This is a genomic window from Bacillus sp. ES1-5, assembly GCF_022487605.1.
In the GTDB taxonomy this organism is placed as follows: Bacteria; Bacillota; Bacilli; order Bacillales; family Bacillaceae_G; genus Bacillus_A; species Bacillus_A wiedmannii.
On the sequence record NZ_JAKVPU010000007.1, the window covers coordinates 1 to 230,686 of the forward strand.

216 protein-coding genes, 22 pseudogenes, 2 riboswitches and 1 other annotated feature are annotated in these 230,686 nt (G+C 34.4%); of the genes and pseudogenes, 62 read left to right on the plus strand and 176 right to left on the minus strand.

All coding sequences use genetic code 11. From position 1 onward, the window contains the following. The 4 genes and pseudogenes from MKO96_RS20765 to MKO96_RS20780 form a co-directional block, all read right to left on the minus strand. On the minus strand, positions 1 to 794 hold a 794-nt coding region (locus MKO96_RS20765), incomplete at its 3' end, for an SH3 domain-containing protein (RefSeq protein ID WP_240588499.1). A 212-nt stretch (positions 795 to 1,006) separates the two neighbouring features. Further along, positions 1,007 to 1,498, minus strand: a complete 492-nt coding sequence (locus MKO96_RS20770) for a nitroreductase (RefSeq protein WP_140386811.1) — start codon at positions 1,496 to 1,498, stop codon at positions 1,007 to 1,009. Between the two features lie 207 nt (positions 1,499 to 1,705). Beyond that, positions 1,706 to 2,035: pseudogene (locus tag MKO96_RS20775) on the minus strand (PAS domain-containing protein); the annotation flags it as partial. Between the two features lie 314 nt (positions 2,036 to 2,349). Then, complete coding sequence (locus MKO96_RS20780) at positions 2,350 to 3,396, minus strand: DUF2332 domain-containing protein (RefSeq protein WP_240588500.1); 1,047 nt, start codon at positions 3,394 to 3,396, stop codon at positions 2,350 to 2,352. A 381-nt stretch (positions 3,397 to 3,777) separates the two neighbouring features. Between MKO96_RS20780 and MKO96_RS20785 the strand changes: the two genes are divergently transcribed. Further along, positions 3,778 to 5,280 (plus strand): malate:quinone oxidoreductase, encoded by a 1,503-nt coding sequence (locus MKO96_RS20785; RefSeq protein ID WP_240588501.1) that lies wholly within the window; start codon positions 3,778 to 3,780, stop codon positions 5,278 to 5,280. A gap of 45 nt (positions 5,281 to 5,325) precedes the next feature. Here MKO96_RS20785 and lsrB read toward each other — a convergent pair whose 3' ends face one another. From lsrB to MKO96_RS20805, 4 genes are read right to left on the minus strand one after another with little or no spacing between them, the layout of a single operon-like run. After that, the gene (lsrB, locus tag MKO96_RS20790; protein ID WP_240588502.1) at positions 5,326 to 6,369 is read right to left on the minus strand and encodes an autoinducer 2 ABC transporter substrate-binding protein LsrB; all 1,044 of its coding nucleotides are present in this window, start codon (positions 6,367 to 6,369) and stop codon (positions 5,326 to 5,328) included. Beyond that, complete coding sequence (locus MKO96_RS20795) at positions 6,366 to 7,355, minus strand: ABC transporter permease (protein WP_240588503.1); 990 nt, start codon at positions 7,353 to 7,355, stop codon at positions 6,366 to 6,368. Before MKO96_RS20795 ends, lsrB begins: the two co-directional genes overlap by 4 nt. Beyond that, positions 7,352 to 8,305 (minus strand): ABC transporter permease subunit, encoded by a 954-nt coding sequence (locus MKO96_RS20800; RefSeq protein ID WP_240588504.1) that lies wholly within the window; start codon positions 8,303 to 8,305, stop codon positions 7,352 to 7,354. Before MKO96_RS20800 ends, MKO96_RS20795 begins: the two co-directional genes overlap by 4 nt. Then, positions 8,302 to 9,783 carry a sugar ABC transporter ATP-binding protein gene (locus MKO96_RS20805; protein ID WP_240588505.1) on the minus strand — a complete coding sequence of 494 codons (1,482 nt, stop codon included), beginning with the start codon at positions 9,781 to 9,783 and terminating at the stop codon, positions 8,302 to 8,304. The genes MKO96_RS20800 and MKO96_RS20805 overlap by 4 nt, the downstream gene beginning before the upstream one ends. A gap of 197 nt (positions 9,784 to 9,980) precedes the next feature. On the opposite strand from MKO96_RS20805, the gene MKO96_RS20810 reads away from it, so the two are divergent. The 4 genes from MKO96_RS20810 to lsrF are packed head-to-tail and all read left to right on the plus strand — an operon-like array spanning position 9,981 to position 13,652. Continuing rightward, a complete protein-coding gene (locus tag MKO96_RS20810) occupies positions 9,981 to 10,913 on the plus strand; it encodes a sugar-binding transcriptional regulator (protein ID WP_240588506.1) in 933 nt (310 codons plus the stop codon). Continuing rightward, positions 10,913 to 12,475: an autoinducer-2 kinase gene (lsrK, locus tag MKO96_RS20815; RefSeq protein ID WP_240588507.1), complete on the plus strand. Its 1,563-nt coding sequence runs from the start codon at positions 10,913 to 10,915 to the stop codon at positions 12,473 to 12,475. Before MKO96_RS20810 ends, lsrK begins: the two co-directional genes overlap by 1 nt. Before the next feature lie 25 nt (positions 12,476 to 12,500). Beyond that, on the plus strand, positions 12,501 to 12,863 hold the full coding sequence (locus MKO96_RS20820) for a cupin domain-containing protein (protein WP_000909979.1): 363 nt from the start codon (positions 12,501 to 12,503) through the stop codon (positions 12,861 to 12,863). A 6-nt stretch (positions 12,864 to 12,869) separates the two neighbouring features. Next, the gene (gene lsrF / locus MKO96_RS20825) at positions 12,870 to 13,652 is read left to right on the plus strand and encodes a 3-hydroxy-5-phosphonooxypentane-2,4-dione thiolase (RefSeq protein WP_000219781.1); all 783 of its coding nucleotides are present in this window, start codon (positions 12,870 to 12,872) and stop codon (positions 13,650 to 13,652) included. Positions 13,653 to 13,769: 117 nt separating this feature from the next. On the opposite strand, the gene MKO96_RS20830 is transcribed toward lsrF, so the two are convergent. Then, positions 13,770 to 14,273: a GNAT family N-acetyltransferase gene (locus MKO96_RS20830; RefSeq protein WP_240588508.1), complete on the minus strand. Its 504-nt coding sequence runs from the start codon at positions 14,271 to 14,273 to the stop codon at positions 13,770 to 13,772. Between the two features lie 278 nt (positions 14,274 to 14,551). On the opposite strand from MKO96_RS20830, the gene MKO96_RS20835 reads away from it, so the two are divergent. Continuing rightward, on the plus strand, positions 14,552 to 15,154 hold the full coding sequence (locus MKO96_RS20835) for a hypothetical protein (RefSeq protein ID WP_240588509.1): 603 nt from the start codon (positions 14,552 to 14,554) through the stop codon (positions 15,152 to 15,154). Between the two features lie 152 nt (positions 15,155 to 15,306). On the opposite strand, the gene MKO96_RS20840 is transcribed toward MKO96_RS20835, so the two are convergent. The 5 genes from MKO96_RS20840 to MKO96_RS20860 all read right to left on the minus strand — a co-directional run bounded on the left by MKO96_RS20840 (position 15,307) and on the right by MKO96_RS20860 (position 19,500). After that, positions 15,307 to 15,705 carry a VOC family protein gene (locus MKO96_RS20840; protein WP_240588510.1) on the minus strand — a complete coding sequence of 133 codons (399 nt, stop codon included), beginning with the start codon at positions 15,703 to 15,705 and terminating at the stop codon, positions 15,307 to 15,309. 204 nt (positions 15,706 to 15,909) lie between these two features. Next, positions 15,910 to 16,614 (minus strand): nucleotidyltransferase domain-containing protein, encoded by a 705-nt coding sequence (locus MKO96_RS20845; protein WP_240588511.1) that lies wholly within the window; start codon positions 16,612 to 16,614, stop codon positions 15,910 to 15,912. Positions 16,615 to 16,760: 146 nt separating this feature from the next. Beyond that, entirely contained in the window at positions 16,761 to 17,087 is a 327-nt protein-coding gene (gene hmoA / locus MKO96_RS20850; RefSeq protein WP_000469503.1) for a heme-degrading monooxygenase HmoA, read from the minus strand. A 97-nt stretch (positions 17,088 to 17,184) separates the two neighbouring features. Beyond that, on the minus strand, positions 17,185 to 18,405 hold the full coding sequence (locus MKO96_RS20855; protein ID WP_240588512.1) for an MFS transporter: 1,221 nt from the start codon (positions 18,403 to 18,405) through the stop codon (positions 17,185 to 17,187). A gap of 51 nt (positions 18,406 to 18,456) precedes the next feature. Beyond that, entirely contained in the window at positions 18,457 to 19,500 is a 1,044-nt protein-coding gene (locus MKO96_RS20860) for an ArsR/SmtB family transcription factor (RefSeq protein WP_240588513.1), read from the minus strand. Positions 19,501 to 19,664: 164 nt separating this feature from the next. On the opposite strand from MKO96_RS20860, the gene MKO96_RS20865 reads away from it, so the two are divergent. Further along, entirely contained in the window at positions 19,665 to 20,858 is a 1,194-nt protein-coding gene (locus MKO96_RS20865; protein ID WP_240588514.1) for a NupC/NupG family nucleoside CNT transporter, read from the plus strand. A gap of 50 nt (positions 20,859 to 20,908) precedes the next feature. Here the strand turns inward: MKO96_RS20865 and MKO96_RS20870 are convergent, their stop codons facing one another. Together MKO96_RS20870 and proB are read right to left on the minus strand one after the other, a co-directional pair. After that, positions 20,909 to 22,156 (minus strand): glutamate-5-semialdehyde dehydrogenase, encoded by a 1,248-nt coding sequence (locus MKO96_RS20870; RefSeq protein ID WP_240588515.1) that lies wholly within the window; start codon positions 22,154 to 22,156, stop codon positions 20,909 to 20,911. Positions 22,157 to 22,187: 31 nt separating this feature from the next. Beyond that, positions 22,188 to 23,291 (minus strand): glutamate 5-kinase, encoded by a 1,104-nt coding sequence (gene proB, locus MKO96_RS20875; RefSeq protein ID WP_240588516.1) that lies wholly within the window; start codon positions 23,289 to 23,291, stop codon positions 22,188 to 22,190. 144 nt (positions 23,292 to 23,435) lie between these two features. Continuing rightward, positions 23,436 to 23,646, minus strand: a binding site (T-box leader). A gap of 339 nt (positions 23,647 to 23,985) precedes the next feature. Between proB and proC the strand changes: the two genes are divergently transcribed. Next, complete coding sequence (gene proC / locus MKO96_RS20880; protein ID WP_240588517.1) at positions 23,986 to 24,804, plus strand: pyrroline-5-carboxylate reductase; 819 nt, start codon at positions 23,986 to 23,988, stop codon at positions 24,802 to 24,804. 158 nt (positions 24,805 to 24,962) lie between these two features. Here the strand turns inward: proC and MKO96_RS20885 are convergent, their stop codons facing one another. Both MKO96_RS20885 and MKO96_RS20890 read right to left on the minus strand, forming a co-directional pair. After that, a complete protein-coding gene (locus MKO96_RS20885) occupies positions 24,963 to 26,627 on the minus strand; it encodes a M20/M25/M40 family metallo-hydrolase (protein ID WP_240588518.1) in 1,665 nt (554 codons plus the stop codon). Between the two features lie 51 nt (positions 26,628 to 26,678). After that, positions 26,679 to 27,428 (minus strand): IclR family transcriptional regulator, encoded by a 750-nt coding sequence (locus MKO96_RS20890; RefSeq protein ID WP_240588519.1) that lies wholly within the window; start codon positions 27,426 to 27,428, stop codon positions 26,679 to 26,681. A 270-nt stretch (positions 27,429 to 27,698) separates the two neighbouring features. Between MKO96_RS20890 and MKO96_RS20895 the strand changes: the two genes are divergently transcribed. After that, on the plus strand, positions 27,699 to 29,123 hold the full coding sequence (locus MKO96_RS20895; protein WP_240588520.1) for an amino acid permease: 1,425 nt from the start codon (positions 27,699 to 27,701) through the stop codon (positions 29,121 to 29,123). Positions 29,124 to 29,424: 301 nt separating this feature from the next. Beyond that, positions 29,425 to 29,772 carry a VOC family protein gene (locus tag MKO96_RS20900; protein WP_087981015.1) on the plus strand — a complete coding sequence of 116 codons (348 nt, stop codon included), beginning with the start codon at positions 29,425 to 29,427 and terminating at the stop codon, positions 29,770 to 29,772. Between the two features lie 199 nt (positions 29,773 to 29,971). Here MKO96_RS20900 and MKO96_RS20905 read toward each other — a convergent pair whose 3' ends face one another. The 4 genes from MKO96_RS20905 to MKO96_RS20920 form a co-directional block, all read right to left on the minus strand. Then, positions 29,972 to 31,159, minus strand: coding sequence for an RtcB family protein (locus MKO96_RS20905; protein WP_240588521.1), 1,188 nt, complete (start codon positions 31,157 to 31,159; stop codon positions 29,972 to 29,974). A 282-nt stretch (positions 31,160 to 31,441) separates the two neighbouring features. Beyond that, positions 31,442 to 32,473 (minus strand): Delta(5) desaturase DesA, encoded by a 1,032-nt coding sequence (gene desA, locus MKO96_RS20910; RefSeq protein WP_140386816.1) that lies wholly within the window; start codon positions 32,471 to 32,473, stop codon positions 31,442 to 31,444. Positions 32,474 to 32,847: 374 nt separating this feature from the next. Further along, entirely contained in the window at positions 32,848 to 35,232 is a 2,385-nt protein-coding gene (locus tag MKO96_RS20915) for an immune inhibitor A domain-containing protein (RefSeq protein WP_240588522.1), read from the minus strand. Positions 35,233 to 35,491: 259 nt separating this feature from the next. Next, positions 35,492 to 37,153: an alkaline phosphatase gene (locus MKO96_RS20920; protein ID WP_240588523.1), complete on the minus strand. Its 1,662-nt coding sequence runs from the start codon at positions 37,151 to 37,153 to the stop codon at positions 35,492 to 35,494. 298 nt (positions 37,154 to 37,451) lie between these two features. Here MKO96_RS20920 and MKO96_RS20925 point away from each other — a divergent pair, with 298 nt between their 5' ends. Continuing rightward, positions 37,452 to 37,934 (plus strand): DUF2975 domain-containing protein, encoded by a 483-nt coding sequence (locus MKO96_RS20925; RefSeq protein ID WP_240588524.1) that lies wholly within the window; start codon positions 37,452 to 37,454, stop codon positions 37,932 to 37,934. A 10-nt stretch (positions 37,935 to 37,944) separates the two neighbouring features. Continuing rightward, positions 37,945 to 38,160, plus strand: a complete 216-nt coding sequence (locus tag MKO96_RS20930; RefSeq protein WP_087981020.1) for a helix-turn-helix domain-containing protein — start codon at positions 37,945 to 37,947, stop codon at positions 38,158 to 38,160. A 40-nt stretch (positions 38,161 to 38,200) separates the two neighbouring features. Here the strand turns inward: MKO96_RS20930 and MKO96_RS20935 are convergent, their stop codons facing one another. The 9 genes and pseudogenes from MKO96_RS20935 to MKO96_RS20975 form a co-directional block, all read right to left on the minus strand. After that, the gene (locus tag MKO96_RS20935; protein ID WP_240588525.1) at positions 38,201 to 38,512 is read right to left on the minus strand and encodes a hypothetical protein; all 312 of its coding nucleotides are present in this window, start codon (positions 38,510 to 38,512) and stop codon (positions 38,201 to 38,203) included. A 114-nt stretch (positions 38,513 to 38,626) separates the two neighbouring features. After that, positions 38,627 to 39,013, minus strand: a complete 387-nt coding sequence (locus tag MKO96_RS20940; RefSeq protein WP_240588526.1) for a DUF3887 domain-containing protein — start codon at positions 39,011 to 39,013, stop codon at positions 38,627 to 38,629. Between the two features lie 2 nt (positions 39,014 to 39,015). Continuing rightward, on the minus strand, positions 39,016 to 39,693 hold the full coding sequence (locus tag MKO96_RS20945; protein ID WP_240588527.1) for a YhfC family intramembrane metalloprotease: 678 nt from the start codon (positions 39,691 to 39,693) through the stop codon (positions 39,016 to 39,018). 89 nt (positions 39,694 to 39,782) lie between these two features. Beyond that, on the minus strand, positions 39,783 to 41,099 hold the full coding sequence (locus tag MKO96_RS20950; RefSeq protein ID WP_240588528.1) for a GHKL domain-containing protein: 1,317 nt from the start codon (positions 41,097 to 41,099) through the stop codon (positions 39,783 to 39,785). Beyond that, positions 41,099 to 41,833: a response regulator transcription factor gene (locus MKO96_RS20955; protein ID WP_240588529.1), complete on the minus strand. Its 735-nt coding sequence runs from the start codon at positions 41,831 to 41,833 to the stop codon at positions 41,099 to 41,101. The genes MKO96_RS20950 and MKO96_RS20955 overlap by 1 nt, the downstream gene beginning before the upstream one ends. Before the next feature lie 178 nt (positions 41,834 to 42,011). Beyond that, a pseudogene (locus tag MKO96_RS20960) lies at positions 42,012 to 42,590 on the minus strand (HAD-IA family hydrolase). A 23-nt stretch (positions 42,591 to 42,613) separates the two neighbouring features. Continuing rightward, entirely contained in the window at positions 42,614 to 43,195 is a 582-nt protein-coding gene (locus tag MKO96_RS20965; protein WP_240588530.1) for a kinase, read from the minus strand. Continuing rightward, entirely contained in the window at positions 43,195 to 43,737 is a 543-nt protein-coding gene (locus MKO96_RS20970) for a GNAT family N-acetyltransferase (RefSeq protein ID WP_240588531.1), read from the minus strand. Before MKO96_RS20970 ends, MKO96_RS20965 begins: the two co-directional genes overlap by 1 nt. 14 nt (positions 43,738 to 43,751) lie before the next feature. After that, positions 43,752 to 44,135 carry a VOC family protein gene (locus tag MKO96_RS20975; protein ID WP_240588532.1) on the minus strand — a complete coding sequence of 128 codons (384 nt, stop codon included), beginning with the start codon at positions 44,133 to 44,135 and terminating at the stop codon, positions 43,752 to 43,754. 282 nt (positions 44,136 to 44,417) lie between these two features. Between MKO96_RS20975 and MKO96_RS20980 the strand changes: the two genes are divergently transcribed. Beyond that, positions 44,418 to 44,666, plus strand: coding sequence for a hypothetical protein (locus MKO96_RS20980; protein ID WP_000433610.1), 249 nt, complete (start codon positions 44,418 to 44,420; stop codon positions 44,664 to 44,666). 324 nt (positions 44,667 to 44,990) lie between these two features. Here the strand turns inward: MKO96_RS20980 and MKO96_RS20985 are convergent, their stop codons facing one another. Together MKO96_RS20985 and MKO96_RS20990 are read right to left on the minus strand one after the other, a co-directional pair. Next, a complete protein-coding gene (locus MKO96_RS20985) occupies positions 44,991 to 45,527 on the minus strand; it encodes a DUF2812 domain-containing protein (RefSeq protein ID WP_087981027.1) in 537 nt (178 codons plus the stop codon). 7 nt (positions 45,528 to 45,534) lie between these two features. Further along, on the minus strand, positions 45,535 to 45,852 hold the full coding sequence (locus tag MKO96_RS20990) for a PadR family transcriptional regulator (protein ID WP_240588533.1): 318 nt from the start codon (positions 45,850 to 45,852) through the stop codon (positions 45,535 to 45,537). 204 nt (positions 45,853 to 46,056) lie between these two features. Here MKO96_RS20990 and MKO96_RS20995 point away from each other — a divergent pair, with 204 nt between their 5' ends. Genes MKO96_RS20995 through MKO96_RS21005 form a run of 3 tightly spaced genes read left to right on the plus strand, consistent with a single transcriptional unit; the run spans position 46,057 to position 49,230 of the window. Then, positions 46,057 to 46,986 carry an AAA family ATPase gene (locus tag MKO96_RS20995; protein WP_240588534.1) on the plus strand — a complete coding sequence of 310 codons (930 nt, stop codon included), beginning with the start codon at positions 46,057 to 46,059 and terminating at the stop codon, positions 46,984 to 46,986. Beyond that, complete coding sequence (locus tag MKO96_RS21000; RefSeq protein WP_240588535.1) at positions 46,983 to 48,146, plus strand: DUF58 domain-containing protein; 1,164 nt, start codon at positions 46,983 to 46,985, stop codon at positions 48,144 to 48,146. Before MKO96_RS20995 ends, MKO96_RS21000 begins: the two co-directional genes overlap by 4 nt. Then, a complete protein-coding gene (locus MKO96_RS21005; protein WP_240588536.1) occupies positions 48,121 to 49,230 on the plus strand; it encodes a DUF4018 domain-containing protein in 1,110 nt (369 codons plus the stop codon). Before MKO96_RS21000 ends, MKO96_RS21005 begins: the two co-directional genes overlap by 26 nt. Positions 49,231 to 49,287: 57 nt before the next feature. Here MKO96_RS21005 and MKO96_RS21010 read toward each other — a convergent pair whose 3' ends face one another. Next, on the minus strand, positions 49,288 to 50,745 hold the full coding sequence (locus MKO96_RS21010) for an MFS transporter (RefSeq protein WP_240588537.1): 1,458 nt from the start codon (positions 50,743 to 50,745) through the stop codon (positions 49,288 to 49,290). Between the two features lie 303 nt (positions 50,746 to 51,048). Beyond that, positions 51,049 to 52,266, minus strand: a complete 1,218-nt coding sequence (locus tag MKO96_RS21015) for an aspartate aminotransferase family protein (RefSeq protein ID WP_240588538.1) — start codon at positions 52,264 to 52,266, stop codon at positions 51,049 to 51,051. Between the two features lie 253 nt (positions 52,267 to 52,519). On the opposite strand from MKO96_RS21015, the gene MKO96_RS21020 reads away from it, so the two are divergent. After that, positions 52,520 to 53,899: a catalase gene (locus MKO96_RS21020; RefSeq protein WP_240588539.1), complete on the plus strand. Its 1,380-nt coding sequence runs from the start codon at positions 52,520 to 52,522 to the stop codon at positions 53,897 to 53,899. Positions 53,900 to 54,039: 140 nt separating this feature from the next. Here the strand turns inward: MKO96_RS21020 and MKO96_RS21025 are convergent, their stop codons facing one another. From MKO96_RS21025 to MKO96_RS21050, 6 genes are all read right to left on the minus strand, one after another. Continuing rightward, entirely contained in the window at positions 54,040 to 54,552 is a 513-nt protein-coding gene (locus MKO96_RS21025; RefSeq protein ID WP_240588540.1) for a hypothetical protein, read from the minus strand. Positions 54,553 to 54,664: 112 nt separating this feature from the next. Beyond that, entirely contained in the window at positions 54,665 to 56,419 is a 1,755-nt protein-coding gene (locus tag MKO96_RS21030) for an adenine deaminase C-terminal domain-containing protein (protein ID WP_240588541.1), read from the minus strand. 213 nt (positions 56,420 to 56,632) lie between these two features. Beyond that, positions 56,633 to 58,531 (minus strand): asparagine synthase (glutamine-hydrolyzing), encoded by a 1,899-nt coding sequence (gene asnB / locus MKO96_RS21035; protein WP_240588660.1) that lies wholly within the window; start codon positions 58,529 to 58,531, stop codon positions 56,633 to 56,635. A gap of 166 nt (positions 58,532 to 58,697) precedes the next feature. Next, a complete protein-coding gene (locus MKO96_RS21040) occupies positions 58,698 to 59,645 on the minus strand; it encodes a LysR family transcriptional regulator (protein WP_240588542.1) in 948 nt (315 codons plus the stop codon). 239 nt (positions 59,646 to 59,884) lie between these two features. Continuing rightward, entirely contained in the window at positions 59,885 to 60,205 is a 321-nt protein-coding gene (locus MKO96_RS21045; protein WP_240588543.1) for an iron-sulfur cluster biosynthesis family protein, read from the minus strand. An 18-nt stretch (positions 60,206 to 60,223) separates the two neighbouring features. Further along, a complete protein-coding gene (locus MKO96_RS21050; protein ID WP_240588544.1) occupies positions 60,224 to 61,135 on the minus strand; it encodes a pyridoxamine 5'-phosphate oxidase family protein in 912 nt (303 codons plus the stop codon). 642 nt (positions 61,136 to 61,777) lie between these two features. On the opposite strand from MKO96_RS21050, the gene MKO96_RS21055 reads away from it, so the two are divergent. Further along, the gene (locus MKO96_RS21055; protein ID WP_240588545.1) at positions 61,778 to 62,416 is read left to right on the plus strand and encodes an HD domain-containing protein; all 639 of its coding nucleotides are present in this window, start codon (positions 61,778 to 61,780) and stop codon (positions 62,414 to 62,416) included. Between the two features lie 223 nt (positions 62,417 to 62,639). On the opposite strand, the gene MKO96_RS21060 is transcribed toward MKO96_RS21055, so the two are convergent. From MKO96_RS21060 to MKO96_RS21095, 8 genes are all read right to left on the minus strand, one after another. Beyond that, positions 62,640 to 63,806: a serine hydrolase domain-containing protein gene (locus MKO96_RS21060; RefSeq protein WP_240588546.1), complete on the minus strand. Its 1,167-nt coding sequence runs from the start codon at positions 63,804 to 63,806 to the stop codon at positions 62,640 to 62,642. Positions 63,807 to 64,038: 232 nt separating this feature from the next. Beyond that, complete coding sequence (locus MKO96_RS21065) at positions 64,039 to 64,545, minus strand: DUF3902 family protein (RefSeq protein WP_240588547.1); 507 nt, start codon at positions 64,543 to 64,545, stop codon at positions 64,039 to 64,041. Between the two features lie 252 nt (positions 64,546 to 64,797). After that, positions 64,798 to 65,526, minus strand: coding sequence for a signal peptidase II (locus tag MKO96_RS21070; protein ID WP_240588548.1), 729 nt, complete (start codon positions 65,524 to 65,526; stop codon positions 64,798 to 64,800). A 15-nt stretch (positions 65,527 to 65,541) separates the two neighbouring features. After that, on the minus strand, positions 65,542 to 66,651 hold the full coding sequence (locus tag MKO96_RS21075) for a DUF58 domain-containing protein (RefSeq protein WP_087981038.1): 1,110 nt from the start codon (positions 66,649 to 66,651) through the stop codon (positions 65,542 to 65,544). Next, positions 66,648 to 67,580 (minus strand): AAA family ATPase, encoded by a 933-nt coding sequence (locus MKO96_RS21080; RefSeq protein WP_240588549.1) that lies wholly within the window; start codon positions 67,578 to 67,580, stop codon positions 66,648 to 66,650. The genes MKO96_RS21075 and MKO96_RS21080 overlap by 4 nt, the downstream gene beginning before the upstream one ends. 145 nt (positions 67,581 to 67,725) lie before the next feature. Beyond that, on the minus strand, positions 67,726 to 68,019 hold the full coding sequence (locus MKO96_RS21085) for a putative quinol monooxygenase (RefSeq protein WP_240588550.1): 294 nt from the start codon (positions 68,017 to 68,019) through the stop codon (positions 67,726 to 67,728). A gap of 38 nt (positions 68,020 to 68,057) precedes the next feature. Then, positions 68,058 to 68,696, minus strand: coding sequence for a nitroreductase family protein (locus tag MKO96_RS21090; protein WP_240588551.1), 639 nt, complete (start codon positions 68,694 to 68,696; stop codon positions 68,058 to 68,060). Positions 68,697 to 68,714: 18 nt separating this feature from the next. Beyond that, positions 68,715 to 69,143, minus strand: coding sequence for a MarR family winged helix-turn-helix transcriptional regulator (locus MKO96_RS21095; RefSeq protein ID WP_128854227.1), 429 nt, complete (start codon positions 69,141 to 69,143; stop codon positions 68,715 to 68,717). A gap of 266 nt (positions 69,144 to 69,409) precedes the next feature. Here MKO96_RS21095 and MKO96_RS21100 point away from each other — a divergent pair, with 266 nt between their 5' ends. Further along, positions 69,410 to 71,353 (plus strand): GTP-binding protein, encoded by a 1,944-nt coding sequence (locus tag MKO96_RS21100; RefSeq protein WP_240588552.1) that lies wholly within the window; start codon positions 69,410 to 69,412, stop codon positions 71,351 to 71,353. Positions 71,354 to 71,400: 47 nt separating this feature from the next. Here the strand turns inward: MKO96_RS21100 and MKO96_RS21105 are convergent, their stop codons facing one another. The 4 genes and pseudogenes from MKO96_RS21105 to MKO96_RS21120 all read right to left on the minus strand — a co-directional run bounded on the left by MKO96_RS21105 (position 71,401) and on the right by MKO96_RS21120 (position 74,090). Further along, positions 71,401 to 72,066, minus strand: coding sequence for an alpha/beta family hydrolase (locus MKO96_RS21105; protein WP_240588553.1), 666 nt, complete (start codon positions 72,064 to 72,066; stop codon positions 71,401 to 71,403). 164 nt (positions 72,067 to 72,230) lie between these two features. After that, the gene (locus tag MKO96_RS21110; RefSeq protein ID WP_240588554.1) at positions 72,231 to 72,851 is read right to left on the minus strand and encodes a terminase small subunit; all 621 of its coding nucleotides are present in this window, start codon (positions 72,849 to 72,851) and stop codon (positions 72,231 to 72,233) included. A 79-nt stretch (positions 72,852 to 72,930) separates the two neighbouring features. Next, positions 72,931 to 73,576, minus strand: a pseudogene (locus tag MKO96_RS29530) (hypothetical protein). A 274-nt stretch (positions 73,577 to 73,850) separates the two neighbouring features. After that, a complete protein-coding gene (locus MKO96_RS21120; RefSeq protein ID WP_240588556.1) occupies positions 73,851 to 74,090 on the minus strand; it encodes a hypothetical protein in 240 nt (79 codons plus the stop codon). 190 nt (positions 74,091 to 74,280) lie between these two features. Between MKO96_RS21120 and MKO96_RS21125 the strand changes: the two are divergent. After that, positions 74,281 to 74,397: pseudogene (locus MKO96_RS21125) on the plus strand (Arm DNA-binding domain-containing protein); the annotation flags it as partial. A gap of 203 nt (positions 74,398 to 74,600) precedes the next feature. Here MKO96_RS21125 and MKO96_RS21130 read toward each other — a convergent pair. Continuing rightward, positions 74,601 to 75,062, minus strand: a complete 462-nt coding sequence (locus MKO96_RS21130; RefSeq protein WP_240588557.1) for a hypothetical protein — start codon at positions 75,060 to 75,062, stop codon at positions 74,601 to 74,603. A 165-nt stretch (positions 75,063 to 75,227) separates the two neighbouring features. On the opposite strand from MKO96_RS21130, the pseudogene MKO96_RS21135 reads away from it, so the two are divergent. After that, a pseudogene (locus MKO96_RS21135) lies at positions 75,228 to 75,788 on the plus strand (DUF4240 domain-containing protein); the annotation flags it as partial. A gap of 59 nt (positions 75,789 to 75,847) precedes the next feature. Here the strand turns inward: MKO96_RS21135 and MKO96_RS21140 are convergent. Next, entirely contained in the window at positions 75,848 to 76,885 is a 1,038-nt protein-coding gene (locus MKO96_RS21140; RefSeq protein WP_240588558.1) for an SDR family oxidoreductase, read from the minus strand. A gap of 228 nt (positions 76,886 to 77,113) precedes the next feature. Between MKO96_RS21140 and MKO96_RS21145 the strand changes: the two genes are divergently transcribed. Beyond that, positions 77,114 to 77,869, plus strand: a complete 756-nt coding sequence (locus MKO96_RS21145) for a CPBP family intramembrane glutamic endopeptidase (protein WP_240588559.1) — start codon at positions 77,114 to 77,116, stop codon at positions 77,867 to 77,869. A 213-nt stretch (positions 77,870 to 78,082) separates the two neighbouring features. On the opposite strand, the gene MKO96_RS21150 is transcribed toward MKO96_RS21145, so the two are convergent. The 4 genes and pseudogenes from MKO96_RS21150 to MKO96_RS21165 form a co-directional block, all read right to left on the minus strand. Further along, positions 78,083 to 79,024: a serine hydrolase domain-containing protein gene (locus tag MKO96_RS21150; protein WP_240588560.1), complete on the minus strand. Its 942-nt coding sequence runs from the start codon at positions 79,022 to 79,024 to the stop codon at positions 78,083 to 78,085. Between the two features lie 23 nt (positions 79,025 to 79,047). Beyond that, a complete protein-coding gene (locus MKO96_RS21155; RefSeq protein WP_240588561.1) occupies positions 79,048 to 79,938 on the minus strand; it encodes an AraC family transcriptional regulator in 891 nt (296 codons plus the stop codon). Positions 79,939 to 79,986: 48 nt separating this feature from the next. After that, a complete protein-coding gene (locus MKO96_RS21160) occupies positions 79,987 to 80,457 on the minus strand; it encodes a GNAT family N-acetyltransferase (RefSeq protein ID WP_240588562.1) in 471 nt (156 codons plus the stop codon). 17 nt (positions 80,458 to 80,474) lie between these two features. Beyond that, a pseudogene (locus MKO96_RS21165) lies at positions 80,475 to 80,882 on the minus strand (DUF3980 domain-containing protein). A gap of 96 nt (positions 80,883 to 80,978) precedes the next feature. Between MKO96_RS21165 and MKO96_RS21170 the strand changes: the two are divergent. Beyond that, positions 80,979 to 81,431 carry an NUDIX hydrolase gene (locus MKO96_RS21170; protein WP_240588563.1) on the plus strand — a complete coding sequence of 151 codons (453 nt, stop codon included), beginning with the start codon at positions 80,979 to 80,981 and terminating at the stop codon, positions 81,429 to 81,431. Positions 81,432 to 81,464: 33 nt separating this feature from the next. Here MKO96_RS21170 and MKO96_RS21175 read toward each other — a convergent pair whose 3' ends face one another. After that, positions 81,465 to 82,376 carry a DMT family transporter gene (locus tag MKO96_RS21175; protein ID WP_000832964.1) on the minus strand — a complete coding sequence of 304 codons (912 nt, stop codon included), beginning with the start codon at positions 82,374 to 82,376 and terminating at the stop codon, positions 81,465 to 81,467. 124 nt (positions 82,377 to 82,500) lie between these two features. Here MKO96_RS21175 and pdxR point away from each other — a divergent pair, with 124 nt between their 5' ends. Together pdxR and MKO96_RS21185 are read left to right on the plus strand one after the other, a co-directional pair. Further along, complete coding sequence (gene pdxR, locus MKO96_RS21180; protein ID WP_240588564.1) at positions 82,501 to 83,943, plus strand: MocR-like pyridoxine biosynthesis transcription factor PdxR; 1,443 nt, start codon at positions 82,501 to 82,503, stop codon at positions 83,941 to 83,943. A gap of 80 nt (positions 83,944 to 84,023) precedes the next feature. After that, positions 84,024 to 84,464 carry a YaiI/YqxD family protein gene (locus MKO96_RS21185; protein ID WP_240588565.1) on the plus strand — a complete coding sequence of 147 codons (441 nt, stop codon included), beginning with the start codon at positions 84,024 to 84,026 and terminating at the stop codon, positions 84,462 to 84,464. An 86-nt stretch (positions 84,465 to 84,550) separates the two neighbouring features. Here MKO96_RS21185 and MKO96_RS21190 read toward each other — a convergent pair whose 3' ends face one another. The 7 genes from MKO96_RS21190 to MKO96_RS21220 all read right to left on the minus strand — a co-directional run bounded on the left by MKO96_RS21190 (position 84,551) and on the right by MKO96_RS21220 (position 89,891). Further along, entirely contained in the window at positions 84,551 to 84,865 is a 315-nt protein-coding gene (locus tag MKO96_RS21190; protein ID WP_240588566.1) for a DUF3892 domain-containing protein, read from the minus strand. An 80-nt stretch (positions 84,866 to 84,945) separates the two neighbouring features. Next, positions 84,946 to 85,770: a DUF2785 domain-containing protein gene (locus MKO96_RS21195; protein ID WP_240588567.1), complete on the minus strand. Its 825-nt coding sequence runs from the start codon at positions 85,768 to 85,770 to the stop codon at positions 84,946 to 84,948. 236 nt (positions 85,771 to 86,006) lie between these two features. Next, positions 86,007 to 86,549: a GrpB family protein gene (locus tag MKO96_RS21200; RefSeq protein WP_240588568.1), complete on the minus strand. Its 543-nt coding sequence runs from the start codon at positions 86,547 to 86,549 to the stop codon at positions 86,007 to 86,009. Between the two features lie 42 nt (positions 86,550 to 86,591). Continuing rightward, the gene (locus MKO96_RS21205; protein WP_240588569.1) at positions 86,592 to 87,260 is read right to left on the minus strand and encodes a nucleoside/nucleotide kinase family protein; all 669 of its coding nucleotides are present in this window, start codon (positions 87,258 to 87,260) and stop codon (positions 86,592 to 86,594) included. Between the two features lie 123 nt (positions 87,261 to 87,383). Continuing rightward, positions 87,384 to 88,127 carry a metallophosphoesterase family protein gene (locus MKO96_RS21210; protein ID WP_240588570.1) on the minus strand — a complete coding sequence of 248 codons (744 nt, stop codon included), beginning with the start codon at positions 88,125 to 88,127 and terminating at the stop codon, positions 87,384 to 87,386. 13 nt (positions 88,128 to 88,140) lie between these two features. Next, positions 88,141 to 89,079, minus strand: a complete 939-nt coding sequence (locus tag MKO96_RS21215) for an aminoglycoside phosphotransferase family protein (protein ID WP_240588571.1) — start codon at positions 89,077 to 89,079, stop codon at positions 88,141 to 88,143. 14 nt (positions 89,080 to 89,093) lie between these two features. Then, positions 89,094 to 89,891, minus strand: coding sequence for a VOC family protein (locus tag MKO96_RS21220; RefSeq protein WP_240588572.1), 798 nt, complete (start codon positions 89,889 to 89,891; stop codon positions 89,094 to 89,096). Between the two features lie 98 nt (positions 89,892 to 89,989). Between MKO96_RS21220 and MKO96_RS21225 the strand changes: the two genes are divergently transcribed. Continuing rightward, entirely contained in the window at positions 89,990 to 91,000 is a 1,011-nt protein-coding gene (locus MKO96_RS21225) for a sulfite exporter TauE/SafE family protein (RefSeq protein ID WP_240588573.1), read from the plus strand. A 39-nt stretch (positions 91,001 to 91,039) separates the two neighbouring features. Here MKO96_RS21225 and MKO96_RS21230 read toward each other — a convergent pair whose 3' ends face one another. Next, positions 91,040 to 91,489, minus strand: a complete 450-nt coding sequence (locus tag MKO96_RS21230; RefSeq protein ID WP_240588574.1) for a GNAT family N-acetyltransferase — start codon at positions 91,487 to 91,489, stop codon at positions 91,040 to 91,042. 386 nt (positions 91,490 to 91,875) lie between these two features. Beyond that, positions 91,876 to 92,068, plus strand: a riboswitch (Lysine riboswitch). Positions 92,069 to 92,180: 112 nt separating this feature from the next. Between MKO96_RS21230 and MKO96_RS21235 the strand changes: the two genes are divergently transcribed. From MKO96_RS21235 to MKO96_RS21245, 3 genes are all read left to right on the plus strand, one after another. After that, on the plus strand, positions 92,181 to 93,647 hold the full coding sequence (locus MKO96_RS21235) for an amino acid permease (protein ID WP_151634971.1): 1,467 nt from the start codon (positions 92,181 to 92,183) through the stop codon (positions 93,645 to 93,647). 113 nt (positions 93,648 to 93,760) lie between these two features. Beyond that, positions 93,761 to 94,066 carry an iron-sulfur cluster biosynthesis family protein gene (locus MKO96_RS21240; protein ID WP_240588575.1) on the plus strand — a complete coding sequence of 102 codons (306 nt, stop codon included), beginning with the start codon at positions 93,761 to 93,763 and terminating at the stop codon, positions 94,064 to 94,066. Positions 94,067 to 94,099: 33 nt separating this feature from the next. Next, complete coding sequence (locus MKO96_RS21245) at positions 94,100 to 94,870, plus strand: DNA alkylation repair protein (protein ID WP_240588576.1); 771 nt, start codon at positions 94,100 to 94,102, stop codon at positions 94,868 to 94,870. 113 nt (positions 94,871 to 94,983) lie between these two features. On the opposite strand, the gene MKO96_RS21250 is transcribed toward MKO96_RS21245, so the two are convergent. The 6 genes from MKO96_RS21250 to MKO96_RS21275 all read right to left on the minus strand — a co-directional run bounded on the left by MKO96_RS21250 (position 94,984) and on the right by MKO96_RS21275 (position 101,336). Further along, complete coding sequence (locus MKO96_RS21250) at positions 94,984 to 95,790, minus strand: hypothetical protein (RefSeq protein WP_240588577.1); 807 nt, start codon at positions 95,788 to 95,790, stop codon at positions 94,984 to 94,986. Between the two features lie 49 nt (positions 95,791 to 95,839). Next, positions 95,840 to 97,075 (minus strand): HAMP domain-containing sensor histidine kinase, encoded by a 1,236-nt coding sequence (locus MKO96_RS21255; RefSeq protein ID WP_240588578.1) that lies wholly within the window; start codon positions 97,073 to 97,075, stop codon positions 95,840 to 95,842. An 8-nt stretch (positions 97,076 to 97,083) separates the two neighbouring features. After that, complete coding sequence (locus MKO96_RS21260; RefSeq protein WP_240588579.1) at positions 97,084 to 97,782, minus strand: response regulator transcription factor; 699 nt, start codon at positions 97,780 to 97,782, stop codon at positions 97,084 to 97,086. A 79-nt stretch (positions 97,783 to 97,861) separates the two neighbouring features. Beyond that, positions 97,862 to 99,847 (minus strand): ABC transporter permease, encoded by a 1,986-nt coding sequence (locus MKO96_RS21265; RefSeq protein ID WP_240588580.1) that lies wholly within the window; start codon positions 99,845 to 99,847, stop codon positions 97,862 to 97,864. Between the two features lie 2 nt (positions 99,848 to 99,849). Further along, on the minus strand, positions 99,850 to 100,557 hold the full coding sequence (locus tag MKO96_RS21270) for an ABC transporter ATP-binding protein (protein WP_240588581.1): 708 nt from the start codon (positions 100,555 to 100,557) through the stop codon (positions 99,850 to 99,852). A gap of 26 nt (positions 100,558 to 100,583) precedes the next feature. Then, positions 100,584 to 101,336, minus strand: a complete 753-nt coding sequence (locus MKO96_RS21275) for a lipoprotein BA_5634 family protein (protein WP_240588582.1) — start codon at positions 101,334 to 101,336, stop codon at positions 100,584 to 100,586. A gap of 853 nt (positions 101,337 to 102,189) precedes the next feature. Here MKO96_RS21275 and MKO96_RS21280 point away from each other — a divergent pair. After that, entirely contained in the window at positions 102,190 to 102,951 is a 762-nt protein-coding gene (locus MKO96_RS21280; protein ID WP_240588583.1) for a class I SAM-dependent methyltransferase, read from the plus strand. Between the two features lie 49 nt (positions 102,952 to 103,000). Here MKO96_RS21280 and MKO96_RS21285 read toward each other — a convergent pair whose 3' ends face one another. The 3 genes from MKO96_RS21285 to MKO96_RS21295 all read right to left on the minus strand — a co-directional run bounded on the left by MKO96_RS21285 (position 103,001) and on the right by MKO96_RS21295 (position 105,911). Beyond that, a complete protein-coding gene (locus MKO96_RS21285; protein ID WP_240588584.1) occupies positions 103,001 to 103,858 on the minus strand; it encodes a PhzF family phenazine biosynthesis protein in 858 nt (285 codons plus the stop codon). A 277-nt stretch (positions 103,859 to 104,135) separates the two neighbouring features. Beyond that, complete coding sequence (locus tag MKO96_RS21290) at positions 104,136 to 105,263, minus strand: hypothetical protein (RefSeq protein WP_240588585.1); 1,128 nt, start codon at positions 105,261 to 105,263, stop codon at positions 104,136 to 104,138. 105 nt (positions 105,264 to 105,368) lie between these two features. After that, a complete protein-coding gene (locus tag MKO96_RS21295; RefSeq protein WP_240588586.1) occupies positions 105,369 to 105,911 on the minus strand; it encodes an NUDIX hydrolase in 543 nt (180 codons plus the stop codon). A 138-nt stretch (positions 105,912 to 106,049) separates the two neighbouring features. Here MKO96_RS21295 and MKO96_RS21300 point away from each other — a divergent pair, with 138 nt between their 5' ends. After that, the gene (locus tag MKO96_RS21300; RefSeq protein ID WP_240588661.1) at positions 106,050 to 106,673 is read left to right on the plus strand and encodes a cephalosporin hydroxylase family protein; all 624 of its coding nucleotides are present in this window, start codon (positions 106,050 to 106,052) and stop codon (positions 106,671 to 106,673) included. Positions 106,674 to 106,706: 33 nt separating this feature from the next. On the opposite strand, the gene lepB (MKO96_RS21305) is transcribed toward MKO96_RS21300, so the two are convergent. The 10 genes from lepB (MKO96_RS21305) to MKO96_RS21350 form a co-directional block, all read right to left on the minus strand. Continuing rightward, on the minus strand, positions 106,707 to 107,228 hold the full coding sequence (gene lepB / locus MKO96_RS21305) for a signal peptidase I (RefSeq protein ID WP_000806886.1): 522 nt from the start codon (positions 107,226 to 107,228) through the stop codon (positions 106,707 to 106,709). An 82-nt stretch (positions 107,229 to 107,310) separates the two neighbouring features. Beyond that, positions 107,311 to 109,464, minus strand: coding sequence for a peptidoglycan D,D-transpeptidase FtsI family protein (locus MKO96_RS21310; RefSeq protein ID WP_087981071.1), 2,154 nt, complete (start codon positions 109,462 to 109,464; stop codon positions 107,311 to 107,313). A gap of 233 nt (positions 109,465 to 109,697) precedes the next feature. Then, positions 109,698 to 110,432: an NAD-dependent protein deacylase gene (locus MKO96_RS21315; protein ID WP_240588587.1), complete on the minus strand. Its 735-nt coding sequence runs from the start codon at positions 110,430 to 110,432 to the stop codon at positions 109,698 to 109,700. A 66-nt stretch (positions 110,433 to 110,498) separates the two neighbouring features. Next, positions 110,499 to 111,146, minus strand: coding sequence for a pyroglutamyl-peptidase I (gene pcp, locus MKO96_RS21320; protein ID WP_240588588.1), 648 nt, complete (start codon positions 111,144 to 111,146; stop codon positions 110,499 to 110,501). Positions 111,147 to 111,162: 16 nt separating this feature from the next. Beyond that, on the minus strand, positions 111,163 to 112,125 hold the full coding sequence (locus tag MKO96_RS21325) for a DUF979 domain-containing protein (protein ID WP_001021646.1): 963 nt from the start codon (positions 112,123 to 112,125) through the stop codon (positions 111,163 to 111,165). A gap of 1 nt (position 112,126) precedes the next feature. Continuing rightward, positions 112,127 to 112,822, minus strand: coding sequence for a DUF969 domain-containing protein (locus tag MKO96_RS21330; protein WP_060631398.1), 696 nt, complete (start codon positions 112,820 to 112,822; stop codon positions 112,127 to 112,129). Between the two features lie 22 nt (positions 112,823 to 112,844). Next, the gene (gene pxpA / locus MKO96_RS21335; RefSeq protein WP_240588589.1) at positions 112,845 to 113,606 is read right to left on the minus strand and encodes a 5-oxoprolinase subunit PxpA; all 762 of its coding nucleotides are present in this window, start codon (positions 113,604 to 113,606) and stop codon (positions 112,845 to 112,847) included. Between the two features lie 18 nt (positions 113,607 to 113,624). After that, positions 113,625 to 114,614 carry a 5-oxoprolinase subunit C family protein gene (locus MKO96_RS21340; RefSeq protein WP_240588590.1) on the minus strand — a complete coding sequence of 330 codons (990 nt, stop codon included), beginning with the start codon at positions 114,612 to 114,614 and terminating at the stop codon, positions 113,625 to 113,627. Continuing rightward, a complete protein-coding gene (pxpB, locus tag MKO96_RS21345; protein WP_240588591.1) occupies positions 114,605 to 115,318 on the minus strand; it encodes a 5-oxoprolinase subunit PxpB in 714 nt (237 codons plus the stop codon). Before pxpB ends, MKO96_RS21340 begins: the two co-directional genes overlap by 10 nt. 14 nt (positions 115,319 to 115,332) lie before the next feature. Continuing rightward, entirely contained in the window at positions 115,333 to 116,085 is a 753-nt protein-coding gene (locus MKO96_RS21350; protein ID WP_240588592.1) for an IclR family transcriptional regulator, read from the minus strand. A gap of 252 nt (positions 116,086 to 116,337) precedes the next feature. Here MKO96_RS21350 and MKO96_RS21355 point away from each other — a divergent pair. Both MKO96_RS21355 and MKO96_RS21360 read left to right on the plus strand, forming a co-directional pair. Continuing rightward, positions 116,338 to 116,649 (plus strand): annotated as a pseudogene (locus MKO96_RS21355) (hypothetical protein); the annotation flags it as partial. A 162-nt stretch (positions 116,650 to 116,811) separates the two neighbouring features. After that, entirely contained in the window at positions 116,812 to 117,174 is a 363-nt protein-coding gene (locus MKO96_RS21360) for a PH domain-containing protein (RefSeq protein ID WP_097915319.1), read from the plus strand. A gap of 469 nt (positions 117,175 to 117,643) precedes the next feature. Here MKO96_RS21360 and MKO96_RS21365 read toward each other — a convergent pair whose 3' ends face one another. The 12 genes from MKO96_RS21365 to MKO96_RS21420 all read right to left on the minus strand — a co-directional run bounded on the left by MKO96_RS21365 (position 117,644) and on the right by MKO96_RS21420 (position 129,449). Next, positions 117,644 to 118,477 carry a DNA alkylation repair protein gene (locus MKO96_RS21365; RefSeq protein ID WP_240588593.1) on the minus strand — a complete coding sequence of 278 codons (834 nt, stop codon included), beginning with the start codon at positions 118,475 to 118,477 and terminating at the stop codon, positions 117,644 to 117,646. 153 nt (positions 118,478 to 118,630) lie between these two features. Next, positions 118,631 to 119,182, minus strand: a complete 552-nt coding sequence (lepB, locus tag MKO96_RS21370) for a signal peptidase I (RefSeq protein WP_240588594.1) — start codon at positions 119,180 to 119,182, stop codon at positions 118,631 to 118,633. Positions 119,183 to 119,205: 23 nt separating this feature from the next. After that, the gene (locus tag MKO96_RS21375; protein ID WP_240588595.1) at positions 119,206 to 119,883 is read right to left on the minus strand and encodes a copper homeostasis protein CutC; all 678 of its coding nucleotides are present in this window, start codon (positions 119,881 to 119,883) and stop codon (positions 119,206 to 119,208) included. Between the two features lie 193 nt (positions 119,884 to 120,076). Further along, entirely contained in the window at positions 120,077 to 121,207 is a 1,131-nt protein-coding gene (spoIIP, locus tag MKO96_RS21380) for a stage II sporulation protein P (protein WP_087981082.1), read from the minus strand. A 169-nt stretch (positions 121,208 to 121,376) separates the two neighbouring features. Continuing rightward, a complete protein-coding gene (locus tag MKO96_RS21385) occupies positions 121,377 to 122,525 on the minus strand; it encodes an acyl-CoA dehydrogenase family protein (protein WP_240588596.1) in 1,149 nt (382 codons plus the stop codon). Positions 122,526 to 122,677: 152 nt separating this feature from the next. After that, a complete protein-coding gene (locus tag MKO96_RS21390; protein WP_240588597.1) occupies positions 122,678 to 123,310 on the minus strand; it encodes a YdcF family protein in 633 nt (210 codons plus the stop codon). Positions 123,311 to 123,639: 329 nt separating this feature from the next. After that, positions 123,640 to 124,227, minus strand: coding sequence for a GNAT family N-acetyltransferase (locus MKO96_RS21395; RefSeq protein ID WP_240588598.1), 588 nt, complete (start codon positions 124,225 to 124,227; stop codon positions 123,640 to 123,642). A 393-nt stretch (positions 124,228 to 124,620) separates the two neighbouring features. Beyond that, positions 124,621 to 125,949 (minus strand): YjiH family protein, encoded by a 1,329-nt coding sequence (locus MKO96_RS21400; protein WP_240588599.1) that lies wholly within the window; start codon positions 125,947 to 125,949, stop codon positions 124,621 to 124,623. A 112-nt stretch (positions 125,950 to 126,061) separates the two neighbouring features. Next, positions 126,062 to 126,940 carry an aminoglycoside phosphotransferase family protein gene (locus tag MKO96_RS21405; protein ID WP_240588600.1) on the minus strand — a complete coding sequence of 293 codons (879 nt, stop codon included), beginning with the start codon at positions 126,938 to 126,940 and terminating at the stop codon, positions 126,062 to 126,064. A gap of 4 nt (positions 126,941 to 126,944) precedes the next feature. Beyond that, entirely contained in the window at positions 126,945 to 127,457 is a 513-nt protein-coding gene (locus MKO96_RS21410; protein WP_240588601.1) for a GNAT family N-acetyltransferase, read from the minus strand. Between the two features lie 155 nt (positions 127,458 to 127,612). Continuing rightward, complete coding sequence (locus MKO96_RS21415; RefSeq protein WP_240588602.1) at positions 127,613 to 128,047, minus strand: ferritin-like domain-containing protein; 435 nt, start codon at positions 128,045 to 128,047, stop codon at positions 127,613 to 127,615. Between the two features lie 181 nt (positions 128,048 to 128,228). After that, positions 128,229 to 129,449 carry a YhgE/Pip domain-containing protein gene (locus tag MKO96_RS21420; RefSeq protein ID WP_240588662.1) on the minus strand — a complete coding sequence of 407 codons (1,221 nt, stop codon included), beginning with the start codon at positions 129,447 to 129,449 and terminating at the stop codon, positions 128,229 to 128,231. A gap of 132 nt (positions 129,450 to 129,581) precedes the next feature. Between MKO96_RS21420 and MKO96_RS21425 the strand changes: the two genes are divergently transcribed. After that, a complete protein-coding gene (locus MKO96_RS21425; RefSeq protein ID WP_276314238.1) occupies positions 129,582 to 130,199 on the plus strand; it encodes a TetR/AcrR family transcriptional regulator in 618 nt (205 codons plus the stop codon). A 21-nt stretch (positions 130,200 to 130,220) separates the two neighbouring features. Here MKO96_RS21425 and MKO96_RS21430 read toward each other — a convergent pair whose 3' ends face one another. Together MKO96_RS21430 and MKO96_RS21435 are read right to left on the minus strand one after the other, a co-directional pair. Beyond that, positions 130,221 to 130,931, minus strand: coding sequence for an NAD(P)H-dependent oxidoreductase (locus MKO96_RS21430; RefSeq protein WP_240588604.1), 711 nt, complete (start codon positions 130,929 to 130,931; stop codon positions 130,221 to 130,223). Positions 130,932 to 130,950: 19 nt separating this feature from the next. After that, on the minus strand, positions 130,951 to 131,826 hold the full coding sequence (locus MKO96_RS21435; RefSeq protein ID WP_240588605.1) for a DMT family transporter: 876 nt from the start codon (positions 131,824 to 131,826) through the stop codon (positions 130,951 to 130,953). A 120-nt stretch (positions 131,827 to 131,946) separates the two neighbouring features. Between MKO96_RS21435 and MKO96_RS21440 the strand changes: the two genes are divergently transcribed. After that, complete coding sequence (locus MKO96_RS21440) at positions 131,947 to 132,813, plus strand: LysR family transcriptional regulator (protein WP_240588606.1); 867 nt, start codon at positions 131,947 to 131,949, stop codon at positions 132,811 to 132,813. 52 nt (positions 132,814 to 132,865) lie between these two features. Here the strand turns inward: MKO96_RS21440 and ppsA are convergent, their stop codons facing one another. After that, positions 132,866 to 135,472 carry a phosphoenolpyruvate synthase gene (gene ppsA, locus MKO96_RS21445; RefSeq protein ID WP_240588607.1) on the minus strand — a complete coding sequence of 869 codons (2,607 nt, stop codon included), beginning with the start codon at positions 135,470 to 135,472 and terminating at the stop codon, positions 132,866 to 132,868. Positions 135,473 to 135,926: 454 nt separating this feature from the next. Here ppsA and MKO96_RS21450 point away from each other — a divergent pair. The 3 genes and pseudogenes from MKO96_RS21450 (at position 135,927) to MKO96_RS21460 (ending at position 138,430) form a co-directional block, all read left to right on the plus strand. Beyond that, a pseudogene (locus tag MKO96_RS21450) lies at positions 135,927 to 136,588 on the plus strand (DUF1796 family putative cysteine peptidase). Between the two features lie 193 nt (positions 136,589 to 136,781). After that, a complete protein-coding gene (locus MKO96_RS21455) occupies positions 136,782 to 137,639 on the plus strand; it encodes an MBL fold metallo-hydrolase (RefSeq protein WP_240588608.1) in 858 nt (285 codons plus the stop codon). A gap of 314 nt (positions 137,640 to 137,953) precedes the next feature. Then, on the plus strand, positions 137,954 to 138,430 hold the full coding sequence (locus MKO96_RS21460; RefSeq protein WP_240588609.1) for a YndM family protein: 477 nt from the start codon (positions 137,954 to 137,956) through the stop codon (positions 138,428 to 138,430). Positions 138,431 to 138,464: 34 nt separating this feature from the next. Here MKO96_RS21460 and MKO96_RS21465 read toward each other — a convergent pair whose 3' ends face one another. Together MKO96_RS21465 and sasP are read right to left on the minus strand one after the other, a co-directional pair. Then, positions 138,465 to 138,980 (minus strand): DUF3231 family protein, encoded by a 516-nt coding sequence (locus MKO96_RS21465; RefSeq protein ID WP_000512133.1) that lies wholly within the window; start codon positions 138,978 to 138,980, stop codon positions 138,465 to 138,467. 292 nt (positions 138,981 to 139,272) lie between these two features. Further along, positions 139,273 to 139,485, minus strand: a complete 213-nt coding sequence (gene sasP, locus MKO96_RS21470; RefSeq protein WP_000002833.1) for a small acid-soluble spore protein, SasP family — start codon at positions 139,483 to 139,485, stop codon at positions 139,273 to 139,275. A 247-nt stretch (positions 139,486 to 139,732) separates the two neighbouring features. Between sasP and MKO96_RS21475 the strand changes: the two genes are divergently transcribed. After that, positions 139,733 to 140,866 carry a zinc-dependent alcohol dehydrogenase gene (locus MKO96_RS21475; RefSeq protein WP_240588610.1) on the plus strand — a complete coding sequence of 378 codons (1,134 nt, stop codon included), beginning with the start codon at positions 139,733 to 139,735 and terminating at the stop codon, positions 140,864 to 140,866. 361 nt (positions 140,867 to 141,227) lie between these two features. Here MKO96_RS21475 and MKO96_RS21480 read toward each other — a convergent pair whose 3' ends face one another. Next, positions 141,228 to 141,908, minus strand: a complete 681-nt coding sequence (locus tag MKO96_RS21480) for a hypothetical protein (RefSeq protein WP_087981099.1) — start codon at positions 141,906 to 141,908, stop codon at positions 141,228 to 141,230. A gap of 395 nt (positions 141,909 to 142,303) precedes the next feature. On the opposite strand from MKO96_RS21480, the gene MKO96_RS21485 reads away from it, so the two are divergent. After that, positions 142,304 to 143,158 (plus strand): manganese catalase family protein, encoded by an 855-nt coding sequence (locus MKO96_RS21485; protein ID WP_240588611.1) that lies wholly within the window; start codon positions 142,304 to 142,306, stop codon positions 143,156 to 143,158. 65 nt (positions 143,159 to 143,223) lie between these two features. On the opposite strand, the gene MKO96_RS21490 is transcribed toward MKO96_RS21485, so the two are convergent. Continuing rightward, entirely contained in the window at positions 143,224 to 143,448 is a 225-nt protein-coding gene (locus MKO96_RS21490; RefSeq protein ID WP_483298330.1) for a YolD-like family protein, read from the minus strand. 186 nt (positions 143,449 to 143,634) lie between these two features. Here MKO96_RS21490 and MKO96_RS21495 point away from each other — a divergent pair, with 186 nt between their 5' ends. Both MKO96_RS21495 and MKO96_RS21500 read left to right on the plus strand, forming a co-directional pair. Further along, positions 143,635 to 144,288: a CPBP family intramembrane glutamic endopeptidase gene (locus MKO96_RS21495; RefSeq protein ID WP_240588612.1), complete on the plus strand. Its 654-nt coding sequence runs from the start codon at positions 143,635 to 143,637 to the stop codon at positions 144,286 to 144,288. Positions 144,289 to 144,711: 423 nt separating this feature from the next. Then, positions 144,712 to 145,662, plus strand: coding sequence for a nucleoside hydrolase (locus MKO96_RS21500; RefSeq protein ID WP_087981102.1), 951 nt, complete (start codon positions 144,712 to 144,714; stop codon positions 145,660 to 145,662). A gap of 119 nt (positions 145,663 to 145,781) precedes the next feature. Here the strand turns inward: MKO96_RS21500 and MKO96_RS21505 are convergent, their stop codons facing one another. The 3 genes and pseudogenes from MKO96_RS21505 to MKO96_RS21515 all read right to left on the minus strand — a co-directional run. Continuing rightward, complete coding sequence (locus MKO96_RS21505) at positions 145,782 to 145,961, minus strand: hypothetical protein (RefSeq protein WP_240588613.1); 180 nt, start codon at positions 145,959 to 145,961, stop codon at positions 145,782 to 145,784. Between the two features lie 127 nt (positions 145,962 to 146,088). Beyond that, positions 146,089 to 146,280 (minus strand): annotated as a pseudogene (locus tag MKO96_RS21510) (YxeA family protein); the annotation flags it as partial. A 17-nt stretch (positions 146,281 to 146,297) separates the two neighbouring features. Beyond that, a pseudogene (locus MKO96_RS21515) lies at positions 146,298 to 146,576 on the minus strand (ATP-binding cassette domain-containing protein); the annotation flags it as partial. 285 nt (positions 146,577 to 146,861) lie between these two features. Between MKO96_RS21515 and MKO96_RS21520 the strand changes: the two are divergent. Continuing rightward, a pseudogene (locus tag MKO96_RS21520) lies at positions 146,862 to 147,083 on the plus strand (alpha/beta hydrolase); the annotation flags it as partial. Between the two features lie 306 nt (positions 147,084 to 147,389). Here the strand turns inward: MKO96_RS21520 and splB are convergent. Both splB and MKO96_RS21530 read right to left on the minus strand, forming a co-directional pair. Beyond that, a complete protein-coding gene (gene splB / locus MKO96_RS21525) occupies positions 147,390 to 148,418 on the minus strand; it encodes a spore photoproduct lyase (protein ID WP_087981105.1) in 1,029 nt (342 codons plus the stop codon). Continuing rightward, a complete protein-coding gene (locus tag MKO96_RS21530; RefSeq protein ID WP_087981106.1) occupies positions 148,415 to 148,678 on the minus strand; it encodes a transcriptional regulator SplA domain-containing protein in 264 nt (87 codons plus the stop codon). Before MKO96_RS21530 ends, splB begins: the two co-directional genes overlap by 4 nt. Before the next feature lie 500 nt (positions 148,679 to 149,178). Here MKO96_RS21530 and MKO96_RS21535 point away from each other — a divergent pair, with 500 nt between their 5' ends. Next, positions 149,179 to 149,427, plus strand: a complete 249-nt coding sequence (locus tag MKO96_RS21535; protein ID WP_087981107.1) for a DUF3243 domain-containing protein — start codon at positions 149,179 to 149,181, stop codon at positions 149,425 to 149,427. Between the two features lie 724 nt (positions 149,428 to 150,151). On the opposite strand, the gene MKO96_RS21540 is transcribed toward MKO96_RS21535, so the two are convergent. Further along, positions 150,152 to 150,760, minus strand: coding sequence for a spore coat protein (locus MKO96_RS21540; RefSeq protein WP_240588663.1), 609 nt, complete (start codon positions 150,758 to 150,760; stop codon positions 150,152 to 150,154). 172 nt (positions 150,761 to 150,932) lie between these two features. Here MKO96_RS21540 and ku point away from each other — a divergent pair, with 172 nt between their 5' ends. Next, positions 150,933 to 151,757 (plus strand): non-homologous end joining protein Ku, encoded by an 825-nt coding sequence (ku, locus tag MKO96_RS21545; RefSeq protein WP_087981108.1) that lies wholly within the window; start codon positions 150,933 to 150,935, stop codon positions 151,755 to 151,757. 22 nt (positions 151,758 to 151,779) lie between these two features. Here ku and MKO96_RS21550 read toward each other — a convergent pair whose 3' ends face one another. Then, positions 151,780 to 152,559, minus strand: coding sequence for a DUF2935 domain-containing protein (locus tag MKO96_RS21550; protein ID WP_240588614.1), 780 nt, complete (start codon positions 152,557 to 152,559; stop codon positions 151,780 to 151,782). A gap of 302 nt (positions 152,560 to 152,861) precedes the next feature. On the opposite strand from MKO96_RS21550, the pseudogene MKO96_RS29625 reads away from it, so the two are divergent. Continuing rightward, positions 152,862 to 152,942, plus strand: a pseudogene (locus MKO96_RS29625) (manganese catalase family protein); the annotation flags it as partial. A gap of 409 nt (positions 152,943 to 153,351) precedes the next feature. Further along, positions 153,352 to 153,513, plus strand: a pseudogene (locus tag MKO96_RS21560) (DUF4021 family protein); the annotation flags it as partial. Positions 153,514 to 153,634: 121 nt separating this feature from the next. Here the strand turns inward: MKO96_RS21560 and MKO96_RS21565 are convergent. Continuing rightward, on the minus strand, positions 153,635 to 153,808 hold the full coding sequence (locus MKO96_RS21565; RefSeq protein WP_000354585.1) for a hypothetical protein: 174 nt from the start codon (positions 153,806 to 153,808) through the stop codon (positions 153,635 to 153,637). Positions 153,809 to 154,316: 508 nt separating this feature from the next. Between MKO96_RS21565 and MKO96_RS21570 the strand changes: the two genes are divergently transcribed. Then, on the plus strand, positions 154,317 to 154,679 hold the full coding sequence (locus MKO96_RS21570; protein ID WP_088058929.1) for a carboxymuconolactone decarboxylase family protein: 363 nt from the start codon (positions 154,317 to 154,319) through the stop codon (positions 154,677 to 154,679). A 121-nt stretch (positions 154,680 to 154,800) separates the two neighbouring features. On the opposite strand, the gene MKO96_RS21575 is transcribed toward MKO96_RS21570, so the two are convergent. The 4 genes from MKO96_RS21575 to MKO96_RS21590 all read right to left on the minus strand — a co-directional run bounded on the left by MKO96_RS21575 (position 154,801) and on the right by MKO96_RS21590 (position 158,165). Beyond that, positions 154,801 to 155,256 carry a TspO/MBR family protein gene (locus MKO96_RS21575; RefSeq protein ID WP_240588615.1) on the minus strand — a complete coding sequence of 152 codons (456 nt, stop codon included), beginning with the start codon at positions 155,254 to 155,256 and terminating at the stop codon, positions 154,801 to 154,803. A 153-nt stretch (positions 155,257 to 155,409) separates the two neighbouring features. After that, complete coding sequence (locus tag MKO96_RS21580; protein ID WP_240588616.1) at positions 155,410 to 156,840, minus strand: cryptochrome/photolyase family protein; 1,431 nt, start codon at positions 156,838 to 156,840, stop codon at positions 155,410 to 155,412. A gap of 72 nt (positions 156,841 to 156,912) precedes the next feature. Beyond that, positions 156,913 to 157,734: an SDR family oxidoreductase gene (locus tag MKO96_RS21585; protein ID WP_240588617.1), complete on the minus strand. Its 822-nt coding sequence runs from the start codon at positions 157,732 to 157,734 to the stop codon at positions 156,913 to 156,915. Positions 157,735 to 157,739: 5 nt separating this feature from the next. Further along, positions 157,740 to 158,165, minus strand: coding sequence for a MarR family winged helix-turn-helix transcriptional regulator (locus tag MKO96_RS21590; protein WP_240588618.1), 426 nt, complete (start codon positions 158,163 to 158,165; stop codon positions 157,740 to 157,742). Between the two features lie 426 nt (positions 158,166 to 158,591). Here MKO96_RS21590 and MKO96_RS21595 point away from each other — a divergent pair. After that, positions 158,592 to 158,732 (plus strand): annotated as a pseudogene (locus MKO96_RS21595) (alpha/beta hydrolase); the annotation flags it as partial. Between the two features lie 268 nt (positions 158,733 to 159,000). Here the strand turns inward: MKO96_RS21595 and MKO96_RS21600 are convergent. The 7 genes and pseudogenes from MKO96_RS21600 to MKO96_RS21625 all read right to left on the minus strand — a co-directional run bounded on the left by MKO96_RS21600 (position 159,001) and on the right by MKO96_RS21625 (position 165,386). Then, entirely contained in the window at positions 159,001 to 160,089 is a 1,089-nt protein-coding gene (locus tag MKO96_RS21600; RefSeq protein WP_240588664.1) for a GerAB/ArcD/ProY family transporter, read from the minus strand. Between the two features lie 27 nt (positions 160,090 to 160,116). Beyond that, entirely contained in the window at positions 160,117 to 160,974 is an 858-nt protein-coding gene (locus tag MKO96_RS21605; RefSeq protein ID WP_483298331.1) for a Ger(x)C family spore germination protein, read from the minus strand. A gap of 187 nt (positions 160,975 to 161,161) precedes the next feature. Further along, positions 161,162 to 161,371: pseudogene (locus tag MKO96_RS21610) on the minus strand (Y-family DNA polymerase); the annotation flags it as partial. 285 nt (positions 161,372 to 161,656) lie between these two features. Further along, positions 161,657 to 161,797: pseudogene (locus tag MKO96_RS29630) on the minus strand (serine hydrolase domain-containing protein); the annotation flags it as partial. A 349-nt stretch (positions 161,798 to 162,146) separates the two neighbouring features. Further along, positions 162,147 to 162,422, minus strand: a pseudogene (locus MKO96_RS21615) (erythromycin esterase family protein); the annotation flags it as partial. A 97-nt stretch (positions 162,423 to 162,519) separates the two neighbouring features. Continuing rightward, entirely contained in the window at positions 162,520 to 164,109 is a 1,590-nt protein-coding gene (locus tag MKO96_RS21620) for a bifunctional metallophosphatase/5'-nucleotidase (protein ID WP_240588619.1), read from the minus strand. A gap of 440 nt (positions 164,110 to 164,549) precedes the next feature. Then, entirely contained in the window at positions 164,550 to 165,386 is an 837-nt protein-coding gene (locus tag MKO96_RS21625) for an alpha/beta fold hydrolase (RefSeq protein ID WP_240588620.1), read from the minus strand. A 505-nt stretch (positions 165,387 to 165,891) separates the two neighbouring features. Here MKO96_RS21625 and ycaC point away from each other — a divergent pair. From ycaC to MKO96_RS21645, 4 genes are all read left to right on the plus strand, one after another. Further along, positions 165,892 to 166,536 (plus strand): isochorismate family cysteine hydrolase YcaC, encoded by a 645-nt coding sequence (ycaC, locus tag MKO96_RS21630; RefSeq protein WP_000131221.1) that lies wholly within the window; start codon positions 165,892 to 165,894, stop codon positions 166,534 to 166,536. 181 nt (positions 166,537 to 166,717) lie between these two features. Continuing rightward, positions 166,718 to 167,362, plus strand: coding sequence for a hydrolase (locus tag MKO96_RS21635; RefSeq protein WP_000067164.1), 645 nt, complete (start codon positions 166,718 to 166,720; stop codon positions 167,360 to 167,362). Then, positions 167,359 to 167,952, plus strand: a complete 594-nt coding sequence (locus MKO96_RS21640) for an antibiotic biosynthesis monooxygenase (protein WP_237982197.1) — start codon at positions 167,359 to 167,361, stop codon at positions 167,950 to 167,952. Before MKO96_RS21635 ends, MKO96_RS21640 begins: the two co-directional genes overlap by 4 nt. Positions 167,953 to 167,965: 13 nt before the next feature. Then, positions 167,966 to 169,801 (plus strand): amidohydrolase, encoded by a 1,836-nt coding sequence (locus MKO96_RS21645; protein ID WP_240588621.1) that lies wholly within the window; start codon positions 167,966 to 167,968, stop codon positions 169,799 to 169,801. Positions 169,802 to 170,333: 532 nt separating this feature from the next. Here the strand turns inward: MKO96_RS21645 and MKO96_RS21650 are convergent. From MKO96_RS21650 to MKO96_RS21675, 6 genes and pseudogenes are all read right to left on the minus strand, one after another. Next, positions 170,334 to 171,212 carry a LysR family transcriptional regulator gene (locus MKO96_RS21650; protein WP_063224972.1) on the minus strand — a complete coding sequence of 293 codons (879 nt, stop codon included), beginning with the start codon at positions 171,210 to 171,212 and terminating at the stop codon, positions 170,334 to 170,336. A 218-nt stretch (positions 171,213 to 171,430) separates the two neighbouring features. Next, a pseudogene (locus MKO96_RS29535) lies at positions 171,431 to 171,906 on the minus strand (MarR family winged helix-turn-helix transcriptional regulator). A 419-nt stretch (positions 171,907 to 172,325) separates the two neighbouring features. Beyond that, positions 172,326 to 173,276, minus strand: coding sequence for a magnesium transporter CorA family protein (locus MKO96_RS21660; RefSeq protein ID WP_240588622.1), 951 nt, complete (start codon positions 173,274 to 173,276; stop codon positions 172,326 to 172,328). A 305-nt stretch (positions 173,277 to 173,581) separates the two neighbouring features. Continuing rightward, positions 173,582 to 174,607, minus strand: coding sequence for a ParM/StbA family protein (locus MKO96_RS21665; RefSeq protein WP_240588623.1), 1,026 nt, complete (start codon positions 174,605 to 174,607; stop codon positions 173,582 to 173,584). Positions 174,608 to 174,642: 35 nt separating this feature from the next. Then, positions 174,643 to 175,044: a peptidase U61 gene (locus tag MKO96_RS21670; RefSeq protein WP_240588624.1), complete on the minus strand. Its 402-nt coding sequence runs from the start codon at positions 175,042 to 175,044 to the stop codon at positions 174,643 to 174,645. Between the two features lie 85 nt (positions 175,045 to 175,129). After that, a complete protein-coding gene (locus tag MKO96_RS21675; RefSeq protein WP_240588625.1) occupies positions 175,130 to 175,516 on the minus strand; it encodes a YflT domain-containing protein in 387 nt (128 codons plus the stop codon). Positions 175,517 to 175,635: 119 nt separating this feature from the next. Between MKO96_RS21675 and MKO96_RS21680 the strand changes: the two genes are divergently transcribed. Next, positions 175,636 to 175,791: an acyl dehydratase gene (locus tag MKO96_RS21680; RefSeq protein ID WP_240588626.1), complete on the plus strand. Its 156-nt coding sequence runs from the start codon at positions 175,636 to 175,638 to the stop codon at positions 175,789 to 175,791. A 119-nt stretch (positions 175,792 to 175,910) separates the two neighbouring features. Here the strand turns inward: MKO96_RS21680 and MKO96_RS21685 are convergent. The 7 genes and pseudogenes from MKO96_RS21685 to MKO96_RS21715 all read right to left on the minus strand — a co-directional run. Then, a pseudogene (locus MKO96_RS21685) lies at positions 175,911 to 176,210 on the minus strand (alpha/beta hydrolase); the annotation flags it as partial. 114 nt (positions 176,211 to 176,324) lie between these two features. Further along, on the minus strand, positions 176,325 to 176,591 hold the full coding sequence (locus MKO96_RS21690; protein ID WP_240588627.1) for a hypothetical protein: 267 nt from the start codon (positions 176,589 to 176,591) through the stop codon (positions 176,325 to 176,327). Between the two features lie 357 nt (positions 176,592 to 176,948). Then, positions 176,949 to 177,200 carry a GNAT family N-acetyltransferase gene (locus MKO96_RS21695; RefSeq protein ID WP_240588628.1) on the minus strand — a complete coding sequence of 84 codons (252 nt, stop codon included), beginning with the start codon at positions 177,198 to 177,200 and terminating at the stop codon, positions 176,949 to 176,951. Between the two features lie 498 nt (positions 177,201 to 177,698). After that, a complete protein-coding gene (gshAB, locus tag MKO96_RS21700) occupies positions 177,699 to 179,969 on the minus strand; it encodes a bifunctional glutamate--cysteine ligase GshA/glutathione synthetase GshB (protein ID WP_240588629.1) in 2,271 nt (756 codons plus the stop codon). Between the two features lie 71 nt (positions 179,970 to 180,040). Beyond that, a complete protein-coding gene (locus MKO96_RS21705) occupies positions 180,041 to 180,313 on the minus strand; it encodes a UDP-N-acetylmuramoylalanyl-D-glutamate--2,6-diaminopimelate ligase (RefSeq protein WP_087981130.1) in 273 nt (90 codons plus the stop codon). Between the two features lie 123 nt (positions 180,314 to 180,436). Then, entirely contained in the window at positions 180,437 to 181,270 is an 834-nt protein-coding gene (gene fghA, locus MKO96_RS21710) for an S-formylglutathione hydrolase (RefSeq protein ID WP_240588630.1), read from the minus strand. Between the two features lie 4 nt (positions 181,271 to 181,274). Further along, complete coding sequence (locus tag MKO96_RS21715) at positions 181,275 to 182,390, minus strand: S-(hydroxymethyl)glutathione dehydrogenase/class III alcohol dehydrogenase (RefSeq protein WP_087981132.1); 1,116 nt, start codon at positions 182,388 to 182,390, stop codon at positions 181,275 to 181,277. Between the two features lie 122 nt (positions 182,391 to 182,512). Here MKO96_RS21715 and MKO96_RS21720 point away from each other — a divergent pair, with 122 nt between their 5' ends. Continuing rightward, positions 182,513 to 182,875 carry a winged helix-turn-helix transcriptional regulator gene (locus tag MKO96_RS21720; RefSeq protein ID WP_087981133.1) on the plus strand — a complete coding sequence of 121 codons (363 nt, stop codon included), beginning with the start codon at positions 182,513 to 182,515 and terminating at the stop codon, positions 182,873 to 182,875. Positions 182,876 to 183,246: 371 nt separating this feature from the next. Then, positions 183,247 to 183,612: a YxeA family protein gene (locus tag MKO96_RS21725; protein ID WP_240588631.1), complete on the plus strand. Its 366-nt coding sequence runs from the start codon at positions 183,247 to 183,249 to the stop codon at positions 183,610 to 183,612. Between the two features lie 73 nt (positions 183,613 to 183,685). Here the strand turns inward: MKO96_RS21725 and MKO96_RS21730 are convergent, their stop codons facing one another. Next, complete coding sequence (locus MKO96_RS21730) at positions 183,686 to 184,399, minus strand: alpha/beta hydrolase (RefSeq protein WP_087981135.1); 714 nt, start codon at positions 184,397 to 184,399, stop codon at positions 183,686 to 183,688. Positions 184,400 to 184,656: 257 nt separating this feature from the next. On the opposite strand from MKO96_RS21730, the gene satA reads away from it, so the two are divergent. After that, complete coding sequence (gene satA, locus MKO96_RS21735) at positions 184,657 to 185,214, plus strand: streptothricin N-acetyltransferase SatA (protein ID WP_240588632.1); 558 nt, start codon at positions 184,657 to 184,659, stop codon at positions 185,212 to 185,214. 98 nt (positions 185,215 to 185,312) lie between these two features. On the opposite strand, the gene menA is transcribed toward satA, so the two are convergent. From menA to MKO96_RS21765, 6 genes are all read right to left on the minus strand, one after another. Then, complete coding sequence (menA, locus tag MKO96_RS21740; RefSeq protein WP_240588633.1) at positions 185,313 to 186,224, minus strand: 1,4-dihydroxy-2-naphthoate polyprenyltransferase; 912 nt, start codon at positions 186,222 to 186,224, stop codon at positions 185,313 to 185,315. 438 nt (positions 186,225 to 186,662) lie between these two features. Beyond that, entirely contained in the window at positions 186,663 to 187,049 is a 387-nt protein-coding gene (locus tag MKO96_RS21745) for a hypothetical protein (RefSeq protein WP_000135755.1), read from the minus strand. Positions 187,050 to 187,500: 451 nt separating this feature from the next. After that, entirely contained in the window at positions 187,501 to 187,884 is a 384-nt protein-coding gene (locus tag MKO96_RS21750; protein ID WP_240588634.1) for a hypothetical protein, read from the minus strand. 187 nt (positions 187,885 to 188,071) lie between these two features. Further along, positions 188,072 to 188,644: a histidine phosphatase family protein gene (locus MKO96_RS21755; RefSeq protein ID WP_240588635.1), complete on the minus strand. Its 573-nt coding sequence runs from the start codon at positions 188,642 to 188,644 to the stop codon at positions 188,072 to 188,074. A gap of 217 nt (positions 188,645 to 188,861) precedes the next feature. Next, the gene (locus MKO96_RS21760) at positions 188,862 to 190,016 is read right to left on the minus strand and encodes a 1-deoxy-D-xylulose-5-phosphate reductoisomerase (RefSeq protein ID WP_240588636.1); all 1,155 of its coding nucleotides are present in this window, start codon (positions 190,014 to 190,016) and stop codon (positions 188,862 to 188,864) included. Positions 190,017 to 190,108: 92 nt separating this feature from the next. Further along, complete coding sequence (locus MKO96_RS21765; RefSeq protein WP_240588637.1) at positions 190,109 to 191,362, minus strand: MDR family MFS transporter; 1,254 nt, start codon at positions 191,360 to 191,362, stop codon at positions 190,109 to 190,111. A 102-nt stretch (positions 191,363 to 191,464) separates the two neighbouring features. Here MKO96_RS21765 and MKO96_RS21770 point away from each other — a divergent pair, with 102 nt between their 5' ends. Together MKO96_RS21770 and MKO96_RS21775 are read left to right on the plus strand one after the other, a co-directional pair. After that, positions 191,465 to 193,129: an ABC transporter substrate-binding protein gene (locus MKO96_RS21770; protein WP_240588638.1), complete on the plus strand. Its 1,665-nt coding sequence runs from the start codon at positions 191,465 to 191,467 to the stop codon at positions 193,127 to 193,129. Positions 193,130 to 193,133: 4 nt separating this feature from the next. Next, positions 193,134 to 193,270 (plus strand): annotated as a pseudogene (locus MKO96_RS21775) (transposase); the annotation flags it as partial. Positions 193,271 to 193,394: 124 nt separating this feature from the next. Here MKO96_RS21775 and MKO96_RS21780 read toward each other — a convergent pair. From MKO96_RS21780 to MKO96_RS21850, 15 genes and pseudogenes are all read right to left on the minus strand, one after another. After that, a pseudogene (locus MKO96_RS21780) lies at positions 193,395 to 194,198 on the minus strand (alpha/beta fold hydrolase); the annotation flags it as partial. Between the two features lie 152 nt (positions 194,199 to 194,350). Continuing rightward, a pseudogene (locus MKO96_RS21785) lies at positions 194,351 to 194,455 on the minus strand (alpha/beta hydrolase); the annotation flags it as partial. 176 nt (positions 194,456 to 194,631) lie between these two features. Continuing rightward, complete coding sequence (locus tag MKO96_RS21790) at positions 194,632 to 195,627, minus strand: CgeB family protein (protein ID WP_240588639.1); 996 nt, start codon at positions 195,625 to 195,627, stop codon at positions 194,632 to 194,634. Positions 195,628 to 195,918: 291 nt separating this feature from the next. Then, entirely contained in the window at positions 195,919 to 196,518 is a 600-nt protein-coding gene (locus MKO96_RS21795; protein WP_240588640.1) for a DJ-1/PfpI family protein, read from the minus strand. A gap of 55 nt (positions 196,519 to 196,573) precedes the next feature. After that, complete coding sequence (locus MKO96_RS21800; protein ID WP_240588641.1) at positions 196,574 to 197,557, minus strand: phosphotransferase enzyme family protein; 984 nt, start codon at positions 197,555 to 197,557, stop codon at positions 196,574 to 196,576. Between the two features lie 282 nt (positions 197,558 to 197,839). After that, the gene (gene arsC, locus MKO96_RS21805) at positions 197,840 to 198,244 is read right to left on the minus strand and encodes an arsenate reductase (thioredoxin) (RefSeq protein ID WP_098585829.1); all 405 of its coding nucleotides are present in this window, start codon (positions 198,242 to 198,244) and stop codon (positions 197,840 to 197,842) included. Between the two features lie 20 nt (positions 198,245 to 198,264). Then, positions 198,265 to 199,305: an ACR3 family arsenite efflux transporter gene (arsB, locus tag MKO96_RS21810; RefSeq protein WP_240588642.1), complete on the minus strand. Its 1,041-nt coding sequence runs from the start codon at positions 199,303 to 199,305 to the stop codon at positions 198,265 to 198,267. An 18-nt stretch (positions 199,306 to 199,323) separates the two neighbouring features. Next, the gene (locus tag MKO96_RS21815) at positions 199,324 to 199,761 is read right to left on the minus strand and encodes an ArsI/CadI family heavy metal resistance metalloenzyme (protein WP_087981157.1); all 438 of its coding nucleotides are present in this window, start codon (positions 199,759 to 199,761) and stop codon (positions 199,324 to 199,326) included. A gap of 60 nt (positions 199,762 to 199,821) precedes the next feature. Continuing rightward, complete coding sequence (gene arsR / locus MKO96_RS21820; RefSeq protein WP_000046014.1) at positions 199,822 to 200,127, minus strand: arsenical resistance operon transcriptional regulator ArsR; 306 nt, start codon at positions 200,125 to 200,127, stop codon at positions 199,822 to 199,824. Positions 200,128 to 200,603: 476 nt separating this feature from the next. Beyond that, a complete protein-coding gene (locus MKO96_RS21825) occupies positions 200,604 to 201,113 on the minus strand; it encodes a DinB family protein (protein WP_087981158.1) in 510 nt (169 codons plus the stop codon). Positions 201,114 to 201,658: 545 nt separating this feature from the next. After that, entirely contained in the window at positions 201,659 to 203,515 is a 1,857-nt protein-coding gene (locus tag MKO96_RS21830) for an alpha/beta fold hydrolase (protein ID WP_240588643.1), read from the minus strand. 58 nt (positions 203,516 to 203,573) lie between these two features. Further along, positions 203,574 to 204,140, minus strand: coding sequence for a TetR/AcrR family transcriptional regulator (locus tag MKO96_RS21835; protein ID WP_016087243.1), 567 nt, complete (start codon positions 204,138 to 204,140; stop codon positions 203,574 to 203,576). 358 nt (positions 204,141 to 204,498) lie between these two features. Continuing rightward, positions 204,499 to 205,641 carry an MFS transporter gene (locus MKO96_RS21840; RefSeq protein ID WP_240588644.1) on the minus strand — a complete coding sequence of 381 codons (1,143 nt, stop codon included), beginning with the start codon at positions 205,639 to 205,641 and terminating at the stop codon, positions 204,499 to 204,501. Positions 205,642 to 205,703: 62 nt separating this feature from the next. Next, positions 205,704 to 206,300 (minus strand): TetR/AcrR family transcriptional regulator, encoded by a 597-nt coding sequence (locus MKO96_RS21845; protein ID WP_240588645.1) that lies wholly within the window; start codon positions 206,298 to 206,300, stop codon positions 205,704 to 205,706. A 288-nt stretch (positions 206,301 to 206,588) separates the two neighbouring features. Continuing rightward, entirely contained in the window at positions 206,589 to 207,353 is a 765-nt protein-coding gene (locus MKO96_RS21850) for an SDR family oxidoreductase (RefSeq protein WP_240588646.1), read from the minus strand. Positions 207,354 to 207,521: 168 nt separating this feature from the next. On the opposite strand from MKO96_RS21850, the gene MKO96_RS21855 reads away from it, so the two are divergent. Next, positions 207,522 to 207,962 (plus strand): Lrp/AsnC family transcriptional regulator, encoded by a 441-nt coding sequence (locus MKO96_RS21855; protein ID WP_071746572.1) that lies wholly within the window; start codon positions 207,522 to 207,524, stop codon positions 207,960 to 207,962. A gap of 155 nt (positions 207,963 to 208,117) precedes the next feature. Here MKO96_RS21855 and MKO96_RS21860 read toward each other — a convergent pair whose 3' ends face one another. After that, positions 208,118 to 209,323, minus strand: coding sequence for a M20 family metallopeptidase (locus tag MKO96_RS21860; RefSeq protein WP_240588647.1), 1,206 nt, complete (start codon positions 209,321 to 209,323; stop codon positions 208,118 to 208,120). A gap of 88 nt (positions 209,324 to 209,411) precedes the next feature. Beyond that, positions 209,412 to 209,513, minus strand: a riboswitch (SAM riboswitch). A 75-nt stretch (positions 209,514 to 209,588) separates the two neighbouring features. Beyond that, a complete protein-coding gene (locus tag MKO96_RS21865) occupies positions 209,589 to 211,898 on the minus strand; it encodes an AAA domain-containing protein (protein WP_240588648.1) in 2,310 nt (769 codons plus the stop codon). 111 nt (positions 211,899 to 212,009) lie between these two features. Between MKO96_RS21865 and MKO96_RS21870 the strand changes: the two genes are divergently transcribed. Next, entirely contained in the window at positions 212,010 to 212,402 is a 393-nt protein-coding gene (locus MKO96_RS21870; RefSeq protein ID WP_001145279.1) for a VOC family protein, read from the plus strand. 132 nt (positions 212,403 to 212,534) lie between these two features. Next, positions 212,535 to 212,858, plus strand: a complete 324-nt coding sequence (locus MKO96_RS21875) for a hypothetical protein (RefSeq protein WP_240588649.1) — start codon at positions 212,535 to 212,537, stop codon at positions 212,856 to 212,858. Between the two features lie 292 nt (positions 212,859 to 213,150). Here MKO96_RS21875 and MKO96_RS21880 read toward each other — a convergent pair whose 3' ends face one another. The 14 genes from MKO96_RS21880 to MKO96_RS21945 all read right to left on the minus strand — a co-directional run bounded on the left by MKO96_RS21880 (position 213,151) and on the right by MKO96_RS21945 (position 230,407). Next, positions 213,151 to 215,226 (minus strand): serine hydrolase domain-containing protein, encoded by a 2,076-nt coding sequence (locus tag MKO96_RS21880; RefSeq protein ID WP_240588650.1) that lies wholly within the window; start codon positions 215,224 to 215,226, stop codon positions 213,151 to 213,153. 383 nt (positions 215,227 to 215,609) lie between these two features. After that, on the minus strand, positions 215,610 to 215,768 hold the full coding sequence (locus MKO96_RS21885) for a DUF4176 domain-containing protein (RefSeq protein WP_140386830.1): 159 nt from the start codon (positions 215,766 to 215,768) through the stop codon (positions 215,610 to 215,612). 225 nt (positions 215,769 to 215,993) lie between these two features. After that, positions 215,994 to 216,299, minus strand: a complete 306-nt coding sequence (locus MKO96_RS21890) for a monooxygenase (RefSeq protein WP_240588651.1) — start codon at positions 216,297 to 216,299, stop codon at positions 215,994 to 215,996. 362 nt (positions 216,300 to 216,661) lie between these two features. Next, positions 216,662 to 218,491, minus strand: coding sequence for an FtsX-like permease family protein (locus tag MKO96_RS21895; RefSeq protein ID WP_240588652.1), 1,830 nt, complete (start codon positions 218,489 to 218,491; stop codon positions 216,662 to 216,664). Positions 218,492 to 218,507: 16 nt separating this feature from the next. Next, on the minus strand, positions 218,508 to 219,269 hold the full coding sequence (locus MKO96_RS21900) for an ABC transporter ATP-binding protein (protein WP_240588653.1): 762 nt from the start codon (positions 219,267 to 219,269) through the stop codon (positions 218,508 to 218,510). A gap of 250 nt (positions 219,270 to 219,519) precedes the next feature. Then, positions 219,520 to 220,596 (minus strand): HAMP domain-containing sensor histidine kinase, encoded by a 1,077-nt coding sequence (locus MKO96_RS21905; protein ID WP_240588654.1) that lies wholly within the window; start codon positions 220,594 to 220,596, stop codon positions 219,520 to 219,522. Further along, positions 220,593 to 221,279 carry a response regulator transcription factor gene (locus MKO96_RS21910; RefSeq protein WP_097915173.1) on the minus strand — a complete coding sequence of 229 codons (687 nt, stop codon included), beginning with the start codon at positions 221,277 to 221,279 and terminating at the stop codon, positions 220,593 to 220,595. The genes MKO96_RS21905 and MKO96_RS21910 overlap by 4 nt, the downstream gene beginning before the upstream one ends. Before the next feature lie 191 nt (positions 221,280 to 221,470). Beyond that, complete coding sequence (gene bla / locus MKO96_RS21915) at positions 221,471 to 222,421, minus strand: class A beta-lactamase (protein ID WP_240588655.1); 951 nt, start codon at positions 222,419 to 222,421, stop codon at positions 221,471 to 221,473. Positions 222,422 to 222,657: 236 nt separating this feature from the next. Further along, positions 222,658 to 223,086, minus strand: a complete 429-nt coding sequence (locus MKO96_RS21920; protein ID WP_240588656.1) for a DUF5412 domain-containing protein — start codon at positions 223,084 to 223,086, stop codon at positions 222,658 to 222,660. A gap of 369 nt (positions 223,087 to 223,455) precedes the next feature. After that, the gene (locus MKO96_RS21925; protein ID WP_240588657.1) at positions 223,456 to 223,884 is read right to left on the minus strand and encodes an anthrone oxygenase family protein; all 429 of its coding nucleotides are present in this window, start codon (positions 223,882 to 223,884) and stop codon (positions 223,456 to 223,458) included. A gap of 82 nt (positions 223,885 to 223,966) precedes the next feature. Then, entirely contained in the window at positions 223,967 to 224,317 is a 351-nt protein-coding gene (locus MKO96_RS21930) for a DoxX family protein (RefSeq protein ID WP_128280691.1), read from the minus strand. A 212-nt stretch (positions 224,318 to 224,529) separates the two neighbouring features. After that, positions 224,530 to 224,949: a MarR family winged helix-turn-helix transcriptional regulator gene (locus MKO96_RS21935; protein WP_001048549.1), complete on the minus strand. Its 420-nt coding sequence runs from the start codon at positions 224,947 to 224,949 to the stop codon at positions 224,530 to 224,532. A 276-nt stretch (positions 224,950 to 225,225) separates the two neighbouring features. After that, positions 225,226 to 228,423, minus strand: a complete 3,198-nt coding sequence (cypD, locus tag MKO96_RS21940; protein WP_240588658.1) for a bifunctional P-450/NADPH--P450 reductase — start codon at positions 228,421 to 228,423, stop codon at positions 225,226 to 225,228. Between the two features lie 505 nt (positions 228,424 to 228,928). Next, positions 228,929 to 230,407, minus strand: coding sequence for an MDR family MFS transporter (locus tag MKO96_RS21945; RefSeq protein ID WP_033715031.1), 1,479 nt, complete (start codon positions 230,405 to 230,407; stop codon positions 228,929 to 228,931). Positions 230,408 to 230,686: the final 279 nt, after the last annotated feature.

Consider the following 230,686-nt stretch of genomic DNA (forward strand, 5'->3'; position numbering starts at 1 on the left):
TCTTGAGCTTTTGCTTCTTCTTTAGCCTTTGCTATTTCTTGAGCTTTTGCTTCTTCTTTAGCCTTTGCTATTTCTTGAGCTTTTGCTTCTTCTTTAGCCTTTGCTATTTCTTGGGCTTTCTCTTCTTCTTTAACCTTCGCTTCTTCCCTAGGCTTTACTACTTCTTTTACTTTCACTTCTTCCTTAGGCTTTACTACTTCTTTTACTTTCGCTTCTTCTTTAGCTTTTTCTACTTCTTTTACTTTCACTTCTTCTTTAGGCTTTACTACTTTTTGTGTTTTAGCTTCTTCCTTAGCTTTAACCGTTTTTTGTACTTTCGCTACTTGCTTCGTTTTCTCTTCAGCCTTTTTTTCAACTGGTGCTGTACTTGATAAGAAAGAAACATTCGCATAGGCTGTTTTTCCTTTATACTCAAATTGCAGCCATCCGTCTATTACTTGATGCGTTGATTCAATAACATCATCTTTTTTCAGTCTGCCAAGAATTTCTGATTCTGTATTTGCATCAGAACGGACATTTAACAAATTCGCTGTTACATGATACACATCTTTTGTAAACTCCGAACTAACAAACACTTCTTTACCGTTTAAATCAATTTTTGACCATCCATCTTCGGTATTTATTACTTTTAACTCTTGTCCCTCCTTTACTTTTTCGACAACTTTTGATTCCGTAGTCGGTTTTTCACGTACATTGAGTACATCTGCTGTTACGATCGTTTCTGCGATAGCAGTTGTGGTAAAAGCCCCCAATCCCAAAACAGTTGCTGTTGCTGCGCCAATTACTTTTTTCATATTAGCCTCCATTACGTTTTTTGTATTCTATGAAAAATTTCCATAAAATCAGGAAATTTCACAGTGTATCAAAACATTTGCAACAGTATATTAATACCGTTTAATATACTGTTTTTAAAACTTCCTACTTCAATAGTATCAAATTCTCAATTCTAATTCTATACATTATCAATCTCCTCATCTTTTATAAACTCTTCATACCCTTCTTCATACTAAATAGTTGTCGCAATTCCCGCCAAAAATAAACTTACGATTGCTAAAAATTTTGTTCCGACTATAGCCCCTCTTAAATGAAACTTGTAATCTTTATAACCCTTCATCCCTTCTGTACTAGGAATAACAACAAATCTCGGGGTAATCCAGCAAAAGATTAGCCAATCAATTATAAACAAATCTACTAAATTAAAAATCATTAAAATACCAAAAATATGTAAATAGGCATCAATATATAATAATTTTTCATGTTTATGCAGTATATATGTAGAAACGAAAGGAGTACCGAAAAGAATAGCATTATATATGATATTAAAGTAAATCGTTTGCTTCTTTTCATCAATCGATTTTGGAAAAACTACCTTTTGAATATCTTTCGGATATTCAGTTAACGAAAGACGAGGATTATAATATAAAGATCCTAAAATCATTACGGATAGTACAATAGACATAATGACACCAACGTACATCATTTGCTCAAATGGATTCATATGCTTCATTCACCCTTTTCTGCATTCACTCCATAGTGCACACACTTAATTACACATTGTATGTACGTTACTAACCAAAAATTAATAATTACCTTTAATAATCTTTTATAATTAAAATTATGATTTACGTGTCATTAAACTTTTCTGAAGAACATTAAAAATTAGTTTGGAGGAGTTATTATGAAGAAACTATATTTTAATAAATCTTTTCCCCTTGCTTTCCAGAATGGCAATTGATCCATATTCTGTCTCATTCTGATATACACGGGATTCATTCACAATTAAAACTTGGTTGCCACGCCTACATTCATACCTGTACAAACTACCCTTTTGATTAACTACTAACTTTTTACGATCAGGAATAATCGTTGATATATGCTCACCTATTATTTCATTTTCTTTATTCTGTAGCATGCTACAGAATAGTTTGTTGCTATATGTGATGATTCCATCATGACTTATAACAGCAATTCCGTTATTCATTACCTGAAGAGCCTGACTAGTTACCTGCAAATTCATTCGTTCGTCCATATGCATTTGGAAGCCCCCCTATCCAATTGTGCTCGTTCTCGCATGTATTATATATTCATTTTTAATATTTATTTCCCCTTGGTTTTTCCCTTTGAAGTTATAAATTCTTAAACTAGTAATAAAGCTCATTAACCAGTGGCTTCTTTTGGAAGAAGATTATCTCATGGGCTATTTGCAACATGCAGCAGGGACATGTTTAACACTTACATTGGATACATAAAACAAGTTTAATAAAAATAAAAAACAGTTGACGGATTAACTTCTGTCAACTGTTTTTATTACGAATATTGGTGACGAAATCCATAATTGTTAGGTTTCCTTTAGCATAAAGTTCGGTCTCCAAGCTTCCAACTAAACCATCTCCCATGCCCTTCTGTTTCCCCAACCGTTTCACGATATTCGTTTCCGTTAATATAATAATCAATATGAAGGTCCCGGTCCCACATGTTGTTATAAAGGTGGAATACATCACGTTTTGCACCGATTTCTTGTATTTGTTTTTCTAACTTATGTTTTACTTGTTCTGGTATTTGATTTGCGACGTGTGTATGGAAAATGCAGGTTACAGCATCTTCACTTATTTGTTCAATGATAGATGGTAATAACTCCACACCGTCTCCTTCTATTAATTGGACAGATTCGTTTTTTACTAAAGATGCTGCTTGGTCAAACATTTCAAGTCTTTCTTTATGTTCTGGCCAAATGAGTGCACGTAGCCATAAATAATCTTCCTCATTATGTAAATCATTCATATGTAAATCAAGCCCGATTCTTTCAACAACAGGTGGACTTACTTTTAGAAATTGGGGTACATTCTCCCCTCTTATTTCAGAAGTTACATGTACATTTGAATTTATATTTCCGTATGTTTCATCTGTCCCATACGAATAGCTATATTGATCCCAGAACAGTTGTAATCCAGAACTTGTCCCAATTTCAATTAACGCTAGCGGCTTTTTCACTTTATTAAATATGTAACAGAAACTTGGGTATAAGTACGCACATCGCCTTACTTCATTCGTTTGAACGAGTTTCGTTTGTAATAAAGTAATGATTTCTTCTCGATACTCTTTACAAAAATCTTTAAAGTGATCAAAAGCTTGATCTAAATTTGTATTCGTATTTTCAATTAAACTACTGTAATACGCTTTTAAAGGATGTTCTTTCCCTACTAGTAATAAATAATGTACGGCGCCTAATAATAAGTTTGGAATTGGTTGGCCTACTTGAGCGTAGGAAGATAGTGTAAGTACTTCCTCATCTTCAGCAATTTTTATTGATAAGTATTCATATAAGTCACTTGACCCTTTACATTCCTTTATTGAAAAATTTCGAAATAAGTTTGCGATTTGTTCTTGTGTACGCATTGGTATCTCTCCTTTTCATTTTGCAGAATAATCATACTATTATTAGGGATAAAATTCCATAAAAAGGTATCCTTTCTACCCATTCTACGATACGTAAGCTTTTTCGAGATAATTTCAAACTATAATTTTTTTCTATTTATCACCTTAAAAGAGCTTGTTAAATAAGATTTTTGGCGAATAAAACGTTAAATAGTTTAAAATTATCAGATAACACTAGATATTTTAGTCTATTAATTATTATAATAGAGTATGAGATGGTTATATAATTGAGACAAAAAAGGTATACACCTAGGTGGGGCCTAGGCGGTGTTTTCAATTTACGGCTTAGATATAAAAAAACACCTACTCTTTTTTGCCAATATAGGGGATGGAGAGATTATCATGAGCAACATGCAGCAAAAAACAGACGTTATCTTAATTGGTGCAGGAATTATGAGTGCAACGTTAGGCTCATTACTAAAAGAATTAGCACCTGAATGGGAAATTAAAGTTTTTGAAAAACTCGCAAGTGCCGGGGAAGAAAGCTCTAATGAATGGAATAATGCAGGTACAGGGCATTCTGCGCTATGCGAACTGAACTATACTTCCGAAAAATCTGACGGATCTATAGATATTAGTAAGGCTGTAAAAGTGAATGAGCAATTCCAGCTTTCAAGACAATTTTGGGCATATCTTGTAAAAAGCAAATTAATTCGTAATCCACAAGATTTTATTATGCCTCTACCTCATATGAGTTTAGTACAAGGTGAAAAAAATGTTGAGTTTCTAAAAAACCGTTTTGAAGCGCTTTCAAAAAATCCACTGTTTCAAGGCATGGAATTTTCCGATGCTCCTGAAACATTAAAAAAATGGCTTCCACTCATTATGGATGGTCGTACACCAAACGAACCGATGGCTGCAACGAAAATTGACTCTGGAACAGATGTGAACTTCGGTGCATTAACACGTATGTTGTTTGATTACTTACAAACGAAAAATGTCGAGCTTAACTACAAACATAGTGTCGAAAATATTAAACGTACGAAAAATGGTTTGTGGGAAGTGAAAGTACACGATATGAATAGTGGTAAAATCGAGCATCACACTGCAAAATTCGTCTTTATCGGCGGCGGTGGCGGTAGTCTACCACTACTACAAAAGACTGGTATTCCTGAATCAAAACATATCGGTGGATTCCCTGTAAGCGGACTGTTTATGGTATGTAAAAATCAAAACGTTGTAGAGCAACATCATGCGAAAGTTTACGGTAAAGCTAAAGTTGGCGCTCCGCCAATGTCTGTACCTCACCTTGATACGAGATATATAGACAATAAAAAAGCTTTACTATTTGGACCATTCGCAGGATTCTCACCTAAATTCTTAAAGACTGGCTCAAATCTTGACTTAATTGGTTCTGTAAAACCAAATAACGTCTTAACGATGTTAGCTGCTGGTGTAAAAGAAATGGGACTAACAAAATACTTAATTCAGCAAGTTATGTTATCACATGAAAAACGTATGGAAGAATTACGCGAATTCATTCCGAATGCGAAAAGTGAAGATTGGGATATTGTAGTCGCTGGGCAACGTGTGCAAGTAATTAAAGACACTGATGCTGGCGGTAAAGGTACACTTCAATTCGGTACCGAAGTTGTTAGTGCGGCTGATGGATCAATCGCGGCGTTACTAGGTGCATCACCAGGTGCTTCTACTGCTGTTCACGTCATGCTTGAAGTATTAGAAAAATGTTTCCCAAGCCGCATGGTAGAATGGGAAGGAAAAATAAAAGAGATAATCCCTTCTTACGGCATTTCACTAACTGAAAATCCAAGATTGTTCCAAGATCTTCACACTTCTACTGGTCGTACGCTTGGATTAAATGAAAAAGAAACAGTTCATAATTAATGAAGGAATAAAAAACGTCCGATATATTCGGACGTTTTTTTGTTACTAAAAATTATATTTATCAATATTCTCTTTCGTAAATACAACCCGCTCTGGTAATACGATAATTCCATTTCCTTCTGCTTCATAATCATAACCTTGGATGGAATTTGGCTCTACTTTCACTTTTCCAATTCCTTTTACTTCAAAGCTATCCCCTACTTTTAACTTCTTCCCTTTTACAACGATTTCATTTGCTACATACGTTGCGAGTGCACCTTGTTGTTTTACATCCCATAATCCAAATTGCGCTACTGTTCCTCGTTTTACGTAATCACGCATAACGTTTGGTGTGGAGAACCCTGTTACGACTACTTTTTTATCCATTTTTAAGTTTTCAGCTGCTTGTGCCATCGCTGGTAGTGCCGTTGCATCTGGACATATGACTGCATTAATATCCGGATACGTTTTTAATATATTCTCCCCTACGGATAAAGATTTTTGCGCATTATTTTCACCGTACTGCGTCGTTACAATTTCCCAATTCGGATATTTCTTTTTAATAATTTCTTTCGCTTTCGTTACCCATTGATTTTGATCCGTTACTGTTGGACTAGAATAAAAGAAGGCTACTTTTCCTTTATCTCCAATTTGTTTGGAAGTCATTTCAATTAATAAGTTAGCAAGTTGGTCTGGTGTACCTTGGCTTATATAAAATGAACGGTCTTTCGGATTCACATCAGAGTCCCACGTTAACACCGTCATCCCTTTTTTCTTAGCACGTTGCAGTGATTGTGATAGTCCATCTATTGAAGTAGAAGAGACCATAAGTGCATCATAGTTTTGGTTAATAAAATTGTTTATATATTTCACTTGGCCTGATACGCTTGCTTCAGACGGTCCATCATATTTCACTTGTACGCCTAGTTTATCTCCCATCTCTTTTGCTCCTTCACCGCCCGATGTAAAAAAGCCAACTCCAGTTAATTTCGGAATAAATGCAAATTTCACATCATCTGCCTTCTTCTTATCTGCCATTTGACTAGAGCAAGCAATTAAACCGATTATACAAATGCATACTATTAATAGAATCCCCAGTTTTCTCTTCATGACATTTCCCCCTTATGCAAGTTCTTTCTTTTCCCCAGTGTAAATTGATGTAATTTGAAATGTCTCATAATAACTGAAAGAATAAGAATAATACCAATAACTACGTTAGATTGTTCATTTGTTAAACCCGTCATTTGCAAGCCATACTGCATTAGCCCTATAAAAATACTCGCCAGTACAGTACCGATAATGCTTCCTTTTCCCCCTGTAATAAGTGTCCCGCCTAATACGACTGCAGTAATGATTGATAAAATCGTTTCACTTCCCATATCAGCACGTGCGGAACCGAAATATGCAGTTAAGAAAGCGCCTCCTAATCCACCTCCTAATCCAGAAAGTATGTAAGCGATAATGACTACTTTTTTCGTTTTGATCCCAGTGTATTTTGCTGCATTTTCGTTCGAACCTGTTAATTTTACGTGGCGCCCATATATAGTACGGTGAAATAATATAGTACATAAAACTGTTAATACGATCAGAATCCATAATAAATTCGGTATTCCTATAAAACTACCGTTTGCAAGTTGTACAAATGCGTCAGGTAAACCACTTATCCCTTCATATCCAGAAGCACCTGCCCCTCCTGAAATGACGAGTGCAATTCCGCCGTATAAAAACATCGTTCCGAGTGTAACGACAAGTGGCTCTACGTCTGTCATTTTTATAATGATTCCGTTTAAAGTTCCTGCTAAACAGCTGATTATAAGAGCTAATATGACCGCTAGCAAAATAGGTATTCCATTCATCCAAAGTACACCAATTATAATCGAAGTTAACCCCATAATAGATCCTACAGAAACGTCAATTCCTCCTGTTACAATAACGAAAGTCATTGGTATCGCCGCGATTGCTATAAATAGAAAATCATTTGTACTAAAAAGGAGATTACTAATATTTAAGAAATCACTACTTATAAAACTAAAGAGAATGAATTCTATAAGAAGTAATACAATTAGAACACCTTCCCATCTGTACAAATACTTCATAGATTCATTCTCCTTTCCGCCTTCCACTTTTTCATAACACTATCTAATATAACGATTACTAATAGTAAAAAACCTGAAATAGCATTATTCCAAAACGCAGGTATTTTTAAAAAGACAAGTGAACTACTAATCGCCTCTAAAAATACCGCTCCTAATGCAGCTCCAACTATAGAACCCGTTCCTCCTTTTAAATGAATTCCCCCTAGTACCGCAGCTGCGATAACCTGTAGTTCTATCCCGGTTCCTGTTTGATTTGGAACGAACCCGATATTCAAAACAAATATGCAACCAGCGAGCGCAGCGCTTATACCCGATATAATAAACGCATATATCTTTACTTTATTAACAGGTATACCAATGAGTCTCGCGCCATCTTCATTATCACCTACCGCATAAAAGTATCTTCCGAATGGCACTTTCCTTAAAAAGAAGTATAGTAGTAGTAAAATAATAAGAACAAGCCATACAATTATCGGCAAACCAAGTATGACGATAGATGACAGTTGCTTAAAATCGTTTGGTATATCTTCAATCCACTTTCCGCCTGTGAAAATTAACATCGCACCTCTAATGACCCCTAACATACCTAATGTCATGATAATAGCTGGTACCCGAAACTTTGCAACGCCAATCCCGTTTGCGAACCCGATAATAGCACCAAGTAAAATAGCAGCCGTAATAGACAAAAATGCATTATATCCATCCGATAACAACATCCCGCAAACCGCTGCGCTTAATCCCATAATTGAACCAACTGATACGTCTATATTTTTCGTAAATAAGACGAACGATTGGCCAATTGCTAGCACGACTAAAATAACGCTTGATTTCATTATTAAAGATATCGAGTTAAGCTGAACGAAACTTGGATTTATCATTCCGACAATGGCAATGTAAATTAGTAATAACAGTATGATAGAGGTTTCGTGCATTTTATACATACGTTTCATTCCGTTACACCTCCGTATGCTAGACGTGTAACTTCTTCTACATGTATTTGTTCTTTCTCCAGATGAGAAACAAATTGTCCATTTCGCATTACATATACACGGTTTACTAATTGAACAATTTCTTCAATATCTGAAGAGATTAATAATATTGCGAGTCCTTCCCTTTTCATTTTTTCTATCGTTTCATATACTTCAAGCCTTGCTTTCGCATCAATTCCGCGAGTCGGTTCATCAAGAATAATAATTTTCGGATTACACGTAAGATATTTTGCAAGCACCACTTTTTGCTGATTACCTCCTGATAAAGATGCTAGTACTTCATCCATGCTTCGTGCAACAATTCGAAACTGTTCTATATACGACTTCACTAAAGCGCTTTCTTTTTCTTGGTTAATGAAAAAACGACTATTTTGATGTAAACTTGCTGCAGTCATATTTTCTTTAACCGATGCAATTGAAAAAATACCATTTCTTGCTCTATCCTCTGGCACATAAACTAGTCCTTCGCTTAGTCTTTTATGCAAAGAGTATGAATCAATTGATTTTCCTTCTAATAAAATAGAACCTGATTTTATAGGTTTCAATCCAAATATCGCTTCTGCTAATTCAGTTCTGCCTGATCCAACAATGCCAGCAATACCTACAATCTCACCAGTATGTACAGTGAATGAAATGTTTTCGAATGCGTGACTCGTTACATCAGTTACTTCTAATATTTTTTTCGTTTCTTTTGACTTTCGCGCTATTTCTCTTTTCTCTTCTTGTTTATACCCTTTTGGCAATAATCCCTCCATCAACATGTCATATGTAAAGTCACATACATCCCCTTTGCTTACAATCATTCCATCTCGTAATATCGCCACTTTATTTGCAATTTCAAAGATTTCTGGAAAGCGATGCGTAATATATATCATCCCAATTCCTTTTTCTTGCAAACTTTTCATCAGCACAAAAAGACTCTTCATTTCGTGAGTTGTTAATGTCGATGTTGGCTCATCTAAAATAAGAATCTCGGCTTCTCTTATTAATCCTCTAACAATTTCTACTAATTGTTGCTGCGCAATGGATAGTGATCCTCCCAGTTCTTTAAGGTCAATCCCCCATCCTAAACTGTCAATCAATTGCTTGATTTTTACTTTTAATTCCTTTTTATTTCCTTTTAGTCCGATACATATATTTTCTTCAATGCTCATATGCGGAAAAATGAGTGGTTCTTGTGGTATTAAGTAAATCCCTTCTCGGTGGGCTTCTTTCGGATTTGCAAACTGTTTCCTCATTCCTTTTACATACATTTCTCCACGATCATACGAATATAACCCCGTTAATATTTTCATTAATGTTGATTTTCCAGCACCATTTCCCCCAACTAAAGCGTATATATCACCACGCTCTACTTGTAAGTCCACTTCTTTTAGCACAAGTTGATTTAAAGACGCCTTACTCATTTTCTTTACATGTAATAAAGGTACGTTCTTCACATGATGTCACCTGCCTTTATCCAGAGCATTTTTTGAGAAAATGATTATTTGTTCTACTTGTTTTGTAGCATTGTATATTCCTTTTTTCATATCTAGAACACTTTTTTCACCAGACTAATAATTGTTTCAACTGGAATAAACAAAATATGTGGCACATATGTTTAAGCAGTGGTCAATTGTTGAAAGGGATGAAGAGTATGACACAGCTGAACTTTGAAGAAAATTTATTAACGAAAGTAGCTTGGTACTATTATAAAGATCAATTAACACAGCAGGAGATCGCTTCACTTCTTCATATTTCTAGAAATAAAGTCGTTCGGTTATTAGATAAGGCGCGCAGTGAAGGTATCGTTACATTTCACGTAAAAGGTACTGGTTTGCACTGTTTGAGCATTGAACGTGACCTAATGAAAAATTTCCACTTAAAAGATGCTTTCATTATCCCTACTCCAATAGACAATTATGCCGCTTCTCTCGGAAAAGCTGCTGCACAATATTTAGAAACTCAGCTCCAGCAAGGCGATTTACTCGGTATTGGCTGGGGAGAAACAATTAGCAAAATGCTGGAAAACATTCATTTTGAAACTTCTATTAATCTGTCGATCGTAACGCTAACAGGCGGAGTAAATAACTATCTCCCGAGAAAACAAAACTATTTTCACTACATGCAAGGCGATCTTCACATTATCCCTACGCCGTTTCTAGCCTCTACAACCGAAATGGCACAAAGTATTCTATCAGAACCAAGTGTAAAAGATATGCTTCATGTCGCTTCACTTGCTCATACAGCTGTTGTCGGTATTGGCGGGCTATCTCGAGACGCAACTATTGTAAAAGAAGAAAAATTAACGCTACGTGAAATGACGTATATTCGTAGTCAAAACGGTGCGGGTGATATTTTAGGACAGTTTTATAATACGAATGGGGATTTATTACATCTTCCGCATCACAACCGCCTAATTGGTACGCCACTCTCTATCCTTCGCAAAATGAAGCATGTCGTTGGTGTTGCTGGAGGTACAGAAAAATTAGACGCCATTTATGGAGCTTTAAAGGGGAGATTTATTCATACATTAATTACCGATGAGGAAACTGCCCTCTCCTTATTACGAAAGGATGGTGATTGTTAATGTCTCATTTATTAGCTTTCGATGCTGGTACAGGAAGCATTCGAGCTGTTCTTTTTGATGTACTAGGTAATCAAATTGCAGTCAGTCAAAAAGAATGGGTTCATAAAACGGATCCTCGTTATCCAGGCTCTATGAATTTTGATGTAAAAGAAAACTGGCATCTTGTACAACAATGTACGAAAGAAGTTTTACAAAGAAGTAATGTCTCTCCCTCTTCTATTCAAGCCATTAGCGCTACTAGTATGCGAGAAGGTTTTGTTTTATATGATAAAGATGGGCAAGAAATTTGGGCTTGTGCAAATGTTGATGGGCGCGCATCTGCCGAAGTTAGTGAGCTAAAAGAAATTCGGTCGCATCTTGAAGAAGATTTATATACAAGATCAGGTCAAACTTTTTCATTAGGTGCTTTACCACGCCTACTTTGGATTAAAAAACATGAACCAAACGTCTATAATGCTATTCACTCTTTTACGATGTTAAACGATTGGATTTTATATAAATTAAGTGGCGTGCTGCAAATCGATCCCTCAAACGGATGTACGTCCGGTATCTTTGACTTACAAAATAGAGTATGGGATAACGATATCGCTATAGATTGCGGTCTAACTTTGACATTTTCACCAAAAGTAAATGAAGCTGGTACCGTTATCGGCAATGTTACAAAAGAGTGTGCAGCATTAACTGGATTACGTGAAGGAATTCCTGTCGTTGCCGGAGGCGGAGATGCACAAATGGCCTCACTTGGAACAGGAGTCGTGAAACCTAATCAAACGTTAATATGCGGAGGTAGTTTTTGGCAACAAGAAGTGAATGTTACAGAACCGCTAACAGATCCATATGCTGCGATTCGGGTAAATTGTCACGTAGTTCCGAACCTATGGCAATATGAAACGATTGCATTTTTCCCAGGCCTTGTTATGCGCTGGTTTCGAGACGCTTTTTGCCAAGAGGAAAAGAAACTTGCTGACAAACTCGGTGTAGATGCTTATGAATTATTAGAAGAACAAGCGAAAGACGTGCCTGTTGGTTCACATGGCATTATCCTTACTTTTTCAAACGTTATGAACTACATTTCTTGGCGTCATGCCGCACCTTCTTTTTTAAATTTAAGTTTAGATGCTGACAAATGCGGAAAAAAAGAACTGTTCCGTGCTATTGAAGAAAATGCTGCCTTCGTTACACTTGGTAACTTAAAATTAATAGAAAATCTCACAGGAACATTCCCTTCTGAAGTCATTTTTGCTGGCGGTGCCGCTAAAGGAAAACTATGGCCACAAATTCTATCAGACGTACTCGGTATCCCTGTAAAAGTACCAGTTGTGAAAGAAGCAGCTGCTTTAGGAACTGCGATTGCTGCCGGAGTTGGCGCTGGCATTTATTCATCTATGGCAGAAACTGCCGAACAGTTTGTACAGTGGGAGCACACATTCGAACCAATTACTGAAAATCACGAACTATATAAAGAGTTCTATGAAACATGGAAAACTGTATATGACAGTCAGCTCGCTTTAGCTGATAAAGGACTCACCACACATATGTGGATTGCGCCTGGCGCACTGTAACAGATTACATAAAGGAGTGAAAAGTATGTTAAAAGCGAATGAAAATGATTTCTCCTATCGCTTCGGTGATAACGGGCCGAAATATTTAATACAAGGTCCTAATATTGATTTTGGCCTTGTTGTCATTCAGCCTGGGCAGGAGTTTCAAAATCACTATCATACAACTTGCGAGGAAGTCTTTTATGCATTAGAAGGTGAAATTGATTTCTATGTGAATAACGAAAGAGTCCCGATTAAACAAGGCGATGTATTGCAAGTTCGCCCTCATGAATCTCACTATCTTATTAACCATTCTGACAAACCTTTTAAAGCGGTTTTTATTAAGTCACCACATTTACCAAATAAAGATACGGTACAAACGGAAAATCCAACATTAACGAAGGAGTGATTTCAAATGACTTGGGGATTTAAAAATCGATTAAATACAATTTTACCTGATGGCAGAGCGGTTATGTTAGCGATAGATCACGGCTACTTTTTAGGGCCAATTCACGGGCTAGAACAGCCACTTGAAACGGTTAAAAACTTACTTCCATACACAGATTCCCTCTTTTTAACTCGAGGTGTACTTAGCTCCTGTATTCCTGAAAACTGCAGCACACCGATGGTTATGCGTGTTTCAGGCGGAGCTACTGTCGTCGGTAAAGATTTAGCGAATGAAACAATTGTTACACCTGTTAAAGAAGCAGTAAAACAAAATGCAATTGGTGTCGGTGTTTCTGTTTTCGTCGGATCCGATTATGAAACACAAACAGTTTCAAATCTCGCAAATGTAGTTTCAGAAGCTCACGATTACGGTTTGCCAGTACTCGGCATTACTGCTGTTGCGAAAGAATTGCAAAAACGTGAAGCTCGCTTTTTAGCACTCGCTTCCCGCGTATGCGTTGAAATGGGAGCTGACATTATTAAAACGTATTACTGCGAAGGATTCGAAAAAATTACAAGTACTTGTCCTGCCCCAGTCGTCATCGCTGGTGGACCAAAATTAGATTCAATTGAAGACGCATTGAACATTACGTACAATGCACTGCAAGAAGGTGCGATCGGAGTAGATATGGGCCGAAACATATGGCAATCTGAACATCCTGCTGCTATGATTCAAGCGATTCATGGTATTGTGAAGAATAGATTGAATGTGAAAGAAGCTCTCCAATTATATGAAGATGTAAAAAATTAAGCTAAAATATATACAAACTTAATATTTACTATAAGGAAAAGCCTCTATGTTAGATTATTAAGTAACCTAACATAGGGGCTTTCTTTTACATTTTTTGTTCCGAATTTAGTCAGATTTCTATAGATCGCGTACGTTCCAAACAATCTCACCGCGCTCCCCCCACGTACTGTGATGCCGATGAAACCCTATCTTTTCTAATACCCGGAAAGACGCCGTATTCCAAGCACCTACAGTAGACCAAAGTCTATGGCGACCTGTAGCAATCGCAGCCTCAAGCACTGCTGATGCTGCCTCTGTCGCATAACCATTACGATGAGCGCTTTGGAACAACTCGTATGCAATTTCCGGCTCTTCAAGCGTGGAACGACCGATGATTAAGCCACAGTATCCGATGAAATCCCCTTCTTCTCGCCTACGTATAGTAAGAAGAGAAATACCATTTTCAGCTGCTTTCTTGCGCATTTCGATAAGATGGCTACGAACAGATTCAACGGTTGGCATATCCACACCACGTTCACCAATTAATTTTCTCAGCCAGGATGCATCAGATTCCTCCCACATATTCAGGTCGAGTCGTTCCGTTTTTAACTGGAACGCCATATCTTTAAATACAGCTGTCATAACGGTAACCTCCTATTCATATCACTGTACTACTTATAATAGTTTCGTACTTTACCATATGGGAAACCTGCTTGGTTCTCTAAATTTTCTTGCAACAGCATACATAATTGTTATTTTATACATAAGCAATTCCTTTGCAAAATAGACCTTGTTATCAAACTTCATTTTAAGTCTACAATATTTGATTTATAAATGATTTTAAATTTACACTTAATATTTATATCAAAAAATGTATTGCCTTTTCTTTTTTGTTAAAATAAAGAAAAGGAGGAATGATTATGCAACGAATGAGTTTTGAACGCCCTACTGATTATTACGATGAAAGATTATATACTATCGATGAAAAAATTTGTGCCCTATTAAAAGAACGAAAAGAACTTTCAGGTGGTGATCCAGGTTTTCCACATGATGAAGCTATTTATAAATGGGCAAAGCAATACGGATTTTATCCAGACTATCTAAATTCACTATTCTCTTCCATGATGGACGAAGGTGAATTTAAACCTCGCGTCGAACCTATTACATTCAAAAAGCATATACCTGTTTTTAAAACGTATGAACATAAAGGTATTATGTATACCGTAACTTTTATTCGGCAATATGCAAATGCTAGTGTCGTATATTTATATAGCGATTGGGATTCCTCTGATGAAGTTTTTAATGAAAATAAGCCTCATAGTTTCTTCCAATTATCAATAGATGATACATATGACTGCTGGCCAGAAGGTGGCGGTGGCACTGATGGACATTTTAGTCATCATTTCGTTATATCTCCTTCCCTTCCTGATAATTTGTCTGGGATAAGCTTACGATTCAAAGAACTCAATATGCCGTTTAGGAAGGATCAAGCTGTATTTGAATTTGAAATTCAGATAAATTAATAAAGAAGTTGTCTTACAATTCATATACCTGACTAAAATTCGCTTGTTTTTTATTTTTTATGTCCCTTAAAAATAAATACAATAATCAAGCCCCTTTCCAAACTGGATAAGGGGTTATATTTACATCTTCAAACAATAACTCTTGTTTATTATTATAGAACTTTCTTACCATCTTTATAGTCAAGGCAGGACACTTCAATTAACAATCTGCTAAACATTGTAAAATAAAAACCATAACTACTACCTCTCATAGAATACGGTGCCTTTTCTATTTCAATGCCCCCAGCTACTAAACGATTATATGCTTGATCAACTTCACTTGAAGTATCCACTAAAAAACCAATATGAAAAGCTTCAGGATACATCACTTCCTTATTATTCCCCTTAAATGCTTTGGGGTCGCTTAGCACAAGTATAAATCCACTCTCATCACTCATTACTACTAGTGCCTTTCCCTTTTGCTCCAAAAATTGAAAATCAAAAAATGTTTCAAAGAAATGTCTCGCTTCTGATAAATCATCAACACATAGATTCAAATGATTTAACTTCATTCACTCATCTCCTTTTAAGCACAGGGTATGTAGACTCATTTTCATAATACCTAGATATGTAAGACATAATATTCAAGCGTTCCATCTAAGACTATGCTTTATAGTCTAATACTTTTCTCTATAGCCTAGAACGTTTTTTTAATGAATACAATTACATGAACCATTCGACGTGAAATATTAATGTACCTATATATAATAGCCAAATTATTTACTTTTCAAATTGTGTAAAATCCACTCAATCAAGAAGATTGCTGAAGAGATACGCTCTGTCGTATCCCCTAAAAATAATTTATGAAGCAATGCCTCCAATTGAATTGGTTTATTAGGCAACGCTTGAATATACCTTAAAACAGATCCCGCTGGCGGTGTAGGTTTGTTATTAATAGCCCATATCCCTTCTAACAATGTCCACGTTGACGTATGAACGATGTATGAAGCTTTTAACTCATCATTTGTTTTCAAAGCAGACTGAATTTTAATAAGCGAACTATGCAACCAATGAGAAATACCTTTCACTTTGTCACTAGAAACACGATAGTTTTCAAATTCATATGTAGCTATCTCCTTTAACCTTTTCAACTCGCCGCTTTTATCAAATAAAATTTCCCCTTCTAAAAATGAGTATAGTTCCATCGGATTGTTTTTAAAGTTTACTAGTATTTGATTAACATCTGCATACTTATATTCAACTAAAATATCTTCTCTCGTTTCGGAATGAAATTTTTTCTTTTGTCCTTCTTCTAAAAGAATATAGAAATCTAAATCCGAATCAGGATATGCATCACCTCTTGCGACAGATCCGATAAGCATACATCCAGTTACCTTATCTATTGATAAGATTTCAGCTACTATTGTTTGCACTAATTTTTTATGTTGTTCATGTTTAATAGCTATTTGTGCTTCTAACATTTGTAACCTCCAAACATTTTTTTAATTCATTTACCTCCATTTATAACGAAACAATTAATCATATATCACATCCATATTTTACTATAAATCAAAAAAGAGGATAGTTGTTTATTAATAAACAACTATCCTCTACCTTTACATATATATTACGACTGCTGATAAGCCGCTTTCGATGATTTTACATAATAAACTGCGTGATCAACGTTAATGATATGATCTGGTTTTGGTTTACCACGACTCGCTCTATGTCCTGCTAAATGTTCTTCACTTGTTTCCCAGTTTTTCCATGCTTCTTCAGATTCCCAGCGAATCATAACGACAACTTCTTCATCGCCGCGTCTTACTTTTTTCACAAGAACACTTAAGTCAATGAAACCTTCAAATTTTTCAATAATACCTTCTCCAGTGAAACGTTCTACAACTATATTTGATGTACCTTCTTTTACTGTAAATGTTTTCGTTTCGATAAACATATAATCCCACTCCCTCTTTGTAATACGAATACTACTATTCTTCTATTATAGTTGATTATGATAATTATTTTCAATTAAAAAGTTATAATTATTTGAATTATGCTGATTTCTCTTCTATCGCCTCATCTAAAAATTTGAAATACGGAAGTAATATTCCTATTAAAGAAGTGGTACATATAATCGCACCGATGATAAAGTATAGTGCTCTCACTCCCCACATTTCACTCAGTATGCCTCCTAATAACACACCTAACGGCATAGCGGATCGTATGAAAAATAACCGCACTGAAAATACTTGCCCTATCATATTGTTTGGTACTGTTTGTTGGCATATTGTCGTGTTATGAACATTGAAAAAGGCAATGCAAATGCCTGCAACTACTTCAATGAACACCGCAATTACTATACTGTGATTGAACCCTAGAGAAATATATGTTAGTCCTCCTATAAACAATCCCCCAAGCATAAGTATACGTCGGCTTTTATACGTTACTTTTCCGACTAGTATAGATCCAACTACATAACCAAGTGGGAAACCAGCCATAAAATAACCAAACTCCGCATACCCCGCTGAAAGCTCATCTTTTATATAAGGTAGATTTGTAACCAACGTTACCCCAACCCCAAATTGCACGAAAGTAAGAAATATACCGAGCCAAACAATCACTGGTTTTGTGAAAAAATATGTAAATCCGCGAAGAAACTGTTCTAGCCACGTTTTCCGAATAGGTTGTTTTGTTCTCTTTTCTTTTATATTAAGTAATAACGCACCACTAACAAATAGACAAATACATACGAAAGATAATGTAAGTTCTGTTCCAATCAAATGAATGACTACTCCGGCTAATGCGGGCCCAAGAAACATCATAAGACGAGCCATCCCATCAATATACGCATTTGCGTCTTGAAGCTGTTCTTTACTTACAATGCTCGGTGTAATTGCTTGACTTGCAGGTGTATACAGCGGCGTAATAAGCCCGATTATTATTTGTACGACATACACATGCCAAACTTCTATACTGTTAGTAAGTAACATGACTAACGGTAGTAAGAAAACCGAAGCTCGCACCCATTGCGAAAAAATCATAATCCACTTCCGGCTCCATTTATCAATAAATGGACCACTTATAAGTTGCAGTATGAGCGATGGGATAAAGTATAGTAACCACATACTACTTAACGCTGTTTTTGATCCTGTTAATTCGTAAACAAGAATCGAATTACATAACGTTCCGAAAGCCCCGCCTAACTCTGAAATTGCACTGCCAATCCACATATAAAAGAACGAACGGTTTTTCAATACATTTTTCAATTCCATACACCAACTTTTCTACTAAATTCCTCCCTCTATGTGCATTCTAGTTGCATATTATCTATTTAAAAACGCATCTAATTCTTTCGCTAACGACTGTACTGCTTTCTTTCTCAATACATATTTCCCGTCATGTATATCAACTAACTTCGCTGCACGTAACAATTTCAAATGGTGGTGTACTGTCGACTTACCGAGTTGCAGTCTCTCTGTAATTTCCTGCAATGTTCGTTCTTTTTCAAACAACATTTTTACAATGCGTAACCTCGCTTCATCCCCAAGCGCTTTATGTTTTTGAACTAAAAAATAATTCGGTTCATACAGATCTTCAGGATGAATGCTTTCGTTTGCGACTGGGTAATGAAATACTTTCGTATCTTCAATATCCGCCTCAATATTCCACGGTCTGTATGTCATTTGCGGGATAAGAAGTACGTAATGAACACTTGGCTCTGGCATATAATTCACGCCGCCAGTCGCCCACTCGACAAACTCTTCTGGTTTCACCTTTTTATTCATTTCATTTTTCGCTTCATAATCTCGTTTTAATATAGATAGTATTTGCTCTTCCTCTTTCTGAATAACACTCTCATACCAACCTGTCATAACAGCGATTAAGTGGGATTTCAGCTCTTGTACATGAACATCACATATAAAACGAATATACGTGGAGAAAAACTGATGATCACGTGTCAGTTCCATTAGTTCATGTATTGCCGTTACGTCTCCACTTGCTGCTAAATGTCTTTTCTCTTCATACTTTTCGCCTAAAAACGGTAAACACATATACTTCAAATCTTCTTCTGAAAGCGAATCGATTTTAGCATGAAACTGTGATAAATCCTGAAACTCTCCCTCATACAATAACTGCAGCAACGCTTTCCACGTATTATGTTCTTCTACAAACTGTAAGTGCTCTCTCATTTCTTCTGTAAATGATTCCTTAATCTTTTCCCATTCATTTTGACTCTTTTCAAGAGTATCGATTAACCTTTTATGAGTAATTGCCGCAATGCCTAGTGCACATTCGAAAAGTATCGAATACTTTACTTGAACGTTATAAGTTTCCCTCTTTCTACTCGTTATGTGATAAACCTCCATTTTTATCCCCTCCTTGTTTGCTATATATCCAATTCTATTTTTATCGAATTTATCCTTCTATATTTTTAGAATTTATAAAATATGAGTTGAAATACATTCATTCTAAATTAAGAAGAATAGGAGCTTTTTTATATACAAATAATAACTCTCAAGGAGTTGTTGAGATGCATTTCATATTGAATATGTTAGGGATTTTCATTGTTATCTTATTCGTTTTCCTATGTTCGCCTAATAAAAAACAAATCAAATGGAGACCCATCGCTATTCTAATCATATTGGAGCTCTTTATTACATGGTTTATGTTAGGTACGAAGCTCGGCAGTATTATCATTAATAAAATTGCGTCATTTTTCAGTTGGCTACTATCGTGTGCGAATGAAGGTATTCGGTTTGCCTTTCCTTCCGCTATGGACAGTCCACACATTGATTTCTTCTTTAGTGCATTACTTCCTATCATTTTCGTTATCACTTTTTTCGATATTCTTTCGTACTTTGGGATCTTAACTTGGATTATTGATAAAGTAGGTGCAGTTATTTCAAAGATTTCTCGTTTACCAAAGTTAGAAAGTTTCTTTTCGATTCAAATGATGTTTTTAGGAAACACCGAAGCACTTGCGGTTGTTCGTGATCAGTTATCCGTTTTAAAAGAAAATCGTTTGCTGACTTTTGGAATTATGAGTATGAGTAGCGTTAGCGGATCCATTCTTGGCGCCTATTTATCAATGGTTCCAGCAACATATATTTTCAGCGCAATCCCTTTAAACTGTATTAACGCATTAATTTTAGCCAATGTATTAAATCCTGTGGAAGTTATGAAAGAAGAAGATGTCGTATATACACCTTCAAAAGATGAAAAAAAAGATTTCTTTTCTACAATTTCAAACAGTATGTTAGTTGGGATGAATATGGTTATCGTTATTTTAGCTATGGTAATTGGTTATGTAGCATTAACTGCATGTTTAAATGGAATTTTAGGCTTTTTCGTCACAGGTTTAACAATTCAAAAAATCTTCTCCATTATCTTTAGTCCCTTTGCTTTCTTACTCGGTTTATCGGGCAGTGATGCGATGTATGTAGCTGAATTAATGGGGATCAAAATAACGACAAATGAATTTGTTGCAATGATGGATTTAAAATCGAACCTAAAGTCGTTACAACCCCATACGATTGCAGTTGCAACTACATTTCTAGCTTCTTTTGCTAACTTTAGTACAGTAGGTATGATTTACGGAACTTACAATTCATTATTTGGTGGAGAAAAATCAGCCATAATCGGTAAAAATGTTTGGAAGCTTCTTGTTAGCGGGATGGCAGTTTCCTTATTAAGCGCTATGCTTGTTGGGCTATTTGTATGGTAAATAAATAATCTTTAAAACAAAAGACACCCAATCGAATTGAGTGTCTTTTGTTAGTTTCGAATCTGACCATTTCCACGAATCACATATTTTGTAGAAGTCAATGCAGGAAGTCCCATCGGCCCCCTTACATGTAACTTTTGTGTACTGATGCCAATTTCTGCTCCAAATCCGAATTCAGATCCATCAGTAAAACGAGTGGATGCATTATGATAAAGTGCCGCCGCATCAACAGATGTGAAGAACTTATTGACATTTTCCTCATCCTCTGTAATAATCGCTTCGGAATGCATAGATCCATACGTATTTATGTGATAAATCGCTTCTTCTATAGAAGAAACTACTTTCACTGCCAGTGTGAGAGATAAAAATTCTGTACCCCAGTCTTCTTCTGAAGCAAGTACAATTGAAGAATCAATTGCCAATGCTCTATGATCACCACGTAGTTCCACGCCTCTTTCCTTTAAAGCAGAAAACAGCTCTTTACCATATTGTTGCACCCACTCCTCATGAAGTACAATCGTTTCAATTGCATTACATACAGATGGACGCTGCGTTTTTGCATTAATAATAATATCAATTGCCATTTGTTTATTCGCTGTTTCATCAATGAAAATATGACAATTTCCTGCACCTGTTTCAAGTACCGGAACAGACGCTTCTCTTACTACAGTATCAATTAATTGTTTGCCACCTCTTGGGATTAGTACATCTAAGTACCCATTCAATGTAAACAACTGCTTTGCACTATCTCGCGTTGTATCTTCTATAAGCTGTACACTTTCTGGAGGCAAGCTTGTTTGTTTGAGCGCTCGGTGAATAACGGCAACGATGGCTTTGTTAGAATTGATAGCAGAAGAACTACCTCGTAATATAACTGCGTTTCCTGTTTTCAAACAAATTGTAGCAGCATCTACCGTTACATTCGGCCTTGCCTCGTAAATCATGCCAACAACACCAAGTGGTACACGCATCTCCTGGATAGACAGTCCGTTTGGTCGTTCCCATTCACTTACACATTCTCCAATAGGATCGCGTAATTCAATTAACTGCTTAATCCCCTCTGTCATATCAATAATACGCTGCTCAGTCAACATAAGACGATCAAGAAGAGAATCGGAAAATCCTTTCGCCTTACCTTCTTCAATATCCCGTTTGTTTTCCTTTAAAATATAAGCTGTTTCTACTATTAGCCTTTCAGCAATTGCAACAAGTGCTTCGTTTTTTTGATCGGTTGATTTAAGCACAAGATCCCTAGCAATTTCTTTCGCTTTTTTTCCCTTTGCCAACACTTCATTCATTTTTATTTCCTCCTTCTTAACATCAATATTCTTAAAGTGAAACCCAATAATCTCTATGAATGACTTCATAATTATGCCTATCGCCTCTTGCTTGGATATCTTGGCTTTGCATACCTTTTACATCTCTTAGTTCCTCAGCACTATATGTGCATTGCCCTTTTCCGATGACGCGCCCTTGTTGCGTCATTACTTCTACGACATCGCCAACTTTGAAAAATCCTGACACATTCGTAACGCCAGCAGGAAGAAGACTCTTACCATGCTGAATGATAGCAGTAGCTGCTCCAGCGTCTACTTCAATTTGTCCACTAACAAGCGAATGCAAAGCAATCCATTGCTTATTCATCTTCATTTCTTTTTGAGGAGCATTTCCGACATACGTACCATCACCTTTACCCTTCAAAACATCTACAAATTTCTCTTGTCCACGTCCTGTTCCGATAAATACACTCACACCAAGAGAAAGTGCTGTCTTCGCAGCATCAATTTTTGACTTCATACCGCCAGTCCCAAGTTTTGAACCAGCATCTCCTGCAAGAGAAGCGATTTCTTCCGTAACTTCAGGAAGGAAATAATACTTTTTCGCATCCGCATTTTTCTGAGGATTTTTGTCGTATAAACCGTTCACATCCGTAAAAATCATAAGCATATCCGCTGAAACAAGCCCGCTTACTAAAGCTGACAACATATCATTATCACCGAACGTTAGCTCCTCTAAAGAGATAGAATCATTTTCATTAATGATTGGTAGAGCAGAACGGTTTAGTAACTCTCCTAAAGTAGCATAAGCATTACTATATTGTTCTTTTCTAGAAAAATCACTTCTCGTCAGCAATAGTTGAGCTGTAACGATGCCATATTTACGAAATTCCTCCGTGTACGCCTGCATTAACAAACTTTGTCCAACAGCCGCAGCAGCCTGTTTTCCTTTAATTGTCACAGGTCTACTAGGATACCCTAGAGCTGAAAAACCTGCAGCGACGGCCCCAGATGTAATTAACAAAACTTCATGCCCTTCCTCTTTCAATCGAGCCAATGCGGCAACGTGATCTGAAAGTTGTTCTTTAGAAATTCCTCCGTGACTATCTGCCAAGGAACTACTCCCAATCTTTACAACAATTCGTTGTTTTTTCACTTTTTTATCCCCCAAGTCTAAAATCAAAGTTTTTTATAAATTACACTTTTATTCATACAGCTTGCAGCGATTCTATTCTTTTCAATGCTGCGCCTAGCCTATTTAAGGGCAAAATAAAAATGACCACTTCGCCCTTAATAAAATAAAAAGGACGAAACGGTCATTGTTCCGCGGTACCACCTTAATTGATATACACAGATATCCACTTGGCGCCTATAACGCAGGCGAACGCCTAAACTTTCATTTAAGACTCAGGGATAGGTTCGATATATTCTATACGAGGAATCTTTCAGCCGGTGAATTCCACTCTCTTTCGCAAGAAGACATATGTACTATTTCCCTTCAACGATTTTCGGTTTAATTTTTTATATTATGCGATATAATTTGATTTGGTGTCAAGAAGTATTTTTAAAAATAAATAGAGCGGCAAGTTACTTGTATGAAATTATTACCGTACTGAATGAAAATACAAATCGATATAAGTCTAACTCATATTCATCAACATAAAACCTAAAATTAAAGTGTATATATTTACATAATATCGAAAATAATTGATTTTTAACTTTTAGTGTTGCAAAAAGGAATATATTCTCTTAGAATGTTTCTTTATATTACATAAAGATGTTATTGTTATTTTAAGATAGCAATTTCAAAATGATATAATTTATTATAAAAGGAGCAAGATTAAGTTATTATGGATAAACAAATTGGATTTATCGGTTGCGGGAATATGGGAATGGCTATCATTGGCGGGATGCTAAACAAAAAGATAGTGTCTGCAAATAATATTATTTGTTCGGATTTAAACACTACGAATTTAAAACATGCTAGTGAACAATATGGACTCACTACAACTACTGACAACAATGAAGTAGCTAAAAATGCTGATATTTTAATTTTATCAATTAAACCAGACTTATACGCATCAGTAATTAACGAAATAAAAGATGTGATAAAAAATGATGTTATTGTCGTAACGATCGCTGCTGGAAAAAACATCAAAAGTACAGAGGATTCTTTTGATAAAAAGTTAAAAGTTGTACGAGTAATGCCTAATACCCCTGCTCTCGTTGGAGAAGGTATGTCTGCTTTATGCCCTAATGAAATGGTGACAGAAAAAGACTTAGAAGATGTGCTAAACATTTTCACTAGCTTTGGTCAAGCAGAAATCGTAAGCGAAAAATTAATGGATGTTGTAACATCTGTAAGTGGTTCGTCACCAGCATACGTATATATGATTATAGAAGCAATGGCAGATGCAGCTGTATTAGATGGTATGCCACGAAATCAAGCATATAAATTCGCTGCTCAAGCTGTGTTAGGCTCTGCAAAAATGGTACTAGAAACAGGCATTCATCCAGGTGAATTGAAAGATATGGTTTGTTCTCCTGGTGGAACGACAATAGAAGCTGTCGCAACATTAGAGGAAAAAGGATTACGAACAGCGATTATTTCAGCTATGCAGCGTTGTACGCAAAAATCTGTTGAACTATCTGGTCAAACTAAAAAGTAAAACTATAAAAGAGATCGCGTTAGCTATGAATTCACTAAATGATAAACGGCAAAACTCATATATACTTGAGTTTTGCCGTTTTGATTTTTAATTATATTAAAATATTTTAGTTCGAATCTTCTTTAAAAGTTCTAGTTTTATCCCTTACCTATTCCCTACTATGATTGTGTAATTTTATTAGCAACTAATAATTTTTCAATGCATTTCGGTAACATATCTAATAGCGTTTCAAATGCGTAATTTACATCTAAACGTTCTGTCCATTGATGTGCATCTTTTCCTACCGGCCCCATATTTAATACCGGAACGTCAAACTCTTCTAGATCCTGAAGTGGAATCGAATAACCTTTATCCCATAATGGCATATTGTCTACAAGTGAACTCATTGAATCTAGTGGATTCTGTAAACCCACATAGCTCAAATCTGAAATTCCTCCAAAATAGTTTTGGTTTTCAAATGTAATGTTATGATTGTAGTGAGCATACTTTTCCATTTCTGCAACTACCTCTTTAATTAACGGATTGTTGCGTGAACTTACAGCTGGATAATATGGTGGAGCGAAGAAAAGTACAATCATCGGCGCCTTTTCTTTACATAAAATAGCTAGTTTATCTACTAAATCAATTGTTACCGCACGATCATCTTGATCTTCTCTATTTTTTATTATACTAGATTGAATATCATCTATTTTCTCTTGCCCATGTTGTTCAATTGCATAAGCGATAAGCTCTTCATACGTTAATACATTTACTTTCATATTAGGCGGTATAAACGGATTATATTTAGAAAAACGATATGCTTGCTTCTCGTATGATTCTTCTATTTTCTCTGCTACTTTTGTTACTTTTTGACGTAACAATGAAACGACATCTGTCATCGTTTTTTCCAGTAAAAACAAATTGAATAATGTGACTGCACGATGCGGAATTTGTACAGAATAATCCTCCTTTAAGTCCCGTTGAAGTAAGTTAGTTGGCGGAGGACTCGCTTCTCCTTCTACAACATCACAAAGGTCCGTATTCAATTCTAATTCAGCCGTTAATAAAGCAGCCATATAACTCCCGTTTAAACCTGCAAATGGTTCACCTACATGTGTCTCTTTTCCGTAGCAAAGGAATCCAGGTAACACTTTACCAATAGAACCAGTGTAAATATACTTATTTTGGTCACCAGGATGTCGTGAAAACATAGGCTCTGAATTTAGTACCGTTTTATAATCTAAATCGTGTTCTCTTGCTAACTCTAATAATCTTGGAACAGCAGCCCTCATCCCTACAGAGTTTACTTCTTCATCTGGAACAGCTAATAAAAGAACATTCCCGTCAAATCTTCCTTCACAGGCTTGCTCAATCATTGCTATTTGTAATGCGAGGCCGCATTTCATATCCATTGTTCCTCTGCCAAACAGCCAATCTCCTTGTTCTATATCTTCACGTACTTGGTCTGGTAATTCATCTTTATGAGAATAAAACATAGATGTTAACTTTTTAGGATTAAATGCATCTTCTTTCCAAACTCCGTAATCTTGCACATCTACAACATCAAAGTGACTAACTAGAATTACTGTATTTTTTGTACTATCGCTTTTCTTTACTAGGGCTGTAACAAAAAATCGTCCGTCCCCCGTCGGATTTTTTTGCAAATGATGCGGTTTTTCTTTGAAGTACTGTAAATCAGATAATTGTTCCACAACAAAGTCTGGCAATATTACTTCAGCTTCTGTACCTGTAATACTAGGAATTTCAACAAGACTGCTTAATAATTGAATCAATTGTTCTTTTGATTGCCACTTTGACATATAAATCCCCCTATTTTTCCGCATTATGAAAATGAATTCCAGTATATGAATAAAAAATGACGACAGTTATCAAAATTATAGTTCTGATGTACTGCCGATTTTTATTGATATTTCATGAGCTGCTTGTTTTACCTTACTAATAAGAAAAGATAGTCGATCATCATTTATGCGATGACTAATTAACCCAACACTTAATGCTCCTACTACTTTATGATTAAATCCGATAATAGGTGCAGCTACTGAAGCTGTCCCTTCTGTTTTTTCACCATAACTTACCGCATATCCTTCAGTTTTTATTTGCTTTATTTGATCTAAAAGAATGTACTTTTGTTCTGGTAATGAAGAAAGTAAATGTTCTACAATATGTTCCATTTCATTCGTTTTCATATTGGCAAGCATCGTTTTATTTGCGGCACCAATTGAAAGTGGAATTTGTTCCCCTAAGTTATCAATAACTCGAATTTTTAAAGGGCTATCCATTCTTTCAATGATAATAGAATGTGTTCCATTTGGAATGTTCAAATAAACACTTTCTTCCACTTCAGAGGCTAACCGCTTCATCACTTCTCTTGCAACTGATCTGTAGTCTACTTTCTCCAATTGACGTAATCCTATTTCCATCCACATTGGCCCAATTTTGTACTGTTTCGTTTCTGAAATTTGCGTAACTAACCCATGCTCGATTAAAGAGTTAAGTAATCTATGTACTGTACTAACTGGGAGCTGTGTTCTGTCCGCTATATCAGAAATAGCCCAATACTCTTTTTCATTAGTAGAATTTAACAACTTTATAATACTTATCGCTCGATCAATGGACTGCACCATAATAACTCACCTCAGCTTGACTTGTAATATGCTAGTTCGCTCAATTACCTATCAATTTAACAAAAATTTAAAATGAAATCAATCCATTTATTCAATTTTCTAAAAATAAAAATATGCCACTGATAATAATTTGTAAGCGTGAACAAAAAAATATTGACTTTTCTTTTTAATTATCTGAAAATTATAACAAGATTTCACATCACGGAATACATTCCACAATACGGAAAAACATCAAACTTTATTCTATCAACTACGAAAGTGAGGAAAACAATGACGCAAGTAAGTAATACAAACAATGAATTAAAACGTACGATGAAAAGTAGACACTTATTCATGATTGCACTCGGTGGTGTGATTGGAACGGGGTTATTTAACGGATCTGGTTTTATTATAAGTCAAGCTGGGCCTGGTGGATCCGTACTTGCCTTTATGGCTGGTGGATTATTAATGTATTTCGTTATGCTTTGTCTTGGTGAACTTGCTGTAGCCATGCCTGTTTCAGGTTCTTTTCAGGAATATGCAACTAAGTTCATCAATCCTGCAACAGGCTTTACAATCGGATGGTTGTATTGGTTAAGCTGGGCGAATACGACCGGTCTTGAATTTACAACTGCCGGCATTACAATGCAGCGCTGGTTTCCTGATGTTCCTGTTTGGGTTTGGTGTTTAATATTTGGCGTTACTATCTTCACTATTAACGCATTATCTGCTCGTAGTTATGCAGAAACAGAATTTTGGTTTTCAAGTATAAAAGTATCTGCCATTATAGCTTTTATTATCCTTGGCGGTGCCGCTATGTTCGGTTTTATTGACTTAAAAGGCGACGAACCAGCCCCGTTATTATCAAATTTCGTAAATCATGGCGGTTTATTCCCAAATGGACTTGCAGCTATTCTATTAACAATGGTTACAGTCAATTATTCCTTCCAAGGTACAGAACTTGTCGGAATCGCAGCAGGTGAAAGTGAAGATCCAGCAAAAACTTTACCTCGTTCTATTAGAAATATTATATGGCGCACGATGTTTTTCTTCGTCTTAGCAATCTTTGTTCTTGTTGCTTTAATTCCTTGGGAAGATGCAGGATTAACAAAGAGCCCATTCGTTGCTGTATTTGATAATATCGGTATTCCATATGCAGCTGATATTATGAATTTTGTTATTCTTACTGCTGTTCTTTCTGTCGCAAACTCTGGACTGTACGCCGCAACTCGCATGCTTTGGTCATTATCAAAAAATGAAATGGCTCCGGCCTTTTTAAAAAAATTATCTTCACGAGGAATACCTTTAAACGCTTTAATTTTGACAATTTCTATTTCTGCTTTTTCTCTTTTAACAAGCGTCGTAGCTGCTGAAACAGTTTACTTATGGTTAATTTCCATTTCTGGAGTCATAACAATCATTGTTTGGATGTCAATTTGTGTCTCTCAATTCTTTTTCCGTAAACATTATTTAGCAGACGGTGGAAGATTAGAAGACTTAAAATTTAAAACTCCACTTTATCCACTTGTACCAATTCTTGGTTTTGGATTGTATGGCATTATATTAATTAGTCTTATCTTTATCCCTGAACAACGACTTGGAATCTATTGCACTGTACCATTTATCATTTTTTGCTACACCTACTATCACTTTAAAGTTAAGAAAAGAATTGCTACTAACACTCGTAGTGAAACTAAAATTAGCGAGACTATGTAATACTATACTTATATAAAAGACCGCACATGGCTTTCATTTCATATGCGGTCTTTTATCATTGTCATTTGTTCTATTCCCTTTTCATTCATTACCTCATACGAGTCAGTATTACTATATACCTTTACTTGGATTGCAAGTTCTTTGAAAAGTGATACCGATTTCCATAATGCGGTAAATACTACAATACTAGTAATTGGAATTTCCCATTTTTTATACGTTATTGATTTTCCTTACTGTTACTGTTTTGATATATTGAATATATACTGCTTAAAAATTTTAAAAAAGACAGGAGTTATCTACAATGATAAAAGGTTTCGGGGGAATATTTTGGAGGACTAACAATCTTGATGTTATAAAAAAATGGTACAGTGAAGTGTTGAAAATTGAAATAGAAAATTGGAATGGGACTGTGATTAAACCCCAATTAGGAAATGAGACTATTTTTTCTTTCTTTACCGAAAATGATAATTATTTTCCAATAGAACAGCAAGTGATGTTAAATTTTGAAGTACATAATTTAAATGAGACTATTCAGCATCTTGAACATATTGGTGTACCTCTTGAAAAGAAAGAAGAAATTAGTGAGTTCGGAAAGTTTATTTGGATTAAAGATCCTGAAGGTCGTCTAATTGAGCTTTGGGAGAAATAGACGGTTATAATCCTTTGCTATTAAGCTAACGGTTGCTTTCATTCAACAAAACAAATATAAAAGTCGATTTCTTTACTCCACTGGAAATCGACTTTTTTTCTATCCCATCCGCCATAAAATGAAACTACTTCCCTTGATTAGATTGTTTCCAAACAAAAAATACGAAAAATAGTTTTTTCTGGCCGCTTATTTATCCCTTCTAATTCGCTTTAAAATTATATAATGGCTTAATTATGTGCTTTATATCTATCGTTTCTTTTGTATTTGTTATAATTTCATCCATTGGCTTGTATACCATTGGTGCCTCATCAATTGTGCTCTCTACTACCGATGTAGTCCAAACCTCTTTCATCGTATTTTGGAAGTCCTCTAGACTCAATAATTCTTTAGCCTTCTTACGACTCATGATACGTCCTGCCCCGTGCGGACCAGAAAAGTTCCAGTCTGGATTACCTTTACCAAATGCAATAATTGAACCATCTCTCATGTTAATTGGAATAATTACTCGTTCATCTTTCTGAGCTGAAATAGCACCTTTTCGTAGAATCATATTTTCCATGTCAATATAGTTATGTATTGTAGTAAATTGATCAGTTACTTTCCAATCCATTTTAGTGACAATTTCATCAATCATTGCTTTACGATTGAACTCAGCATACTTTTGGGCTATATTCATGTCATTCATATAATCTTTGAATCCTTCTCCTTCTAAATAAGCTAGTTCTTTACGAATCTGTGGCTTCTTAATTCCACGTAAAGTTTCTTGTATTTCTTTTTCTCTCCCCTCTTTAGTTAATCTCTTAATAATCTCATCCTTCATTGATGTAACATGAATTAGTTGTTCATACGCGAAGTTCTGGTAATACTCTGCTATTTGTTTACCTAAATTACGAGAACCACTATGAATGACAATATATACATTTCCTTTATCATCTTCATTTAATTCAATGAAATGATTTCCTCCTCCAAGAGTACCTATACTTTTTTGAGCTCGTTGTAATGTATATGGGGCCTTCACACTATCAAAATCAATCATTTTTGAGAATCGATGTTCTTTATCTCGGATACGAAAACCACTTGGAACAAATTTACGAATCGTTTCGTCTAAGTAATCGAAATTAATTTCTTCTTTTTTCTTATCAATCACAACAACTTCCATACCACAACCAATGTCTACCCCTACAAGATTAGGAACAATTTTATCTTGTATTGTCATAGTTGTCCCAATCGTGCAACCTGCTCCTGCATGTGTATCTGGCATAATACGAATTTGACTATCCTTTACGAATTCTTGGTTACAAAGATCAATAATCTGCCCAGTTGCAGTCTCATCAACGTTATTAGTAAATACTTTTGCTTCATTGTATTTCCCTTGTAATTTCAACATCTTTCATGTCCCCTTCCTTTTGAAAGAATTATTTTATTACGTTGTATGTGTTCTTATAATTGCTATCATCCACCTTCTGCTTTCCATTATATATGTACTATATCCTTCACTATTATAAAAAATTATAATGATTCATTTTGTTTACATAACATAATTACTGTCTCTTTATATTTATACTTACACATAAGCATTCCCCCTCTTCAATATCGGTCATAAAATAATTAAACAAAAACTCTCCTTAAATCGAAAATGATTAAGGAGAGTTTTTTATATACGATGAAATTATAGTTCAGATTTCACTCGAACAGAAACATTGTTTTTAATTATTTTTTTGAATTCTTTAAAGGTAACAAAATTGTTACTTTTCTCATCCCAAAGACGAAAACGGAGTGATCGTAAGCTTGTAGCAAGTGTAATCGTTGGTACATTTTTTAACGGAAGCGTATTATTGTGTGCCTCTTCTAGTTTATAGTTAGGTACTCTTGGACTTAAATGGTGAACATGATGGAATCCAATATTACCAGTTAGAAATTGCAAGATTTTTGGAAGTTTATAAAATGAACTTCCTTCCACTGCCGCTTTCACATATTCCCAATCTTTATCCTCTTCAAAATAAGAATCTTCGAATGTGTGCTGTACGTAAAACAGCCAAATTCCTACTGAACCTGCTATTAAGAATATAGTGCCATGCACTAACAGAAACGATTGCCACCCAATTGCCCAGCAAAGTATAACTATTAAAGCAACGATTATAATATTCGTCAAATACGTATTCATACGTTCTTTCTGTCTAGCACCTTTTCGGTTAAATCTATTTTTAAGTAAGAAAACATAAATCGGACCTAATCCAAACATAACGAATGGATTGCGATATAAGCGATATGCTAAACGCAGTCTAAATGGAGCAGCTACATATTCATCCACTGTAAGCGTCCAAATATCTCCTGTACCTCTCTTATCCAAATTACCACTTGTAGCGTGATGAATAGAATGCTCATGTCCCCATTGATCAAACGGGAATAAAGTTAACACACCCATACATGTCCCTACGATTCTATTTGCAGGTCGACTTTTAAAGAATGAATAATGGGTACAATCATGAAAAATAATGAAAATCCGTGTCATAAAACCAGCGGCTAACAGAGATGGAACTAACGATAACCAATAAGAAACGGACAAACTTTTATAAGCAAGGTACCATAAAATAATGAATGGCACGATTGTGTTAATAAGTTGCCACACACTTTTTTTAATCGTTGATTTTTCATAAGGAGCAACTTGTTTTTTTAAATTTTTAGTATTTTCTAATGTCATTGGTCTAATTCCTTTCCTTTATGTTGCTAATTCACATTATAGCATACTATTAGTATCAGGTGTTAAAAGTAGCTGTAATAAATATTATATAATATAAAAATCTCTTTTTTCTTACTCATTACTTACAAATTACTTACGGTCAAAAAACCTTACATAATCGGACTGATGGAGCATTTCAATTATAAAAGAAACATCTATTTTTTCCAATAAATATATAAAAAAGCAGAGGACTTTTTCACTTCTGTACATCTTTTCATTTCTTTAAATGGTAATTTTTTCAATTTGTATTTATGTAACAGTTTTTTCTCACAAGAAGAAAAGAGCTGCCATAAGTCAGGTTTCACCGACTTATGGCAGCTCCTTTTCATTTTATTTTAGCGATGGATCCAAACTGCACCTGCGGACTTGTCTTCAGCTTGACCTACTACTTCAAACTTCAATCCAAGTTTCGGCAACTTACGTCCGGCATCTGGAATAACACTATTGATGTATTGCTTAGAATCATCAAATTTCGCAACGCCTGGCAATCCTTTATAATCAAAGATACCACGGGTTGGCGAATTTACTTTCCATGCTGGCGTTTGATCAAATGAGAATGCCGCATCGGCAATTTGATAACGTGTACTGCTCTTCACAGTTGGTTGTCCATTTAATGTTCCTACGATTGCCTCTGGATGAGAATCTACTACCCCAAGGAACCCTTCGCCTGGATGAACGCCTACCCAGTTATCTGTAAAGCTTTGATCCGCATACCATACAACCATTCCTGTATTAAATACTGGACCACGTGCATGTTGTAGCGCCGTGTCAGACCCAGCGTAATTTCGCCACTCGATATAGTAGTTATGTTTTTTCTGTTCAAATCCATTAGACACAGTAAATCCTTTTAGCGTCATTGTTGGCTGTCCTTCTGCATCATCAGAGAAAACAACTTTTCCATCTACAGTTAATGCTGCATTGTCTAACGCAAATCCTTTATAAGCTACTGCAATATCTGTTACATACTCAAATTGCAGTTTTACTTTCTTTCCTTTAAATTGGCTTAAATCGTATGATTTATCAACCCACTTACCATCTGTTGTATCTACGCCGCCTTTTACATCTTTTTCGCCCATTCTATCAATACGTGTCTTCGTTCCATCTTCTGCAATCGCATTTACGTCAAGGAAATCATACTTCGCTTCCAATTCATAAAATGCCTTATAATCAAACTTAGCATCCGTTGCAGTCGTTAAGTCAAATACTGGTGTCTCAAGTGTTGTATGAATGTCATTTCCTTTTGTGCTGTAATAAAACTTCTTACCAAATGCTGATTCGATATTTTTTATATCTTTGTCTGGCAAGTTAACACGAACGATTCCTGGTCGTTTTGATTTTGTAACACTTTGATCTAAATATGTTGCAGTACCAATTCCCGTGCGAAGTTTATCATAATCTACTTCGACGATATTCGCCCAGTTCCCCTTCATATTCTTTTGAAAAAACTCTTTATTTTGCGGTGAGAAACTTGTTGGCTCTGTTCCCGCAATTTTCCCAGCCCAGCTACCGCCGCTCATAAGGGACCATGATTCAACAGGTTCACCTTGTCCAGAGTACTTTGTATCATATTCATCTGGTAAGCCTAAATCATGACCATACTCATGCGCAAACACACCAACTGCTCCGTCTTCAGGCTCGATTGTATAATCATATGCAGCCATCTTTCCGCCCCAGTTTGATACAGTAGATTTTGTACCATCAATCGCATATGGCTTTGATCCTAGTTTTGAACGATGGGACCAAATCGCATCATCTTTCAATTTACCACCGCCAGCTTCTTGACCTACGCCCGCATGTACAACCATTAGGTGGTCAATAATTCCATCTGGCTCGTTTTTATTTCCATCACCATCTTGATCGTATTGATCAAATTGATCATAATCAGCTAAATTAATGCCTTTTGCTACAGCTGCTTTTAATGCTTCTTTCACAAAATCGCGTGGCCCTAAAGGACCTTTATTATCATGACCAGTTCCCGCATCCGCACCATAATCTGAAGCTTTTCCTGGAACAGTAAGCCATTCGGTTACAGTGCCATCAACTGTGTAGCTTCCGCCAGATTGCTCTTCATAATATTGTTTAAAAGTGTTAATCTTCGATCCATCAAATAACGTAAATTGCTCATCACCAAATAACATTTTTTGATAATGTTCACGATTAAAGTCCTTAGAATACATGTAACCCGGTTCTTGATCAATATTATTATGCTTAAAATCGCTAAATTCTACGAGTAAAACAAGCACTTTATCTTTTCGAACAGCTCCATTGTACTCTTCTTGCTTCGCTGGTGTAGTAGGTACTTTTCCATTTAGTTTTCTAGAATTCAATCCTGCATCTTGTCCAGCCACTGGTCCTACTTCAGGTTGCTGCGCCTGTTCATTTTCCTTCATTTTTGTATCTTTTACTTTTTTCATAAAATCAGAAGCTTCTTGCGTAAGACTATCTCCTGTCAAGATTTCTTTCCCAGGGTTTTCCCCTTTCTTTTTCTCAACATAATTTTCGACAGCCTTTGATGTCTCAGCTTGTGATGCAGATTGATCAATTACTCCCCTTTGTTTCAGCGCTTCTGCCAAACGCTCATCTGGTATTAAATGCTCATCAATTGGTAGAGATGGTGGCGTATCAGCATACGCTGCATGACTTCCAAAAGCAAACGTACTACTTAACACTGCCGCTGTTGCTAAAACTGATAATGGTTTTAACTTCTTATTCTTTTTCAATGCTTTTCCTCCCCAGTGTCTGCAAATTATCGTTTTTTTTGCCGATAGGAACATAATATTCGTTATAATACGAATATTCAATCTTTTTAAAGGGCTAAAATGTTGAGAAATATTTTTCAGGGTGAAAAACATAAAATAAATAAATTTACAAGAAGTCCATTTTAAAAGTTGTGATTCTCTTTACTCTTGTTTTCAAATGAAATTTCAGCTACACAAAAAATGCCAATTCCTAAGTACTAGCTAAGGAATTGGCATTTTTTTAACGAGAATGCTTTATGAATAAACGGATTGCTTCTTCTGGTATATAGAACTTGCCATTACTTTCTACAACGACACTACCTAATTCATATTCTTTATTCTTAATACGAATTATATTTTTATTTACAAAGAATTGAGCTTTTACATTATTACATTTTACTATGAGCACCGGGTTTTCTGCATCAGTATTATCTATTGTTACAGTTGCACCGTTTGGTTTAAAGGCTAATTCACTCTCTACAAATAATTTGTTTGTTACTTCTTCTAAGTTAAAGCCCATTGCTTTCGCCAGCGTCTTCGCAATGTCTGTGTTTTGGATCAAACCGTTTGGCTTTTGAGGTCCGTATGAATATAAAAATACATCCTCGCCTGTATGCCCTCCTGTTGTGAAGCCTATGTTCGCACGGTTAGCTAGTAATGTAGTAAGTATTGGACCTACATCCGATTTCTTTTTTGCTGCTTTTACTCTTTCTTTTTCATCATAAGTTAAATTGTCCAAACCGTATAATTTAGTTACATCTTCTACATTAGATAAATCAGATTTTAGTTTATTTGTAGCACCTTCAAGTGTCATTTTTGCTTTTTTTAATGGATCAATGTATGCAGAGACCGGCGTAATATTATAGCCTTTTGTTGTATTCGCATTCCCAATAGAAATACCGCTGTTACCATGATCAGTTACAGCTATTAACATCGTATTACCATCTTTTTTTGCAAATTCCAATGCTTCTGCAACTGCGTTATCAAATGCTAATACATCACTAATCATCCCTATTGGATCATTCACATGAGCTGCCCAGTCTGGCTTACTTCCCTCTACAAATAAAAAGAAACCATCTTTATCTTTTGATAGTGTTTGAATTGCTTTTTCCGTCATTTGAGAAAGTGTTGGTTGTTCCGGATTTGTTGCTTCACGATCCATATCAAACGCAAGAGCATTATGTGAGAAAGAGCCCCAAATTTTCTTAGATTTGGAGTTCAACAATGCATCTTTCGTTTCAACAAAGTCGTATCCTTTGTCTTGAATCACCTTTACTAAATCTTCACCATCTTTTCTTTTTGTGGATAGCAGTTCCGCTTTTCCCCCGCCTAATACGACATCTATATTTTGATATACTTGTTGCTCCGCAATTACGTCAAAACGCTTACGGTTGACGTGGTGAGCAGAGAACCCGGCCGGAGTAGCATGCTGAATTTCAGCTGTAGCAACAATTCCAGTTGCGCGACCAGTGCGTTTAGCACCTTCTAGAACATTGGCAACTGGCCGTAACTTGTCCTCTTCTTTTATTGATTTTAAGCCAGGTGAACTTACAATAGAAGGTAATATACCTACATATCCTGAATTCGATTTATTCCCCGTCGCTAAAGCTGTAGCTGCTGGGGCTGAGTCTGTTATAGCTGATTCCGCCGAATAGGTACGAACTCCTCCTGTTACAATTTCATCTAGTGCAAGTGGTTTCTCTTTATACAAGCGAGCTAATGTCGTTGCTGAAGAACTCGTTCCGTCCATAACCATTATGATTACATTTTTCGGTTGCCGTTCTACTTGTTTCACCTTAGCTTCCACCGTATGATCATTCATCATGCTTTCCGTACATAACATACTTAGTGTGATTGTTCCTACTAACAGTAACCTCTTCATCAATAAACCCAAATTCGACATTGTTGTTCCTCCGTATGTTTTACATTCATTTATATATGTTTTATTAGTCCCCAATTTTCATGAAGCTAACAATCATTCCCTTCACTTTCTTTTATTAGTAAGGCAACGAACGCTACATATCATAGCTTTTTATGTTCAAATAACTAGAGACCACACCTATTTTATAAAAACGTCTTATCATTCTCTTCCCTAAAATTTGTTTCTCAATAAAAATCCGATTGAAATAAATAAGAATTTATTGTTAAACGATAAAATTTATGTTAAATTAAAATGATAATTTAAAAATGAGGTGCTTTATATGAAACAAGGATCAACACTCTTTTTAAAGACAGCAATTATCCTCATCGGTATTCCTGTTTTTGCTTTGTGTATATTTTTAATTCCTAATATCGGGAATTATGCAGCGGAATTGTATCCGGATATTGCATATATAAAATATCTTGTTTTAATCAATCTATATGCAACGGCCATACCTTTTTACTTTGCTCTATACCAAGCCTTTAAACTTGTAAGCTACATTGACAAGGGTAACGCCTTCTCGAAATTATCTGTTAGAGCTTTAAAAAAGATAAAACAATGTGCTATTACAATTAGTGTATTATATGTAATAGGTATGCCACTCTTCTATCTCGTAGCGGAGAGAGATGACGCACCAGGTATTATTATAATAGGCATGCTCCTAATCTTTGCTTCAATGGTAATCGCAGTCTTTGCTGCCGTTCTCCAAAGACTTTTAAAAGATGCGATAGATATAAAATCAGAAAATGATTTAACGGTCTGAGGTGAATAACATGGCAATAATAATTAATATTGATGTAATGTTAGCGAAACGTAAAATGAGTGTAACTGAACTTTCAGAGAAGGTTGGAATTACAATGGCTAACCTTTCTATATTAAAAAATGGAAAAGCAAAAGCAATTAGAATTACAACTTTAGATGCTATTTGTAAAGCGTTAGAATGCCAACCAGGGGATATTTTAGAATATCAACCAGAAGAAAGTGAATAAAAAGAGTCCTTCTCGTATGAAGGACTCTTTTTATTCGGTATTATGGCGCAAAACTAACTCGACCAGTCAAAACTAAAATAATTGCGATAATCCAAAATATAAAGAAGGATAAGGACAGTATTAATGAAAGAATAGCAATCCCCTTCTTCTCTGTTTTTTTCGTCATCGTAATGACAGAAAGTATGATACCTGCAACAGTGAGGGCAACTGTAATATAATCTCCCACTAGATTACCTGCATTCGCTATCCTTGTCGGAGTTACAAAAACGAACAGAAAACATAAAATACCGATGAGTAAAGATATGTAGCTTATTATGCTGTACTTCTTTTTAGGAACTATTTCAGTTTTCATACTAACCTATCCCTTCTCTATAGCTATGAATTTATATTAGCATGAATAACCATATTTTAGTTAAAACAAAAAACAGATAAAGTGGACACAACCACCTTATCTGCCATTACATTTCTACCTAATTACTAACCCAGCTATTTCTTCTTTATCGTTATAAGTTACGATAAAGGTACGTTGTTCTTTACTATATTTCGCTACAAGTATAACAGTATATAAACCATCTTTTTCTTCAATCGATTGTTTTTCAATTTTTTCGAACGTACCAGCTTTCTCAATTACAGGTGTAAGATCTTTCATTTTTTCTTCTGGCAATGCAGCTTTCATTTTACTATCAAACTTTTCATGTACTTCTTTATATTTTGCTTCATTTAATAGTAATACAATTTGTTCCGCCTTCGAAATAAATTTTTTTGATGTACTTTCATCTACTTTATTACCGGTACATGCTGCAAGCGCGAACGCCACGATAGCACTTATAATAATAAGTAATATTCTTCTCATTTTCATACACCCTTTCTTTTTAAAATGAAACTATAACTAAAAACGAATAAAGCACAAATTGCTATTGAAACTTCTGACATAATGATCCCGCTTTTCCCTGGTACATATAGCGATATAATGCCAGCTAATGCATTTGCAGTCCCATGGATGAGAATTGCATAGACAACATAACGGAATTTCTTTTGGATGACAGCTTGCAATACAATGAGGGAAAGCCCAATATGCAATACCATCGCAAAAATGCGCTCAATACCGCCGAAATAGTAACTGTCACCATTTTGAATAACTGTTTGTGAAAATAATAGAGATATTACCGGGATACCAACTATCAACACTGCCTCAATACCACCATGCCCTGCTCCAAATAAAAAACCAGACTGCCAATCTCGTTGCTTCATAAAATAACGCATTGCGATAAAACGAGCTATCTCTTCAAAAATTCCAGCTGATATACTAAGCAAAACTGCAAATAGTATAGGCTGCATAACAGAAAACATTTGAAAATCTGTGCTAGTTCCATTTACATAATTCAGTATTGGTATGCGAATCAATATTTGTGATACAACAAAAGCCAATACACCTAACATATATGGAATATAGCGTTTCTTCCAAACAGCATATAAAAGTGCTACAAGCGGTAAACCAAAGCTAATCATTGTTGTAAAAATAAGACCATTCATCTCGCTTCACCTCTTACTTAAAGTGTATATAAACAAGTGAAGGAAGTATGTAGTTCTTTCCTATTCGGTTTCATTTTCATCATAGATGGTCATTTCATCTCTTTTAATATGAATGTTTGCGTGAAATAAGGACTTACATAAGTTGTTTCTAGCGTCGCATTATTTGTTTTATTTATGATCCGTTTTAACGAAAATAACCCGTACCCTCTAGCTCCTTCTTTACTTGAATGGTTTTTCTCATAAATTTTTTGCAAATCAATCTCTTCACCCTTTGAACTATTACGCACGATAAAATATTGTCGTAAATCCATTTCAAAGAATGCGATTTGCAATATCTTTTTCTCACTATGTACTGCTTCTTCAACTGCATTGTCTACTAAAACTGAAATGATACGAATAAATGAAATAATCGTCATCGAAACACTTTCGATGTTCTCCGGTATATCAAGCATTACTTTTATTTGTTGCTGCTGAGCAGTGCTAACTTTTGCTCTTAATACGCTTCTTACTTCAGGAATTTGTACGCGGGATAATTTCGCGATATCAAGTTCATGATCATTTATTGTTTTTAATGTGGGAGCAATAACATCATAGTACACTTGCTCAATTTCTTTCACATTTTTTGTACGTATTCCCTCTTCTAACGATAGTAATACATTCATATAATCGTGACGGAAACTAGCAAGCTCATCATGCATATCCTCTAATTTCTCCACATAATCTAATAACTCTTTATCCAAACGTTTTTCATGCTCTTCTTGTAACTTTGCTTTCGATAAATGTGAACTTATAAGTACTATGATGACTAATAATAAAAATACAATAATCGCTGAAATATAACTTAATTCACTGTATTGTTGATTTAATTGTGCTAAAAACGCAGTAGATGGCTGAGTTAAAATTAGTTCAATAATAAATCCGGCAATTAATAATATATAAGTTACATAGTATAGCGGACTACCCACTATATATTGAGCAATTTTTTGAATTCTTTTCCGAGCTACTAAAATACCGATAAAAGTAAGTGTCGATACGATAAGATGAATAATACTACCTGTCCATAAATATAAATTAAATGTTGTTAACATAAAGATTTTCATTCCTAAATCGAAAAGCAACATTTTCACTAACGTTATAATTACTATACTCACTAGTGCAAAATATACATTATGCTTAAATTTCAATTCATTTTGCATTAATCCTAAACTTATTAAAAATAACACAATCGTACTATTCAATTCTGGGTATCTCGTTACTGTTACGACAATAGCCAGTAAAATAATGAATACTGCACTTAAAGCTATTAACATTCTATATGACAATCTATTGTACCGGATTAATTGAATGTATAAAAACGTATGGCTTATACTAGTAAGCAGTATTGCAAATAAATCATAAATATACATTACATCTCACCCTTTAATATGTTACGTACTTTACTCACTAAGCGCCGTGATACTGGAATGTGTTTCCCACTTTTTAAAACTATCATTTTTTGCTTCGTATCGTAATAAGACATTCGCTTCGTATTCACAATATATGACTGATGACAACGAAATAAACGTTCATCTATTATTTCCATCTCCTTTAATGCTCCATAAAAGTAAACGATACGATCTAGCATCACTAATGCTAAACGGTGCGGTTCATCAGTCATAACATATTCAACTTCATGAAACGGAACCCGTACAGTCGCATTACTATTTTCAACGATAAAGTCATCGGACGGAATAATTTGCTTATTACGCGCTTCATACTGTAGTAAACATTGTTCAAAAACGTTATGCCTCTCCTCGTATGGCAACCCTTTATCAATAAAAGTTAAAGCTGATACCATGTATTGATACGAAATAGGTGCAAATTCAGAATGCGTCGTTACAAACACAATAATTCCTTGCGTATCATACTTTCGTATCTCTTGTGCCACTTGTAACCCTTTACGCTCTTCTCTTTTTATCTCTATATCTAAAAAATAGATTGGGATATACTTCGCCTTAGGAATGTTATTAATGATGGTTTCACTTTTACTAGTCACCTCTATAAAATCAAAAGGCAACATATACTCCTCACAAATCTCTTCAACTAGCCGCTTCATTTGCTGTGCTTGTATGACATCATCTTCTAAAATGAAAATACTCATGTGATCACTCGCTTTATAGAAATCTTTTTATCTGTAGATTTATCTATAACTATGTAATTCGAATTGTTATACTAATCCCCTCCTAAATATTTGAAAGTACTAATTTTCTATCGTTTTTATAAAGAATAGAAAATAACCTCTACTTTCAAGCAAAAAGTAGAGGTTTTATTTAATTCATTTATAAAATAACCTCTCTATCAATTACTACCTCAAAAAATTCCGAGTAATGCGATAAAGAATAATCCGCTACATCACAATTCCCTTGGAACATACATGCTGAAATACCTAATTCTTTTGCAGGTAATAAATCTAATTCTCTATCACCAATAGCTAAATCAATACTGTGCTTTTTATGCAAATAATCATAAGATAAAGCGTTCGGTTTTCGGGGAAAGCCATCGTCAATTGTTACCATGTCTACGAAGTATTTGTCCCAGCCGTAATGCTTTAAAATAGATAATACCCCTGCTCTATCTTTATGAGTCATAATTACATTTTTATCGGCAAACTTTAAAACCTCTTCCACTTTTTCAAATGGTTTTATATCTTCTATAATAATTCGACTCTCTAATACATCAATTTCACTTTATTGGTTTTTAGAAATTTTGTAATAATCAATTGCGTGAGAAAATGAAACTTTTAAATTTGTATAGATTTCTTCTTCACTTATCTCCTCTCCTAAAACTTGAGAAAGAATCTTTGTATAAACTGGATACGTATCAAATAACGTCCCATCAAAATCCCATAAAATATTCATTCAGTTCACCTTCTATTTTCCAATCATTGTATGACTAAATCCGCGCAATCCTTCGGCAATTCCGTTTCTAAGTAATAATCCTCTGCTTTCCAATACCTATTCTCAAACTTTAAAAGGTTTTTCTGCGTTTCCTTACTCTCGCGCAGGAATCTTGTCTCTCTTGTACAATCCAAGTACACCATATAATGAAAGAAATCTCTCCATTCTTTTCGTTGTAAAAAAACACCTTCAATTACAATTACACCTACTATGGGGATCTGTATGTTTTTCATTTCGCATGAGTCTATCTCATTATTATAGAACGGTAATTTCAGTTTTGTTTCATTTTGTAACTTCTGAAAAAACTTCTGCCGAAGCGACTCAATATCCCATTGCAAATAATAATACTCATACCATTCTTCATAGCCAGTATGATATCGTTTATTACGCTCTACTATATGATCATCAATATGAAAAATATGAAACGGAATGCTTTCTTGTTTCATATTTTCCTTTAAGTTTGTTACAAATGTTGTCTTTCCTGATCGACTTAAACCATCTATACCTAAAATGAATCTATTTTCTTTATGCTTCTTCATAACATTTATAAGCTCATTTGTACACATTACTTCTTCCACTCTTCTTTTAATAACGAGTATAAAATTGTATCATGAGCAACTCCATTTTGAATCATATGTTTTCGAAGTAATCCTTCTTCTTGAAACCCTGCTTTACTTAATAATTTTTGAGAAGCTTTATTTTCTACATATACAACAGCTGCAATTCTTATCAGTTGTAACGTTTCAAACCCGTAACCTAAAATCGCCTGTAACGCTTCCGTTGCATACCCTTGTCCCCAATATGTATCGTCTAATTCATAACCAATTTCAGCTCGCTTATGATGCTTGTTTATTAAATGAAATCCGCACGTTCCGATTAATTGGCCCGTGCCCTTTTTCTCAATTCCCCAGCGAAATACACTTCCCTCTTCATAACGAGTTTTAAACGTTTGAATTGTTGTTTTCGCTTGCTCAATATTTTCGAAAGAATCCATCCCGAAATAACGTATAACAGATTCTTTTGAAAAATAACGGAACATCGTTTCTGCATCTAACAGTGTTAATTCTCTTAATTGTAAACGTTCTGTTTCTAGTTTCGGAAACCCCATCACTTTTTCTCCTTCTATTCTAATGAACTGCAAATTTCAATATAATTCCCATCTGGATCGGCAATGTATGCAATTGTTTGTCCCCACGGTTTCACAATTGGTTCAACTAAGATTTTAATACCTTGCTCTCTAAATTGTTCGATTGTTTCTTGTACATGATCAACAACGAATCCCAATTCAAAATGAGAAGATTGTAACTCACCTTCTGTAAGTGGTAGTCCTGTTAATTCTTTCACATCTTGCCTTGTGTTCATCGCTAAAATTGTAGAACCAGTATTAAATTCAATATATGTACCATGCTCTGCTTTTATAGGTAACTGTAAAATATCTTTATAAAACGTTAAACATTCTTCAAACTTTTCTACATATAAAATGATGTACTTCATTTTTAAATTCATTTTACATCCCCCTTTATATCCATCCCTAAAATTTCGACAAATGTCTCATAAAAACCTTGTTTCTTATAATAACAAGCACAAAAAAATGAGGCCGATTTCTCGGCCCCCAGCTTATTGGCATAAAACAGGAGATTTGGTTTGGACATAACCAGTTCGTACTTTTATTATATTTTATTTTTTCTGAATTTTAAATACATTAAACACCTATTTATATTGAGAAAGTTTTTTCGCTTGCATAAAATTAAGGGGTTTAAGAAATGCTACAAATGGAGGTGTATACATATGGAACCAATGCTATGTCCAAGTTGTAAAACGAACCGCACTCGCTTTAATATTCTTGAGCAACAAGTAAAACCAGTCAAATTAAATCCACAAACTGGTCAAGTAGAAGAAGAATACACAAATGAAACGATGAATGCTTTTCATATGGCTTATCAAGGACCAACTTATCGCGTCCAATGTGCTGTATGTGGGCTTGTTGAAAACCCAGAGCAATTTATTAAACCTGCGCAAAATCAGTCGTTTTCTTAAATATTATTATTACCCCCTATCGATTTTTTGTAGGGGGTTTTTCGATTTAATATGTTAATCAAAAAATATTTTTCTTCCTTATTATAAGTTACACCCACACCTCTTTAGTCATCTTTTATTTTTTTTGATCTTCGATATGAATCATTTTTTCTTCATTTATTATTTTTGGGTTATGTGGTGTGTCTTCGTAACTGTTAATTCTGTGCCTTTATATAGATTTTTATTATATAAAAAAGAATGAACAAAAACACAATTATATAGAAACAAAAGAAGTTGATCTCGGATTTCCCTACAACATCAACTTCTTTTTGACTCTACTTTTTATTATAATATTTCACTTTTTAATTTCTTAATTTTCCAAGTCAGTCTTATAAAGAAGTATATCCACATACAACCTGTAAGACCCGTCATAGCTTTCGCCCATATTGGCACTCTTGATTCCATCGGGCTTATAAATAGATTGTACATTGATGGTAATATACTTGCTGAAATAATAACAAGGAATACTAATAACTCATTTAGTTTTTGTACTCTCGTCTCCTTTTCTGAGTAAATATCAGGCAATTCATTTACCTCTTCTACTTCTTTACAAAAATAATTCCATCTCGTGAAACTTGTTACGCGTTTCCAACCAGACATTTCATATATTTCGAAGTACTCTTGTTGTTGTTCTTTCGAATCTCTATAAACCAATCTAAAATCAGCTTTATATATTACATCTTTTGGCTCAGTTTTCTTAAACTGATACATTAAATTGTATTTTTGTAATGCCCAACCTTGCTGATGCATCTTTCGTAAAAAAGCTTCTTCTTTTTCTAAATTCCATGCCGTAAAAAACTTAAATACCCTTTTAGTCTCCATCTTCCAATCACTCCCCTAATATACTATTTCCATTCCTTACAGATCTCTGCAACCTGTTATACTCTAGCTCTAACACTTCTCTACCAATGGGTGTTAACTCATAACACTTCTTTCGATCTGTAGAAGCCACTTCAACTATTAACTTTTCTTTTAGTAACTTCGTCGTATTCCCGTATAAAGTTCCAGGACCGAGCTTTACTTCTCCATTTGTCATCTCTTCTACCATTTGCATAATTCCGTAACCATGCATTGGCTTCACTAGTGATAACAGTATGTAATATGTCGCTTCAGTTAATGGAATATATTTTTGCGCTTTCGCATTCATTATAACTACCTCCGATACATCGCTATCTGATATATCGACTAACGATATATCAGATAGCGATATTGTATAACCATATTCCAAAATATGCAAGTATAATTTAATAATTGGATATTTATTTCTTTAAATTAAAAAATCATATCAATTTTCTGAATAATTTGTTAAAATATAGAAATATCCGTTTATATTTTGAAAGGAATGATACATATGATACATAAATTGAAAGAAAACATAGGATCAGTTTTTGTCGGTAAAGAAAATGTTATTGATCTATTACTCGTTTCATTGCTTGCTGATGGACATGTACTGCTTGAGGATGTGCCTGGTACGGGGAAAACGTTACTTGCGAAAACACTTTCTAAAAGTATTGGTGGTAATTTTTCTCGCGTCCAATTTACACCGGATGTACTTCCGAGCGATGTAACAGGTATTGAATATTTCAATCCGAAAACGAGTGAATTCGAGTTAAGACTTGGGCCAGTTATGACTAATATTTTGCTTGCGGATGAAATTAACCGTGCTATGCCTAGAACACAGTCTAGTTTGTTAGAAGCGATGGAGGAACGACAAGTAACGCTTGAAAAGCAATCTACTCCTCTTCCGAAACCGTTCTTTGTCATTGCGACGCAAAATCCAATTGAATCACAAGGAACTTTTCCACTACCAGATGCACAGCTTGATCGTTTTTTAATGACAATTTCAATTGGTTATCCATCTCCAGAGGATGAACTACAAATGATGCGACGTTTTCGTAGCGATGTACCTCTAGAAAGTGTCACATCTGTTATTTCTTTAGAAGACATTTTAGAAACACAGAAACGAGTAAAAGAAATTTTCGTATCAGAACCGTTAGAACATTACATTATTAAACTTGCTCACGCTACAAGAAATCATGATTACATAGCTAATGGTGTAAGCCCGCGTGCCACATTAGCTTTAGTACGCGCAGTTCAAGCACTAGCCTTTTTACGCGACAGAGAATATTGCACGCCAGAAGATATACAATTTTTAGTTCCTTCTGTTTGGAATCACCGTATCGTCTTATCAATGGACGGTGCATTACGTACGACAAAAAATGATATTATGCAAAGGATTTTAAAAGAGGTTGACGTACCAGTGGAGATTGAACAAACATGAATGGACAGCGCGTTGTAACTGTACCTTTATTTTTCCAACTCCATATTATTCAACTAACTGTCCCAGGCGCTATACTATTTACATTTTTTATGCCACAACGAATCGTTATGTTTCTCTTTTTCTTCTATTATTTATTTGCGATTTTCATTTATAAATATGTCGCTTACATAGAGAAAACATTTGAAGTCGTAAATGAGAAACAAACTACTCGGCTTTTTCCTAATGAATCTGGGCAGTTTTTTATTCATTTAAAAAATGGCGCAAATATACCGCTCGTTAACGGTGTTTGTTATTTTCATTTGAATCCGTCACTACTACCACAAAAAGATCAAGGAATTGAACAAATATCAAAAACACTACTCTCTTTCCCGTTTTCACAACCTGCTCATTCGGCGCAAAAGTGGGATTTAACATTAACCGCAACGAAACGTGGTGTGTTTCAAATTGAACAGTTCGAATGTGTCTTGAAAGATCCTTTTCATCTTTTAACTGTACATTTGCCCATTTTTGATAAATTGAGGACTGAAATTATTGTGTACCCTTCTCCTAAAGAAGTAGCAGGTTTGCAAGAACTTCAGCAACTTTTAACCGGATCCTATCGAACGAATTTTTCTTTTTACAATGATGAAACATCTATTATCGGTGTTAAACGATATGAACGTGAGTCTTTCCGTTCTATTCATTGGAAAGCATCTGCTAAAATGCAAGAATTACAAGCGAAGCAATATGAACCTGTAAAAAATTATAGTTGGACAATTTGTCTTTCTTTAGCTGCTGATCGTGGGTTTGGTTGGAAAGATAATATAGAAGAGCTTATTTCATTTACAACCTACATTTGCCAATACGCAGCGAAACATCAAATACCGTTTGAATTATTTATTAGTGTATTAGCAGAAGGTGGTCCTCTGCACTTACCATTAAACGAAGGACAAATTCATTACGCGAAGACTGTAGAGGAATTGGCACGTATTTCAGACGATAGCACATTAATTCCGAGACAAGGATTCCTTCATTATGTAACGAGAAAAAGAGAACGATCGTCTACAATGATATACATTGGTTTACAGAGAAATGAACTCCCTCTTCTCTCTCAGCCTACGTTTCTCATTAATAACGAAGGGATGGTGGAAAAGCTTGAAAACTTGGCTTTATCACGTTAATGACTTTATTCTGCTGCTCCTCCTTTCGTTATTAACGGAAAGAGATGAACTCATCGGTATTGCTATATTTTTAGTAACAGGCTATGTAGGAGTATTTCTTATCCATAAACTAATGAAGAAAAAAACAACAGGTTTTATCATACTGTTACTTACTCAAATAATCGGTTGTTCTCTCTTTCTCTCTTTCTCTCTATTTGGCACAATAATGTTACCACTTTTCTTCTTTATCGTACATGTAGTCGGACCAGGATATCCAGTTCAAAAATCATTAAGCGGTATTGTTTGGTTTGGTGTTTCAGCTATATTTTATGCGCCCTTTCCACCTTTGTGGAAACTGTTACTGTTAGTAATACACATTATGATTACATTTTGGTTAACTGGGGCTAATCGTAATCAGCAGTTATTACGTTTCGCTTCTCTTATTACGATTGGAATAATTAGTGCTTTCCTCATTCCTATTTTCCCATACATTCGGCTTCTTTTTTCTTATGCCGTACAAGTAGTTGCTTTAGGATTTGGATACGCCATTAATCCGTTATTTTCGGCAGCTGAATCAAAAGAGACTGACGATTTTTGGTCGAATAAGGGAAATCTAAAAGACCCTCAAATTAAGGAAGAATTTGGGCAGCGTCCTTTTGATCCAACTCTCATAAATAGCATTACCATAATAACCTGTGCAGCTATCGCTATTTATGTCGTTTGGAAAATAGTAAAAAAACGAAAATATTTAAGTTTACCAAATATGCCTACCTTCGAATCTACTATTATCACTGGCAAAGAAGGAATGAGTTTAAAACATTTTAAACGAAACAAACCACCACATAACGAAATTCGAAAAGAAATTTTTAAGCTGGAGACTAAATTAACTCCTCCTTTAAACAGAAAACGAGGAGAAACTGTTGAAGCATGGTTAGAAAGAATAAATAGTGAAGAAGATGTAAATATTGAGAGTCATATTATTGTAAATGCTTATAATACAGTGCGTTATTCAAATGAGGAAAACACTGTACTTTTGCGTAAATTTAAGGAAGAGATTCATAAGCTTTACGTGTATCAAAAGAGTTTGAAGAAAAGAAAGAAATAACATAACAAAAAAGACTCCTATTTTCATAGGAGTCTTTTTATACTTCTACGTTACTTTTTAAATAGAAGCGTTTTTCCCTGCTTCAATTTCTAACGACTCTTCATGCCACCAAAGTGTTTCTTCAGGATCTTCTTTAGCAATTAGGTGTGCTTCTTTTTTCGATTCTACTGTAGGATATGAACCTTTTAGCGCACGTCCTGAAGTTGTAACGAATAATACACTAAATACGACTAATCCAATAATACTTACACCTGCTAAATAAAATGCCGGTGCAAGCGGGTTACCGGTTGCATGAACTAAGTATGAACATACGAGCGGTGTTGTACCACCGAATATCGATACAGAAATATTAAATGAGATCGAAAGTGCTCGATAACGTACATCGGTGAAAAATAGTGATGGTAATAATGAAGGTAGCGTTCCTTCATATACACTTAGGAAGAATCCTAAAATGAAAATACCTGCAAATATAGCTGCAATATGTCCGTTACCTATTAGTAAAAATGCCGGAATTGCAAATACAGTTAAACCAAGTAAACCAATTTGCACGACGCGTTTATTACCAATTTTATCACTTAATTTACCGAAATAAAGTGCTAGCGGAATCATAAGTGCCATCGTAATTGAAATAATTAATAAGCCAGTTGTTTCTTTGACTTTAAGTACTTGAGTTAGATAAGAAGGAATATACGAAAGAATCATATAATTCGTAATGTTAAAGAAGGCGACAATTACTGTGCTTAATAAGAAGTCTTTTTTGTGATATTTTAATATATCCATAAATGAAAATTGTTCGTTGTCTTCAGATTCCTCTTGTGCTTTTTCCATCTCTTCAAAGATGGGAGATTCATCTAAATGACGGCGTAAATATAAACCGACCAAACCAATTGGTGCAGCTATTAAGAAAGGAATACGCCAGCCCCAGCTGAGCATTTGTTCATCTGTTAACAATAACGTCAAAATGGTAACAATTACCGATGCAGCAATGTAACCTGAGAGTGTTCCAATTTCAAGACCACTACCGAGTATACCACGCTTTTTATCTGGAGAAGATTCTGCGATATAAACCATTGCTCCTGAATATTCGCCGCCTGTAGAGAAGCCTTGAATCATTCGGGCAACTAAAAGTAGTATTGGTGCCCATACACCAATTTGTTCATAGGTTGGTAGTAATGCGATGAATAATGTAGAAAGTGCCATTAAAATAATAGTAGTACTTAACACAATTTTTCGGCCGTACTTATCTCCTATTCTACCAAAGAATACACCTCCGATTGGTCGAACGAGAAAGGCCACTGCAAAAGTAGCAAATGTAAGTACAAGTTGCAATCCACTATTATCAACACCTGAGAAGAATAATTGACTTAAGATAACCGCTAAATACGCGTATAATCCGAAGTCAAACCACTCCATTGCATTCCCTATACCAGTAGCAACTACTGCTTTCCTGGCTTGTTTAGGATTGACAATATTAACGTCTTGAGGTTCAAAATTTAAATCATTATTTTGTTGCATATAATAAAACAGCTCCTTATTTAATTTAACTTCTTTAAGCACACCTTCTCTTATTGAATAAAATTAATTCGAAGCACTTAAGGAAAATTAATGTCTCCTTATCTGTTATTATTGTTTCACATAATTAATTATTTGTCCAATGAGATGCTCTCTAAGTTAAGTAATTTACTATTTTAAAAAGCTGAAGAAGGCGCTATATGAGTACCTTTTTCAGCTTTTTATTTTTTTACGTAAATTTATTTTTTTACCACTATTTTCTTCCTATTTGCATTAAAAATAAGATGATTTTTTCATAAAGGATTTTTAAACACTTGCTATAGCGGATAAGCTATGAATACAGGAGATAAACTCATAAATAAATGCATCAATTTCTTCTTTTGTAATTATATATGGCGGAAGTAAACGGATGATGTTCCCTTGTGTAACGTCAACTAACATCCCTTTCTCCATTAGCTTTACCTGTAATTTCTTTACGTTTTCATTCGTATCATTCAAACTAATTCCAAACATCATACCAGCATGACGTACTTCCTGAATATAATAAGAATTTTCTTTCTGAATTTCTTGCAATTTATCATTTAGATAGTGTGACGTTTCATACGCTTCTTGCATTAAACCATCGTCAATCAATGTGTTTAATACCGTTAACCCTAAAGCCGTTCCCATTGAAGAATGAGCAAACGTTGTGCCGTGATCTCCTGGTGAAAATACATCACATAACTTTTCACCTACAATAATTCCGCCAAGCGGTATCCCGCCTCCTGCTCCCTTACCAATTTGAATAATATCTGGTGTAATATTGAAATTTTGATAAGCAAACAGTTTACCAGTTCTCCCCATACCACTTTGAACTTCATCAACGATAAGAATGACATTATATTTATCACATAAGTTTTGAACACCATGTAAATATTCACTTGATAAAGGGTATATCCCCCCGCTTCCTAATACAGGCTCTAGCATTATCGCAATTGGATTTTCTTTAACAATTGTTTCTTCTAATTGCTCTATATTCTCACGCTCTACTTCATATACCGGAATCGATGTTTTAGGGAAATTTTGATATACACTTTCTTGTCTCGTAAAATGAAGTGCTCCTAACGTACGCCCATGGAAACTATTCTTCAGCACTGCGATTCCTTCACGTTCCTCACCCGTATTAGCTCTATATTTATCAATTAATTTTAATGTCGTTTCTGTCGCTTCCGTACCAGAGTTTGTAAAAAAGACTTTTCCGTTTTTTAAAGAGCAATTAACTAATTTCTTTGCATACTCAATCGCAACTGGATTTAAAAAATGAAATGGAAGATGCAATGATTTCGTAACTTGTTCCATTGTCGTTTGCACGATTTTCGGATGGTTATACCCTAATACGTTCACTCCGACACCAGAAAATAAATCTACATACTCTTTACCATCCACATCATAAAGCTTGCACCCTTCTCCTCTTTCTATCGCAACCTTCGTACGACAGTAAGTAGGCATCATATATTCTTTATCTAATTGAAACCAATCCGACATTTTAAATTCCTCCTAGTTATTTCATTCTCTATAAAGTCATGTATAAATTCATTTTTCAGATTAATATTTTAATAGTAATTTGCTTCCCGATATTCATTTTTCCATAATTTCTTCTATTTCAACAGGTCCACTACATGTGCATTTTTTTCATCTAGCGGTCTGTTACCATTTTGGACTTTGCGTGTCATACATAATCAAGGCTATGAAATCATATTTAGTAACAATGGACAAAAAAGATTTGGAGGCTATATAGATGGATGAAAACTATGATAAACAGGGGCAACCTTTACTAGGGAATGGCTTTAATGAAAATGGAGAACGTAATGAACAAGCTATACTTCACTCACAAACAGTTGGTTCACGTGGACCAGTTCTAGAGCAAGATAGTGTACTTCACGAGACGTTACAAGAATTTATTCACGAAAAAATTTTAGAAAGACCTGTTCATGTAAAAGGATTTGGTGCGTTCGGTTATTTTCAAACGATCTATCCCATGTCTGAACATACTAAACTAAGTTTTTTACAAACTTCTAATGAGAAAGTTCCTGTTATGGTGCGATTTTCGTTAGCTGTTAGTACGAAAGGAACACCTGATACTTCTAGAAATGTACGCGGTTTTTCCACAAAATTTTATACAAAAGAAGGCATTTTTGACCTTTTATGCAATCACATCCCTGTTTTTTCTGTTCGTGATCCGATGCGTTTCCCTGAAACGATTCAAGCATTATTGCCTTCACCTAAAAATAACTTAATAGACCCTAATAGATTTTGGAACTTTGTCGCTAGCGCACCTGAATCCATTCATTTCGTTGTCCATTTATATTCTGATGCTGGTACGGCCAAAAGTCTGCGCCATATCCCAGGACATAGTGTAAATACATATGTTTGGAGAAATGTAGATGGTAATCGAAAGTATGTAAAGTATCATTGGTACCCATTTGAAGGTGTTCAATATATTACTAGTGAGGAAGCAAATAAACTGGCTGCCGAAAATCCTGATTATAGCGGGAAAGATTTATATGATGCAATTGTAAATGGTAAACCAGTGGAATATGGTTTATATGTCCAACTCATGGATCCGAAAGATGAAGAACATCTTTCTTATGACCCTTTAGATGATACAAAAGTATGGGATGAAAAGTCGTATCCTCTTATACCAGTAGGCAAAATGATATTAGATAAAAATCCTGAAAATTATATGGAGCAAGTAGAAAAAGTCGCCTTCTCCCCATCTAATTTACTAGACGGCGCTGAATTATCAGATGATAAAATGCTGCAAGGGCGAGCTAACATTTATAGTGATTCTCAAAGAAGAAGACTTGGACCTGAATTCCGCAAATTAACGATTAACCAACAGCAAAATTGGACACCTGCTAATCAAATAACGAGTGGTGACGGAAGATACGTTGAAGGTAAGCTTGAAAGAACTTCTATTACGAAACAGGATGACTTTACACAGCCTAGTGAATTTTATGCGAAGTTAAAACCGGCAGAAAAAGAACATCTTGCTGAAAACTTAGCTAGTGATTTGAAAGTTATATCCGATGATATTAGAAAGGTCGTTTTGGGGTATTTTCATAAAGTGTCAGCTGATTTGGGGAATAAAATTGAGAGTGCAATGCAAAAGCTTTGAGAATATAAAAAAACGTCATTTTTAATCTTTAAAATGACGTTTTTTTATGACGAAATTACTAGTAATTTCTACCGCCTCATTTACAATTCTTAACGAAATTTTCCCCCTTCAAAATTTCCGTTATTTCATTTTAGATTATGTTACTCATTTCTCTTTTTCATATAATCTTTTTCACATTGCAACGGCTTGAATTTCACTTTTTTCCCTTTCTTCTTTTTCGTTTTTATAACGAGCCATTCCCCTTTTTCAACATCTAGGTTTAAGTGTTTCATTACATTGATATTATCTTTTTCCTTATAAAGTAAAAATGCTTCTTGTCCCCTCACGAATAAGCTAGGCTGCTCGCTAAATCCACCACTATCATAAATTTTAGTTAGCGAATTATAATAAGAATCATTTTCTCTTCCGCCATACATTAAATGTGCAGCATCCAGGTCTCTTTGACTAACTTCCCAAAAACTGTGTTCATCAATATTTAAATCAAACGTAGATTGAATGTCCCTCATAATGTTTTTCACATACTTCTCATCTCGAATTTTCATTTTTTCAAGACAATCAGAAGATAGCTCTGGTGCATCTGTTTGAGAATGTACAACTTGTTGAATAGATACACATAATATAAATACAGTTAAAATATACAATATTTTTTTCATACTTACGTTTCACCTCAAGTAATTTAGATGCTATATTATTTGAGGCTTATAATATTCTTATGCTAACAATGTGAAAACCCCTATAAATTAGACTTTTATAGGGATTTTCATTTTAATATTGCTTGATCAAATTCACCGGTGAAGCCACTACCTTACTATTTTTCACGTCATATAGTCCTATAGGCGTTACCCGTATAAAAGGCAAGTGCGTCGCAGAAAAGAATAAAATTGTAAATGCTGGATCATTATACGCGTAACCACGCTCTTGCAATAATTTCACCAACTGTTTCTCTTCCTGTATTAATTCATTCATTTTTAACTTAGACATAATCCCGAGCAATGGTAATGCGATTTCGTGTAATACTTCATTCTTTTCAGTTATTACCATTCCCCCGCCAAGCTCTTTTACTCTATGAAAAGCTGTAAGCATATCTTCTTTGTTCTTTCCAATAAGAATGATGTCGCCGGTACCAGAATAAGAGCTAGCAAGCCCACCAAATTCTTTCGCAAAACCTTTGACTACTGTATTCACTCGCCACGTACCGTCACGAGCAATCATCATTAGAAAACACTCATCATGATCTAAAGAAAGTTCATCACAGTTTAAATCAACATCAGTCGTGTATGGTTTTGTTATAACGTTATTTAATAATTGTATTCCTATTTTATTGGTAAAAATCATATCCTCTTTTTCTATAGACCAGTCTAATAATAATGGAGTTACTTTGAATTTACTCCAATCTATAAGTAAGGATTCATTTTTATTTACTCCATCACGCTTTACCCATTTCCCCTTTGCAATTACGCTTATTGGAACCGGGTTTTCTTTACTTTCCAAAATATTAATATTAGCAATTCTACCTGTCGCAATTGAACCATGTAGATGTTCCATATTATAATAACGAGCAATATTATAACTTGCCATATGATAAGCATCTATTATTGGAACTCCTTGTTTTATCGTGGTAGCTATCATTACGTTTGTCATTCCATTTTCATAAAACGAAGGATGTGAGCCGTCTGTAGTAAGAATGAATCTATCAAACTGCTTTACGCCTAGTTCCAACAATTCTTTCAGTAACACTTCTAAATCTGGGCGGATTGAAGAATTTCTTAGGGAAACCGTGTAACCTTGTATAAGACGAGCGAAAGCTTCCTGCCCTGTCATCGCCTCATGATCACAATCTGTACCTAACAGTTTTAACTTCGCTAAAGTCGTTTCAGATGCACCTGGAAAATGCCCTTCCACTTTTTTATGTAATCGTTTCGTTTCCTGCAACCACTGTAACATTTCATCATCGCCATGTAATAACTTTGGCCACGCTGTTAGCTCACCGCCTTGAAGAACTGCTTTATGCTTTAGCCACTCTATTATTTCTTCACGATTAAATAAAGATTCCCCGTTTTGCAATTCAGTCTGTCCATCAAAACGACACCACCAATACATACTTGCTGGAATCTTTTCAAATTCATCTAATAAACGAAATGCTTCTTCACGTTGTAATGTGAAAAATAAAGTTAAATTATCATTAATAAAAGTCGTTGTCCCAAACTGCATCGCATAATTCGCTAAAGTTTCAGGATTATATAATTGATATGGATGTGCATGAGGTTCTATGTAACTTGGAACTACATACTTTCCATCACAATCAATGACTTCACATTCATGCAGTTGCGCTGGCAGCTTTTCCCCTACATAAACAATCCGGTCATCATAGATCCAAATATTTGCTACTGACCAATTACGTAAGTAAGAATTTAAATACGTTGCATTCTTTAATAAAATATGCGGGCTTCTCTTACCATCTACTACTTCGACATGTTCTCGTAATTGTTTGTTACTCCATTTAAAGTGATTTTGTTCCACTGAATTCAACTCCAAATCATCTCTTGGTTTTTTTAATTAAAACACAAAATAATTAACAAACTAAAGTATTCTCTATTCATAACTCCACTGTACAAATCCCTATACTCTTCCATTATATTTAATAATTTCAAGAATAACAATTTTCAAAATTAATAGCATGCCTCTTTGACCCAAAATAAAAAAGATGTCATGCAACTGACATCCTTTTTATTTTTATACTAAACTATAAGATTCACTTTCACTTTGAAATACACTTGTATCGTATTTATGTTCTACATAAACTTGATGCCATACCATAAATGCTAGTACTGTCCATATTTTACGGCTATAGTCACCTTTATCTGCGCAATGTGATTCTAATAAGTTTAATACGTAATTTTTATCGATTAAATGTTCTGTTTTACTTTCTTTAATAATGTTAACAGCCCATTCATACATTTCATCTTTTAACCAGTGACGGATTGGAACTGGAAAGCCTAGTTTTTTTCGATCTAATACATGATCTGGAACGATTCCACGTACCGCTTCACGTAATATTACTTTCGTAGTTCCATTTGTAATTTTTAATTTTGTTGGAATGTTAGATGCAACGCGAAAGACTTCTTTATCTAAAAATGGAACTCGTAATTCTAACGAGTGAGCTGTAGACATTTTGTCCGCTTTTAATAAAATATCTCCGCGCAACCATGTAATCATGTCTATATACTGCATTTTACTTACATCATCGTAGTCTTTACTCTCGTTATACAATGGTTTTGTAACGTTCGTATATTTTATATTTTTATTGTAATACTTCATGAATTTCATTTTCTCTTCTTCACGGAAAATTTTCGCATTTCCATAATAACGATCTTCAATCGGTGTACATCCACGTTCTAAAAAACTTTTTCCTTTAAACCCTTCTTTTAGTGCTCCACTTAAAGATTTTAGCACCCTTTTCCCTGGAGCTGGAATGTAAGAAAATATTTTTAAAGAGTTCGGTTCACGATAAATATTGTATCCACCAAATAATTCATCTGAACCTTCACCAGAAAGTACGACAGTTACATGTTTACGTGCTTCTTTTGCAACGAAGTACAACGGTACTGCTGCTGGATCAGCTAACGGATCATCCATATGCCACATAATTTTAGGGAATTCGTCCATAAATTCTTTCGGCGTTACAGTTACACTATAATTTTTCAAACCTAGCTTCTCAGCAGTTTCTTTCGCCACATCTACTTCACTAAAACCACGGTGCTCAAAACCAACTGAGAATGTCAGGAGATTCGGATTCATTTCTTTTGCGATAGAAGCAATAATAGATGAATCAATTCCACCAGATAAGAATGAACCTACTGGAACATCACTACGCATATGCATTTTTACTGAATCGTATAATACATCACGAATCGCTTGAATATGCTCCTCTTTCGTTGCGTTTGAAGCATTGAAATTTGGCTTCCAATAGCAGTGTATCTCCATCTCCTTACCAATTTCTTTCATGAAATAATGACCAGGTTCAATTTTATGAATATCCGTTGTTAACGTATTTGGTTCAGGTGCATATTGGTATGTAAAATAATGTTGCAAAGAAATTGGATTAACACCTTTCTCTTGCATTGCACACATTATACTTTTCTTTTCAGATGCAAAGAATGTTGTATCTCCTTCTTCTGCAATATAAAGTGGTTTAATACCGAAATGGTCACGTGCACCAAATAATTTTTTCTCTTGCCGATCCCAAATAACAAAAGTATACATGCCACGAAAGTAATTTACACACTCTTCTTTTACTTGCGCATATAACGCAACAATAACTTCCGTATCTGAATGAGTAGCAAAACTTGCTCCTTGCTCCTGTAACATTTCACGTAATTCTATATAATTATAAATTTCACCGTTAAACATAAGTACATAACGTTCATTTTCATACGTTAATGGTTGATGTCCTCCATCCAAATCAATAATGCTTAATCTTCTAAATCCAAATTGTATATGCTCATCACGAAAGTACCCTTCAGCGTCTGGACCTCGGTGGTATAAAAGGTTCGTCATATTTTCAAATCGTTTTATTTCACATTCCGAATAATCTCTTACAGTATTATACATACACCCTACATAGCCACACATTTTTTTACCTGCTTTCATTTTAACTAATTTCTCTTAATCCTTTGTAAGCTCAAAAGTTTTAAGCTTTAATTTAATTATAAATCCGTAGCAATATAGAGCAATGTAGCTTTTTCTATCATAATGATTGATACTATCTATCATTCAACGATAATTACTGGAAATTGAACTATTCATTAGTTAATGCACGGATTTGTTTTTTACTTTGTTCTGACATAGGAAAACCTAACTTGATAATTTCATTTGTAAGCAATTCAATAAAGTTTCTCGTTCCGAATCCGATAAATTTATCTTTACGTAAAATAAGACTTACTTCCCGACTAATATTTGGATTTACAATTGGAATAGCTAACAAATCACTCTCTTCATTAAGATCTAATAAAGTTTTAGACACAATTGTTACCCCAAATTCACTTCTTACTAAATCAAACAACGAATCGATACTAGATGTCTCAATAATTGGGTCCAGCGAAATTTGTTGCGGAACACATGTATAATTCAATAACTTTCTACATTCATGGCTTTCTGGGAACAAAATTAATGGTAACTTGTTCAATTCAGAGAACTGGATTTCCTTTTCATTCGCTAATGGATGATTATTTGCTGCTACTAAAAACAACTCTTCCCTATATAATGGTATTTTTACAATTTTCTCATCTTCAAACACATAGTCAGAAGAAACGATTGTTACAGCAAAATTAACTTGGTTCTCGTTAATTAACGGCAAGATTTCATCCGAACTAATTATTTTTACGGCTACTTCAGGGTAATTTTTATGAAAGTCCAATAATAAAGTTGAGACTAAATCTGTTAGCTCTCCAGGTAAAGTAGCAATTGAGATTTTCCCACCCTTTATCTCTTTCAATTCACCTATTCGTTCTTTTGCATTATGTAATGCATTGAAAATCGTATTACATTCTTTTGCTAAAATGTATCCCACATCCGTTATAGCGATTTTCTTTCCTAATCGATCGAATAACGGCATACCTATTTCATCCTCGAGAGCTTTAATTTGATGACTTAATGTAGGTTGTGTAATACCTAATTTATCTGCTGCTCGTGTAAAATGCAGTTCCTTACAAAGTGTTATAAAATACTCTAATTGTCTTAATTCCATATAAAAATAATCTCCTTAATTAGTTAAGTGACTTCTCAAAATCCTTCTATTCCCCATATACTTTATCATTTCGTTCATTCATAAAAAACGTAATTTCTCCTAATTAAATGTATTAGAAAAAATTACGTTCCTTATTTCTGTTATGGTATACATATTTTAAGAAAAGATTATAAAGTCTATTATAGAAAATAAACCGCTCACTCTATACTAAGTTCATTTTATTTGTTATATCGTAATACTTATTCTTCAACTTCTAAAGGTATATTATGACTATAAGTTTGATTAGAACTTTTAATTTGAAATCCTTCAAAGAAATCTATCGTTATATTGTCGTCAACAAAAGCTAAAGATGCTTTGTTTATAAATAATGGTTTCCAGTTTGTTTGCATTTCTTCATAGCCAATACTTGATTTAATGAGTTTAACTCTCAATACTCCATCTAATGGAAGTCCACATCCTCCCATTTCATATTGAAGGAATCGAAGGTGATTTGGATATTTAGCCTCTAAATTTTCGAATTGTTTCATAGCAGCTTCTGTAACAGTAATTTGAATTTGCATATTATTTTCCCACCTTGTCTATTTTGGATTAAAAGATGAATATGTTACGAACTCCCACTGATGTGTGTTACGATTCATTGTTTGAATGGCTTCAACTAGTTGAAATTGAATTAAACGCTGGGCACCGGGAAATCTAGAAAGACTGCTTTCGTCAACATCCCAAATGATACTTGCTTTCCCAGTTAGTTGTAATGTGTCACCATTCGCAAAATCAAAGAACAATAGCCCAACATTAGGATTTTCAATGATATTACCGAGCGTATTGAATAGCATATTACCTGAGTAATCAGGAAAGACTATTTTTTGTTCGCTTATAATGTGAATAAACCCTGGCATCCCACCTCGATGGGAAATATCCAATTTCCCTTCTGAACTGGAACTCGCAATAATGAAAGTATCAGCTTGACTAATCAGTTTTTGCTGTTTTTCATTTAAAGCATACTGCTTATTAAATTGCTTAGTTCCGCCAACAACTGTTTCGTTATAAGTGAAATTTCTCGCCTGAATGTATTTAGGACAGTTCCCAAATACTTGTTCAGTTTTAATTTCAAAACTTCCATCTGAAAATTTGTTTACAACCGAACCATTTATACGAATTCTTATCCTGGAAGCAAAATCAATTACGATGATTCCAACTTCTTTATTGTGAAGAATATTTGTGAATAATGGATCACCTTCATTTATACCAACATTTATTTTAATTAAATCACATTCTACTGCTTGAATAATTCCTTCTTTTCCTGCTAAAAATGAGCTCCACACTCTCCCCTTTTCATCCTTAGAAGATATCATGAATGAATTTCGTCCATTTAGAAACGTCATAATTTTTTTTGTCATTATTGGCTGAATCATTGTACTAGCAGTATTCGCGATTTTTTGTACACCAAGCATATTGTGTACAGCACGTTCCCCAGAATGGAAAACATCCATATACATCCCTCCGATTTACTTATCAATAGGACGCTTAGTAAAGGCTACTTTACAAAACACTATTATTTCGCCTCCTACGGAAACTTTTTCTAACAAAGTTACTTGCTATTGTTTTTTGTTGTCTTGTAAAGCACCTTCATTCTAACTCTGACATACCATTTTATCAATTCTATCGTTTCTATAATTATCATAGATATTATCTATCATTAAAATAGAACGTAAAAAACTGCACGTAAATTCATGTTATTGAATAATACTTCTTATTGCATAGATATAACTATCATTTATGCCGTATTCTTCTATATGTAAAAAAGATATAGAGCTAATTATTACAGAGATTGTTAGTAGTGAAACACACTCTAAATAAACCATTGTCATTATTTATATCTTTACATGGCTAGTACTACAATAATAGCTTCGTTATCGATACTTTCTTTAAATAATTCTCTTTATGTACCTATAAATATATAATTTCAAACATTCATCTAAAACTATAAAAGGAGAAATTTATCATAGATACTATCTATTGATTATATAGAAATCATTACATTGATAAATAAACGGTGATTTATATAATAAAGGTAAGCTCATGAGCCAAACATTACATTCAAAAAACATTTAATCAAAAAGGAGCTAACTTATATGAAAAAAACAGTAGCAGGTATCGTAATTCCAGATAGTAAAATCGCAGTAGAAGCACAAGAAATACTCCATGAATACGGTAATGATTTACTTTGGAATCACTCAAACCGCGTGTATTTATTTGGTGCACTTCAAGGAAAAAAAGCTGGTCTTAAGTTTGATGAAGAATTATTATATGTTAGTGCGTTATTCCATGACCTTGGACTTACTAAAGAATTCAGCAGTCCAGATAAACGCTTTGAAGTAGATGGCGCAAATGCTGCACGTAGTTTCCTTCAACAACATCGTATGGATGATGAATCGATTAGACTTGTTTGGGACGCAATCGCTTTACACACTACAATTGGTATTGCTGAACATAAAGAACCACAAGTTTCATTAATCTATTCTGGAGTAGGATATGATGTTATGGGTGATGGATACGATGAAATCACTGAGGAATTACGTGAACAAGTTGTAACTGCTTTCCCACGAGATAATTTCAAACAAAAAATTCTTCCTGCTTTCCTTGAAGGATTTGCACATAAACCAGAAACTACTTTCGGTAACATTAAAGCTGACGTATGTTCACTTCTTCTACCTGGATTTAAACGTAAAAACTTCTGTGATTGCGTTTTACATTCACCTTGGAAAGAATAATCAATTAACTTTTATTGGTAATAAAACTTTAAATACATCGTTGATTTTCTTGTAACAACACATAAAAAACCCGAATCATTAGAAGCTAAGCGCTTATGATTCAGGTTTTTTATGACTATTCTTTTAATAATGCTTAAATCACATCAACATCCTTATTTACGAAATTAAAACAGCATCTCTTTTATATACAATTAAAACAGGATCCCATTCTCTTTCCTTTCATCTATTTCTGAAATTCAATTTGCATCATTTTATTAAACTGTGTAAAAACATCCATCACACCTAAAGAGTTAATATTGGCAGCTAATGTATGTTTTCCTCCCATTACTCCGCCAACAAAAGTTGTAAATCCAGGAATTGCCCCTCCGTGACCCCAAACTGAAACACCGTTTGGAAGTTTAGTCTCATAGATCCCAAGGCCATATCCATCACCAAGACCTTTTCCTTCTATAGGAACGGTAGTAAGCATTTCTTTCAGCTCACGTTCTTTCAATAACTTACCACCGAGTAAGGATGAAAAGAACTTATTTAAATCGTCCGCATTAGAAATCATATCTCCAGCTGCGTTTGCTAAACTCGGATTATAATACGTCATGTCTTTCAACTCACTTGTTTCGTCAATTTTCATATACCCACGAGCATGATTCTTTCCAGGGATTACGGGTGAATTTCCTGGTAAAAACGTATTCGATAGATCCAAAGGCTCAATAATTCGCTTCTCAATTTCTTCTGCATAACTATTACCCGTTATTTTTTCAATAAGCATTCCTAGTATGACGTATCCTGTGTTTGAATACAGCCACCCCTTACCTGGCGAAAAATCAGATGGTAGAGAAAGTCCTATTTTTACTATTTCTTCTGCTGTATACGTTTTTTTCGAATTCATTATGTCAGCGTCTTTTGACTTTAAATATTCAGCTATGCCACTCGTATGATTCAAAAGTTGACGTATCGTAATTTGATTGCCATCATACCCGTTTCCTTGGATGAGGCCTGGTAGCCACTTTTCAATTGGATCGTCAAGTTGCACACGATTTTCTCCTACTAATTGAAGTACAGTCGTAGCAGTAAAAGTTTTCGTCACACTACCAATCCGAAAGCGATAATCTGATTTTATTGGTTTCTTTGTACTTAAATCCGCCACGCCAGCAGTATAACTATTAGTTTTTCCGTTATTAGACGTTTTCGCTAATACCCCTGGTGTTCCAAGCTGTACTGATTCCTGCATTACTTGTTTCCAGCCATTCTGATTCTTTTGATCATGCACTTGTGACGAATTAGAAATATTTTGAGTAGACTCCGCTTTCACAGTAAAACCTGGTGTGAACAGAGTAGTACCCGCCAATAAAACTGCCAAACTCGCTAACTTAATGGAATTACATTTTTTCATAAGGTTCTCTCTCCTCTATTCATATCATATTGATTCAAGCTATACTTTCATCCTATATGATAAAACTCTCTTTTTTCTTATCCATTCCTTACGAAATACTTACTTTCAAAATTAGACGACCAGATGAGAAAAAGTAATGTATGAAAATAAAAAAAGAACCTGTTTTCAATTTATCAAAACACGTTCTCTTACATATTTAAAGCCCTATATCAACTTTTTAGTTCATTCACTTTTACCATCCTGCACTAGCGTTCATGCCATTTCCGATAATAGTAAGTAGTAATGGCCACAGCACTGGTGCTAACGTAAGAAATAGATTAAACAGTATAAGTATTCTATATCTCCCAGGGATATTATAATTTTTACGATTAACAAATAATACAAAAACTAATAATATTATGGTCGTTACAAATATAAGTAACACTAACAACCAATACCAAACCATTAAACTGAGACTCCATGGCTGTAATAGCTCGTGTACAATACCAAATGTGATTCCCAATACTGCAAAACTAAAGGTAGTAATTGTTGCTTTGATAAACAATTTACTTAATTTTTTATCGTATGTATACTTACAATATAAATCTATTAACGTGTATAAAGATAAAAAGGCCATTAATACACCTATCCAAGACAATAACCAGTCTCCGCCTCCTCTAACTAACATAAACAGAAACCAACACATCCCTGCTGTAGAAAAAATAAAGGAAAGGAGTATGTTTTTCAATACCGGTTTCATTCTATTTTCACACCCTTACAAAAATTTAAATATAAATTATATTTTTTTACATGATACCCGTAATTAATTCATTTCTTTTTCATTCTATATTGATGAAGCGAAGATAAACTCATATAAATTTAACGTGCAATACTCTACTAAGGAAATCTTTTCCATTGGTAGAGATATAAAAAAGTAAGTATACATTACCATGTAATTAAATATAAGTAAATGAAATTAATTTACAGTTAATTTCATTTACTTATATTAATGTCACGCTTTCCCGTCTCGCTCTATCCATCGTACAGTCTTCTCTACATCTAACTCCGTATACGCCTTTTCTCCATATCGGACAGACTCATATATCGGAATAATATCCCTCGTTCTACAAATTCTGCTTAACCATTGTTGCATCGTTTCATAGGGCCTTCTCTGTTCGTGAAATGGTAAAGTTCTTTCCCATTCAACTAACGTTTTCCTTATCGTATCTTTAGGTAACCGCTGTTCAAACTGATGCATCACTTTCTTGTTCTTTTCGGTTCTATCCGTATTTTCTTTTGTTATCGATTGTTTATCCTGTTCTATTTCTGATTTCGTTACCTTTTTCCTCATTAATTTATAAAAAACATATAGAATGACCACTACAATAATTACATAAAAAACGACACTAATCCATGCATTTGAAAGAACAGAAAACACATCATTCCATGAATTCCCCTGTTTGAAAAGCGGGATTTTCCTATCTATTTTCGTTCTGGTGTCTACAACTCCTGTTTCTTCATCTATAATTCTTTCAGGCTCATCAAACTGTTCGTTTATACCAGTAAAATCATAATTTCTTTCCGATATTATCTTAGTCTTACTGGAAAAACGTTCTTTTACTATTTCTTGCACATGCACAACAACTTGTGATAACGTTATCGCACTAACCGTAAAGAAAAGTATGATGAAAACTCTAATACTCCAAGTTTTCACTTTCATATGTCGCTCTTTATTAGCCATGACGTAAACCCCTTCTTATTCTTTAATTACGACCCATTTATTCGTTCTGCTGTATTTCCTTGGAGAAGTACCAAGAATTAATGGAACTGCATCTAGTTCCTTACGACGAAAGCCTGCTGTGTAAAAATAAGAAGAAGATACAGGCGTATCCTGATCCGATATTGAGGCGAGTACCTTTAATACATTTTGCAAATGTTTCCGGCTATCCCCATTTTTTATATGAAGCAAACCGTTATCTTTTACACTATTGATCCATACTTCAAATGAACAGTTTTGCATGAGCAGCTGTTTACATATGCCTGCCGTTAATTCGATTAGTTCCTCTGTATCATTTCGCAAAGAAACACCACTTTTGTTTTGCAAGTTGAGATAAATCGCGTATTTATCTGATTGCGTTCGCTCATACTTTTTCGCAGTTATCGTCCCTGTTTTCGCTGTTGCACTCCAGTGGATAGAACGAAAATCTTCATTTTCATAAGACTTCACTCCCATTACTTTCGTTTCATCATATAGCGGTGAAGACATCGCTTTTCGAAATCCCCGTGACCATTCTTGTAATTCAGGCACTTGTATTTTCGGCACAGCTGGTAAGACTAAATAGGAGGGCGTATCAACTTGTTTATATGTTATATGGTTCGTTATGAATCCAAAGAGATCAGTAATAACAATTTCAACTTCTTCCCATTTCGCAATTCCTCTTTTTAACGCTACAGCTTGCAAATCAAATGAAACTGACTCTCTTCCTTTTAAATTAAAATTCATATAATAATTTGAACCTGTACTATGATTTTTGTTTATTTCATCATGATTCCAAGTTAGCTTATTTTCACATTTAAATCGAAATACGATATTAAGAATAGGAAATATCGACTTGTTTGAAACGTTAATTTTGCACATATTCGTTTCACCTATAAAAACATTTGAATTCCCCTGACTGTATTCCCATTCAACACGAGATACTTTACGTATGTATACATACATAGCACCTATTAAAATTACATACAAAAATACGAGAGATAATATGAGTAGATTACTTGAAAATACACATAAAATAACGGCTACAACTGACATAACCCCTATTACGAAAGGCTCCGCTAAAGGTGTATACACAAGTTGTTGATTCATCGTACATTCTCCACTGGCACATTAATCGTATGAAGAATTTCTTTCATGATTTGTTCTTTCGTCGTTTTCATCTCCCCTTCAATCGTTAACGTTAAACGGTGAGCACAAACGGATGCAGCGAGTGTCTTAATATCATCTGGCGTACAATAATCCCTTTCATTTAATATTGCCCGTGCTTGAATCGCTCTCATAAATGCCAACGTCCCCCGCGGGCTTACACCAATTTCAATTAACTCATGTTTACGCGTTGCCTCAATAATTTCAAGTAGATAATCTTGCACATCATTCCCTACTAACACTTCTCTTGCACGTTTTTGCACTGTAATAATTTCTTCAGTTGAAATAATTGAATGTAACGTTTCTAACGGATCATTCGTTTGAAAACGATTCATCATCTCCTTTTCTGCTTCTCTCGTAGGATAGCCTTGACGTATAGTTAGTAAAAAACGGTCTAGTTGAGCATCAGGTAAAGGAAATGTACCAGCCGATTCAAGAGGATTTTGCGTTGCAATTACTAAAAAAGGTTCTGGTAATGAATGTGTCTGTTTCGCAATCGTAACAGTACGTTCTTCCATCACTTCCAATAACGAAGATTGCGTTCTCGGTACAGCTCGATTAATTTCATCCACTAATACTATATTTGCAAAAATAGGACCTAACCTCTTTTTAAATTCCGATTCCTTCACATCAAAATATTCGAGACCAATAACATCTCCAGGCAAAGTATCCGCTGTGAATTGAATCCTTTGAAATTTAGCGTCTACACTTTTAGCCAAACTTTTCGCTAATGTTGTTTTCCCCGTCCCAGGTACATCCTCTAATAGAATATGTCCTCTTGCTATGAGAGCTATAGCTACAAGTTCAATCGCTTCATCTTTTCCTATAATAACCTTTGAAATATTGTTAGTAATCTTCTTTAATGTACTCATATATGTATCTCCCACCTTTATTTATTCTGAAAATTAAGAATTATTTATTTCCAAATTATAACACATCGTAGTAGAAGTAAATATATTCCTTTCAAAATAAAAAAAGATACCCATAGCAAACGCTTAGGATATCTTTTTCACCATATTATTTTACTAACTCTCCATTATAAGCTTTTATATCTAGAGGAGCAGTTAAAAACTGTTTTACTTTACTAACGAAAGATGTGAAGTGTTCACTTGTATTATGACTCGCAACTGCCGCTTCATCTTTCCATACTTCTACCATCGTATAAACATTTTCTTTTTCTGTATCCTTATATAAGTCATAAGAAATATTTCCACTTTCTTCTCTTGAACCATGAAGTAATGGCTGAACTTCTTCTAAAAATGATTGTTGTTTCGCTGGATCTACTTGAAATATTGCGTGAATAATAATCATAGTATTTCCCCTCTCATATTCCACTTATTTCTTTGAAATTACTTCCACTCAGCAACTTTTTCAACTGGAAGACGTACTGATTGGTAACCACTGTCAGCAGCTTTTCCGATTGAAATTAACATAACTGGTACGTAGCGTTCTTTATCTAATCCGAATGCTTCTGCGATTTGGTCTTTTTCAAATCCACCAATTGGACAAGTATCATAACCGTGTGCACGAGCTGCTAGCATAAATTGCATTGCTACAAGACCACCGTCAATTAGTACTGTGTCTTTCATTACTTCTGGTGTAACCATTGAGAAGTAACCTGAAAGTTTTTTCATTTGATCTTCTTTTACTTCTGCTGGCATTAAACCACGCTCTACTGCTGTACCGTAAATTTCTTCTGCGTTATCAAAGTTGTTTAAATCACCAAATAAAGCGATCATCGCTGAAGATGTTTCTACTTGTGATTGATTGAATTTCGCAAGTGGCGCAAGTGTTGCTTTCGCTTCGTCACTTTCAATCACTAAAAATCTCCATGGTTGCATGTTTACAGAAGATGGTGCAAGTGTTGCTTCTGTAAGAATTTCTGCCATTTCTTCTTTACTAATTTTCACTGAAGGATCGTACTTACGGATTGAACGGCGTCCTGTTAAAATTTCGTTAAAATCATTTGTTTTTACTGAGTTAGTCATAGTTGTATTCTCCCTTTTTTAAAGTTCTTTTATATTTTCTTGAATGCGGTCTAACATCGTTAAAAGATTGTCGCGTTCTTCTTCACTTAATCCTTTAAATGCCGAAGTAGCGAAACGCTCTTTTTCCTCTTGATACACTTGAATTTTATTTCGTCCCTCTTCTGTAAGAGAAACTAACGTAATTCTGTTATCATCTGGATTTTTACGTCTTGTAATCATTCCGTTTGCTTCCAACTGTTTTAAATGCCTCGTAATCGCGGCATTATCAATATTCACTTCTTGCTGAAGTGCTTTTTGGCTAATTTCACCTACTTCATATAACTGAAGTATAAGTTCTAGTCTAGATTGACTCATACCCGTACACCCTTCAAATTTCGAACTTACTTCTTTATTTAGAAAGTGTAATTTATATAAAATAATTGCTTCTTTTGAGCATGAACTTGTCAAATTACCCCTCCTTTACATCCAATACAAAAAACATTTGATGCATCAATAGTTGATATGTCAATTAATATAATCTATATCGATTTAGAATGCAAGCATTTTGTTTTCATTTTTATTTTTTCCAAATTAAGGCGCTTTGTCGCGTTACAAAAAATGTAAATTACATTATAATAGTAATAATTCAAATGACTGGAGAGTGATTGTAATGCGGCAATACACAAATAGAAATGAGGAAATGAAAATGGAAAATGAAATGAGGATATTTATATATGACAACAATAAATATAGGGATTGTCGCGCACGTAGACGCTGGCAAGACGAGTTTGACTGAGCGTATTCTTTATGAAACGAATGTGATTAAAGAGGTTGGCCGGGTTGATAGTGGAAGCACGCAAACCGACTCAATGGAATTAGAAAGACAACGCGGAATTACAATTAAGGCCTCTGTCGTTTCTTTCTTTATAAATGACTTAAAAGTAAATGTCATAGATACACCTGGACACGCTGATTTTATCGCTGAAGTGGAGCGATCATTCCGCGTTTTAGACGGTGCAATCTTAGTTATTTCTGCTGTTGAAGGTGTGCAGGCACAAACGAAAATTTTAATGCAGACATTACAGAAACTAAACATACCGACTATACTATTTGTTAATAAAATAGATCGTAGTGGCGCAAATACTGAAAAAGTTATTAAACAAATAAAAGAGATTCTTTCAAATGAAGCATTCCCCTTCTACTCTGTCTTAAACGAAGGAACGAAAGAAGCTTGTATTCTTGAATACAAATCATATGACAATTGCGTGGAACTGTTAGCACCCTATAATGAATCATTACTCACCTCATATGTAAATAACGAAATCGTACCGGACGCACTTTTAAGAAAAGAACTAGAAAAGCAAATACAGCAAGCAAATGTGTTTCCTATCTTTTTTGGTTCAGCAATGACAGGTATAGGAGTAACTGAATTACTTAAAAATATTTCAGCCTTAATTCCAGCTACTAAATCGGCACAAGATGAAACATTATCCGGTGTTGTTTTTAAAATTGAACGTGAATCTTCTGGCGAAAAGATTGCTTACGTAAGACTATTTTCTGGTTGTTTACACGTTAGAAAATATGTTGATATACTGCGTGGAGAGTCTCTACCACATAAGGAAAAGATTAAAAAAATGTGCATGTTTCATAATGGAGATGCCGTTCAATCTTCTACTGTTCAAAGCGGAGAGTTTTGCAAAGTATGGGGACTTACGAATATCAAAATTGGTGATATTATCGGTAAGCGGACGGATTATATAAAGGATATTCACTTTGCCGAACCACAAATGGAAGCTGCTATTGAAGCAGTGCCTAAAGAGCGAATTCATGATTTATACGCTGCACTTATGGAGCTATGCGAAGAAGATCCTCTCATTAAAGTTTGGAAAGACAATGTTCATAATGAACTATACATTCACCTTTTCGGTGAAGTGCAAAAAGAAGTAATTGCAACAACACTTTTTGAGAAATATAATTTGCAGGTTACTTTCTCAAATACGCGGGTTGTATGTATTGAGAAACCAATTAGTGTAGGTAGTAGCGTTGAAGTAATGGGTGAAAAAGCGAATCCGTTTTACGCAACAATTGGCTTCAAAGTGGAACTTGGTGAACTGAATTCTGGCATAACGTATAACTTAGGTGTTGAGCTCGGCTCATTACCTTTAGCATTTCATAAAGCGATTGAAGATACAGTATTTCAAACGTTAAAACAAGGTTTGTACGGATGGGAAGTTACGGACATGATCATCACGTTAACACATACAGGTTATGCTAGTCCTGTCACTACAGCGAGTGACTTTAGAAACTTAACACCACTCGTATTAATGGATGCTTTAAAGCAAGCTAAGACATGTGTATATGAACCAGTAAACGAGTTTGAATTGACTGTACCGGAGCACGCAATTAGTACCGCAATGTATAAACTTGCTGCTATTCCAGCAACTTTTGCAGAGCCTATATTCAATAATGATTCTTACCAGCTAACTGGATCATTACCTGTTGCGAAAACAGAGCATTTTAAGCGAATGCTCCATTCATTTACAGAAGGTGAAGGCATCTTTACAACAAAACCAGATGGTTTTACAAAACTGAAGGCTCCCTTCCCTACTCGAAAACGTGTTGATTATAATCCGCTGAATCGTAAGGATTATTTGCTTCATGTGTTGAAGGCTTATTAAATAAAAAAGAGGTGCAAATTGCACCTCTTTTTGCATGTATTGATAAGTTAGTTTGTCCTAACAACTTCTTTAAGTTTTCCTATTATTTTCGCTATCGCTTCAATTGAATTCTCGGTTTCATGTTCTCCAACATTTACAGAATGATTTGCATTTTTGACAACTTCAATCTGTAAATTCGTTTTATGTAATTGATCAATTTGATCTGCATTGTATTGGTGATCTTTATCTCCAATTACTAAAAGCCCTTTATGATTACTATGTAAGACAGAATCAAAAATCGTATCAAACGTCAGTAACGGTGTCATTAATATCATTTTTGACTGTAAAAACTCTTCTCTCTTCATTACATCATTTGCAATCGGTATTGTTCCGAGTGACTTCCCTAAAAACATCGTATGATTGTATTGCTCACCTTTTAATACTTCCTTCATTACAGGATTAATATCATCCATCATTACTTTCGTTATTTCTTCCATTGGTTTATTCATTACTTGTTCGTCGTAGGAATAGTGAATATGTACAACATCAATTTTGTTTTCTAGCATTAACATCGTTGCATAATAGAATAACGGCTTATCATAATTATATCCTGAACCTGAGAACATAAAGCAAACCCTACTAGAACCTTTTTCGATATGTGTATAACGAATTATTTTATCATCTATATGTATTTCTTTTTTAGTCCCCTTCACCGTTTTCTCCTCCGAATACATTTACTTTTGTAAAACGATATGTTTTACGATTTCTATTATAATATATAGTGGTTCATTATAAGTACTAAATTATTACTGTTTTTTCAAATAACATATCAGCGATATTTTATGTCTATTTTGTATACGTGTTAGCAAGTTCGTTTGCAAACTTGTTAGCACTTTTTTTATATCTCTTCTATTACATAAACCTTCACAAAAACATCATACTTAGCTGCTAACTCTTCCAGTTTCTTTTCCCTGTATTTGATTACTGTAAAGAAATGAATCACTGGCATTTTCCCGTTATGCTTCTGTTTATAAATTTGCGTAAGTTCTTCATATTTTTTTAACTTCTCTTCATCCATCGCTTCCACAAAGATGTTTTCAACCATTTCACCTTTAAGCTCTCGGATGTACGATGCTACACGTTCTCTTCTCAGTAACCTGCTACTCGTAACATGCGCGCTACTCTTGGCATAACCGGCTTTCAATGCCGCTTGTGTACCGTTAAAATACTTCACGTAATACAAACAAAAGAGCCGTTCTTGTTCCGTCAGCTCTTCATCATCTAGCATCTTTTTTAACTTGGCTTTTGTCTTGGGATTTTTTACATTGGTAACGCTCCTTTTCGCAATAGTAACGTTACCTTTTAATTGTTCGTCCCATTTATCTTGTGATTTCCACTTTCTAATTTGAGATGGCTTTAAGTTTAATTCCTTTGCAATCTCAACAAGTGGCTTCTCACCATTACTTACTTTGTATATTTCGAATGCTTTATCACGGTCTGGACTACGTTGTCTCGCCATCTACATTTCACCTGCCACCTCGCGTTCGAGCTTCTTTCGTGTAAAAGAAAAAGCATCTAAATGGGTGCTTTTTACTGAATCATCTTTTTCTATATCTTTTTCTTCTGCTTCTTTTTACTTCCTTCATTTCTTCTTGCTTAACTAGTTTTTCAAGGTATAAACGTACTAGTTTATAACCACTTTCTTTTCGCTGTTTTTCTTGCTCTTTCTGTTCTTGCTCTTTCTTCTCTTTTCCTGCTCTTCCTGTTCTTTCTCTTCAATACATATGTCAACCAGTTTACTAAAGAAAATAATCTTACTATGCTTTTTTTTTCCCAGGTCTCAATACGAAAAGAATAAAAGTTATGATTGTAAAAATCCAGAAACCCGTTACGGTAAATCCACTAATCTGCATAGAATCAGCGGATCCATTAATCATCTTTGCATTAACGAAAAACCCAGTGGCAAGAACAGAAAATAAAACCGTATCAGCTGGTAGAATCATTGAATCCATTTTAAGTGGATCATGGTACTCAGATAAACTTTCTATTCTTGCTTTCACATACTTTAATTCATTCTTTTCTAACTCCATTAATTTATCCTTATTAGATAAACTATCAGTATCATTAGAAAACTCCTTGGTATGTACATAACTATCTACGATAAATTCAACAAATTTCTTATCTTTTTTTATAAAGCAGATTTTTTTAAAAATCCTTTTGGTCCTGTTGTGTAATTTTAAACACTAGCATTCACCCTCTATTTAGACATTTAAAATTAATCAAAAGTAATACTATCTTTTTATCTAAATTTTAAAGTAATATTCGAAAAATGACTTCATTACTGTATTCTTGTATCCAAAGTTAATGAGAAGTAACCTTTTTTATAAATTCCTTTATGTCACTTATGAATCTAGTAGAGAAAATACTATATTCAATAAGAAACACATAAGCCACGACACTTACGTATCGCGGCTGAATATATACATATATTTGGTCTTTTCGTCCTTCTTGCGGATTCTTACCGCCCATGCCCGTTCTCCGGTAACGTTTTGATAAAAGGGCTATGATTAAAATTAGGGGAACTTATATATCCCCCTGGTAGTCGACCGCTAGTGCTTGGTTTCGCTTTTTTAGCTCTTATTTGCTCTTGATCAAGGCTGCCCGTCCAATCAAAAGCCGTTGATCCTTGGTCAGTTTTTTTAGGTAGTGAAAGGCCTGGTGCTGAGATTACAAATGATGGTTGATTATGTAATTCCACTTTTTTCATCTCCTTCTATTTTTGCTATTCAGATAACATCATTTCTACTAAGCGATAGAGATATAAGTATTAGTGTATAAATTTCAATTTATTCCTTTTACAGAAATTAGTCTTACATGCTATCATTTCTTATACCACTACCACATATCACAACTTGTATCTAGAAAACGATTATGACGAGGTGAAAATCATGGCATACTTTCGTAAACGTGGTGAGAAGTGGTCTTTTACTATGGATGTCGGCAAAGATCCACTCACAGGTAAACGAAAACAAATCACTAAAGGTGGTTTTAAAACAAAAAAAAGTTAACCAGAAAAGATATCCCAATTCTTTATATTGTAAATGTTCATCTTGTAAAAATTTACAATCCTATCCTATAACTGAATTTGTTCATCTATGGTAAAATGTATCCATCGCTGATATGTACAACTTTGTAATTTTCATAGTAACAACATTACAACTAGACTTATATATACAAATAAAAAAAGCACTCATAATGAGCGCTTCTTTTACAAATTATAACCTATCCATTTTTGTCCTAAAGATGTATTAATTAAATACCAAGCTTGTTTTACTGTAACGTTTTGATTAGCAACATAACCTACTGGTTGAGAGCCCGGATCATTGCGTATAGCCACTTTTCCTGATACATATAAACGTCCCGCACCGGCATCAAAATCACGCCATAGTGAAACTTCCGATTGATTGAATCCCATCCATTTTTCCCCTAAAGATGTATTAACAATAAACCATGGTTGCTTTATTGTTACATATTGATTAGCTACATATCCTACTATTGTTGGATCACTTGGACTATTGAATAGTGGCTTTTTACCATAAATATAGTTTTGTAGTACTCCGACATAAGATACAATTCTTGCATCAGAATTCCCCGCTGCCATAGCTGGTGTAGAACCAATAGCCGTAAATGCTAATGCTAGTGCGAAAAATACTGCTAATAACTTTTTCATCTTTCTTCCTCCCCTTGAATCGCTTTATAATTCCATCAATTACATTACCGAATTTTCTGTATATTGTAAAGATAAAATTAGTATTATCTGACAATCATACCCTATAACCGAATTTGTTCATCTATGGTAAAATGTATCCATCGCTGATATGTACAACTTTGTAATATAAAAGAAAAAACGATAACAGAAGAAGAATTTTTGGAACTGCTTAATTGCGCAAAAATGAAAGGTGAAGACCAAGAAGAACAAATAGAATGGCTTACTCCTCATCTCGCTAAACGTACAGTACACGAAATTGTTGCTTTTGATACGCATATGCATCATATATTAAAAACTTCCTATACGTCTCGCCTATGGGCAGCCGCCTACATTATTTTAGGCGGCTGTTCAGATGATTGTTTTGATTACTTCCGCGGATGGTTATTATAAGAAACATACGAAACGTGTATTGAAGATCCAGAACGGTTAATTTCTGTATTAGAAAATTTGAGTGAGGATGATGTTCCTGAAATCGAAGAACTTACGCTATATTTCGGACAAGAAGTATATATGGAGAAGACTGGTGACGAAGATGATACATACTTTACGCTATATCACGTCTTGTCTAATGAAAAATTCGACGATATAGATATTGAGTTTGACTGCACTGAAGATGACGAAGAAGGTTTGAAAAAGATGTTTCCTAGGTTATGGGAAATATATGGGGAAGAACCGATAGAGTTGTAGATAAATATTAGGACTCTGTTTAATCAATAGACAGAGTCCTGTTTTCATAGAATTCTTATTTACACACTCTTTGTTTCATTCCATTTATCTAGCAGCTCTTTTTCTCTTTCAATTGAAATACCTGCTTTTAATTCCCATTCGTCCACACTCTTCATCCACTCGTATACATCTGTAACTGTATGTTCTAACCTTCTAAAAGTAAGTCCTTCTTTAACAGCACTCTCAATACTAATAGAAAAACCACCTTTCCACGGTTTCGTTTCACCTTCAAGTGAAAAAGTTTCAGGAAGCCATAAAGGCATCTCTGTCCAAGGCTGCACCTTATGTTCATTCATAAACAATTCATCTACCCAAACGAATTCAGCATCGCTTTCCGTAACCTTTTTACACGTATTTAATAGTTCTTCCATCGTCAATTCATCATTCGGACCTGTTATATTGAATGTACCTGCTTTATTATTTTCTGCCATGTTGAGTCCAAAGCTCGCGACATCTTTTATATCAACTATCTGCACTGGACGGTCTTTTCTTCCTGAAACTAACACTTCTCCTCCCTTTGCTACACGCTGAATCCAGTATGGAAGTCGATCTGTATAATCAAACATTCCTGAAAGCAGTCCTGCTCTTACGTGTAAAACACGCCCCGGCCAATATTTCTCTGCTTCTTTTTCGCATAATACTTTAAGCGCACCATAATGCTCATAAGGAGATATTTCACCATTCTCTACAGCCATTATCTGATCACTCGTTGGTTCAGGTTGTAATATATAGTCTTCTTTTATGTGAAGCGGAATCCAATCTTTATATACGGAAAGGCTTGAGATGAATATATAGTGTTCAATATTATCTTTAAGTACTTCTCCAACATTTCTAATGTGATGCGGAGAAAAACCACATGTATCCACGACAACATCCCATTTTCGATTTTCTAAACTTGATACATCATTATTTCTGTCACCGAATAACTGCTCTACTTCGGGAAAAATTTCTTTATTTGTTCCGCGATTAAATAACGTGACTTCATGCCCTCTCTGTAAAGCCTCTTCTACGAAAGCTCTTCCTAAAAATCGTGTACCACCTAGAATTAATATCTTCATAGTTCTCCCCCATTCGTGATTGAAAATCCTTTCTTTTGTTAAACGATTTTTTGTTGTGAAAAGTTACGAGAATGGTTGAACTTTTTTCTACAAGTTCAACAGATATAATTTCGATACTTTTTCTCTCTTCAGAAACAATTAGATGGAAATATTCATTCTGTTGATTTCCATTTCATATATAATTAAAATATCGGATATTTGATTAATCACTTATACATACTTAGGTAGGTGAAAAATATTAATAGAAACATAATTTATCATTCAACATTATGTATTTATCTTCTCACATCGCTTATTTATATCTTCTTACTGAACATAGAAAATGGTCGTAACTATTTAGGATTTACGATGGTTGTTCCACTTTTAGCTGTTATTTTATATCAAAGATTATTTAAAAAACAAAAATTAGTTCACACATTTGGATTTTCACGTCCCAAAATAAAAACACTAATTTTCTCCATATTATTTCCACTACTTCTAGGACTATGTCTCCATTTTTATTTTTATATTTATAATATAAAGTTCTTATATCATCATTGGAATGAATTAGGAGTTCTCTTACTCGTTGGTCTTACAATTGGATCGTTATCTGCATTATTAGAAGAGATTATATGGCGAGGGAATTTTCATTACTATTTACGAAAAAAATATTCATTCATGCAAACAGCTATTATTATAGCTTCGCTTTGGTCTTCATGGCATTTACCAATAGCAATTTTTTATAAAAATTATGAGTTTCAGCTTGTAGGAACATTAAGTTATCTCTCTTTGTTATTTATATTATCTATATTTTTGACGTACACGAGAGAATATGGTGGTTCTGTAATATCACCCGCTATTTTACATGGTATGTTTAATGTATTTTATTTGACAGATGTAGCCCAAAACAAGTGGGATGCCAGCCTAATAGAATTAATTAAATTTACCTTACTAGCAATTGTGCTGGGCACGATGTATCTTATACATCACAAAGTTAAAAAATAGTTAAACAGCTAAGAAAAAAGATGTTTCTTCTTTTAGTTGAAAGCAGCTTTAATAGATTATAAAGTACTTCAACACCTATTCGATGATTGAATAGGTGTTGAAGTTTTATAATCTTAGTTGCACAACTTGGTTAATACAACACTTTTTTCTATCGTAGAGAACAAAACAAGTTTAACTAAACCTTTCATTCTTATTTTTATAAAAATAACCATATTAATCTTTTAAATAAGGAAGTATGCACTCTTTAATTAACTTCCATCTATCCTCTGCATTTCGTATAACCTCAGAAGCAATCACCACCACCAATTCCTTCTCTGGAATACAACAAATCACATTCCCACCATCGCCCATTGCACAGTATGAAAAAATTCCATCCTCTTCTCGTAACCACCATAAGTAACCGTATTGATTTTGGTTCATTGTTGTCGATTCTTTTATCCATGATTTTGCTAATATTTGTTTTCCATTATAAATACCTTCATTCAAATAAAGCTTTCCAAACTTAGCCATATCTTTAACTGTTAACGTTAGTCCCCAGCCGCCCGTCGAAATACCATTTGGATCGTGAACCCATCCCTTTACGTCTTTTCCGAATAAGTCATCAAATCCAAATGCTTTCATATTGTAGTTTGGAATTTCTCTCATGCCGAGTAGTTGAAATAAGTACTCATTCGCAAAATCACGTGCACTTTTTCCTGTTGCGCTCGTTATGATTGTTGATAATAGATGAGCTCCTGCAGATGAATATTTAAAAGTCCCCATTTCTCCGCCTTTTCCTATCCTATTTAACGTATATTGAACCCAATCTCGTTGCGTACATAGTTCTTCTAACGGTTCCTGCCAGTCTACAAAAGGATATGGTGCTGTCATTGTAAGTAAGTGTCGCACTGTTACTTCAGATGCCTTACGTTTATATTCAGGGAAAAACTCTATTACTTTTTGATCAACACTTTTTATATAGCCTTTATCTACACATATCCCAATTAACGCAGAAATAATCGTTTTTGTGACAGATGCTACATGAAATGCATCATCTGGACCTTGGCCTTTATAATATTTTTCAAAAATAATATTACCTTTCTGCATTACTAACATACCGTTTATATTTTTATAGTCTTCTTTTATAATGGAATCTAACTTTTCAGCGGTTTTCATCCTTCTTCCCCCTCAATCTATCATTAAAAAGGTTCGATAGGTACATATATATCAACTATATGTTTATTTTCCGGGTGCTGCCTTGGGTCATTTTTATACATTTCAAAAGGATACGCATCTCTCGGCTTATATCCGCTATTTGGAAGCCACTCACCGTATAAAAAATCCCATGCTCCTTTATATTCATCTTGGAATATTTCAAAATGACCTACCACATACTTTCCAGAAGGTATTACCATTATTCCAATGTCACTCGCTTCTACTGCGGACCCATTCGGAATTGTTATACATAAACTAGTTCTTAAATGATTGTCCTCAGTAAATTCATGATGATCGTGGTAAATGGTTAATACTTTCGTACCCTCAAATACATGACAGTTTTCCTCCGCTGCGTAATGAAATAATTTCTCTATCATTTTCGGAAAAGCTATCGTTAACTCTTCATATGTACCGATATGTCTTATGTATGCGACATTTCTATCGTCCGCTGTTACAATTTCAACATTTCCTCGAACCTTCTTACATTCATTGTATTGAGAAGGTTCACTTACGTCTTTGCAATTCTTGCTATTGTCGTTTCGATATTGAGATGGACTTATTCCGTAATGACTTTTAAATGTTCGAGAGAAAACTGCTGAATCTGTAAAGCCAAAATGGTAAGCGATATCCGTAATCGTCATATCTGTGCGATATGTAAGTAGATTTGTTGCCCTTTCTAACTTTAATCGGTTTACATACCGTGATAATGGCTCGTCTACTATCCCCTTAAAAATCCGATGAAAATGAAACTTTGAAAATCCTGCTACATCCGCTAACTCTTCAATTGAAAGTGAATCATTTATGTGTGATTCTATATAATCTTGCACTTTATAAATGCGTCGTAAGTATTCATTTCTACTTTGTTTACTCTCCATACTTCTAGCTCCTCACAACAAAAAGGCTAACTTTGTGCTAGCCTACTTTTACACATTTTTCAAAAATAAAACTCTACTACCGCCGTTCCCGTCATAATTTGTATGTACCGATACACCCTCTATCTCATCATCCCCAGCCTCAATTCGAAAACCGATTTCCCTATGAAACTGTATCGATTTTTTATTAACTGGTGATGTGATTGCTTTTACAACTTTACGGTTGTTTGCACGAGCGACATCAAAGAAATAAGAATACAATGTCGATGCAATTCCTCTTCTTCTATACTTCGGATTTACTCCGATAAAATGAACGTACGCTTCCTCTTTATGCGTTTGCGAAAAGAATCCACATAAAAAACCTAACGTTTCTCCCTCTTCTTCAATGATAAAACTCGTTTCTTGAAAATGAACGAAGAACAATTTTGGCAACATGCCAGTCATGTCTCTCCCGCCCCACCAATCATTTAATACGGAATGAACCTTTCCATAATCTTCCCCTTGTATGTTCCTTACTCGCATAAATCTCTCCCTCTCACTCACTTCATTTTTTCATAAATTTTAATGACTGTTTCTACTAATAGGATGAATATCCATATCCCGCAAAATACAAGAACAGACTGGAATAGAGAACCTAGCATAACAAAACTTATTAACCCTAATTCTGATCCTGAAATGGATATTTCATCAAATCCTAAATTATGTATAAATGGACCAGTTGAAAAAGTCATTAAAATAGATCCTATTAAATAAATCACACTCATTATTTTTAATATTTTTATAGAAAGTTAAGAAGTTTGTTTTTCTTCCACTTGTGATAATTCGATTTCCCCGCTTGCAATTCCTTTTTGCAGACAATCTTCACACAAAAATTCTTCCTTTATTTTTTTACCCCCATGTATTGTACCCGTTATTTCTTTACATCTTGAACATTTTCGATTTATCATGTTGTTACCACTCCAATCTATTAAGATTATACTTATATCACTCTGTATTCACCTTAATATCCCTTTTATGTATTTTATAGAGAAAAGTCGTGTTTTATGATTTCAAAACTTACGTTTGGCTCGAAAAAGCGTACCGTTCATTATGTATTAAGACCTAGTTGTTATGCAGTTATTTTCCATTCATCTTCTTCAATGATTGCTGTTATCCAAAAAGGAGACCGTTACTTTTTACCTGGTGGTGGTATGGAAGGTAATGAAACAAAAGAAGAGTGTTTGCACCGTGAACTACTAGAGGAATTAGGATGGGCAATTGAAATTGATCAATATATCGGTAATGCGGCTCGATATTTTTATGCAGAAAAGGAAGATATATATTATTTAAATGACGGGTTCTTTTATATTGCGAACATGGTGCAGAAACAAATTGAAAACTGTGAGGATGATCATGTTTTAAGGTGGATGTCTCCATTGCATGCTGTAGAGCTTCTCATTCACGACCATCAAAAATGGGCCGTTGAACACGCGCTTTTATTACAAAATAAAAAATGATCTCCTTCTATATGAAAGAGATCATTTTTACTACTAACTTACTTTTTTCAAATTGAGTGCAGGCTTTTTGATTCCGCCTTTTTTTACAACATATAAACCGATAAAGATAATAAGACCGCCAACGAGCTGCATCATATTAATTTGCTCTCCAATTGTAACTGCCGCAAAGATAACTGCGAACAATGGTACGAGATACATATAAACCATTACTTTCGTTGAGCCTATTTGACTAATACCGACATACCACATTGCTAGTCCGAAGATGGTCGCAAAGATGATTGAATATGCTAGTGAACCCCAGCTTGGCGTATCTACTGGCCATGTTAAAGAGTTTACGTTGAATAAACAGTATATAACAAGTGGTACAATTCCAATTAAAGTAGACCATGAAGTCACTCTCATTGCGGAGTATTTTGTAATAAGAGGTTGCGCTAATATTGGATACCATCCCCACGCAATTGCTGCGACTAATCCAATTACATTTCCGAGCCACGCATATTCGTAAGTAGCTCCTCCTGTATGTCCTGTTAATAAAACGAATGCTGCACCAATAAACGCTATTATTGAACCAATTTGTACTTTCATCGAAAAACGTTCTTGTTTGTGCAATACTGCTAATATCCCTGTAAATATAGGTGACATCGCAATTAATAATGAGGCGTTCGTTGCTGAAGTATATTTCACAGATAGCATAAACATCGTTTGATACATTGCCGTTCCAACGATACCGACTGCTACTAATCGTAACCAATCTTTTCTTTCAATACGTAATGAGCGTTCCATTAAAAATGTAATAAGTAATAATACCGGAGATGCTACTAAAAATCGTAAACTATTAAATTGAATGGATGACATATATGCCACACCATACTTTCCAATTGTATAATTTGCTCCCCATACTAATGCTACTGATACTAGGAGCCATTCCATTTGCCATCGTTTCATCCGAATCTCCCCTTCCATATTTAGCATAGTAAAATTGGCTGGATATATCACCGTCCAATTGGCTGTTTTTTTACCCAGCCAATTTGTTATACTTAATGTATATAAGAGATACGGAGGCGTTTGTATGGAATGGAAGCTAGATAACGACAGTAAAATCCCTATTTATCAGCAAGTAGTTGACTTTATTGAGAAACGTATTACATACGGAGAACTTCCTCCTGGAAGCTTCCTCCCTTCCGAACGGAAATTAGCTACGCAGTTAAATGTAAACCGAAGTACGGTAACGACTGCTTATAATGAACTACGTGCTATGGGGATTGTGGAAAGTACGACTGGTAAAGGGACACGTGTAAGTACACATATGTGGGGCGTTTCTCCAACATTAACTCCGAATTGGAGAAATTTCGTAGAAGGTGGTACTTTTTTACCAAACTTACCGTTACTTCGCCATATTCGGGCAGAAGTACAACAAAATGAAAATATCATTGATTTCGCAAACGGCGAGCTCGGTTGTAACCTTTATCCTCACGATCAACTACAGACAATTTTACGAGAACAACCGTTAACGCATTCATTAAGTTATGATCATCCGCAAGGCTATCTCCCGCTAAGACAAGCGGTCGTAAAATATATGAAAGAATATTTAAAAGTTGAAGCGACTGAACAATCCATAATGATTACATCTGGCGCACAGCAAGCACTTCATCTTATCGTTCAATGTTTATTGAATCCAGGTGATGCAGTTGCTTTCGAAAGTCCTTCACACTGTTATTCCTTACCGTTATTCCAATCAGCAGGTATTCGTATTTTCCCGTTACCTGTCGATGAACACGGTATTAATCCAGATGATGTACAAGAGTTATATAGAAAACACCGTATTAAAATGATTTTTTTAAATCCAAATTTCCAAAACCCTACTGGAACGATGCTTCATCCAAACCGTAGAAAAAAACTATTATCACTTTGCGCAGACTTACGAATTGCAATTGTTGAAGATGATCCGTCCAGTTTACTTACGCTAGAAAAGAAACAACCTTGCCCTACTTTAAAATCAATTGATGAAAATGGGACAGTCATTTATGTACATTCCTTATCTAAAATGATTGCACCAGGCTTACGAGTTGGCTGGCTTGTCGCCCCGCAGTCTGTAGTCGAACGATTATCAGATGCGCGTCACCAAATGGAATTAGGTATGAGTATTTTCCCGCAGTGGCTTATGCAACAATTTTTCGAAACTGTACCATTTCAGTCTCATATCGTACCGTTACGAAAACAACTAGCAGAAAAAAGAGATGTTATCGTTCGGGCCCTAAACGAGCAACTTCACGATAAAATCTCTTTTTCAAACCCGACCGGCGGTATATACATATGGGGAAAATTAAAAGAACCGATAAACGAAAAACAACTTATTATGCAAAGTTTAAAACAAGAAATTGCATTTATGCCTGGGAGTATTTTCGGCGCGAAAGATGGTTATATTCGTTTATCTTATGGAAAAGTGGATATTGATCAAATTGAGGAAGGTATTTCTCGTTTGCGTGAGGCTATATTGATTTGTGAAAAATAAATTTAATTAAGCTTTCTCGTTTGACAAAAGAAAAATCTACCATTATCATCAACTCGAACCTATTTTTAGGAGTGATAAAAATGAAAATTTACGTTGATGCAGATGCTTGTCCTGTAAAAGATGTAATTATTTTAGAAGCTACGAATGTTGAAATCCCTGTAACCCTCGTTACTAGTTTTTCTCATTATTCTAATGCGGATCAGCCAAAAGGTGTAGAAACAATTTATGTTGATTCTGGAGCAGATGCTGCAGATTACCGCATTATGCAGTTAGCAAAAAGAGAAGATTTAATCGTAACCCAAGATTACGGTCTTGCTTCACTCGCTTTAGCAAAAGGCTGTATCGTGCTACACCATAAAGGCTATAAGTATACGAATGATAACATTGAACAATTGTTACAAACACGGTATTTAAGTGCAATGGTTCGAAAAAGCGGTAAGCGTACAAAGGGACCAAAACCATTTACAGCAGAAGATAAAGAGAAATTTAGAGTGCTCTTTAAAAGTATGATCGCACTTTAAAAATGAACATTCTATTTGCAAGGAAAACTTCGCAAAACAAAGAAGAGAATATCGAAATGAACATTCTCTTCTTGAGGTTTACCCTTTTAAAATGAAGGTAAATTATCTAAGTTATTATCCTTTATTCCATCAGGTTCACTACGTAAAATATCTCTACCATACTTATGAAATACGTCTACATGAGCTAACTTCCCTGATTTTGCTTCACTAAGAGCAATCATATAATCTAACTCTCTCCCGCTACTTGTTTTAAACGCTATTAAATCACCATCATCATTTTTACGAACGGCAACAATTTGTTCTGCTCCTGAATTGACTTCATGGTCTACTTCCAATTGAGCTTGTCCTTCTCCTTGATGTAAGTAATCATTATAAACTTTTTCAAAGTCTTTTTTATTCATAACATTCACCTCCAACACATTTTTTTAGTATGGTTGGGAGGTGTTGGTTTTATGTACCTTGTTCTTAGCAAAATGTATTTTTAATACCTACGCAAACCCTTCAAAGTCTCCAATATATCATCTGTAAAGGCTGTACTACCTTCTGCCTCTAAAACTCTAAAATAAAAACTTCTTAAGAAAGTTCTAATATTTTGTACTAAAATAGCATGCTGTGGATGTCGGATATCTTCAACCGTTGCTATGCTATGTAGCCAATTGCCCCACTCTTCTTCAGTTAAAATATTTTGGTTACGTAACGACATAATTGGCGCTACTAATCTCTCATCTTCAAAGTGCACATATACGTAATCACTTAATCGAACCTTCTGGCGAACAGCGGCTAGTATTGCATATGAAAACTCGCGATTTTGTATAGTACGTGCTAACGCATCGAGTGCATCAGCCGCATGCGCCGTAGAGTGTGCCCAGCCTTTTCCTTCTACGTATCCTCTTACATCTTCTTCTAAATATACATATTCTAGTACTTGTTCTGCCACACTGTATAGTTGTTCTTCAGATAACAGTGGTTCTCTTTCATGAACAGATAAAATAAGTGGCGGAATTAATACGGAGAATGCACGTTTAAATACAGAGTCTGTGCCCTTTTCACCAATTTTATAAAATAAATAATCAGGACTAATTGCTTGTAACATTAATCCTCTTAACTCTTTTTGTCTAAATACATCATTTGTAATCCATGTGTGAAGCGTACTATAAATTAAATCATCACGTAATTCAGCATCGGATGATCCAATATAATCTAGCATCCACTGTGCATATGGATATGCATCTACGTCTTCTGGTACAGCATAATTATTATTTTTAATTTGTAGTAGTTCTTCTTTTAATTCGAGTACTTCATTCATTATATTTCCTGTCCCCTTTTTACTTTATTAACATATTTTCGCTTTATCCCCTGTAATTGCCTATCCTTATATGAACTTGATTCAATTATATATAATTTATCCTGATAAATAAAAGGAAATACTTTAGAACATCGCAGTCTCTCACTTTGTTTACATGCATCTCATGTAAGTTTAATTTATAAAATAAATTATGTTTTTTCTTTTGTATTCAAACGTAGTTACAATCAAAAATTTAATCATTTTAGAACTTGTTTAATAAATTCTGTTTTAGCTTTGGTGTATGCTTCTCTATCTTGGTTAAATCTTTTAGCTAAATCTTGTTTCAGATTTGAATACTCATAAACTAATTGTGGATTTTCTCGTAAGCGGTTACGAAATAAAAGTTGATGCTCCCATCGCTCAGTTCCTTTAACCATTAAATGCAGGTGTGCTACACGCCTATTATTCTTAACTTTCACAAAGAACCTTCTCCAAGGTCTTTCATCCAATTCTGGGCTTACATAATGCCAATTATATATGGCCAATTTCGCTGAAATATGTAGTACTCTTTCAAATGAGTCTATTTCAGCCATTAGATCAATGATAGGTTTTGCAGGTAAACCAGGTATGGATGTACTTCCTATATGTAGTACTTTGCTTATACCAAGAGGAGCAAGCAGTTCATATAGTTGCTGCTCTTCACATCGGCCTTTATCTTGCCAATCAGGATTTGCATTAACTATCTCTACTGACTCATTCGCCCATACAGGCCAATCGTTCGGATTATCTTTCTTATCCATCCAAAGCATCCCCTTCACGAATTTTTTGCTGTATAAACAATCTTAAATTTCTTTATATACAACTACTGGATCATCAAAGTTATTATTCCGAAATATAACATCCGCACAACTTTTCGGATTATGCTCATCTATATACACCTTACAGGCAGCATGATATCTGTTTAAAAACATTTTCTTTGCTTTTTCATAACTTCCAAAAGCCTCCGTCTCGCGCTTTGCACCACGTTTTCTCGCAATCTCAAAATCTGTATCTACAAAGATTTTGTAATCAAATAAATACTCAACGTCTTTTTTCAATAGAAACGTTCCATCTACTATTAATATCATATTTTGCGTGGCCACTAATGGCTCATTATGTACAGGCATATCCGTTTTTAAATTATGAGAACTCGTTTCATATTGTAAATTCCCGTTTGGTCCTAAAGGCTTTAATAATCTTTCTTTAAAAGCTGTATAATCGTGTGCATCTTCGTAATACCCTCTTGCAGATTCTTTTCCTTTTGCATAGCGAACCGCTCTCGGATTATGAAAATCATCAATGCTGGCGCGTGTTACTGGTAATCCTCGTTTTTTTATTTCTTCAGCTAGTTCGTTTGCAAATGTTGTTTTTCCTGAAGCTGTAATACCACTTACTCCAACTCTTGTTGGATGGGTTAAGTTTAATTTTAAAATATGATCAGCAATTTCTTTCATGTATTGTTTTCGGAGCATGACATTCCCTCCTGTATATTGTTTACATAATATAATTGCAGTAAATTAAATTCATCGCTATTTGTTGGTAAATCGATATATCTAAAAAAATCGTTGATATATTTTTATTGATTTATATTTTCCTTATTTCCCCTTAAATCCTCGATATAAAGCAGTCCGTAATTCTTGTTTGTATTCTTCAATTTCTGGCATATCGAGTTCTTCTGCTAGTCTGATGGCTAATTCAATATCATACGGTACACGTACGAGTTGAATAGAAAAGCTTGCTGCTTCTTTTTCATTGTAAGTTCCTTCGAATATTAAATAAGAAGCTTGTGTAATTTCAAGAGGGTTTCCTACGCTACCTGCATTACATAACGTTTTCCCTCTGAAATTTTGAACGAAGGCTTGGTGAACGTCACCGTAGCAAACGACATCGGGTTTTCTTTCCCCTTCTATATTCTCTGTGAGCTCACTATTTTCGAACATACTAATACGCTCTTCTCTTGAGGCATGTGGTTGAATTCTTTCATATAAACTTCTCGGCGATGCGTGGAACATACGAATCAGTTTGCCGCTCATAAAAAATTCGATTGAAAATGGTAAGCTTCTTAAATATTCATTTTGTTCTTCCGATAGTTGTTTTTGGTGCCATTTTAACGCTTCAAATTCAGTCGGTTTTGTAATAAAATCATCCCAGTTCCCCATTACAACTCCATCACATTCTTTACGAATGATTTCAATCACTTCACTGGAATGTGGACCTTTCCCGACTAAATCTCCAAGACAAATGATGCGCTCGATTCCTCTTACTTTAATATCTTTCAGTACAGAATCTAATGCTGGAATATTACCGTGAATATCTGAAATTACCGCTATTTTATCCATATGAATCCCTCCATTACTTATTGTTTATTATATCCTCATGTTGTGATTGATACCATTTTGGAATATAGGATGAAAAATTATTATGATCTTCGATAATTCGGTTTAATCTCTCTTTCATATCATTAACTAAATGTGGCGTACTTCGGTTTGTCCATACGATATCAGCTGGCAATGTCATTGCTGCATATAAGGAGTACAGTTGCCAAAAATGAAGTGACGGTTCTCCCCCGCAATAACCATGAACTTGTCCAACCGCAAATGGTTTGCTTATTCTTGTAGTAAAAATCGCTACGTTATAGAAATCGTGTATTGGATCGCCAAAATCATATCCACCAAAATCGATAACGATAAACTCCTTATTATGAATCATACTATTTGCTGGATGGAAGTCATCGTGTAAAAAGGTAATAGGGCGATTTTTCAATAATTGTTTATGCTCCCCTACAAAACTTAATACTGGCTTTAAATCAAGGAAGTCTATTTCATAGTTTGCTAACGCTTCTACGTATCTTTCGTATTTATTCCATCGAACCGTTTCCCATTTATTACTTGCACTTTCTCTTCCAATTGAGTGGATTCTCTTTAATACTTCTCCTGCTTTTCTTCCTGCATTATACTGTTCTTCCACCGATAGCTTCCCTAAACCTTCTTCACCATTTACACCTTGGACCCATTCGAATACTTGAACACATTTATTTAATTCCTCAAGTTTTATGAAATGAATTAACTTGGGCGTTCGAATATGTAATAACTCTAATTGTTTCATATACATATATTCTTCTTGTTTACGTTCAAAATGAACAGCATCACATACTTTTACAAAATAAATTTCTTCGTTCTTTAATTCAATTTTATATTTCTCTTCATGTGAAAAACCTTTTGACATAGCTGTACACTTTACAATACGAGGCCATTCTAAATTTCTCTCTATCTCTCTAAGCATTTCCTTCACAACGTTCACCTCTATCAATATATGTACAAACTACCTAGCACTTCATACTCTCGTATATTTTCACCTTTAAACTCCACTGCAAATGGATATTCACCATGATTCTTCAAACGTTCTAGTACTAACCCTTCTCCTATTGGTTCACAAAACTGCACATGAACGTCACCAAACGATACACTTTGACACTCCGCATTCCATTCTTCCTTTTGAACGACTTGGCTTGCAGTTAGCCCCATTACTTCTTTCCATTTCCGTACCGTTTCTCGAACATTTTTCACTGCGTAATGAATCGTTTCAATTTGTTGTACTTTGTTTTTATGTTCAGTGATCGTCCCTATGTTACGTAAATCGTTTCTTCTTTCTTCATCCGTTTCATTCCATTGTATAAAGAAAGGTAATTTCGGTCCGTTCTTTTCTTGCTTTATAAATAACATTTTCCACTCTAAAAGGCGGCCATCTTTTCTCATACGTTTCCCTTCAAATGGTCCTATCGTATGTAAACCGTGCTTACTAAACTTTACTGCTAGCTCTTCAATTGCATCTGTTCGAATTGCGATTTGTAGCATTCCTTCTCCGTCTTGTAATTTCACTACTGTTTCTTGTACTAATGGATTGTCTGCTTTCTTCGCTTTTTCTTCATGCTGCACTGCTAAAAATTCTATATAGGATAAATCAAAATAACATAAACTATTCCAAGTACCCCAAGTAATATGTTCTCCTCCTACTGCAGTATGAAATCCACGCTCCTGTATTTGTTTTGCCGCTTCCTCCGGTGTACCATGTACTGCGTGTACGAGATGATCAAATCGTAACATGTCTTTCTCCCCTTTCTCTCCATCCTTTTATTGTATATTTTATTTTTCTTTCATTCAATTCAAAAAACTTTAAAACCCAGTTGATTTATACGATTAATATGTATTATAATGAAACAAATTTAATTATTGCTGATTGGAAAAACCAAAGGCACTTTTCTCATACGGGAAAAGTGTCTTTTTCATTTATTATTACAGGGGGATTATTTATGCAGAAATTAATTGTCTTTGCTATTATCGGATTTTTTGCTCAATTGATTGATGGTGCGCTTGGAATGGCGTACGGGGTAACATCTACCTCACTATTATTAATGTTTGGTATCGCACCGGCTGTAGCTTCCGCATCTGTTCACTTAGCTGAAGTCGTTACAACCGCCGCTTCTGGTGCATCTCACATCAAATTTGGAAACGTTGATAAATATACCGTTTCCAGACTTACATTACCAGGAGCAATTGGCGCATTTATTGGGGCATGTTTTTTAAGCAATTTACCTGGTGATGTAATTAAACCGTACATTTCCGTATTTTTATTTACTTTAGGGGTTTATATTTTATTACGATTCCTCATTCAAAAACAAATTGTCACTTCAAAAAAACGTATGTCTGCAAAACAGCTTGTTCCGCTTGGCTTATTCGCTGGATTCGTTGATTCAACTGGTGGTGGTGGCTGGGGTCCGATTACGACACCTGTGCTTTTGGCAAGAGGAAATGAAGCTAGAAAAGTTATCGGATCTGTAGATACGAGCGAATTTCCTGTTTCACTTGCTGCAACAATTGGATTTTTCATTTCACTTGGATGGGAACAAGTAAGTTGGGTTTGGGTATTTTCTCTCATGCTCGGTGGTATCGTTGCGGCACCAATCGCTGCATGGTTAGTACGCATCGTTCCTTCTCATTTACTTGGCGTATTAGTTGGGGGCCTTATTATCTTTACAAACATTCGTACATTGCTTACTACATTTAAAGTGGATCCAACTATTATTTCACTTTCTTACGTGGCAGTTGGTCTTGTCGTTATTATTTCTATTTTCATTGCTGTTCGCAATCATTCCAAGCGTTCTAACGCATCGACAGCCGGATATCCGAATGATCAAAAACAAATGCTACCATAACGATAAAAATACCGCCCGATATACTTCGAGCGGTATTTTTTATTTTTCTATTTTCCAATTAATCATCGTTTCTGTAGTGCTAATTCTCTTCATATGTAATTTCTCCAATACACGAATCGAGCTAATATTTTCAAGAAGTGTCTCCGCAATAATCGTTTCTACCTCTCCTGTTTGAAAAGCCCAATTTATTAGTTCTCTTACAGCTTCTGTCGCATACCCTTTATTCCAATATTTCTCAATAAATCCGTAACCAATTTCTACTGTATGTTCCTCATTTGGTTTCCCTTTAAACCCTATATCACCTAGAACGATGTCATCTTCTTTTCGAATGACATACCACGCTCCCCAAGATAATAAAGCCGCATCTTGTTTTACATTTTCTACATGTCCTACAATATGTGGACCACTATTAAATCCTTGCTCGTTAGCAACTTTCATACTCTCTTCTGTACACGGCACTATATAGAGCCTTTCTGTTTCTAATTTCATGTTAATTTCCCCTTTTCAATTAAACAATACCTCAATTTTACCAGAAATAAAAAGAATATTCATTCTATTAATCAGGTTTATACTTATTCTTTGAAACGAATTTAAGGAATAATCCTCTTTTGTTAGTTATGTCGAATTATATTTTCTGAATTTTCTTTTAATTTTAAAGGGTTTTTCAATATTTTTTGCGAAACATTTGTATAACAATTTGTTTCTTTATTTTTTGTTACATAACAGTAGGTTCGGGTGGAGTTTTGCAAGCGTTTCCTATACAATAACCGATATTTTTTGACTTTTCCTAACAAAATATCTTGCAATATATTCAGAAAGTCATTACAATTGCCATATATTAAAAATCTTAGCAATATATCAAATCCTCATCAATCCGATGAGGTAGAGGTTGCGACTTTTATGAGTAAAACGGACGAGACACAGAGAATGTCACCGACTCCGTTTGAAAGGAAAAGTTGCCGAAGTTTATATTTCTTCTCTGGAATTATGAGCTGGGGCTGTCTCCGAAAGGAACAGAACTGTCACGTTTACAAAATTACCGTGTAAACGTGGGGTGCTATCTTAACGGAAGGGTATGATGGGGTGGTTATTTGTGAAACGTTCCGCCAAATTCCTTTGGCGGTTTTTTGTATTTTTCTCCCCCGTTCCTTCCTATCTTACAAGAAAAGGAGTGTTGAACATGAATAGCGCAACGAATCAAACTACCTCTGAAACACAAACTACAAATGGAAAAGGTGAATTAAAACGTAGTTTAAAATCAAGGCACCTTACGATGATTTCTCTCGGTGGTACAATTGGTACCGGACTATTTCTTGCCAGCGGTGGTGTCATCCATTCAGCTGGTCCTGGCGGTGCACTAGTCGCATACGCCGCAATTGGAATTATGGTTTATTTCTTAATGACAAGCTTAGCTGAACTCGCAGCTTACATGCCTGTTACCGGATCTTTTAGCACATATGCAACAAAATTTGTTGATCCGTCCCTTGGCTTTGCACTTGGATGGAACTATTGGTATAACTGGGCCATTACAATTGCTGCTGAACTCGCTGCTGTAACATTAATTATGAAATTTTGGTTCCCAGATACCCCTTCCCTCATTTGGAGCGGATTATGTTTAGCTATTATTTTCCTTTTAAACTATTTATCTGTTAAAGGGTTTGGTGAATCTGAATATTGGTTCGCACTTATTAAAGTAGTTACTATTATTATCTTTTTAATTGTCGGCTTTATGATGATTTTCGGAATTATGGGCGGCGAATCTGTTGGCTTTAAAAACTTCACTGTTGCAGATGCACCATTTAACGGCGGTATTATGGCAATTATCGGTGTATTTATGGCAGCTGGTTTCTCATTCCAAGGTACTGAATTATTAGGAGTTGCTGCTGGTGAAACTGCTGATCCAGAGCGTAACATTCCGAAAGCAATTCGTTCTATCTTTTGGCGTATTCTTTTATTCTATATCCTTGCGATCCTCGTTATCGGTTTATTAATTCCTTATACAACTGAAAGCCTTGCCGCAAGCGATGTTACAGTAAGTCCGTTTACACTTATTTTTGAAAAAGCGGGCGTTGCCTTTGCTGCTTCTGTTATGAACGCTGTTATTTTAACGGCAGTACTGTCTGCTGGTAACTCTGGGATGTACGCATCAACTCGTATGCTTTGGGACTTAGCTCGCCAAGGAAAAGCACCTAAGTTTCTTGGTAAATTAGATAGCCGCGGTGTACCTGTTAACGCATTAATCGTAACGTCAATTGTTGGTAGTATCGCTTTCATTGCTTCTTTATTCGGTGACGGTGTTGTATACATTTGGTTATTAAACGCATCTGGAATGTCTGGCTTTATCGCATGGGTCGGAATTGCAATTAGTCATTACCGTTTCCGTAAAGCATATATCGCTCAAGGTAAAGATTTAAAAGACTTACCATATAGAGCAAAATGGTTCCCGTTCGGTCCAATCTTCGCATTTGCACTTTGTGTCATCGTAATTTTAGGACAAAACTACGGCGCATTTATGGGCGAAGCAATCGATTGGAACGGTGTACTCGTTTCTTACATCGGTTTACCACTCTTCTTAGTACTATGGTTAGGATATAAATTCACGAAGAAAACGAAAGTGATTCCGCTTGATAAATGTGAACTGAAATAAAGGAAAACGAGCAAACAAATTTGTTTGCTCGTTTTTTATTCCAATGCTTCTCCCTTCCCTATTGCTCCTGTTTTTGCAATAATAAAGGAAATATACATAAAGGTTGGGATACCATGAACATTCGCATTACTGATGAAGCAAAAGCAGCTATACATAGATTAGAACGTGAAGACAAAAAAATCATTCGCATTAGAGGAACAATGACAAACTCTTGTAGTATTTTCGTTGATGTGGATTTAATTTGGGATTCATATAATGCAGATGATGTTGTATATGAAGATGCAGAGCTTATCGTACAAATGGATTCATTCACGAAAGACTATACTGGTGATACGGTGAAACTTGATTATAAGACGACTGGTTTTAGTATTACGACTCCGAGTGAGACTTTAGTTTATGGATTGTCGATTAAAAAATAAAAATTGTTTTTAGCTGACCATTGAGGTGAAAACATGGGTAAATATGTTCCGTTAAAATTTTTATTTAATGAAGAATTAGCAGAAAGTATGGCTAACTCTATTTGTAAACACGATCTTAATTTCTCTAAAAGAAACTTCGTATCTTCCGTAACATGTAAAGTTGAAAATTTAGAGTTAAAGCAACGTATAGAAGTAATAGCAGATGAATTACACGATGTATTACAAAAAGATTTTAATGAAGCAATACATATTTTACTGAAAACATTGGGACCAGAAAATACAACAGAAGTAGGCACATTTACAAACGGATATATGTACATGCCTATTGCAAAATACGTTGAAAAATATGGGCTTAACGATTTTGAAACTTCATTCAACGCAATGTATGAAATAACAAAAAGGAATACTGCTGAATATGCCATTCGGCCTTTTCTTGAAACATACCATGAAGACACACTAGACGTATTACAACAGTGGATTCATGACGAAAACAGCCATATTAGAAGATTAGTTTCCGAAGGTACAAGACCAAGACTTCCTTGGGCTAAAAAAATAGGAGCTCTGAAAGGTGACTTTAAGAACAATTTAAAACTTTTAGAGTCATTAATGAATGACCCTTCTAAATATGTCCAAAAATCAGTAGCCAATCATATTAACGATATTACGAAAGAAGATAAAGAACTCGTTTTTCAATGGTTGCAGCAATTACGTGATAAACAGCATCCGGTTAACCCTTGGATTATAAAACATGGGTTAAGAACGATGATAAAAAGTGGTACTTTGCCAAAAGATTTTTCTTTTTGAGTATTTTAAACAAAAACGCTATCCTTTCCTATGATTCTAGAAAAGAATAGCGTTTTTTCACTCGTCCAGTACTTAGTAGGTATAACTTTTTATATTTCAAAAGACTTTTCCCTCTAAAAATATTTTTCATACAAATTTTCAGATTCTAAAAAATCTATAAATTTCTTATAATGTGTCACTGTTCTTTCTAAAGCAATCATTAAAACAAAAATAAAATAAATTGCTTGGATTCCATTCATATAATTAAAGAGTGATTCAAATATATATACAATACTTGCAATCATAGAACAAAACCATAAATAAAATTTCATTTTCAGCTTTTTAATTTTTTGCTTAATTGTCTTACAATACTGGCCATGAACTCTTATAAACAAATAAATTGCTGTATGTAAAATAATAATTGAAAATTGGAAACTTCGATTGTCCTCCGAACTAAATTCAGAAAAATCTATTTCTAATGAATGTAATACTATCCAAATAGAAAATAAAGATAGCAGAAATACATATAAAAAACCAAATAATAATTCAAAAATAAATAGCCAAGGTTTATTTATTATTGAGTAAAATGGATTTAGATATTTTATGGTTAATAAAAATTTTCTCACTAAATCAGTAATAATAATTGATGTATTAGTTATATTCATATAGAAAAGTAATGTTATTGGAACTAATAACATTATAGTGATGCCCCAAACAGTAATCTTAATGCCTGATAAAAAGAAAACAGCTCCATAAATTATAATTGAAAAAATAAAAGTTGATACTGGAACAAACATTAAAAATATAAAAGTTCTTATTAAGATTAAATCTCCTAAAAAATCTTTTATTATGGAAACGTGTATTTTTTCCTCCTTGTATTTTTTCACAGTATCAACTATTTCTTTCTCAGATAAAAGAAAACACTTCAATCTATTAAACATAAAAAAACCCCTTTATATTAAAAAGATTAAAATATATACCAAACTGTTATTAAAATTTCATAAAAATAATTGTAAATTTTGTATAAGCATTTTTTTCACTTTCAACTGTAATTAAGGCGTGATGTGCCTCTATAATAGCTTTGACAAGTGCCAATCCAATTCCGGTCGAGCCGTGCTTTTTAGAACTACTTGATTTATAGAATCGTTCAAAAATATGAGGTAATTCTTCAGCTGAAATTCCCTCTCCAAAGTCTTGGATTACTAGTTCTGTATAGATTGGAGAATTTTTGGCCTGAATCATTATTTTACCACCGGGTTTAGAATGTTCGATTGCATTCTTCAACAGGTTTAACAAAGCTTCCTGCATCCATAATTTGTCTTGAATAACGACTATTTCTCTTGGTGCATTCCAATCAATCAAAATATTTTTATCACTTATCATGCTTTGCAAGCGATTTAGTACTTCCTCAGTCGTATCTACTAAATTCCCTGGCTCTTTATCAAACGAAATCGCTTTTGCATCAATTTTTGCTACTTTTAACAAATTCTGAATTAAGACATTCATTCTAGAAATCTGAGTATCATTATTTTGTAGTAATTGAGCTTGTTGCTCTCGGGATAGTTTCTCATTTAACAACATTTCATTATAGATAGAAATAGTTGAAAGCGGCGTTTTTAACTGATGAGATATATCCTGCAACATTTCTCCTAAAAACCGCTTCTCTTCAAGCAAATCATGCATATTTTTTCTAATGATATCCCTCATTGAACGAAATGAAATCGCCAGTTTCGCGAAATCCCCTTCTTTATTTTCATTGATGACAACCGAGTAATCTCCCTCGATTATTTTTTTTGCAGCTCTAGTAAGCTGGCTAATCTTATTGAAAATAATTTTTTGTTGCATGTAGTTTGCAACAAAAAGTAAAAATCCAAAAGCAATCAATCCCCACATCATAAATTGATTGTGATTAATAATTAGATTATTTAAGTGAGGAAAAAATTTTGATTCCAAGTCTTCATATAATCCATACTGCTTTAGGATCTCTGTCCCTTTTTCCTGATATTCACTTGAGTGAGACGAATGACTTGATAAAACTTTCATAATTTCCGCTTCATTTTCTGGATTCTGCTCTACCAACCTAGCTGTAATTTCACCCCATGTTGCAATAGAGTCTCTTTTCAAATGATCATAAAATAATTGTTGAATAATAAATTGGTAAATCACAAATATAGATAAAAGGACGGCCAGTATCGTCATATAGCTTTTTAACTCGGTATTTTTCATTATCTTGCTCACCCAATCACATCCTTGCTCCAACGATAACCATATCCTCGTTCGGTAACGATAAACTGTGGTTTTTGAGGATTGTCTTCAACTTTAGCTCTTAAACGCTTTATATATACAGATAACGTGTTTTCATCAAAAAAAACATTATCTCCTTCTGTTATTTGTTGTAGGAGTTCATCTCTTTTTAATGCTTTGTGAGAATTCTTCATGAAATTCAATAGCAGTTTGTATTCTAAATTCGTCAATGTAATACTTTCACAATTTTTATAAACCTTGACTAGGTTCGTATCGATTCTTATATTCTCAGATTTTAAAATTTGAGATGGTGTTTCTAGCGACGCTTGTTTACGCAATTGTACTTTCACTCTGGCCATGAGTTCCCTAACCCGAAAAGGTTTGGTTATATAATCATCACCGCCTATATCCAGCCCCATTACCACATTTGCTTCTTCATCTAGTGCAGTTAAGAAAATAATAATCGAATTCTCGTTTTGCTTTTTAAAATACAAACATAAGTCATAACCATTACCATCTGGTAGGCCGATATCAAGGATGAACAAATCAAATGTATTGTGAACAAACTGGTGTTTAGCTTCTTTTACACTGGACGCTCTAATCACCTCATAACCTTCATTCCTCAATGAAAATTCGATGGCTAGCCCAAGAGCTTCATCATCTTCAACTAGTAATATTTTTTTATTCAAGTATGTCCTCTCCTTTTTCTTCCCCTAGCTTATTCTCCAATCAGAATAGCCTGACTATAATCTAGCCAGGCCTATAATATTACTCTTCTCTGATAGTATCAATGATATTATCTTGTTGAATTTTTTTCAATGGATTTAAGACTGATAAATAACTAATTATTAAAGCTAAAACAAACGTAATAATACAAGCTTCATAGGGAATCGTCCATGCCATTTTCAACATATCAGATATAGCTAAATATATAATATAAGACAATGTACAACCAAAAAAGATTCCTTGTAAACTTCCAGAAAAACCGTAAATCAGAGCTTCATAGGTAATCATTTTTTTCAAATCCTTTTGTGACATACCAATGGATTTCAACGCGGCCAGTTCTTTTCGTCTAGTCATAATGCTTATAGTTATAGTATTAAAGATATTAACACTACTAATTAAAGAAATGACTGTGATAAAACCATATGCAAGCACTTGTAAAGTAAGTTTTTCTTCTTTTTTTGTTTTATTTTCTTGATAATTATTTACGATTGTAATGGTATGATTTTTTCCAATCGTATTTTTTATTTCCAAAACTGTCGCGGTAGATTGAGTTACATCCTTTAATTTAGTTTCAATTTTATTGCCCTTCTTTTCGTATGCATTAGATATATTTCCAAGTGATTTTAACTGATTCAAAACTTGTGTAATTTCAGCTAAATGATCTGGATTCTTATCTTCTATCTTAATTGTAATATCCGATTTAACAGATAATTTATTGAAAGACTTAGATGCAAATGCAACATTCATTAAATAAGAGAAAGTAATAAATAACACACTACTTATAATAATTGATAAGATTGTAATGGTATAGCGATTTTTATTTCGCTTCACATTTTTCATAGCCATGCTCAAAGGAAAAGATAAAGGTTTTTTCAACATGGAATTCTTTTGCTTTTTGATTTGTTCCTTTTTAATTGACAACCTGCTGCTGATTGCTAATAATGGGGAGATTTTGCCTGCAAAATAAGCTGGGTACAAACTTGACGCTATTATAGAAAGGAAGGTAATAATCGAACTGATTAATAAAATCTTCCAATCAACATGGAATATCGAGACCTCTTTACTATTTTCCATTAAAAGTGAAAAAATAAACTGAAGAGAGGCAAGCCCTATTAGGCTGCATATAATTCCAATGGGTATAGCGATAGCAGCCAGAAAAGTAGCTTCTCTCAGCACAATTTGTCTAATTTGCTTTCGTGTTGCACCAATGCTTCTCAACAAACCAAACTGCCTCGTTCGTTCCACGACACTGATTTGAAAAGCGTTGTAAATCACAACAACTGTCGCTATCACAACAATGCTGATTGTAATAATTAGCGTAGCCATAATCGAATCATTATAACCTAGTTTCTCTAATTGAATTAATTCATTACTTATTTCAATATTATTTTGTCCGGCAATGGTCTTAATTCCCTCTAAAACCTCATTAAAATTTGCTTTTGAGTTAATTCCAACTAATATTTTTCCTTCTCCAGCGCTAAACTCACGCTTATAGGTTAGTACCCGTCCTACTTTATTTTCCTGTGTATATGCACTATCACTTAGAAAACCAACCAGTTTGTATTTTTTTTCATTCAATTCAAATGAATCACCTATTTGGATATTTTCTTTTATAAAAGGTAATACCCAGGGATCCACAGCAACTTCTCGATCATTAGACGGCACTCTCCCCTTAATAATACTGTATTTTAAAAACTCCAAGGCGTTATCATCAGCAAAATTCATTTGTACAGCAGCCTCTCCGACTTTGACTGTTTCTCCCTGTGACATTAAACCAAATGATTCAATTTGCGGGTTATATTTAATTTTCTTTAATGTCAATTCATCGTAATTAAATACAACAGCATGAAAAGAATACCCTTGATTCTTTTTCGTATTCTCGATTTGAGAAATCTGAGTACCGTTCATAAATAGGCCGATTGTAGAAATTAAAGATACAGAGAGTATAATTCCGATCAAAGTGAAAATTGTTCGTTTCATATTCCCCTTTAAGTATCTCCTGCTTAATTGTTTATAATGACCAATCAAAATTAATTTCCTCCCGTCTTAGGCTTATTCGTAGCTAGCCACTGATCGGAAATGATTTGGCCATCTTCAATTGTAATAATACGGTCAGAAGTTGATGCAATATTTAAATCGTGGGTAATCAATACAATAGTTTGATTATATTTCTTTGCTGTCAATCTTAATAAATCCATGACTTCTTTTGTATTTTGAGTATCCAGATTTCCTGTAGGCTCATCAGCTAAAATCAAATGTGGGCGATTTATAAGTGCTCTCCCAATCGAAACCCGTTGTTGCTGACCTCCTGATAATTCAGATGGTAAATGATTTTTTCTTTCATGAAGTCCCAGAATTCCAATAATTTCGTCCATATAAGGATTATCTACAGGTTCATTATCCAGTAAAGTAGGTAAAGCTATATTCTCCTGCACGTTCAATACAGGAATTAAATTGAAGAACTGAAATATAAAACCAATTTTTCTTCTTCTAAATATCGAAAGTTCATTATCTGTATAATCATAAATATTATTCTCTCCAATAAACACACTTCCTGAACTTGGGCAGTCCAACCCTCCTAAAATATGCAGTAATGTACTTTTACCTGAGCCAGAAGCTCCTACGATTGAAACAAATTCCCCTTGCTGTATAGAAAGATTTATGCCCTTCAAAGCATCTACCCTACTATTTCCTTCACCATAACTTTTAACTACATTCTCTATTCTTACGATTTCCATTTATATCACCTTCTTATCATTTTAAGTTAGTCTTGTACCTCTACAAAGTTTATTTTATGCTGATTATTCGATGAGACCTGATCAATCTCTTGCAAAACTTTATCTACTTCTTGTTTGTTTTTATAATCAAAATCACGTTTTTTAAATTGAATTAATTTCATCATTGACTCTGATTCAGAAATTGCATTATAGTCTTGGTCTTTTAGGATAACAAGGTTCATTGGGGCATACCCAATCCAAATTTGCTGTTTAACATACTGGGCAGATACCATCTTACCGTTCAAATTCAACTGGTTATTTTCAAAATTATCGACCATAGGATTATCACCCGTAGAATTATTACCCGCATAAGAAAATAATAGATTATGGTCACTAGATACTTTATTTTTATCTTTCACCATCTCAGAAATAAGAGACGCTGAATTTGGATCTTTTCTAGCTCTTAGAAGTCCCTTATTAAATAATTTTACCGCGGTAGAACTATTAATAACTGCATATTCTGTAGTATTGATTTCAAATTCTTCATTTGTATCATTTTGTTTCTTATCTTCTTCTGATAATTGGGTCTTTCTTATTGTTGTGACATACTTTACTTTATAGTCTATCGATTGTTTAGTATCATCTTTAAATTCTTGTTTGACTTTTTCTACATCAGCTGCAGTACCACTAACTAGAATCCCATCGACTGGTTGTCCTGGACCTTGTACAAAACGTTTTACTCCTAGTCCTATTCCTATAAAAATAGCAATAACCACCGCATAACTTATAATTTTTTTCATTAGAATACTCCTTTAGTAAATGATTTATATCTGGATTATAGATGAGTTTTTTTCATAAGTTAATGACTTCTATCTAACTATGTGACTTCTAATCTTACAATTTTGTAAGATTAGTATTCCCCATGCTCAACAAGCTAAATTTATATAATAATAATCTTATACGTTATTATTCTCTTTTTTTATTGAAACGGGTCGAATTACAGACAATAACCCAACCTATAATGATTAATGTTACAGATAATAACTTAAGGCTCTTCTTATATATATAATCTAAATCTTTAAAGTAAACAAAGGATATTACTAACTATCCCTAGCATCAAACCCTTATACTTTTGTATAAACATCTTATTCCTCTTTTCGTACAAATAAATTATTCCATATATAACAATACTAAATTATGGAATGTTTTCAAAGAATTAAAACGTTTTTATATTCAGTTTATATGTCTACTTCTTTACTTATCCCATAGATAAGTAAATCCAAAGGGATACAACAACGTCACTTCTTTTATAAACAGTACGACTTTATTGTTACTTAATAGTAGTGAGAAATATCACATATCTCATAAAAGGGCTGGGCGAAAATTTAAGTTTACTAAATACCTTTTCTAAAGTTTGAGTGCACCCTTTTTCTGTACACTCCATCCAACCTTTCATTAAACAACTACCTTCCCCCATAGTTTCAAAGGATTTCCACTCGGTTATCCCGAATATATAAATTACCATTCTCACAAGGAGCGAATTTATATGCATCTATTCGAACACGAAACGTAAAACCGTTCCCCTTTCATAAGAGGTCCTCCTTTTTTCTTTTCTCACCATATCATTTACTTACAAGATAGGAGGATACAATTATGAAACGTGATCCATTATTTTTAACTTTATTAGAAAATGCTAATACAAATTTTAGCGGTTGGGATTTTTCTTTTATTTCAGAAACGGGTCGAATGAAGAGCGAGCCTTTATCGTGGTCATATGGCAGTACAGCTTTCCAGCTTATGCAGCATGCAGAATCAACGCTCGATATGGGGACTGGCGGCGGAGAGTTTTTATCTAAGTTACAACCGTTCCCGTCAACTATTTATGCTACTGAGGGCTACGCTCCAAACGTGCCAATTGCTCGAAAGAAATTAGAGCCTTTAGGGATTACTGTTGTAGAGGTGAGCGATGATACTGCATTGCCATTTCAAGATGGTCAGTTTAATCTAATCCTAAATCAACATGAATCATATGCTGCTTCTGAAGTAAAAAGAATCCTTTCTCCTAATGGAACATTTCTGACACAACAAGTTGGCGGTCTTGATTGCGCGGAACTTAATGAGCATTTAGGCTCACCGCTAAATAGCGAATTTGCAAGTTGGTCGCTTGAAGCGGCATGTAGTGAGTTAGAGGAAAATGGATTTACTATTTTAGAAGAAAAAGAAGAGTTCCCTTTTCAACGCCTTTACGACATTGGTGCAATCGTCTATTATTTAAAAGCGATACCGTGGCAAATTCCTGATTTTACTGCCGAAAGGTATTATGCGGAATTATATCGTATACATGAAATCATCTTACAAAAAGGTTATTTTGATGTGAAACAACATCGTTTTATAATTAAGGCCATTCGCAGTTAATCATGGAGCATATGAAAAAGAGATGGATCTACCATCTCTTTTTTTGTTTTCATTCAATATTTTCTGTATTTAAACACTTCGTTTCACAGTAATATCCTTTGCCACCAACATAAACTTTTTCTATTTTATTCTCGCTATCGGTTGCTAATTTAACTAATATTTCGGAAGGCGAGTGTAAAGAATAACCTTGTTCAAATACATAGACTTCTTTTTGTAAGTAGTGCTGTTCATAAAGGTAGCAAGCTAATGCACCGTTTGAAGTTCCAGTCGCTGCTTCTTCATTGATGTCATATAGTGGAGCAAAGTTTCTGCATATTATTCGATTGTCATTAAAAGTATATAGATGCATCCCGACAACATTATAATACTTGCTGATTTCTTTAATTTTTTCAAAATTAGGTTGTAGTGTATGTAATTGTGTTTCGCTTTTTATAGGAATTAAAATATCTTTTAAGCCTGTGGAGACAATTTGAATTGGGTATGTATTGTCTATATCTTCAATGTCAAAGCAGTCGATAAACTCATTTGGAGATATAACATCATAGAATATCGGTTCGTTTTGTTCCATGAATATGATGTCATCTTTTATGGTAATAGTAAGAACACCGCTGTTCGTTTCAATCGTATAGCGATTCTTGAAAAGTTTATTTACGTGCATCAGTATCGCGAAAGAGCCAATTGTGGCATGACCACATAAATCAACTTCCTCTTTTGGTGTAAAATACTCAATTTTATAATCAGCAACTTCAGATTCTGATATAAATGCGGTTTCCGCATAGCCCAGTTGTTTGGCTATTGCCATTTTTTGAGTAGTGGTCAATATGTTCTCCATAAATACCACTCCTGCTTTATTTCCGCCTTTATGATCCTTGCTAAATGCACTTGCAACATAAACAGATATTTTCATAAGATACCTTCCTCCCCTATAATAAATTGTAGCATAGAACGTACTACATATATATATTGTTGGATAAATTAGCCATAAAGCAAGAGACAAACTATTTTTTAGCATCTGAACTCTCCAAAAATATTTTGTCTACAGTCTGAAAGATGGATCTACCATTTCTTTTGTAATAATCATACCTTCTATTGCTAGAGTCTCTTTAGCTGCCTCGAAAGCTTTATTTAGTTCTTCCTCGCTTTTGAATGCCATAATTTAAATTATCTCCTTCACATCATTTTATTTACTCTTTCAATACGAGAAAAGTAATATCATCCCATTTTTCATCTAATTTTAAAGTAGTCTTTTCAATACTAGCTCCAGTTAACAGATCATATCCTTCAATCTCAGCTACCAATTGTTTCTTTTTACTCTTTGGATTCATATCTTTGTATAAGATATACACCTTATTACCATGTACTTGTATATTAGAAATCCCTTTATCCTCTCTATTGATTTTTGTATTTTTATCACTTTGTAATGAATATGTGCGTATGATGTTCAAATTCTCATCTAACTCTTTCATTTTCTCATCATTATTTAAAACATACACCTTATTATCAATCACCTGCACTAGAACAGGTATGAATTGTTTTTCGTCTAATATCGTTTCTTTTTCTACTACTCTAGTCTTCGTATTTACCATAATTAATTTAGGTGGTAACTTTTGATTCACATTATCACTTAATACAAGTAATAATTTATCTTTATACTTTTGAAAAATTACTTTTTGAGCAGTTGGTGCAAAATACACGTTTTCATTAGGAATTTCAAATTCATTCGTTTTTTTATTTGTGGCCAAATCTATTTCTGAAATATATACTTTGTCTAGCGTTTGTGAAAATGCGTACATGTTATTCTCAATAATATGCGCTCCTTGGATCGTTCCCTTTAGTTCTACACTTTCTTGCCTTTTGTCACTATCTTTCCAATATACAAGTTCACTTATATATTCCTTTTTTTCATCTACCAATCCAATATTTACATCATAATATACATACCCTTGCTCTGCATGGATGAAATATGCCCCTGCATTTACATCTTGTAATTCTTTAGGTCTATTTATCTCTTGTATCTTGCCTGTCTTATCAATAGCATAATGATTGTTATTTCTATTTGATGAGAAGTAGTACCCCTTTTCATCTTTTGCGTTACTCATCATACTTTGGCCATCTACTTCTATTTTACTAATTTCATTTCCTTTTTTATCATACGCATATATGTAACCACCATCTTTCATTGCATTTGAATAGGAAACAAGATAATCTGCTTTTTGAATACCTTTAAGTTCTTTATCACTTTTCCAGCAAGCTACAAAAAGAAACATCGTACATATGACAATTATGCCTAATGAAATATATTTCTGAAACATATCATCACCTCGCATATATAATGAGAGCAATCAACATTAAAATGCTGATTGCTCTATAAAAATATTATCTACTAGATTATAAGAGTGATGTTTTCATACCTTTTTCTATTGAGAAACGACTTGTTTTTCATACCGTTTGTTCGCATCATCTTCCGTCAACAATGCAGTTGTGTAATTAATAATATTTCGGTTATCATATGTGAATATATGCTCTAATTTGTTATCTTCCGTTAATACTATTGGTAAGTATTTTGGTAAATTGCTAACTACACCTCTATTATCACAATTTAATATCCAATCGATTTCTTTCCATTCTAATAATCCTTCCGCCGTACTTAATGGTGTGTCCATATGTACTCCATCTGGCAAATCAGCAAGAAATACATACATTCCTTCACTACCCCGGGGCTCATCCTTACTTTTAAAAACCACATTCCCTTTATACGTTACACTTGGAAGATCTATGCCTGTTTCCTCCAGCGTTTCTCTAATGATTCCTTCATATGGCGTTTCATTATCTTCAATTTTTCCTCCAACGCCATTCCACATTCCCATATTTGGCTTTTTATTTCTATTCAATAAGAGTATTTCATTTCCTTTTCTAATGAAGCAAATTGTGTACTTATACATACGTTCATTTCCTTTCATTTACACATGAGTTATTTAGCTTATTTTTAAGTAAAAACACTCGCCTTACAATTCCTTACTACATAATATATAGTACAACTTTCATACGTAAACATTTTACGTAAAGCGAAAGAATCCTTTTTAGAAAGGAGAATTAACATCGATACTATAAGCAATGAATTTCTAAAACTTTATTACGACAGCAACGTTTGGTTACATGATACACACTGGCTCGGGGTTCCAATCTGTAAACTTCCCTCTGACCTTTTTTTGTACCAGGAGATCATTCATGAATTAAAACCCGATTTAATTATTGAATGTGGAACCTTCTATGGTGGTAGCGCACTATATTTAGCTTCTATGTTAGATCTAATTGGAAAAGGTCATGTACTTACTATCGATATATTCCCACAACCAAATCGGCCGTCACATAATCGGATTACGTATTTAACAGCTTCTTCTGTTTCTGTACAGGCCGTCCAAACAATTTTAAGTATGCGCAAACCTGATGATGTGATTTTAGTTATTTTAGATTCTAATCATAGTAAAGAACATGTCTCAAAAGAACTTTTACTTTACAAATCTATTGTAACAAAAGGCAGTTACTTGATTGTAGAAGATACAAGTATTAACGGAAATCCCCTCTCTCCTGATTGGGGCCCTGGTCCAATGGAAGCTGTAGAAGAGTTTTTGACTAAAAATAACAATTTCATAATCGATGAATCCAAGCATAAGTTTTTCATTTCATTTAATCCAAAAGGTTATTTAAAGAAGATAAAGTGAAACTTTAATAAGTGGGGTTTTGTATAACCCCACTTATTCTATGATCTTCATTTTTGAAAAAGGATAATATACAAATTCCACTTTACCTATTATATTATCTTCTTCAATATATCCTAGGCCATTTCGACTATCTCTACTAAGTTCACGATTATCTCCCATTACAAATAACTTATTTGGCGGGATTTTTGTCTTTTGAAAATTATAAAACACTTGCGTATTATTGAATAAATCTTTATTTGTATACGGTTCTTCTTGCTTTTTATCATTCACATATACTGATCCATTCGTTATGTTAATTACGTCACCAGGAAGTCCTATTACCCGTTTCACATAATATTTCGACTCATCCTCTTCCTTTATAATGACAATTTCTCCGTGCTCTAAATTAGAAAAATGTACTGCTGCTTTATTTACAAATACGTAGTCTTCTTCATATAAAGTCGGTTGCATCGATTTTCCTTCCACTTTACATAAAGTAAAAGAATGATAGGCTACTACCAAAACAAACACGAAGAGTATGTATTTCCCCCAGCCTCTTTTAATCTCCTGTTTCATATCCATTCCCACCTTGTTTAAACGCTTTTTAACTCAAAAAATATATCACTGCACAATATGTCTCCATGCAGTGATACTATTTTTACTGGGCCTTGTTCGGCTGTTCTACTGGGACTGGATTTCCACCCGCTCTTTTCGTTTTCAATTCAAAATACGCATCCAAAATCTCTTTACCAATCGCGGAATTAATTCCTGATTTGTCATCATTCACCCAAGGTACAACAACTGAAAAAGCTACTTCCGGATCAGCATCATATGGTGCATAACCGGCAAGAGTTAAATTATAACATTTTTTTCGGTTATTGTTTTCATCTCTTCCAATATCACTTTCTCCACCGTATACAGTTTCAGCTGTTCCTGTTTTTCCAGCTGGTTTATACGGTAATCCTTTAAATGTTGCCGTACCTGTTCCGTCAGTTTCTTGAAAAACTCTTCTAAATCCTTCTTTTACATGATTAATGTATGAAGTGTCCATATCCACTCGATTTAAAATAACTGGTTCAATAGACCGAACAACTTTTCCAACATCCTCTGGTCTATGTGGTTGCTCTCTCACTTCTTGTACAATTTGTGGTTTCATTCGGTAACCACCGTTTGCAATTGTTGACATATATTGAGCAAGCTGAAGCGGCGTATATGTATCGTACTGTCCAATCGCATAATCAAGTAAAAAACCAGGTATGTCATCCGTTCTACCCATTTGACCAATCGATTCATTCGGTAAGTCAATTCCAGTCGGTACACCTAATCCAAACTGTCTAAAATAGTAGCGCATTTTATTAAATGTCTCTTTTTTAATATCTAGCGGATTGTTTGGTACATAATTTACACCTGCCATTTTTAATGCTGTATTAAACATATAAACGTTTGATGAAACTTGTAAAGCTCTTAAATCATCAATATCACCAAAATCTTTCCACGATTTCTTTGGCTTGACACTTCCTTTAAAATACATTGGTGCATCAAAGAAATGCGTATACGGCTTAATTGTTTCAGTTTGATATCCGGCTAATAACGTAGCCCCTTTCACGGTTGACCCTAATTCATAAGAACTTGTCATCGTCCCTAAAGCGAAGTCTTCTATTTGCATTCCGCCATCTTTATTTACAATTTTCTTTCCTGCCATTGATAAAATTTGGCCATTTTTCGGGTTCATCATTACAACGAACGCACGATCCATCATCGGCTCTGCAGAATGAAATGCTCGTAAATTCTTTTCAAGACTTTCCTCTACTTTTTTCTGTAACTCCATATCAACAGTTAACATTAAATTATTTCCGCTTTTTCCTTCAGTCACTTTTTCCGTCCGAATAATATTTCCTGCTTTATCCGTAATATTTTTAGACTGTTCTTTCGTTCCATGTAACGCATCTTCGTACTGTTTCTCGATGTAGCTCTTACCAATACGGTCATTGCGGTTATAATCACGCACTAAATAATAATCTAACTGTTCTCTTGGCAAACCCTCATTTTCAGTAGAAACGCTACCAAGAATAGAGCGAAGTATTTTATCATTTGGGTATTCACGTTCCCAATCCACTGTCGTATCCACTCCTGGTAAACTTGCCAATCTTTCACTTACGATTGCATATTCATTTTGACTTACATCTTTTTTAACAATTTGCGGCGTCATTTTATATCCCGCATTCATCCTACTTTTAATTGCTAGTACTTCTAAGTCCTCTTTTGAAAGTTCGCTTAATTCTTCTTGCGTAATTCTTTCTCGGCGCAACTCTTCTACTTTTTTATCTAATTCTTTCCCTTCTATCTCTTGCTTCCTAAATGTACTCTCATCTTCTTTCGTCACTTTTTCTGCTGCTCGTTTTTCGTTTAACTGCATCCAAAAATCTTTTTTATCTGTTTCTGTCAACTTATTTATATCTTCTGGCGACATTTCAATTAGCTGGGCTAAATTTCTTGCAACTTGTAAAACTTCTTTCGAATCTACTCCTTTCATTTTTGTATATGTAACGGTTCGTAGTGGTTTGTTATTTACAATCACTTGACCTTGCCGATCAAACATTTTCCCTCTAGGAACAGGAGTGCTTACCGTTACATCTTCCTTTTTGTTTACTTCATTTCTATACGTTTCTCCATCAATGATTTGTACTTTACCTAATTGAATTATAATAGCTGAAAATAAAAGAAAGACGATAAAAAATAGTACATTTAATCGAAAAGGAATATGAGTCTTTTTCTTTTTCGATTGTTTCTTCTGCTCCTTTTTCTGTCTCATTTCGCTCCCTCGCTTCATTCTATTAACATTTCTACGCAAAATCATTATGTATCAAATTTATTTATATGATATATATAGAATTTTATATTAATTACTAAAGAAATAAAAGATTTAATTTTCAGTATTTTAATTATATAACCTATTTATTACCATTCCCTTATTAAGGAATAACATGAATGTTATTCAAACAAAAAACTGAGGTGTTCTCTATACACCTCAGTTTTTTCGGTAACTTATTTCATTGAAGATAACCCTTCAACAAATTCACCAATCTTATTTTGAAAAACAAAATCAAAGTTATATTCTTGCCCTGTTAACTCTTCATTTACTAAGATGGTTGTTGCGCCTACTTCTCTTTTTGCAATTTGCGGGAATGAAGCGACAGGTTGCACTTTTAATGACGTTCCCATAACGAGAAGCACATCTGTTTCGTATAAACGTTTTATCGCATTTTGATATTGCGGCAATGTATCTCCATATAACACAACGTCTGGATTTAAAATGAAATTACACTTCTCGCAGCGAGGCACTTCATGATCAATCATATACTGCAAATCATACCCCTCTTTACACTTCGGACAATGTGCTGTTTGAAGCGTTCCATGTAAATCAATGACATGTTTACTACCACCTAATTGATGTAAACCGTCAATATTTTGCGTTAAAATCGTAATATCTTTTCCTTGTTCTTCTAATTCAGCTAAAAAGCGATGGCCACGATTTGGTTTGTATTGATGAAACGTATTAATTTGAAAGATTTCTTTATAATGCTTCCAAAATTCTTTCGGGCTTCTATTATAATATCCCCTTGATAAATACATCTCCACATTCGCATTAGCATACAATCCATTTGCTGAACGAAAATCTGGGATACCACTTTCCGTACTTGCTCCTGCGCCTGTTAACACTGTAATTTTCTTCGCTTGCTCTAAAATTGAGCGTACTTCTTCAAATTGCACAAAAATCACCTCTATGTATATTGCTATACTTATTATACCAGTTGTTTACAGGAGGTGTTGTATGATTCGATTTATTTAATGCGTCGTACCCCCAATTTCAACAATATCCACCTCAACTGTCGTCGTTACCGCAACTGCCAATTCTATCCCTTTACGAATAGTAGAAAGAGACATACTCGGTTGACCTGAATAATTACTCGCTTGTTCTGGTAAAAACGGTATATGAACAAATCCGCCTTTTATTTTCTTATCCTGTTTCTCTAGTTCACGCATGAGTCCGTAGAATAAATGATTACAAACGAATGTACCTGCTGTTTGTGAAACGGAAGCTGGTATGCCTTCTTCTTGAAGTCTTTTTACAATTGCTTTCATCGGAAGCGTAGACCAATAGGCAGCCGGTCCTTCTTCTACAACCGGTACATCTACCGGCTGATTCCCTTCATTGTCAGCAATTCTTGCATCATCAATATTAATTGCGACACGCTCTATCGTAATATCTGGTCTGCCTCCAGCTTGTCCAATACATATAATCATTTCAGGGTTTAGTTCTTCTATATACTCTTTTAATACACTGATTGATTTTTGGAATACAGTTGGTACTTGTTTACTAATAATCTTGTATTCTCCGATTGTTTTTTCATGCAAACTTTTTGCGACTTCCCAAGCTGGGTTGATGCTTTCTCCGCCGAACGGATCAAATCCTGTTAGTAATACTGTTTTCATAATTTTATCCTCCTCATTAGAAACGATATACAAGGCCGTACATAATAAACATATTTATGATAAAGATTGAAAGAGCAATTGGTACTTGTGCTTTAATAACTGCATTTTTATCCTTTAGTTCTAAAAGCATCGCCGGAACGATATTAAAGTTTGCTGCCATTGGAGTAAGTAGCGTTCCGCAATATCCAGCAAACATACCGAGCGCTGCCATAATCGCTGGATTCCCGCCGTGCATTTGAACAATTAAAGGTAAGCCAATTCCACCAGTAATAACGGCAAACGCTGCGAATGCATTTCCCATTACGACTGTAAAGAGCATCATTCCTAAACAATATGCCATAACAGCTACAAACGGATACTCTGTCGGTAACACTTGTCCAACTAAATCAGAAACGACTTGTCCAACGCCAGACTTTGCGAAAATACCGCCAAGTGCCGCTAACATCTGTGGTAAAATAACAGCCCAGCCGACAGCTTGTAATAGTCTACTTCCTTCTTGAACAGGCGTTGTTATTTTCGATTTTGTAATACGCATCGCCGCAACGAATGCAAGTAATGCCCCTAACGCTAATGCGACTAGTGTTACTTTATCTGGATCAACAAGGGAGACATTTCCCCATTTGATTTTTCCTAACGTTAACGTACCGATAATTGTAAAAATAGGAATTAATAGTGCAGGCATAAAAATTTTATTTTTTAATTTCTCAGCATGTTTCACACGTTCTTGCACTGGTACTTCTTTCTCCTCTGATTTTGTTACTTTGTTTAGTGAAGCTAACACGACCATAGCGAGCACGATACAGCCAACGTAAAACGAAGGGATTATATTTCCGAATAAAAACGTAACTGCAAATAACGCCCAAAATAAGCTAGAACCAAATCGATTTGGATGTTCACGATCAAATGCAATACGAACAGCGATAAAGGCAACGATTATACCTAATACGTAATAAATTGTATCCATTGTGATAATGTTCATTTTATATTGCCTCCTTCTCTTCTTTTTCTTTTGATTCCATCGTTTTCGCTATATATTTATCAAATCTTCTAAATCTGATCCAGCTTACAATCAGTGCAGATATTGCGGTTGGAATACCCCAGAGCGCCATATCCCACACACCGACATGCATACCTACTGAATCGAAGAATCCTTTCATTAATAAAATCGCACCAGTTGCGATAAAAATATCTTCTCCGAAAAACCAAGCTGTATTTTCCGCAGCTGCTGCGTTTGCTTTAATCTTTTCTCTTAACTTTTCAGGGAGCTTACCGTATTTGCCTTGCGCAGCCCCTTCTGCCATCGGTGCAACGAGTGGTCTTACGGTTTGCGCATGACCACCAATATTCAGTCCAAGTGCTGCTGATGATTCTCTTATCGTAAAATACGACATTAATACTCTTCCAGTTGTTGCGCCTTTTGATTTCGTTATTAGTGCTTCTGCTCTTTCTTTTAAACCGTAACGCTCTAAAATTCCGATTACCGGTAAAGTTAATATAATCGGCATAGACATATATCTATTTTCTATGAAAAATTTACCGAACATGCTAATTACATCATAAAAACTTAATCCTGAAACCATACCCGTAACAATACCAGCGACCATAACAACTAACAGTGTATTTAGCCTAAATAAAAAACCCACTGCAACAAGTAATATCCCGATTAATTTAATCATTTCTAGCACTTCCCCTCATTTTTCATTTCGGTGCACATATAGAAATCTCATTAAGTTCGAATGTTCTGTATATTTTTCCCGCAAACTGGACTGCTTTCTCTCCATCGCCATGTAAACAAATCGTTTGTGCGTGAACTGCTACTTTCTCTCCGCTCACCGCTCTTACATAGCCTTCTTTCACCATTTGAAGCACTTGCTTTATCGCTTCTTTTTCATTTTTTATAAGTGCATTCTCTTCTGTCCGGCTCGTTAATGTTCCATCTTGCTTATACGTACGATCTGCAAAAGCTTCTTGTACGAGAGTTATATTGTATTTTTCTGCAGCCTGTATAAATGCCTCGCTATTTGCTAATCCGTAAAGTAATAGATTAGGATTACTATGATAAATTGCCTTCGTGATTGCATCTGCAATTTCCGGATTTGTCGCCGCCATATTATATAGGGCACCGTGCGGTTTTACATGATGCATTTTCCCGCCTGCCGCTTTCACAAAAGCGTCTAATGCACCGATTTGATATAAAACGTAATCGTATACTTCACTTGCTGAAACATTCATGTTTCTTCTTCCAAATCCAATTAAATCAGGAAAACCAGGATGCGCGCCAATTGCTACGTTATGCTGCAGTGCCTTTTCGACCGTTTTCCTCATTACAGTCGGATCACCTGCATGAAAACCACAAGCAACGTTTATAGATGAAACGAATGGTAGAATTTCATCATCATTCCCCATTTTATATGCTCCAAAACTTTCTCCTAAATCACAGTTTAAATCAATTGCCGTCACGATATTTCCCTCCTACTGTCAGCTTCGTAAAGTGATGAATTTCTTTAATAGATTCATATTTACTTCTTGTTCTATGTACAATTGTTCCGCTTCTTCAAGCGTAATTTTCTCAAAAGAAACGTAGTCCCCCGGTTTTAATTGAGCAAGAAGTGGTAAATCTACTGAAATAATATTTCCCATTCTCGGATAGCCACCTGTCGTTTGCCTATCTGCCATTAATATAATTGGCTGTCCACCATTTGGAACTTGAATGGTTCCGAATGTAACAGGACTCGATAAAATCTCTTTTTCTTCCACTCTATTTAAAACTTCTCCTTCAACTCTATAGCCCATACGGTCAGCGTAATTAGATACTTTATACTCTTTCGTAAAAAATGCCTGTATACTTTCTTCTGTAAATTGATCATATTCAAAATTAGTTATGACGCGAAGCTTAGGGTACTTCTTATACTTTGGCAGTATGCTTTTGCTAATTGCCCATTTCGTTTTTATTCGCTCATCCTTTTGTAAGTCTTGAATGAAACGACTCGCTATTTCTGAGTGCGTACCAATTTGAAAATAATCCCCTTTTTTCAGCATCCTTCCTTCAATTCCACCTATTGCAGCACGTATGTAAGTACTTTTGCTTCCCATCGTACGATCAATATGTATACCACCTGCAAAAGTCACATACGCTCTGCAACCACTTTTCACTTTTCCAAAGCAAAGCATGCTACCTTCTTCTGCTAAAATGGGACGCCATAATGGAATACGCTCCCCATTCAATAACGGCTCCATATTTGCTCCGCCAATCGCGAGTAAAGTCGTTTTCTTTATTAACAATTTAGGTCCCATAATTGTCATTTCAAGTCCTGCTTCATTCTCTTCATTACCGACCAACATATTGATCATCCGAATTGCACTTTGATCCATAGCCCCGCCAACTGGTACACCATATTGTTGATAATGAGACCGCCCTAAATCTTGGACTGTTGTAAACATCCCTGCATGTAAAACCTCTACATCCATTTTTTAGCCCCCTCAAGTGATACGTACTCTTCCTTCGTTATTGGGATAAATCGTAAATACATACCGCTTTGAATATAGGTTGGTGTTTCTTCTTCTGGATTAAATAAGGAGATCGGAGTTCGGCCAATAATATTCCATCCACCCGGCGTTTCAAGCGGATATATACCTGTTTGATTTCCGCCAATACCTATCGAACCAGGAGGTATTTTTAACCGTGGCGTTTCTTTTCTAGGTGTTTCTAGTTCTTTTGATAGTCCTCCTAAATACGGGAATCCCGGTGTAAAACCTAACATATATACAAAATATGTTGTTTCACTATGTATACGAATAACATCCTCCGCTCGTAATCCTCTACAATGTGCAACCTCTTCTAAATCAGGTCCATATTCTCCCCCGTAGCAAACAGGTATAGAAATATGTTTCACATCCTGATTTAATTCTTCTTGATACGAATTACAAAGCTCCTGTATATACCGGCAAACGTAATGATATGACCCTTCACTTCTCCCATTTCGCTTCCATACTTCGTATACATTGTAGTAGACAGCTAATGACGTAAAAGATGGTACACACTCAACCATTCCTACAAACGGATGCTGCCTCAACGCTTGAAACAATCGCTGCACTTTTTCGTATACATCCATCCCGATTTCTTCACCAAATGTAACAATCATTGCTTGATCCCCTAATGCAGAAAATTTCATCCCACTCCCTCTTTCTATGCCAAAAAGCCGAGTTCTTTCGAAATGCGATGTGCTGTTTCTTTCACTTTCGCAATAAAATATGAAATATTACTTTCGCTGTACTCAATTGCTAATCCCGAAATACTAATACCTGCTACAACCGTTCCATCATTTGCAAAAATGGGCGCTGCTATAGCCGCTGTATGATTTTCTAACTCCGAGTAGCTAATTGTATGTCCTTCCTTTTTCGCCATTTGCAACACTTCTAACAATTGTTCCTTATCCACAATTGTTCCATCTGCAAACTGTTTTAAATCCGTTTCCTCTATGTATTTCCGTTTCTCTTCCTCAGCGAAATACGATAGTAAAATTCTCGGACATGCACCCGCATAAAGTGGCGCTCTTCTTCCGACTGCCGTATACACGCGTACAGGCTGAACGCCTTCCATCTTTTCCACATAAATCGCGTCATTACCATCTTGAATAATTAAATTAACTGCCTGGCCTAAACTATCTCTAAGCTCTTTCATATATGGAATCGCAATATTCCTTACTGATAACCTTTGTGAAACAAGTTGACCAAATCGTAAAAAAACGACTCCTAAGCGATATCTTCCCTTCTCGTTTTTTTGTAAAAACTCCATTTCTTCTAACGAGCCTATTAAACGATAAACAGATGTTTTCGGCATATTTGTAAGCTGAACCATCTCTGTTAAACTTAGCTCTTCATGCTCATAAAACAATTCCAAAATATCCATTGTCTTAACTGCCGTTTTATTTATACTCATTCTATCTCCCTCTTGTTTCGAATTTCGGAACTTGAATTCCGTTTATCGAAACAAACATATAATTTAAAATTATAAAATATTCTTTCAATTCTATCAATATTTTTTTAAGCACATGACCCGATATATTTTGTCAGTAATTTAAAAAACATAAATAATGGAATGCATTTGTAAATTTTTACATCAAATTATTACATTTCCAGTATATTTAAATTATCATGATATATATAAACCAAAATATAGGGAGTGTTTCTTTTGAAAAAGCTACTAGTGATCCTTGCTATTATGTTATCTTTTTGTATAGGTTATAATGTGACATTTGCAACAAACGAGGATACGAAGCTAAACTCTCAAATTGAACAACGTGTCATAACTAACGAAGACGTTGCATTTTTCGGATCAACCACTTATAATTTCAACTATTTTAATGGAGATAACTTAAGCGTTCTTGTACAAAATACAGGTGATTCTCCTTTTAGTTATACTTTGTATAACGCTAAAGGTGCTTGGATGATTGACGGAACTTTAAAACCTGGGGAACGAGCGATAAGTGAATTTAGTGTTCACGAATAACAAAGTTGTTAAAAAATAATAAAGTCATTTCAAAAATAAAATAGATTTTCAAAAAAATGGTATTAATTAGAATTTATACTCTTTATCCTGTATGATAAAATAAGGATATTCTTATATCCTTATTTTTAATAAAAGGGGAAGGTAGGAGGAGTTGTCATGAAAAACTTAAAAACGGCTATGACCTTGGTACAATCACATTTTAATGAAAATGAGATTATTGAAAATAGCCTATATGGAATGTTTCAATATCAAGTATTTGGTATGGGTGGTCAAAGAAAAGGGATATTGGTCGCTACAAATGAACGTATGTGTTTTTATACGAAATATTTAGGAAGTGAAACGTTTAAAGTATTTGATTATGCCAAAATTAATTCGATAGAGGTAGAAAAAGGATTATTAACAGGAAAGAAAATCATTTTTTATCATGATGGCGAACGTGAAGTGATGAATTTAATTGAAGAAGGTGACTTGGAGAGGTTTGCAGTATTTGTAAAAGAAAAAATTATGATCTTGAAATAAAGAAGTTTGTTTTTTAAATTTGCTTCTCAAATTAAACAATTATTTGCTAAAATCGAAAACAAAAAACAAATTTTTAATAACTGCAATAACCTCCCATCAAACAGTTTGATGGGAGGTTATTGCCTTTCTGAAGATAAAATTAAAGAGCTTTATTATCCTTATACATTTAGTATAAATTGGACTGATTGGCTTCCTGATGGTGAATATAAAATTATTTTTAGAAATAGAGACGGTTCACTTTCCAAGGTACATGTTGCTACAAAACTATCAGAATAAAAGTTACAATAAAAAAGTACGGAAGTTTATATTTGAAATAAAATTTGATCACCTTTCATTAATAACACTCATATAAAAGAAAATATAAAGAGCATGTATTGATTAATACATGCTCTTCTCATAGTTATTCGAAATATTTTTTTAACATGATTGATTGTTCCTTCGTACAACTAACAAGTCTATTAGTTACATATTACTTATTTTTCAAAATCGTTCTTTTAGCTTTTTTAATAATTCTACTAGTTGATTTTATGTCAGTATCCTTTGCCCATTCTTCACACAGGTTCATTACCCAATCCGGTTTCGTTTTACTTGCATCATTTAACCAGTTTCCAACCGAATCTTGTACATATTTTGATGGATCTGATTTAATTAAATTAAGAATGGGAAGTGCTTTTTCAGGTTCTTGTTTTAATATTTCAATATGTTTACTCCATACCCCTCGAGGACGAATAGATTCTACAGAGAACCTGCGAATATTCTCATCTTCACTTTTTGCCCATTCTACTAACAATTCCACACTTTCTTCTATATTTTGTGAAAGATTTTCTCTAATAGACATCCAAGCAATTTCTCGAACACCAAAATGATGATCCGCTGCGAAAGGTCGAATGTACGTTAATGTATCTTTTAGTGTATTATTTGATTTTTTATTCATAAACGCTGCCCAACATCGTACACTATCTGAAATATGATTAGATAATTTCAACAGTACATCTTCCTTGTTTCCTTCATTCTCTTTGAGTATAATTTCATCCAATAAAGTTCCTGTTATTCGTATGACTTTCATTCCTGTTTCAACGTTCTGTTTTTCTAATTCAGCTACTATACATTCCAAACTATTCTTGAGTCCTATTGAAGGTAAGACATTTTTAAGTAGTTCAATATGATTTATAGCTAGCCATTCTGTTAGATTAACACTTTCTATTTTCCCTTGCTGTAGTAATTGTAAGACCTCTTTAGGAATTTCGTTTACTTTTCTGGCTCCTTTCCTGTTTAAAATAACTTCTGCTTCTTTCGTTATCATTTAAATTCCCTCCTTGCAATACTATCTTCAAATAAACAGAGGCCATTTTGAAAAATAATAATCAAAATGACCTCTGTCTTTCTTAAATGAACATTCAGTTTTACAAAAAATGTGATTTAAATCCACCAGAAGAATATTTCTCCCATACTTGCTTTATAATGCTCTTACTTGTTTCAACGGCCAGAAAACAGCTTGTCCTTTTCCGACAATCTCATCTTCTGAAATGAATCCGAACATACGACCGTCTTTAGAAACTTCACGATTATCGCCTAAAACAAATACTTGGCCTTCTGGCACTTTCGTTTTCCCTGTGATTTGTTCTAACGTAAAGTCTGGAGTTAATACACGGCCCGCCGCTTTTTCTTTAAATTCTTTTAAATATGGTTCTTCCATCGCTTCACCGTTTACATATAAAACATCATTTTTATACTCCACTGTATCGCCTGGTAAACCAATTACTCGTTTTACTAAGTCGTATCCTTCTTTTCCGTGGAAGACGATAATATCAAAGCGATCTAATCCACTTATACTATAACCAATCTTATTCACGAGAACTCGTTCGTTATTTTCTAAAGTAGGCATCATCGATTCACCTTGCACTAATGAAGGTGTAAATAAAACACCGCGAATAATTACGATTAATACAAGGGTAAATCCTATCGTTTTAGCCCATGAGAATAATTCTTTCTTCGTATTTTCCTTCATCGTTTCTCCTCTTTCTTACGTGTTTATTTTATTATTTGAACTAATTCCTGTACTAAGTTAGGATCAATTTCAGAAAAACATGATTTGCCTTCTCTTACCGCTGTACCGACATGAGCTTGCGAAATTCCAGTTTCATCAAGCAATCGCTTTATATTTTCTTTCGTCACGCCAGCTCCAGCTACAAGTTGAATTTGACCATCGCTTACCTTTTGCATTTCTGTAAGCACAGGTATATTCTCTACTATATTTCCTTGTCCACCTGACGTTAAAACGTGAGTCACTTTATGAAACTTCTTTAAAGTTCCCATCGCTTCTACTGGATTTTCTATATCATCTATTGCACGGTGGTACGTTACATTTATTCCATCTACAACAGATAGTAAATCCGCTAATTTCTCTTCATCCACTTCATTTCGTTCGTTTAATACGCCTAATACAACACCAGCTGCACCTAACTTCTGCGCAATGATAATATCTTCCTTCATCATTTCAATTTCTTCTTCCGTATATGTAAAAGACTTCGCATGCGGACGAATCATAACGTGAATCGGTATATGTACTGCTTCTACCGCTTTTTTAATAAATGCATAACTCGGCGTTAAACCGCCTTCTGTATAAGATGTAATTAATTCAATTCGCTTCCCGCCAGCTCGTTCAATTCGTTTCACATCTTCTAAACATGTTGCAATAACCTCTAGCATGAGATGACCTCTTTTCGTGCTTTTTTCTTATTATAACATTAGTAAAAATAAGAAACCTAGCTTTCTCCTATAAAACTGTAAAAAGAAGAATGAAAAGAAAGATTTTTTCAATTGATGACGTTTATTGGTGATTTTATATTCTAAAAAAAGAGTAACCCCTAGAACTTCTGACTAGGTATCACTCCTTTTTATTTTAGTTATTTTTCTTTGTTACCTCATTATAATAGTGGCTAAATGCTTCTACTAATGCGTCAACTGACGCATACAATTCTTCTGGTGTATTATCTACCCCTCCCATTTCAATAAGTAAAGCATTTGGAGAAAGATCTTGATTATATACTCCGTTACCGCTTTTACGATCTTTAATAAAAATCCCTCGGCTTAAACCGTAATACTTCTCATCTAAATATGAATTTATTGCTGTTACTATTTTTTTATTTTTTTCAAAGTTAGGATTTTCTCGTCCTAAAATAAAATAGAGCCGTGCATAATTCTTTCCGTTAATATTTTTTGTTGTAGTATTTTTTCGCGCATCGTCCCTATGTAGGTCCATTGGAAACATAATATTTTTATCTTGTGCTAATTTATCTTGTAATATTTGACGGGATCCTTTGTAAGATTGGGCCCAATTTAAATTTTTATTTCGCAGAAAATCCCTCATATTTGTCGTATCATGTGAAACACCTATTCCTTTTTCTTCTAACTTTTGTTTTAAATAATTTCCAACAAACGTAATATTCACTTCATTATTTGTACTAGAAGCATCATCGGGTATAGTGGCACCTGGAATTAGAGGAATAAACGACTCCCAACTATGTGTATGATAAATAAAAACTTTATTTTCACCGTTATTTTGAGTATTTGAATTGTTTTCTTTCTCACTCTTTGGGTGTTTTATAGCAGTACCTTTATTTTTAATATTCTCTAATGGAACACTAGATTCTTCGGGAATGTTAGTATAATCCGTTCCCTCTCCAGCAATTAATATTTCCGAATAAAATTGATTCATATTTGGAAGTTCTCGAGTTAATAAACTTCGGAGATCATTTACATTAATATTTGTAGAAAGTGAAAGCAAAAAAGATTCCAAAGACGCTCGTCCTTTTTCTTTATGAAATTCTTCTGCAAAATAACGATTTTCACTTCCTATCATATACATAAGACCTTTAGTAGAATTCGTTCCCAATAACTGATTAATATAATACGATTTAAATACGTTTGAATTACTAGAAATGAAGAATGAAGTGAGAATACATATAATGGTGAATAAAATACATATCATTACATACTTTATATTAAATACTTTCAGTTTCACTTTATTCATTTTATATCTCCCTTCATTTACTATATTCTTACGCATATTTTTTAAGTAATATGATTAATAATTTAATAGAGCTGCCTCTAATTTGAAAATAGCAAGATGAAATCTATCAATTATAAAAAAAGAAGATCCTACAATAGGATCTTCTAACTTTTGACTAATATGTTTTTAACTACGACCGAAACGCCGCATCCGCCAGCATAGATAGTGTTGCATCATCCATCGGCGGATTGTGTAATCCTGCTCTGACGTTTAAATAGTAACGATGAAGCGGATTTTTTTCTGATAAACTTTTTGCTCCTACGATGCGCATTGCTTTATCAACAATTGATATCGCCGAATTCGTTACGGCATATTTCACTGCTGCTAGTTCGGCTTGCAGTGATAGTTTATCCTCTGCCTCATCGTACTTTTTCACAATTTGATATAAAAAGACGCGAGCTTGCATAAGCTCGAGTTCTAATTCTCCGACTAATCTTCTAACATTCGGTAATAAACTAATAGAATGGTTTAAACTATTTGGCTTGTATGATCCCGCAAACTGAACTGCATAATTTCTTGCTGCTTGTGCAATTCCTAAATAACATGCTGGTATATGTAGCAACCAGCCAATACCCTTTTGTTTCACTTTCCCGCCCTTTACATCTGTAAAAAAGCGACTTTCTATCTCTACATTTTGTAAGACAAGGTCATGACTAGCAGTCCCTCGCATCGCAACGCTATCCCACGTTTCTTCAATGGATACACCGAGTGTATTTCTTGGAATGACAAACTCACCAACTTCTTCTTTGCCTTCAATACTCGCTGAAATAATAAAATAATCAAGTACTGGCGCCATCGTTGTAAAAGTTTTCCTTCCATTTATTACCCACTTCTCGCCTTGTTGAACCGCTATTGTTTCTGGTTTACCGCCACGCGTCGGACTCCCTGTTTTTGGTTCTGTTGCTGCTCGGTTAAAGAGCGCACCATTACGCACTTCCTCGCAAAACCATTTGAACATCTCATCATTCCAAGAGCGATTTTCCGCTAGCTCTTTTACAATACCAAGATGCCAGCCAATCGATAATGCAGTAGCCCCGCAGCCTTCCGCGATTTTCTCTTGAAATAAAACGAAGTCATATAAAGAAATCGCACTACCACCAAATTCCTTCGGTAACGTTAATTTCGTATATCCGATATCTTTCAAATCATTTATATTTTCATACGGAAATGATCCTAATTCACTTAGTTGATGCTCCCTTTCCATGAACTTCGGAATCAATTTATTTATTTGTTCAATAATGAAAGATTGTTCTTCTGTTTCAACAAATGAGAGTGCCATACTATAATCTCCTTTATGCTCGATTCATAAACCGTTCATTTTGTCATTATGATTATATGAAGCTACCTCTCTATTGTTTCACTATTCCGATAAAAATACAATGTTTTTGACTAATAAGAAAAGTTCCTATTTAAAGATAGGTTCTATTCTTATTAGTCTCCCTTCAATGCCTTTAATGGCAACGAGGTTACATATCCAATGTACGAGAATAATTCTTTAAAGAAGAATGGTATTTCTGTATCTAACGTTTTATATGCTGATGTCGGCGTTGGTGAAGCATATGCTTCAATATTAATATGTTTTGCGATTCTCATTGCGCGTTTCATATGAAGTGGATCACTTACAATCGTGTATGTGTGTATTCCGTTCTCTATTCCAACTTCCTTCGCATTTTTTAAGTTTTCTTCAGTGAAAAGGGATTTAGTTTCTATTAAAATATCTTCCTCTTTTACACCTTGTTTCATTGCATATACTCTTGCAGTACGTGCTTCCTCAAGTTCTGCCTCGAACTTTGTACCACCTGTAAAAATAATCTTTTTAATGTTTCCGTTCTTATATAAAGAAATCGCATGATTAATTCTTTCTTTAAATACAGGAGATGGTTTTCCGTTCCAAGAAGCTGCTCCTAGTACGATACCAGCATCCGTTTTCACGCCATCATTTGTTTTAAAACGATAACTCCAAATATCATAAGCTGCATAACTTACATATAAAATAGCAGAACAAATCATTAGTAAAAATACTTGAAAGATTCGTCTTTTCTTACTCTTCTTATTTTCTTTCATTTGTAATTGCCTCCGTACATCATCCATACTTCTATAAAAAACATTTATATCAAATCGTTTTGTTTGAGTTTATTTAAAAGAAGGAACTTTACTTGTTATTTATGTATAAAAGGGTTTTCATTTAAAATTGAGGATTATCAATTCATTTTTATTTGCGGTTTTCATTACATGTTTTAAATTCATAAGTTTATTACCATACAACTACATTGTAACGAATTTTTTCTCAGAAGGGAACGATGAAACAAAAGGAATTAAAATAAAGTAGCATTTTGTAAGAAAAAAGGTATATTTTTCATGCCTCACAAACAATATACCTTTCAAAACACGAATTATAACTTTTCTTTATACAACTCTAATTTTTCTAACAATTGTTCTTTTACGCATGGCCATTCACTCGAGATAATACTGTACACCACCGCATCTCTCACATAACCATTCGGTAATTTTCTTTCATTTCTAAGCACACCCTCTTTTACTGCGCCTAACCTTTCAATTGCTCGTTGTGCTTTTTCATTTCTTGCATCCGTCTTAATTTGTACCCTCAGCATATGCAGTTTTTCAAAAGCATACTGGAGAAGCATATACTTACACTCTGTATTGATACCCGTACGTTGCACACTTGGATGATACCACGTTTTCCCTAACTCGACTGTTTTATCTTCTACTGAAATATTATATAGACGTGTACTTCCTACAATCGTATTCGTCTGTTGATCCACTACAACGAAAGGTATTTGCGTGCCCTTTCCATAACCTTGTATCGCTTTTTGAACATATTGCTGCATATCTTGAACACTATCCATTTTAGAGATTAAATACGCCCAAATATCCCGATTTCCTTCTACAATCGAAAACAAAGTTTCGACATCATCACTATCTATTAACCGTAACTTTGCTCTTTCGTGAATGATTTCCATTTGTAAGCCCCCTTTGTTGTTACTATATCACACGAAATAAAAACGTATTATAAGGATAATTGAATGAACTCTCCTCGTATAAGGTGTGAAGGCTCATCAATAATCGTTAATATCGCACCAATAAAAAAGAATTTTTGAATAATTTCCAAAAAATACTATATAATAATAAGCGGGAGGGGATAAACATGCTAGATCAAATTACTTGGGGAACGCCAGGCAGCTTATTATGCTTATCTTTTTTGCAGGATTAGGAATCTTCTTAAGAAGTATTACGTCATATTCAAAAGATAAATAAAAGTATCCCCAAACTTGAAAGTTGTACATTTTCACGTTTGGGGATATTTGATTTTCTTAGCTTGATAATGATGTGGGAATACCCCACTTTTAAAAACTTTAAAGTAACAAATAAGCAAGCGGCGTAATAATAAGTAAAGTTAATATCGTTCTTTGTACGTAGAGAATAATAAGTTCTGATACTTTTAACGGAATATCTGTCGATAAAATACAAGGAATGGAAGCTGAGAAAAACAATATAGATGATACCGAAACAACCGCAATGACAAACTTTGTCACAAGTGGTGCACTTACAACTAAAAGAGAAGGTAAAAACATTTCTGCGATACCAACGGATGCCGCTTTAGCAGCTAGTTCTGCTTCTGGTAATTGTAATAGCCATGTAAATGGATAGAAAATATAACTGATCCAATCAAATATTGGCGTGAATTTCGCTAATACGATACCAATTAATCCTACTGACATAATAGATGGTAAAATTCCCATCGTCATAATAAAACCATCTTTTAAATTCACTGCGATATTTTTCATAATACTCGGTGCAGATTTCGATACTTCTAACGCATCTTCCCAAGCACGTTCCAACATTTTTTCTTTATAAGCAGGTTCTGGAAACCCTTCTTCTGTTACATATGTATCTGGTTTTCTACTAAGTGGTGGGATTCTTACGGTGATAGCAGTTACGATGAATGTTACAACAAGAGTAGTCCAAAAATAAACATTCCATAAATGCATAATGTCTAATGTTTTTGCGATGATGATCATAAACGTTGCGGATACTGTAGAAAAACCTGTAGCGATAATAGCTGCTTCTTTTGTCGTATACTTCCCTTCTTTATACACGCGATTTGTAATTAATAAAGCCAACGAATAACTCCCCACAAAGGATGCAACCGCATCAATTGCTGACCGTCCTGGTGTTTTCCATAACGGTCTCATAATTGGACGGCAAAATGTACCGATAAATTCAAGTAATCCATACCCGACTAATAACGCTAAAAAAGCCGAACCGATTGGCACGAGTAAACTTACCGATATTACTAGTTTTTCATACAAAAACGGCCCTACATCTTGTGCAAAGAACCAAGCTGGCCCTACTTTCAAACAATATAATACACCAAAAACGACGCCAAATACTTTTAAAATAGAAAAACAAATGTCTACGATAGATGCATTCCATTTTTTCGTATAAAACGGATAAATCGCACCCATTATCATAACGAGTAGTGCGTAATAAGGTACTACGCTCGGAACCGAAGTTCGAATCCATGATACGATCTGATCAATCATAATGGACGAAGCACCATTTATCGTAACTGGTACGAAAAACATAAACAGCCCAACTAGACTAGCGAGTATAAACCGAAGAATGACTCTCTTCTCACTCCCTGTCTTAATTACATTCCTTTTTAATTCAATTTCACTCAAAATTCGACACCTCCTATTATCTAAATATTCTGTATAATTATATTAGATTCCTTCTTTCAATTTCTAATATTTAATCATATGAAAAAGCCTATATTGAAATAGGCTTTTTCTATTACCTCTCATAATCATCCACAATCTCTTGAATGACACGATACGATTCTTCTGCCACTATCTTATTACTAATCTTATTCGCATCATATGTAATTAACGCCTTCCAAAGTGCCCATCCTCTCGCCCTATTCCACGTTTCTTCATCTATGCACAATACTTCTTTAAATACGTTTCTACTATTCTTATCAAAAAACGTCCAAGCCATCGCCGCATCGCAAGCAGGATCCCCTACTCCTAAAATACCAAAATCAATTACGGCACAAAGCTTTCCATCCTTAACGAGTAGATTTCCTGGTGCAACATCTCCATGAACCCAAACTGCTTTACTCTCCCACGTTGACTGAAGTGCTACATCCCAAAGGTGCTTTAATACTATTTCATCAAAAACATTCTTATTATTTTCAATAGCATCTCTCGCCTCTTCATCATATACAGATATAAGCCCGCCTCGGTAAAAATTATGTGCTCCAGCTATGGGTCCATTACTCGCATCAATGGATTGCAATTCCACTAAAAATGATCCTAAGTCCGCCGCAAATTCATTTAGGTCACGAACATTTTGTTTCGTAACAGTATCTCCTTCTATCCACTTATTTATAGACCAAGGCCACGGATACTCTTCAGATGGATTTCCTTTCGCAAGTGGTGTAGAAATCGGTAAAGAAAGCTCCTTACTTAATATAGGTAGCCACTTATTTTCTTTCTCTACTTGCGGTGCATATGCTGCATCACTTGGCAATCTTACACTCATCTCATCCCCTAGATGAAACGTTCTATTATCATGCCCACTAAACTTTACAGGCTTCACCTCTAAATGTGCCCATTTAGGAAACTGTTCCCCTATCAACCTTTTAACTAAATCCTTATGAATTTGATTCATTCACTTACCCCCTTCTCTTTTGAAACTTACTAAGTCCATCTGTACTCCCAACATATTCAAAACCATTTTTCTTATAAAAATCATTCAACGTAAGATTATGTCCCACACAATCTAGTTTCAAAAACTCTTTTTCATGTTGTACATTCTCTTCTATCCACTGTAAAATCCATTCTCCAATCCCATTCCCCTTATACTTCCGGTTCACCGCAAATCTATGAATATATAATGAATTAGAAACTTCCTCTTTACCAAAAATACGTTCATCCCATTCATTTTGTTTAGGTGATACCGTAACCGTACCGACAATTTCCTCTTCTTTTATTACAACATACGTATATTTCTCTTTTATGCCTTCTAATATTTCAGCCGTAGCCTCTCCGCCTAACAGATACTGCCACTGATCCACTTCTTTATGTTGTAGCCACTCTGCTACTTCTTTTAATAGAGTGGTAATGCTATCGCTTTCCTCTTCCGTAGCAGTTCGAATTGTATATTCTTTAACTGTATTTCTCTCCATATTGCCGTTCCCCTTCATATGTTTACTTTTCTCTTTATTAATTTTCATTTTATACCAAAATTAATAACTACACCTTCAAAATACCTATTTTACAGCTTTTATTCCACCAAAAAACCGCCTCACTACTAGTGAAACGGTTTTAATTCCTTCAACATTCACTTCGTCTTCACAAAATAATATAAAAACCACACCGCATGATTTTGTTCATCGGCAGCTATTCTGCGCAATAACTCTTTCATATGTGCATCCGATGTTTCATCTGAAATTTCCAAATAAAAATCAACTGTCTTCTGTTCATCTTGTATTGCAAATTCTAGTCCTTGTAAGTACGTATTTGGACATCCTTCATCGATCTGTGGTTTCGGCTGCTGACCAGTCAAATTTGTATAGATTTGTACAAAATGATGAAAATGCTTTATTTCATCGTTACGAATTTCAAGAATTTGATTTCGTTCCGCCCCATTTGGAGCCATGTTAGCTAATTTCGCATAACAATTTATAGCAGTAAACTCTCCATTAACTGCTTTCTCAATATCACGAATCAGCGTATCATTTTGCCTATACCAATCATAATAATTCGAATTATCCATCGTATCCCCTCCATTATTTCGCATAACATTTTATGCAATTTGAAATAGCAGGAGCATGTATATAAAAGGAAAACGCAAATCCGAACTCTTCGATTAGAAAAATCTATCTATCACTTCTTGATTTCCGTATAAGTTAATAAAAGATAAAAACGCTTCACTCGTAGTGAAACGTTTTTATCTTTTATGCGTTTAATTCTGTTTTATGTTCCTTTATTGCACTACGTTTGAAAGCAGTCGCTAAAATAATCATCATACTTACTACGCCAATCCAAACGAGCACTGTTACAGGTGTACTCCAGCTTAATCCTTTTCCGAAGAAGAAGATTTCTCTAAGTCCTTCAATCATAAATCGCATTGGCAACCATGCATACACCCAGTCTTGGTAAAATGGCGACAACATTTCAGGTGCTAATGATAATAACGGTGCACCGAAGAATAGTAAGAGAGCGAATACACCAATTCCCTTTAGTCCGACTAATGAAAGTACCGCCGATATCATTAAGAAGAAGCTAAATGAAGTGATGGATAAGAACAAAGCCGTATCCGTGAAATTCGAGATATTTAATCCTACCATTCCGTCCGCAATCCATGTAAGACCAAACCCAATGACCAGTGTGGCAATTGCGCCTGTTATGATTTGTTTTAGTTTCAATACAAAGTTTTCGTTTCTTGTACGAATCGGCATTTTACTTATCGCAATAAAGATAATTGCTGCGCTCGCTAAACTTGCAATCCATAACGGCTGGAATAATGAAATTGGTGAGTTACCGTTCGCACTATTTTTACCGATTTCATTTACATTTGTCACTTTCTTCGTAATAGGTGTTACTAATTTCGCAGCTTGGTCTGTTGTTAAAGTAGCCCCTTTTGCTTTCAATCCTTCTAATATTTGTGTACGAACAGTATTGTTCATATTATCAACTACCCCATTTAACATTTGTCCTGCCATAGTTGATGCAGCTGTATTCATTCCTTGATTTATGAATATTTCTACCTCTGGCGAAGATGGCTGTGGTGTTCGTAATGATGCTTGTTTTGTGCTAAAGTCTTTCGGAATAACTAATGCTGCATAATATTCTTGATTATTTAAGCCTTTTTGAACTGCTTCTTTATTTTGCACTTCTACCCACTTTACCGCAGGTTCTTCCTCTGGTTTTGATGTCTTTTTCATATTATCAACAATCGTTTGCCCCATATTCATCTTCGATTGATTCGGAATTTCTACTCCTTGATCCTCATTTACAATTGCGATTGGTAAGTTTTTCGGCTGAGGTTGAACGGTTGGAAATAATGTTAATGAAAAAATAAAAACAATAAGTAGTGCAATAACCGGTGATAACAATAAAAGTTTATTTTTAAACATTTTCTTTTCTCCTCCTTTAATTTGATTTATAATAACCAACAACGTGTTGTATATTTATATTTTGAATTATATGTTCGAGTTGAACCCTATACAATAATCAAAAATCGTGAATGTGTCGGTTATAAGACACATCCTTGAAATGTGTTGGCTAACATTAAGGAGGGACATACTTTGCGCGATAGTAATTTAGATTTACGTGTTGTTCGTACGAAAACTGCCATACGAAATGCATTGGTGGAACTAATTGAAGAAAAAGGTTTTGACGCCATTACAGTGAAAGATATTACAACGAAAGCAAACATTAATCGCGGTACTTTCTATGCGCACTATCAAGATAAATTTGATTTAATGACGAAATGCCAAGAAGATATTATGTACGAGTTTTCTAAAATTGCCAAAAAGAAATTCCCGGAAGTTATTGCTGACCTTGGATCAAATCCTTCTCCAACAATGCCATTTATACTTATCACTTCTATTCTTGAATTTCTAAATGAAAATAGTGATTTTATGAAAGCTGTACTGAGCCCAAAAGGAGATTTATCTTTCCAAACAAAACTGAAAGACTTTATGTGGAAAACATTATTTGAAGATACGAATGGTGCTCTCATTAATAAGGAGAATTTACTCGTCCCAAGCCAATACTTAGCTTCTTATATGGCATCTGCTCATATTGGTGTTATTCAGCAATGGTTAAATAACGGACAAAAAGAAACACCTGAGGAAATTGCTCGTATTTTATCAACAATCGCAGTTCATGGACCTTTTTATGCAGCTGGCTTAAAAAAATAAGCCAGTTGCATAAGAAAGATGTTACCTATACTCTATTTTCAGTTGATGATTTTCATCATAATGAGAAGCTGAATGATATGAAATAGACGGTATTTCAGAAATATTCTGCAAACGTGTTTTGTATTTTTCTAAATAACACTTTCGTTCTTCTTCATTATGCGACGGAGTCCATGCTATAAATGGTTCGACAGGTTGTAAACCAGAAAAATAAAGCATGCCATGATTAATATGGTAAAGGATCTTCTCATGAATATCCCCATCCATTCCGTATGGCGTATAAGCATGTTTAGGAGAACCAGTTGTAATAGACAACATCGCTTTTCTCCCTTTAAGTCGACCCGTATCATACCTTTCATCTCTTGAATAAATAAATCCTGAAGCAAATACTCTATCAAACCACCCTTTCAAAATAGCAGGAACAGAATACCACCATAACGGAAATTGAAAAATAACAAAGTCTGCCCAAAGAAGCTTTTCTTGTTCTTCTTGAATATCAGTAGAAAAATTATTTGTCTTAGTTGCATGCTTTTGTTCTACTGCATATTTTAAAAACTCCTGATTTTCTCGCTTGATAAAATCTTCGCTATCGGCAACTGCTTTAAAATTCATAGCGTATAAATCTGATACTTTAACTTGATGACCTAGAGATGTTAATTCTGAAACAGCAAGATCTTTTAAAGCTCCATTAAATGATTTAGGTTCTGGATGAGCATAGATAATAAGAATATTCATAGTTTCTTCTCCTCTTTCTTTAGTAATTCAAAATTTCATTTTCTTTTTTGGATGTGCGATTTGCTATAAAAACACCGATTAAAATAACGAAAGCACCTATATATCCTTGTAATCCCATATTTTCATGTAAGAAAATAAATGCAAATATTGCTGAAAAAATCGGTTCAAGTGAAAAAATAAAGCCTGTACTTTCGGGTGTCGTATACTTCTGGGCAATTGGTTGCATCACAAAACCATAAGCAGAACAAATGAGTGCTAAACCAAGTATTGCAAACCAATTCATTCCTCCTTCTGGTATAGTAGGTGTTTCAAATATAAAAATACCGATGCTTGCATATACAGTAGCGAACCCCAATTGGAAAATCCCCAAATTCAAGACGGAAACCTCTCGAGCAAAATGATCAGTCACTATAATATAGATTGCATAAAGAAAAGCAGCAGTCAGACAATATAACGACCCAGTAGCAAAAGAAAGTTCATCTTTAATTGTAAGTAACGCTAGACCAATACAAACAATCATAACCCCTAATAATATGTTCCTTTCAGGAGCCCTTCTTGTTATAAAAGTTTGTAACATAGGCACTAAAATTACTGTCGTACTCGTCAAAAAACCCGCCGAAGAAGCTGTGGTTGTTTTTATTCCATATGAAAGAGCAATAAAAATACCACATAACAGGGCACCAACGATTGCACTGTATTTCAATGTTTTAACATCAACATTCATTACTTGCTTGTAGAATATTGTCACCATAACGATGCATGCAATTCCAAATCGTAAAGTTACCATTGTAAATGGAGCAATAGCATCCGCACAAAGTTTCATAAAAATATAAGATGTTCCCCACCCCATTGAAACAGTTATTAAAATTAAATTTGCTTGTTTTTGTGTTAGCATAGTACGTTCCTTTCAACATTAATTTTAAGATTGGCTAAATCATATCATTCACATTTACATTAGTAAAACAAATGTTTATTATATAAACATTAGATATTCTAATGCAAAGGAGATACTACTTTGAATCAGTACTATGCGTTTATTCAAGTTATAGAGTCCGGCAGTTTTACTAAAGCAGCTGAAGCAATTGGTTATACTCAATCTGCTATTAGTCAACTTGTACATTCTTTAGAGGAAGAACTGTCTACAACTCTTATTTTGCGTTCTCGAACAGGTATTACGTTAACACCAGATGGTGAGGAATTTTTACCATATATTAAAAAAATCTATCACTCACATTTGGAGCTACAAGAAAAGAAAAAAGAAATGCGTGGCTTGCACAGTGGTCTAATCCGAATTGGTACATTTTCTAGCGTTGCATGTCACTGGTTACCTGGTTTAATAAAAGATTTTAAAGAACAATATCCAGCTGTTCGTTTCGAATTACACCAAGGGGACTATACGGTGATTTCAAACTGGATTAAAGAAGGTAGTGTAGACTTTGGCTTTGTGAATCCAGAAGCTGTATCAAAACTAACAGCAATTTCTTTACAGGAAGATGAAATGCTTGCTGTACTTCCAACAAATCATCCTTTAGTAAGTCAAAAGAAAGTCGCTCTTAAGGAATTAACAAATGAACCATATATACTTTTGGATGAAGGTGAAATAAGCGAACCATTAACTGTTTTTAACCAACATAATTTTGAACCTAACATTCAATATCGTGTACATGATGATTACGCAATTATGTCAATGATAGAGCAAGGACTTGGCATTTCAATATTACCGAAACTTGTCTTAAATAGATCTCAGTATAATATTGTAACAAAGTCCATTTCTCCACCTGTTGTTCGGACAATTAGCTTAGCATACAAAGACAAAAGGGTTTTGCCAATTGCAAGTAGATATTTTATTGACTTTATTATTGAAAAGTATAGTAACCAATAAGATTTAGAATAAAAAGATCATCCACTATAATAGCGGATGATCTTTTACTTAATTACAGCACTTCAATATACCCTTCTGTTCCATGTACACGAATTCGTTGACCGTCTTTTATTAATTTCGTAGCATTCTCTACTCCGACGACTGCTGGCAATCCGTATTCACGTGCAATCACTGCCCCGTGCGTCATAAGTCCTCCAACTTCGGTGACTAATCCTTTTATAGACACAAACAATGGTGTCCAGCCAGGATCAGTAAAAGCAGTAATTAATATATCCCCTTCTTCTAAATTCGCTTCTTCCATGTTTAAAATAATGCGAGCTCTTCCCTCAACTACTCCAGAAGAAACAGGCAGACCAACAATCGCGTCAGCCGGGAGATTTTCTCGTTTATATTTACCTGTAATGATTTCTCCATCAGACGTCATAACGCGGGGAGGCGTTAGTTTTTTATATAATTTGTAATCATTTTTTTGTTTATGAATAACCTCGTAATCTAGCTTATTCGTGCGAACAACTTCATGAAGCTCTTCAAAAGTTAGGTAGTATATATCATCGACTTCATGAATGACACCGTTCTGCACAAGTTTCTCGGCTTCTTTCAGTAATGCCTGCTTATATATGAAATAACGATTAATCATGCCGTATTTTGGATATTCACGATAACCGATAAAATTACGGATATTACGAATCATTCGCTTCGTTTCTTCTACTTTTTGTTTACCATCCGGCAAATGCTGCAATCGATCTACTAACTCTTCTTCTTTTTTCAAAGCTTCCTGTAGTCCTTCTTCAAACTTCCGCTTACTCGCGCCAGCTTCAAAGTCTCTTATATTATTTAAAATCATTGGGATAATTGTAGTTGGCTTTTCACTCCAGCGCATTTTCGTAATGTCAATTTCTCCGCTACATCTCATTCCGTATTTATTTAGAAATGCATCGATTGCCTCTCGAGCTTTCTCCCCGCCTTTAAACTGAACTAGTTCATCTAAAAAGCTATCATCTTCTACATGCTGTAAATACGCAATAACTTCTGGATATGGCCGAATTACATCTGCAACGTCCAGTAATGCTAGCCCCATTTCAGACGTAATATTATTTTGTACCGATTGAGAAAGCGTGTCTGCTGCATTCTTTTCACCTAGCCATTGCTCCATCTTTTCATTGATCCATGTTGAAGCATTCATACCTGCCATAATGACAGCCATACTTTGCGGATGAAATAATATTTTCTTTAATTGCTGCATATCTTCCAAAATAAAATCCAGTACATCCACCCCTGATTTCGTTTGCATGTTTCGTTTTAACTCTTCAATTGATGCTTGATTCATTTCTATTAAATCCGTAACGATTGCTGGATTGTTTTCGACTTGTGGTTGCGAACTTGTAAGTGGTCCACTTTTACCAACACTCTTTTCTTTTTCATCATCTGGTAACAATGTAATAAAATCATCTCGCTCGACTACAGTCGTTAATGCATCTTTAATAAGCGGTTCCGAATTCCCTATCATATTTAATAAAAGTTCTCGACTAGTAGGCGAAGCCAATCTTTGTGCAACATCAACAAACAACCTTCCTCCAGCTTGAAACCTCTGTCCAAAAGATGTTAGCTGGAATAAAGACATTCCGAGTGGCTTCAAAGGATCGGTCATCATTTGCTGGTGACCAACCGATACATACACATGATTTTCCCCATCATTTACTTCTGGTATTGGATATAAAGTCGTGATTGGGCGACTTTGGACAATATAAAATGTATCATCCACTACACACCATTCAATATCTTGCGGACAACCAAAATAAGCTTCAATCTGTCTTCCAATCTGTGCTAGTCGTAAAATTTGTTGTTCAGACAATGTTTGAATTTTTTGCTGAGCCGGATTAATCTGTTTCGTCTCCGTTCCGCCCTCTTTTAAAGCATAAATAGCTAATTTTTTAGTTGCTATCATCTTTCCGGTAATTTTCCCTTCTTTTACTTTATAATTATCGGCAGAGACCAGTCCTGATACTAATGCCTCACCAAGTCCAAAACTGGCATCGATTGATACTACCTTTCGGTTAGAAGTAACCGGATCAGCAGTAAATAAAATGCCCGAAGCCTCAGGGAAAATCATTTTTTGAACGACAACACATATAGAAACTTGAGTATGTTCAAAATCATTTTGCATGCGGTACATAACTGCTCGCTCTGTAAATAAAGAAGCCCAGCACTTTCTTACATGCTGCAAAATCGCTTCTTTACCGATAATATTTAAATACGTATCTTGTTGACCAGCAAACGAGGCATATGGTAAATCTTCAGCCGTAGCACTAGAACGCACGGCATACGCATGTTCATTTCCAAAACGTGAGAGATAATGAGTTACCGCTTCCACTACTTCAGAAGGGAGTTCTACTGCCATAATGACTTCTCTAATCTTCTTACTAATGCCATCAATTTGGGCTCGCTCTTCCATTTTCAACTTTGTTAGCTGCTGCAACAAAGTTTGAAGCTCCTCATTTTGCTCGATGGCATTTTCATATCCTACTGTTGTAACACAAAATCCTTCTGGCACTTGTATCCCTTGAATGTTGGATAACTCCCCTAAATTCAATCCTTTTCCACCAACGAGTGAAAGCTGCGTGTTTTCTATTTCCTGAAAATCGAGAACGAAAGAACTCATTTATCATCTCTCCTTATTATGCATGTGTTCTTGATTGTAGCAGTAGTAAATACGAATAAACAGTCTATTTCGAACTTGATTTACATGATATAATTAACTTAGGAAGAGATTAAAAAGTGCCCCAGTTGCTTCATTCTGCAACTGGGGCTTCTTATTTCCGCTCAATTTCAAATTATAATTTGTTCACAACTAACTTCAATGTATTTCTGTTTTTCCCCTTTATTATAGAAACGCCATGAATTATCACACACAATTCTTACATCAACAAATGGTATATCCCCCCAAAAAAACATGCTTTATTTTATCCTCCTGTGAGCCTTTTCACAGGAGCTTTTATACATACATATATTATTTATAATTAATCAGTTCTCCTATTTTTCAAAAGCATATTCTGTGTCATAGTAACAACGCTTTTTAGAATTTATATATACCTTCTAATTTTTCTAAAAAAAGGATGATTGTATTGGAAATGAAAGGGCTTCAAGGAATTTATGATGATGTTATTAGTTTAGGGGAAAATTGTTATACTGCTATTCATCTAAAAAATATAAACTACGGAAGTATTCAGGTCCTCTAGATTGGTTTGTATCACCGGATCTTTCTTCTATCAACAAATTATTGAAGAATAATTTTGTAGACTTTATGGATTTAAACAACATGCACGCAATGCCGGAGCAAAATGTTATGTTTAATGATGGCGTGATACAACCTGTTTTTTCTCATATTATAAAAGATACAAAATATAACGTAACATCTTATCATGATTTCCCTGTTATTCCGAATGAAAATTGGTTCATCACATACCATGATTTTAAACAAAAATTAGATCGAAGAATTGATAACTTTTACGAAAAAACTCACAATTCTCAATCCATTTTATTTGTTAGATGGGGCGGAAACTTGACTGAAGCGCTTGAATTACAAACAGTTTTATCAAATATTGTTAAAAATAATTTTAAGATCCTTTTACTCTATCCAACAGGACTTGAAAATGAAATAAACGAATTAGAATGGGGGCTTGATCATGTTTTTCCCGTTCAAGTTTCAAGTAATTATCTAAATAAAAGAACTTGGTATATCCTCTTAAAAGATATACACTTAACCTCAAAAAAATAGTAGAAACTACGACTTTAAAATCAATATTTTTTGTTTGCAATTTATATAAATTGATATGTCTCCACCTTAATTCTAGGACTTAATTTTTGTTTTTTGTAATCCCCCACTCATTCTTTTTTCAAATCCTCCAAAATGGATTCGAGGAATTAGGGAACTATAATGTCGTATTGAAATATATTAAGGGGGATAAAAAGTGGACAAGGAAATGAATTATGGAAGTGATTACAAGTTTATTCCGGCAACTTCAATTGAAAGTGGTCATGGCCTCGAAGTATTGCCTGATTTATTTTGTTACACGATTCAAATCGTCAACATATGTTTTGTTGGAAATCCGCATACCGATGATTTTGTTTTAGTTGATGCTGGAATGCCTAAATGTGCAAATGAAATTATCTCTGTCACTGAGAAGCGATTTGGTACAAATAGTCGCCCAAAAGCAATTATATTAACTCATGGACATTTTGATCATGTTGGGGGAATAATTGAACTCATCAAGTATTGGGATGTTCCAGTCTATGCACATCAAATGGAAATACCATTCCTGACTGGACAACAAAGCTATCCTGAACCAGATCCAACAGTTGAAGGTGGTATGGTAGCGAAAATGTCCCCCCTGTTCCCTAACGAACCGATTGATTTAGGAAATAGCGTAAAAACACTACCTACAGATGGAACTGTTCCCCATATGCCAGAGTTTAGATGGATCCATACACCAGGTCATACTCCAGGGCATATTTCATTATTCCGAGAAAAAGACCGAACTTTAATTGCTGGGGATGCTTTTGTTACAGTGAAACAGGAATACTTATATAAAGTAATTACTCAGGAACAGGAAATAAGCGGGCCACCTCGTTATTTAACAACAGACTGGAAATCCGCTAAAGAATCAGTCATTAAATTAGAAGAAGTAAAGCCTCTGGTCGCTATTACTGGACATGGGATACCGATGTCGGGTGAATTACTATCATCAAGCCTCAAAACACTCGTTCAACAATTTGATACAATCGCTGTACCCGATTACGGAAAATATATAGATAAAAAGATACATTAAGCACGAAAATAATTTTTTATTTTTTATATGAAAGAACTAAAATATAATACAAAATCAAAGTGTCAAAAGATATTAAGTTTAATCTGTTAATAATACTGTACTTAGGTAACATCTCTATTCTAAGAATGGAACTACCCTTTGTGAATAAAACTCGATATTCCGCAAATACTATCCGTAGTATAAAGCCTGCTTCTTACCCAGGTTGTACTTCTTACCATTACAGGTTGATTAAAACGGGTTACGCTATATAAAAGCATAACCCGTTTTTAATGAAATATTTTATTTCATATACGTTTAAACAATGGAGAAAAATAATGAAACATATTGTTGCTTTATTAATTAAATACACAGCGATAACTGCAGTATTACTAACCCTACTCGGTATCTTTCAGGGTATTTCCATTCCTAGAGTATTACTCATTTCTCTTTTCCTTACAGGAGCTGCCTATTTAATCGGAGATCTCTTCATTTTACCTAAATACGGAAATATGATTGCTACAATTGCAGATTTCGGCTTAAGCTTCTTCGGAATTTGGTTACTAACATCCTTGTTTACTGATTTAGATGCTACTCGTAATATTGGACTTTCTTCATTTATAGCCGCTTTAATTATTGGTGGAACAGAAATTTTCTTCCACATTTATATGAAGAGGCTAGTACTGCGTAACGATGATAATTTAAGAGATCACAATCATATCCGCCATGATAAATATGCTATGGAAATGTCAGATGAATATATAGATTCTTCCACAATAAATAAATCCAAAATTGAGGATAGATTTAAAAAATAAAAAGTGGCCAACGCCACTTTTTTATTTTTGTTCATTAAGCTTGATCAGAATTTCTTACATGTAATGGAGGTGGAACTACCCACCCTTTTTTCTTACTTAAACGCAGCAAAGTTACACCTGCTTGCGCTTTTTTCATATGAAATTGTCCGAATAGCATACCTACATCTTCTCGAAGACATTTTCCCATCACTTGGCTACATGTCACAAGTCCAGCTGCTAATCCTGTAGAAACAGCTGCTGCTATTTCTGCATCATTAATACGCGCTCCTGGAGGAATGTCTTCGATAGATGCAACTGGTCGTTCTGGAGGAGCAGGAGGTAAAGCTACGCCATTAACCTTTAAAAGAGTTTTTAACTCTTCAATTTCCGAATTCATATCATTTTCAATTAAGCTTTCTAAAAACTTCTTCAAATCTTCGTCACCTGTGTGATTCATAAATACTTGATGGCTTGCAATGGCACCTTGTGCAGCTAAAAGATAACTCCAAATATCAAATACTTCTCCGTAATGTAACGGTTCATTTTGAGGATTTCCACTTAATATACCCATTTTTAAATTCCTCCCTTTCGAAAATATGATAATAAATATGGATTTCAATATTGAAATCCAATTTTTAAGTATGCTTTTTCCTGCAAAAGATTTTCTACTATGCATGGAAAACACCTTTCCAACACTACGTGTTTATTGTTTAGGAAAGTAGTTTACAAATAAAATACTCAAAGATTATGAAAGAAGATTATCAATAATCTTTGAGTGAGAATCCATTTACTATAAGGGTTTGTTTTTATACATATACAAAAGAAATTGATTTACATATCTGCTATCTTTTACACTAATTTACTTAACGGTTAGCTCTACCACCAAGTTGTTGTTCAGCCATTGCTACTAAACGTTTTGTAATTTCACCACCAACAGATCCATTTGAACGAGCTGTTGTATCTGCACCAAGTTGTACACCAAACTCTTGTGCAATTTCATATTTCATTTGATCAAGAGCCTGCTCAGCGCCTCGAACTAACAATTCATTACGATTTCCACTATTATTGTTTGCCATATCGTTTCACCTCCGATGTTTTTAATATGCTACGAATCATGAAAAAATAATTATCCTTTTTGTGGGAATTAGATTATGAATAAATATTGAGTTTCTTCTTAAAATAGGGACAAAAGACATAAGAAAGAAGAGTTGCTATAACATACTTTCATAACAACACTATGTATAGGTTCCTCTTTACTAAAGATTTCTATTTTGTCAAGAGATACATATAAATTATAAAAAATGATTCCTAAGGAGATATGAGATGAAAGCTGTAACCTATCAAGGACCAAACCAAGTACAAGTTAAACAGGTGGATGATGCAAAGTTAGAAAAAAAAGATGATATTATTGTAAAAATTACTTCAACCGCTATTTGCGGTTCTGATTTACATTTATATCAAGGCAACATGCCGTTACCTCCAGGGTACATTATTGGTCATGAGCCAATGGGAATTGTTGAAGAAGTTGGTCCAGATGTTACTAAAGTAAAAAAAGGAGATCGTGTTGTTATTCCCTTTAATGTTGCTTGTGGACATTGTTTTTATTGCCAACATGAAATGGAAAGTCAATGTGATAACTCCAATCCTCATTATGATTCTGGTGGATACTTTGGTTACACAGAGAAATTTGGTAACCATCCAGGTGGGCAAGCAGAATATTTAAAAGTTCCTTTTGGAAATTTCACTCCATTTGTTATACCAGAATCATGCGAACTTGAAGATGAATCTCTACTGTTTTTATCCGATGTTTTGCCAACAGCCTATTGGAGTGTAATAAACGCAGGTGTTAAGCCAGGTGACACTGTTATCGTTCTTGGTTGTGGACCTGTTGGATTAATGACACAAAAATTCGCTTGGATGCAAGGTGCTAAACGCGTAATCGCAGTCGATTACTTAGATTATCGGATAAATTATGCAAAAAAGATTAACAATGTTGAGGTATTTGAGTTCACGAAATTTCCTGATATGGGAGAACATTTAAAGGAAATTACGCATGGCGGTGCCGATGTAGTCATTGATTGCGTGGGCATGGATGGTAAAAAATCGCCACTAGAATTTCTGGAACAAAAATTGAAATTACAAGGTGGAACTCTCGGCCCTATTCAAATTGCTACGAAAGCCGTAAGAAAATACGGAACAGTTCAAATGACCGGCGTTTATGGCGGCAACTATAATGCCTTTCCACTCGGAGCATTTTGGGTTAGAAATATTAATCTTAAAATGGGACAAGCACCTGTTATTCATTTTATGCCAGAACTATTTGAAAAAATAACAAACAAAGAATTCGATCCAAAAGAGATTATTACACACAAAATTCCTCTTGAAGAAGCGAGCTACGGTTATCAAATTTTTAATAACCGGGAAGATGATTGTATAAAAGTCATTTTGAAGCCTTGAAAATACATCCTTTTTAAATGATTATTTTTAACTATTCTTAAAGCTAAAGATAAGATTAAAATCCATGCCCTTATCTTTTTCACCCAAAACTAGTAGTTAATTTTGATTACATCCTACTTTCTTTTATGCCCTCTTTATTATACAAAAAATGCAAGTTGTAGCTTTTGTATAAGGCTTGATTCAATTAATTTAATAAACCTTGATAAAAGAACAAATAGAAAAAGTGTGTTTTGAAAAATTTTTTGATTAAAACACGCTTTTTCTATATTTAATTGAATCATCCTTTTATAAAAAAGTTTGATAATTTTTGTGATCCTTGCTCAATTAAAACGCCCTTTAACTGAAGGAAAAAATCAGTTTATCACTGATTTTTCTTCTCTAATTCTAATTGATTAACAATGTAAGATACTAATGTATTCAATGGATTAATAATAGTCTTAGATGTTTTATACTCAACTTGCTGAGATGCATCAACCATAGATAATTGAGCAACGGAGATAACTTTCTTTTCATCTTTAATGATTTGATTTAAGGACTTTGTAATTTCTTGGTTGTATTCTTCTTTTAGCCCTTGCATTATCAATTCAAAAATACTATCTATAACAATAACTTCTAAATCTAAAGATTTTTGATAGTTATTAGCATGATGTTTAAGACGTTTTACTGTACCTTCAACAGTTGCAGGATTTGTAAAAAGAATTGTCTGAGGTTGCTGTATATTGCTAATGTAATCAAAGAAAGGTTCATCAACTTTAATAATTGGCACTGATATTGAGAGTTGGTCTTCCTGTAAAATTGCAATATAGTTTGTACAAGTAATAAGGATAGCATCAACATTACATTGGGCAATCCATTCTATTTGCTCTTTAACTTTCAATTGAGCATCTGATTCTAGGAAATTTTCATTTGATGTAACTCGATACATTAATGCCGGGTCAACAAAATGTATTAATTCAATGTTAAATGAAGAAAGTGCATTTTCTATATATTCTATATTCGAATAATGGGCGTGTAAGCAGCCTAATCTTTTTCTCAATTCCATCCCACCTATATTATATTTCTGCTTATTCTATCAGTACGCGAATTAAAATGTCTATTAAAATTGAGAATGAGACCTTTCCTCTTATTTCACAAAATGGCCTTTTAATGAAACAACTTTCTTGTCACTTAACACAAAGGAGTAAATCATGGGAACTTTTTTATAAACATCTCGTCCTTCTTCAAAACAATGCTTCTTTTTTAATAACATCGTGACTTTATTTAAAAGCAATACAAGTTCAAATCTCCCCACACTCATCTCAAATTTAAAATGGTTGTTTCACACCTTCACATTTTTGAGGAAAAACCCACAATCAGAGAAAAGAAGAATATAAGTAATAAACATCCTATTATTGGAAAATATAATAATGTTAACTATTTTAAAAAGAGGTGTACTTCATGTTTTATTATAAAGAAGAACTGATTAATATTATCAAGCCGGACAAACCAGATCCAGCTGCTGCAAAAGTTTTACAAGAAATATTAGGTGGGCACTATGGTGAAATGCGTACAATGATGCAATACTTCTTCCAAAGCTCAAATTTTAGAGGTAAAGAAAAGCAATATCGTGATTTACTTCGAGGTGTTTTTTTAGAGGAAATAAGCCATGTAGAACTTGTACAACATACAATTAATCAACTATTAACTGGATCTGGTGAATCTAAGCCAGGAAATGCTGGTATTGACACAGCACCACTTAACGAAGCGGTTAAACATGCAAATCCTCACCACTTTATTGTAGGTGCTCAAAGTTCATTACCTGTTGATGCAGCTGGCAACCCATGGAATGGATCTTGGGTATATAGTCATGGGAATTTGATTAGCGATTTATTAGATAACGTAGTACTTGAATCTACAGGTGTTCTTCAAAAAACTAGAATTTATGAAATGAGTTCCAATCAAACCTTTAGAGAAACACTTGCATTTTTAATTGTACGTGATAATGCACATCAAAATGCTTTCGCAAAAGCTTTAGAGACATTAGGGGTTGAATGGGGAAAACTCTTTCCTGTACCGAACTATGATATTAATAAATACCCAGAGTGCAGAAAGTATGTAGACATGGGATTCCATAACGCACAATTTAATTTTAGTTTAAATCCAACAAGAATGGGAGAAATATTCCAAGGTGAATCACCAAGTAGAAACAAAGGAACATTAACAGTAACTGACCCGCCAAAAGGTTTTCCTATACCAGAACTTCCTGAAATGCCAAATGAGCATAGTCCTGGATTAAAAGATATGGATCTTTGAGATAATTATGGCCAACTATTTATTAATGGTTGGCCATAAACCTTTATATGAATTTAATTCACACTTTACTCGACCTCAATTACATCACCAAACTTAAACATTCTTTGATTACGAAAAGCATCGGTACAAGTAATGGTCCTGTTTAATGGATTTATATCAGCTACTGTTATGTAATTTTTATATAGATAGCTATTTTTATAATATGTAAGTAAAACCTGTTCCTCACCTAAATATGAAATTAACGGCTTATTTTCAATCCTTTCTTTAATACAGGCGAACTGCTCTGGCATACTAGCAACGATAAAAAGTAGGTATGCTAAAGAAGCCGATTAAGTTTGTTAAAAAATCGTTTTACTGCATGTATACAACGATATTACACAAAAGGTATTGTCCCCTTCTGAATTACCATTAATTCGGATTAATATATGTTATTATATATTTGTAATTAATGAAATAATAAGAAAGAAGGGGTTGTTGTGGAAACAAAGATTATAGAAACAGAAAAGAAAATTGATTCAAAATCTCTTTTGGCTTTAGGATTATTAATTATTTCAGGAATTGCATATCAATGTATCGCACTTATAGTCAGTCATATACCTGAATTATTAGCAATGATTCTTGAAGCTTCATGGAATCTTGTATTATGTGGAATTTTAGGATACTATTTTTTAGGGAAAATATCTTTAGAGCAATTCAAACATTTTAAATTTAAGACATTACTCTGGGGTTTGCCTTTAACGATTATCGTGGGCATGGGTTCAGGCGCACTATATAGTTATATTTTTGAACCCCCAACTACAAATTCTGTTGCTCAAGTAATAAGTGTTTCTATGATTTTAATCCGTGTACCATTCATGTTAATGGGTGAAGAATTGCTATGTACTAACATAATCATCGCATTACAAAAATTAGGATTAAAATTTGGTACAGCATCAATAATATGTAGCGTTCTGTTTGCCTTATGGCATATTCCTGCTTATGGTTTCGTGCCAATGCAATTATTGATAACTATAGTCCCTGTTAGGTTATTCCTGATTTATATATGGAAAAATTCAAAGAGCGTTTGGGTAAGTTGGATTTGCCATCTCACTTTCGACATTATTGGATTTTTACCGATGCTTTTTAAATAAAAAATTCCACTGTACTTATACGTAACAAACAATAACATAAAACAAAAAGAACCTTAGGGTTCTTTTTTTACTTAACAGAAAATGATTCATATTGAATTGTACAACCCATTTTTTTGCTAGGATATGTTCCACAAACATTATGCCGCCCACCTCCAACGCGACGTACAAGGTTAGAAACACGTATATAATTTATGAGTTTTTGGTTCATTCCGAATCCTTAAGTTGATGGGCATGAGGTAGCGCCACATACCCATCAACTTAAGAACAGAAACTTACGCTTGACATAATATCAAATTTAGATGAGCAAAGCTATTACAAATGAATAGAATCCACTCTTTAAGAATACATAAAATACATAAAAGCTTAGTCTGACCACTACATCATTAGTGAAAGTAGGATTCTATAGATTTGGGAGGAAGAGATATGCAAAAAAAGGTTCTTCTGTTTACAGATTTGGGGATTGATGATGCGTTTGCTATACTGTACACCTTTTTTCGTAAAGACATTCAACTTGTAGGAATTGTAGCCGATTATGGAAATGTATCAAGAGAAAATGTAATAAGAAATATTAACTATTTGAAGTACATTGCGGGAAGAGAAGAGATACCTGTATTCCTTGGTGCTTCTGTACCGTTGACAGGTATATTGATTCAGTATTTCCCTGAGGTACATGGAAAAGTCGGATTAGGCCCTATTATTCCCCCTGAAATTCCATATCCAGTTTATCCTTTAAATGATATTTATCAAATTATAGAATCAAATTTAGAAGATCTTACAATTATCAATTTAGGAAGACTTTCTTCGCTAGCTACGACTTTTGTATTGAATTTAGAAACAATGCGAAACGTAAGAGAATGCATTTGCATGGGGGGAGCTTTTTTCTATCCAGGTAACGTAACTGCTGTGGCTGAAGCTAACTTTTACGCAGACCCTTATGCAGCAAATTTAATTCTGCAGCATGCAAAGAATTTGACAATTATTCCTTTAAATGTGACTCAACATGCGATTGTTACACCCGAAATGGTCCAGAAAATCGATGCATTTCATCGGAATACACAGGATCCTGTAGGGCTTATCATCAAACCTATGTTAGATTATTATTATAATTTCTACTCCAAGTCTAATCCTGGTATCAGTGGAAGTCCTATGCATGATTTTGTAACAGTGTGGTATTTGCTGAATCAAGAGTCCATTGGCCTTTCAAAGGTACCCATTAAAGTAATTCCTGATCAAGGAGAAGGATTTGGTCAAAGTATTACAGACTTTCGTTTTGTTACTAATCCAGGCTATAAAACGCATAATGTAGCTTTTCAGTTTGATTATGAAAAATTCAAGAAGGATATTATGGAAACCTTCCTACAGAAAAGAGTGTAACAGACTTTATTAACTTCAGATAATACGGATTATGTAAATGAAATATTCCTGCACTTAACGTACAGGAATTCGACTAGCATACAAAACTTCTGAAATGTTCTGTATCATTCGGATGTTTGTTAACCATCAATTTTTCTTTCCTCTCCTATATATTCACGTTTATGTTTAGGCATACCGAAAATCCCAATTTCATTTTTCAATGAATCTCTAATTTCCTTATACTTATTAAGTTTTGGTTTAATCAATTCAATAGAACGAATACGACCGCTAGTTTGATATTTTATAATATCCTCTTCCATCTTCGATATCTGTACATTATAGTAATAAAAATTTTGAAAGAAAGTACATGATTCACAGTCATTTCAGAAGAAGATTTTGAAAATAAAAAAGGATTTGACCTTTAGGGCCAAATCCTTTTTATATTTATTATTTCGCAGCTAGTTTTTCTTTCACTTTCGCAGGAAGCTCGTCCTTCTCCACTTCTTCCCAAGATGATACACCTTTTTCATCAGAGTAGTAGACACGTAGGAATGCATCTTTACGAAGGTTTTTTTGAGCATCGAATTCTAACTCTTTTTCTTTACCGTCTTTATCAAATCCAGTTACCTTATACATATACTTAAAGTTTTTATCACCTGAAACATAAACCCTAACTCTTTTTTTCTAAACTTATCTAGTGATTTTGATTTTATCCGAGTAATATCACTATTATTTATTATTATTTTTCCAGTAGTAACATGATCAATTGTTGATATACAGTTAAGCAATGTAGTTTTGCCACTTCCTGAAGGCCCCATTATCCCGACAAATTCTCCCGAATCTACCTTAAAACTAATATTATCTATAGCCTTTGTTACATTATCTTTATTACCGTAATATTTCTCGATTTTTTCCACACTTAATATATTTCTCATGTATACTTCCCCTTTGTCATTATAAGAATGCTTTAACTCCTAATCATTTATGTAATTTATTTTATATAATTTCATTCATAGTGTCAGTTGAATTACATTTCATTAACATTACATTTTTGTCATATTGACTAATCAGGATGTTACTTCTCTAGTTATTAGGATGTTTTTTCTTAATATATCCATACTAAACATAATATGAGATGATCATTTTATATTTAATGTAGATGTAAAAATGAGAATCGGTATTACATATTTCGAAAAAATAATTTCAAAATATCCCCTTAAATAGAAATAGACTCCATATTTAAACACTTACAAAAGATTATCCACCAACATTTATTACTGTTGGAAATACTGCATCATTCAAAGATCAAGCCAAAGCATTAGCTTATGTATTGTAAGGGAGTACCAGTAGATAAGCTTTTCTTTGATAAAAATGTTTTTGGAGAGTTGGCACATGAATTTCAATTTAAAATGAATACACTAACAGGCCAACAAGTTTTTTAAAAAGCTCTTGAGTTTTTAAATCCAAACAAATAATATGTCTTACGTTGGTTAAAAAAATAAAGTATTAACTAATATAAACGTTCGTGAAACAAGTATTAAACAAATTCATAAAAACCTTGCTACACCTCATATGCAACAAGGTTTTTATGAATGAATGTAATTACTTAAATTTATATGCTCCTAAAAAATTGATGCGCTCCAACTAGCATGTAATTAATAAATAAGCTAATTGAACATACATGTAATTTTGACCTTTGAACGCATATTTTTTAATTACACTTCTTATATTAAGAATCTGAATTTATATTATGTAAAATATTCTAATTTTGCATTTGGAAAAAATTTTTTCATATAAGAATATAGATGATTTTTTATATCCTCTTCTTCTTCTTTTTGATAAATATATTTACCAATTCCGTACTTTCCCCATTTATATCTTCTTCTCTCTTCATCTAATTCTAATTTTGTCATAGGATAATTTTTTTCAATCACCCTCTTAGCAGGCTTTGTAAAACGATGCTGAATAAATTCAAATGTAATATCATCTCTTGCATCAAGGGGTAATTCAGCGTCAAGACGTTCAAACATATGATAGTATCCCTCCTGCCAACCTTCATGAAGATAGATAGGAGCCACAATGAAACCTAGCGGATATCCTGCTCTGGCTACTTTTCCTGCCGCTTCAATTCGTTTAGCTAACGGAGAAGTCCCAGGCTCAAAATTTTTAATAACATAATCAGCATTTACACTAAAGCGAAATCTAGTTTTTCCGTTATGTTTTGCATCAAGCAAATGATCTACATGATGAAATTTTGTAACAAATCTCAACTTTCCATACTCAGATTCTCCAAAATGCTCAATTGCACGTTTAAGAGTATGAGTTAAATGATCAATTCCTACAATATCTGATGTACACGAGGCTTCAAACCTTGTTAATTCAGGTATACGAGCCTCCATATATTTGTCAGCAGCTTCTAGAATTTCGTCAACATTTACATAAGTACGGATATATGGCTTACTTCCCATCGTTGTTTGTAAATAACAATAATGACAATGTCCCATACACCCTGTTGCAAAGGGAATAGCATATTCCGCTGAAGGCTTTGAAGTATCAAATTTTAGTGTTTTTCTAACCCCTACGACAAGAGTAGATTTTGCTACTCGATATTTTTGAAAATCGTTTTCGCCTGGTAGGTCTCTTACTTGATTGTGGGAAGTAGTATGCCGAATTTCAACATCCATCTTTGAAAACTTCTCATAAAGCTCTTTCCCTAATGGATAATCTAATGCTTTGGGTTCAAAATATACAAGCTTAGGCATAAATGGGTTGTTCATTCTAACACCCCCTCTGAAGTATCCCCATAATAGTATGTGTAAGCTTGGTTTGCCTCTTCCTCAGTAGAATAAACAGCCATCTCATTTGTTAGTGGATAATAAGTTTCGTAAAGAAATAAAGCTAACTCATTTGGTCTCTCAGGATTATTTACAACTGCTGCGGCTTGTATATTTGCTACATCTTGAGCATGGGGGTTTCGGTAAAAAATATAGACAATATCTCCAGCATGATAAGCTATACTTTCATTAGAAAATTCCATTCAATCACCTTTTCTTTTGACAAATTTCAATATGTAAAGTAATACATTCTAAATTTTTTCCTATATTCCATAAAAATATGTCTTCTTTTATCAAGGAGAATCTAGGTTCTAATAATTGCAATCTTATTTGAGATGGACCGAATACAAAGAATTTCATTTTGGATTACATTTATGATTAACCCTATGGTGAGGTACCATCTGCTCATCGACTTAAGAATAGAAGCAAAATAAACTTTCGCTCATCAGGACTAAAGTATTCTTAAAGTAATGGTAAACTCTTAATTTTCTTTTTCATACTGAGCACACACCTTTTTTAAGTATTAGTACCAATATTGCCAGGTTTGAAAATTTCTTTCTAATAGTTTAAATTTGCTACACCATAACCAAATTAATTGAGCTGAATGGTGGTTCACATTGTTAAAATAAAAATTTGCACATAGAAAATAAGAAATTGTACAAATTAAGTATGAATCTATTACTTAATAGTGAGGTGATTAATTATGTCAGTACTAGACAATTTTGATCAATGGAAAAGCTTTTTAGGAGAGCGCTTAGAACAAGCAGAAGGAAAAGGGATTGCTGGTGAGGCTGTTTCAGATATGGCATTCCGTGTAGGGGATTATTTAGCAAATGAAGTAGAGGCGCGAAATGATCAAGAAAAATTATTAGCTGAGCTTTGGAAAGTTGCTGATGAACAGGAACAACATATAATTGCTAATTTAATGGTAAAGTTTGTACAACATAAATAGACAATCATAACTTGCCAGTCACACCTCTATATAAAAACGGTGTGACTATTTATTTTTCAAAACCTCCATCTCATTAAATAGATAATTTTTGTCTACCGTTTTTACGTATAAATTTCTCACCTTTAAAAACAATATCTATAAACAGGGGCTGTACTTTTGCTTTTCGAGAAATCATGAATAAATTTCTAAACTTGGCGGGTAGAATAAAATGCTATCTGTTTTTCTGTATAAGATTTTTCATTTCACATATACTACTTTTGCACCTGTCAACTAATACGAGCCATTTTGGTGTTTTGGATCTCCCTTCTTGGGATAAGTACTTTTTACTTATCCCTTTTTATATATTTACATAGACTTCGTTTAACAATAATTATGACCTGATTTTCTTTTTATGTGTGTTGTTCTAAACAACATAAATTTTTCTCCTCTAAAGGACACAGGTACAATTACTCTTGCTTTTTTATTCGTATCACATATTCCCCATGAAGAAGCGAGTTATGGTTATCAAATATTTAATAATCGTGAAGACGATTGTATAAAAGTTATTTTGAAACCTTAAAGGACTCCTTGTTAATTACTTAATATCAGTTGTTTTTTGTGCTAAAGATAAGATTAAATCCAAGATCTTATCTTTTTTACTAAAAAAATAAATATATTTAAGTTTGAAATAAAGTTTCTCATTTTAAGGGCTAGCCTATAAATACTTTCTTTTTGCCAGAAGCTCTTAGTTATCTTTAATTACTGCCTCTATAAAATAAAGCTGAACAATAGTATTTTTACTGTTCAGATTTATCCAATGAATCTGATTATAATATTGTAATTGCTGATTAATAGGCTGATAAATGCCTGCTATAGCTTTTATTTCAGCATCTGGTGCTGGTGATAATGGATAGTAACCTTTTTTCACCATGTATTGCCAAATATCATACGCATGTCTACTACTATTTAAAAAGGTTTTTTCTAAAAAAGACCTCAAATTTGGATTTGCACATTCCAATAAAGCTCTGGCATAATTTAATGCAGCTGATTTTTGATTTAAGAGATAGCCCGTAGCAATTGCTCGATCGTTCGGAGGTGCTCCGTTTATACTAGGTACAACAGGTGGATATTGTTCAATAGGTGCTTTTACATAAGAAACCAACCCTGGATTTAACTTAGAGGGCTGAAAACGCTCAATATCGGGCGTACTCTGGCTTTGGACAAATTCTATTTTTAAATTATAGTCTGCCACATGGAGTGGAAAATGTTGCTGTAATAATCGTTTTAATTCTAAATCTTGTGCTTGCTGAATGTATGTACTCATCGTATTAATTGTATTGTAACAGCCAACAATTAATTCACTTCAATCACGTAACTCATGAGTAGCTAATTGCATCGGTGAAACCTCGTTTTTAAAGTTTTTTTATTCTCTCCCAAAATATAAAAAATATAAGGAATGCATATGATATTTCTTATTACCTCATAATATAGCTATTCATTTTCTTTTTATGAAAGGAGAAGTTTTAATGCATACTGTATGGAAAGGCTCTCTTTCACTTGGTTTGTTAAGTATCGGTGTGAGACTGTATAGTGCTGTCGAAGAAAAAGATATTAAATTTTTAAGTCTTCATAAAGAATGTCTTACTCCAATTAAGTATAAAAAGATTGCTCCTGATTGTACAGAAACTGAAGTAAGCGATGAAGAAATTGTGAAAGCTTATGAATATGCGCCGCATAAATATATAATTATTAATGATAAAGAATTAGAAACACTACAAAAAAAAGATGAGCCGCGAATTATTCGCATTTCATCTTTTATCCAAAATGATGAGATTGATTCAATTTTTTTCGATCGTTCCTATTTTATTGGTCCTACCAATGGGAATGAAAAGCCCTATTTGTTACTAAAAGAATCATTAGAGAGAACAAATAAACTTGGTCTTATTCATATTACTATCCGTAAGAAACCGCATCTAGCTATTATTCGTAGCTTTCAAGAAGGACTTATTCTACAGACTATCCATTATCCTGATGAGATTCGAAATATAAAAAACATGCCTGATCTTCCTAAGTTTGAAGAAAACCCAATACAAAAACAAGAATTAACTACTGCCATGAATCTAATTCATCACCTTACCACTCCATTTAAACCCGAAGAATATGCAGATGAATATAAAGAGGCGCTTTTTAATCTTATAGAAGAGAAAATTGAGGAACAAGAAAAGAACGAAATCATATCTCCAACCAAAAACATCATTAATATCATAGAAACATTAAATGCTAGCATTGAACAAGTAAAACAACAGAAAGAAAAAAATAAAAGAGGAATAAACGAAAAAAAAGCCAAATAATTGTGGCTTTTTTTACCTTCTCTTAAAGAGGATTACACTTTGGCATCTCTCCTCCAGATGATTGTGCTAATTTTAGTAAGTAGTAGCATTCTTCTCTTGCCATATGGTCTGCCATTCTTGCGGATAATGAACTTAATATTTGCTCTGATAATTCTAACTCTTCTATTTCATGAAGAAAATGCGAAAATAAATTAAGTTCTAATGAAACATCTTGCGTAAATTTCTTCAAAGCTGGAAAATGCTTAAGCTCTGTACGTAAATACCCCGTCATTTCAACAGCTTTTAAATAAAACTGTTCAAAGTGTTTGGCGTACATCTCACTCTTCTCTTTCAAACGTTTCTCTACAAGATCTAATTCACCTGAAATTGAACCAGCATGACCAGCCGCATCCGTTAACCATACAAGATGATAATGTAGTTCATGAAAAACAGGGGGTATTTCTCCTTTTATTAAATACTTTAATACGGTTATATACTCTTCTACTTCATTTACCATATGGTTAATAAAAGTTGGAGTAAAGTGAATAACTATTTTTCCTTCTAATTGCTTTTGTATAATACTTAACTTAAATTGCCTAATCTCTTCTGCCAATTGTTTAACATCTTTCGCAAATTCAATTAAACTAACAGTATTAATACGAGTTAAAAACCCATCAAATTTCTCTACAAAATATATAGCTCTTTGAATATCTCCAGTTTCTTTTGGAGCTAATGCATCTAAAAGGAACTGTGCATGGTCTCCAAGAACTCTAAGCCAAAATTTATGTTCAAATAATGCGCTTTCTTCATAAGTTCGATTCATCTCATTTCTCTCCCTTACCAACATGTCTTTCTTACTGATTAATACTAATAAAATATATAAAATATGAATTTTAGCTAGTTTTAATTTATCTTCAAAGAATTAAAGGCTACTTTTTTTCTAGAGAATGTGCAGAAATACATTCAAATAGATTTTTAGTAGCATAAGCACCTCTGAATGCCACTCAAAATTATTATAAATATATACAAATAACATTAATAATAACTTAATCAATTCAAGGAATAAACCAACATCAATTAGATAAAATAACCATTTTTAACTATCTAGAAAAAGAGTTATACAGTATGTTTTATTATAAAGAAGAATTAATTGATATTATTAAACCAGATCCAGCAGCCGCAAAGGTTCTACAAGAAATATTAGGTGTTCCTTCTATAAGTAATCTATTATATACATTAACTAGAAAGATTTTAGTTTTTATCAGGTTAAGTCTTAAATCAGTAAAATTTTCAATACCACTTATCCCCATACTTTCAACAGCCATTTTTAGCAGTTGTTGACGCTTAATGACATACTTACAACTTTACATAATATATAATTTGTGAAGAATTGATTTATATGATAGAAATTGAATGAACTATCTCCTATACTTACTAAATTTAATCTTTATCACCTGGCATACTTTCTAGAAAAAATGACATACTACGTATGTGCTATTACACTAATAGCTCAATTAATCTTTCATTCAACTGGCAGATAATCCATGTTTTTATCTGCCAAACTCTATTTATTGCCTTTTACTTTTAAAATCATTTATGTTCGGAGTTTATATAATTGAATTTTTCACATTCTAAAAAGGAAAAGAATAACTATTCCAAAAAAATAACAACAAATGCTATTAACCCTATAATTCAACCTGTAGAACAAGCCATGAATGGATTGTATGGAATGCCAGAAACTGATATTGAAGATAAAGATCATCCAAAAAAGGGAATTCGAAAAATATTTAGGATTTTCAATATATTCTTTATTTCCCATACATATTTCAATAACGATAATAAACAAGGAAGATTAAATTATAAAGAAGGCAAGCATTAATATATGCTTGCCTTCTCTTCTAACGACGATGTTCTACAAGATCAATTACACCTAAAACAACGTGAGCTAAACCAAATCCAAATACTGTATTTGCAATCATTTTATTAGTTCCACGAGTTTGTTTAAGAGCATAACCTGCTGCTGTCACTGCTGTACCTAGTGCCGTTGGAATTAATCCTTCACGAATATCCACAGTGATTGCCTCCTTATATCGTAGTTAGTAATTTTGTTTTAATGTTTTAGAAGTAAAGTACTAAAACAGGTATTAGTATTTTTCTTTTAAGTAAAATTATGTAGGATTTTTATAAATAATTTTTTACAATCATTAAAATAATATAGACAGTGAAGAAAGATTCAATTCAATATTTTTATTAGTTTATTGTCCTTATCTAACATCAAGATCTTAGTAAATAAACGTCTTATTTCCAATATTTTTCTAGAACTTGTGTTGAATGTTTCAATCTTAATTATATGTCTTTACTATTTGACGCCAATAATTTCTGCCTTCTTTTATGCAATATTTTTAATTAAGTATGCAAAGTCCTTTACTGACTATCCAAAAATAATTTAAAGTATTCCCATTTTATATTTAAGCTTAAAATTATTATCTATTTTTCTTTTTGCAATTATGATTAATTAAAACTACTTACGCCCATACTATCCTTTGTTTAATACATACTACATATGGAGTTGAATTTAAAATGGAATATAAAGATAAAAATTCTACTGAAGCTGCCCTATTACAATACAAACATGGGTTGAGTTTATTTGCTGAAAAAATGCCCAAACTTACTGAACAATTTAATTCTTTTACAGAAGAATGCTTTAAAGATGGTAAGTTATCAAAGAAGGAAAAACAATTGATTGCATTGGGCATAAGTCTTTATTCTCAGGATGAGTATTGTATCATTTATCATACAAAGGGATGTATGGATCAAGGTGCTTCAGAACAAGAAATCCTTGAAACGGTTGGAGTAACAGCTGCATTTGGCGGAGGCCCTACCATGAGTCAGGCGGTCACACTTGTTCAAGAATGTATAGAAGAATTAAGTAACAAAAATTAATTACAAAAAGATTTTCTTAAGCTTAAACTTTGTTTGTTTATTTCCACAACTTATATATATTGACTAATAAACATAAAAAACTTGAGCATTTTTTATTATGCTCAAGTTTTCATTTACACATTTAATTCATACTATAAATTGCCCAAGATAAGTATGTAGCAAAGGTAGTCCATAACAGATAAGGAATTAGAAGCCACCCAGCTGCTTTAGATAAGCGGAATGAATAAATGATAAGAAGAAATGCAGTAACAGCCACTAATAGACAATCTATTGTTGCTAAAAACAAATTTTTTTGACTGAATTGAAAGTAACTGAACGCTTGATTACAGATATAATTTAAAAGGAATAAAAACCAAAATGTTTTTGGATTAAATCCATACTTGTTGTAAATAATTGCAACTGATAATGCAATAAGTCCATATAATACAGCCCATATAATTCCGATCGTCATACCAGAAGGTGTCCAAGATGGCTTTTCTAACGCATCATACCAAATACGATCAATAGGGAATAAAATACTAGAAACATAAAACAAACCATATGTTAGTAAGAATACTATGACACTAGATTTTTTCATAAACATTCTCCTTTTCAATAGAAGGTTTTAGAAACTCTATATGATTCGTATGTTCTTTCAATGAATAAAATTTTAATATTTAATATGCAAATAGACATTCTTATATTTTTAATTATAACCTTTACATATCAAATTTATATTGATTCGTTTATTTTATACAAATTCCTTCATATTTTTATATGCACAAAGCGCTCTCTCTCGTGCTGCCTTATGATCAACAATCGGAAAAGGATATGTATCACCAAGCTTTATATTAGCTTTTTGTAAAATCTGCTCAGATGCTTCCCAAGGTTTATGTATATATTTGTTTGGTATATCTCTTAATTCTGGTACCCAATTTCTTATATACTCTCCGTTTTCATCAAACTTTTCCCCTTGTGTAATCGGGTTAAAAATACGAAAGTACGGTGATGCATCTGCTCCACTTCCAGCAACCCATTGCCACCCCATTGTGTTATTTGCAATATCAGCATCTAGTAGCGTATCCATAAACCACTTTGCTCCTTCTTGCCAAGGAATTAATAAATGTTTTACAAGAAAAGATGCAACGGCCATTCTTGCGCGATTATGCATAAAACCAGTTTGCCATAATTCCCGCATTCCCGCATCGATAAATGGATAACCAGTTTCCCCCTTCTGCCATACTCTTAATAATTCCTCGTCATTATTCCATGGGAATTTTTCGAAACGTTCATTAAGAGGCTTATATACTGTAAACGGATAATGGTATAGCAAATAATAAGAAAACTCTCGCCAAATTAATTGACGTATAAAACCATTAACTTGTTTTTCAAAAAGGCTACATTGCCTTTCAATACTCTTATTTGTTAAATAATGATATATAAACTTCACTGATATTTGACCAAATGAAAGGTAAGGTGCCAACATCGAATGAACGTTTTGATTAGGAAAATCCCTTCTTTCACTATAAGAGGGTAATTTATTAGAAAAAAATTGTTTAAATATTTTGTATGCCTCTTCTTCTGTAGGACTCCATATTGAGTCAATATGGGATGTCCAAGGTATAGTTGGAAGTAAGTTTAGCTCTGAAACAGATAAGCTTGCTGGTAGAGGACTTATCCCCTTTAAATTCTGCACTTTACTAATAGGTGCAGGTATTACTTGCTTTTGAAAAGCATTATAAAAAGGAGTAAAAACCTTATATTCTGTGTTATCTTTCTTTTTAATAATCCAAGGTTCTAATAACAAATGAGATTCAAACTCTCTACAGGTAATGCCTATATCTTCAAATCCCTTTTTCATTTTTTGATTATATTTTAATCTCTCCGGATCATAACAAACATTCCAATATACAGCCTTTACATTCATTTCTTCTATGAGAGATAATATTTCTTCTTGTGTATTGCCTTTACGAATTAGCAAAGTAGAGCCTAATGCTTCAAGCTGCTTTTGGACATCTGTTATAGCATGATGTAGCCACCACTTTGAAGCACCTCCTACAAAAAAAGTTTCATCTTGTACATATACTGGAAGAACCTCACCCGACTGAGCAGCCTCAAATAGAGCTAGGTTATCATATAAACGAAAATCTTTTTGAAACATAACAATAATTTTATTTTGCATGGCTATCCTTTCTTACTCTTAAAACATAATGGATTCTTTATGTGAATAAGTATCTCTTTTACTTTTGCATTATTATATTAATAATTCTTTGTGATCATAAATAAACTTTTGCATAGTTATTGGATTTCTATCTAGTAAATTTGATAAATCTGATGTGACTTTTTTAGCTAATCCTAATTTTGCGGTTGTATATATTCCAATCATAACCCAAATAAAGTCACTTTTAAGCCCCTTTTTAACCATTCTTTTTCTAAATGTAAATATACTTGGGTTTGTATAGACAATATGCCTATTTATTATTTTTGAAATAATAGCAGCAACTTCATCATATGTTAATGCCTCATTTCCTGTTAAAGAATAAGCTTTAAATTTATGTCCCTCTTCAGTTAATATCTTAGCTGCAACTTCTCCAATATCTCGTACATCTATAAAACTTGTTTTCCCTTTGCCGGCAGGTACCTCGATTATCTTTTCATTTCTTAATTCATCACCATGTTGTGATAGTAAATTTTGCATAAAAAAACTCGGTCTTAGAAATGTATAAGGGATTCCAGAATCTTTTATTATAGCTTCAATTTTAGCATGAGGTACTATTGGATTTTTTTCTACTCCTAATAAAGATAAAAATACAATTTGTTTTATACCTATTTCTTTTGCAGCATCTATAACAGGCTGGAAATATTTTTTCGCATGAGCTAGATGTGGTGGTCGTATTAGAAATAATTTAGTAACACCTGTTAAAGCAGCCTTTACAGATGAGGGATTTTCAAAATCAAAATATACTCCTTCAGTTTCTCTACTGCGCGTTGCGACTTTGAAAGTAGCATTTCTTTTTATTAGTCCTTTTACAACCTCTTTTCCTACATTCCCTGTAGCACCTGTTACTAAAATCATTGTAATCACCCTCTATTTTTTTGTAAATTTTGAATCATACTTTGCAAAACTCGAACTGTATTTTCTACTTCCTCTTTAGGAATACTAGCTGTAGCACTTTTTATAACTTCATCGCTCACATTTTCTATTTCCTGTATTAATACCTTAGTTTCATCCGTTAAAAATATTAGATGTGACCGTTTATCTTTAGGATTATGTTTTATAAGAATCCATTCTTTTTGCAATAATCGTTGTATGATTCCAGTTACTGTTGGGCGGTCTGCCAAGAGCCTTTCAGCAATCATAGCAGGGGTGGTTCCATTTGGATAAAGAGATATATCCTTTAACACAGACCATTGCTGAGCTGTTATTTTATATTCTTTTAATTGATTTGATAATTCTGTTTTCGTCATTATACTTACCTTGTGTAATAAATAACCTAAATTATTCATATAACCCCCTATAGTTAGTGTACTAATTATATAGTTAGCATACTAACTATATTAAAAAAATGCAAATTTTAATTACTAATTTATATCTAAAAAAGATAAATCAAATTGTTTCTTAGATTTTAGTTTAATTTAACATTAAATTTTAGACTCACATTCTTAAATGGTTTAAATTTGTGCTATTTTATTAAAACATAACCTTCTTAACAGTGACATATCAGCGATAATTTATTTCTATTACGTACAGTTGTTAACAAGTTCATTTGCAAACTTTTTAACAACTTTTTATATCTCTGCATAAATACAATCACCTTTACTACGATTGTTACAGCTTCTTTCATTTCCACTTCAGCTTTTAAGTTAAATAATCTATAAACTAAATCGAATTAATATTCCTATCCTAAGTTATATGGTATATATTCTTTTCAATGGAATACAGATACATATATTATGTATGGAGCCAAGGATGAACTGTGCGAATTTGAAACTATTAACTATTTTACAAAAAAACATCGTTGTGAATTAGAAGTCATGGAAACAGGTGAACATTACTTTCATACTGAGGAATAGTTAAAGATATTTAAACAGTGGTTACACAAACATATCGCTTAACAAATTACAATTTATCTTGAACCTGTTAGAGAAGAATCGTAAATATATAAACTGATATTATATTTGAGAGACATTATAAATGTGAATGTATTCACTTAAACAAACAGATGCTTTAGTTCAATAAGAATTAAACAACTTCATAATCACGCAGAAACGCCGCTGAAAAGCGGCGTCTTTAGTCAAAAAACTAAGTATACCTACTATTCCAACACATTACCGATTGGTTTTATGCATATTTCCTTCGAATTTTGCCAACCACCAATAACAGTAAGGGAATCCCTAGCTCATAAACGGGAAAAGCAATTGGAATTACGAAAAATATATAGTAATAATGGGTAAATGTCTGGATATTTTTAACTGACACAGCTATGATGAACGAAATAGGAGCAAGAACCAAAGCTACTTTTCGCCAATCCTTCAAATGAAACATTTGTGCTGTTCCATAACAAGCGATAAACATGTATAACGCCAGTTTAATAAAAATACTAAAAAACCAAATAATAACAATTAAAATATCCACATTTTGAATGAACTCCATGACGGATATGTACCGGCTCAGATCGTAAACTGGATATAAAAAACTTGAAGGTAAATTCGGACCGAATGTTAAAATGACCGCTAATGTTCCGATTGTTACCATGAAAACGGCTAGTCCTACTCCCCACATCGCCCTTGATGATGCTTGTTCTGGTTTGTCCATAAAGAAAACGAACATTGTCATCATGACAGCCTCTCCAAAAAATGCGGCTACAGGAGTATAGGAACCTTTAAGGATCGGAAGCCATCCAGAATCGTGATAAATAGGCCGCATATAATCCCAATTCATATTGCCAACATTCAAAATGATTACAAACATTATCATTAAAAGTACTATTGGTCCTATGATTTCACTTAAACGTCCAATCCCCTCTATCCCGCCTTGGTAAATAATAAAAATGAGCAATAACATCGCAGTGAAGACAATGACCCACAAAGGTGTATTATGAAATAAAGCGATAATAATGAACTCACCAAATTCACGGACGGTTATCCAAATTATCATGTACCAACCAAAGAAGTAGAAAATCATCAGTAGCTTGCCTAGCCATTTACCAAGAATGGTTTGGCTAAATTCAATTAGAGTTTGCTTCGGATAAAGCGAACCAAGTTTGGTTGCCAAAAAAGTAAGAGCAATCCCTATCGCTCCTGCAATCAAAATCGAGATCCACGCATCTTGTTTGACAGTACGAATCGTCGCTGGAATAACTAGAAGGAGGGACTGTCCCACTTCAAATGTGAACATCATCCAAAAGATTTGCCTGCCAGAGATTTTCATTGAATTTCTCACACTCTATATTCCTCCTTATTTTTTCATCTCATTTTTCTTTAACTGCAACGGTGGTCCAGTCAGTCCTACTCTTCGAATAGTAAGCTTTGTATGAACAGAAACCTGCACTTTTCGAAATTGTTTACTCCAATTCTTTTTTAGACCTTTCCATTCAGATGGATATTTTTGATGAATGGCTTCTCCAAATCCAAAGATATCGGTTCCGTATTGTTTTTGAATTTTTTTAATGATTTGAAGAGATTGCTTTTCGGATTGTTTTTCTAATACATGTTCTAAAAGAGTAAGATTTTTTGGTTGCGAAAGATCTAAATTCGTATTATTCTCCTGAATCGTTCCTTCACCAGAAAAAACAATGTCACACTTAATTGTGTCCCCTTGTATAGTAGGTATGATTTTTCTTTTGATTTTTGTCATATATAAACTTGCACTACCATTTCCTTTAGAGGCGCTTGCTGTAACCGTCTGTTTGCTTAAACGATTCACTACCCAAAGAGTCGTTAACCATTCCTGCATGTTTAAGTATCCTACCAATTTGAAATCGTTGTTAAATATAGCACCACCTACAATTTGAAAACCTTTGACCTCAGTTTTACCTTTTTTATAAGACACATTTAGTTTAATAACGGGCAAAATTGGGGTGATTCCATCACTCGTACCAGCAATAAGAAAATTTAATAAAGACATATCTCCTAACGCCTCTATTTGCATCTGCTCTTTCAGTGCCCCAAGTGCCGGGATAGACTCTAAAGGGATGGATGCTTTCAGAAATTCTTTTGCAGTATTCCCTTTTATTACGAACGCACCTGCTCGTAATCGAATATCAGAATCGCGGCTATATGCATCTAAAACTGGAGCGAGACCGCTTTTAGCCATTTTTTCTCCGATCAATACAACACTGTCTGTATTATTTAAGCTTATTTTACTCTTTTCTATCCGACACTTACCAAAAATGGATATTTCCAATTAATTTCTCCCCGAAAATTTTTCTATTTTTGAGAAAAATTAAGATAACCTTTGATATCATTGTTAATATTAATTTAACTCTAAAAAAAACATCACTATAAAATCTTGCCATTTTCTTAATTCCTAACGCTTTTAATGGCGGTGTTGCTGCTAATACGATTGATCCACTACGGTTTATATCTCCTACAACAGCCAATTTTGTATATCGTGGATCAAGTCCTTTTTTAATACATGATACACTTGCATAAAAGCTACGAAGATCTACACATAAAATAATACGATTCGGTAAAAGAGAATAATCATACAAGGTTATCACTCCTAACAACGAGAACATTTGTTCTTTTTATATACGAACTCATGTTTTTTTAAAGGTATTTTCATGAAAATTTCGGTTAAAATAACCGTTATATCTGTGCGCTATCAATTAAAGCTGGAAAAACTATGTATACAAAACTGCTAGAATTTCAAGTAACTCATAAGCATAAAACTACTAAAACAAACCAATTAAACCTTTATTATCAAAACATAATTTATATAAATTTCTTTGTTTCTTATATGTGTGAAGATAATAAAATACTATTCCCAAAACAAAAAAGCATTCCTCTCTTCTATTAAAATTGTATAGATGGTTGATAGCAGTGTCATATACGAACCACACAGCTATCAATTCCCCCAATGATGAAAAGGCAACAATGCATTTGCAATCATTGTACTCATTATTTTCACAAAACACTCTTGTTACTGATTGTTTTATATGTAGGCCGTACTTATCCCCCCTTCACGCCTCCTTATATTTTTATCCTACACAATGAAAATCTCTTTTTCCTTACCTATCCCTTACATTCAAAATCGTTTCTATAATGAAAGGATTGAAGTAGCATCTGTGCCCGAAATCACAAAAAACACCGATTTTTGTCGCTCCGGTGTTTTTTACACTTTAAATATTGAAGATTCATTTTACTCTTAACAGGTTACATTACTGATTTTTTTCTAATGTGATTATTTTTCTTGCTATATAACAAAATTTTATAGTGCTATATGAAACACTTATCACGTTGTCATTAAGACATATGATTCTACTTTTATTGATACACTTGAGATGGACTCACTTTTTGAACAAGTATATCAAATGATTTCCCTAATGATATATCAACAGTTTTTGGTATATCAGACCCTTCGGTAGTTATCCCAGCGAAAATTGGATGTTGTTCGTTTAAGCAAGTTTTTGTTACTCCGTTCGCCTTGCGTACATCAATAAAAAATTGATCTTTTTTAACTTGTCCAAAGATGTAGTTATAACTGTTTGGATCATCTGATTTTAATGTTCCATAGGGGCCAAATTCACCATCACTATTAATTAGCCACAGTAAGACTTTATTTCCAACCCACAAAAAATAGATTACCTGTACACGAAAAAGTATAGGTAATCTATTTGTTTTTGAGATTAATAAAAACCTAATTTTTTTTTTGAATTCTTCCATCAATAATAGACTGAATTGGTTCTTTTGATTTTTTTATATAATCTACTAATGCTTCAAAATCAGTTGGTCCTGTTTCAGCATCTTTACCGTTTTTAAAGGATACAAATCCATCTCCACCTGAAGCTAGAAATGCGTTCGCAACGACGCTGTAAGTTTTAGATGGAATAATTTCTTCTCCATTTGTTAAGCGAATACTTGTTACTTTTTCTCCATTAGGTTTGTTTGCATCCCAAGTGTATTGGATCCCTGAAATTTGAAGCATTCTTGTTATGTCTTTTTGCCATTGTTGATTTAAAATATCACGAATGTCTTGACCTGTTAAATTTACTTTTATTAATTGATTTCCGAATGGTTGAATACCATATATTTCTCCCCATGTAATATCACCAGCATCTAAATCATTACGAATACCACCAGGATTCATAAGTGCAATTTGGGATTGCATTGTTGTACGCTGGGCATCAGCAACTAAATTTCCAAGAGTAGATTCACCAGCCATATTGAGTTTGCGATCTAGTGGAGCAATAGACTTACCTACAACTTCATTGACAAGAGGTGCGATTTTTGCTTGATATTTCTCCATCTTCTTCTTTATTTTTTTATCAGGCTCCATGCCTTCATGGTAAGTTGTAACAATTTCTGCTTTTTTCTCAACAATATCTTGTGTTTTACGATCAATCTTTACATCAACATCAGCAAACGCCATACCATAAGAATTTGCTTGTACGACAAGTTTATTATTGACAGTTCCATTTACATAGGTGTGGCTATGCCCACCAAAAATAACATCGACTTCTGGATCAGTCTCATTTGCTAATCGGACGATATCACCATTTGTTACGCCGTTCCCATCTGTTATACCTCCGTTATGCGCAAGAACAACGATAGATTTAACGCCTAGTTTTTTTAATTGCTTTACGGATTTGTTAATAGCTTCAACTTCATCTGTAATTTCTACATTCTTTAGCATAGTAGGCATAACAAGGTTAGGAACATCCGTTGTTACGACTCCGATAAATCCAACAGGAACTCCTTGTACCTTTTTTATAGTGAATGGTGGTAAAAATAAACGACCAGTGGATTTATTATAGAAATTTGCGGCAACATATGGGAATTTTGCTCCTTTAAAATTTCCTGTTTTCTCATGGTATCCACCATAAATAAGGCGGTTCATTTCCTCAACACCTTCATCAAATTCATGATTTCCTATGGTTCCAACATCGAATTTCAAATCATTTAGAAATTCAATCGTAGGTTCGTCTTGTAATAATGCTGAAACAGGAGTACTTGCTCCAACAACATCGCCAGCATGTACCTTTAATGTATTCGGATTTTGTTTTTCACGATCACGTAAATAAGCCCCTAAGTACTCAATTCCCCCTGCATCTTTATTGTTAATTTTTTTTACAGTGTCTAGTTGCCCATGAAAATCGTTAATACCGAGCATTTGTACATCTATGTAGCGGTTTGGTTCTGTACTTGCTTGGGCTGAAGGCGCAGCAAATACACTAGTAAAAGTAACTGTACTTAATGCTAAAACAACTGGAATGATTTTTTTCAACATAAAATTTCTCTCCCTTAATTGAAATCTGACATAATACGATGTTATTTTAATATATTAAGAGGATTATTTCTACAAAAATTCTACTAATTATAAAAATTAATAAGATTTTATTGTTTTCTGACAAAACGTTTCTTTGTTTTGAAGGTTATTCAAAATATTATCTTGATAGTAATATAACAATACTTCTAAGAAATCTAAAAAACTCTAATCAATACATTTTAGCTGTTAAGAAGAATATTCAATTCGAAACTAATGAGTATTTATCAAGCTAACATCTCAATATCACAATTTAAAAATGAATAAAAATTTTGTATGGAAGATTACGGTGGTGCACTACTCCGCATTTAAAAAGATGCTCGTGGATTTATCCAAGAGCATCTTTTATAAAGCTTTATTTTTACTTATTTACAATTTATCAATTAACAATTATATAGTTGTAATCAGTCCTTTAAAAATAACAGGAGTGCTTCATTAAATTCTTTGGCATGCGTTGCATTTAGCCCATGCGGACCACCCTTTATTAACGCTACTTTAGAATTAGGAATTGCTTCATGTGTTAATTTCCCACTATATTCAAATGGTACAGTTGCATCTGAATCACCATGAATAACAAGGGTAGGTATATTAATCTTGGCTAAATCGCCTCTGAAGTCTGTTTTGCTGAAAGCAGCGATACAATCTAGTGTTCCTTTAGGTGATGCACCCGCAGCGATATCCCTATTGTAAAGTCGAAATGGTTCACTAACTAAGTCAGTTCGATCTCCAGCAGCAAAAAATCCTTTCGTAAACTCATCAAGGAATGCTAGACGATCACTTTTTACTCCATTTTCAAATCCTTGAATTGCTACATCATCTAATACACCCTCAGGATGATCTGCTGACTTGTAAAGGTATGGTGGTACAGCTCCTGCAAATACAGCCTTCTCTACTCTATTGGTTCCATATTTTCCAATATACCGGGCTACCTCGCCTCCACCCATAGAAAAACCAACAAGTGTGACATTTTGAAGCTCTAACTGTTCTAATAGTTGATGTAAATCAGAAGTAAAGGTATCATATTCATACCCTTCCCACGGCTGAGATGATTTTCCAAAGCCTCGACGATCATATGTTATAACTCTGTATCCAGCCTCAACAAGAGCGGGAACTTGGTATTCCCAAGATCGACCGCTTAACGGCCAACCATGAATTAGTACAACTGGTTTTCCTGTGCCATGATCTTCATAATATATCTCAATTGGTGCTTGATTTTCGGTTCCTACAGTAATTTTTGCCATTCTCCTACCTCCTTTAATATGTATCCTTTTCTTCAATAACCCGGATGAATCTCATAACCTATTTATGCACATTTATATTGTGGACTCTATGTATGAAACTCTATTGTTCCAATGATTCCATTTTCTCTTCATGGAACAATTCTCCATCTTATACCTTTTTCATCACGAAGTATTTGCTGAACATTCCTCCTATTCAATTCTAATAACAAAAATAGGTGACTATCAATATCGTTCTATCTATAGAATGTATAGGTAAAATCAATCTATTTTATAGTGAAAATAACTATAGTTACCACCTATACAACTTATAGATAATTTAGAATTGATTAACCAATTAGTTTTCAAATACTATAAATTTGTATAGCGCTTCATGTTCCATGAATGCTGCTATAACTCATAGTAACGGTCAGTTTAGTTACAAACTAATCGTAACAAACGAAGAAATTTGGTAATATTCCACTGTTTAAACTTTCTTCGATTACTTAATTTTTAGGAGGAATACATAATGACTGATCTCTATTCTCGTATTAACAAAGATGATGCTGTCGTTCTTTTAGTAGATCATCAAACTGGTCTTATGTCCGGACTAGTACGTGACTATGGTGTTGATGAATTCAAGAACAATGTTTTAGCTCTTGCTCACACTGCTAAATTTTTTGATTTACCAGTTATTTTAACAACAAGCTTTGAAAACGGACCTAACGGACCTTTAATGCAAGAATTGGTTGATCTCTTTCCTCACGCACAAAAAATAGCTCGACCTGGACAAATTAATGCATGGGATAATGATGATTTTGTAAAAGCAATCGAAGAAACTGGAAAAAAACAACTTATCATTGCGGGCGTGGTTACGGACGTTTGTGTTGCTTTTCCGGCACTTTCCGCTATAAAAGCTGGATATGAAGTATTTGCTGTTACTGATGCTTCAGGAACTTTCAGTAAACAAGTTGCAGATGCTGCCAATACGCGTATGGCACATAGTGGCGTGCAACTTATGAACTGGTTTAGCGTAGCTTGCGAATTACAACGCGATTGGCGCAACGATGTCGAAGGTTTTGGCAATTTGCTTGCTAGTAATCTTCCAGGTTATCAAAATATAATTGGAAGCTATATGGGCGCGCAGCGAGATCTTAGTAAACAAAATGCATAAATGTATTTCAAAGAAATGACTTTAAATCACTTTCAAAAAAATGGATAGTATACATTTAGTGCTGATTAAATCAGCACTCTCTTTTAAATTAAAAGGTATAGAAAAAATTTTATTTTTACGATTACAGTTTTAATTAACAGAAAATATATTATTTTCAATAATTAAAAAGGAGCGTTTTATTATGAGTAATTTAGAATTGTTAAATCCAGAGAACAGTGCCTTAATTTTGATTGATTTTCAACCTCAAATGACTTTTGGAGTTGCAAGTATTGATAGACAAACATTGATTAATAACGTTATGCTGCTTGCTAAATCAGCAAAAACTTTTAACGTACCTACTATTCTTACTACAGTTGAGACACGCAGCTTTTCTGGTTATTTTTGGCCACAAATTCTTGACATATTCCCAAACCATGAAATTATAGAACGCAGTTCAATGAACTCTTGGGAAGATCAAAAATTTGTTGAAGCGGTTAAAGCAACCGGTAGAAAAAAATTAATATTTGCAGCACTTTGGACTGAAGTTTGCCTTGCATTCCCTGTGCTTGAAGCAATTAAAGCTGGCTATGAGGTGTATGCAGTTGATGATGCTTCAGGTGGTACTAGTTTGACAGCACATAACGCTGCTATGCGTCGTGTAGAACAAGCTGGTGCAATTCCAGTAACAGCAATTCAAGTTTTACTTGAATACCAACGTGACTGGGCACACAAAGACACTTATGATGCTGTAATGGAGATTGTAAAGGAACACACTGGTGCTTATGGTCAAGGTGTAGAATACGCATATACTATGGTGCATGGCGCGCTTCCAAGCAGGAAAATATGAAACAAGAAGGAGTAGCTGTCGAAGAGACTTATACAGGGAACACGATGGATACTGCTGATCCAGTAACAACGATTGTTACATGGGAAATTCAACAAGGTAAAGAAAAACAGTTTGAAACATGGAGACATGAAATCGAAGCTGCCGCTACTAAATTCCCTGGGCATTTAGGCGTAAATCTAATAGTCCCAAATAACGAATTCAGAGAGTATACTGTTATTTTTCGCTTTGATACGTATGAGCATCTACGCGCTTGGCAAGAATCAGATGTTCGCCGAGATTTGTTAAAAACGGCAAAACAATTTCAAGTTACTAATCCAACTTACAAAACTGAAAGTAGTTTGGCTTATTGGTTTGTTACTCCGAAAACGCCAGTTCCACCGCCAAAATGGAAAATGTCTATCGTTACCCTTCTGGGTGTATGGCCTCTTAGCATGTTAGTTCCTAAATTGATAGGACCTATTATAAAACATATGAATCCTATTATGTCCGCTTTTTTTGTTTCTGTATGTATAGTGTCCTTGCTATCATGGGTAGTTATGCCGATTTTCGGTAAATTATTTCATCCATGGTTACAAAATAATAGGAAGTAGACGAGGTGTGAATATGAATTTACCGGATATGATCTTATATAACGGAAAAATTACTACCCTTGATCCCTCTCAACCTGAGGTATCTGCTATCGCCATAACTGATGGTTTAATAACTGCAGTAGGTGGAGATGAGCTTCTTGATAGTGCCACAGAAAAAACAAAAAAAATAGACCTTAAAAGAAAAAGAGCTATTCCAGGCCTGAATGACTCTCATATACACGTTATTCGTGGCGGTCTTCATTATAATATGGAATTACGATGGGAAGGTGTGCCTTCAATTACCATTGCTCTCGAAATGCTCAAAGAACAGGCAAGGCGTACACCTGCTCCTCAGTGGGTAAGAGTAGTTGGAGGTTGGTCTGAATTTCAATTTAAAGAGAGACGGCTGCCAACTTTAGAAGAGATTAATGCTGTTTCTGAAGGCACACCTGTCTTTGTGCTACATCTTTACGATAGAGCACTTGTAAATCGTGCAGGGCTACGTGCACTGGGATACACAAAAGATACCCCAGACCCTCCAGGTTGTTTAATTGAGCGGGATAAACGAGGTAATCCAACGGGCCTTTTAATTGCCAATCCTAACGCTTCTATTCTTTATTCAAGTTTGGGTAAAGCTCCAATACTTAATTTTGACGACCAGATTAACTCAACTCGCCATTTTATGCGCGAATTAAATAGATTAGGTATTACAAGTGCCATTGACGCAGGTGGCGGTTTCCAAAATTATCCTGATGACTACAAAGTTGTTGAACATTTAGCCGAGAAGGAACAATTAACTTTGCGTATTGCTTATAATCTATTTACGCAAAATCCAAATCATGAATATGAAGACTTTGCTTCATGGACAAAAATTGTTTCTCCAGGTCAAGGAAATGATAAGTATAAAATGAATGGTGCCGGAGAAATGTTAGTATTCTCGGCAGCCGATTTTGAAAAATTTCAAATGCCACAGCCCGAACTAGCTACGATGATGGAAGCTGACTTAAAGAAAGTAATTTCTCTCTTGGTAGAAAACCGTTGGCCATTCCGTTTACATGCAACTTATGACGAGTCAATCACACGATTCTTAAATGTATTTGAGGAAGTCAACAAAGAAATTCCTTTTAATGGTCTACGATGGTGGTTTGATCATGCAGAAACAATCTCAGATCGTAGTATGGAACGTGTTAAGGCTTTAAATGGTGGTATTGCCATCCAAGACCGCATGGCTTTTCAAGGTGAATACTTTGTTGATTTATACGGAAAGGAAGCTGCAAAGCATACTCCTCCGATTTATCGTATGTTAGACCTAGGTATACCTGTTGGCGCAGGTAGTGATGCAACTAGGGTTTCCAGCTATAACCCTTGGGTCGCTCTTTACTGGATGGTTGCCGGAAAAACCATTGGTGGTCTTTCGATATACGATGAAAAAAATAAACTTGATAGAAAAGTAGCCCTGGAATTATATTCAAAAGGAAGTGCGTGGTTCTCTGGTGATGAAGGTAAAAAGGGAACCCTTGCAGTAGGTCAGTTTGCTGATATTGCTGTATTGTCTGCTGACTACTTTACTGTGCCAGAAGAAGAAATCAAGGACCTTGAATCATTACTCACCATTATGGGTGGGCAGGTTGTTTATGGAAATGATGAATTTAAAAATTTATCACCTGGATTGCCGCCAGCATCACCTGATTGGTCACCGACGGGAGTTTATGGTTATGGTGGTGCTAACCTAGCCCACACTATACTTTCTCACGATGCCCATGATCACAAGTTACATAGTTGCAGTAACCCTCTCCATCAACACACTCATACCGTAATAGGAAAAGATGGAACTAAATGGGGTATTGGTTGTACTTGCTTTGCTTTCTAAGTCAAAACCACCGGTATAATGCCGGTGGTTTTCTTTCTACAATAAGGGTTTGGAGCCGAAGGCGGATCCAAATAGTATTGGTATTAAGATCATAATGGTAATATGGACTCTATGTAGATTCGAAATAGCAGTATATCCCTAATGGAATCTATTACTATGCAATAAGACCAAAGAGTTAATTGATTAACTTGACTTGTTTTTAACAGCCTTCTCTCCTTGCAAAGTCTGCCCTTTTCCCTTAAATAAAAGTCCATGATATTCCCTTTTGAAGCGACTACACCACACATATAAAGTGAAACTTTAATCAGTGGGGGTTTTGTTCATCCCCCACTGATTATTAGTTGAACCAATCGGACTTTTACGGACAGTTGATCCCCCACCTAACTTCTTTGCTTCCGCTGAATTTTGAGGTGGGGGTCTTACTGCCCGTTAAAGCGGGATAAATTTACTTGCCCTTTGACTGTAATTTAGGTCTTCTCCCAAGAATTATGTATCATTTTTAATTCTCACACTATAATCATTATTATTTTTATTATACTAATACTTTTTCAGGATTATTTAACTTCTGCATAAAGATACGTGCTGCAAAACTTAAAAATTTATCATCAAAGTGAATAAGATTAATATCTTGACTTGGTGTTGGGTCAATAATACGAACTATGCTCAAAGTATCATTATTAACAAAGTTAACCAGTGAAAGAGGTATTATGGCAACCCCATGTCCATTGTATACAAGGCTCAATAGAGAAATAGAAGATTTTGTTTCTATATTTGCTTCAGATAAAGATAACCCTAAACTCTCACAATATATTTTAATAGATTCACGACAACTACATGAAACCATTATTCTACTCAGTCCTACTAATTCTCGAAAAGAAACAAATGATGTTTCATTCAAAGGATGATTTTTTGGAATGACAAGGACAAGCTCTTCGCTATACAAAAGGGTGCTTGTTAATGTGTCTGGAATTTGAGCACTACGCGTGATGCCTATATCAATATTTTTATCAACGATTTGATTTACAGCAACTTCAGATTCTATAATTTTTACTACAATGTTAGGATAATGTTGTTGAAACTTCATAATATAAGGTGTTAAATAAGTGAGATCCTCTAATAAACCTCCTATAGTAATTACACCTCTTTTTACCCCCTTTAATTCAAAAATTTCATTATAAACGTCATCAAATTGTTGCATGATAAATTTCCCTTTATCAAATAGCAGCTTACCCGCTTCTGTCATTTTGATACCTCTTCCAACTCGATGAAACAAGGGTGTATCAAGTTCACCTTCTAACACACGGATTTGTTGACTTAAAGTCGGCTGTGAAATACCTAGAACTTCCGCAGCTTTAGTAAAACTATTATTATTACAAACTTGAATAAAATACTCTAAATGACGTAATTCCATTCTTGATACCCACTCTCCGCTTTATGAAAGATTTATAATGAAAAGGACGATATGTATACGTTAACATAACAACTTTATTCCCTACTGTACTAATTGAAATTATATGATTTATTCATTTTGTATTATATTACATTTACTACCACTTATTAATTTTTCCTCCTATTTATTTAATTTATATTTAATTAGGATATTACTAAACAGAAATAGCCTCTACAAATTTACAATTTCTGTGCGTAATATCCTAACTTTTTCAACTGTTTCATTATCATTTTTTCTCAATATAGTCCAAACTACCAAATATTTGCCGAATCCCCTCTTTATGCTGAGGAAAAATAGTATCCACCAATTCAATATCTTCTGAAGTAATTGACGCATACGTGACACGGCGGTCTTTAGGACATGGTTTTCACCTCTTCTTTTCCAACCTATCCACTACATACGTGATACTACTACTTGCAAGTAATATTTTGTCTTCAAGTTTTTGTATAGGCTGATCGCCTTTACTGTATAGTAGCTTAAGCACTGCAAATTCTGTTGGATTAAGTCCATACATTTTTATATCCTTTTCAATACGTTTAGTGATTGACTGTAATTCCTTTGATAATATAACAAATAACTTTAAAGATAAGCTCTCATCGTTAATCACGCTCGTAATTACCAATCCTTTACAACTTATCTTGAATTCGAGATTCATTATATTATCGTCAAAATATTATGTCAATCACTCATTTTAGCTTTATCAAGCCACTTATAATTTATTTCTCAACATAAGACATATGGAATTAGAAGAAAACAATTGTTAATATATAAGTATCTCAATTACGTTATTTCTTTTAAAGAGAGCTTGTTTTCTAACACAAGTTCTCTTTTGTCATATTCTAAATTGAATCCGGACAAATTTCATATAATGAGTCTGCTGCCCATGTATATGATATAGTTTTTAAACAAAGATTAGAGCTCTCCTACAAGAAGGAGAGCTCTAATCTTTCATATAAATATTCACCATTTTTATCATTGCGGGGACATCAAAACTTTAAGTGGATGGGGATATGATACTACCTCAATTAATAAATATTACTAACCATATATCTATCATATTTTTTATAAACAGGATTAATTGGATTTAAAAAAAGATTTCTTTTTCTTTACTCGTAATAAATCACCTGTCCATCCTTTGAATCGCATATACATATACATACCTCCTGTTGTGAAAATAATGAAGAAGAGAGCAATTAAATAGCTATATTTCCATTCTAGTTCAGGCATATATTTAAAATTCATACCCCATAATGCTCCTAAGGCCGTCAATGGCGTACTTACAGCAGTTAATACAGTAAGAGCTTTCATAATCTCATTCCCACGATGAGAAGAAACAACTTCTTGTAAATGAATCATCGTGTCTAATTCTTCTTGGTACTCTTTAACGAGTTGTAATCCACGCTCTAATTTTACGTGTGTTTGTTTATAACAAAGGGTGTTTGTTAGGTTTTCTAACCAAGCTTCTTTCAGGCCTTGTAACACTTCTTGTATTAAGCGAAACACATGTGTGTTCATAAATAATTCATGACGAATATGATAAATTCTTTCTAAAACTGCTATGTTATTATGATGATAAAAATCCCATAATACATTTCTGAAATTGTTTTCGAAATAGTCAACCTTTCGCAAATAGTGAGATATAAATATTGATAAGATAGCACATAATCCTTCAGCGGAACTATTACAATTCTTTACACTAAAAGAGGAATTATGTATTAATTTTTGAAAATCCTCTTCCTCTTTTTCTTGGGCCGTTATCAGTATTCCATGAGCTACGAAATAATGAAGAAATTTTTGAATTTTGGCGTCCTTTTTATCTTGATTATATAAAAACGAACCATATACACAAGTTTGACTTGGTAATAACGTATAGACATATAATCCATTTTCACAAGGAGAACTTATTTTCTTTACAAATTGAGAGAAATAAGATGTTACATCACGAGGGATTATAGAAGAAAGTTTTTCAAGCTCACTAGTTTTCACATGATACCAACTCCATTTCGGCATTTTTATGCATTCCATATTATTCTTCCTTTCTGAATAGTTTTATGTTTGATCGAATCATATCCGTAATATGAAATTTGTATGTAGGTATTCATGTCTTGGAGGAAAAGTTTTTAGATCAACTAAATTACAAAATAAATGGAATAGGAGGTCTTATTCTGCTAAAAGGAAGACCCCCTATATATTAGCTATTTTTATTCTCAAATTTAAATATTTCCTCTATACAAGCACTTTTTATCTTTTCTTATAAAGAATTTATTATATGTGGAAAAGAAGCTACATAATTTGGCACGTCTATTCAACGAACTCCATTTCGGTCGTTATTATAATTTAGATTCATATGCAGATTGATTGGTGATATCGTCAAATACTTGACTTCCAATAATATAGTATCCATGAAGTGCAGCCTCTTTCGAAGCGTCTACCATACGGAAAGAAGAAATTTCACCTTGTACTTTTTCAATTCGTTTTTTGTGGATATCTACTATTCCTCCTGTCCAAATAATAGTGTCATACTGGTCTAACTTAAATTGTTCCTGTAATACACGCATAACGTCTTGGAAGTGTGCATCCAACTCTTTTTGAATCAAAGTATCAACCTGACTTGTCTGAGAATTTTCTTCTCGACCTCCATATCCTTTTTCTAAGATTTTTGGCATGTCGTTAATATGCAAGTGATTACTTTCACCCGCATGATTCTGCAGGATATTCTTAATATTTTTCAAAGGCTTGCTACATCCTAGTTCCGTCTCATAATGATTTAAAATGATATTTTGTTTCATATCTGTCATTTCTAATGTACGAAATCCACCATCAATAATTAAGATACGATCTCGTTCCTGAATGATTCCCTCTTTTAAGAAATAGGCATGTAAAGCGACTGGTTGCTGAAGAATCAAAGCATTTTCCACCGTAATATTAATAAATTTCCCATCAATTTGCACGGAAGTTTCTTTTTTCAATACATTTTGTAATTGCTCATGCTGACTACCAAAACAAGTAACGGGAAGCCCGGTAACAACTAAAGATATCACGACATTTTCTTTATAATCCTTTGCAATGCAACCAAATATTTGTTGTTTAAACTGTTCGCTTTCATAATAATTTTCTATTTCTTCGTCAAATGGAGGAAGAAATGAAGCGTCAGATTGATGTGCTTCATTTCCCATGTAGTATGCAAAGTCTAGGTCTATAAAACTTACCTTTGTTAAATCTTCACTTTCAGCATGATTAGGTACAGGGGCTAGTGTAGAAGCTTCACTCTTGATCGTCATCTCAGAATCTACATCCTGTCGATATGCCCGCTTGGTAAAGCCAATTCCTACATCAATTGCATACAGAGATTTCATACTCTTTTCCTCACTTTCTATTTTTAGAATTAAATCTAGGCACTCTCTTCTTTCCCTTCTTTCATATATTTCGTTTCATTTTTCGTTTTTTCTCCGTCTATGTCCTTACTATTTTCATTTATTTCGTAATCCTTTTCATCTTTTTTCTTTTTGTTATTTTCGTTTTCTGTTAAGTCTTTAATGGTAGAAATGACAACTGGTGTGGCTGTAAGCAGTTGTGGTAATGTTTGTTTTGCAACATTAGCTGCAGTTACAGAAAATTGTTTACTTGTCTCAGTTACCTTCTCCAATGTGTCCTTTATGTTTCCTTCTTGTAGTTTTTCTTTTACGCTTTTTCCTTTTGTTTGTATAACTTCCCGATTTTCTTTTTTTAATAGGGAGACTATGACTCCGGTCGTAATTCCAATCACAGCATATTTAAATATTGTATGTTTCATTTTTCTCATCCTTCTCTATTTTTATTTTCTTCAATACTACAACTTAAAATTATTACCTTGCCTATTTATCAGATGTTGTAATCTATTACAGAGAATGATAGTTTTGCGACTGTCTATCAATCGCCATTGGTACTTCAGCTGTTACTAGGAGTAAAATCCTTCCTTGATCTAGTTTTTCTTCATATAAGTTAGCTTCCTCCTTCGACAACCCCATTTCTTCCATTTGATTTCGGAGTTCGTCCCCTTTTTTGGAGAAAAAGTTGATAATACTTGTTCCCAATCCTTGTTCTTTTACTCCAATCGTATTTGTGTTTGTATCATCGGCAATCCTTTTTGTTATATGTTTTTCATGCGCTAAAACATAAATGTCATCGTGGCGAACCCCTTGCAATTCTAGCTCTTTTACTTTCATAACTACTTCCTGTTCATTTTGATATTCATAAACTACCGGTTTTCTTTCGTTCGTATGCATGGTATCTTTCCTCCTTTAGATTTTTTATTTTTTTATTTAGTTGTTATGTAATATGTAATACACCTATTTTAAAGATGTTAAACCTAAATTTTCGAAAAATTTCATACAATAAGTTATTAATGTTTTTGAATATTAAAGTGATGTCACGAGCATTTTCCTTTGATAGCAGTGTTACAAATCACGATTTATTTAAAAGGAAAGCCCCTTATTTTATAGAAAAATTCTATTTAGAAAAAGTTACAAAAGGAGTACAAGATACTTTTTTCGGTAATTAAATCAAAAGAAAAATAAAAAAACACTCCTTTTCAAAGAGTGCTTTTAAAAAACATATAACCTAATAAAAATGTTTCTATTTTGATTACAGAAAGAAAGTCTTTATTAAAACATATGGTTGCTAATTTAATTGCAATCTTCCTTGCACCCAAGCAGCAATATCATTTATAACATACTCAGGGATATTGGCAGAATTATAATATTCATCTGGTTTACTTATTTCTCCATGACCTTCTATAAATAAGAGATTTAACTTTGAATATAGTCGATAATCAATGTTATCTCATTCTTTTGGTTGTTCTTTCCAAAGAGGGATTTCGATTTTCGATTGAACTTGATAGTCTCTTTCTCCTTAAATAATAAAAAGTGGTGTCTTTTGTTTTTTTGACATTTCCACTGCTTTAATTTTACGGATAGAATCCTTACTTCACAGGTTTTTTTGCTGTTTTCATTATATCCTTACTATACAAATGAAAATATACAATCATACTAAATATACAAACTTTGCATAAAAAAATGATTTTATAGTATCTTTTTAATATCCATGTCCGCCTTGCCAACCACCGTGTCCGCCCGGCCAACCACCATGTCCGCCTTGCCAACCACCGTGTCCACCTTGCCAACCACCGTGTCCGCCCGGCCAACCACCGTGTCCACCTTGCCAACCACCGTGTCCGCCTTGCCAACCACCGTGTCCACCTTGCCAACCACCGTGTCCGCCTTGCCAACCACCGTGTCCACCCGGCCAACCACCGTGTCCGCCTTGCCACCAGCCTGCATAGCCTTGTCTCTGTGAGTTCATTCCTTCTCATCCCTTCTTATTAAAAGTTCAAATACTGTAACTGGGTATTCTCTAAATATAATTATGTATCCCAAAAATAAATGTATCCGCAAACATCCCGATTATTGGTAAAGTAATTATCTAATGAAAAAACATTTATTATTGCAAATCTAAGCTCTATTATTTTTTTACTTTTCACTCCAGGATATCGAATCTTTTTTTAATTCTTATGGATCTAAACTGATCCAATAGTGATTCTGGTACAATTGTTCTGAAGTTTTTACACTAGAACCCTCTTATTTACGCATTGAAAAACGTTACCTATAACGAAAAAGCCCAATTTCTCTATTTAAACAAACTGCAAGTAACCACTTATCCTTAGAATGAGTGGTTACTCGGTATTTCTATATAAAGAACCATAAAAATAATGTCAGCATAAGAACCATCTTTGAACCTAATTTGGTTTATTCTCCTACCTTCTTCTTTAAACCCTAATCTTTTGTATAAATTTATAGCTCGTTCGTTGTTTGAAAATACATACAGGCATATCTTTTCTAATCCTTCTTGTTCTTTTGCCCATTCTATAAAATGAGAAAATAATTTTGATCCAATCCCCATTCCAATAAACACTACTTTTTACTCCCTCAATTCCCATTACTTTCTCTATAAATAAAATTGCACGATCTATAAAGAATTTTTCCATAACGAACTGAATACTAATCAAGAACAATCTTGCAATTAATTCACTTTGAACTTATAATGCTAAACCTAAATCAACAAATTTTACAGTATCAATAACTTTATCTTCCATCCACAGTTTGTAAAGTTCCTCTTTACCTTCAAATACTTTTATTTCTCTTCCAATTATAGAAATTATGTATTTATACTCGTTAAATAACATTTTAGTTGGGCTCTATCTAACATATATAACTCCTTTCAGCCTTACCTAGTGTAAATTCAATTTTTTAAAATGTTATACAAGGAATGAGACACCACCTAGAATTAGTTCAATCATTATACATGAAAAAAGCGAAAGCTTCCTCGATGAAATCGAGGAAGCTTTCGCTTTTTAAACTATAAGAACTTTTTCAGTGCCCTAGACATAGCTAAGGACCTTTTTAATTAAATTTAACTACCAACTAACAATTCAGGGAATAAATAATGTAATACATACATAGTTAAACGTCTAGACTTTCCCTTATACGGATATATATGCATGTACATTGATGGATTAAAGTTTGCCTCAATAATTCCATAAGCATTTTTATTTGCTGCAGGAACTTCTGTATTTTCAATAATCAAATCTATACCACTAATATTAGCTCCAAGTGCAGCTACCGCATCTACAGCTAGTTTCTTATAATCGTCGGGAATTTGATCTGTCACATCAATTGAATCTCCACCTGTACTAACATTAGAATTTTCTCGCAGAAATACAATTTCGCCACTTGTTGGAATTGAATCTTTTCGATACCCTTGAGCTTTAAGCATTAAGAGTTCCAATTCACCTAATCGTATACTTTCTAAAGGGGTCCTATGGTCCATTCCTCTTAATGAATCTAAGTTTTTTTGTAGGACCAATTCTTCAATCGTATGTGTACCGTCCCCTACAACATTAGCAGGAATTCGTAATAAAACAGCATGAACTTTGTCGTCTAGTACAAAAAATCGATATTCTGTTCCATAAACAAATTCTTCTATTAATACGGATGAGTCTTCTTTAAATGCTAATGTGAGTGCTTTTTGATAGTCTTCGTAACTTGCTCCATCTTCTTTAAAGATAGATATTCCTAATCCATAATTTGTTGTTTTTGGTTTTACAACAAAAGGCTTTCTTGCAAATAAATCATAGGAACGTAAAGCTTTTTCTATGTCGTTAAATTCCTCACCTATTGGTACACGAAATCCATGTTGTTGAAGAATTTTCTTTGTTACTGTTTTATTTTCCATAATTAATGGTGATATATAACTATCTTTACTAGTCATATTCCCATTCTTCACATATTCGATATGATTTCCTAGCTTTAGTCTTAAAAATTGATCTTGTCGATCTAAAACGTCTACTTGTATTCCTTGTTGAATAGCATCAAACATTAAAATTTGTGTAGATAACTCCATGTCAGTAAATCCTGATAGCTGATACGGTTTATCCCATGATTTTTTATAATTTTCTTTAGCAATACGGGAAGCTACCTGTCTTTGACTACTTTTTATAATCTCTTTATAAAGTCGTCCAGCTAAAGTCTTACTTGGATCTGTTAGCATTTCTCTCAAGTTAACAAATAATGTATTCGAAACCGTTATGTCTAACAGCTCTGTTACATGTTCCATCTCATCAACAATCCGCTCAGCATCTGTTTTAAATTGCGTATGTTCTAAAGGATGTTCAAGAGCCACTAAATTATTTTGAACATCACCGATTTTTACCCATTCATCATTATTATCACCTTGGTCAATCCAGAGTAAATAAATAAGGAAAAGGTGTAGAAATTCTGCTTGTTCCTGGCTAATTCCATATGTTTCAAAAGGATTTAAATCTAAGTTTCTTAATTCAATATAACGAATACCTTGATTATTTAAATCTGAGACTTGAGGACCGCCTCTTAAACGGACAGATGCATAAAATTCTTTTTCCTCTAATAAAACCCCTTTACGCACCAGCGAAGAAAGATCAGATATATAGTTTTGTAAACTACTATAGGATACTTGAACATCATTTTCATTGCTATAACCATATTTACTATTTCTAATGCTTCTTACGGCGCCATTTAAAGGATTTTTTTCAAAGAAATTCTTTTCACTACTAGGAGAAGCACCGAAGAAATATGTTATTAGCCATCGATAGTGTAAATAATTCCTTGTGACTTTCAAATAAATTTCTGTTTTAAATTGATGATACTCTTTTATTTCTGATTGTAATTCAAATAATGTCTGAATTAAATCCTCACTAAATTCAAAATTAAAATGAATCCCACTAATCATTTGTTTTCGTCGCCCATAAGAATTAGATAAATATCGGCGGTATAAAACATTTTCATGATTATTAAGTTTCGCAATCATAATATCTTCTTCTTTTTCAGGCAACTGTGGCGGCATACTTAATGGCCAAAGCATTTCGGTAACGCCCATAGAACGATAGGCAACATCATGAATAGCTGCTAAATAATTAAATAAATCTTCTAGTGTCTCGGTAACTGGTGTGATTAGTTCCATCTGTGTTTCAGAGAAATCCCGCTGAATATAAGGATGGTCATCTCTTACTGAAATACTATTGGGATGTTCTGTTTTAGCTAAACTTCCTGATAGATCCACTCGTTGACTTTCTTTTTCAACGCCAAAACGTGCTTTTAATACATATGGTTTAATACGGTCATTGTTTAACATTTTTTTCATTTCCATATAAACGGTACCCCCCATCAACTCAAATATTTGATATAGAAATCGCCAAAGTTATAGGCATTTTTTTGAATTTAGCATTTGGATATTAATGGCCAAAGCATTTTATTCTTATCCACAGAAAGAGAAGGATTTTCGCGGATAGCTGCTAAGTAATTAATTTTGTCTTCTAATGTTTTAGTATTAAGTTGAATGTATAATCTGGTATCTCTTATCGAAACGGATTTAGACGTTTCAGTTGAGCTTTCATCTAAGTCAACTTGTTGATTTCCCTTTTCAATCCCGTAACGAGCCTTTAATAAGGATCGTTTAACACGGTAATTAAATAGCATTTTTTTAATACACATAAACTCTTCCCCCACTTTAATTGTTTTTACAAACGATTAAACACGACAAAATATAACAATCAAAAGTACCCACACCCCTACATGCGGATACTTTTGTTACTATATTTTGCTTGTAAATAAGAATCATCTTACATACTTCATATGGAAAGAGAAATGCTCATGTAAGAAAGTGGCAATAAAGAAGTAGCTATGATCATAGCCCTCCATTTTTTTATAAGTTACCATTTGACTATTTTTTTGAGCATTCTCTAAGAAAATATGCTCTTCCAATTGTTTTGGATAAAACTCGTCTTGACTACCTTGCATAATAAGAATAGGTGGAATCGTATCTTCTTTAATTAATTCTGAAGCATCCCATTGTTTCCAAGAATTTTTGTCTTCACCTAAATAAGAGGTGAAAGCATTTATTCCCCATGGAACTTGACTAGGGGTTAGGATTGGCGAAAAAGCAGAAATCGCTTTGAATCTCTTAGCATTTTTTAAACCAATCACTAACGCCCCGTGCCCTCCCATTGAATGTCCCATTATGCTTTCTTCACCTGAAAAGTTAGGTACAATAGTCGCAGCAATGGATGTTAACTCATCTACTATATAGGAATACATTTTATAATGCTTTGTCCAAGGCTCCTCGGTAGCATTTACATAAAAACCTGCTCCTTGTCCAAGATCCCATGCTGCAACATCTGAAACATGTTCTCCACGCGGTGAAGTATCTGGCATGATTACTGCAACTTGATGTTTTTCAGCCAAACGCTGAAATCCACTTTTTTGACTAAAATTATCATCTGTACAGGTTAAACCAGATAACCACCATATAAGTGGGATTTTTTTCTTTTCTTTATTTGATGGTAAATAGATACTAAATTTCATATCACATTGCAAGACTTCTGAATAATGGCTATATTTACGTTGCTCTCCTTCAAAAGAACGATGTTGTTCAATACATGTAAGACTCATTATCTCACTCTCCATAAGTTAAAATCGTACGAATGGATTCACCTTTGTGTAATAAATCAAATGCCTCATTGATATCTTTAAATTCTAAATGATGAGTAATAAATGAATCTAAATCAATATCACCTTGCATATAATTTTCAACCATTTCTGGAAGCTCAGATCTTCCTTTAACTCCACCAAAGGCTGATCCACGCCACACTCGGCCCGTTACTAATTGGAATGGACGAGTATGAATCTCTTTACCAGCACCAGCTACACCGATAATGATACTTTCACCCCAACCTTTATGACACGCTTCAAGAGCGGACTTCATTACTTCAACATTACCAATACATTCAAAGCTATAATCCACGCCTCCATCTGTCATTTCGACTATAACTTCTTGAATTGGGCGATCATAATCCGCAGGGTTCACAAAATCAGTTGCTCCCATTTTTTTAGCTAGTTCCCATTTTTGAGGATTTAGGTCAACTGCAATAATTCGGCTTGCTTTCGCTTGAACTAGTCCTTGAATAGCAGCTAATCCAATCGCTCCTAAACCAAATACAGCTGTCACAGCTCCTTCTTCGACTTTTGCAGTGTTGTGTACAGCACCGATACCTGTAGTCACACCACACCCTAATAAGGCAACTTTATCTAACGGAGCGTTTTCGTCGATTTTCGCTAAATTAATTTCATTCACAACTGTATATTCACTGAATGTACTAGTTCCCATGTAATGATAAAGTGGCTCTCCGTTATAAGAGAATCGAGTTGTTCCATCAGGCATTAACCCTTTACCTTGTGTTTCTCGTACAGCACTACATAAGTTTGTTTTACCAGAACGACAGAATTTACATTCTCCGCATTCAGGTGTATATAGTGGAATAACATGATCACCAGGTTTTACTGAAGTAACTTCATCACCTACTGAAACGACAACACCCGCACCTTCATGACCTAGTACAGCAGGAAATACTCCTTCTGGATCGTCACCTGATAATGTAAAAGCATCTGTATGACAGACGGAAGTATATAGTATTTTAACTAATACCTCTTTTGCTTTTGGCTCTTCTACATCGATTTCTACGATTTGAAGTGGCTCTCCTGACTTAAATGCAACAGCAGCTCTACTTTTCAACTGAATCCCTACTTTCTTTTTCTATTGTTTACACCACTAAGATTACACTTTATAATTTTAATTACAATACTGACAAATTTGTCACTATAAACATTTTTTTCACGAAAGGACGGACAAAAATTATGGTTATTCATTATAAGGACAAGGAATTTTTCACCGGAAAAGATTTAGCTCTATCTGTAATAGGAGGACGTTGGAAAATAGCAATTATATGGTGTTTGTTACAACGTTCACCTTTAAGATTAAGTGAAATACAAAAAAAGCTTCCTGATGTGAATCAGCGCATGTTAATCAGACAATTAAGGGAGTTAGAAGAAGATAAAATAATTACTAGGTGTGTATATCCTGTAGTACCTCCAAAGGTTGAGTATGAACTTAGTGAAGTAGGTCGTCGCCTAGAACGCGTAGTAACTGCCATCTGTGATTGGGGAGATGAATTTAGTGAATTTGTAGAAATGGACGCTACTCAAGCGCCGATTGAATAAAGCTTAATGCAATTTCAAGTAGGTCTGTAAAAGTTAGGGGACAATGTATAAAAATATGTACATGAATAGTTCAAAAAAGCCACTAAACGCTGGTATGAAGGCGTTTAGTGGCTTTTCAATGTCACCAAATGTATATCGAGTAATGATCCGATACTCTCTTCATGAATCTTAGTTTAGGTTTCTCTATTGCACCTGTAGCTACTGTTAAGCAATTCATACAAGAACAGATTTTATTCTCCTTTATCCACCCACTAGAAAAAATTAAAATAACCTTACAACTCTTTTTAAGAAAATCTTAAGAAAATCTCCCTTTATTCATAAGAATTTTTTTCTATACTGAAACATGTAAATGAACAAAAGGAGAAATAATCATGAAGAAATTTGTAATTTGCATAATAGGAATTGGTCTTCCTATATACTTACTACCTTTCATATTACGCGGGGATTTAGACAGATTTAATCCGATTGCTGAAGAAAAAAATGTATACGCCGTTGCGAAAGGATATGGCGTTCCGGATTACCATCATAAAGGAAGAGCTATGTACTCACTAAAAGGTGTTGATGAATTAAGGAATGAGAAAGAATATACAGTAGGAACGAACACTCCTAATGATTTTATAAGAAAAACTTACTTGAAAATTCATGTAAAAGGAAAGTATGTGTATTCTTACGATGTTATCACTGAAAAGGACATACCGGAGAAAGTAAGAGAACAATTGAAAATTGTAGATAACTAAAAGAGCCTACTCGTATGAGTTGGCTCTTTATTACCTCTCCCACCTACCATTGAGCTAGGGGAAGAAGAGTTTTTCATAATTGTTTTAATAACCATTGTTCCATTACTTTCACTGTTTCATCTCGTTGTGCTTTTGCCGTAATTAAACTCGCATTATCCCCCTTTTGCTCACCATACATGCCAAAATGAGCATGGTTTCCCCCTTTTATCATGTGCATGGTTGCATTCTTTGACATGAACTTTTTAGTGTTCTCTATTTTTTCTACAGTTGCTAAAGCATCTACTTCTCCATAAATAGATAGCATCGGAATCGATTTGGTAGAGAAATCCTCTGCGGGATAAGAACCTAAGAAAATAATCCCGTCTACCTTGTCCTCATGTTGAAAAGCATACTTAGAAATCATAGCTCCGCCCATTGAATGCCCTGCAACATACCATTTTTGAACTTCAGGATACTGTTCAATTACACTGTCTACTTCATTGATTCCAAGTATCGCTAGATTTAATGGTAACTTAGGCATTACTACAAAATGTCCATCTTTTGCAAGAGCTTCTCCTAAGTAACTATAAGCCTCAGCTTCTACTTTAGCTCCTTGATAAAAAATAACCCCTATTTTAGCATCTTTCTCTCCAAATACTATATTATCTTCATCTTTTTTATCATTCACTAACGACAAAGCCTCTTTCGTTGGTTTATAACTAAACTGAGACCAAACAAAAAAAGTTATACTTCCCATAAGTAAAATGCCTAGTAAAGAGTACAAAATAATTTTCATCCACTTCTTCACAAATATGCCTCCCTAAGATGTATATATTTTATACTTTAATTATTATTAATAGGATTGTCGAATAATCTTAACTAATAAGTTTAGAAAAAATACTACTCTTTCTAAATAACATATTTATATCAAGATAATAGCATGACGGTATAAAGATAAAATGCAGAGATAGCCTTCCTATTAAAATGCTATTATAATTTTGTAATTGGAATGAATTTGAATCACATAAAAAACCAGAAGAAATACTATTATTTGGAGGTATCACGATGAGCTTTTTAATTAGAGAGTTAGAAACAAATGATTTAGATAATCTCCCGAAAATTGATGACAGTTTTATAGTGAATGCTCGGTTAGTTCTTTCTCTTTCAAAAGTAAATAGACGCATAGAATATACAGTAGAAGACGTTCCAGGTTATGAAAAAAGTTATTTACAAAATCAATATGATAATGAAGAACTGGCGTACAATGAATATATAAATAAGCCTAATCAAGTAATTTACATAGCACTGTTCCAAAACAAAATCATTGGATTCATAGTATTGAAAAAGAATTGGAATCACTATGCTTACATAGAAGATATAACAGTGGATAAAAAATATCGTACACTCGGAGTTGGTAAAAGATTAGTTGACCAAGCAAAGAAGTGGGCAAAAGAAGGCAATATGCCCGGTATCATGCTTGAAACGCAAAATAACAATGCCGCAGCATGTAAATTTTATGAAAAATGCGGATTTGTAATTGGTGGATTTGATTTTCTTGTTTATAAAGGTTTAGATATGACAAGTGATGAAGTTGCAATTTATTGGTATTTTCATTTCAAATGAAACTGTTTTTAACATGAAACAAAGTCAAAATAAAAAACCCAATCTCTCTATATAAAAATTGAGAAACTGGGGTTAAGTTATCTAACAATAGTTTTCATTTAAAACAAGTAGCTAATTAATAAGCCTGCCGATAATAAGAAGCCGAAAATCGTATTTGTCATCGCCGTTGATTTCATTGCGATGCGCATATATCCGGGATCCTTTGCTCCTTTTTGGAAACTTTGAATTGCAGAGATTGGTTTTCTCAAACCTAGGAACATAACTAATGCCCAAGGGCTTATATAACCCATTAATACAATTACAGCAATCCATAAATAAGCAATGAAAAAGGCTACAGCTAGTGTTACTACTGCTTTCTCTCTTCCAAGGAGGATTACTAATGTCTTTCTTCCACCTTTAATATCTTCTTCGATATCTCGGATGTTATTCGACATGTTAATTGCACCTACTAAAATTCCAATTGGAATGGAAATTAATACACTTTCAATCGTTATCGTATTCGTTTGAATAAAGAAAGCAATGAGTACAAAACATGTCCCCATTAACAATCCAGAAACTAGTTCTCCAAACGGAGTGTACGCAATCGGTAATGGACCACCTGTATATAAATAGCCAACCGCCATCCCAATTAAACCAATGACGACTAACCACCAGCTACTATTCATACAAATATAAACTCCAATAATTGCTGCTACCACATACAATAAAAGCGCAACTGTTAAAACACTTTTTGGTTTCAATCCGTGACGAACAATTCCGCCACCAATTCCAACAGAATCAGCTGTATCTAATCCTCGTTTGAAATCATAGTACTCATTAAATAAATTCGTTGCTATTTGCAATGCTAAACATGCAACCATCATCGCAATAAATAAAAGCCAATGAATTTCTGCAACATAAAGTGATGCTACTGTTCCTAAAATTACAGGAGAAAACGTCGCCGTTAACGTATGCGGGCGCGTCATCTTCCATATTAATTTAGCGGAACTAATTTCTTTTTCATTCCCCATAATCCTGTTCAAGCTCCCTACATTTAAGTATAAATTACTAGCAGTATCTTTCTATCTATTTTCTGCTTCACATCTATTATATCAAAAAAAGAATTGGCGATAGAACTTTAATGCTCTTGCTTGCACGATAACTTTGCATCAAAATATCGTTTTTTCTAATATGGGGTACAGTTGCATGCCCATCAACTTAAGAATTTCATAATACCCCCAAAACAAAAAAATTGTACATTTTCACCTGGATATGCTAATTTTCTCGTTTTGGGGTATTTGCTTTTCTTAGGTTGCTCGACTTGGACTAGCAATTGTACCTGCCGAACCGCCAAAAACTGCTAATAATTAAAAAAACTTTTCACATAACAATTTAACTCCTCGTAGTTTTCTACTAAGGGTTAAATTGTTCAAAGGGTATTCCATTTGAGGTTTAATCAAATTATGTTCTCAAATGAAATTTTGAGGTACACATTCACGAACACCGGAATTTTTCAATGAGTTAAATAAAGCTGCACTGATTCTTAATAGGACGTTGTTATCAGTTCCATCTTCTAAATCATAGATTACAAAGTATGCATTATCGACTGTAAAAATACATTTTCGTTCTAATTTAAATCCAGGTGGTACAGTTGGAAATTCATCACTTGGTACAATTACAGGTGTATCACCTTCATCTCTGATAAGATTGAAAGTTTGCTCGTCAATTTCGTAGATATTAACTGGATCAATTTCTACACCTTTATCTGGAATTGTAATTTCATCTTCAACTAATAAGAAAAAACGTTGGTTTCGAAAATTGAAAAGAGATCTTGCTCCAATTTCAAATGATGCCACTTTATATTCACCTCCTTTGCAACTTTTTTATCGATTTAAAGTTACCTTCATACGGTATGTCAGATTAATAGATTTGGTTACGGCTTGTACTACGCAAATTACTAAATTAAGAGTTTTATCATATATGAATTATTGATAACTCCCGCTAACGAGAATTATGTAAATGAGCTGTCCAAACGGATGGCTTATTTTATTTTTGCTTAGCTTGATTTTTCCCAAATGCTGGCGATACCCCCTGCCCATCAACTTAAGAAATTGGTAGTTCCCCAAAACGAAGAAAATTTTCGTTTTGAGGACACTTCAAAATATTAGCTTGAGGGCATGGGACTGAACCCCTAATGCTTTATTTTAATAATAATTCTTTTCATAAAATAAAACCCAGTTATCAGTCTAAACCATTTTTAGATCTAACAATAACAAGTGTACATTTTTACCTTTCAGATAGTCTCTTTTATTCTAATTTCTTCATTTCTTTCAGCCGTTCTATATCCTTTTCTGAAGCCTTTTCTATTTTATACAATTCATAGCTACCCTTTATCTCATCTATCACTACAAATTCAGCTTCATTTCGAACATAGCTTTTAGTTTTCCCCTTTTTATAACCATTAACATTATCTAATATAGTTTCTCCACTATCTTTTTTATATAAATTATAGCTAACAGGTGGACGGCCAATTACATACTTATTATCAGAAAATCCGACTATATCATCTCTCCCTAATCCTGTCGAAACACTCCAGACACAAATAATCTGAAATATAGAATAAACAACAATACCGCATATGAAAAAAAATAGGATTGATTTAACAAATAACTTTAAAGATATCCTGCCCAAAAACATTCCCTCCCATTTCACCTCGGGATAGCAACAACAAAACGTGAATTTTGTACGCTAAGAAACCGAATTTTTTAGATTGTTGAAATCAATCCCCCGTCAGTGCCATAAGAAAAAGAGTTACCGCAGTAACCCTATTGCTTATAATACACGTCATTTCGGGAAGCTACGGATGAATAAATTCAATCTATGAAATCTCCCACAATCTTTTAACTTCCACCAATTCCTGCCCGTTGAATTCCATTCTATATATATCTGGTTTTGATGTCTGAAGTAAAAAATTCAAATCATACTTACTGTCATAATACCCCATCATCAAAGTCATTATAGCTCCATGAGTGCCTAATACTACTTTCTGTCCTCGATAGGTATTTAATAATTCTTTTAAGACTTTTATAGCACGTTTCTGACAGTCGACATTAGACTCTCCTCCCGTTAAAGCAAAGTCGGGGTCTAAAAATGACTTTTTTATCAAAGGAAATAATTCTTTATCCGACATTCGTTCCTCTTCAGCAATAAAGATTCTCTCTTTTAAGTTTTCAAATACTAAAACTTCTTGTCCTATTTGCTTCGCCAACTGCTGAACAGTTAGAATTGAACGATTGTATGGACTTGAAATAACAACGTCGATTCCCTCACCTTGTAATATTTCTGTTATTCGTTGAACATCTAATTTTCCTTTTTCGGTTAATCCTCGTGTTGCTTCTTTTCCAAACTTTGGTGAATCTCCGTGTCTAACCATATATATGAAAGTTTTCATAATTACCTCCAGTTTTTTAGTTTTTTTTATTCCTTATATAGCTTATATTAATTAAAAAGAACTTTCCCAATGACCATAACTAATAATTACTATAAATCCTTCTGCATGCGATATCTTACATACATTTCTTTACAATTCTGTGAACGTAAATGTATTAAAATAAAAGAACACGTAAAATGGAGAGCTAAAAAAGGCGAGTTCTGTTCTAGCTCTTTTTTCATCTTCTAATTAATAATTCGTTTGCATATTCACGAGCCCAATGATCGGCGTCTAATACTGTTTCCAAATCTGGATTTGCAATGCTCTGATGAGCTTCAAGAGTAGAATAAATTGTTTTTTCAATATCAAAAAATGAAATTTTATTTTGTAAATATAGCGCATTTGCAATTTCATTTGCTGCATTTAAGACAGCTGGTGTTGTACCACCAATTTCCCCTGATTCATACGCATAATGTAAGCAAGGGAATTTTTTAAAATTTGGTTTTTCAAAGTGTAGGCTAGCTATCTCTAGTAGGTTTAATTTTTTATAGTTTGATTGTAATCTAGTTGGATAATGGAATGCATATTGAATCGGCATTCTCATGTCATGGGCACCGAGCTGTGCCATGATGGATCCGTCTATAAATTCAACTAAAGAATGAATAACACTTTCTTTATGAATTAAAACATCAATTCTCTCATAAGGGATATCAAATAACCAACGTGCTTCCATGACTTCAAAGCCTTTGTTCATTAATGTAGCTGAATCAATGGTTAGTTTTGCTCCCATTAACCAGTTAGGATGCTTTAAGGCATCTTTAGCTTGTAAGATTTCCATTTCCTCACGCGTTTTATCTCGAAATGCACCGCCTGAAGCAGTAACAATAAGCCTCTCAATTTCTTGAGTATTTTCCCCATTTAAACATTGAAAAATGGCAGAGTGCTCACTGTCTACTGGAATTAAGCGGCAGCCGTTTCTTTTCGCTAAATCTGTCACAATATGCCCTGCTGCAACTAATGTTTCTTTGTTCGCAATTGCTATATCTTTTTTCGCTTTTAATGCTTCAATTGTTGGAAGGAGACCAGAGACACCGACAACTGAAGATAATACAAGATTAGAATCAAGGTGAGTTGCAACTTCAATTAATCCATCTGTTCCATATGTGACTTTTGTGTCCGTAGAAATTCGCTTCCGAAGTGCATCTGCTAATTCTTTTGTGCTTACGCTTACAATCCGAGGGTGGAATGTATGTATTTGTTGTTCGAGAAGGTCAATATTGTGATTTGCTGTTAAACCAATAATTTTAAAATGTTCCGGATGAGAAGTGACTACATCTAATGCAGACGTACCAATTGAGCCAGTTGAACCAAGAATCGAAATATATTTTACCATGATAATTCCTCCAAAGTTGTATAATCCCTCTTTGCACACCTATCCTACGATTCTATAGAAAGAATCGTGTATATTTCATTTTAGGCATTATATTATATTGAAATTTTATTCAATCTTTCCTGTGATTGACTATTAGTTCTAACAAACAGACCCTTATATAGGAAAAATGCCCCTATTATTACAATCATACCAATATAAACAGACATCATCGTAGGAATTAAGAATGCACCGACGATAATAGTCATTCTTGCAATTAGGTCCGCCCCAATATCTGATAGACCCGCAAAGGCTGAATATGATCCTCTCTTGTCAGCCGGAATCAGATTAGCTTGTTCTGCATTTCTGATTGGTGAGTAGACAAGTTCACCAACAGTAGCAATAAAGTTAAAAATAATTAGTACGTACCAGGTGTTTGCAGATGTTACTACCACATAACCTACCCCATAGAGCACAAGACCTAAAAGTAACGCTTTTTTTCCACTTAGATGATCTGTAAATTTATTTACAATAAACGTTAAACATACTACTAAAAGCATATTTTGTATGTTAAGAATACTTAGCATCCTCACTCCTACTATTTCAAAGTTCCCAATGCTTATTGGATTGAATGTTTCTGAAAGTCGTACACCAATATAACTGTTTAACGAAAACTCTGCTGCAAATATGCAGGTAGACCCTATTACAACTCTTAAAAATGCTCTATCTTGAATAGCAATTTTATAATTTTGAATTAGATCAAGTACTATATTTCCCTGCCTTTTTTCTAAGCACTCATTAACTTCTGCAACTAGCCAAATTTTATAAGCAATCGGTACTGTAGCAGAAACACAAGTCAGTAGTATAAACAACTCTTGTTGGTGATTAATGTATAAAAAACCACCTAATGCTGCACCAATTGCCATAGAAAGATTCATAAGCCAATAGTCAATTGTATAGACAGCCTTTCGATTTTCCGGTGTAGTTGAATCTATGATGATAGCTTGCATGGATGGGCGCCCAAGACTGCTAGTTATTATAAAACCTACATAAGCGATTGCAAATAACCAAATTATCTTATTTGTAGGAAATAGGCTTAAAGTCATAAATAAAAACATTAAAGTACTAGAAAAAGAAGTTAATAATAAGATTTTCTTTCGTTGAAATCGATCTGAAATGTAACCTCCAATTAAATTTGAAAAAAAACTGAAAATAACCGTTAAGATTAAAAATAACCCGGCCCATACTTTATTTATTTCTTGAGCAAAAAACAATGCCATGAAAGGCATTACTGCTGATGTAACAGCACGATTAAAAAACGATGTAATTAAACGTACTTTTATATTTTGCTCAAAATCTTTCCAATTCATCGTATCTCCTCCCCTTTTCTAATGTTATATTAAACTAGACTTATCAAATTAAAAATGGACACCTTCAGAAAAACATGTCCACTTATTAAAGGAGATAGGAAAATGGATAAAAATTTACTGAATCTATGGCAATCATTTTCTTCAGGAAATATAAAAACACAAGACCTAGCAGATTTTTTAAATTTAAGTACAAAGCAAACAGTACGTTACTTACATAAATGGATGGATGAAGGTTGGCTGACTTTCATTTCTGGAAAAGGTAGAGGAAAGCCCTCCTCTCTCCAATGGTTGAAAAATATAGAACAAATCTATGAGTCACAAGTAATGGAAATTATGGACCAACAGCCTGTTGAAAAAAGTAGTAAATATTTACTATATAATTGGTCTCCAAACAGTAAACTACGCTTGATGACTAAGTTTCATTCAAAATTTGGCTATATACATAATTCAGATGATAAATTAATTATTCCTAGAAGAAAGCCCTTTTTAACAACACATCCGCTCGAGGCTGCCGATGTACATAGTGCACATATTGTCGCGAACGTTTTCAATCGACTTGTTTATATGGATGAAAAGGGGAACATATTACCTGAAATAGCTCACAGTTGGGATTTAACTCAATCTACGCTTAGACTATATTTAAAAAAGTCTATAAAATTTCATGATGGATCCATCTTAACAGCGTCTGATGTGAAACTATGTCTCTCAAAATTACGCAGTCATACATACTATAAAGATTTATGGGCACCCATAGAAAAAATAGAAGTTGTTTCACCATTAATTATTGATATACATTATCCAAAGGGGTGTAGTTATTGTTTACAAATGTTATGCATGATAAATACAAGCATTTATAAAGAAAATAACGGTCAAATCATAGGAACTGGCGGTTTTTATATAGGAGAGAATAACCTGGAGAAAACATCATTAATAGCATTTCCTGATTATTTTCAACAAAGACCTCTGCTAGATATAGTAGAATTCATTCAGGTCCCCCTAGAATTTGATACTATTTATCAATCTTCCAAACACCATAAATGTAATTCTACCTTTCAAGTAGAAAGGAATTCAGGTTTTGGCGTTATAATTATGAATGCTTGGCGCGATTCTTCCATTCAGCACATAGAAGTTCGTAATTACTTACATTCAATTATCGCTAACAATATAAATCATATTCATGAATATGATTCTCAAAAAAAACCAAATATTAAAAGCTGTTTGAAAGACATAGATCATCAATTCAATATTCCAAAAAGAAAACGTCCCGAATTTAAAGAACCACTTATTATAAAAGCTACTCAGTATACAGAAGCGACAACAAAATGGTTAATGAATATCTTAGAAAAAGAAAATATACCTTTTCAAGTTAAATGGGTTCCATTTGAAAACTATCTTAAGGATGAAAAACTTAATGAACAAGTTGATCTTTTTATTCATGGTGAAGTATTCGAGATGAACCAAGAGATATCATTTTATTATTTTTTAACAGCTAGATATTCACCATTGGCTAAAGTCTTAAAAACAAATGAATCACTAAGAAAGCAACTATCTAAATACAAACATACACATTTTGAAGAGTGGGCTTCATTAAATAAGAAGCTTGAAAAAGAACTGATAGAATCCTCTATTATGATTCCCTTATATTATGATACACGTCAAATTCCTTTTTCATCAGATTTAACGAATATTAAGATGAAATATTTTGGTTATGTGGATTTTTCTCAACTTTGGATAAGACCTTTAATTCAAAATTCACAAGAAACCTAATCTAGTAGAAGCAGGCGATTTGTGTTTACGTGATCTTGGTTACTTCAATTTAGGAGACTTACAAACTATTCATGATAACGGGTCTACTACATCTCGCGGTTGAAGCTGAATACACAGATTTATATCAAGAACCCTGAGCCAGTTTTGAGCATTAGGCTTACTTTTCCCCAAAAACTTTTTGGACTTATAGCTAGCTTTATTATCTCTATTTATAAGGAACTGGTTATGACAACTACATTAAGTTTTTCAAAAGAAAATCCGTTGCTCAAATTCGAACAACGGATTTTCTTTCTATGAACCAATTTAAAACATCCTCGGCAATCTCTTCTGGTCTATCCCAATGCATTAAATGCCCTGTATTTTGATAAAGCTTAGTCGTAATATCAATACGCTTCTTAAATTCCGCAATCTGCAATTCTCTTATTTTTAAATAATTATCTGGAAGATCACAATACAATAGTAAAATATCGTTTTTAATTTTATGAGATTTCAACGTTTTATACACCGTATATTGAAACTTAATTACACCTCTAGCAGTATCGCCAGTAGCATGCCATTTCACTTTATTATCTTCTTCTCGCATTAAATCATAAACCGCACGTTTTATTAATGGTGACCACCTGCTGTAAGCCAGTTTTTCTGATTGGATGAATGCTTCTTTACTGTCAAAAATATATTCATCAAAATCTTTTTCGTAATGAGTTATTTCTTCTTCTAATGATCGCGGTGGACACTCTCCTTCTTTCGCACCTTTATATAGCTTTGCAAAATAGTCTGCATTCATTTTTCCATGATGATAACCACCATCTAACAAAACCATTTTATTCACTTTTTCTGGACTTTCTGCTGCATAGTGAAGCGCAACGCTTGCTCCCCATGAATGTGCTACTATATGAAATGTTTCTTTTCCTATCTGCTCAAGTAATGCTACTACCCAATTTGTTAAGTGAGATGCACCGTAATCTTCATCCTTCTCAAAACTTGGTGTTTTCCCATGTCCAGGTAGATCAAACGATACAATATGATAGTTATCTTTTAAAAGTTCCGCTATTTCGATAAAGTGAAACTTTAATCAGTGGGGGTTTTCTTCATCCCCCACTGATTATTAGTTGAACCAATCGGACTTTTATGGGCAGTTGATCCCCCACCTAACTTCTTTGCTTTCGCTGAATTTTGAGGTGGGGGTCTTACTGCCCATTAAAGTGGGATAAAGCTTAATTTTGTACTTCCTAAACCATGAAAACAAATGATTTGAGGATTACTTTTATCCCCCCATTCACAAACACTTGCTTTATATTCGCCAAATTCTACAAAAAAGTGATTCATTTTTAATCTCCTCTAATTATTAGATATAAATTAGTTTGAATACGAAATTATTTTTTCTGTATAAATAGATTCAATAAAATTATCCAAATCCCTTTTTCGTAAATGATTTTTATAGAATACGAAAGTTAACTCTAATTGAAAGCACGGAACGCTTATCATTTAAGTTAATGGTTAGACTACATCTTCACCCCCATAAAATTAATATAGGTTAATAATTGTAATACACGTCTATCATATGTGTGATTTTTCAAAGTCCTATCCAGCCCATTTTTTGCTATTTGTTTTCTTTCTTGTACATGCTCCAAATAGTACTCCGCTTTTTGTATAAACTCCGATGCACTATAAAACCTTTCTATTTCAACGCCTGGTATGTAATGCTTTGCTACATCTGGCCGTATATCAGTTAACTGAAAAGAACCTACAGCATTAATTTCAAACGTCCTATTATTTACTGAATATGCTTGGATATTTGCAGAATTACAATTCAATTCCTTATCACTTGGTGAACGATGTAAATTTATATTGATTTTAGTAGAGGCGTAAAATTGTAACGCATCTTCATACTTTGCAAGTGGCAAGAGTTGTATTTTATCCTTTAATCTTTCATAATTCTTTAACTTCTCCCAACCAAATCCCACAATTTTTGTATTTTTTTCTGCTAAATACTCTGAAATAGAATCAACAAAAGTAATTCTATTTTCAAATGCTGTGCCTATAAAACTAAGATCATACTTATATGTATCTTCTTTATGAGACGGTTTAAACACATCTTGATTTGCTGCTAATGGGAGATGAAACACATTATTACATCCTATCCCTCTATAAAACTTGATACAATTTAAATCTTGCGTAAATATGTAATCGTAATACGGAACAAGATTTTGTGTTAAATCCGTATAGTAAGGATCATCTGTCAACCAAACTCCAGTAGTAAAGCCTGCATTCTTTAAGACTGGCATGACACTACTAAATTCTTCGCTTAAACCACTTAGTACCAAAATAAAATCTGGTTTCATTTTCAATGCGGTTTTTATAGCTTTTTCCGGACTCACCATAATCGTATTGCTGTTTACCTTTTGTAAACTATTCAAAATTGCTGCTTCGATCATTGGATAATAAAAAGGAATTCCCGATTGAATAAATAAAATTTTCTTAGGAGTATTGTCTTTCATGTTGTTCCCCCTATTTCTATATAATCAAAGCGCACGAAATTTAGCAGTCTTTATTCATTTTCCTGACCTCTTACTTTACATGTATAAGCACCGTTTATGTCCATTATGTGGAACTTTCCTCATTTTATAGGCTAATTGGATTTTGGGAGGTGTCACAAAGGGAATAAAATTAGGGTATATTCAGCCAAATTATTAACCACATAAAATGAATACATAAAAGAAAGAGCCTACTCGTATGAGTTAACTCTTTCTCTTTTACAATATTTAAAATATGATTAAGCGAATAAAAAATTACTTCCAAACAACACCTCGCCGCTCATATTCCATTCTATATTCAACAGCAGCTGCAATTTTTGGACTTGCGAACTTTTCCGTAATCCAAAGAGCCAAATCAATTCCTGAAGTAACTCCTCTTGCAGTAATAATATCGCCTTGATCTACAATTCTGTAATGAAGAAGCTCTGCTCCATATTTACTAATTTCAGTTTGTGCCAAATGATGCATTGTTGCCTTTTTATCATTTAATATACCGGATGCAGCAAGTAGCATACCTCCTGTACAAACTCCAGCAACAATCGTTCCTTCATTGTGCATCTCTTTAATCATTTCGGTCAAAGTACCAAGCTCTGCTTGCTTGCGTGCCCCGTACTTTGCTTTATGATTCCAGCCACCACCAGGTACAATTAACAAATCTGGACGATTATCCATTCGTAAAAAATCATGTAATTTAACCGTAACTCCAAACGAAGTAGTAATTTCTTGTTTTGGTTCACTTGATACGAGTTCAATCTTAAATGGAGCACCTTCTTCTACCGCTCTTTTCAATACTTCAAAAGGTGCAAAGGAGACAAGTTCTCCGAAACCATCAAACAACACAATTTGTATTTTCATTTTTAGAACACCTCATATTGTTTCTTTTTTGAATCCTAAATTTGTAGAATACATGTTATGTACAAATTAACAATGAAGATAGTCTTTCTCCTCTTACTCTGTAAACTTCCAAATGTTCTTCTAATTGCCTCTCATCACTTATTACACTTAGCGTTTTCCTCACAAAATTCCAATTCAAACTACCGGATAGCCATAGTAATGAAGACAGTCTTTTATAATCATTTATAGTTAAAATATCATGAGCCTTATACCCTTCTAAAAATGCACTAGCGATACTTGGACTAACTTCATGTGAATGTATTCCTTCTGTTCGAGAATACCACTTAATTAAAAAGGACAATTCTTCAATACGGTCTACATAACTAATAGATTCAAAATCTACAATTCCTTTTACCTGTTGATTTGAGTCCCACAAAACATTTAGTGGATTCAAATCCGTTTGTACGATAAACTCTAATTCACTCGCATATGCGCACTCTATATGATATTTAGCAAGCTCTATATACTCCCGTAATTCTTTACATGCGCTTGCCTTACTTTCTAACATATTAATAAACTGGGCATACCCATCCAAATGAGATTTCTTTTGAAAAATCGAGCTTTCAAATGCACAAGAAATATCATGGATCTTTCTTGCTTCCTTTCCGAAGGCTTTTGCCATAGCTTCTGTACAATGTGTAATATGTTCTCCTTCAATCCAATTAGACAATACAAATCGGTATTGTTCATCATTCCAAGTGACAATCGTAAATGAATCTCCTGCCCTATTCTTGTTCATTTGCATAAAAGGAATTCCGCGCTCGCGTAAATAATACGTATACCGTACTTGCTCTATCAGTTGTTCGTTTGATAACGCCCCAAAAGCTGGATTGATTGTTCGCTTGCTATTTATAAACCTTGCGGAATACCGCTTTCCATTTACCATTATTTTATAATGCGGATCCGTATTCCAACTATCTTTATGTAACTCTTCTTCCACTGCTAGTGAATGAATTTCTTTAAAATAATTTATTAATATGTCTTTTATTACGTATTTCATCCTATTTTCCTTTCATGTAAAAACCCTCGATGATAGGTTTGTAACATACACTTAATTTAATCAAAAGGAAAATAATAACCTACATAATTAAACACATTTATAAAAATCAGTCTTGTTTAATTCAAAAATCATATGTTATTCCCCTTGAAACTGCTCTATTCTAACTTTACCATCATGACAGAATATTCTCTATTCCTTTTAATAGTTGTTTTAAACCAATGAAATATATAATAAAAAAAGAGCCAATCTCCAACACAATAGAAGATTGACTCTTTTCTTTATTTACTCCCCAGTTTCAGAAAATCGCTTTATACGTTCACCAATTTCATCACGAACACGTTGAAATTCAGACCACTCTTTTCCTGCTGGATCATCAAACCCCCAGTGAACACGATTCACATGCGGCGGAGTAGATGGACAAACAGAATCCGCATGACTACAAAGCGTAACAACTAAGTCAGCACTATTTAAAATGTTTGCATCAATTATATCTGATGTTTGATTTGTTATGTCGATATTTACTTCATTCATTGCTTTAATAGCATTTGGATTCACTCCATGTGCTTCAATACCTGCAGAATATACATTCCACTTATCGCCTACATATTGTTTGCCCCATGCTTCTGCCATTTGGCTGCGGCATGAATTTCCTGTGCATAAAAAGTAGATTGTCTTTTTGTTTTCCATGTTGTTTTCCACCTTTGTTTTTAAGTTGATTGATCATTAAAATATTTACGTTTAAACCAAAAAGCGACATTTACAAGTGCAATCATGACAGGTACTTCGACTAACGGTCCAATGACAGCTGCGAATGCTGCGCCCGAATGAATACCAAACACACCAACCGCTACCGCAATCGCTAACTCAAAGTTATTACTACCTGCTGTAAATGCTAACGTTGTTGTTACTGGATAACTTGCACCAATTTTTCTTCCCATAAAGAAAGAAACGAAAAACATCACGATAAAATAAATGAATAACGGAATTGCTATTCTTACTACATCGAGTGGTACACTCACAATCATTTCCCCTTTTAAAGAGAACATAACGATGACCGTAAATAGTAATGCAAGTAATGTAAGTGGACTAATCTTAGGTATAAACACCTTTTCATACCATAGTCTGCCTTTTAACTTCACGAATACAAATCGTGTCAACATACCTGCTATAAAAGGAATTCCTAAATAGATAAATACTGATTTCGCCACTTCTGCCATTGTAATACTAACGATAGCTCCTTCAATTCCTAACCATTCCGGGATTACTGTTACAAACACGTATGCATAAACGGAGAAAAATAACATTTGGAATACCGAGTTAAAAGCAACTAAACCTGCTGCATATTCTTTATCACCATCAGCTAGATCGTTCCAAACAATTACCATTGCAATGCAGCGAGCTAACCCAATCATAATGAGTCCGACCATATATTCTGGTTTATCAGGAAGAAAAATAATTGCTAAAACAAACATAAGTACCGGCCCAATAATCCAGTTTTGTACTAAAGATAGAACTAACACTTTTACATCTTTAAATACTCGGCCCATTTCCTCATAGCGAACTTTCGCTAATGGTGGATACATCATTACAATTAAACCAACAGCGAGCGGAATAGACGTCGTACCAACTTGTAATGCGTTTAGTCCATCTACTACACTAGGGAATACAAACCCTAAACTAATCCCAACAGCCATCGCTAGAAAAATCCATAGTGTTAAATATCGGTCTAGAAATGATAAACGTTTCATTTTATTTTCCATCTCCTATTAACAACAAGAATTTTTAGCTGCCTCATTTGAAGTCGTACAACAAGATGACTCTTCTATTTTGTGAACATCACTATCTGCTTTCGTATAAAAGAACTCCCACTCATTCCCATCAGGATCCGTTACCCAAAACTTATCTTGCACCGCATAGCAACAAGTCGTATCCATCTCATCACGCGCAAAGAAACCTTCTTTTTCTAATCTTTCTTTATGTAATGTAATCTCTTCAGCTATATCCACTTGGAAACCGAAATGATTTACCTGATTTCCCTTCACTTCATCTCGTACGTTCAGCGTGAAATTAAGACCTGGGTTTTCTAATAAAAATTTTGCATAATCTACTTTCACCTTAACTGGTGATACACCGAATACCTTTTCATAAAATTCAATAGACTTCTCTAAATTCGTAACGTTTATACCAACGTGAACATATCTCATAGCTTATTCCTCCTATATATATGTTATTAATCAATTTTTTTTGATTAATAGTGCAAAATTTTAACAGCAGCTACCTTTGCCTGTTTTTCTAAAGATACAACATAATTCTTCTGATAATAAATTGTTTACTTCCGCATCATTTAAATCATAATAACTCCACGTACCTTTTGTTTCTTTTACAATTAAACCTGCATCTAATAGAATCTTTAAATGATAGGACAACTTAGATTGCGTCATTTCAAAAATCTCTGTTAAATCACATACACAAGTCTGGCCTCGCTGGCAAAGTTCATACATAATCTCTAAACGCTTCTGATCCGCTAATGCTTTGAATTTTTTCTCATAGAGCTGAAAATCTTGTGCCACTGTAGTTCACTCTCCCTTCATCAATTTTTTTTGATATTTATAGTATATACGCTGTTTAGTTCTTTATGCAACTAATTCATCAAGTTTTTTTGATTTATTAAAAAAACTTCCTCGCATCATATCTTTTTACAACTTAATAGTTAAAATATTTCCGAGGAATGGAGTCTCTATAACTGTTTTAAATTTTAATTTGACCATTATAGAGTAGTGCCCCATCAAGCTAAGAAAAACAAATACCTCCAAATGAAAAAAATCAATATAACTCTTCGGCAAATAAAGATAACTCTTGTTTTTGGTGCATATTCATAAAAAGCACGTCACCCTTTCTCAGTAACATAAGAGAATAGTAACGTGCTTTTAATTTCAAAAACAGTCTAAATCCTTAAGTTGATGGTTGTGAGGTGGGACCCCAATAAGAACGGTATCTAAGGTTGTATGAGAGGTGCTAGTTCCATTCTAAAGACCTCAGCCGACGATTAACTCAAGTACCTGTTTCGGATGACCCCCATGTGATGAAGTTCGTGTCCTGCGATGCCGTACGCGAGAGCGCGCGCCGTAATGCTTAGGTTGTTGGCTGTGCCCTTGCGGGTCCATGCCTCCGCCGGTAGCCCGCGCAGCAATGTGATCGTTGCTTGCCGTACGGCCCGGTAGTCTTCGGCCAATTGCGCCGTTGTCCAGCTTCCGAAAGGAGGCAGGAACAATTCCTGATCGAAACCGGTCAGAGGCGTCTGATCCCCTCTTGCGAACCGGAGCAGGCGGTAGGTCATGACGCGTTCCGCGTCTGCAATGTGGCCCACGACTTCTTTCAGCGTCCATTTTCCTTCCGCATACCGATATGCGGCCTGGCTTTCGGTCAACGATGCCAGGAGCTCAGTCATTTGCTTTTCCTGGGCAAGCAGAATGTCGATGATGTTACCGTCCGGCACCAAACGGATATATTCGCCGGAGTTCCCGGCGTATTCTTCTTCTGACGGTCTTTGATTCATGCGTAGTCACCTCTTTATGTAGATATAGAAAATTATAGCACTCGTCTATGTCTAATCAATTCGCGAAATGATAGAACTTCCCTTCTAATAATTGAGGATAAGCAACTATTTAGTCGGTCGGTCGCCACACTATCCTGATTCGTTAGCACAATAAGCAATGCTAATCAATAATGCATAAAATTATCTGTTATACAATATTTCGAAGTTATTAATATATAAAGGTAACACCTTCTTTTTTTAATTTAAAGATGAATTTTCAATTATATTTTGAAATGAACCGAAGTAAAACACACTAGTCTAACTACTTTTTTATAAACATCGTAACATTATTTCCCACCCATATTGCCATCAATTTGAGAAATGTATTCTTCTCAAAAATGAAAATCGACCTAAGATCCTATGGACAACTATGAAAGGATGAAATTTTCGTTTTGGGGATATTTCAGCAGTATAGCTTGATAGGTATGGGGTAGGGCCCCAAACAGTACGATTTTATTTCAAAGACACAACGATCTTACTACACACTTTTTATTTATCCCACACTCTCATCTGCTAGTATTACTATTTTTTATTACTAATGTTGCCGTTTCACTCGGATGGCTAAGAGGAAAATGATGGCCATATGGAACAAAATCAACCTTACCAAGATGCGCTGGAGCAGAATAGCCTCTGTCATAATCCCCCCAAATAATGTGAAGATTATACTTTGTTACTTCATTGAAATCACCTTGATCGTTTTTCAGTAGTAAACTGTTAAGCTGAACCGTAGTATTTAAAATTCTAGGAGAAGTAAAACTGTTACTTATTTTTTCAATATAATGTTCAGGGATACTCTCCATACTTTCAAACAAACCATTACTTAATAAATAACGCCCTATCAAATTAGTAGTTGCCAATTTTAATGTCCATTTGTTCATAAATTGAGGAACATTTAGCGATTTAGCATTTTTTTTAGCAACAGGTGGCTGAAGTAAAGTGATTGCATACTTCTTATCTATGTACTCTTGTACCAATGCTTCCAGAAGAATAAACGCACCGAATGAATGGCCAATTAGATGTGCACCATTAGTAGCTTTCTCCAATAACTTTTTCACTACATTCAAATAGATATCTAGAAGATTTTTCTCTCGTTTAAAAGGAGAACGTCCCAAACCTGGAAGATCCAAGATCCATACAGGTTGACCAGTTTTTTCATGAAGCTCTTGTGCTAAAGGAAATAAATCCTCTCCATCACTCAATAAACCATGTAATAAAATAAACGGTTTACCCTCTCCTTGTAATTGGTAAAGGGTAGTGTTATCGCATAATGTTCGTTTAAATAAATGATTATGCTGGCCATTTTGATGCATCATTCGATAATCCAGATCAGCTACTACGGCAGGGAAAAATTTCATTACACTCGTCTTCTTAAACCAATCTCCTCCCATAATTTTTTCCGCTGAAACATTTGAAAACTTTCGTTTTGTAATAAAATTCAGTCCATCAGAAGGAATTTTTGTTATTTTACTTACTCCACTATTCATAATTGCTTTCATAAGTGGCATTGGGACAGAGATTTTTGGTGCCCTCATATTCATACTTTCCGACATAATACTTAATAATTCAGCAATGTTCTGATCGTGCTGTTTGTCTTCAACAAGTGTATATGTTTGAATAGTCGGTTGCTCCAATCTGAAAACCTGCACAATAAACTTCGCAAGCTCATCGTTTGAAATAAGTGGTAACCTATATCCCTTACCTCCAGGAATCATTGGCATGAGCCCTCTTCGCATACTCATCACAAGCAAACCTAATCCTGCTATCTGCTCTGTACTCCCAGTTTTACTACTACCGACTACAGTTGGCGGATTAATTACAGAAAGCGGATAACCTACTGCTGATGCCTGGTGACGGATATAAAGATCTGCTAAAAATTTTGTTCTCTCATATGGATTTTTCATTTTCAAATAATTGTTTCCTTCTTTAAACACATCAATTGCAATCTTGCTATTTTTATCATCAAAGGGACTCATATAACCTACAATATGAATAAATTGTTGCAAGCCCTTCAATTGATGAATGCTTTTAGCTAATTCACTAATGTGTTTGGCGCCATTTAAAAATACGGAAGCTGCCTCTTTACTTGTCGCTTGAATATCCATGGGGCCTCCTGCGTGAATAATCACATCCGTTTTCAATACCCTCTCCTTATCTTCAGCACTTAGACCTAAATCTATTTTCGTCAAATCACCTTCAATAAAGTGCATAACTGCCTTTTTTAAGATGCCTCTTTCTTGAAAAAGGCGTATTGCTTTACTTTTCGACCTTACTAAAAGAAGAATTTTAACATCCTCTTTGGCTAATTCTTTCACTAATTGCTTTCCAATAAAGCCTGTTCCACCAATTAAAAATACTGTTCTCATATAAGATCTCCTTTTTAGTACTAATCAGTACTAATTTAATGTAAAAAAAATGCTTCTTTTATCGAAGCAATTTTAAAAAATGATCTGCTGTTTTCGTGATTACAGTTGCATCTTTCAATGTTTCTGAAATAAATAACGCTCCTTCAAGATTTGTAATAAAAAGTGATGCAACCTCATCAATATTAATCGTATTTCTGAATTCTCCATTCTCTACCCCTTGTTTAAGTAATAGAGAAACTTTCTTTTGTAATCCTATAAAAAAAAGACCTATTTTTTCTTTTATTTGCGTGGCCTGTGTAGGACTTTGAATATAAAGAGTAATAAATGGACAGCTCCCCTTATACTCTCTCGACTGAACTCCTTGTGATAATTGCTTTAAAAACAGTTGGATACGATCTTCAACTAAAAATTGGTTCTGAGAAAGTACGTCATCAATTGCAGATTGATACATTTCAATCCAATAATCAACGACCCCTTCTAATAATACTTCCTTATTAGAAAAGTGATAATACACATTAGACTTTGAAACTTTGCTTACACGTACTAATTCATCCATACTTGTATAAGCAAACCCTTTTTCTAAAAATAATGTTGCAGCTACTTCAATCACACGTTTTTGATTCATTAATTTTACCTTCGTCATAACTAGAACTATATAGTACTAATTTAAATATTGCAAGTATTTATGTTCATTTAGAAAAAAGTTTGATTAAAAAAGTTCCACTAACATTGATTTTACTGCAAAAAAATCTTATTTTGAATAAAGTTGAACTGAACCCCGAAATTGTTCATTCACTATCGTCTAATAGGGGTCACCATACATGCCCATCAACTTAAGAAAAGGAAATGCCCCCAAAACGAAAAAATGAGCGGCTTCTCAAAATAGCTATCTGTAGAGAAAGAAAATTTTAATTTAGGGGGATATGAAAATTTTAGCTTGATGGTGATATGGTGCTCCCCCATATAAAGAAATTTTAAACATCTTAATCTGCCTTTCCTTTATGTAAATATGGGAATAATGAAATTATCCCAAGGATAGCTAAACAAGCTCCAATCCATAGCGGAGATACAAAACCATATCCTTTACTGATCCCAAGACCACCTAGTGACGAACCAATAACAATACCTAGCGTAATAAAAGAACTATGAACGGTATTTATCATTATTCCATTACTAGCTGTTTTCATCACCCTCGCAACCATAGCTGGATTCAATGCTACACCAGTTAAACCAATAAAAATCGTAGAAATCACTGCAATGTATTTATTCTCTGCACTTAAAGCAAATAAAGACAACGCTATGATTAATATAATTAATCCACCCATAAGTATTTTCATTGTAAATTTATCAGCGAACTTGCCAATTATTATATTCCCAATTACCGTCGCACTACCATAGAGAGCAAGTAAATATGGAATACTTGCTCTTGAAAAGCCTGTGACATTTGTAAAGATCGGAGTGAAATAACTAAATGCTGCAAACGTGCCACCAATAATGAACATACTTGTTACGTACGCTGCCCAAAGATGAATATTCTTAAATCGCAGAAGTTCGTCTTTCCAATTTAATTGCTCTTTATTTGAAGATGATGGTAACAACCGTTGAATCATAAGCCCTGATACTAGCACAAGAACAGAAACAGCCCCAAAACTAATACGCCAGCCAAAAGATTGGGAAATAACGGTTGTTATAGGTAAACCTAATACAGTTGCGAACATTAAACCTGCAAGTACAATTGATGCAGCTTTTCCCCTTGAATCAGAGTGAACCAATGTCGCAGAAAAGGAAATCGCAACTCCAAAAGCTGAAGCTGAAGCAATACCAGTTATAATACGTGAAATCATCATAATATCATAGTTCCAAGCAATAGCTCCGAGCGATTGACCAATTAAAAATACGAACATTAAAAACAATAATGCTTGTTTGCTGCGCATTCGTAAAAGGATTGCAGTTAAAATGGGGCCTCCTATTACCATTGCTCCTGCATAAGCTGAAATTAAATACCCAATAGATGATACAGGAACCTGGTATGCAAGAGCAAGTTCATTCATCATACCTGCAACCATAAATTCTGATGTAGTCATACAAAAGATTGCTAAAGCTAATAAATAAATAATCGATGGCATAAAAACACTCCTTATTCATTATTGTAATGATTGGTACAAAAATAGTGCGAAAAAAGAGCGCACTAAGCGCCACAAATAGACTCCACTGTTCCTTTGATAACTTGTTCAGACAACATCCAATTTTGCATCGATACATTAAGAACACGGAATCCGTAATAACTGCTTAAAAGCAGACTAGCTAATTCCTCAGCTGATTGCTTCTTTGAAATTTCACCTGTTTGCAATCCTTCCTCCATCACTGTTACAATAGCTTGTTTAAGAAGTTCAACATGCTTCGAGAAAATTTCTTGTACCATTAAATCGTTTTTAGCACGTTCTATACTGGCATTAATCAATAAACATCCTTTTTGATCAACATTCTGAAAGTCTTCTTTCAATGCCCATTCAAAAAAATTACTTAATCGTTCTTTAACTGGAATTGGAGTATGTAACAATTTCCTTTGTTCCTTAATCCCAATTTCATGGTAGCGTTCTAATACTTGTTTATACAGTTCATGTTTACTACCGAAAGTATTGTACAAACTTCCTTTTCCAAGTCCTGTATCACTGCATAAATCTTGTGTAGAACACCCTTCATATCCTCTTAACCAAAATGTTTTCATTGCAACATCTACAATTGAGGAATAATCAAACTCTCGAGGTCTGCCGCGTTTATTCAATCGTATCCTCCTCTCATTTTAAAGATAACATGAATAGAATACTCTTTTTTGTACCACGCGGTCAATAATTTTGTTTTATTGTTACTGTAAAATAAAATTTGATTATGTTAGATTACGAATAATGAAAAATAGCCCCCTTATTCAAGTTGCCTAGCGAAAAAATCACGTTTGAATAGGCTTCTTTAGCATCCCTATCCCTACCTTTCTATACATCACCAGATATGAAACGAGGATCGTTTCATATCTAGTAATTTACTTTGTTAGCTTAATGGGTATGGAGTAGTGCCCCTATAAACAAAACCCTCCAGAAACATCTATAATCTGCCCCGTTACCCAGCGGCTATCAGAAGAAGCAAGGAATGCAACTGCATCTGCAATATCTTCAACTTGCCCTATTCGTCCGAACACAGATGAGTTTGTAGCAAAATTTCGTATTTCCGGATCATCTAGCAATTTTGCATTCATATCTGTCTTCGTATATCCAGGCATAATTGTATTCACTGTTATACCTCTTTCTCCAAGATGTTTAGCTAGAGGCAGTGTCATCGTATTTAATGCACCTTTACTTAAGCCGTATGCAATGGATCCTGTAAAACCAAGTCTTACTTCAGCTGATGAAATGTTGATAATGCGCCCTTCTGCTCGTAGTAATGGTAATGTTTGCTGAATTAAGAAGAACGGTGCCTTCATATTTACGGCCATAATTTCATCAAAAACTTCTTCTGTCGTATTTTCAATCGTTCCTTGTGTACCTATCCCTGCATTGTTTACTAAAATATCAATCTCTGATGTACCAATTCTTGTTTGTAATTCATTCTTTAATTGTTCTACTAGCTTTTTGACACCATCAATTGAATTGAGCTCAGCTTCAATTAAAAACGCTTTCCCTCCATTAGATTCAATCTCACTAATCGTTTCAGCTGCAGCTGTTTTATTTCGGCCGTAGTGAATCGCTACTAATGCACCGTCTTTGGCCAACCTCATCGCAATCGCACGGCCAATTCCGCGACTTGCCCCTGTTACTAACGCTACTTTCCCATCAAGATTCTTCATGTTTTCCATCCTTCCTAAATTTCCGTTTGATAAATCCTATACTTATATTTTCATGCAAACACCAATCATTTTAAATATAGATTTATAGGTAATTCAGTTCCTTCACTTATGATATTATAGTTATAAATTGCAATTTACTTTAGAAAACAAAACAAGGGAGATAACCCAATGCAAAATGCAATAAAACTGGATGACATCGATCACAAAATAATGAACTTGTTATATGAAAATGCGAGGATTTCCGTTTCAGAAATAGGACGGATCATATCCATGACACAGCCTGCTGTAAAAGAGCGTATTAATAAGCTTGAGGATCAAGGAGTTATAGCGGCTTACCGAACGAAATTTGAGCCTTCCAAAATTAATAAAAACATTCAAGCATTCATCATGTTTAAAACGAGCCAATGCTCTGATTTTATCCAATATTGTAATGCCGCTCCTGAAGTAACAGATTTATATCGAATTAGCGGGGAGTTTAATTATATGATGAAGGTCATGAGCGATTCGATGGATTCTCTCGCTACATTTTTAGACTCTTTAATGCAATTTGGATTATCATCTCCTTTAATTGTATTAAAGAGTGAGTTTGAGGAGAAATTGTCGTTCTGATAAAGGGATACGTAACAGTAAAAGTTTCTCTTTCTTGAAAAAAACCAACAAAATCAATGATTAGTAAATAAAAAAGAACATTGATATTTCAATGTTCTTTTTTATATCTCTACTTATTAATTAGATTGCTCTTCGAAAAGAGCACCTTAATCCCCTTATCCCTGATTCCTCTGTGCCTCTCTAAACTCCTCCTTCACCTTCTCTAGCAACCCTTCTTCCGTAATTAATCGATACGCTGTATTTGCTAGTGCTTTTGCCGATGTAACTAGCGCTTTATCTCCAAGTTCTGAACGTGCCGCTTCTCTAAATTCATTCGTATGCGCAATCAAGTCATCTGGACCGATTTTAATGTACGGGTGAATGGTCGGTACGACTTGACTTACGTTTCCTGCGTCGGTTGAACCGATACCCAGTCTTTCTTTTCGGTTTACGTCTTCACCTAGTAGTTCTAGTTCTTCGGCTACGATGTCGTTATATGTTTTTGTTACGAGTAGTTCATCGATTTCATTTTGGAATTGATGAATTTTTACTTTTGCGCCTGTTGCTAACGCTGCTCCTTGTGCGATATTTTTTACTTTTTCTGTTACTTCCGCACATCTTTTTCGCGTTGCTGCGCGGATGAAGAATCTTGCTGCGGCATAGTCAGGAATAATATTCGGTGCTTTTCCACCCTCAGTAATAACGCCATGAATTTTCACATCTGACGGAAGTTGTTGGCGAAGTGCGTTAATACTGTTGTACAACTGAATAACCGCATCTAATGCGTTAATCCCTTCTTCCGGTGAAGCTGCGGCATGAGCTGTTTTTCCGTAAAAGTGAAAATCAAGTGGATCGACTGCTAGTGACGGACTCGTTGTCGCTGTTTTTCCGCTCGGATGAATCATAAGCGCCGCATCAACATCTTTAAATAAACCTGCTTTTACATAACTCGATTTTGCACTACCGTTTGGCCCTCCTTCTTCAGCCGGAGTACCGAATACGACAACTTCTCCGCCGATTTCTTCAAGCGTCTCTGATAATGCAATCGCTGCCGCAACGCTAATTGTGCCAATTAAATTGTGACCACACGCATGGCCGAGTCCTGGTAAAGCGTCATACTCAGCTAAAAATGCGATGACTGGTCCTTGTTTTCCTGAACTTTTTCGCGCGATAAATCCTGTTTCATGTCCAGCTATATTGTGCTGCAGCTGAAACCCTGCACTACCTAGTAATAAACTTAACGTTCTTGATGCATAAAACTCTTGGTTACCAATCTCCGGATTCGCATGAATATCGTGACTTGTTTCTATGTACCTTTCCTTATTTCTTTCAATACTCTCTTCAATTGTTTTTCTTTGTGACGTTACTCCTGTCGCTCCCATTTTTCTTCCCCCTTATATTTTCACATAAAAAAGCCTCTTTCTAAAAGATAGAAAGAGGCTTCTGCATATACAGTCAAAATGAGCTTCTTTCTTATCTTTCAAGTTACCTTGCTGGAATTGGCACAGTATTCATAAGGAATCCGCTGCCGAGGTGTCATAGGGCCAGTCCCTCAACCTCTCACGATAAGAATTTTCATAAAATTATATTAAATTACATTCATTCTAAGTTCATTCCGATTAAAAGTCAAGGAATTCCTATCCGAATTTACCGAATATCTAAAAATCCTTTTAACACACCAATTGTTTCCGGTGCTTGTAATCTTGCACATACGTACGGAAATTCCATACTACCTTCAAACATCATTTGAGATGTGAGCGGTGCTCCTGCCCAAAAGATTTCATCATCGATTACGATAAACGGGAATGCTTTATTTTGTCTTTGTAACTTTACATTTTTTAACGGAGCTGGTCCATCACTATACACTGTTATTTGCGCATTTGTACGCATTAACGCTTGCCATACTCGCTTATCCACTTGTTTTGTACTTGGAAGTGAAATAATAATTTTTCGTTTTGCGGCTAAAATATCTTTTAATAGCCCTTTCGGCTCTTCAAGATTCATTTCCATAAACCAGCGTAAACGTTTCGAAATTTTCCGCTCCCACAATTGTCTTGATGTCGTGCGATCATACACATCTCCGTGACGTTCTATATGAGCTGTTAATTGTGATAACGCTTGTTTTCTCGAAAGGTTTTTACGCATATAATGGCAATCTGATAATTGAATGAACTTGCCTCTCGCCCTTGTCACTGCAACGTTGACGAGGCGATGATTTTTATGGTCAAAGAATAACACGCCAGGTCGTTCTTGCGGATAACTATCAACCGTATCAAATATCATCATATCTCTTTCAGAACCTTGAAACTTATGAACCGTCGCCGCTAAAACTGGTATGTTTTGATATTTCGTTCTCTGCAACATTTCTTTAATACACGTCGATAAAAAGCGTGACTGCGCCCTGTAAGGTGTCACAACACCAATCGACTGAACACCGTCTAACAATCCGATTAACATCATTTGCATCGCTACTAAACCAGACATAATGTTAAAACGAGATCCTGAAGCAGCGTCTTTTAACGAAAAAGCTCCCATTAAGCTCGTATCAAATAAAACACTCGCTTCACTTGCGAACGGTTGCAATTGCGCAAGTTCTTTACGCTCTGAAACAGATGCATGGTCATATACTCTATTTTTATAAATAAATGAGTTTGTAAACTTCGATATATCCGCATGCATACGTCTTTGTTCCTGCAACATAAAGAGGTTCGGATGTGCTTCTGATTTATTGACAGACTCAACAATTCCGGCATGGTAAAACATATCTTCCCCGAGCCATTTTCGAACGAGTTCATGGTTTGCCATCGCAATCGGAGGTAACTGTAAAAAGTCACCACAAACGACAATACGTTTTCCAAGTGAAGCAGCTAATGCAATTTGCGGAACATATGCCATACTCACTTCATCTACGACAACTAAATCAAATGTACGCTCATAAATAAGTGAATCAATGGCACATTTCGATAAAGTTGCGCCGATTACTTTTGCATTTTCAATGTATTCTTTTTCTACTTCTTTAATTTTCGCTTTTTGCTTTCGAAGATCACTTTCAATCTCTTGTATACGCTTCTTATCAGCAGAAGTCGCTTTATATGATAAAATCTTTTCACGAAGATCTTGTCGTGTTTCTTCTAAATAGAGTCTTTCTTCTCCCCAAGATCCGTTCGTCGTTTCAACTAGCTTCGACGTAAGTAATGTTTCATGATTTCGTATATGTTCATGTTGACTATAACCGTAACGAACAATTTCGCCAGGCGTCCATTTCTTTTTCTTCTCAATTTGCTTCGTTACTTCACTCATTAATACGTCTACTGCCGCATTACTATGAGCTAATACAAGTACCGATTTTCCTTTTTGATAATGCGCCGAAATGATACGTGATAAATTGTAAGACTTCCCTGTTCCAGGTGGTCCCCACACGTACGTTGTCGGATTGTAAAACGAACGATACGCCAATTCATTTTTCGGATTTTTCATCTTCTCAATATGCTTCGGACTGCTCGTCCCATCAACAAGACGCTTTATACGATTACGTTTTAACTTATCTTTATGTGCCTCTTTCAATCGCTCTTGTAGTTGCTCTAACAATTGCCACGGTTCACTGTATAAAACAGCTTCTCGTATTTCACCTTGTATATAATCATTTAATTTCAGTTCTATTTCTAATCCATGTACAGATAATACTTCTCCTGTCGCTTCCTCACCATCAAACTCAATGCGAATTGGTGAACCTTCCGGTAAGCTTACTTCGGAAATAAGCTGAAATACGTATACTGTACTTTCATAATCTGTATATAAAAAACGACCGTTCATGATAGAAATTTTACTACCACCTATCGTTTTCCAATGTTTAATTTCATACGCTAATGCATAATGCCACTCTTTCATCGTTGCCGATAATGAAGGAGTTTGAGTAGGTGTATTCATCGTATAATCTCCTTCCTTCTCCCCAAACATACTTTCTCACTATACCATATAATACGCTAAAATTTGTAAGGTTTTTATCTTGCTTATTTTCTTAATTTTCAATAACATATTGTATATAATTTTCAGAAAGAAGGAATCTACATGCCAGTTAGAAGAATTGAACACGTTGGACTTATGGTTGCAAACTTAGAAACATCTATTTCATTTTATGAAGAAGTAGTCGGCTTACAGCTCATTAAACGTATGGGGCACCCGAATCCAGACTTAAAACTCGCTTTTTTAGGTGTGGAAGAATCGAAGGAAACGATACTCGAACTCATTGAAGGTTATAACTCTTCTCTTCCGGCAGAAGGAAAAGTACATCACATTTGCTTTAAAGTGGATTCATTAGAGGATGAAATTGAAAGAATACAAAAACACGGCGTAACATTTTTACTAGGAGAGGAAATCGAAACATTACCAGATGGAACACGTTACATATTCTTCGCTGGCCCTGATGGAGAATGGATTGAGTTTTTTGAGACTGAGAGATAAAACAAACCTTTATTTTGCAGGATAGAAAAGGAGCCGGAATTCCGGCCCTTGTTTTTAACCAGTAACAATGAAACATACCTCCAACCTAAGAATTTACCAAGATTAAAAACACAATCATTTTGTTAGGAGAGAATGGGAAATACAGTCTTTATTATTGTTTTTTGGATACTGATACTATTTCCAATCCTTTATGTAATCAAGATAAAGGATTGGAATATAAAAACAGCTGCCTTATTTGTTGGAAGAATTCTATTAAGTATTGTCTATTTTATAAATGGAATGGTATTAGGTCTGCAACGAAATTGGGTAGAACCTCCCTACGAAACAGAATGGGATTTCTTTGTAAAGTCTTTACTAAACGGAAAAACTGATGCACTTATACACTTGTTACTTCTAATTATTATCATTACTTTGGATCTATTCATTTCATTTTATTATATTAATAAAAAGAAATAGGATATTCTCTCCTATTTCTTTTTTTATGAGTAGCGCCATATCGCTATCAAACTAAGGTTTTATGCTGCCCCTAAACAATAATTTTTTACATTTTTACTCTGGGGATGTCAATTTTACTAGCTTGATGGACATGGGGTTGATTTATTTTCTTAGGTTGATAGGCATGTGGTGCTATCCCATTGCTATTAAGCTAAGAATTTAAGTGTAATATCATTTAAGGGAACACTTAAGATACAAATAAAATATCTTTTCCATGTCGCACTGTTTTATTGAAGTCTATCCCGAGTTGTAGCTAGTTCAATGCGACTGTAAATTCGGAGTTCGGTGCGCCAGCAAATACAACCGTTCCGTTCTCTGGTAGTTTCACTTTGTTATTGTTACTAACGACGGTAAAATTGACGCATACTCCATTCTCATCATACACCGCGAATGAACTTCCTGATGGCAACTCCACATTCATCGTTTTCCCTGCTGCCTCTTGCGGGATTGTAAACCATTTCGCATGCCCATTTTTTTGCAGTGTAACTTTCGATAATTGACCTGTGTCAAGGGATTTTACGTTAGATTCACTGACGTATAAAAAGCTGGCCATCTCCATATATTCCGTACCATCCTCTGTATAGAAATGGGCTTCCTTTGTATCCCGCCCATTCATCACGGGAATCTGAATTTGATGCGTCGCCGTATTCGGACCTGTAATTTTTTTGCCATCCCAATAGCCATCTTTGAGCGTAATTTGTGTGTTAAGAGGTATTAGTTGTCCTAGATAATTTATAGAATTAAATTTTTCGTTAACGAGGTAGAACTTGTCGCCCTCGCGCTTCGCCCATGCAGCAGCTGTTTTCTTCGGTAACACATTGTTTTCTAATTTCTGGGCTAAATAGTGAGTCAGCACATTTTGCCCCAATCCCGGCGATAATTCATATGTGCTCTCTCTCAAATAAACTTTTCCATTTTTCTCAGTGACGAAGTTAAACTTGGAAGTACCCTTCTCATTTATAAAGCTTCCATCCGCCGTATATACATATTTTTCTTCCGGTTTAGTTGGTAAAAACAGTTCTCCCTTCTTCGTAATTTCTATTTTGAAATGGCTGTAGCTATTTCCATAAAATCCTGCTTTTTTTACCACGTCTTGAGGCACTTTAGCCTTGACTGGCTTGCCGAAAGATTTATCTGGTTTTATATCCTTAATTGTCCCTTTCTCTTTAAGCCTAGCTAGCAGTAATTTGTTTGCCAACAGTTGATTTGTCATGCTGCTGCCGCCGGAGGACAATACAGCTGCTGCCATCTTCTGTTCTGGAAGCACGACCAATGTAGCATGTTGCAGTATCGTATCCCCACCCTTAGCCAACGCTTTTATCCCATATTCACTGAATGGGTATAGTTTCACACTATCCCAGCCAAGACCATAGTTGACCACATTTTCGCTATCTCCCGGCCACATTCCTTTTTTATATTCTTCTTGTTCCATCGCCTTGACTGCTTTATTAGAGAGAATTTCTTTTCCCTGTCCCATAAATATTTGTGAGAATCGCACCACATCTTCTGCAGTAGAAGAGATTCCTCCCGTACCAATCACATTTACCATTTCACTTGGAAGCTGTCCCTGGTATGTCGGAGAATACTGTCCAGCCCGCTTTTCGTCTTCCCATTTGTCTTGCGATGTTATCGTATGGTTCAGTTTTAATGGCTCTGTAAACTTTTGATGTAGAAATTCAGTAAAACTCATACCGCTGACTCTTTCTACCAAGATCTCAGCCAGCGTAAAACCGTCATTACAGTATACTGAGAACGCGCCAGGGTCTGCCTTCAAGTTTTGGTTGGACAATTGTTGCAACAAGATATCATGGGCATAAGCATCATTATTTTTAAATAAAAATGCATTATTGAACGTCGAACCTTGCAAACCCGAGGAGTGGTTCAACAGCATACGCGGTGTAACACGCTTATATCGTTTATCTTTCATTTTGAAATCAGGAATATAGCGGGCAACAGGAGCATCCAAATCTACTTTTCCTTCGTCTACCAGTTTCATAACAGCCCCAGCTGTATATACTTTACTGGTTGAACCAATTCCGTATAGAGTATCTTTAGTTAGTGGCTCTTTCCCTTCTATGTCGTTTTTGCCTGTCTGCCCCGACAAAATAAGTTTACCATTATCAATCAGCGCATACTGCACGCTAGTCGTCTCATAGGACTTCGTGAGTAGTTCAGCGTTCTCTGCAGCAATCTTCTCCAAATCTTGGCTAGCAACTTCTTGGCTAGATACAACTGGAGTCTTACTGCTAGAAGACGCTATCGCTCCTGTTGGTAGGCTCATCGTTAGAGCTAAGGTAGCGGCTAACACTCCAGATAATTTATTTTCCATAAGAAAAATTCCTCCTTAGATAAATGATCGATTTCATCTTTTATTTGTTCAATTACAAACATCACATAAACTACTATTCTGGCTTTATCCCTACCGTCTATATTCAACAAGTAAAATACTTTTAAAAAGACCAGGATTCTCGGCTCTACCCATACACCATTCTGTCATAACCAAGGGTAAATCCTCTCTTTTTTACACATATGTTAGTACCATAAATTACTTTTTCATTTAGAATGCTCTTATTACTAGTTTATTTTTCGTATAAATGTATCCTATTTACCCTCCCTCTTTTACGTTTCTCTATATTTGTATCCTACATAATAAAAATTTCTTTTTTCTTATGCATTTCTTACAATTTCCTTACGTTCAAATCACTTCTATAATTAGGTAGGTTTTATTTTAAGATCTCCAGGATAATAAATGCTTATATAATCCCACGATTTCATAGAAGATGGATTAATAACCCTGCGCCAAATCATCATGCACATCTCTGATATTTCCTTGGATTCCCCCTCAACCTTTACCACAGTTCCAACCGGCATCAACACTTCTTCACGTTCTTATAAATAGTAATAACTAATCAACTCCTTACCTGGAAATAAATTAATATAGAAAAAGAGAGATAAGGTTAAAATACCTTTATCTCTCCTTTTCTCTCACATATTATGCGAAGGATTTTTTTGTGCGAGTCCCCTCACCATCAATTTAAGAATAAAAAAAGAAGGGAATTATCCCCCTCCTTTTTAAGCTTACTTCGACTTTCGGAATTATTTAGTATACCCACGATTCAGTTCCGATAACTTTTCATTGATGTTAAAAATTCTTACTCTAATATCTTTAACACCAGCTGCTTCAAGTCTGTTCTTGTGCATTTCCGCGTATTTTTCAGCATCTTGTTTTTCTTCAAATACATAAATGCCTCCAGCTTCTTTTGTTTCTTGATTCTCTGTCCATATTTTCCAGTGGAATCCTTCTTCTTCGTTAATACTTTTTGCTAAATCCCAAAATCCTTTTTCCATTTCTTCACCAAAAGGACCTTCAAACGGAAAATCAACTTGTAATAAATATGCCATCTTCACTCACTCCTATTTTTAATATAAAATTCATCAGGAATTCCTTTGTATAAAAATCCTTCCCATTCTTTTACTGATTATGATTCGAATGATAGTAATGTCTAAATTCGTATTGCTATTATTATTCAAGTACTAATTTGAGAATCCCCCTATTTGTAAAATAATCACAAAATGTTAGCAGCTTGAACGCATAAAGTGAAACTTTAATCAGTGGGGGTTTTGTTCATCCCCCACTGATTATTAGTTGAACCAATCGGGCTTTTACGGGCAGTTGATCCCCCACCTAACTTCTTTGCTTCCGCTGAATTTTGAGGTGGGGGTCCTACTGCCCGGCAAATAGCGGGATAAATAACATCATTACATTATTTTTTTTTCGGGAGTACTATTCCTTTATATAATTGAACTGTAATCAAGTAATAAATCGAGTAAATTACTACAAAAATAACAAGTGGTAACCAAATACGAAAGTATGGATCGATTAAAAGAGATCCAAACATGTTTATACCAACTAATATGTGAGTAATCCCGACAATTGCTGGAAATAAAAATATGAAGAATAACTCTTTATAGATTGATTTTGCTAATAATTCTCGGCGGACACCAATTTTATGAAGCATTTGATAACGTGCTACATCTTTTGATGCTCCCGATAGAACTTTAAACATTAAGCAACTTGCCATCATTGCTAAAAATGCAACTCCAACGAAAAAGCCCATAAACATTAGTCCGCTGGAAAAATCATGACTCGTAATATATTTTTGATACTTACTATCCAATTCTTCCGCTTTCACATTTTTATATTTTGCTATCTGTAATTCATCCAGTTTTTCCCATTCTTTTATGTATGATCCAAAATCATCTGTTTTCCCCATAAACACAGTACTTTCTTTACCCTTCAACCCATCGTATATGTTTTGTTCTACAATTTTGATTTCATAATCAGGGTACATATAATTTGGCTGGATCGTTCTGAAAGCCTGAATCCATTGTTTTGTGTCGATCTCTCCTTTAACCCATTTTATTGAAAATGCACCAATTGGTATTTCCTCTGAAACTTTCTCTATTTTCATACCTTGCAAGAAAGGACGATTTTTTTCTACATCTTCTTTAAGATAATAAACATACCTATCATCAACTTTGTAATGATATTCAAGTTTTTCTTGAAATAAGATACTACCCAAAATTGTCTTTTCTTCCGCAGTTGGATTATGAATGACTGAATCGTAAATTCGCATTTGATCTGTCATGTTTATAATGTTGTTTTTAAATGCCATACCACAAGCAATTCCACCAGCACCAAGAGCCACTAAAATTGCTACTGTTGCAAGCACATTTGTTAGACCATTAATGCGGAAATTTAATTGTGCAAAAGTAAAAGCATTAAGGCCTTTTTCACTACGTTTTTTATTACTCTTTAGCTTGTTAATCATAACTGGGAGAAGTGATCCAAATATAAGGTAAGTACCAATGGTTGCTGTGACTAATCCAACGGCCATTAATCCCAAAGCAATTAGCGGATTTGCATATGACATATAGATCAGTGATGCATAACCAATACCCAATAAAAGAATACCAAAGAATGCAATTACAACTGTCATTTTTCCTTTTACGGCAACACGTTCTGTTTGTTCATCAGCATGTACAAGTTGCAGTACAGAAATACGAGATAATTTAATACTATTCATAATTGCCGATAATACAAATAGTGCAAAGAAAAAGACGCAAGTAATAGCTATAGATGGCAGATAAAATGCTTTATAACCTTCGCCAGCAAACTCGAGCTGTTTCATTAATAGCTGACCGATACCTTCTGCAAGTCCTACACCAATTGTAATTCCAATCAAAAGAGAGGTAGCACCTAATATGATTGTTTCGATAAACATAAGTAATGTAACTTTATGCTTTTTTGCTCCTAACATCATATACATACCAAATTCTTTTTGACGAAGAGCTGATAAGAAAGAGTTTGCATATAAAATATAAAAAAATGTGATAACCGCTAACAAAAAGGAACCAATTTTAAAGACAGCCGCAATATCCCTAATAGAAGAGTTAGATTCAAGGAACGTTTTATTGGATGCTAGCGTTTGAAACATATAAAAAGTTGAAATAGAGACAATAAGACCAACAAGTAAAACAATGTAATCTTGCAACTTACTTTTTAGGCCTGACATAGAAAGCTTAAATAACATGATTGAACTTCCTTCCTTACGCTTTTTGTGTGCCTAAGTTTGCAAGCACGTCTAAAATTTCTTTATAGAATTCTTCACGGGTACCACTGCGATGAATTTCTTTATATAACTCACCATCTTGAATGAATAAAATACGCTGACAGTAACTTGCGCTGTAAGGATCATGCGTAACCATCATAATGGATACACCTTGCTCTTTATTTAAGCTTGTCATGGCATCAAGTAAACTCGTTGCATTTTTAGAATCTATAGCTCCAGTCGGCTCGTCTCCTAAAATAATTGCAGGTTCATGAACTAACGCACGTGCTGCTGCGGAACGTTGCTTTTGTCCACCAGATACTTCAGATGGATACTTTTGAAGTATTGCTGTAATCCCTAACATATCAGCTACTTTTTCTACTTTCTTTCCAATATTACGAGATGAAACACCTTGAAGTGAAAGTGGGAGTGCAATATTTTCATATATAGATAAATTCTCTAACAAGTTAAAGTCTTGGAAAATGAATCCTAATTTTTGCGAACGGAAATCAGAAAGCTCACCTTGTTTCATTTTCGTAATATCCGTACCTGCAATTTCAACAACGCCGCCTGTCGCTTTATCTAACGTTGAAATTACATTTAATAATGTTGTTTTACCAGAACCAGATGGCCCCATAACACCGACAAACTCCCCCTCTTGAATTGAGAATGATACACCTTTTAATGCGTGTGATTGATTCTCACCTTTTTTACCGTACAATTTTCGAATGTTTTTTACATCTACAACTGGTTTTATCATATATATCCTCCTACGTTTGTTTTTTTCTATTTCATTGCACTAAACTACTATTTTTATTTACTACTAACAAAATAGTCATGTTGCATCCACCCTTAAGCTACAATGAAAACTTTCATTTTAGCTTCTTCACTCACCTCATCACTTTGAATACACCCATGATAAACTATGAAAATTAGGAAACACACCGTAAAATCCTTAAGATTTCTTAAGTTTTAAAAAAGCTTATGGAACCTGTAGTTCCATAAGCTTTCTATTTAATTGGATGTTCAACAATAAAAAACATCCAACCATCTTTATATTCTGCATGTATGTTACCATGATGAAGTTCAACAATTCTTTTTGAGATAGCAAGTCCCAGTCCATTTCCCTGGTCACCTTTTCTTGCCCTGTCCCCCCTAAAAAACCTTTCAAACAATTTATTTGGATCGCTAACAGGCGGTTTCTCGACTTTATTTGATACTTTCAAAATTGCTTTGTTATCCATTATTTCAAGACATACGGATAATTCAGATGGTTTTATGCTGTACTTTATAGCATTCATAAAGAGATTTTCATATACACGTACCATTTTTTCTACATCTATGAAGATAGGTATTGTTTCTTGCGTGATTGATTTTTGAACGATTAAACTTTCCTTTTCAAATATAGGAATGTATTCTCCAACTATTTGCTCCAACAAACCTGATAAATCAACTTCATTAAGATTTAACTTAGCATCTATGCCTGATAAACGAGTATATTCAAACAGCTCATCAATTAAATATTTCAGTCTCTTTGACTTTGAATAAGTGGTTTCAAGGTATTCCTGCAATTGTGTTTTACTGTTGTATTGCCCTCTTTTTAATAGATCTATATAGCCAATAATAGATGTTAACGGTGTACGTAAATCATGAGATACATTGGTGATAAGTTCATTTTTTGTACGTTCTAATTGTCTTTCTTGTTCAAATGTATTCTCCAATTCCTTGGACATATAGTTGATATTTTGAGCAAGTTGGGTCAATTCGTCCTTCCCCTTAATCCCAATTGTTAAACCTAGTTTTCCATTTGCAATATCATTCACATTTTCCGAAATGAGCTTCAAATATACTATTTTCTTTCGAACCAATAGCAAAAAGATTACTATAAAGTTTAAAATTGCGAACGTAAATAAGAACAACATTGCGAGTCTCACTTCAAACATGCCAAAATCTTCGTGTTTTATAAAAAATGGATCTATGACGTATTGCACAATGAGGATTGTTAAACCAAATGAAATAAAAAAACTAATTGCAACAGCACCAAGAAGTTTTATAATAATCTTATTTCTGAAACTAACATTCTTCATATTTTATACCCAATTCCCCAAACAGTTTTAATATAAATAGGATGTTTAGAATCCTCTTCAATTTTGTCTCTTATTTTTGTAATATGCACCATGACGGTATTGTCTGATTTATAAAAAACCTCTTTCCAAACTGCTTCATATATTTTTGCTACACTCAAGACAATCCCTTTGTTGCGGGCAAGTAGTTCGAGAATAGCAAACTCTTTTGGAGTTAACCTTGTTTCTTTTCCTCTTACCCATACTTGACGTGTATCTGTATTCACGGTTAAGTCACCAATTTCTAGAATGCTTTTATTATGTTCTATTGATGAATTGTATTTTTTAAACCTTCTTAATTGAGATTTTACCCTAGCGATTAATTCCAATGGGTTAAACGGCTTTGATAAATAATCGTCTGCGCCAGAGGCTAGACCCTGAATTTTGTCTATATCCTCAGATTTTGCAGATAGCATAATGATAGGCATATTGCGATTTTCCCTAATTTTCATACAGGCTTCAATACCGTCCATATTTGGCATCATAATATCTAAAATAATCAAATCAAATTCCTTTTCTTCTAACAGTTGTAAAGCTTGTATAGCATCTTCTGCCTTTTGAGTTTTTAGGCCTTCATTTTCCAGGTATACAGAGATAAGATTTCTAATCTCTTTATCATCATCAACAATAAGAATTTTCGACTCCATTTTATTCCTCCACATTAAATGCAATAAGTATCCAATAAAGCATATATTTGTTGTTACTTAATTAATAAACTTAATAGAGATAGTTTCTATCTTTTTTCTTTACTTCAGACGATTCTTTGTAAAGTACACAAAAAGACCGTCACAGTATTGTGACGGAAAAACAGGAAAATTTCAATAACTAATTACTATTATTATTTATTTTTAGCTTTCAAGGCATCTAACGCTATTTTGGTTGCTTCTGCAATAAGCTTATCATCGTATTTAGCATTCTCTTTATCATGATTAGAAAGTATCGCAAGAACAATTGGCTTTTTATTTGGTGGCCAAATAATTGCGATATCATTTCTGGTTCCATAAGATCCCGAACCCGTCTTATCAGCTACTTCCCATCCTACTGGAACTCCAGCACGAATTAAGCTATCTCCCGTAGTATTCCTTTTCATCCAATCTATTAATAAATCCCGTTTCTCAGTTGAAAGTACATCTCCTAACGCAAAAGCCTGAAGACTAATAGCTAATGCCTTTGGGGTACTAGTATCATGTACGTCCCCTGGATGCACTTCGTTTAATTGTGGTTCAAAGCGTTCAGGATTTGTAACGGTATCTCCTATTTCTCTCAGTGATTTTTTGAATTCACTAGGTCCACCTAATTGTTTAAGAATAAGATTTTGTGCAGTATTATCACTATATCGAAGGGAAGCATCTGCAAGCTCTTTCAGAGTCATACCTGTATCAACATACTTTTCTGTAATTGGATTGTAATTAACAAGATCTTCACGATTATACAAAACTCTTTGATTTAGATCTTCTATTGATTTCTTTTGTAAAAGTACTCCCACAGCTAAAGCTTTGTGGGTAGATGCGTATGCAAACCGTTCATCTGATTGATAAGTAACGGTTTGATTCGTACCAGTGTCCAATGCATAAATACCGAGTTTAGCATCAAATTCTTTTTCAAGTTTAGCAAAAGAATCATTACCAGTAGTTTCTTGTTTGATTTGATTTGTTTGTTTCGTTTGTTTAGGTGATTCAGATTGAGTATTACTATCGGAACAGCCTATAAGCGTTGCACATGAAAGAAATACTACAGGTACCATCTTTTTGTAATGTAAAATGTTAAAAAATTTGTTTAAGACTATCATACATTTTCAACCTCTTTCAAGAATATATGGTTTTTCTAGGTGTTATACATACCGATACAATTAAAGAATTTATAAGATATCACTCTTCTTGCATCTCACTTTTCATAAAATGAGCAAACTATCATGAACACCTGTTTTATACGTATACTTAATAGACAACCTAAGTAACAAGCTTGTTCCATTAATCCTATCTATATTTAAACGAATAAGATTAAATAAATTTAAATTTTCTTGCTTTATCTAATAAATTGTTTAGGCACTTCTGTAACGTGCTTATCATCATCACGCCAATCATAGGTTTCTTTCTGTGAAATATCTAAAGTTTGATCTCCAATTCTAACAATATTCTTATTTACCCATTCTATATATGGATCGGTATCTGGATAGTTCCAATATATATTTTTCTCTGAATCTGTATCAAGGTTAACTAATTCACCCCTAACAGCATCCGCACTTAATGATCCTGCATCATGAAAATAAGTCTTAATGAGATATTTTCCATCTGGAGATTCCACTGTTCGAATTAATTCCCCTTTTGGAACACCTTGCAAACTAAAAAATTTCCAATATCCAAATCCAATTATAATTACTAACATAGTAAGTATAGTTATTAATACTTTTCTTTTTGTTTTTTTAATTTCACCTTTTGTATTTATAATACTCATTCAACTCCATTCCATAGAACGAATACCATATTATACCATTAAATAAATGGTATAATATATCAAAAATAAAAATCCTCCCGTAATAGTTTTTATAAAAAGGAAATATTTCACGTAGTTCTCGTTAACAGTAGTTAATAATGAATAGAATCTTCATTCTGGGAGACTTTACAATTTTAGGTTAATGGACATGTGATGGTACCCCTATCTACTAAAAGGGGCGGTAGATAGGGGTACATAATAAAACAGGACCTGATATATGAACATCAGATCCTGTTAATTATTTTTAAATACATGAATACTACTAATAAATAAGCAACGCTACTAATAATGCCGACACACTTAAAATACACGTTAAGGTACGCAAGTGATTCAGCAACGTCCAACGTGATTCAAATCGGACTCTAAGTTCAGTTCAGCCCAGCCAGAATCTCTTACAGGTAGTTTCGCCGAGATGATTGCTTTATTCATCGGGAGATTCCCTGTGAAAGTGATTAGTAGCGTGGCAACATAACCGATTACTGCGATTACTCCTAAAACGACTGTATCAAATTGCTGTAAGTAAACGGCTAATACAACAAAACCGATCTGCGCTATAAGAGCACCGTTTGACATGAAGAGAAAAATCGGATTAGCCACTGCTGAGGTAAAGTGTCTAACCGAAAGAACAAAGGTACGATCATCCGAATTACGAAGACCAGGCATGACAGAATTAGAGTATGCAAAAACGGTTCCAGCAACAATACTTGTTGTCAATATAGCAAGAAACGCTAAGAAGTTGAAAAATAATAATCCATTCATACGTTTTCACACCCCTATCTATAAAATAATTACAAAACGATATCAGCTTGAACGCATAAAATTTAACAGTTTTCGGCTATGTTTAAAAAATATGATACAAACTTATCCCTATACTAAGGACAAACAAAACAAGCGCAGGTATTGCTTTCTTAAAGGGATCTCTCGCTAATACGATAAGAGTTAAAGCAGCTGCAAGCATCGTGCCGCCTAACAAAAGTCCTGCCAATAAAGCTACTATTGGGAACCAAATTCCTATCAACATTCCAATTGCTCCTACAATTTCAAAAGCCCCAGTTAAGAAATTGAAAAACGAAGGTAAACCAAATCGTTTAAACTCATCTGCCATTTTCCCAGATATAATTTTCGTTCCTGTCATTAAAAAGAACAGAAACAATACAACTTTTACTACATTGATTAATATTAAAATAGCAATCACATCTTTCTTATTTATTTAATACATTTACATGCTATAGCATATACAATACAGAATTTTGACTGGTACTAGGAAAAAACGTGATCCTGAATCAAATATCATACAAAATAAAGATATCTCCACCATTCCTTAAAATAAATTATATGCTATAGCATATATAATACATAAAAAAAAGTTTGTTCCTTATGAATAGCATCAATAAGGAACAAATATTAATAGCGTGTATCATACAATTTGTTTAATAACGATTGTAATACTTTAATTTCTTCTTCGCTCAAATTACTCGTAACGAAATGGTGAGCGTCTGTCACCACAGGCAAGATTTCTTTTTTTAACTCATCACCTTTTTCAGTTAAAAAAAGGTTGTGTGAACGCCTATCTTGGTCATTCAAAGCCTTCTTTACAATCCCTTTTCTCTCCATTGACTGTATCATTCTTACGACAGTAGTTTGATCTTTATCAATCGCTTCTGCTAACTCTTTTTGAGTAGTGGCCCTTTGGCTACAAAGAACACTAATAATCCCCCACTGCTCTGGCGTAACTCCAAAAGGCTTTAATTTCTTCGTAAAATAATTAGTCATTTTCACATCAGTACGATGAACAAGATAACCTATTAAATCATGTAAGTTCATATATCACCTCTATAAATTAATATATAAAAGGGTACAGCATACCAGTCAATTCTGCACAGTGAATGAATTTGTTTTATTAATTATATGCTATGGCATACATATTAAATTAGATCATTTTAATTGTCAAATGAATTAGCTATTATTTTTCTACAGTATCAGTCCAGCTTATTAAAAATATGAAAATCCCGTATTTAATAAAAACACGGGATTTTTAAAATTAACACTTATTCAAAAGAAGTTCATTCGTTACATATTACTTATCTAATTAAGAAAAATTCATATACCAGCCCAAACATCTTTTCCATATCGCCCTTCATCTTGCACACGGTCCAACCAATTCCTTGCTTCTTGTTCACTGACTTCATGAATTTCTTGATATGCTTGACAAAGGGTATCTTCTACGTCAGGAGCCATTTTACTTCCATCACCACATATATAAAGATGAGCCCCATTATCTAATAACGAAATTAAATTGCTTCTATCTTGTTTTATTAAATGCTGTACATATGTTTTAGGATGTCCTTCTAAGCGAGAAAAAGCTGTGTGTAAAGAGATTAATCCATCTCTTTCATCATTTTCTAGTTCTGTACGATAGAGATAATCCTTTTCCGGATGACGACAACCAAAGTATAGATGTGCTTGTCCTAATTTCATACCTTTTTGCTTTTGAACACGTCGTGCTTGTAAGAATCCACGGAATGGTGCAATTCCAGTACCTGGTCCAACCATGATAATTGGTGTTTCTGGATTTTCAGGTAATTGAAAGTTTGATTGTGGCGTTCGAATGAAACAGATAATCTCATCTTTATTATGACGCTGAGCTAAATAATTAGAAGCGACTCCTTCATATGTCCCTTCCCCACTCCATGCAGGCCCATTTACAACACCAACCGTAATACTCAGGCGATCCTGTGCAACGAGTGGAGAACTTGAAATAGAATAGTAACGCGGTTTTAGCGCCGGAAGAAGTTCTAAAAAGCGTTCAAATCGGATTTCACAAGCCTCATACTTTTCAAGAAGATCCAACATTGACATACGTTTCTTTAATATTTGTTCATGATAAACTCCGTCTTCCAATAATGATTCCAATTCCTTTTTATGAGGAGGGCATGCTGTAAATGTCACCATTTCTCGTATTTGTGCTCGAGTGGCTGCTTCTTGCACTTCTACACTATAGCTAAGAAGGTCAAATAAACGAACAGGACTGTCTAAAGGTATGTGATTTACACTTCGTCCACTTGCACTCAATATGACTTGATCCCTCCCATTTAATGCAAAGCGTTTTAAAATTCGGTTGACATTTTTCTCACTATTAATTGGCAGCACCCCAAGGTGGTCACCTTCTTGATACGTAGCGCCTTCTGGCAAGGATATCTCAATATGTCGCGTGCTTCTTTCACTGCTAGATGATTGAAGTTCACGATTTTCTAGTATAGATGCATAAACTGCTTCATATGTTCGCGCAAGAGGAGATCCTCCAAGACGACTGACAAATTGTAAACTTAATGTACTGCGTTCTTTCTCCATGTTTTTGTTAAGTTCCAATCCAAATGCCTTCATCGCATCAGACCACATGCTTTGTTTCCATTGCTCAAGCTGTTCCTCGAAATCACCACTTGCATCCGCTTCTCCACGTGTAGAAAATCTTGTTGCTCCTTTTTGAGCCATTTGCTCATCAATGTATCTTGGAATCCGCTGATAGGTACTAGCCCAATTATGATCTCCACAACCAAAAACTGCGTATTGAACACCTTTTAGCTCATCCGGCTTTAATTCCTCCAACCACTGCACAAACTGCCCTGCATTACTTGGTGGTTTTCCATTATAAGAAGAAGTTACAATAAGAACCGCCCCTTCTTTTGGCAGACTTCCAATTCGATCGTTAAGAGCTACCACTTCCGTTTGAACACCTTCTAAACTAGCTGTATCTGCTAGTTCTCTTGCAATACCTTCTGCTACCCCTGTATCCGATCCATACAGAACAAGAAGCGAAAGATTATCGGCTCCAATAATAGAAGGAGTCTTCTGAACTTGCTGTTCGATTTCATCGTTTTTCAATTTCTCCTCTATAGGCGCAAGAACAGTAGTATGGCTAATAGTTTGATTTCGGGGTAGAATCCTAATTTTAAAATCACCAGGCTTTAGCGTTAATGTTTGTTTTACGTCCAGCTGATAGTCTTGATAATCGATGAATTCAAAATGTTGAAGAAGCATTCCCATTACGAGTGTGGCTTCATGAAGTGCAAACTGCATACCGATACATGCTCGTTGACCATTTCCAAATGGCTTATAAGCATGATGTGGAACCTTATCCAGCTTTTCAAATCGTTCAGGTTGGAATTCTTCCACATTGTCTCCCCACGCGTCTTTATCCCTATGTAGCTGTGGAATAAGAACAGAAATACGATCTTCTCCTTTCTTAATTGGATATTTCCCACCAATCACTGTATCCTCTTTTGCATAGAGACTGAATGCTGGAGCAGTAGGCCATAGACGTAGCGATTCATTTAAAATCATCCGGATATACTTTAATTTCATAACCTGTTGGTATGTTGGAGTGGGATCTGTTAAAACCCGATCTACTTCTTCATAGGCTTTTTTCAATTTATCTGGATTCTTTAATAAAAAATAGATTGCAAAAGATAATAATCCACTTGTTGTTTCATGCCCAGCTATTAAAAAAGTGATAATTTGGAAACGAATATTTTCATCATCTAATTTTTCACCAGTTTCCGGATCCTGCACATTTAACATACGGGAAAGTAAATCATTTTCTTCCTGATTTCCACTACTTTTACGTTCAGCAATAATATTATCTACTAAAGAAAACATAGATTGAATATCATGCTGAAATTGACGTTTCGTTCTCCACATGAGTTTATCTTCTATATCCAGCCGCTGCAATTGGTGCATTGCCTCATCTAGAGCACGGCTCATGCTAGTAATAAAAGGATGAGGGGTCTCACGATAATAGCTATTAAATCGATAATTAAAACCACATAGACCAATTGTATCCAATGTAAGGCGAGTCATATCCTCCGGAACATCTACGTTTTCATTCGGATTAAGCCGTTCCCATTTTTGAACGAGTTGTACAGCAATATCGACCATCATAGCATGATAATCTTTCATTGCTCGTTGGCTGAATGTAGGCATCAAAATATTATGAGCTTTTTTCCAGTTAGGCTCGTGAGTCTCGCTTGTAAATAATCCGTCTCCAGCAAAGGCGCGAACTTTCGCTAAAGCACCCTCTATACTTTTATCAAATCTTGTTTCGTCACAGACTTCTGCTACCAGTTCATGTCCAGAAACGACAATGATGGTATCACTTAAAGTTTGAATTCGAAAAATGGGACCATACTCTTCCGCTATCTTGATAAAGGATAAGGTCGGTTTATCTTTATCAATTAATGGGAGATTCCCCAGCGGTCCATATGTTTTCGGTTGAGGAATGGCAGATACTTTTTTTTCCATTAAAAACACCCTTTCAAAAAAGCATGAAATAAAATATCCCATTCAATAAAGAGAAGATAGCAATGAATCGCCTGGGATAAAGATATGTAATTGATTACCTTATTTTATCTTTTCCCTAACTATTCATGATTATGATATTGCTTATAAGGTTGGTAATCTAAGTTGTTTGTTGCTATTACATTTATAGCTTGCAGAGAAAATACTAAATTAATACGAAGCGAATTATTATAATGTTAATCAGAAATTGAGAGCTAAAGATTGTAGTATTGGGAATACCAGTAGTTTCTAATGTCAATTCAAACAAATACGATAAGTAAGTATACTGTGTGACTAATGAAAAAGGATCTGATATGAATATCAGATCCTTTTTACTATATATGATTATTTCACTGGTTCTTTTCCAGATTTAAATACCAGCGCCTTAGCAGCAGAAATTTACATTTCTTCATAGTCTAACTAAACAGCAAAAACTTATAGGAATCATGATCTTAAGTTTTATTTTACTCTACCGATTTAACCTCTCGACAGCTTCCGCACTTGTATCTACACGTTTAACGAAAAAAACTAATAGTAGTGCAACAACATTCATGCCAAGCGCTACATAGAATGAATATTGAATTCCGGATAATAAAGCCTTCTGAGTTAACATTGCCTTCGTAGCCTCTGTGAAGGTAGTAGGATCTACATCAACCATTAGACTTTCAGCTTTTGTTTTTGTTACAGAATTCATAATCGTAACAAGAATAGCAGTACCAATCGAACCGGACACTTGTTGAGCTGTATTATTAACAGCTGTACCGTGCGGATTTAAGCGTGTTGGCAATTGATTAAGGCCATTTGTCATAAGCGGCATCATCACCATCGCCATCCCAAACATCCGCAATGTGTAAATAAGAATAATATGTGTGTGACTAGAGTCGAGTTGCAGGTTTGCCAGCATATAAGTTGAAACAGCTGTAATGGAAAGTCCTACTATACCAAGAATACGAGGGCCATATTTATCAAATAGTTTACCTGTAATTGGTGACATAATCCCCATTATTACCGCACCTGGAAGCATCATCAGCCCAGAGCTCAGCGGTGAAATACCGCGGACATTTTGTACATAAGCTGGGGTTAAAATCATACCCGAAAACATGGCCACTGCGTTGACAATTGCAATTACAGACGCAAGTGCAAACATTGGGTACTTGTAAACACGTAAATCCAATAACGGTTCATTCATTTTTAATTGGCGGACAATGAAAGTAATTAGGGCAATAGCGCCTATGATTAAGGTTGTTAAAACAACTTTATTCGTCCAACCGTCGGAGCTTGCAGAACTGAATCCATATAACAAACCGCCAAAACCGACAGAAGATAATAATAATGAGAGATAATCAAGTTTTGCATTTTTGTTTTGTCTCATGACATTCTCCGATTTCCAAATCCCTAACAGTAAGCTAATGATTGCTAACGGTAAAATCATTTCAAAAAGCAAACGCCAGTCATAATACTCTACAATATAACCCGATAGTGTCGGTCCAATTGCTGGAGCTGTAATCATAACTAATCCAAAAATCCCCATCGCTGTTCCCCTTTTTTCTCTTGGAAAGCTTACTAGCATAATATTCATTAACAAAGGCCCCATGACTGAAGAACCTGCTGCTTGAACCATCCGGCCAGTAAGTAATAAACTAAAGTTCGGTGCTAAAGCCGCTAAGGCCGTACCAAAAATAAAAATCACCATAGATGTAATAAATAAGCTCCTATTGGAGAAGCGGGTTATTAAAAATGCTGATGCCGGAATTAATATACCACTTACAAGCATATAGCCTGTAGAAAGCCACTGGATCGTCGAATAATCTTTAATGTCTAAATCCTTCATTATTGATGGCAAAGCTACATTTAAAAGCGAGTTATTTAGAAATGAAACAAATGCCCCAATAAAAAGGATTACAAGCATTAAATATGGTGGTTTTCTTTTATGTAATGTTTCACTCATATATTCATTTGCCCCTTCATTATAAATTCCATTGATTCGTTTAAATCTTTTGCATATCTGCACAAGAATACATTGTCCTTGCAGTATTTTGCCAAACTCTTCGAATGGATATTCTCTTTTTAGCAATTCTACTTGCTCAACATAACATTTTTAAATTTTTTTGTTGATTAAACCTTTATAAACATTTAAATAAGATTTTGAATGTTTATTTAAACACGTTTATTAAATTAGGCTGAATTAAACAAAAGGAGCGACTGAAAATCCCCTTCTAAAATAAAG

Bases quoted from the DNA above. Each gene is read 5' to 3' on its own strand.
- MKO96_RS20770 (WP_140386811.1), bottom strand. From the start codon at position 1,498: ATGAATCCATTTGAGCAAATGATGTACGTTGGTGTCATTATGTCTATT.
- MKO96_RS20780 (WP_240588500.1), bottom strand. From the start codon at position 3,396: ATGCGTACACAAGAACAAATCGCAAACTTATTTCGAAATTTTTCAATA.
- MKO96_RS20785 (WP_240588501.1), top strand. From the start codon at position 3,778: ATGAGCAACATGCAGCAAAAAACAGACGTTATCTTAATTGGTGCAGGA.
- lsrB (WP_240588502.1), bottom strand. From the start codon at position 6,369: ATGAAGAGAAAACTGGGGATTCTATTAATAGTATGCATTTGTATAATC.
- MKO96_RS20795 (WP_240588503.1), bottom strand. From the start codon at position 7,355: ATGAAGTATTTGTACAGATGGGAAGGTGTTCTAATTGTATTACTTCTT.
- MKO96_RS20800 (WP_240588504.1), bottom strand. From the start codon at position 8,305: ATGAAACGTATGTATAAAATGCACGAAACCTCTATCATACTGTTATTA.
- MKO96_RS20810 (WP_240588506.1), top strand. From the start codon at position 9,981: ATGACACAGCTGAACTTTGAAGAAAATTTATTAACGAAAGTAGCTTGG.
- lsrK (WP_240588507.1), top strand. From the start codon at position 10,913: ATGTCTCATTTATTAGCTTTCGATGCTGGTACAGGAAGCATTCGAGCT.
- MKO96_RS20820 (WP_000909979.1), top strand. From the start codon at position 12,501: ATGTTAAAAGCGAATGAAAATGATTTCTCCTATCGCTTCGGTGATAAC.
- lsrF (WP_000219781.1), top strand. From the start codon at position 12,870: ATGACTTGGGGATTTAAAAATCGATTAAATACAATTTTACCTGATGGC.
- MKO96_RS20830 (WP_240588508.1), bottom strand. From the start codon at position 14,273: ATGACAGCTGTATTTAAAGATATGGCGTTCCAGTTAAAAACGGAACGA.
- MKO96_RS20835 (WP_240588509.1), top strand. From the start codon at position 14,552: ATGCAACGAATGAGTTTTGAACGCCCTACTGATTATTACGATGAAAGA.
- MKO96_RS20840 (WP_240588510.1), bottom strand. From the start codon at position 15,705: ATGAAGTTAAATCATTTGAATCTATGTGTTGATGATTTATCAGAAGCG.
- MKO96_RS20845 (WP_240588511.1), bottom strand. From the start codon at position 16,614: ATGTTAGAAGCACAAATAGCTATTAAACATGAACAACATAAAAAATTA.
- hmoA (WP_000469503.1), bottom strand. From the start codon at position 17,087: ATGTTTATCGAAACGAAAACATTTACAGTAAAAGAAGGTACATCAAAT.
- MKO96_RS20855 (WP_240588512.1), bottom strand. From the start codon at position 18,405: ATGGAATTGAAAAATGTATTGAAAAACCGTTCGTTCTTTTATATGTGG.
- MKO96_RS20860 (WP_240588513.1), bottom strand. From the start codon at position 19,500: ATGGAGGTTTATCACATAACGAGTAGAAAGAGGGAAACTTATAACGTT.
- MKO96_RS20865 (WP_240588514.1), top strand. From the start codon at position 19,665: ATGCATTTCATATTGAATATGTTAGGGATTTTCATTGTTATCTTATTC.
- MKO96_RS20870 (WP_240588515.1), bottom strand. From the start codon at position 22,156: ATGAATGAAGTGTTGGCAAAGGGAAAAAAAGCGAAAGAAATTGCTAGG.
- proC (WP_240588517.1), top strand. From the start codon at position 23,986: ATGGATAAACAAATTGGATTTATCGGTTGCGGGAATATGGGAATGGCT.
- MKO96_RS20885 (WP_240588518.1), bottom strand. From the start codon at position 26,627: ATGCGGAAAAATAGGGGGATTTATATGTCAAAGTGGCAATCAAAAGAA.
- MKO96_RS20890 (WP_240588519.1), bottom strand. From the start codon at position 27,428: ATGGTGCAGTCCATTGATCGAGCGATAAGTATTATAAAGTTGTTAAAT.
- MKO96_RS20895 (WP_240588520.1), top strand. From the start codon at position 27,699: ATGACGCAAGTAAGTAATACAAACAATGAATTAAAACGTACGATGAAA.
- MKO96_RS20900 (WP_087981015.1), top strand. From the start codon at position 29,425: ATGATAAAAGGTTTCGGGGGAATATTTTGGAGGACTAACAATCTTGAT.
- MKO96_RS20905 (WP_240588521.1), bottom strand. From the start codon at position 31,159: ATGTTGAAATTACAAGGGAAATACAATGAAGCAAAAGTATTTACTAAT.
- desA (WP_140386816.1), bottom strand. From the start codon at position 32,473: ATGACATTAGAAAATACTAAAAATTTAAAAAAACAAGTTGCTCCTTAT.
- MKO96_RS20920 (WP_240588523.1), bottom strand. From the start codon at position 37,153: ATGTCGAATTTGGGTTTATTGATGAAGAGGTTACTGTTAGTAGGAACA.
- MKO96_RS20925 (WP_240588524.1), top strand. From the start codon at position 37,452: ATGAAACAAGGATCAACACTCTTTTTAAAGACAGCAATTATCCTCATC.
- MKO96_RS20930 (WP_087981020.1), top strand. From the start codon at position 37,945: ATGGCAATAATAATTAATATTGATGTAATGTTAGCGAAACGTAAAATG.
- MKO96_RS20935 (WP_240588525.1), bottom strand. From the start codon at position 38,512: ATGAAAACTGAAATAGTTCCTAAAAAGAAGTACAGCATAATAAGCTAC.
- MKO96_RS20940 (WP_240588526.1), bottom strand. From the start codon at position 39,013: ATGAGAAGAATATTACTTATTATTATAAGTGCTATCGTGGCGTTCGCG.
- MKO96_RS20945 (WP_240588527.1), bottom strand. From the start codon at position 39,693: ATGAATGGTCTTATTTTTACAACAATGATTAGCTTTGGTTTACCGCTT.
- MKO96_RS20950 (WP_240588528.1), bottom strand. From the start codon at position 41,099: ATGTATATTTATGATTTATTTGCAATACTGCTTACTAGTATAAGCCAT.
- MKO96_RS20955 (WP_240588529.1), bottom strand. From the start codon at position 41,833: ATGAGTATTTTCATTTTAGAAGATGATGTCATACAAGCACAGCAAATG.
- MKO96_RS20965 (WP_240588530.1), bottom strand. From the start codon at position 43,195: ATGTGTACAAATGAGCTTATAAATGTTATGAAGAAGCATAAAGAAAAT.
- MKO96_RS20970 (WP_240588531.1), bottom strand. From the start codon at position 43,737: ATGGGGTTTCCGAAACTAGAAACAGAACGTTTACAATTAAGAGAATTA.
- MKO96_RS20975 (WP_240588532.1), bottom strand. From the start codon at position 44,135: ATGAATTTAAAAATGAAGTACATCATTTTATATGTAGAAAAGTTTGAA.
- MKO96_RS20980 (WP_000433610.1), top strand. From the start codon at position 44,418: ATGGAACCAATGCTATGTCCAAGTTGTAAAACGAACCGCACTCGCTTT.
- MKO96_RS20985 (WP_087981027.1), bottom strand. From the start codon at position 45,527: ATGGAGACTAAAAGGGTATTTAAGTTTTTTACGGCATGGAATTTAGAA.
- MKO96_RS20990 (WP_240588533.1), bottom strand. From the start codon at position 45,852: ATGAATGCGAAAGCGCAAAAATATATTCCATTAACTGAAGCGACATAT.
- MKO96_RS20995 (WP_240588534.1), top strand. From the start codon at position 46,057: ATGATACATAAATTGAAAGAAAACATAGGATCAGTTTTTGTCGGTAAA.
- MKO96_RS21000 (WP_240588535.1), top strand. From the start codon at position 46,983: ATGAATGGACAGCGCGTTGTAACTGTACCTTTATTTTTCCAACTCCAT.
- MKO96_RS21010 (WP_240588537.1), bottom strand. From the start codon at position 50,745: ATGCAACAAAATAATGATTTAAATTTTGAACCTCAAGACGTTAATATT.
- MKO96_RS21015 (WP_240588538.1), bottom strand. From the start codon at position 52,266: ATGTCGGATTGGTTTCAATTAGATAAAGAATATATGATGCCTACTTAC.
- MKO96_RS21020 (WP_240588539.1), top strand. From the start codon at position 52,520: ATGGATGAAAACTATGATAAACAGGGGCAACCTTTACTAGGGAATGGC.
- MKO96_RS21025 (WP_240588540.1), bottom strand. From the start codon at position 54,552: ATGAAAAAAATATTGTATATTTTAACTGTATTTATATTATGTGTATCT.
- asnB (WP_240588660.1), bottom strand. From the start codon at position 58,531: ATGTGTGGCTATGTAGGGTGTATGTATAATACTGTAAGAGATTATTCG.
- MKO96_RS21040 (WP_240588542.1), bottom strand. From the start codon at position 59,645: ATGGAATTAAGACAATTAGAGTATTTTATAACACTTTGTAAGGAACTG.
- MKO96_RS21045 (WP_240588543.1), bottom strand. From the start codon at position 60,205: ATGCAAATTCAAATTACTGTTACAGAAGCTGCTATGAAACAATTCGAA.
- MKO96_RS21050 (WP_240588544.1), bottom strand. From the start codon at position 61,135: ATGGATGTTTTCCATTCTGGGGAACGTGCTGTACACAATATGCTTGGT.
- MKO96_RS21055 (WP_240588545.1), top strand. From the start codon at position 61,778: ATGAAAAAAACAGTAGCAGGTATCGTAATTCCAGATAGTAAAATCGCA.
- MKO96_RS21060 (WP_240588546.1), bottom strand. From the start codon at position 63,806: ATGAAAAAATGTAATTCCATTAAGTTAGCGAGTTTGGCAGTTTTATTG.
- MKO96_RS21065 (WP_240588547.1), bottom strand. From the start codon at position 64,545: ATGAAACCGGTATTGAAAAACATACTCCTTTCCTTTATTTTTTCTACA.
- MKO96_RS21070 (WP_240588548.1), bottom strand. From the start codon at position 65,526: ATGGCTAATAAAGAGCGACATATGAAAGTGAAAACTTGGAGTATTAGA.
- MKO96_RS21075 (WP_087981038.1), bottom strand. From the start codon at position 66,651: ATGAATCAACAACTTGTGTATACACCTTTAGCGGAGCCTTTCGTAATA.
- MKO96_RS21080 (WP_240588549.1), bottom strand. From the start codon at position 67,580: ATGAGTACATTAAAGAAGATTACTAACAATATTTCAAAGGTTATTATA.
- MKO96_RS21085 (WP_240588550.1), bottom strand. From the start codon at position 68,019: ATGATTATTATTCACGCAATATTTCAAGTAGATCCAGCGAAACAACAA.
- MKO96_RS21090 (WP_240588551.1), bottom strand. From the start codon at position 68,696: ATGACTAACTCAGTAAAAACAAATGATTTTAACGAAATTTTAACAGGA.
- MKO96_RS21100 (WP_240588552.1), top strand. From the start codon at position 69,410: ATGACAACAATAAATATAGGGATTGTCGCGCACGTAGACGCTGGCAAG.
- MKO96_RS21105 (WP_240588553.1), bottom strand. From the start codon at position 72,066: ATGTATTCGGAGGAGAAAACGGTGAAGGGGACTAAAAAAGAAATACAT.
- MKO96_RS21110 (WP_240588554.1), bottom strand. From the start codon at position 72,851: ATGGCGAGACAACGTAGTCCAGACCGTGATAAAGCATTCGAAATATAC.
- MKO96_RS21130 (WP_240588557.1), bottom strand. From the start codon at position 75,062: ATGAAAAAGTTATTAGCAGTATTTTTCGCACTAGCATTAGCATTTACG.
- MKO96_RS21140 (WP_240588558.1), bottom strand. From the start codon at position 76,885: ATGAAGATATTAATTCTAGGTGGTACACGATTTTTAGGAAGAGCTTTC.
- MKO96_RS21150 (WP_240588560.1), bottom strand. From the start codon at position 79,024: ATGAAAACCGCTGAAAAGTTAGATTCCATTATAAAAGAAGACTATAAA.
- MKO96_RS21155 (WP_240588561.1), bottom strand. From the start codon at position 79,938: ATGGAGAGTAAACAAAGTAGAAATGAATACTTACGACGCATTTATAAA.
- MKO96_RS21160 (WP_240588562.1), bottom strand. From the start codon at position 80,457: ATGCGAGTAAGGAACATACAAGGGGAAGATTATGGAAAGGTTCATTCC.
- MKO96_RS21170 (WP_240588563.1), top strand. From the start codon at position 80,979: ATGATTTCAAAACTTACGTTTGGCTCGAAAAAGCGTACCGTTCATTAT.
- MKO96_RS21175 (WP_000832964.1), bottom strand. From the start codon at position 82,376: ATGAAACGATGGCAAATGGAATGGCTCCTAGTATCAGTAGCATTAGTA.
- pdxR (WP_240588564.1), top strand. From the start codon at position 82,501: ATGGAATGGAAGCTAGATAACGACAGTAAAATCCCTATTTATCAGCAA.
- MKO96_RS21185 (WP_240588565.1), top strand. From the start codon at position 84,024: ATGAAAATTTACGTTGATGCAGATGCTTGTCCTGTAAAAGATGTAATT.
- MKO96_RS21190 (WP_240588566.1), bottom strand. From the start codon at position 84,865: ATGAATAAAAAAGACTTTGAAAAAGTTTATAATGATTACTTACATCAA.
- MKO96_RS21195 (WP_240588567.1), bottom strand. From the start codon at position 85,770: ATGAATGAAGTACTCGAATTAAAAGAAGAACTACTACAAATTAAAAAT.
- MKO96_RS21200 (WP_240588568.1), bottom strand. From the start codon at position 86,549: ATGGATAAGAAAGATAATCCGAACGATTGGCCTGTATGGGCGAATGAG.
- MKO96_RS21205 (WP_240588569.1), bottom strand. From the start codon at position 87,260: ATGCTCCGAAAACAATACATGAAAGAAATTGCTGATCATATTTTAAAA.
- MKO96_RS21210 (WP_240588570.1), bottom strand. From the start codon at position 88,127: ATGGATAAAATAGCGGTAATTTCAGATATTCACGGTAATATTCCAGCA.
- MKO96_RS21220 (WP_240588572.1), bottom strand. From the start codon at position 89,891: ATGTTACGATTTGATCATCTCGTACACGCAGTACATGGTACACCGGAG.
- MKO96_RS21225 (WP_240588573.1), top strand. From the start codon at position 89,990: ATGTATTATAATGAAACAAATTTAATTATTGCTGATTGGAAAAACCAA.
- MKO96_RS21230 (WP_240588574.1), bottom strand. From the start codon at position 91,489: ATGAAATTAGAAACAGAAAGGCTCTATATAGTGCCGTGTACAGAAGAG.
- MKO96_RS21235 (WP_151634971.1), top strand. From the start codon at position 92,181: ATGAATAGCGCAACGAATCAAACTACCTCTGAAACACAAACTACAAAT.
- MKO96_RS21240 (WP_240588575.1), top strand. From the start codon at position 93,761: ATGAACATTCGCATTACTGATGAAGCAAAAGCAGCTATACATAGATTA.
- MKO96_RS21245 (WP_240588576.1), top strand. From the start codon at position 94,100: ATGGGTAAATATGTTCCGTTAAAATTTTTATTTAATGAAGAATTAGCA.
- MKO96_RS21250 (WP_240588577.1), bottom strand. From the start codon at position 95,790: ATGTTTAATAGATTGAAGTGTTTTCTTTTATCTGAGAAAGAAATAGTT.
- MKO96_RS21255 (WP_240588578.1), bottom strand. From the start codon at position 97,075: ATGAAAAATACCGAGTTAAAAAGCTATATGACGATACTGGCCGTCCTT.
- MKO96_RS21270 (WP_240588581.1), bottom strand. From the start codon at position 100,557: ATGGAAATCGTAAGAATAGAGAATGTAGTTAAAAGTTATGGTGAAGGA.
- MKO96_RS21275 (WP_240588582.1), bottom strand. From the start codon at position 101,336: ATGAAAAAAATTATAAGTTATGCGGTGGTTATTGCTATTTTTATAGGA.
- MKO96_RS21280 (WP_240588583.1), top strand. From the start codon at position 102,190: ATGAAACGTGATCCATTATTTTTAACTTTATTAGAAAATGCTAATACA.
- MKO96_RS21285 (WP_240588584.1), bottom strand. From the start codon at position 103,858: ATGAAAATATCTGTTTATGTTGCAAGTGCATTTAGCAAGGATCATAAA.
- MKO96_RS21290 (WP_240588585.1), bottom strand. From the start codon at position 105,263: ATGTTTCAGAAATATATTTCATTAGGCATAATTGTCATATGTACGATG.
- MKO96_RS21295 (WP_240588586.1), bottom strand. From the start codon at position 105,911: ATGAAAGGAAATGAACGTATGTATAAGTACACAATTTGCTTCATTAGA.
- lepB (WP_000806886.1), bottom strand. From the start codon at position 107,228: ATGAAACAGGAGATTAAAAGAGGCTGGGGGAAATACATACTCTTCGTG.
- MKO96_RS21310 (WP_087981071.1), bottom strand. From the start codon at position 109,464: ATGAGACAGAAAAAGGAGCAGAAGAAACAATCGAAAAAGAAAAAGACT.
- pcp (WP_240588588.1), bottom strand. From the start codon at position 111,146: ATGAAAACAGTATTACTAACAGGATTTGATCCGTTCGGCGGAGAAAGC.
- MKO96_RS21325 (WP_001021646.1), bottom strand. From the start codon at position 112,125: ATGAACATTATCACAATGGATACAATTTATTACGTATTAGGTATAATC.
- MKO96_RS21330 (WP_060631398.1), bottom strand. From the start codon at position 112,822: ATGATTAAATTAATCGGGATATTACTTGTTGCAGTGGGTTTTTTATTT.
- MKO96_RS21340 (WP_240588590.1), bottom strand. From the start codon at position 114,614: ATGGATGTAGAGGTTTTACATGCAGGGATGTTTACAACAGTCCAAGAT.
- pxpB (WP_240588591.1), bottom strand. From the start codon at position 115,318: ATGAAATTTTCTGCATTAGGGGATCAAGCAATGATTGTTACATTTGGT.
- MKO96_RS21350 (WP_240588592.1), bottom strand. From the start codon at position 116,085: ATGAGTATAAATAAAACGGCAGTTAAGACAATGGATATTTTGGAATTG.
- MKO96_RS21360 (WP_097915319.1), top strand. From the start codon at position 116,812: ATGAAAAACTTAAAAACGGCTATGACCTTGGTACAATCACATTTTAAT.
- MKO96_RS21365 (WP_240588593.1), bottom strand. From the start codon at position 118,477: ATGATAACGAAAGAAGCAGAAGTTATTTTAAACAGGAAAGGAGCCAGA.
- lepB (WP_240588594.1), bottom strand. From the start codon at position 119,182: ATGAAGGAAAATACGAAGAAAGAATTATTCTCATGGGCTAAAACGATA.
- MKO96_RS21375 (WP_240588595.1), bottom strand. From the start codon at position 119,883: ATGCTAGAGGTTATTGCAACATGTTTAGAAGATGTGAAACGAATTGAA.
- spoIIP (WP_087981082.1), bottom strand. From the start codon at position 121,207: ATGAATAAAGTGAAACTGAAAGTATTTAATATAAAGTATGTAATGATA.
- MKO96_RS21385 (WP_240588596.1), bottom strand. From the start codon at position 122,525: ATGGCACTCTCATTTGTTGAAACAGAAGAACAATCTTTCATTATTGAA.
- MKO96_RS21390 (WP_240588597.1), bottom strand. From the start codon at position 123,310: ATGAAAGAAAATAAGAAGAGTAAGAAAAGACGAATCTTTCAAGTATTT.
- MKO96_RS21395 (WP_240588598.1), bottom strand. From the start codon at position 124,227: ATGGAAATCATTCACGAAAGAGCAAAGTTACGGTTAATAGATAGTGAT.
- MKO96_RS21405 (WP_240588600.1), bottom strand. From the start codon at position 126,940: ATGAATCAAATTCATAAGGATTTAGTTAAAAGGTTGATAGGGGAACAG.
- MKO96_RS21410 (WP_240588601.1), bottom strand. From the start codon at position 127,457: ATGGAGAGAAATACAGTTAAAGAATATACAATTCGAACTGCTACGGAA.
- MKO96_RS21415 (WP_240588602.1), bottom strand. From the start codon at position 128,047: ATGGATAATTCGAATTATTATGATTGGTATAGGCAAAATGATACGCTG.
- MKO96_RS21430 (WP_240588604.1), bottom strand. From the start codon at position 130,931: ATGAATATTCTTATTATCTATGCTCATCCAGAACCTAAATCATTTAAT.
- MKO96_RS21435 (WP_240588605.1), bottom strand. From the start codon at position 131,826: ATGCTAACACAAAAACAAGCAAATTTAATTTTAATAACTGTTTCAATG.
- ppsA (WP_240588607.1), bottom strand. From the start codon at position 135,472: ATGAGTTCTTTCGTTCTCGATTTTCAGGAAATAGAAAACACGCAGCTT.
- MKO96_RS21460 (WP_240588609.1), top strand. From the start codon at position 137,954: ATGAAACATATTGTTGCTTTATTAATTAAATACACAGCGATAACTGCA.
- MKO96_RS21465 (WP_000512133.1), bottom strand. From the start codon at position 138,980: ATGGGTATATTAAGTGGAAATCCTCAAAATGAACCGTTACATTACGGA.
- sasP (WP_000002833.1), bottom strand. From the start codon at position 139,485: ATGGCAAACAATAATAGTGGAAATCGTAATGAATTGTTAGTTCGAGGC.
- MKO96_RS21475 (WP_240588610.1), top strand. From the start codon at position 139,733: ATGAAAGCTGTAACCTATCAAGGACCAAACCAAGTACAAGTTAAACAG.
- MKO96_RS21480 (WP_087981099.1), bottom strand. From the start codon at position 141,908: ATGGAATTGAGAAAAAGATTAGGCTGCTTACACGCCCATTATTCGAAT.
- MKO96_RS21485 (WP_240588611.1), top strand. From the start codon at position 142,304: ATGTTTTATTATAAAGAAGAACTGATTAATATTATCAAGCCGGACAAA.
- MKO96_RS21490 (WP_483298330.1), bottom strand. From the start codon at position 143,448: ATGCCAGAGCAGTTCGCCTGTATTAAAGAAAGGATTGAAAATAAGCCG.
- MKO96_RS21500 (WP_087981102.1), top strand. From the start codon at position 144,712: ATGCAAAAAAAGGTTCTTCTGTTTACAGATTTGGGGATTGATGATGCG.
- MKO96_RS21505 (WP_240588613.1), bottom strand. From the start codon at position 145,961: ATGGAAGAGGATATTATAAAATATCAAACTAGCGGTCGTATTCGTTCT.
- splB (WP_087981105.1), bottom strand. From the start codon at position 148,418: ATGAACAACCCATTTATGCCTAAGCTTGTATATTTTGAACCCAAAGCA.
- MKO96_RS21530 (WP_087981106.1), bottom strand. From the start codon at position 148,678: ATGGAATTTTCTAATGAAAGTATAGCTTATCATGCTGGAGATATTGTC.
- MKO96_RS21535 (WP_087981107.1), top strand. From the start codon at position 149,179: ATGTCAGTACTAGACAATTTTGATCAATGGAAAAGCTTTTTAGGAGAG.
- ku (WP_087981108.1), top strand. From the start codon at position 150,933: ATGCATACTGTATGGAAAGGCTCTCTTTCACTTGGTTTGTTAAGTATC.
- MKO96_RS21550 (WP_240588614.1), bottom strand. From the start codon at position 152,559: ATGAATCGAACTTATGAAGAAAGCGCATTATTTGAACATAAATTTTGG.
- MKO96_RS21570 (WP_088058929.1), top strand. From the start codon at position 154,317: ATGGAATATAAAGATAAAAATTCTACTGAAGCTGCCCTATTACAATAC.
- MKO96_RS21575 (WP_240588615.1), bottom strand. From the start codon at position 155,256: ATGAAAAAATCTAGTGTCATAGTATTCTTACTAACATATGGTTTGTTT.
- MKO96_RS21580 (WP_240588616.1), bottom strand. From the start codon at position 156,840: ATGCAAAATAAAATTATTGTTATGTTTCAAAAAGATTTTCGTTTATAT.
- MKO96_RS21585 (WP_240588617.1), bottom strand. From the start codon at position 157,734: ATGATTTTAGTAACAGGTGCTACAGGGAATGTAGGAAAAGAGGTTGTA.
- MKO96_RS21590 (WP_240588618.1), bottom strand. From the start codon at position 158,165: ATGAATAATTTAGGTTATTTATTACACAAGGTAAGTATAATGACGAAA.
- MKO96_RS21600 (WP_240588664.1), bottom strand. From the start codon at position 160,089: ATGAAAATCTCTGGCAGGCAAATCTTTTGGATGATGTTCACATTTGAA.
- MKO96_RS21605 (WP_483298331.1), bottom strand. From the start codon at position 160,974: ATGGCTAAAAGCGGTCTCGCTCCAGTTTTAGATGCATATAGCCGCGAT.
- MKO96_RS21620 (WP_240588619.1), bottom strand. From the start codon at position 164,109: ATGTTGAAAAAAATCATTCCAGTTGTTTTAGCATTAAGTACAGTTACT.
- MKO96_RS21625 (WP_240588620.1), bottom strand. From the start codon at position 165,386: ATGGCAAAAATTACTGTAGGAACCGAAAATCAAGCACCAATTGAGATA.
- ycaC (WP_000131221.1), top strand. From the start codon at position 165,892: ATGACTGATCTCTATTCTCGTATTAACAAAGATGATGCTGTCGTTCTT.
- MKO96_RS21635 (WP_000067164.1), top strand. From the start codon at position 166,718: ATGAGTAATTTAGAATTGTTAAATCCAGAGAACAGTGCCTTAATTTTG.
- MKO96_RS21640 (WP_237982197.1), top strand. From the start codon at position 167,359: ATGAAACAAGAAGGAGTAGCTGTCGAAGAGACTTATACAGGGAACACG.
- MKO96_RS21645 (WP_240588621.1), top strand. From the start codon at position 167,966: ATGAATTTACCGGATATGATCTTATATAACGGAAAAATTACTACCCTT.
- MKO96_RS21650 (WP_063224972.1), bottom strand. From the start codon at position 171,212: ATGGAATTACGTCATTTAGAGTATTTTATTCAAGTTTGTAATAATAAT.
- MKO96_RS21660 (WP_240588622.1), bottom strand. From the start codon at position 173,276: ATGGAATGCATAAAAATGCCGAAATGGAGTTGGTATCATGTGAAAACT.
- MKO96_RS21665 (WP_240588623.1), bottom strand. From the start codon at position 174,607: ATGAAATCTCTGTATGCAATTGATGTAGGAATTGGCTTTACCAAGCGG.
- MKO96_RS21670 (WP_240588624.1), bottom strand. From the start codon at position 175,044: ATGAAACATACAATATTTAAATATGCTGTGATTGGAATTACGACCGGA.
- MKO96_RS21675 (WP_240588625.1), bottom strand. From the start codon at position 175,516: ATGCATACGAACGAAAGAAAACCGGTAGTTTATGAATATCAAAATGAA.
- MKO96_RS21680 (WP_240588626.1), top strand. From the start codon at position 175,636: ATGTTTTTGAATATTAAAGTGATGTCACGAGCATTTTCCTTTGATAGC.
- MKO96_RS21690 (WP_240588627.1), bottom strand. From the start codon at position 176,591: ATGAACTCACAGAGACAAGGCTATGCAGGCTGGTGGCAAGGCGGACAC.
- gshAB (WP_240588629.1), bottom strand. From the start codon at position 179,969: ATGGAAATGAAAAAAATGTTAAACAATGACCGTATTAAACCATATGTA.
- MKO96_RS21705 (WP_087981130.1), bottom strand. From the start codon at position 180,313: ATGTGTATTAAAAAAATGCTATTTAATTACCGTGTTAAACGATCCTTA.
- fghA (WP_240588630.1), bottom strand. From the start codon at position 181,270: ATGAGTCTTACATGTATTGAACAACATCGTTCTTTTGAAGGAGAGCAA.
- MKO96_RS21720 (WP_087981133.1), top strand. From the start codon at position 182,513: ATGGTTATTCATTATAAGGACAAGGAATTTTTCACCGGAAAAGATTTA.
- MKO96_RS21725 (WP_240588631.1), top strand. From the start codon at position 183,247: ATGAAGAAATTTGTAATTTGCATAATAGGAATTGGTCTTCCTATATAC.
- satA (WP_240588632.1), top strand. From the start codon at position 184,657: ATGAGCTTTTTAATTAGAGAGTTAGAAACAAATGATTTAGATAATCTC.
- menA (WP_240588633.1), bottom strand. From the start codon at position 186,224: ATGGGGAATGAAAAAGAAATTAGTTCCGCTAAATTAATATGGAAGATG.
- MKO96_RS21755 (WP_240588635.1), bottom strand. From the start codon at position 188,644: ATGAAAACTTTCATATATATGGTTAGACACGGAGATTCACCAAAGTTT.
- MKO96_RS21760 (WP_240588636.1), bottom strand. From the start codon at position 190,016: ATGGTAAAATATATTTCGATTCTTGGTTCAACTGGCTCAATTGGTACG.
- MKO96_RS21765 (WP_240588637.1), bottom strand. From the start codon at position 191,362: ATGAATTGGAAAGATTTTGAGCAAAATATAAAAGTACGTTTAATTACA.
- MKO96_RS21770 (WP_240588638.1), top strand. From the start codon at position 191,465: ATGGATAAAAATTTACTGAATCTATGGCAATCATTTTCTTCAGGAAAT.
- MKO96_RS21790 (WP_240588639.1), bottom strand. From the start codon at position 195,627: ATGAAAGACAATACTCCTAAGAAAATTTTATTTATTCAATCGGGAATT.
- MKO96_RS21795 (WP_240588640.1), bottom strand. From the start codon at position 196,518: ATGAAAATACAAATTGTGTTGTTTGATGGTTTCGGAGAACTTGTCTCC.
- MKO96_RS21800 (WP_240588641.1), bottom strand. From the start codon at position 197,557: ATGAAATACGTAATAAAAGACATATTAATAAATTATTTTAAAGAAATT.
- arsC (WP_098585829.1), bottom strand. From the start codon at position 198,244: ATGGAAAACAAAAAGACAATCTACTTTTTATGCACAGGAAATTCATGC.
- arsB (WP_240588642.1), bottom strand. From the start codon at position 199,305: ATGAAACGTTTATCATTTCTAGACCGATATTTAACACTATGGATTTTT.
- MKO96_RS21815 (WP_087981157.1), bottom strand. From the start codon at position 199,761: ATGAGATATGTTCACGTTGGTATAAACGTTACGAATTTAGAGAAGTCT.
- MKO96_RS21825 (WP_087981158.1), bottom strand. From the start codon at position 201,113: ATGAATCAAAGACCGTCAGAAGAAGAATACGCCGGGAACTCCGGCGAA.
- MKO96_RS21830 (WP_240588643.1), bottom strand. From the start codon at position 203,515: ATGAGAACAGTATTTTTAATTGGTGGAACAGGCTTTATTGGAAAGCAA.
- MKO96_RS21835 (WP_016087243.1), bottom strand. From the start codon at position 204,140: ATGAATCAAAAACGTGTGATTGAAGTAGCTGCAACATTATTTTTAGAA.
- MKO96_RS21840 (WP_240588644.1), bottom strand. From the start codon at position 205,641: ATGCCATCGATTATTTATTTATTAGCTTTAGCAATCTTTTGTATGACT.
- MKO96_RS21850 (WP_240588646.1), bottom strand. From the start codon at position 207,353: ATGAAGAATCTTGATGGGAAAGTAGCGTTAGTAACAGGGGCAAGTCGC.
- MKO96_RS21855 (WP_071746572.1), top strand. From the start codon at position 207,522: ATGCAAAATGCAATAAAACTGGATGACATCGATCACAAAATAATGAAC.
- MKO96_RS21860 (WP_240588647.1), bottom strand. From the start codon at position 209,323: ATGGGAGCGACAGGAGTAACGTCACAAAGAAAAACAATTGAAGAGAGT.
- MKO96_RS21865 (WP_240588648.1), bottom strand. From the start codon at position 211,898: ATGTTTGGGGAGAAGGAAGGAGATTATACGATGAATACACCTACTCAA.
- MKO96_RS21870 (WP_001145279.1), top strand. From the start codon at position 212,010: ATGCCAGTTAGAAGAATTGAACACGTTGGACTTATGGTTGCAAACTTA.
- MKO96_RS21875 (WP_240588649.1), top strand. From the start codon at position 212,535: ATGGGAAATACAGTCTTTATTATTGTTTTTTGGATACTGATACTATTT.
- MKO96_RS21880 (WP_240588650.1), bottom strand. From the start codon at position 215,226: ATGGAAAATAAATTATCTGGAGTGTTAGCCGCTACCTTAGCTCTAACG.
- MKO96_RS21885 (WP_140386830.1), bottom strand. From the start codon at position 215,768: ATGCCGGTTGGAACTGTGGTAAAGGTTGAGGGGGAATCCAAGGAAATA.
- MKO96_RS21890 (WP_240588651.1), bottom strand. From the start codon at position 216,299: ATGGCATATTTATTACAAGTTGATTTTCCGTTTGAAGGTCCTTTTGGT.
- MKO96_RS21895 (WP_240588652.1), bottom strand. From the start codon at position 218,491: ATGTTATTTAAGCTTTCTATGTCAGGCCTAAAAAGTAAGTTGCAAGAT.
- MKO96_RS21900 (WP_240588653.1), bottom strand. From the start codon at position 219,269: ATGATAAAACCAGTTGTAGATGTAAAAAACATTCGAAAATTGTACGGT.
- MKO96_RS21905 (WP_240588654.1), bottom strand. From the start codon at position 220,596: ATGAAGAATGTTAGTTTCAGAAATAAGATTATTATAAAACTTCTTGGT.
- MKO96_RS21910 (WP_097915173.1), bottom strand. From the start codon at position 221,279: ATGGAGTCGAAAATTCTTATTGTTGATGATGATAAAGAGATTAGAAAT.
- bla (WP_240588655.1), bottom strand. From the start codon at position 222,421: ATGATAGTCTTAAACAAATTTTTTAACATTTTACATTACAAAAAGATG.
- MKO96_RS21920 (WP_240588656.1), bottom strand. From the start codon at position 223,086: ATGAGTATTATAAATACAAAAGGTGAAATTAAAAAAACAAAAAGAAAA.
- MKO96_RS21925 (WP_240588657.1), bottom strand. From the start codon at position 223,884: ATGAATGGATTATTATTTTTCAACTTCTTAGCGTTTCTTGCTATATTG.
- MKO96_RS21935 (WP_001048549.1), bottom strand. From the start codon at position 224,949: ATGAACTTACATGATTTAATAGGTTATCTTGTTCATCGTACTGATGTG.
- cypD (WP_240588658.1), bottom strand. From the start codon at position 228,423: ATGGAAAAAAAAGTATCTGCCATTCCTCAACCGAAAACATATGGACCG.
- MKO96_RS21945 (WP_033715031.1), bottom strand. From the start codon at position 230,407: ATGAGTGAAACATTACATAAAAGAAAACCACCATATTTAATGCTTGTA.